This window comes from Pseudonocardia sp. DR1-2 (genome assembly GCF_023717215.1).
GTDB lineage: Bacteria > Actinomycetota > Actinomycetes > Mycobacteriales > Pseudonocardiaceae > Pseudonocardia > Pseudonocardia alni.
The window spans coordinates 57,051-287,736 of the sequence record NZ_JAMQOF010000003.1 but is presented as its reverse complement, the minus strand read 5'-3'; the positions used below and the strand labels follow the sequence as shown (position 1 = coordinate 287,736).

The 230,686-nt window shown below is 75.2% G+C and carries 177 protein-coding genes, 3 tRNA genes and 4 pseudogenes (2 of these 184 only partly in view); 123 read left to right on the top strand and 61 right to left on the bottom strand.

Annotated elements, in window-relative coordinates; translation table 11 throughout:
* The 3 genes in view from ND486_RS10185 to ND486_RS10175 are tightly spaced (at most 26 nt apart) and all read left to right on the top strand, a layout consistent with a single transcriptional unit that may run on beyond the window.
* Positions 1-482, top strand: the final stretch of a protein-coding gene (locus ND486_RS10185) for a dicarboxylate/amino acid:cation symporter (protein WP_251784054.1). It extends 1,030 nt beyond the left edge of the window; only the last 482 of its 1,512 coding nucleotides appear in the window; its start codon lies beyond the left edge, outside the window; the stop codon is at positions 480-482.
* On the top strand, positions 482-1,270 hold the full coding sequence (locus tag ND486_RS10180; protein ID WP_251784052.1) for an aspartate/glutamate racemase family protein: 789 nt from the start codon (positions 482-484) through the stop codon (positions 1,268-1,270). The genes ND486_RS10185 and ND486_RS10180 overlap by 1 nt, the downstream gene beginning before the upstream one ends.
* 26 nt (positions 1,271-1,296) lie before the next feature.
* A complete protein-coding gene (locus ND486_RS10175) occupies positions 1,297-1,965 on the top strand; it encodes a GntR family transcriptional regulator (protein ID WP_178376228.1) in 669 nt (222 codons plus the stop codon).
* A 42-nt stretch (positions 1,966-2,007) separates the two neighbouring features.
* On the opposite strand, the gene eccCa is transcribed toward ND486_RS10175, so the two are convergent.
* A complete protein-coding gene (gene eccCa / locus ND486_RS10170; RefSeq protein ID WP_251784050.1) occupies positions 2,008-5,979 on the bottom strand; it encodes a type VII secretion protein EccCa in 3,972 nt (1,323 codons plus the stop codon).
* A gap of 137 nt (positions 5,980-6,116) precedes the next feature.
* Between eccCa and eccD the strand changes: the two genes are divergently transcribed.
* From eccD to ND486_RS10105, 13 genes are all read left to right on the top strand, one after another.
* Positions 6,117-7,517, top strand: coding sequence for a type VII secretion integral membrane protein EccD (gene eccD / locus ND486_RS10165; RefSeq protein ID WP_251784048.1), 1,401 nt, complete (start codon positions 6,117-6,119; stop codon positions 7,515-7,517).
* Positions 7,518-7,521: 4 nt separating this feature from the next.
* Positions 7,522-8,910 (top strand): type VII secretion protein EccB, encoded by a 1,389-nt coding sequence (gene eccB, locus ND486_RS10160; RefSeq protein ID WP_251784046.1) that lies wholly within the window; start codon positions 7,522-7,524, stop codon positions 8,908-8,910.
* Positions 8,911-9,081: 171 nt separating this feature from the next.
* Positions 9,082-9,378, top strand: coding sequence for a type VII secretion target (locus tag ND486_RS10155; protein WP_208823483.1), 297 nt, complete (start codon positions 9,082-9,084; stop codon positions 9,376-9,378).
* A gap of 35 nt (positions 9,379-9,413) precedes the next feature.
* A complete protein-coding gene (locus ND486_RS10150) occupies positions 9,414-9,701 on the top strand; it encodes a WXG100 family type VII secretion target (protein ID WP_208823481.1) in 288 nt (95 codons plus the stop codon).
* 67 nt (positions 9,702-9,768) lie between these two features.
* On the top strand, positions 9,769-10,362 hold the full coding sequence (locus ND486_RS10145; protein ID WP_251784044.1) for a hypothetical protein: 594 nt from the start codon (positions 9,769-9,771) through the stop codon (positions 10,360-10,362).
* Between the two features lie 53 nt (positions 10,363-10,415).
* Complete coding sequence (locus tag ND486_RS10140) at positions 10,416-10,739, top strand: hypothetical protein (RefSeq protein ID WP_208823460.1); 324 nt, start codon at positions 10,416-10,418, stop codon at positions 10,737-10,739.
* On the top strand, positions 10,732-13,599 hold the full coding sequence (locus ND486_RS29005) for a hypothetical protein (protein ID WP_285898496.1): 2,868 nt from the start codon (positions 10,732-10,734) through the stop codon (positions 13,597-13,599). The genes ND486_RS10140 and ND486_RS29005 overlap by 8 nt, the downstream gene beginning before the upstream one ends.
* Positions 13,600-13,601: 2 nt before the next feature.
* Positions 13,602-15,182: a hypothetical protein gene (locus tag ND486_RS10130; protein WP_251784042.1), complete on the top strand. Its 1,581-nt coding sequence runs from the start codon at positions 13,602-13,604 to the stop codon at positions 15,180-15,182.
* 42 nt (positions 15,183-15,224) lie between these two features.
* Complete coding sequence (locus ND486_RS10125; protein ID WP_208823454.1) at positions 15,225-15,677, top strand: YbaB/EbfC family DNA-binding protein; 453 nt, start codon at positions 15,225-15,227, stop codon at positions 15,675-15,677.
* A complete protein-coding gene (locus ND486_RS10120) occupies positions 15,667-15,978 on the top strand; it encodes a WXG100 family type VII secretion target (RefSeq protein ID WP_251784040.1) in 312 nt (103 codons plus the stop codon). Before ND486_RS10125 ends, ND486_RS10120 begins: the two co-directional genes overlap by 11 nt.
* A 140-nt stretch (positions 15,979-16,118) precedes the next feature.
* A complete protein-coding gene (locus tag ND486_RS10115) occupies positions 16,119-45,404 on the top strand; it encodes a toxin glutamine deamidase domain-containing protein (protein ID WP_251784446.1) in 29,286 nt (9,761 codons plus the stop codon).
* A complete protein-coding gene (locus tag ND486_RS10110; protein WP_251784038.1) occupies positions 45,401-46,009 on the top strand; it encodes a type VII secretion system-associated protein in 609 nt (202 codons plus the stop codon). The genes ND486_RS10115 and ND486_RS10110 overlap by 4 nt, the downstream gene beginning before the upstream one ends.
* Positions 46,010-46,163: 154 nt before the next feature.
* On the top strand, positions 46,164-48,596 hold the full coding sequence (locus tag ND486_RS10105) for a right-handed parallel beta-helix repeat-containing protein (RefSeq protein WP_251784036.1): 2,433 nt from the start codon (positions 46,164-46,166) through the stop codon (positions 48,594-48,596).
* Positions 48,597-48,624: 28 nt separating this feature from the next.
* Here the strand turns inward: ND486_RS10105 and ND486_RS10100 are convergent, their stop codons facing one another.
* Entirely contained in the window at positions 48,625-51,285 is a 2,661-nt protein-coding gene (locus ND486_RS10100; RefSeq protein ID WP_251784034.1) for an AAA family ATPase, read from the bottom strand.
* A 212-nt stretch (positions 51,286-51,497) separates the two neighbouring features.
* Here ND486_RS10100 and ND486_RS10095 point away from each other — a divergent pair, with 212 nt between their 5' ends.
* From ND486_RS10095 to ND486_RS10055, 9 genes are all read left to right on the top strand, one after another.
* Positions 51,498-54,215, top strand: coding sequence for a LuxR C-terminal-related transcriptional regulator (locus ND486_RS10095; protein WP_251784033.1), 2,718 nt, complete (start codon positions 51,498-51,500; stop codon positions 54,213-54,215).
* Positions 54,216-54,225: 10 nt separating this feature from the next.
* Positions 54,226-55,005, top strand: coding sequence for an enoyl-CoA hydratase/isomerase family protein (locus ND486_RS10090; RefSeq protein ID WP_062397269.1), 780 nt, complete (start codon positions 54,226-54,228; stop codon positions 55,003-55,005).
* An 80-nt stretch (positions 55,006-55,085) separates the two neighbouring features.
* Positions 55,086-56,042 (top strand): class I SAM-dependent methyltransferase, encoded by a 957-nt coding sequence (locus ND486_RS10085; RefSeq protein ID WP_178376251.1) that lies wholly within the window; start codon positions 55,086-55,088, stop codon positions 56,040-56,042.
* Complete coding sequence (gene macS, locus ND486_RS10080; RefSeq protein ID WP_251784031.1) at positions 56,039-57,214, top strand: MacS family sensor histidine kinase; 1,176 nt, start codon at positions 56,039-56,041, stop codon at positions 57,212-57,214. The genes ND486_RS10085 and macS overlap by 4 nt, the downstream gene beginning before the upstream one ends.
* Positions 57,211-57,864 carry a response regulator transcription factor gene (locus ND486_RS10075; protein WP_179761971.1) on the top strand — a complete coding sequence of 218 codons (654 nt, stop codon included), beginning with the start codon at positions 57,211-57,213 and terminating at the stop codon, positions 57,862-57,864. The genes macS and ND486_RS10075 overlap by 4 nt, the downstream gene beginning before the upstream one ends.
* Positions 57,865-57,992: 128 nt before the next feature.
* Positions 57,993-58,598 carry a VTT domain-containing protein gene (locus ND486_RS10070; protein ID WP_251784029.1) on the top strand — a complete coding sequence of 202 codons (606 nt, stop codon included), beginning with the start codon at positions 57,993-57,995 and terminating at the stop codon, positions 58,596-58,598.
* A gap of 71 nt (positions 58,599-58,669) precedes the next feature.
* Positions 58,670-59,332: a response regulator transcription factor gene (locus ND486_RS10065; RefSeq protein ID WP_251784027.1), complete on the top strand. Its 663-nt coding sequence runs from the start codon at positions 58,670-58,672 to the stop codon at positions 59,330-59,332.
* A 42-nt stretch (positions 59,333-59,374) separates the two neighbouring features.
* Positions 59,375-59,896, top strand: a complete 522-nt coding sequence (locus ND486_RS10060) for a helix-turn-helix domain-containing protein (RefSeq protein WP_224401602.1) — start codon at positions 59,375-59,377, stop codon at positions 59,894-59,896.
* Positions 59,893-61,356: a serine hydrolase gene (locus ND486_RS10055; RefSeq protein ID WP_251784025.1), complete on the top strand. Its 1,464-nt coding sequence runs from the start codon at positions 59,893-59,895 to the stop codon at positions 61,354-61,356. Before ND486_RS10060 ends, ND486_RS10055 begins: the two co-directional genes overlap by 4 nt.
* 49 nt (positions 61,357-61,405) lie before the next feature.
* Here the strand turns inward: ND486_RS10055 and ND486_RS10050 are convergent, their stop codons facing one another.
* Both ND486_RS10050 and ND486_RS10045 read right to left on the bottom strand, forming a co-directional pair.
* Positions 61,406-62,344 carry a nucleoside hydrolase gene (locus tag ND486_RS10050; RefSeq protein WP_251784023.1) on the bottom strand — a complete coding sequence of 313 codons (939 nt, stop codon included), beginning with the start codon at positions 62,342-62,344 and terminating at the stop codon, positions 61,406-61,408.
* 33 nt (positions 62,345-62,377) lie between these two features.
* Entirely contained in the window at positions 62,378-62,581 is a 204-nt protein-coding gene (locus ND486_RS10045; RefSeq protein ID WP_062397246.1) for a hypothetical protein, read from the bottom strand.
* Between the two features lie 80 nt (positions 62,582-62,661).
* On the opposite strand from ND486_RS10045, the gene ND486_RS10040 reads away from it, so the two are divergent.
* Positions 62,662-63,381, top strand: a complete 720-nt coding sequence (locus ND486_RS10040; RefSeq protein WP_224401605.1) for an acyltransferase — start codon at positions 62,662-62,664, stop codon at positions 63,379-63,381.
* A gap of 9 nt (positions 63,382-63,390) precedes the next feature.
* Here the strand turns inward: ND486_RS10040 and ND486_RS10035 are convergent, their stop codons facing one another.
* From ND486_RS10035 to ND486_RS10025, 3 genes are all read right to left on the bottom strand, one after another.
* The gene (locus ND486_RS10035; protein ID WP_178376257.1) at positions 63,391-64,629 is read right to left on the bottom strand and encodes a glycosyltransferase family 4 protein; all 1,239 of its coding nucleotides are present in this window, start codon (positions 64,627-64,629) and stop codon (positions 63,391-63,393) included.
* Positions 64,630-65,093: 464 nt separating this feature from the next.
* On the bottom strand, positions 65,094-66,587 hold the full coding sequence (locus ND486_RS10030) for a 1,4-alpha-glucan branching protein domain-containing protein (RefSeq protein WP_251784022.1): 1,494 nt from the start codon (positions 66,585-66,587) through the stop codon (positions 65,094-65,096).
* Positions 66,584-67,333, bottom strand: coding sequence for a bifunctional 2-polyprenyl-6-hydroxyphenol methylase/3-demethylubiquinol 3-O-methyltransferase UbiG (locus tag ND486_RS10025; RefSeq protein ID WP_062397239.1), 750 nt, complete (start codon positions 67,331-67,333; stop codon positions 66,584-66,586). The genes ND486_RS10030 and ND486_RS10025 overlap by 4 nt, the downstream gene beginning before the upstream one ends.
* 152 nt (positions 67,334-67,485) lie before the next feature.
* Here ND486_RS10025 and ND486_RS10020 point away from each other — a divergent pair, with 152 nt between their 5' ends.
* From ND486_RS10020 to ND486_RS10010, 3 genes are all read left to right on the top strand, one after another.
* A complete protein-coding gene (locus ND486_RS10020) occupies positions 67,486-67,710 on the top strand; it encodes a hypothetical protein (protein WP_251784020.1) in 225 nt (74 codons plus the stop codon).
* Between the two features lie 172 nt (positions 67,711-67,882).
* Positions 67,883-68,089: a hypothetical protein gene (locus tag ND486_RS10015; protein ID WP_062397236.1), complete on the top strand. Its 207-nt coding sequence runs from the start codon at positions 67,883-67,885 to the stop codon at positions 68,087-68,089.
* A gap of 75 nt (positions 68,090-68,164) precedes the next feature.
* The gene (locus ND486_RS10010) at positions 68,165-69,577 is read left to right on the top strand and encodes an NAD(P)/FAD-dependent oxidoreductase (RefSeq protein ID WP_251784018.1); all 1,413 of its coding nucleotides are present in this window, start codon (positions 68,165-68,167) and stop codon (positions 69,575-69,577) included.
* Positions 69,578-69,584: 7 nt separating this feature from the next.
* On the opposite strand, the gene ND486_RS10005 is transcribed toward ND486_RS10010, so the two are convergent.
* Complete coding sequence (locus ND486_RS10005) at positions 69,585-69,881, bottom strand: hypothetical protein (RefSeq protein ID WP_161152870.1); 297 nt, start codon at positions 69,879-69,881, stop codon at positions 69,585-69,587.
* Positions 69,882-70,281: 400 nt separating this feature from the next.
* Between ND486_RS10005 and ND486_RS10000 the strand changes: the two genes are divergently transcribed.
* From ND486_RS10000 to ND486_RS09960, 9 genes are all read left to right on the top strand, one after another.
* The gene (locus ND486_RS10000) at positions 70,282-71,067 is read left to right on the top strand and encodes an electron transfer flavoprotein subunit beta/FixA family protein (protein WP_251784017.1); all 786 of its coding nucleotides are present in this window, start codon (positions 70,282-70,284) and stop codon (positions 71,065-71,067) included.
* Between the two features lie 45 nt (positions 71,068-71,112).
* A complete protein-coding gene (locus ND486_RS09995) occupies positions 71,113-72,060 on the top strand; it encodes an electron transfer flavoprotein subunit alpha/FixB family protein (protein WP_224401611.1) in 948 nt (315 codons plus the stop codon).
* Between the two features lie 186 nt (positions 72,061-72,246).
* Positions 72,247-73,023 carry a GNAT family N-acetyltransferase gene (locus tag ND486_RS09990; RefSeq protein ID WP_374231394.1) on the top strand — a complete coding sequence of 259 codons (777 nt, stop codon included), beginning with the start codon at positions 72,247-72,249 and terminating at the stop codon, positions 73,021-73,023.
* On the top strand, positions 73,020-74,129 hold the full coding sequence (locus tag ND486_RS09985) for a 1-acyl-sn-glycerol-3-phosphate acyltransferase (protein ID WP_251784016.1): 1,110 nt from the start codon (positions 73,020-73,022) through the stop codon (positions 74,127-74,129). Before ND486_RS09990 ends, ND486_RS09985 begins: the two co-directional genes overlap by 4 nt.
* A gap of 67 nt (positions 74,130-74,196) precedes the next feature.
* Entirely contained in the window at positions 74,197-75,405 is a 1,209-nt protein-coding gene (locus tag ND486_RS09980) for a cysteine desulfurase family protein (protein WP_251784014.1), read from the top strand.
* 3 nt (positions 75,406-75,408) lie between these two features.
* Positions 75,409-76,491 (top strand): tRNA 2-thiouridine(34) synthase MnmA, encoded by a 1,083-nt coding sequence (gene mnmA, locus ND486_RS09975; protein WP_226350163.1) that lies wholly within the window; start codon positions 75,409-75,411, stop codon positions 76,489-76,491.
* A gap of 248 nt (positions 76,492-76,739) precedes the next feature.
* On the top strand, positions 76,740-77,201 hold the full coding sequence (locus tag ND486_RS09970) for a nitroreductase family deazaflavin-dependent oxidoreductase (RefSeq protein WP_251784012.1): 462 nt from the start codon (positions 76,740-76,742) through the stop codon (positions 77,199-77,201).
* A 101-nt stretch (positions 77,202-77,302) separates the two neighbouring features.
* A complete protein-coding gene (locus ND486_RS09965; RefSeq protein ID WP_251784010.1) occupies positions 77,303-77,764 on the top strand; it encodes a nitroreductase/quinone reductase family protein in 462 nt (153 codons plus the stop codon).
* A gap of 403 nt (positions 77,765-78,167) precedes the next feature.
* Positions 78,168-79,202 (top strand): methionine synthase, encoded by a 1,035-nt coding sequence (locus ND486_RS09960; protein ID WP_251784426.1) that lies wholly within the window; start codon positions 78,168-78,170, stop codon positions 79,200-79,202.
* 241 nt (positions 79,203-79,443) lie between these two features.
* On the opposite strand, the gene ND486_RS09955 is transcribed toward ND486_RS09960, so the two are convergent.
* Positions 79,444-80,223: an isocitrate lyase/phosphoenolpyruvate mutase family protein gene (locus tag ND486_RS09955; RefSeq protein WP_251784008.1), complete on the bottom strand. Its 780-nt coding sequence runs from the start codon at positions 80,221-80,223 to the stop codon at positions 79,444-79,446.
* 104 nt (positions 80,224-80,327) lie between these two features.
* On the opposite strand from ND486_RS09955, the gene ND486_RS09950 reads away from it, so the two are divergent.
* From ND486_RS09950 to ND486_RS09930, 5 genes are all read left to right on the top strand, one after another.
* Positions 80,328-80,729 (top strand): hypothetical protein, encoded by a 402-nt coding sequence (locus ND486_RS09950; RefSeq protein ID WP_251784006.1) that lies wholly within the window; start codon positions 80,328-80,330, stop codon positions 80,727-80,729.
* 206 nt (positions 80,730-80,935) lie between these two features.
* Complete coding sequence (locus ND486_RS09945; protein ID WP_251784005.1) at positions 80,936-81,250, top strand: hypothetical protein; 315 nt, start codon at positions 80,936-80,938, stop codon at positions 81,248-81,250.
* Positions 81,250-81,909, top strand: a complete 660-nt coding sequence (locus ND486_RS09940) for an SDR family oxidoreductase (RefSeq protein WP_208822589.1) — start codon at positions 81,250-81,252, stop codon at positions 81,907-81,909. The genes ND486_RS09945 and ND486_RS09940 overlap by 1 nt, the downstream gene beginning before the upstream one ends.
* A 194-nt stretch (positions 81,910-82,103) precedes the next feature.
* A complete protein-coding gene (locus tag ND486_RS09935; protein ID WP_208822591.1) occupies positions 82,104-82,499 on the top strand; it encodes a VOC family protein in 396 nt (131 codons plus the stop codon).
* 115 nt (positions 82,500-82,614) lie between these two features.
* The gene (locus ND486_RS09930; protein ID WP_251784003.1) at positions 82,615-82,962 is read left to right on the top strand and encodes a DUF6506 family protein; all 348 of its coding nucleotides are present in this window, start codon (positions 82,615-82,617) and stop codon (positions 82,960-82,962) included.
* Positions 82,963-83,159: 197 nt separating this feature from the next.
* Here the strand turns inward: ND486_RS09930 and ND486_RS09925 are convergent, their stop codons facing one another.
* Positions 83,160-83,630: an SRPBCC family protein gene (locus ND486_RS09925; RefSeq protein WP_251784001.1), complete on the bottom strand. Its 471-nt coding sequence runs from the start codon at positions 83,628-83,630 to the stop codon at positions 83,160-83,162.
* 65 nt (positions 83,631-83,695) lie between these two features.
* Between ND486_RS09925 and ND486_RS09920 the strand changes: the two genes are divergently transcribed.
* On the top strand, positions 83,696-84,202 hold the full coding sequence (locus ND486_RS09920) for a MarR family transcriptional regulator (protein ID WP_224401624.1): 507 nt from the start codon (positions 83,696-83,698) through the stop codon (positions 84,200-84,202).
* Here ND486_RS09920 and ND486_RS09915 read toward each other — a convergent pair.
* From ND486_RS09915 to ND486_RS09900, 4 genes are read right to left on the bottom strand one after another with little or no spacing between them, the layout of a single operon-like run.
* Positions 84,167-85,018 (bottom strand): DMT family transporter, encoded by an 852-nt coding sequence (locus ND486_RS09915; protein WP_285898557.1) that lies wholly within the window; start codon positions 85,016-85,018, stop codon positions 84,167-84,169. The two genes, ND486_RS09920 and ND486_RS09915, sit on opposite strands and share 36 nt — an antisense overlap.
* Before the next feature lie 37 nt (positions 85,019-85,055).
* Positions 85,056-86,687 carry a peptide chain release factor 3 gene (locus ND486_RS09910; RefSeq protein ID WP_062397186.1) on the bottom strand — a complete coding sequence of 544 codons (1,632 nt, stop codon included), beginning with the start codon at positions 86,685-86,687 and terminating at the stop codon, positions 85,056-85,058.
* Between the two features lie 9 nt (positions 86,688-86,696).
* Positions 86,697-87,095, bottom strand: coding sequence for a VOC family protein (locus tag ND486_RS09905; protein WP_251783998.1), 399 nt, complete (start codon positions 87,093-87,095; stop codon positions 86,697-86,699).
* 3 nt (positions 87,096-87,098) lie between these two features.
* Positions 87,099-87,482 (bottom strand): ankyrin repeat domain-containing protein, encoded by a 384-nt coding sequence (locus ND486_RS09900; RefSeq protein ID WP_226369678.1) that lies wholly within the window; start codon positions 87,480-87,482, stop codon positions 87,099-87,101.
* 127 nt (positions 87,483-87,609) lie between these two features.
* Here ND486_RS09900 and ligA point away from each other — a divergent pair, with 127 nt between their 5' ends.
* Together ligA and ND486_RS09890 are read left to right on the top strand one after the other, a co-directional pair.
* Complete coding sequence (ligA, locus tag ND486_RS09895; protein ID WP_308215831.1) at positions 87,610-90,021, top strand: NAD-dependent DNA ligase LigA; 2,412 nt, start codon at positions 87,610-87,612, stop codon at positions 90,019-90,021.
* A 236-nt stretch (positions 90,022-90,257) separates the two neighbouring features.
* Entirely contained in the window at positions 90,258-90,977 is a 720-nt protein-coding gene (locus ND486_RS09890) for a 3-keto-5-aminohexanoate cleavage protein (protein WP_062397181.1), read from the top strand.
* Positions 90,978-91,113: 136 nt separating this feature from the next.
* Here ND486_RS09890 and ND486_RS09885 read toward each other — a convergent pair whose 3' ends face one another.
* Entirely contained in the window at positions 91,114-91,770 is a 657-nt protein-coding gene (locus ND486_RS09885) for an amino acid-binding protein (protein ID WP_251783996.1), read from the bottom strand.
* 338 nt (positions 91,771-92,108) lie between these two features.
* Between ND486_RS09885 and gatC the strand changes: the two genes are divergently transcribed.
* The 11 genes and pseudogenes from gatC (at position 92,109) to ND486_RS09835 (ending at position 102,947) form a co-directional block, all read left to right on the top strand.
* Entirely contained in the window at positions 92,109-92,435 is a 327-nt protein-coding gene (gene gatC / locus ND486_RS09880) for an Asp-tRNA(Asn)/Glu-tRNA(Gln) amidotransferase subunit GatC (protein ID WP_020622204.1), read from the top strand.
* Positions 92,432-93,940 (top strand): Asp-tRNA(Asn)/Glu-tRNA(Gln) amidotransferase subunit GatA, encoded by a 1,509-nt coding sequence (gatA, locus tag ND486_RS09875; protein ID WP_251783994.1) that lies wholly within the window; start codon positions 92,432-92,434, stop codon positions 93,938-93,940. Before gatC ends, gatA begins: the two co-directional genes overlap by 4 nt.
* Positions 93,937-95,439 (top strand): Asp-tRNA(Asn)/Glu-tRNA(Gln) amidotransferase subunit GatB, encoded by a 1,503-nt coding sequence (gatB, locus tag ND486_RS09870; RefSeq protein WP_062397175.1) that lies wholly within the window; start codon positions 93,937-93,939, stop codon positions 95,437-95,439. Before gatA ends, gatB begins: the two co-directional genes overlap by 4 nt.
* A 67-nt stretch (positions 95,440-95,506) precedes the next feature.
* Positions 95,507-95,650: pseudogene (locus tag ND486_RS30015) on the top strand (MarR family transcriptional regulator); the annotation flags it as partial.
* A 157-nt stretch (positions 95,651-95,807) separates the two neighbouring features.
* Positions 95,808-96,662, top strand: a pseudogene (locus ND486_RS09865) (ROK family protein); the annotation flags it as partial.
* Between the two features lie 157 nt (positions 96,663-96,819).
* Positions 96,820-97,773 carry a LysR family transcriptional regulator gene (locus ND486_RS09860; protein ID WP_251783992.1) on the top strand — a complete coding sequence of 318 codons (954 nt, stop codon included), beginning with the start codon at positions 96,820-96,822 and terminating at the stop codon, positions 97,771-97,773.
* Between the two features lie 219 nt (positions 97,774-97,992).
* Entirely contained in the window at positions 97,993-99,393 is a 1,401-nt protein-coding gene (locus tag ND486_RS09855) for an MFS transporter (protein ID WP_251783990.1), read from the top strand.
* 38 nt (positions 99,394-99,431) lie between these two features.
* Positions 99,432-100,712: an NAD(P)/FAD-dependent oxidoreductase gene (locus tag ND486_RS09850; RefSeq protein ID WP_251783988.1), complete on the top strand. Its 1,281-nt coding sequence runs from the start codon at positions 99,432-99,434 to the stop codon at positions 100,710-100,712.
* Positions 100,709-101,149: a RidA family protein gene (locus ND486_RS09845; RefSeq protein WP_251783986.1), complete on the top strand. Its 441-nt coding sequence runs from the start codon at positions 100,709-100,711 to the stop codon at positions 101,147-101,149. Before ND486_RS09850 ends, ND486_RS09845 begins: the two co-directional genes overlap by 4 nt.
* Positions 101,146-101,811, top strand: coding sequence for a DUF1028 domain-containing protein (locus ND486_RS09840; protein WP_251783984.1), 666 nt, complete (start codon positions 101,146-101,148; stop codon positions 101,809-101,811). Before ND486_RS09845 ends, ND486_RS09840 begins: the two co-directional genes overlap by 4 nt.
* Positions 101,808-102,947: a M20 family metallopeptidase gene (locus ND486_RS09835; RefSeq protein WP_251783983.1), complete on the top strand. Its 1,140-nt coding sequence runs from the start codon at positions 101,808-101,810 to the stop codon at positions 102,945-102,947. The genes ND486_RS09840 and ND486_RS09835 overlap by 4 nt, the downstream gene beginning before the upstream one ends.
* Here the strand turns inward: ND486_RS09835 and ND486_RS09830 are convergent.
* The 6 genes from ND486_RS09830 to ND486_RS09805 form a co-directional block, all read right to left on the bottom strand.
* Entirely contained in the window at positions 102,944-103,831 is an 888-nt protein-coding gene (locus ND486_RS09830) for a carbohydrate ABC transporter permease (protein ID WP_251783982.1), read from the bottom strand. The two genes, ND486_RS09835 and ND486_RS09830, sit on opposite strands and share 4 nt — an antisense overlap.
* Complete coding sequence (locus tag ND486_RS09825; RefSeq protein ID WP_178376276.1) at positions 103,828-104,742, bottom strand: carbohydrate ABC transporter permease; 915 nt, start codon at positions 104,740-104,742, stop codon at positions 103,828-103,830. The genes ND486_RS09830 and ND486_RS09825 overlap by 4 nt, the downstream gene beginning before the upstream one ends.
* Complete coding sequence (locus tag ND486_RS09820; RefSeq protein ID WP_251783980.1) at positions 104,739-106,118, bottom strand: extracellular solute-binding protein; 1,380 nt, start codon at positions 106,116-106,118, stop codon at positions 104,739-104,741. The genes ND486_RS09825 and ND486_RS09820 overlap by 4 nt, the downstream gene beginning before the upstream one ends.
* A gap of 47 nt (positions 106,119-106,165) precedes the next feature.
* Entirely contained in the window at positions 106,166-109,195 is a 3,030-nt protein-coding gene (locus ND486_RS09815) for a glycoside hydrolase family 38 C-terminal domain-containing protein (RefSeq protein ID WP_251783979.1), read from the bottom strand.
* A gap of 192 nt (positions 109,196-109,387) precedes the next feature.
* Positions 109,388-110,803 carry an MFS transporter gene (locus ND486_RS09810; RefSeq protein WP_251783978.1) on the bottom strand — a complete coding sequence of 472 codons (1,416 nt, stop codon included), beginning with the start codon at positions 110,801-110,803 and terminating at the stop codon, positions 109,388-109,390.
* A gap of 129 nt (positions 110,804-110,932) precedes the next feature.
* Complete coding sequence (locus ND486_RS09805) at positions 110,933-112,030, bottom strand: glucose dehydrogenase (RefSeq protein ID WP_251783976.1); 1,098 nt, start codon at positions 112,028-112,030, stop codon at positions 110,933-110,935.
* A gap of 55 nt (positions 112,031-112,085) precedes the next feature.
* Here ND486_RS09805 and ND486_RS09800 point away from each other — a divergent pair, with 55 nt between their 5' ends.
* The 3 genes from ND486_RS09800 to ND486_RS09790 are packed head-to-tail and all read left to right on the top strand — an operon-like array spanning position 112,086 to position 114,533.
* Positions 112,086-113,006 carry a 2-hydroxyacid dehydrogenase gene (locus tag ND486_RS09800; RefSeq protein WP_251783975.1) on the top strand — a complete coding sequence of 307 codons (921 nt, stop codon included), beginning with the start codon at positions 112,086-112,088 and terminating at the stop codon, positions 113,004-113,006.
* Between the two features lie 25 nt (positions 113,007-113,031).
* Positions 113,032-113,634, top strand: a complete 603-nt coding sequence (locus tag ND486_RS09795) for a DoxX family membrane protein (protein WP_251783973.1) — start codon at positions 113,032-113,034, stop codon at positions 113,632-113,634.
* The gene (locus ND486_RS09790) at positions 113,631-114,533 is read left to right on the top strand and encodes a phosphotransferase (RefSeq protein ID WP_251783971.1); all 903 of its coding nucleotides are present in this window, start codon (positions 113,631-113,633) and stop codon (positions 114,531-114,533) included. The genes ND486_RS09795 and ND486_RS09790 overlap by 4 nt, the downstream gene beginning before the upstream one ends.
* A gap of 30 nt (positions 114,534-114,563) precedes the next feature.
* Here ND486_RS09790 and ND486_RS09785 read toward each other — a convergent pair whose 3' ends face one another.
* A complete protein-coding gene (locus ND486_RS09785) occupies positions 114,564-115,946 on the bottom strand; it encodes an NAD-dependent succinate-semialdehyde dehydrogenase (protein ID WP_251783970.1) in 1,383 nt (460 codons plus the stop codon).
* Positions 115,947-116,036: 90 nt separating this feature from the next.
* Positions 116,037-116,867: a hypothetical protein gene (locus tag ND486_RS09780; RefSeq protein ID WP_251783969.1), complete on the bottom strand. Its 831-nt coding sequence runs from the start codon at positions 116,865-116,867 to the stop codon at positions 116,037-116,039.
* A 35-nt stretch (positions 116,868-116,902) separates the two neighbouring features.
* Between ND486_RS09780 and ND486_RS09775 the strand changes: the two genes are divergently transcribed.
* Positions 116,903-117,571, top strand: a complete 669-nt coding sequence (locus ND486_RS09775; protein WP_251783967.1) for a VC0807 family protein — start codon at positions 116,903-116,905, stop codon at positions 117,569-117,571.
* 21 nt (positions 117,572-117,592) lie between these two features.
* Here ND486_RS09775 and ND486_RS09770 read toward each other — a convergent pair whose 3' ends face one another.
* The 3 genes from ND486_RS09770 to ND486_RS29680 all read right to left on the bottom strand — a co-directional run bounded on the left by ND486_RS09770 (position 117,593) and on the right by ND486_RS29680 (position 121,218).
* Positions 117,593-118,591, bottom strand: a complete 999-nt coding sequence (locus ND486_RS09770) for an aldo/keto reductase (protein ID WP_251783965.1) — start codon at positions 118,589-118,591, stop codon at positions 117,593-117,595.
* A 69-nt stretch (positions 118,592-118,660) separates the two neighbouring features.
* On the bottom strand, positions 118,661-120,502 hold the full coding sequence (gene ilvD, locus ND486_RS09765) for a dihydroxy-acid dehydratase (RefSeq protein WP_251783964.1): 1,842 nt from the start codon (positions 120,500-120,502) through the stop codon (positions 118,661-118,663).
* A 170-nt stretch (positions 120,503-120,672) separates the two neighbouring features.
* Entirely contained in the window at positions 120,673-121,218 is a 546-nt protein-coding gene (locus ND486_RS29680; protein WP_251783963.1) for a PH domain-containing protein, read from the bottom strand.
* A gap of 280 nt (positions 121,219-121,498) precedes the next feature.
* Here ND486_RS29680 and ND486_RS09755 point away from each other — a divergent pair, with 280 nt between their 5' ends.
* From ND486_RS09755 to ND486_RS09735, 5 genes are all read left to right on the top strand, one after another.
* Positions 121,499-123,442, top strand: a complete 1,944-nt coding sequence (locus ND486_RS09755) for an acetolactate synthase large subunit (RefSeq protein ID WP_179761992.1) — start codon at positions 121,499-121,501, stop codon at positions 123,440-123,442.
* Positions 123,439-123,948 (top strand): acetolactate synthase small subunit, encoded by a 510-nt coding sequence (gene ilvN / locus ND486_RS09750; protein WP_062397155.1) that lies wholly within the window; start codon positions 123,439-123,441, stop codon positions 123,946-123,948. Before ND486_RS09755 ends, ilvN begins: the two co-directional genes overlap by 4 nt.
* Before the next feature lie 44 nt (positions 123,949-123,992).
* On the top strand, positions 123,993-124,997 hold the full coding sequence (gene ilvC, locus ND486_RS09745) for a ketol-acid reductoisomerase (protein ID WP_226350214.1): 1,005 nt from the start codon (positions 123,993-123,995) through the stop codon (positions 124,995-124,997).
* A gap of 249 nt (positions 124,998-125,246) precedes the next feature.
* Positions 125,247-126,857 (top strand): phosphoglycerate dehydrogenase, encoded by a 1,611-nt coding sequence (gene serA / locus ND486_RS09740; RefSeq protein WP_251783962.1) that lies wholly within the window; start codon positions 125,247-125,249, stop codon positions 126,855-126,857.
* 94 nt (positions 126,858-126,951) lie between these two features.
* Positions 126,952-127,212 (top strand): hypothetical protein, encoded by a 261-nt coding sequence (locus tag ND486_RS09735; RefSeq protein WP_251783961.1) that lies wholly within the window; start codon positions 126,952-126,954, stop codon positions 127,210-127,212.
* A gap of 30 nt (positions 127,213-127,242) precedes the next feature.
* Here ND486_RS09735 and ND486_RS09730 read toward each other — a convergent pair whose 3' ends face one another.
* A complete protein-coding gene (locus ND486_RS09730) occupies positions 127,243-128,253 on the bottom strand; it encodes an LLM class flavin-dependent oxidoreductase (protein WP_251784423.1) in 1,011 nt (336 codons plus the stop codon).
* Positions 128,254-128,498: 245 nt separating this feature from the next.
* Between ND486_RS09730 and ND486_RS09725 the strand changes: the two genes are divergently transcribed.
* Positions 128,499-129,539, top strand: coding sequence for a 3-isopropylmalate dehydrogenase (locus tag ND486_RS09725; RefSeq protein WP_062397147.1), 1,041 nt, complete (start codon positions 128,499-128,501; stop codon positions 129,537-129,539).
* A gap of 66 nt (positions 129,540-129,605) precedes the next feature.
* Here the strand turns inward: ND486_RS09725 and ND486_RS09720 are convergent, their stop codons facing one another.
* Positions 129,606-129,914, bottom strand: a complete 309-nt coding sequence (locus ND486_RS09720; RefSeq protein WP_062397145.1) for an EthD family reductase — start codon at positions 129,912-129,914, stop codon at positions 129,606-129,608.
* Between the two features lie 119 nt (positions 129,915-130,033).
* On the opposite strand from ND486_RS09720, the gene gltX reads away from it, so the two are divergent.
* From gltX to ND486_RS09700, 4 genes are all read left to right on the top strand, one after another.
* Positions 130,034-131,512 (top strand): glutamate--tRNA ligase, encoded by a 1,479-nt coding sequence (gene gltX, locus ND486_RS09715; protein WP_251783960.1) that lies wholly within the window; start codon positions 130,034-130,036, stop codon positions 131,510-131,512.
* A 55-nt stretch (positions 131,513-131,567) separates the two neighbouring features.
* Positions 131,568-131,639 (top strand) — tRNA-Gln (locus ND486_RS09710).
* A 58-nt stretch (positions 131,640-131,697) separates the two neighbouring features.
* Positions 131,698-131,773, top strand: a tRNA-Glu gene (locus ND486_RS09705).
* A gap of 48 nt (positions 131,774-131,821) precedes the next feature.
* Positions 131,822-131,894: transfer RNA gene (locus tag ND486_RS09700), tRNA-Glu, on the top strand.
* Between the two features lie 296 nt (positions 131,895-132,190).
* Here ND486_RS09700 and ND486_RS09695 read toward each other — a convergent pair.
* Together ND486_RS09695 and ND486_RS09690 are read right to left on the bottom strand one after the other, a co-directional pair.
* The gene (locus tag ND486_RS09695; protein ID WP_251783957.1) at positions 132,191-133,963 is read right to left on the bottom strand and encodes an Hsp70 family protein; all 1,773 of its coding nucleotides are present in this window, start codon (positions 133,961-133,963) and stop codon (positions 132,191-132,193) included.
* 116 nt (positions 133,964-134,079) lie between these two features.
* A complete protein-coding gene (locus tag ND486_RS09690; protein ID WP_062397135.1) occupies positions 134,080-134,784 on the bottom strand; it encodes an IclR family transcriptional regulator in 705 nt (234 codons plus the stop codon).
* Between the two features lie 64 nt (positions 134,785-134,848).
* Here ND486_RS09690 and leuC point away from each other — a divergent pair, with 64 nt between their 5' ends.
* The 3 genes from leuC (at position 134,849) to ND486_RS09675 (ending at position 137,485) form a co-directional block, all read left to right on the top strand.
* Positions 134,849-136,276, top strand: a complete 1,428-nt coding sequence (gene leuC, locus ND486_RS09685) for a 3-isopropylmalate dehydratase large subunit (RefSeq protein WP_251783956.1) — start codon at positions 134,849-134,851, stop codon at positions 136,274-136,276.
* Positions 136,276-136,866: a 3-isopropylmalate dehydratase small subunit gene (gene leuD / locus ND486_RS09680; protein ID WP_178376291.1), complete on the top strand. Its 591-nt coding sequence runs from the start codon at positions 136,276-136,278 to the stop codon at positions 136,864-136,866. The genes leuC and leuD overlap by 1 nt, the downstream gene beginning before the upstream one ends.
* 139 nt (positions 136,867-137,005) lie before the next feature.
* Positions 137,006-137,485 (top strand): HU family DNA-binding protein, encoded by a 480-nt coding sequence (locus tag ND486_RS09675; RefSeq protein ID WP_251783955.1) that lies wholly within the window; start codon positions 137,006-137,008, stop codon positions 137,483-137,485.
* Between the two features lie 364 nt (positions 137,486-137,849).
* Here ND486_RS09675 and ND486_RS09670 read toward each other — a convergent pair whose 3' ends face one another.
* The 4 genes from ND486_RS09670 to cofC form a co-directional block, all read right to left on the bottom strand.
* Complete coding sequence (locus ND486_RS09670; RefSeq protein WP_251783953.1) at positions 137,850-138,863, bottom strand: endonuclease domain-containing protein; 1,014 nt, start codon at positions 138,861-138,863, stop codon at positions 137,850-137,852.
* 304 nt (positions 138,864-139,167) lie between these two features.
* Positions 139,168-140,115: an NUDIX hydrolase gene (locus ND486_RS09665; RefSeq protein ID WP_251783951.1), complete on the bottom strand. Its 948-nt coding sequence runs from the start codon at positions 140,113-140,115 to the stop codon at positions 139,168-139,170.
* Complete coding sequence (locus tag ND486_RS09660; protein WP_251783949.1) at positions 140,115-142,496, bottom strand: RNA degradosome polyphosphate kinase; 2,382 nt, start codon at positions 142,494-142,496, stop codon at positions 140,115-140,117. Before ND486_RS09660 ends, ND486_RS09665 begins: the two co-directional genes overlap by 1 nt.
* 61 nt (positions 142,497-142,557) lie before the next feature.
* Positions 142,558-143,295 (bottom strand): 2-phospho-L-lactate guanylyltransferase, encoded by a 738-nt coding sequence (gene cofC, locus ND486_RS09655; RefSeq protein WP_308215830.1) that lies wholly within the window; start codon positions 143,293-143,295, stop codon positions 142,558-142,560.
* 129 nt (positions 143,296-143,424) lie between these two features.
* Between cofC and ND486_RS09650 the strand changes: the two genes are divergently transcribed.
* The 3 genes from ND486_RS09650 to ND486_RS09640 are packed head-to-tail and all read left to right on the top strand — an operon-like array spanning position 143,425 to position 146,317.
* Positions 143,425-144,144, top strand: a complete 720-nt coding sequence (locus ND486_RS09650) for a lysophospholipid acyltransferase family protein (RefSeq protein ID WP_251783947.1) — start codon at positions 143,425-143,427, stop codon at positions 144,142-144,144.
* On the top strand, positions 144,141-145,199 hold the full coding sequence (locus tag ND486_RS09645) for an NAD(P)H-dependent glycerol-3-phosphate dehydrogenase (protein WP_251783945.1): 1,059 nt from the start codon (positions 144,141-144,143) through the stop codon (positions 145,197-145,199). The genes ND486_RS09650 and ND486_RS09645 overlap by 4 nt, the downstream gene beginning before the upstream one ends.
* Before the next feature lie 5 nt (positions 145,200-145,204).
* Entirely contained in the window at positions 145,205-146,317 is a 1,113-nt protein-coding gene (locus ND486_RS09640; protein ID WP_251783943.1) for a cystathionine gamma-lyase, read from the top strand.
* 115 nt (positions 146,318-146,432) lie between these two features.
* Here ND486_RS09640 and ND486_RS09635 read toward each other — a convergent pair whose 3' ends face one another.
* Positions 146,433-147,461 carry a glycosyltransferase family A protein gene (locus ND486_RS09635; RefSeq protein WP_251783942.1) on the bottom strand — a complete coding sequence of 343 codons (1,029 nt, stop codon included), beginning with the start codon at positions 147,459-147,461 and terminating at the stop codon, positions 146,433-146,435.
* Positions 147,462-147,624: 163 nt separating this feature from the next.
* Between ND486_RS09635 and ND486_RS09630 the strand changes: the two genes are divergently transcribed.
* The 10 genes from ND486_RS09630 to ND486_RS09585 all read left to right on the top strand — a co-directional run bounded on the left by ND486_RS09630 (position 147,625) and on the right by ND486_RS09585 (position 159,466).
* Complete coding sequence (locus tag ND486_RS09630; RefSeq protein ID WP_251783941.1) at positions 147,625-148,917, top strand: O-antigen ligase; 1,293 nt, start codon at positions 147,625-147,627, stop codon at positions 148,915-148,917.
* Entirely contained in the window at positions 148,914-150,914 is a 2,001-nt protein-coding gene (locus tag ND486_RS09625) for a glycosyltransferase family 4 protein (RefSeq protein WP_251783940.1), read from the top strand. Before ND486_RS09630 ends, ND486_RS09625 begins: the two co-directional genes overlap by 4 nt.
* A 210-nt stretch (positions 150,915-151,124) precedes the next feature.
* Complete coding sequence (locus tag ND486_RS09620) at positions 151,125-151,730, top strand: HNH endonuclease (RefSeq protein WP_083474296.1); 606 nt, start codon at positions 151,125-151,127, stop codon at positions 151,728-151,730.
* Between the two features lie 145 nt (positions 151,731-151,875).
* Positions 151,876-152,769, top strand: coding sequence for a DUF4397 domain-containing protein (locus ND486_RS09615; protein WP_251783939.1), 894 nt, complete (start codon positions 151,876-151,878; stop codon positions 152,767-152,769).
* 2 nt (positions 152,770-152,771) lie between these two features.
* A complete protein-coding gene (locus ND486_RS09610) occupies positions 152,772-153,638 on the top strand; it encodes a class F sortase (RefSeq protein ID WP_251783938.1) in 867 nt (288 codons plus the stop codon).
* A gap of 19 nt (positions 153,639-153,657) precedes the next feature.
* Positions 153,658-154,845 (top strand): glycosyltransferase, encoded by a 1,188-nt coding sequence (locus ND486_RS09605; protein WP_251783937.1) that lies wholly within the window; start codon positions 153,658-153,660, stop codon positions 154,843-154,845.
* Positions 154,846-154,877: 32 nt separating this feature from the next.
* Positions 154,878-155,900: a hypothetical protein gene (locus tag ND486_RS09600; RefSeq protein WP_251783933.1), complete on the top strand. Its 1,023-nt coding sequence runs from the start codon at positions 154,878-154,880 to the stop codon at positions 155,898-155,900.
* A gap of 1 nt (position 155,901) precedes the next feature.
* A complete protein-coding gene (locus ND486_RS09595) occupies positions 155,902-157,410 on the top strand; it encodes an oligosaccharide flippase family protein (RefSeq protein WP_251783932.1) in 1,509 nt (502 codons plus the stop codon).
* A complete protein-coding gene (locus ND486_RS09590; RefSeq protein WP_251783931.1) occupies positions 157,410-158,291 on the top strand; it encodes a methyltransferase domain-containing protein in 882 nt (293 codons plus the stop codon). The genes ND486_RS09595 and ND486_RS09590 overlap by 1 nt, the downstream gene beginning before the upstream one ends.
* Positions 158,288-159,466, top strand: a complete 1,179-nt coding sequence (locus ND486_RS09585; RefSeq protein ID WP_251783930.1) for a glycosyltransferase family 4 protein — start codon at positions 158,288-158,290, stop codon at positions 159,464-159,466. The genes ND486_RS09590 and ND486_RS09585 overlap by 4 nt, the downstream gene beginning before the upstream one ends.
* Here the strand turns inward: ND486_RS09585 and ND486_RS09580 are convergent.
* Positions 159,423-160,646, bottom strand: coding sequence for a putative glycoside hydrolase (locus ND486_RS09580; protein ID WP_251783929.1), 1,224 nt, complete (start codon positions 160,644-160,646; stop codon positions 159,423-159,425). The genes ND486_RS09585 and ND486_RS09580 overlap by 44 nt on opposite strands.
* 44 nt (positions 160,647-160,690) lie before the next feature.
* Here ND486_RS09580 and ND486_RS09575 point away from each other — a divergent pair, with 44 nt between their 5' ends.
* The 3 genes from ND486_RS09575 (at position 160,691) to ND486_RS09565 (ending at position 163,273) form a co-directional block, all read left to right on the top strand.
* Entirely contained in the window at positions 160,691-161,434 is a 744-nt protein-coding gene (locus ND486_RS09575) for an SDR family oxidoreductase (RefSeq protein ID WP_251783927.1), read from the top strand.
* Positions 161,435-161,585: 151 nt separating this feature from the next.
* A complete protein-coding gene (locus ND486_RS09570; protein ID WP_208819724.1) occupies positions 161,586-162,176 on the top strand; it encodes a dTDP-4-dehydrorhamnose 3,5-epimerase in 591 nt (196 codons plus the stop codon).
* Complete coding sequence (locus tag ND486_RS09565) at positions 162,173-163,273, top strand: class I SAM-dependent methyltransferase (RefSeq protein ID WP_251783925.1); 1,101 nt, start codon at positions 162,173-162,175, stop codon at positions 163,271-163,273. The genes ND486_RS09570 and ND486_RS09565 overlap by 4 nt, the downstream gene beginning before the upstream one ends.
* A 104-nt stretch (positions 163,274-163,377) precedes the next feature.
* Here ND486_RS09565 and ND486_RS09560 read toward each other — a convergent pair whose 3' ends face one another.
* On the bottom strand, positions 163,378-163,677 hold the full coding sequence (locus ND486_RS09560; RefSeq protein ID WP_251783924.1) for a hypothetical protein: 300 nt from the start codon (positions 163,675-163,677) through the stop codon (positions 163,378-163,380).
* A gap of 269 nt (positions 163,678-163,946) precedes the next feature.
* Between ND486_RS09560 and ND486_RS09555 the strand changes: the two genes are divergently transcribed.
* Positions 163,947-165,014, top strand: coding sequence for an LCP family protein (locus ND486_RS09555; RefSeq protein ID WP_251783923.1), 1,068 nt, complete (start codon positions 163,947-163,949; stop codon positions 165,012-165,014).
* Between the two features lie 13 nt (positions 165,015-165,027).
* Here ND486_RS09555 and ND486_RS09550 read toward each other — a convergent pair whose 3' ends face one another.
* The 5 genes from ND486_RS09550 to ND486_RS09530 all read right to left on the bottom strand — a co-directional run bounded on the left by ND486_RS09550 (position 165,028) and on the right by ND486_RS09530 (position 169,177).
* Positions 165,028-165,570, bottom strand: a complete 543-nt coding sequence (locus ND486_RS09550) for a hypothetical protein (RefSeq protein ID WP_251783922.1) — start codon at positions 165,568-165,570, stop codon at positions 165,028-165,030.
* Positions 165,571-165,660: 90 nt separating this feature from the next.
* Positions 165,661-166,458 (bottom strand): glucose-1-phosphate cytidylyltransferase, encoded by a 798-nt coding sequence (locus ND486_RS09545; protein WP_251783921.1) that lies wholly within the window; start codon positions 166,456-166,458, stop codon positions 165,661-165,663.
* 238 nt (positions 166,459-166,696) lie between these two features.
* Positions 166,697-167,587: a sucrase ferredoxin gene (locus ND486_RS29675; RefSeq protein ID WP_251783919.1), complete on the bottom strand. Its 891-nt coding sequence runs from the start codon at positions 167,585-167,587 to the stop codon at positions 166,697-166,699.
* Positions 167,584-168,882 carry a JmjC domain-containing protein gene (locus ND486_RS09535; RefSeq protein ID WP_251783917.1) on the bottom strand — a complete coding sequence of 433 codons (1,299 nt, stop codon included), beginning with the start codon at positions 168,880-168,882 and terminating at the stop codon, positions 167,584-167,586. The genes ND486_RS29675 and ND486_RS09535 overlap by 4 nt, the downstream gene beginning before the upstream one ends.
* Positions 168,872-169,177 carry a hypothetical protein gene (locus tag ND486_RS09530; protein ID WP_251783916.1) on the bottom strand — a complete coding sequence of 102 codons (306 nt, stop codon included), beginning with the start codon at positions 169,175-169,177 and terminating at the stop codon, positions 168,872-168,874. The genes ND486_RS09535 and ND486_RS09530 overlap by 11 nt, the downstream gene beginning before the upstream one ends.
* Before the next feature lie 311 nt (positions 169,178-169,488).
* Here ND486_RS09530 and ND486_RS09525 point away from each other — a divergent pair, with 311 nt between their 5' ends.
* Positions 169,489-170,202: a hypothetical protein gene (locus ND486_RS09525; RefSeq protein WP_251783914.1), complete on the top strand. Its 714-nt coding sequence runs from the start codon at positions 169,489-169,491 to the stop codon at positions 170,200-170,202.
* Here the strand turns inward: ND486_RS09525 and ND486_RS09520 are convergent.
* Positions 170,196-171,641, bottom strand: a complete 1,446-nt coding sequence (locus tag ND486_RS09520; protein WP_251783912.1) for a sugar transferase — start codon at positions 171,639-171,641, stop codon at positions 170,196-170,198. The two genes, ND486_RS09525 and ND486_RS09520, sit on opposite strands and share 7 nt — an antisense overlap.
* 306 nt (positions 171,642-171,947) lie before the next feature.
* Between ND486_RS09520 and ND486_RS09515 the strand changes: the two genes are divergently transcribed.
* Genes ND486_RS09515 through ND486_RS09500 form a run of 4 tightly spaced genes read left to right on the top strand, consistent with a single transcriptional unit; the run spans position 171,948 to position 176,831 of the window.
* Positions 171,948-173,384: a polysaccharide biosynthesis tyrosine autokinase gene (locus ND486_RS09515; protein ID WP_251783911.1), complete on the top strand. Its 1,437-nt coding sequence runs from the start codon at positions 171,948-171,950 to the stop codon at positions 173,382-173,384.
* Positions 173,385-173,416: 32 nt separating this feature from the next.
* On the top strand, positions 173,417-174,613 hold the full coding sequence (locus ND486_RS09510) for a hypothetical protein (protein ID WP_251783910.1): 1,197 nt from the start codon (positions 173,417-173,419) through the stop codon (positions 174,611-174,613).
* Positions 174,610-175,410 (top strand): WecB/TagA/CpsF family glycosyltransferase, encoded by an 801-nt coding sequence (locus ND486_RS09505; protein WP_251783909.1) that lies wholly within the window; start codon positions 174,610-174,612, stop codon positions 175,408-175,410. Before ND486_RS09510 ends, ND486_RS09505 begins: the two co-directional genes overlap by 4 nt.
* Complete coding sequence (locus tag ND486_RS09500; RefSeq protein ID WP_251783907.1) at positions 175,407-176,831, top strand: O-antigen ligase family protein; 1,425 nt, start codon at positions 175,407-175,409, stop codon at positions 176,829-176,831. Before ND486_RS09505 ends, ND486_RS09500 begins: the two co-directional genes overlap by 4 nt.
* A 530-nt stretch (positions 176,832-177,361) precedes the next feature.
* Here ND486_RS09500 and ND486_RS09495 read toward each other — a convergent pair.
* Both ND486_RS09495 and ND486_RS09490 read right to left on the bottom strand, forming a co-directional pair.
* Positions 177,362-178,003: a class I SAM-dependent methyltransferase gene (locus ND486_RS09495; protein ID WP_251783906.1), complete on the bottom strand. Its 642-nt coding sequence runs from the start codon at positions 178,001-178,003 to the stop codon at positions 177,362-177,364.
* Positions 178,000-179,814: an aminotransferase class I/II-fold pyridoxal phosphate-dependent enzyme gene (locus ND486_RS09490; RefSeq protein ID WP_251783905.1), complete on the bottom strand. Its 1,815-nt coding sequence runs from the start codon at positions 179,812-179,814 to the stop codon at positions 178,000-178,002. Before ND486_RS09490 ends, ND486_RS09495 begins: the two co-directional genes overlap by 4 nt.
* Before the next feature lie 161 nt (positions 179,815-179,975).
* Here ND486_RS09490 and ND486_RS09485 point away from each other — a divergent pair, with 161 nt between their 5' ends.
* The 3 genes from ND486_RS09485 (at position 179,976) to ND486_RS09475 (ending at position 182,576) form a co-directional block, all read left to right on the top strand.
* Positions 179,976-180,557, top strand: a complete 582-nt coding sequence (locus ND486_RS09485; protein ID WP_251783903.1) for a DUF4232 domain-containing protein — start codon at positions 179,976-179,978, stop codon at positions 180,555-180,557.
* Between the two features lie 172 nt (positions 180,558-180,729).
* Positions 180,730-181,293 carry a dTDP-4-dehydrorhamnose 3,5-epimerase gene (rfbC, locus tag ND486_RS09480; RefSeq protein WP_251783901.1) on the top strand — a complete coding sequence of 188 codons (564 nt, stop codon included), beginning with the start codon at positions 180,730-180,732 and terminating at the stop codon, positions 181,291-181,293.
* Positions 181,293-182,576, top strand: a complete 1,284-nt coding sequence (locus ND486_RS09475) for an NAD(P)H-dependent oxidoreductase (RefSeq protein WP_224401652.1) — start codon at positions 181,293-181,295, stop codon at positions 182,574-182,576. The genes rfbC and ND486_RS09475 overlap by 1 nt, the downstream gene beginning before the upstream one ends.
* A gap of 28 nt (positions 182,577-182,604) precedes the next feature.
* On the opposite strand, the pseudogene ND486_RS09470 reads toward ND486_RS09475, so the two are convergent.
* Positions 182,605-182,778, bottom strand: a pseudogene (locus ND486_RS09470) (sugar transferase); the annotation flags it as partial.
* 269 nt (positions 182,779-183,047) lie between these two features.
* Between ND486_RS09470 and ND486_RS09465 the strand changes: the two are divergent.
* The 4 genes from ND486_RS09465 (at position 183,048) to ND486_RS09450 (ending at position 188,690) form a co-directional block, all read left to right on the top strand.
* Positions 183,048-183,527: a hypothetical protein gene (locus ND486_RS09465; protein WP_251783899.1), complete on the top strand. Its 480-nt coding sequence runs from the start codon at positions 183,048-183,050 to the stop codon at positions 183,525-183,527.
* A 383-nt stretch (positions 183,528-183,910) separates the two neighbouring features.
* Positions 183,911-185,716 carry a glycosyltransferase family 2 protein gene (locus ND486_RS09460; RefSeq protein ID WP_251783898.1) on the top strand — a complete coding sequence of 602 codons (1,806 nt, stop codon included), beginning with the start codon at positions 183,911-183,913 and terminating at the stop codon, positions 185,714-185,716.
* Positions 185,713-187,662, top strand: coding sequence for a kelch motif-containing protein (locus ND486_RS09455; RefSeq protein WP_251783897.1), 1,950 nt, complete (start codon positions 185,713-185,715; stop codon positions 187,660-187,662). The genes ND486_RS09460 and ND486_RS09455 overlap by 4 nt, the downstream gene beginning before the upstream one ends.
* Positions 187,659-188,690 (top strand): glycoside hydrolase family 6 protein, encoded by a 1,032-nt coding sequence (locus ND486_RS09450; protein WP_224401655.1) that lies wholly within the window; start codon positions 187,659-187,661, stop codon positions 188,688-188,690. The genes ND486_RS09455 and ND486_RS09450 overlap by 4 nt, the downstream gene beginning before the upstream one ends.
* Positions 188,691-188,708: 18 nt before the next feature.
* On the opposite strand, the gene ND486_RS09445 is transcribed toward ND486_RS09450, so the two are convergent.
* The 3 genes from ND486_RS09445 to rfbD all read right to left on the bottom strand — a co-directional run bounded on the left by ND486_RS09445 (position 188,709) and on the right by rfbD (position 192,371).
* Positions 188,709-190,061: an exopolysaccharide biosynthesis polyprenyl glycosylphosphotransferase gene (locus ND486_RS09445; protein WP_251783895.1), complete on the bottom strand. Its 1,353-nt coding sequence runs from the start codon at positions 190,059-190,061 to the stop codon at positions 188,709-188,711.
* Positions 190,062-190,644: 583 nt separating this feature from the next.
* The gene (gene rfbA / locus ND486_RS09440) at positions 190,645-191,532 is read right to left on the bottom strand and encodes a glucose-1-phosphate thymidylyltransferase RfbA (RefSeq protein ID WP_208819772.1); all 888 of its coding nucleotides are present in this window, start codon (positions 191,530-191,532) and stop codon (positions 190,645-190,647) included.
* On the bottom strand, positions 191,529-192,371 hold the full coding sequence (gene rfbD, locus ND486_RS09435) for a dTDP-4-dehydrorhamnose reductase (RefSeq protein WP_251783890.1): 843 nt from the start codon (positions 192,369-192,371) through the stop codon (positions 191,529-191,531). Before rfbD ends, rfbA begins: the two co-directional genes overlap by 4 nt.
* Positions 192,372-192,442: 71 nt before the next feature.
* Between rfbD and rfbB the strand changes: the two genes are divergently transcribed.
* The gene (rfbB, locus tag ND486_RS09430; RefSeq protein WP_251783887.1) at positions 192,443-193,405 is read left to right on the top strand and encodes a dTDP-glucose 4,6-dehydratase; all 963 of its coding nucleotides are present in this window, start codon (positions 192,443-192,445) and stop codon (positions 193,403-193,405) included.
* Positions 193,402-194,001: a dTDP-4-dehydrorhamnose 3,5-epimerase gene (locus ND486_RS09425; RefSeq protein WP_251783884.1), complete on the top strand. Its 600-nt coding sequence runs from the start codon at positions 193,402-193,404 to the stop codon at positions 193,999-194,001. The genes rfbB and ND486_RS09425 overlap by 4 nt, the downstream gene beginning before the upstream one ends.
* 4 nt (positions 194,002-194,005) lie before the next feature.
* Here ND486_RS09425 and ND486_RS09420 read toward each other — a convergent pair whose 3' ends face one another.
* Positions 194,006-194,674 carry a GPP34 family phosphoprotein gene (locus ND486_RS09420; protein ID WP_208819780.1) on the bottom strand — a complete coding sequence of 223 codons (669 nt, stop codon included), beginning with the start codon at positions 194,672-194,674 and terminating at the stop codon, positions 194,006-194,008.
* Between the two features lie 101 nt (positions 194,675-194,775).
* On the opposite strand from ND486_RS09420, the gene ND486_RS09415 reads away from it, so the two are divergent.
* From ND486_RS09415 to ND486_RS09385, 7 genes are all read left to right on the top strand, one after another.
* Positions 194,776-196,125: a UDP-glucose/GDP-mannose dehydrogenase family protein gene (locus ND486_RS09415; RefSeq protein WP_208819782.1), complete on the top strand. Its 1,350-nt coding sequence runs from the start codon at positions 194,776-194,778 to the stop codon at positions 196,123-196,125.
* A gap of 47 nt (positions 196,126-196,172) precedes the next feature.
* A complete protein-coding gene (locus tag ND486_RS09410) occupies positions 196,173-197,603 on the top strand; it encodes a DUF2252 domain-containing protein (protein WP_251783882.1) in 1,431 nt (476 codons plus the stop codon).
* A gap of 11 nt (positions 197,604-197,614) precedes the next feature.
* Entirely contained in the window at positions 197,615-197,869 is a 255-nt protein-coding gene (locus ND486_RS09405) for a hypothetical protein (protein ID WP_062397046.1), read from the top strand.
* The gene (locus tag ND486_RS09400; RefSeq protein ID WP_208819790.1) at positions 197,856-198,335 is read left to right on the top strand and encodes a DUF5130 family protein; all 480 of its coding nucleotides are present in this window, start codon (positions 197,856-197,858) and stop codon (positions 198,333-198,335) included. The genes ND486_RS09405 and ND486_RS09400 overlap by 14 nt, the downstream gene beginning before the upstream one ends.
* A 152-nt stretch (positions 198,336-198,487) precedes the next feature.
* Complete coding sequence (locus ND486_RS09395; RefSeq protein WP_073575555.1) at positions 198,488-199,159, top strand: response regulator transcription factor; 672 nt, start codon at positions 198,488-198,490, stop codon at positions 199,157-199,159.
* Between the two features lie 99 nt (positions 199,160-199,258).
* Positions 199,259-200,815 carry a HAMP domain-containing sensor histidine kinase gene (locus tag ND486_RS29670; protein WP_251783880.1) on the top strand — a complete coding sequence of 519 codons (1,557 nt, stop codon included), beginning with the start codon at positions 199,259-199,261 and terminating at the stop codon, positions 200,813-200,815.
* Positions 200,816-200,984: 169 nt separating this feature from the next.
* Entirely contained in the window at positions 200,985-201,308 is a 324-nt protein-coding gene (locus tag ND486_RS09385; RefSeq protein WP_251783879.1) for a hypothetical protein, read from the top strand.
* A 64-nt stretch (positions 201,309-201,372) separates the two neighbouring features.
* Here the strand turns inward: ND486_RS09385 and pepN are convergent, their stop codons facing one another.
* A complete protein-coding gene (gene pepN / locus ND486_RS09380; protein ID WP_251784421.1) occupies positions 201,373-203,979 on the bottom strand; it encodes an aminopeptidase N in 2,607 nt (868 codons plus the stop codon).
* 103 nt (positions 203,980-204,082) lie between these two features.
* On the opposite strand from pepN, the gene ND486_RS09375 reads away from it, so the two are divergent.
* From ND486_RS09375 to ND486_RS09365, 3 genes are all read left to right on the top strand, one after another.
* On the top strand, positions 204,083-204,709 hold the full coding sequence (locus ND486_RS09375; protein ID WP_073575559.1) for a DsbA family protein: 627 nt from the start codon (positions 204,083-204,085) through the stop codon (positions 204,707-204,709).
* Between the two features lie 158 nt (positions 204,710-204,867).
* Complete coding sequence (locus ND486_RS09370) at positions 204,868-206,343, top strand: transglycosylase family protein (RefSeq protein ID WP_251783877.1); 1,476 nt, start codon at positions 204,868-204,870, stop codon at positions 206,341-206,343.
* 139 nt (positions 206,344-206,482) lie between these two features.
* Entirely contained in the window at positions 206,483-208,039 is a 1,557-nt protein-coding gene (locus tag ND486_RS09365; RefSeq protein ID WP_251783876.1) for a serine/threonine-protein kinase, read from the top strand.
* A 13-nt stretch (positions 208,040-208,052) separates the two neighbouring features.
* Here ND486_RS09365 and ND486_RS29665 read toward each other — a convergent pair whose 3' ends face one another.
* The 6 genes from ND486_RS29665 to ND486_RS09335 all read right to left on the bottom strand — a co-directional run bounded on the left by ND486_RS29665 (position 208,053) and on the right by ND486_RS09335 (position 216,604).
* The gene (locus ND486_RS29665; protein WP_251783874.1) at positions 208,053-208,982 is read right to left on the bottom strand and encodes an alpha/beta hydrolase; all 930 of its coding nucleotides are present in this window, start codon (positions 208,980-208,982) and stop codon (positions 208,053-208,055) included.
* Entirely contained in the window at positions 208,975-210,834 is a 1,860-nt protein-coding gene (locus tag ND486_RS29660) for a prolyl oligopeptidase family serine peptidase (protein WP_251783873.1), read from the bottom strand. Before ND486_RS29660 ends, ND486_RS29665 begins: the two co-directional genes overlap by 8 nt.
* Positions 210,835-211,112: 278 nt before the next feature.
* Positions 211,113-213,458: a glycoside hydrolase family 3 N-terminal domain-containing protein gene (locus tag ND486_RS09350; RefSeq protein WP_251783871.1), complete on the bottom strand. Its 2,346-nt coding sequence runs from the start codon at positions 213,456-213,458 to the stop codon at positions 211,113-211,115.
* A gap of 28 nt (positions 213,459-213,486) precedes the next feature.
* A complete protein-coding gene (locus ND486_RS09345; protein ID WP_285898526.1) occupies positions 213,487-214,386 on the bottom strand; it encodes a carbohydrate ABC transporter permease in 900 nt (299 codons plus the stop codon).
* Between the two features lie 5 nt (positions 214,387-214,391).
* Positions 214,392-215,288, bottom strand: coding sequence for a carbohydrate ABC transporter permease (locus tag ND486_RS09340; protein WP_251783865.1), 897 nt, complete (start codon positions 215,286-215,288; stop codon positions 214,392-214,394).
* On the bottom strand, positions 215,285-216,604 hold the full coding sequence (locus tag ND486_RS09335; protein ID WP_251783863.1) for an extracellular solute-binding protein: 1,320 nt from the start codon (positions 216,602-216,604) through the stop codon (positions 215,285-215,287). Before ND486_RS09335 ends, ND486_RS09340 begins: the two co-directional genes overlap by 4 nt.
* A gap of 137 nt (positions 216,605-216,741) precedes the next feature.
* Here ND486_RS09335 and ND486_RS09330 point away from each other — a divergent pair, with 137 nt between their 5' ends.
* A complete protein-coding gene (locus tag ND486_RS09330; RefSeq protein WP_251783862.1) occupies positions 216,742-217,755 on the top strand; it encodes a substrate-binding domain-containing protein in 1,014 nt (337 codons plus the stop codon).
* Positions 217,756-217,769: 14 nt separating this feature from the next.
* On the opposite strand, the gene ND486_RS09325 is transcribed toward ND486_RS09330, so the two are convergent.
* Complete coding sequence (locus ND486_RS09325) at positions 217,770-218,879, bottom strand: ROK family transcriptional regulator (protein ID WP_251783860.1); 1,110 nt, start codon at positions 218,877-218,879, stop codon at positions 217,770-217,772.
* 116 nt (positions 218,880-218,995) lie between these two features.
* On the opposite strand from ND486_RS09325, the gene ND486_RS09320 reads away from it, so the two are divergent.
* From ND486_RS09320 to ND486_RS09305, 4 genes and pseudogenes are all read left to right on the top strand, one after another.
* Complete coding sequence (locus ND486_RS09320) at positions 218,996-220,090, top strand: ABC transporter ATP-binding protein (RefSeq protein ID WP_251783859.1); 1,095 nt, start codon at positions 218,996-218,998, stop codon at positions 220,088-220,090.
* Positions 220,087-221,463 (top strand): annotated as a pseudogene (locus tag ND486_RS09315) (GH1 family beta-glucosidase); the annotation flags it as partial. The gene ND486_RS09320 and the pseudogene ND486_RS09315, both read left to right, overlap by 4 nt.
* A gap of 69 nt (positions 221,464-221,532) precedes the next feature.
* A complete protein-coding gene (xylA, locus tag ND486_RS09310) occupies positions 221,533-222,702 on the top strand; it encodes a xylose isomerase (RefSeq protein ID WP_251784420.1) in 1,170 nt (389 codons plus the stop codon).
* 4 nt (positions 222,703-222,706) lie between these two features.
* Positions 222,707-223,876 carry an ROK family protein gene (locus ND486_RS09305; protein WP_251783857.1) on the top strand — a complete coding sequence of 390 codons (1,170 nt, stop codon included), beginning with the start codon at positions 222,707-222,709 and terminating at the stop codon, positions 223,874-223,876.
* A gap of 7 nt (positions 223,877-223,883) precedes the next feature.
* Here the strand turns inward: ND486_RS09305 and ND486_RS09300 are convergent, their stop codons facing one another.
* Positions 223,884-226,469 carry a carboxylate--amine ligase/circularly permuted type 2 ATP-grasp protein gene (locus tag ND486_RS09300; protein WP_251783855.1) on the bottom strand — a complete coding sequence of 862 codons (2,586 nt, stop codon included), beginning with the start codon at positions 226,467-226,469 and terminating at the stop codon, positions 223,884-223,886.
* A gap of 170 nt (positions 226,470-226,639) precedes the next feature.
* On the opposite strand from ND486_RS09300, the gene ND486_RS09295 reads away from it, so the two are divergent.
* Positions 226,640-228,172 carry an MFS transporter gene (locus ND486_RS09295; RefSeq protein ID WP_251783853.1) on the top strand — a complete coding sequence of 511 codons (1,533 nt, stop codon included), beginning with the start codon at positions 226,640-226,642 and terminating at the stop codon, positions 228,170-228,172.
* Positions 228,173-228,422: 250 nt separating this feature from the next.
* Here the strand turns inward: ND486_RS09295 and ND486_RS09290 are convergent, their stop codons facing one another.
* On the bottom strand, positions 228,423-229,277 hold the full coding sequence (locus tag ND486_RS09290) for an MBL fold metallo-hydrolase (RefSeq protein ID WP_251783850.1): 855 nt from the start codon (positions 229,275-229,277) through the stop codon (positions 228,423-228,425).
* A 16-nt stretch (positions 229,278-229,293) separates the two neighbouring features.
* Positions 229,294-229,968 carry a DUF429 domain-containing protein gene (locus tag ND486_RS09285; protein WP_251783848.1) on the bottom strand — a complete coding sequence of 225 codons (675 nt, stop codon included), beginning with the start codon at positions 229,966-229,968 and terminating at the stop codon, positions 229,294-229,296.
* An 18-nt stretch (positions 229,969-229,986) separates the two neighbouring features.
* Between ND486_RS09285 and ND486_RS09280 the strand changes: the two genes are divergently transcribed.
* Entirely contained in the window at positions 229,987-230,457 is a 471-nt protein-coding gene (locus tag ND486_RS09280) for a ribose-5-phosphate isomerase (protein ID WP_251783846.1), read from the top strand.
* A gap of 12 nt (positions 230,458-230,469) precedes the next feature.
* Positions 230,470-230,686, top strand: partial view of an Fpg/Nei family DNA glycosylase gene (locus ND486_RS09275; RefSeq protein WP_251783844.1) — the beginning only. 599 nt of this gene lie beyond the right edge of the window; 217 of the gene's 816 nt are visible here — the first part of the coding sequence; the start codon lies at positions 230,470-230,472; its stop codon lies beyond the right edge, outside the window.

Sequence of the window (230,686 nt, the reverse complement as noted above, 5' to 3'; positions counted from 1 at the left end):
TCGACACCTCCTGGGGCAGCCTGCTGCTGATGGTCGGTGTGCTCGTCGTGCTGTCGAAGGGCATGGCCGGGGTCGCCTCCGCGTCGGTGGTCGTGCTGCTCGCCGCGAGCACGACGATCGGGCTGCCGCCCGAGGGCGTGGCACTCCTGCTGGGTGTCGACTTCATCGTCGACATGGCCCGCACCGGGGTGAACGTCGTCGGCAACTCGCTCGCCGCCGCCGTCATCGACAGGTCGGAGATCCGGGGCGCCCGCCGCCGCGGTGAGCCGCTGCCCGCCGACCTCGACGCGGCCGCCGCGGCCGACGCCGACCCGGCCGGCGGCGCCGGGACCGACGGGTCCCCGGGGGCCGCGGCCGGCGGACCCGCACCGTCGGCACCGGCCGGGGCCGACGAGGGGCACCCGTCGCCGGTCACGGCGGACCGTGCGGGGACACCCGCCCCGGACGAGCGGGTCGACGCGACCCAGGGGTCGCAGCGCTGATGATCGCCCCGGAACGCGCCCCGCGCGCGACCGGGCCGGGGCCCGCCCCGGCTCCGGTCGCGGCGCGGGGCCCGGCCGGGCCCGGCGCACCGGACGTCCCGGTGATCGGGATCCTGGGCGGCATGGGCCCCGCGGCCACCGCGGACTTCTACACCAAGCTCGTGGACGCGACCCCCGCGTCGCGGGACCAGGAGCACCGCCGGGTCGTCATCTGGTCCGACCCGACGGTGCCCGACCGGACCGAGAGCCTGCAGGGGCGCGGCCCCGACCCGCTGCCCTGGTTGCGCGCGGGCGCGGAGAAGCTCCAGGAGGCCGGCGCGACGCACATCGCCATCCCCTGCAACACCGCCCACGCGTTCGTGCCGGCGCTGCTGCAGTACGTCGACGTCCCGGTCGTCCACATGATCGACGAGGTCGCCCGGTCCCTGGCCGGCGCGGCGCCGCCCGTCCGGTGCGCGGGCCTGCTCGCGACCGACGGGACCGTCGGGACCGGGCTCTACCAGGACTGGCTGCACCGCAGGGGGGTCGAGGTGATCGTGCCCGACGCCCGCGACCAGCGGGCCGTGATGACGGCGATCCTGTCGATCAAGGCCGGTCGTCGCGGTGCGGCCGAGACCGCGGCCCTGGCCGCGGTCGCCGACCGGCTCGCCCGGGCCGGTGCGGAGGCGGTCGTGGCCGGGTGCACGGAGATCCCGCTGTGCCTGGCCACGACCGACGTCACGGTGCCGCTGCTGGACCCGGCACGGATCCTGGCCCGGGCGATGGTGGCGCTGACCGCACCGATTTAACGTGTCGTTGATATATCGTGTGCTGCATGCAGATCGTTCCCGTCCCGCGTCGCCTGCTCAGTGACGAGGTGTTCGCGCGGCTGCGCGACGCCATCGTCCACTTCGAGCTGGCGCCGGGGGAGAAGGTCCGCGACACCGAGCTCGCCGAGCGGTTCGGCTTGAGCCGGACCCCGGTGCGGGAGGCGCTCAACCGGTTGGCCGACACCGGGCTGGTCGAGGCCAAGCCCGGTGTCTACACCCGCATCACCCCGCTGGACCGGACCGACGCCGAGCGCGCCCTGGCGGTGCTGCGGGCGCTGGACACCCTGGCCGTCGGCACGGCGGTGCCCCGGATGACCGCGGCCGACCTCGAGGAGATGCGCGCCGCCAACCGCGACTTCGAGCGCGCGGTGGACACCGACGACACCGACGCCGCCCTCGACGCCGACGACCGCTTCCACGGCGTGCCGCTGCGCGTCGCGGACAACCCGACGCTGACCCGGATCGTCGAGCAGCTGCACCCGCAGATCCACCGGATCCTCTACCGGAAGTTCTCCACGCTGCTGGGCGGCCGGAACACCATCGAGCACCACGACGCGTTCGTGGACCTCTGCGCCTCCGGCGACGGCGCGGCCGCCGCGGCCTCGTCGGGGCAGCACTGGGAGCGGCTCGGCGGCCACATCACGGAGCTGTTCGCGACCAACCAGCTCGGCTGACCCGGTGCCGGCGCGGTACCCGCCACGCCGGCGCCGGGCCGGTCACCCGCCGTCGGTGCGGGGTGTCTGCACCAGGCGCACCGAGCGCCTGCGGTCGACGAACTGGCCCCGCCCGGGCGGCAGGGTGCGCGGCCGCACCGTCCCCAGGAAGCGCCCCTCCTCGCGCGGGCAGGACAGCAGCAGCGCGGGAGAACCCAGCTCCCACATGCGCCGGATCCCGGCGTTCATCATCGACCGCGACGCGCCGCCGGTGCTGCGGGCGATCACCAGGTGCAGGCCGATGTCGGCGCCCTGGGCGAGCAGCGGCACCAGCGGCTCGAGCGCGCCGGCGCCCATCCCGCCCTCCATCAGCTCGAAGTCGTCGACCAGCACGTAGTAGCGCGGGCCGGTCCACCAGTCCCTGCGCGGCAGCCGGTCCGGGGTGATGTCCGGTCCGGGGACCCGGGCCCGCAGCGTCTCCCCGACCGTCCGCAGCGCCGTGGTCAGGGCGTCGACGCCGACCGAGTAGTCCTGATGGTACTCCTGCCCGACCGCGTCGTAGAGCTCGCGGCGCACGTCGCCGAACACGATCCGGACGTCGTCGGGGGTGTGGTGGGCGGCGACGCTGCGCGCGATGTGGCGCAGCAGACCCGTCTTCCCGGTCTCGGTGTCGCCGTAGACCAGCAGGTGCGGGCTGGTGTCGAGGTCCCACCACTGCACGCCGAGCCGGGTCTCCTCGACGCCCAGCGCCATCCGCATCTCGGCGGTGGCGCTGACCGCCGTGGGTGCGGGCAGGTCCGCGGGCGCGAGCCGCCCGGGCAGCAGCCGTACCGGCGGGGCGACCGGTGCCCGGGGCGTGGTGAGGGCCTCGGTGAGCTCGACGGTCGCCTCGGACAGGTCGTCCGTGGCGCCGGACCCGTCGATACGGGGCAGCGCGGCCAGGAAGTGCAGGCGGTCGCGGGTGAGGCCGCGCCCCGGCCGTCCCTCCGGGACGGTCGCCGCCACCCGGCTCCCGACCTCGGAGTCGACCGGGTCACCGAGACGCAGCTCGAAGCGGGTGCCGAGGACGTCGCGCAGCCAGGGGCGCATCTCCGCCCACCGGTTGGAGGCGATGATCAGGTGGATGCCGAAGCCGAGCCCGCGCGCGGCCAGCTCCTGGAACCGTTCCTCCAGCTCGTCGTAGTCCTGACGGACCGTGTACCAGCCGTCGACGACGAGCATGACGTCGCCGTAGGGGTCCTCGTCGAGGAAGCGGCCCGCGCGCCGGGCCCGCCGGTAGGTCGCCATGGAGTCGATGTTGTGCTCGGCGAACAGGGCCTCCCGCCGGGCCAGCAGGTTGGTCACCTCCAGCACCGTGCGGGTGACCCGGTCCCGGTCGAGCCGGTTCGCGACCGAGCCCATGTGCGGCAGCCCGGACAGCGACGACAGCGTGCCGCCGAAGTCGAGGCAGTAGAACTGCACCTGCGCGGCGGAGTGGGTCAGCGCCAGCGACGAGATCACCGTGCGCAGCAGGGTGGACTTGCCGGTCTGCGGCCCGCCGACGACGCCGACGTTGCCGCCGGCCCCGGACAGGTCGGCGGTCAGCAGCTCGCGCCGCTGCTGGGCCGGCAGGTCGATCAGCCCGACCGGGGCGCGCAGGGTGCCCGAGTCCAGGGCGCCGACGGCGCGCAGCCCCAGCTCCGGGTCGTCGACCAGCGGGGGGAGCAGCTGGTCCAGCGCGGCCGGGACGACGAGCGGCGGCAGCCACACCTGGTGGGCCCGCGGCCCGATACCGGTCAGCCGCCCCAGCAGCACGTCGATCATGGCGCGGGTCTCGGTGGGCTCCTCGGGCTCCGGTTCGTCGGCCTCTGGGAGGGCCGGCGGCGGGAGGTACTCGGTACCGAAGGCCACCACCTGCTGCTCGACGTCGTCGCGGCGCCGGCGCCGCCGGGCCGGCCGGTAGGTCGCCGAGGAGTAGGCGCCCTTGAACCGCAGCAGGGTCTGGGTGTCCGGACGCAGGTAGCCGTTGCCGGGGGCCGACGGAAGCTCGTAGGCGTCCGGGACGCCGATGATGCTGCGGCTGTCCCCGGCGGAGAAGGTGCGCAGGCCGATCCGGTAGGACAGGTGCGTCTCGACCTTGGAGATCCTGCCCTCGTCGAGGCGCTGGCTGGCCAGCAGCAGGTGCACCCCGAGGCTGCGGCCCAGCCGTCCGATCATGGCGAACACGTCGACGAACTCCGGCTTGGAGGACAGCATCTCGCTGAACTCGTCGACGACGACGAGCAGCGCGGGCATCGGCTCCAGCGGCGCCCCGGCGGCGCGGGCGGCCTCGTAGTCGCGACGCGAGGCGTACTCGAACCGGCGCAGGTGCTCCTGGCGGCGGTTCAGCTCACCGGTCAGCGCGTCCTGCATCCGGTCGACGAGCTCCAGCTCGTCCTCCAGGTTCGTGATCACCGCGGACGTGTGGGGCAGCGCGTCGAACCCGAGGAAGGCGGCACCGCCCTTGAAGTCGACGAGCACGAAGTTGAGGTCCTCGGAGGTGTGCGTCGTCGCCAGCGCGAGCACCAGCGTCCGCAGCAGCTCGGACTTGCCCGACCCGGTCGCGCCGATGCACATGCCGTGCGGGCCCATGCCGTCCTCGGCGGACTCCTTGAGGTCCAGCTCGAGCGGCGCACCGGCGGCGGAGATGCCGATCGGCACCCGCAGCCGTCGCTTGGCGCCCGCCCGGCCGCTGCGGTAACGGACCGGGTCGAAGGTCCGGACGTCGCCGAGCCCGAGCAGCGCGGCGAGGTCGTAGTCCGAGGCCAGCGGCTCCTCGGTCGTCCCGGTCGCGGTCCCGATCCGGAACCGGGCCACGGTGCGGGCCAGCGCCGCGGCCCCGGCCGGTCCCAGCCGGTCCGGGCGGCAGAGCGGCCGTGGCCGCGGGCGGCCGAGCCGGTCGAAGACCACGGTGCGGACCTCGTCCGGGTCGACCTCCAGGAACAGCGCGTCGGCGCGCTGGGTCCACGGCAGCGAGCCGCCGACGTCCAGGAGCACCGTGTTGCGGTAACCTTCCAGCACGCAGCGGTGCTCCGGGTGCACGCCGACCCCGTCGAGGACCAGCACGACCAGCGGCTCGGTCGCGGTGACCGGGGACCCCGCCTCGAACCGCGGGCGGCCGGCGAACGCCGGACCGCCGAGCAGGTCCTCCGCCTCGGCCAGGCTGTCGGTCACGATCCGCCGAGCACCGGCGGCGTCGGGAGCGTCGGGGTCCTGGCCGTGCGGCAGCCACTTGCACCAGTCCCAGCGGTGCCGGTTCTCGTCGCTGCAGGCCACCGCGACCCGCAGGTCGGCGGGTCCGTGCGCGGTGACGAGCTGGGCCAGCAGGGCCCGGGCCAGACCGAGGACGGCCTCCTCGTCGCCGGTCATCTGGATCTGGGCGAACCCGCGGACGTAGACGGCGATCGGGGCGTTGGGGACGGTGGAGTAGGCGCGCAGGAAGCGGCGGAGCGCGTGCGCCGACAGCGGTTCCAGGTCCTCCACGGGCTTGGTCTCCGGCGGCTTGAGCGCCAGCGACGAGCGCCGGGTCCCCAGCCCGATGCGGATCTCGCCGAAGTCGTCGTGCGAGGGACGGCGCTCCCACAGCCGGTAGCCCAGCGCGATCGACCACAGCGAGCGCGGATCGGGGTGCAGCCACTTCGCGGCCGTCTGCTGGGCGGCCAGCGAGCGGCGGACCCGGCCACGCAGCTGGGTGAGGTAGCGGACGTAGTCGCGGCGCAGCCCGTGCAGCTTCTGCTTGTGGTTGACGGAGTTGCGCAGCAACCCGACCAGCATCATGCCCATGGCGGAGAGCACCATCAGGCCGCCGCCGACGTAGATCAGCGGACCGCCGCCGGGGCGGACGAACATCATCACCATGGCCAGCGAGCCGAGCCCCATCGGCGCGTACATGAGCGCCGAGCTCATGCCCCCGCCCGACTCCTCGGGGACCGCGGGCGGCTCCTGGATCTCGACGGTCTCGTCGGGCACAGGGGGCTTCTGACGGCGCGCCCGTCGGGCGAACAGTTCGGTGCTCACGCGCTTCCCCTTCGTGGGTGATCTCCCCTGGAAAGCCCGGGCGGGGCCGCGGCGCCGCACGCGTGCGTGGGGGCGGACCTAGCGTTCCGGGCGGTTCGCGGTGGTCGACACCCTGGCAGGAGAGGACCCGAGGAACCGTGACGCAAGAGCAGATCCAGCATCGCACACGCAGCTCGGCCCGGCTACGTTTCGTCCTCGGTGAGAAGTCCGCGGACATCACGGTGCCGGCCGAGGTGCCGCTCGCCGACCTGCTGCCCGCGGTGCTGCCGCACTTCGGTGGCGAGGCGATCGAGCAGGGCGCCGAGCACGAGGGCTGGGTCCTGCAACGGCTGGGTGACCCGCCGTTCGACGAGGAACGCACGACCGGCGAGCTGGGCCTGCGCGACGGGGAGGTGGTGCACGTCCGGCCACGGGCCGACGGGCTGGCCCCCATCGACTACGACGACGTCGTGGACGGCGTGGGCGAGCAGGTCCGCACCCATCCCTGGTCGTGGAACGACAGCCGGACCCGGGCGATGCTCCGGCTCCTGGCGGCACTCGCACTGCTGACCGGGGTCCCGCTGGTCCTGCAGGTCACCGTCCCGGCGCTGGCGCTCGCGCTGGCCGGGGCCATCGCGGTGGTGCTGCTGGGAGCGGCGGGGCTGGTCGCGCGCAGCGGCGTCGGGACGGTGCCCGCGGCCGGCCTGGCGGGCGTCGCCGTCTGCTACGCCGCCACCGCCGGTGTGCTGCTGATCCGCCTCATCGAGCCGTCCGCACCGGTGATGACCGTGGTCGCCTGCGCGGCCGCGCTGGGCCTGATGGCGCTCGCCGTCGGGACGGCGCTCGTCGCGGACGGTGCGCTGCTGTTCGTCGGGGCCGCGACGGCGGGCCTGGTCACGGCCGCGGCGGGCCTGGCCGGGGCGCTGGGCGGGGTGTCCGCGCCCAAGGCCGCGGCGATCGCGGTGGTGCTGTCGCTGGTGGCCGGGGTGTTCGTCCCGTCCACCGCCTTCCGGCTGTCCGGCCTGCAGCTGCCGCTGCTGCCCGGGGAGCCCGAGCAGCTCTCCGACGACGTCGAGCCGGTGCCCTACGCGCTCGTCGTCGAGCGGGGGACCGCGACGGTCGGGTACACCGCGGCCCTGCACGTCGGGCTGGGGGCGGCGCAGCTCGTGCTGCTGCCCCTGGTGCTCGTCGAGGCCACCGTCTGGGCGGTGGTGTTCGTGCTCGTCGTCGCGGCGCTGATGGCACTGCGCGCACGGCACCTGGACTCCGTGGTGGCCCGGTGGGCGGTGCTCGCACCGGTGGTCACCGCGCTGGTGGTGTGCGCGGTCGGGGTCGCCCCGGTCCTGTCGCCGACCGCGCGGGTGCTGGGGCTGTGGCTGCCCGTGCTCGCCGCGGGCGCGGTGCTCGCCGTCTCGGCCGAGCGGCTGCCCGGCCACCGTCTGCGGCCGTACTGGGGGCGGGCCGTCGAGATCGTCGAGTCGCTGACGGCGGTCGCGGTGCTCCCGCTGCTGCTGCAGGTGCTGGGCGTGTTCGCCTGGATGCGCGGACTGGCGGGCTGAGCAGGTGCAGTCGCGTCGGGACCAGGTCCAGGCCTACTTCTACGTCGTCGGGCGGATGACCTCCGCGGTCACGCACGGCCGGCCGGACGTCGTCCGTCCGCCGGGGCGGCGGCTCAGCACCGGGTTCGCCATCGGGGTGCTGGTCGCGGCCGTCCTCTGCGCCGGGTTCGGGGTGTACGGGCTGTTCAAGCCGGGCGGGAACACCTCGTGGCGGACGGCGGGCGCGATCGTCACGGAGAAGACCTCCGGGGCCCGGTTCGTCTATCTCAACGGGACGCTGCACCCGGTGCTCAACCTGGCCTCGGCACGGCTGGCGAGCGGGTCGACCGCGGCACCGACGTCGGTGTCGGCGGCGTCGCTGGCCGGGACCCCGGTGGGGGCACCGATCGGCATCCCCGACGCGCCGGACTCGGTGCCCGCCGCGGCGTCGCTGAACCGGTCCCCGTGGACGGTGTGCGCGAGCCCGCCCGCCGCGGGCACCGTCGGACCGCCGACCCTGTCGCTGCTGCTCGGCGCCCCGGCGGGTCCCGAGCCGGCGGACGACGAGGGGCTGCTCGTCGCCACCCCCGACGGCCAGGAGAGCCTGGTCTGGCAGGGCCGGCGCTACCGGCTCGGCGGGGCGGGCGTCGCCGCCGCCCTCGGCTACGACGACGTCGCTCCGGCACCCGTGCAGCCCGGCTGGCTGGCCGCGGTCCCGGCCGGACCGGACCTGGGCGTCCCGGCGGTGGGCGCCCCCGGCGCGCCGGGGCCCACCATCGCCGGGAAGCCCAGCCGGGTCGGGCAGGTGTACCAGGTCAGCAACCCCGCGCTCGCCTCCGACGACCTCTACCTCGTCCGTGCCGACGGCGTCGCCCCGCTCAGCCGCACGATGGCCGCGCTGGCGATGTCGGGTGGCGGCAGCACGGTCCGTGTGGGGCCGGCGGACATCGCGGCGGTGCCGCGGTCGTCCGGCCCGGAGCTGGGCCGTGACCTGCCCCCGGTGCCGCCGCGGCTGGTGGTGACCCATCAGGAGGACATCCCCTGCGTCCGGGTCGACGTCGCCGATCCCGACGCCCCGGTGCGGATCGGGACGCTGCCGGCGGCGGCCGTCGCGGCGGCCACCGTCCCGGCCGGGACGCACACCCCGGGGCTGCAGGCCGACCGGATCGGCATCCCGGCCGCGTCCGGGGTGCTCGCCCGGGTGGCGGCCGCGCCGGGAGCCGCGCCCGGGGCGGCGTTCCTCGTCACCGACATCGGGGTGCGGTTCCCGGTCGCCGACGACGAGGCGCTGACCGCGCTCGGCATGCAGGGCGGCAGCGCCGTCGCGGTGCCCGAGCAGCTGCTGGAGCTGCTGCCGACCGGCCCGGTGCTCGACCGGGAGCCGGCGTTGCAGACCCGGTCACCGCAGTCGTGACCGTCCGCATGCGACTTGGCGGGGGAAATCCCCACCGATCCGGCGAACGGACGTAAGCCGTTACGTCTCCGGCGATCGGGACCGATTCACTTCAGGCGTCGGGAACCCGATCGACGGAACGCACCAGGAGGCTCGGCCGGACTGGGCCGGGCCCCGACCCGGAGGACGAACATGGCGCTGACCAAGGCGGACATGCCGCGGATCGAATCGACCGCGGCGCAGCACGACGAGACCGGCAACGGCGTACAGCAGCTCATCCGCACCGCCGCGTCCGAGGTCGAGGGTCAGTTCGACCCGACGTCGAGCGAGCTGGCGAAGGCGACCCACGCGGCCTGGCTCGACCTGCAGGAGTTCGGCAAGAAGGCGCAGGCGGACCTGCAGCACATGGGTGAGGCCATGCGCCGCGCCGCCACCGAGAACATGCAGACCGACGTCGAGAGCGCCGGCAGCGTTCCGCAGGCCAACTGAGCCCGACCCCTCTGACCAGGTAAGGAGTCCCTCACATGGACACCATGTTCTACCAGTACGAGCAGATCGAGGAAGCGCTCGCGGCGATGAAGCGCTCGGCGCAGACGCTGCAGGACGAGACCTCGCAGCTGCGCAGCGCGGTGCAGCAGCTGTTCGGCGCGGACTTCGTCGGTGCCTCGGCGGACCAGTACAACACCACCGCCAACGAGCTCCAGCAGCAGCTGCAGGCCAAGAACCAGTACATCGACGACCTGCACCGTCAGGTCATGGACTCGATGGAGCGCATGCGCGCGTCCGACCGCGCGGGCGTCAACGCGTTCTGATGCCCCGGCCGGTGTCACCCCGTCGGGGTGACACCGGCCTTCGGCCGTTGCGGAGAACGGAGCAGGGATGGGCGAGCACACGAAGGTCGACCGGGCCGCCATCGACGAGGCGGCGGGCAAGCTCGGCAAGCTGATGGACGACATCAAGGCGTTCACCGACCTCGACCCGCACTGGCCGGACGCGGGCAAGTTCTCCGTGGCGCAGTACGTCGAGCGGCGGGTCGACGACCGGCGCAACGCGGTGATCGACCACGCGAAGCGGATGAAGACGATCCTCGAGGCGATGGAGCCCTCGCTCAAGGACGTGTCGAAGATGCTGGTGGACGTCGACTCCGACAGCGCGGCCGCCGTCGGCAAGCGCATCGACGAGATGCGCGCCGACGCCGACGCCGAGATCGTCGACCGCGCCAACGAGATCGAGCACCAGCAGCACAACTTCACCACCGACGCCGAGTCGGAGGCGAGCAACACCTCCGACGGCGACGGGTACGACGACACCCAGGGCCAGATCATCACCGGTGTGCCCAAGGGCGAGGAGGGCGTGGGCAGCGTCCCGCAGGACGAGGTGCTCAACGCCCCCAGCCAGACCGAGGACACCGACCAGGACACCACCGACGACGAGTTCCTGGACGAGTACGAGGACGACCGGCCCGACTCCTGAGCCCGGTTGCCGCCCGCGCCGGCTCCACCCTTCCCGAGAGGACACCCAGGACCATGGCCGATCAGACCCGCGTCGACGTCGGCGCCGTCACCGCATCCGCCGACGCCGTCGGTGCCCTGCTGCCCCCGAGCTCCGGCTCCCGGGACCGGCTCGGCGCGGACTGGTCGCCCTCGGGGCCGTTCGCGGCGGCGCAGCAGCTCGACGGGGTGTCCGATGCGCGCGCCCAGGAGCTGCTGAGCTACGTCACCGCGCTCCGCACCGAGCTCGGGGAGTTCGGTGCGTCCCTCGCCGACACCGCCCGCAACCTGGTCGACACCGACGTCGTCTCCGGCACGCGGGTGACCGACCTGCCCGGTGACGAGGTCGTCGATGCCTGACGCCGACGACTCGGACGCGTTCGGCCTCGCCGGACAGGACACCGCACCCCCTCCGGCGTTCAACGCCTCGGACTTCAAGACCTGGACGACGTTGCAGTTCCAGGTCGAGGGCATCGCGCCCCAGGAGGGTCAGTCCGCCGCCCCGGCGGCGTGGAAGAAGTTCGGCGACCAGTTCGAGACGGCCACGAAACGTCTTCAGTCGATCAACGACGACGTCGCCAAGCTGGTCAAGCAGGTCGACGAGGCACTGGAGGGACAGGCCGGGACGGCCTTCCAGGACTACGCCGACGGCGTGCTGAAGGAGAGCAAGGCCTTCGCCGCGGTCCTGGCGGACAAGAAGTACGCCGACACCGTCCGCGGCGTCGGCACCGACATCTCCACCTTCCGGGACAAGTGGTGGGAGACGGTCGAGCAGAGCTGGGAGGACCGTCGCGCGGCCCAGGACAAGGTGCGCGCGAAGGCGATCTCGGCCGTGACGCTCGCGGCGGCGGCGGGGGACTCGTCCCTGATCGCCGACGTCGTGCAGACCTACAAGAACGTGGTGCGCCGGATCGAGAACGAGTACGAGGACAAGCTCGTCACGGCACTCCAGAAGCTGCTCGGCGGGCTGGCGGACGACTACTCGACGGCGGCCGGGGACATGGCCGCCCTGGAGATCGTGCGCGGCGAGAAGGCGCGCGGGTCGAAGGAGGCCGTCGCCAAGCTCGACAAGAAGGGCGACGAGGACTCCGACGACGATGACGACTCCGAGGGCTCGGGGTCCGACGACGACGATGACGACTCCGAGGGCTCCGGTTCCGGGGACGACGATGACGACACCGACTCGGACTCCGACTCCGACTCGGCCCCGCCCACCGTCGAGGAGCTGGAGCAGCAGATCGAGGACCTCGAGGAACGCGTCGAGGAACTGGAGACCGGGTCCGGCGACGGTGACGGCGTCGGCGGTGCCGGTGACGGGCTCGGTGACGGGCTCGGCGACGGCGAGGGTTCCGGGTCCGGCTCGGGTTCCGGTTCGGGTTCCGGCTCGGGCGAGGGTTCGGGTTCCGGCGGCACCGGTGGCGCCCACGGCGGGGGCAATGCCGGTGGCGGCGCCCGCGACAAGGCGCTGGACGACGCCCGGAACGCGGCGGGCCAGGCCATCGACGACCTAGCGGGCGGTGGCGGCACCGGCGGCGGCACCGGCGGCGGCACGGGCGGTGGCGACTCCGGCGCCGGCTCCGGCTCCGGCGAGACCGGGGGCTCGGGCGGGGGTGTCCCGGCCCCCCAGATCCCCGACCTGTCGACGGGCGGCGAGGACACCGGCGGCGCCGGGGGATCGACCGCGGACCCGCAGCGGCAGGCGGCGCTCGACCAGGCGAAGAAGGCCGCCGGCGACGCCATCGACGGTCTCCGCGGCGAGTCGTCCGACCCCACACGCGACAAGGCGCTCGAGGACGCCAGGAACGCGGCGAACCAGGCGATCGACGATCTGTCGGGCAGCGGCTCCGGCGGCACCGGCGACGGCTCGACGGGCGCGGGCGGAGGTCTGACCGGCTCGCCGGGCGGCGGCTCGCCGGGGTCGGGCTCGGGCGGCGGTGCGAGGTCGCCGGGGTCGGGTGGCGGCAGCGGACCCGGCTCCGAGGGGGCCAAGCGCGACCAGGCGCTGGAGGACGCGAAGAAGGCCGCGAACGAGGCCATCGAGGACCTCCAGGACCCGGTCTCCGAGGGCGGCTCCGGGGACGGCAGCGGCTCCGGGGACGGCAGCGGCTCCGGCGGGGGCCCGGGCTCCGGGGAGGAGAGCGGCGACCCCGCGCACGACCAGGCGATGCGGGACGCGAAGGAGGCCGCCGACAAGGCGATCGACGAGCTGCGTACCGACGACCCGGTCCGCAACGACGCCCTCGACCAGGCCAAGGAGGCCGCGAACCAGGCGATCTCCGACCTCGCCGCCGACGGGGGCGACACGGGCGGCACGGCGTTGGGGCCCGACGACCGTGGTCTGCTCGACCAGGCGCACGGGGCGGCCAACAAGGCACTCGCCGAGCTGGGCCCGGACGCCACGCCCGAGCAGGCGAGGGCGGCTGTCGAGAAGGCCATCGACGACCTCGGCAACCCCACCGGCGACCCGCACCGCCAGGCCGTGCTCGACGAGCTGAAGAAGACCGCGACCGACGCCCTGGGCGACGAGCCGCCCGGTCGCGTCTCGGACGCGATGGACAAGGCCTTCGAGGAGCTCGGCCAGGACGCGGCCGACAAGACCGGCGTCGGGGACGACCCGGGGGCCCGGACCGCGACCGAGGGCGACGGCGCCGGCGGTGGGTCGTCGGCGTCCCCGCCGGACCTGCCGTCGGCCGAGGAGCTGATGGGTGGGTCCGGTGGCGCGGGTGGCGGCGCGGACGACGGTGCCGGTGGTGCCGGGGGCGGCCCGGAGGGCGGCGCGGGCGGGGGCGGTCCGGTGTCGCCGCCGGACCTGCCGTCGGCCGAGGAGCTGATGGGTGAGTCCGGTGGCGCGGGCGGCGGCGCCGACGACGGTGCCGGTGGCGCCGGCGGCGGCCTCGGCGGTGGCGCCGGTGGCGGCCCGGGTGCGCTCGACCCGAGCTCGGCCCGGTTCGACACCGACGTCGCCGCCGAACGCGGCTTCGGTGTGCCGACCGGCGGCGTTCCCCAGGGGCAGGTTCTCCCCGCGGCCAACGCCGCGGCGGGCGGACCGATGGGCGGCGGCATGCCGATGGGCGGCATGCCGATGGGTGGTGCGGGGATGTCACCGCAGGGCATGGGTCAGGAGCGTGAGCGCGAGCCGCACACCTGGCTGCAGGCCGAGGGCGGGATCTGGGACGAGGACACCGACCATCTCGCACCCGGTGTGATCGGACGGACCTGACCGTGACCACCCCCGTGCCTCCGGTGGACACCGGGTTCGACGCGATCGTCGCGCAGCTGCTCGCGGCCGATCCCGACGTGCTGTACCGGCGGGCGGACGCCGTCGACGCCGTCGTCGTCGAGCTGGAGACGGCCCGCGACGGGCTGCGCCGCGAGACCCGCCGCGTCCAGGAGGCGATGCTCGGCGCGACCGCGGACGGGTTCGCCGCCGAGTCCGCGGCGAAGGTGGCCGCACTGGAACGGTCGCTGGAGGCCGTCCGGACCTGGCCGCTCGCCCTGCGCGGCGCCGGCGACGAGCTCGCGCGCGCCCGCAGCGCGGCGATGTCGCTGCGCGAGCAGCGCGCCGCATGGGCCGGCCACCCGCAGGCGGCCGAGGTCGAGGAGACCTTCGCCGCGGCGGCGCGCGCGGAGCTGGCCCGGGTGGAGACGGCCTTCGCCTCGTCGGGCGGTGCGCAGCAGCCGATCGCGGCGGTACCGGGGTCGTCGCCGACCGGCGCGCCGACGGTGACCGCGGTGTCGACCCCCGCACCGCCGCAGCCGGAGGTGGTCACCGCGGTGCACCCGGGGTCGGCGGGCCCGACGGCCGGGATCCCGGGGCTGACCACACCCGGCCCGGAGGCGGCGGGCATCCGCGCCGCCGCGCTCCCGGCGACACCCGGCCAGGTCACGGACGGATCGCCCACGGCGCCGGGGGACACGGCACTCGCCCCGACGGCGTTCGCGCTCGGTGGCCAGACCCTCGGTGCCCCCGCGGCCGTCCGGACCGCGGCCGTCCCCTCCGGGACGCTGCAGTCCGCGCCGGTGACCCCCGCGCCGGTGACTGCCGCGCGGACCACGGCCGTGGCCCCGTCGGGGGTGCTGGGGCGCCCGTCGGACAGCAGCCGGACCGGCACACCGGCGACGGTCACCGCGCCGGCCGGCGCCCTCTCCCCGGAGTCGCCCGGGGCCGACCCGGACCGGTCCGTCGACGACGGCGGAGCGCTGCCCGGGGGGCTGGTCGGGATGGCGGCGGGCGGCGTGCTCGGACGCGGTACGACCGGGGGCAGGACCCCGGCCGGGACCGGGCCGTCCCCCGCCACGGAGCGGACGGACGCGACCCGTCGCGAGGCAGGGCGCACCACCGGTCCGGACGCGGTCGGGTCCGTGTCGCTGCCGGAGGTCGAGGCGCTGCAGGCCACCACGTCCGGAGGCGGCCCGGCCACGCCGTCCGACCGGGTCCGCGCGGGTTCCGGCCCGCTGCCGTCGTCGGTGGGCCTGCCGCCCTCGCCGTCCGTGTCGTCGGGCGGACCGGCGGTGCGGGTGCCGACGCTGCCGGTCACCGGCGACGCGGCGGCGATCGCGACGCTGCCGGTCACGACCCCCACCCCGGACCCCCGGAGCGCCGGACGCCTCCCGCTGTCCCCGGCTGCCGGCGAGGCGGGGATGCCCGGCGGGGCGCCGATGGGCGGACCGTTCATGCCGATGGGGGCCGGGATGGCCGCCGGGATGAACCAGAACGACGACCGCACCCGCGAGACCTCGCTGACCGCTGATCCCAGCAACTGGCAGGACGACGGGGTGCCGGGAGTGCTGGGCCGCAGCTGAGGCCCGGCACCCACCCGCCGACCACACGAGGAGGAGACACCCATGAGCGACGCCACGGACCACGAGGGGTACTACGCCCGGCGGCTCGACGAGGCCTTCGAACAGGTCGAGCAGGAACGCGCCCGGGTCGGGGAGGTCGGCCGGGTCTGGAAGGAGGAGCAGACGACGGTCGTCGCCAAGGACCGCTCGTTCACCATGACCTTCGACGGCCGTGGTGATCTCGCCGACCTCAGCTTCCACGGAACCCGGTACCGCTCGCTGGCGCCCACCGAGCTCGCGCACCTGATCGTCGGGACGCTGCAGGCCGGTCGGCTGCAGGCCCTGGAGCGCACCGCCGCGATCGTGCAGGAGGGCGGTGGCGCGGAGGGGCTGGACCTGGTCGGGCTGGCCACCGGGAAGGTCGACCCCTCCGAGATGATCGAGTCGCTGATGGGGTCGATGTTCGCCGAGATGGGCGTCGAGGACCCGACCCGGGGTGAGCGTCGTGGCCGATGAGACCTACGTCGACCTCCCCGGCGTGCGGCGCAACGCCGAGGGGGTGCGTCGCATCCGGAGCGACCTGGCAGGGCCCTTGGAGCGTCTGAACGCGCTCAGCGCGGAGTACGAGGGCTGCTGGGGCAGCGACGACATCGGCAAGGCGTTCGGGGAGAAGTACTCCCCGGACTCGACCGAGGCCCGCGCCGGGGTCGGCGAGACGGCCGAGGGGCTCGACATCTACGCCGACAACCTCGAGATCTCGGCGGACAACCTGTCGCGGCTCGACGAGGACAACGCCTCCCACGTCCCTCCCGCGTAGCGCTCGCCGGCCCGGGACGCGCCGACCACGGGCCCCACGGGCCGGCCGTCCGCTCCCGCGCGGCATCCACCCGATCCGGTCGCACCGCCGGCGTCGGGCCGTCACAGCATCGGTGGAACGAGGAAGGAGGGAATCCTGCGATGGCAGGACAAGGTGGGTCGACCGAGCTGCCCGACTCCCTCCAGAAGTTCTTCAAGGTCACCCTCGGGATGGAGTGGCCGGAGGGCAACGAGGGCAACCTGCGGGCGCTGAGCGGCGCCTGGGCCGACCTCGCCGCGGCACTGGAGCAGGCCGCGCTCGACGCGCGGCGGTCCGGAGCCGACCTCGACGACGTCCTGCGCGGCGACACCGGGGCCGCGAACGCGAAGCTCCTCGGTGAGGACTACGCCGCCAGCCTCACCGAGATGGCCCAGGGTGCCGACGAGTTCCGCAAGGCGACGAAGAACGCCGCGGCGGACATCCAAAAGGGCAAGATCATGTTGATCGTGATGGCCGCGATGACCCTCGCGGCCGTCATCGAGCTGATCGCGTCGTTGTTCGGGGCGATCTTCGTCCCGGCCGTCCTCGCCGCCGCCCGGGTCGGCCTGTGGGCGCTGCTGCGGCAGATGGTCAAGCAGATGGTCCAGGCGGTCGCGCGGCTCGGGCTGAACAAGGCGACCGCCCAGACGCTGCTGCGTGGCATCTCGAAAGCCCTCGCGGAGGCGACCAAGCGGGCGGCGCTCTACGGTGCGGCCGGCGCCGGGATCATGGGCGGCCTCGACGGTCTCATCCAGGTCGGACAGAACGAGGCGGGTGACCGCGAGGGCTACGACCTCGACTCCATCGGGCACAGCGCGATCGGTGGTGCGATCGGCGGCGCCGGTGCGGGGCTCGCGCGCGCGGCGGCCGGGGGTGTGCGCAGCTGGAGCAACAGCGCGATGCGCAACCTCAACCGGGCCCGTCCGCCCGGAGCCCCTCCCCAGCAGCTCGCCCGCCACGTCCGCGCGTTCGGCATCCTGGGCTACGCCGGTGCGCAGATCATGACCGCGCCGGCGTCCGGCGCGGTCATCAACGCGGTGTTCGGCGAGGACTCCAACCCGTTCTTCGGTGCGATCGGCGCACTCGGCGGAATGCGCAGCCGCCCCGGCGGGGACTTCGGCCTCGCGGCGAGCAAGTTCCCCGTCGTCAGCCGGACGTCCCTGCTGGACCACATGAAGAAGGAGGGGCTGGGCCCCTCGGCGACCCCGCCGCCCTGGATGACCTCCGCCGGTCCCGACGACGTCCTCCGGATCCCCACGACGTCCGACGGGTCGGGGCCACCCCCCGGTACGCGCCCGTCCGGCGAGGACCCGGCGACGACCCGGGGCGACGACGGGGACTCGTCGGCGCCGTCGCGGTCGTCGGGGCAGGGGGGACCGGAGAGCCGGTCGCCGCTGGTCATCCCGTCGTCGCCGACGGTGAGCTCGACGTCGACGCCGGAGTCCGTGCCGGCGGCGGTGACCGGCGGATCGTCGGGCACCCCGTCCGGCCCGACGTGGGGCTCGGCCGCCGGCGCCCGCCCGGAACCGGTGTCGGAGCCCCCGGCCTCCTCCGTCGCGCCCGTGTCGGGCGAGTCGACGACCGTGTCGATCCCGGACGGAACGCCGGTCCCGGGCAACGGCGGCATCAGCGGCGACACGGGTGGCGGCGCCGCGGGCGGCCGCGATGCGACGGGTAGCAGCGCGCCGGGCAGCAATGCGCCGGGCAGCAACGTGCCGAGCAGTCCTGCCGTGGTCGACTCCGCGTCGGGCGGCAGTGCGTCGGGCAGCAACGTGCCGGGCAGCAACGTGCCGGGCAGCCAGTTGCCAAGCAGCCCCGTCACGGTCGACTCCGCGCCGGGCGGCAACGCGCCGGGGAACAGCGCGCCGAGCAGTCCTGCCGCGGTCGACTTCGCGTCGGGCAGCAGTGCGTCGGGCAGCAGTGCGTCGGGCAGCAGTGCGTCGGGCAGCAACGTGCCGGGCAGCAACGTGCCGGGCAGCAACGTGCCGGGCAGCAACGTGCCGGGCAGCAACGTGCCGGGCAGCAACGTGCCGGGCAGCAACGTGCCGGGCAGCAACGTGCCGAGCAGCTCCGCCACGGTGGACTCCGCGTCGGGCAGCAACGCGCCGGGGAACAGCGTGCCGAGCAGCCCTGCCGCGGTCGACTTCGCGTCGGGCAGCAGTGCGTCGGGCAGCAACGTGCCGGGCAGCAACGTGCCGAGCAGCTCCGCCACGGTGGACTCCGCGCCGGGCAGCAACGCGCCGGGGAACAGCGTGCCGAGCGACTCCGCCACGGTGGACTCCGCGCCGGGGGACAGGGCGCCGGGCACCGGGGCTCCGGAGAACAGCACGCCGGGCAGCGCGGCTCCCGGGAGTGCCGCACCGGGCAACACCGCGACGGGTGGCGACGCACCGGGCAGCATCGCACCGGGAAGCGACGCTCCGCTCGGCGCCGTGCCCGGTCACGGCGCGCCGGTCGGCGCAGCGCCGGCCGGCACCGCGTCGGGCAGCGCCGCGTCGGGCAGCGCCGCGTCGGGCAGCCCTGCGTCGGGCAGCCCTGCGTCGGGTAACGCCGCGTCGGGCAGCCCTGCGTCCGGCAACACCGCGTCCGGGGGCAGCTCGACCGCGCCCCGGACGACGTCGGACATCCCGGTCAGGAGCACCGGCGGGGAGACACCGAACCCGGCGGCACCGGTCAGCGAGGGCCGGGACCAGGGCTCCACGCCTGCGCGGGGCACCGTCGAGGGGGAGGGCACCGGCGGCCGCGGGACCGACGCTCCGGGCCCGGCTGCGACGGTGCAGTCCGACGGCGCCGCCCCGCCCGGGCGGGCCACGACCGGCGACGGTCCCTCCACACCGGACGGATCCCGCGACACCGGCGGGGTCCGTCCGACCGAACCCACCTCCTCCACCGGGGCCGTGCGCGACGCGACGACGGACTCCGCCGGCGGTCCGGTCCGCGAGCCGGTCCGGGGCGAGCAGGCGCCCACGGTGGGCGGCGACGTGCGTACCCCGGAGCTCGCCCCGTCCCGCGTCGCCGACGACGCCGACGGTCGTGGGACGGGTGGCCCGGTCGCCACCGCGCAGCCGCCCGCCGCGTCGGCGACCACCCAGCCGGCCACGACTCCGCCGGCCACGTCCGGGACCGGTCGCGACACCGCCGCGACCTCCGGCGCGGGCCGCAGCGACGCCACCCCGTCGGGTCAGGGCTCGGGGGCGAACACCCCCCGCTCCGCCCAGCAGGCGCCGTCGACCGGCACGTCGGCGGGGGAGGGGCGCACCGTCGGCGGCGAGGCCGCCACCCGCACGGCCGGTGGTGGGCGCGACGCCGCCCCGACCGCCGCCGACGGCGCCCGTTCCGCGGACACCTCCCGCTCCGGGGGATCCCCGCTCACTCCGGCCGCCGGGGACCGGGCCACCTGGGAGACGTCGGGGTCCCCGTTCACCGACCTCGATCGCACCCCGCCCACCGCACCCGCCGAGCCCGCGGTCCTGCCCGCGGTGGTGTCGTCCACGCCCGCGACCGGCACGCCCCCGCCGGTGTCCACCTCGGTCACGGCGGGGTCGGCGCCGGCCGCCCCGGCCCCGACGCCCTCGTCCTCGATCCCGACGCCCCCGTCCCCGGCCGCGTCGTCGTCGAGCCCGACTCCGGCTCCGCCCCAGGCCCCGACGTCCGCCCCGGCGCGCACCGGTACCGACGGTGCCCCGCCGCCCGCGCCGCGCACCGACGGCAGCACGCCGGCCCAGGCACGTACCGACGGCAGTACGCCGGCCCCGGCACGCACCGACGGCAGCACGCCGGCCCCGGCACGCACCGCCGGGGCCGGCGGGCCGGACACGACCCGGACCGGCGACCCGGCGTCCGGCGAGCACCGTCCGGCCACCGCCCGCGGTTCCCGCACCCCGGACCCGGACCCGCGCGTCCCGGAGTCCCGCCCGGCCGAGTCCGGCGGGCGCTCGCGCACCCGCGACCGCGACGACGGCACCGTCGTCCTGCCGGTGCCGACCCCGGACCCCGCCGAGGCCGGTCCGCCCGCCCCGCGCCGCGGCGACGACGGGGGGCGGTCCGCCGCACCCCGGCCCGAGCACGGCGCGCCGGTCACCCCGGTCCGGTTCCGCGAGTCCACCACCTCGATCGGCGAGGACGCCCGCGGCCCGATCCGCGACGCCACCGACGCGTTCGTCCGCGACGTCCTGGCCACGCCGCCGGACCGCCGGGCCCCCGCCATGACGATCACCGGCCACGGCAACGGGACCATGCGGCGCACACCGTGGTCGATCGACGGCACCGGCACCGGCCGGGCCCGGGCCGACGCGGTGCGGGCCGTCGTCCTCGAGCGGCTCGACGAGCTCGCCCGGGAGGGCGGCCTGGGGGGCCGGGACACCTCCGAGTTCCGGGTGCTGGCGCGGACGGACGCGACGCCGCTGACCTCCGGCGCGCTGCGCGACACGAACCGGATCGCGATCATCGACTACACCACCGAGGACGTCACCGGCGCCCGGTCGGAGAGCACGGTGACCTTCTCCTCCGGCCAGCACCGTCCCGGCCCGGGTGCCGACGCCGACATCGTCGCGCTCGCGGGTCAGGTGCGGGAACGCCTCCGCGACGGCGGCCCGGTGCGCGTGGAGATCGTCGGCGACGGCACCGGCCGTCCGGCGCAGCGCCTGGCGCACCGCGGCGGCGCGCTGATCGAGTCCTCCGGCCGGGTCGCGAAGACCAGGCTCGGCAGCGCCGAGAAGTGGACCCGTGACCTGCTCCGGCACCCCGCCGACGACCCCCGTCCCCCGGGGCGGTGGGTGGTCCGGCCACCGTCGGCCGGCCCCGAGGCCCTTCTGGAGCAACGACGCGCCGCCGGCCGGGAGCGGGCCGACGCCGTCGCGAACCGGCTCCGTGAGCTGCTCGGCGACCACGCCGACGGGGTCCGCATCGCGACCCGGGCCGCGGTCGACCCTGCTTCGGACGGCCCGGCCGGGCCCCCGTCCCGGTCGGTGCGTGCCGTCGTCGAACAGGACGCGCAGCGCCCGCCGGAGGCGGTCGGCCGCCGCGGGCCCGGCGAGGACGGCGTGCTTCGCAACGACGGCGACGGCGCCCGCGACGGTGACGGCGGCGGCCCCCGCGACAGCGGCGACAGCGCCCGGAGCGACGCGGCCCCCGCCGGCGCGCCCGTCCGCATCGCGTTCGCCGAGGGCGCCCACCGGATCGCCCACCGCGACCGTGCGGCGGTCGAACGCGCCACCGATGCGTGGATCGACGACGTCGTCGCCGCACGTGCGGCCGGCGGCCCGACCCCCGCCCTGGTGGTCACCGGGCACGGCAACGGGTCGCGCGACCTCGTCCGCCCGTGGGCCGACCGCACCGGCGCCGAGGTCACCGGCCGCGACCGCGCCCGCTCCGTGCACGACGTCGCCGAGCAGCGCCTGGCCGAGCGGCTGCGCACCGAGCGGGCGGGCGGCCTCACCCGCGAGGACTTCCGCATCGTCTCCGGCGGCAGCGCCCGCCCGCCAGTCCCGGACGCGTCCGTGGAACAGCACCGCGTCGCGGTCGTCGAGCAGCGCACCGACGACGTCGCCCGTACCGACTCGGTGCACGACGTGGCCTTCGACTCGCACGTCACCCGCCTCGACGACGACGCCCGCCGCGACCTCACCACCGTCGCCGGCGAGGTCCGCGAACGCGCCCGCCTGGCCGCCGCGGCCGGGAACCCCCCGCCCCGGGTGCTGCTCGTCGGCGACGGCATGGGGCACCGCGCCGACCGGGCCCGCGGTACCGCGGAGTCCCTCGTCGGCCGGGCCGACACCGACCGGGCCGGCCGGCCCCGCAACGACGTGGCCCAGCGGCTGGCGACGGGCCGTGCGCGGGCGCTGGCCGCGGCGGTGTTCCTGCGCGGGCAGCTCGCGGACGTCCCCGGGGTCCGGATCGTGCACCGCGCCGCGGTCGACGCACCGGACGGCGTCGTGCCCCGGCCGGGCCGCGGCGTGCAGGCGCACGTCGACGCGCCGCTGCCGCGGACCGTCATGGGCGACCCGCAGGGCCGTCACCTGCAGGACGTGCCCCGCCGGGTGCACGTCCCGCTGCTGGGCGGACGGTTCACCACCGACGTCCGCCGCGCCCTGGAGCTGTGGATCGCCCGGACCGGCGACCCCTCCGCCGTGCACGTGTGGGCCGACACCCGCGCCGACGGTCCCGGCGGGCTCTCGGCGAGGTCCCGGCGCCGCCTCACCGACCTCGGGGTCACCGTCCGCGACGTCGCCACCGACCTCCCGTCCGGTACCCGCGCGACCGACCGGATCCTCAACCACCGGCTCCGCACCGGTTCCTTCACCGGGGTCGGCACGGACGTCGCGCTGTCGGTCGTCCACTCCGAGGGCGGCGTCTGGGCCGACCCGGCCGTGCGCGCCACCGGGGACGGCCCACCCGCCCCGCTCCCCGAGACCATGCCCCGCATGCCCGGCGGCGTCACCGACGGCGAGCCGCTGTTCCCGCTGCTCACCGGCCGCGCGGACGGGCTCGACGGTCCCGGTACCGGGCTGTTCGTCGCCCCGCCCGGCTCGGCGCTGCTGCAGACCCTGCTCAACTCCGACCGGCTCGGCGAGGACGGGTTCCTCACCGGCCGTCTGCAGGAGCACCTCGACGGGCGCCCGGTGGACCTGGCCGCGCGGGCCGACCGCGGCACCGAGGCCGACCTGCGCACCGACCTCGGTTCCGGCCGGTTCCGTGTCGACGACCACGTGCTGTCGCCGTGGACCGGCCGCGACGTGCCCGCCCCGGCCACCGCGCCCCGCTCGCTGCTGCGGGTGCAGTCGGTGGGCCCCGAACAGCGGCGCGCCGTCGCGGACCTCATCGCGTCGATGGTCCCGGGCGCGTCGGCACGGCGGTCGGGGACGGCGACGTCGTCGCAGCTCGACGCGATGCTCACGCACCGGCCGTCGGCGCTGCACCAGGGGCTGCCCTTCGACGTCGAGGTCGGCGGCCGCCGCTACGAGGCCCTCGTCGCCGTGGACCACGACCCCGGCCGCCGGGGCGAGGGCCCCGACCCCGCCGCGGCGCGGACCGACGGGACCGAGCAGATCCGGCGCGGCACCGACAACCTCGTCGAGGGCCGCTACGACGACAGCAGCCGCGCCGTCCCGATCGCCGGCTCCGGCGGGTCGCTCGCCGGATACGGCGGTGCCGCGGTCACCGCGACCGGGGGCGACACCGTCGGGCACCGGACCCGCAAGACGGTCAACAACGACGTCGGTTACGACGCCAAGCACACCCCGGCCGCCGACGTCCCGGTCCGCTTCACCGTCACCCTGCGCGACGAGTCCGGCGCCGTCGTCGGCCCCGGCCCGCGCGTCCTGGACGGAACCGCCACCGGATGGTTCGACGAGCCGACCCCGAAGGCCGGCGCCCGGCCCGCCGTCGAGCTCGGTCCCGGCGCCGGGCCCGCGCTGTCCAACGCCGCGGTCCTCGACGTCCGCGGACCCGGCCCGGACACGGTCCTGGCCGCGCTGGCCGACCAGCTCCCGCCCGGACTGCTGCAACCGGGGTCCCCGGGCCGCAACCGGCTGCTGCACTTCCTGTCCGACAACCACCTCGCCCACCACTACGAGCGGTTCACCACCGGCTGGGTGCGCTCGGACGAGCTGCGCAACCCCGGCGGACCACCGGTGTACGTCGAGTCCCGGCTGGTGCCGAAGAAGGGGTCGTGGCTGGCCGAGCTCGACGGCAAGACCACCAAGCAGCAGCGCATCGACTGGGGTGTCGAGGGCAGCAGCAGCTCCCGGCTCGGTGTCTCCGGGGAGATCCGCGGGGGCTGGCGGTTCTTCCCGAAGGTCGCCTTCCTGCACCTGGGCCCGTACCTCGGGGTGGGCTGGAACCGCAGCCGCGGCTGGGCGGCCACCCACATCGGAGCGTCGCGGCGCAACGTCGACCAGAGCTCCCCGGGCGCCTACGAGGTCGAGTTCGTGCGCGAGACACGGGTGCGGTGGGGGTCGACCAGCGCCGTCGCACCGCCGGCCCGGACACCGGTCGAGCTGGTCCTCGCCGACTCCCCGCACAACGCCCGCGACGCGGGACTGCCCGTCTCCGAGTCCGTCCGCGACGCCCGCAACACCGACCGCCGGACCGACACCCTCCCGCCCTACCTGGCCGCGGGCCTGGGCATCGGCCGGGGACACATGCACTCCCTCGGCGACGCACCGACCCGGCTGCGCGAGCGGATCGACCAGATCATCGCCTCGGTCGGCGGCCCGTTCGCGGCTCTCGCCGACGGCGACGGGACCCACCGCGCGTCGAGGAGCAGCTCGACGGTGCGCGACCTCGGTGAGACCTGGCGGATGCTCGACCACAACACCACCCAGACGCTGCTGGGCACCAGCGCCGACTCCCTCTACGACGGCGGCGTCGACCTCGTGCTCGCCCGCAACCGCTTCCGCAGCACCGAGTACCTGCACCTGAGGATCACCGCCGAGATGCTCGACGTCGGCGACGAGGGCCCGCTCGACGGGATCAGCGTCAAGACCAGTGCCGGCAACCGCACCGAGTCCGTCAGCGGTGCCGCCACCGGGATCGAGGGGACGCTGGGGCTGCGGGCCGGGCTCGGGTTCGAGGCCGGCGCGGTCTACCCGGGCCTGGGGGCACGGGCCTCGGCCGGTCTCGGCCACAGCGACAGCGGCGCCGGCGGCACCATCACCGGCCGGCGCGCGGTCGCCGGTCCCGCCGGGCCCTCGCACCGGGTCACCGGCGAGAACCTCTACACCATCACCGCGGAGCGGTTCAGCGAGACCAACGCGTTCGGGCGGCTCACCGGAATCGGTGCACCCGGTCGGCACGTGAGCCACCGGACACCGGTGGAGCTGCCCGACGGCCCGCCGATCCGGGAGCCGTTCGCGCTGGACGTGCCCGCCGACGAGATGCTCACCCCGGGCACGCCGCCGGAGGCCCAGGGCATCCGCAGCCGTCCGCGGATCACCATGGACAGCCCGGTCGGTCCGCGGCGCCGGGACTTCGCGCAGACCCTGCTGGCCGACAGCACGTTCACCTGGATCGGCGGGGTCAAGGAGCGCCGCACCGCCGCCGAGGCCGCGCTCACCGCCGCCGCCGGGGGAGACGCGGTGCTCGGCCGGCGCGGGACCGAGGACGGCCGCGCGCTCGAGGCCGTCCTGGCCCCGCAGCGGGTGTCCAACGACCGCGGCGTCACCGAACGCGGGCTCGCCACCCCCGAGCAGGTGCACAAGCGTCGCTGGCGGGACCGGCGCGGCACCGTCGTGTCCACCCTGGGCCTCTACGACCTGCGGGTCGTCGACGTGCGGCACGCGCCGCCGACCGGCCGCGCCCGCAGCGAGGTCGTCTACGGCGGCTACGTCGCGTCCGGCTCGTCGTCGAACGCCCGGGGCGCCCAGGGGCGGGCCGGGTTCGAGGTCAACGACTCGTCGCTGACCGCCCAGGAGCTGGAGCAGTCCGCGCGCCACCCGACCGGGTCGGGTGGGATCCACGGCGGATACCAGGTCGGCGCCCGCGACACCGGGGCCCAGGGGACCCTCGGTGCGCGGGAGACGTTCGACGACGGGTCCGGGGGCCGGTCGTTCGTCGTGAAGGCCCGTGGGGTGGTCACCCACCGGGCGACGTCGTGGGAGAGCAACCAGCTCCTCGACACCGTGCACACCCCCACCCGCCGGACCGCCACCCGCTACGTCGACCTGCCCGACCACGTGTTCCTGTCGGTCGGCGAGGAGCAGATGCGGGTGTGGGGCCTGCTCCCGCAGGAGGAGAACCGCCCGCACCAGGCACCGGTGGACCTGCAGGTGCCGCCGACGCTGCGCGGCGACGACCCCGTCACCGGTCTGGGCTGGCCCACCGACGAGGCGCTGCGCGCCCCGCTGGCCGACATCAACGACCAGCTCCCCGGGCACTTCGCCGGCCGGCTCGACGCCGACGAGGTCGCGCTGCTGACCGAGCGGCTCACCGATCCGCAGCGGGGCATCTCCGCGGCCGACCTGAAGGGGCTGCACAGCAGCCTCGGCGGGGACGGGGTGCCGTTCAGCGCCTCCCGGCGGGGCTTCCTGGTCCACCACGACCTGTCCGGGCACCTGTCGTTCGTGCCGGACACCACCCCGGGAGCGACCCGCGTCGAGCAGGTCGTCCACGACGGGCACGCCCCCAAGGTGGAGCAGTACTTCGCCGACCAGCGCTCGTCGACGTCGGTGCGCAGCTCCGGCCCGGTCGCACAGTTCGGCGGCACCCTCGGCGGCCGGGGCGGCAGCGGCGGTGAGGACCCGTACTACGGCGGCGGCTCCGGCGGGCTCGCCGCGTCCTCGTCGCGGACCGACGTGCACACCGACACCACGTCCGACACCGTCCGGATCTGGCGCTTCCTCGGCTACGACGGGCCCACCGCGATCATCGGGCAGACCGGTCATCTCTCGCTGACCGTCACCCGCGACGGCGAGACCATCCCCGGCCCGACCTCGGCGCCGTTCACGCTCCGCCACCGGGTGCCCGCGGCGTTCCTGTCGTCCCTGCCGGACCTGCCGCAGCCGCCCCCGGACCAGACCCGCCGGGCCGGACCCGGTGGTGACGCGCCGCGGATCGACCCGGACACGGCGATGGGCGTCGTCCGCACCGACGCCGTGGCGATGAGCCGCGCGGTGCAGGACCACCTCGCGACGGTGGACGTGCCGGACGCGTTCCGCCGGCCCGGCGAGGCGGGCCGCCACCAGCTCGACGTGCTGTTCTCGCCCGAACACCTCGACTCGTGGATCCCGTCGATGCTGAAGGGCTCGGCGACGCTCCCGCCGGTCGTCCACCCCACCCAGGTGGGCGTGACGCTGACCCCGCGGATCACGGTGACCCCGGTGTCGCTGCACACCGACGGGGTGTCCGCGGCGATGAACCTCGGCGCCGAGTCCAACTTCCACATCGGGACCCAGACCGCGTCGTCGCAGACCCACTCCGGCGACGTCGTCGGCTCGGTCGTCGGGGAGGGCCGCGACGTCGGCAGCAGCCGCGGCGACGCGCGCGCCGACGGCGAGGCGGGGGCCGCCACCAGCAACCGCGGCGGCCAGGCGCCGCTGATCGGGCGCGAGCACGAGACGAAGCTCGGCGACCCCGTCCGGCTGCTCGGCGGCCGGTTCGACTACCGGATCGAGCTGGAGCTGAACCGGCCGGGCCGGGCCCCGGAGACGTTCACGGTGCCGACGGTCACCGGCACCGGGATGCGGCTGTTCCTGGCCGAACGCCACGCCGCGGACCTGCTCGGACCAATGCCCGGGACGGTGCGCACCGCGATGGAGCAGGAGAAGGCCCGCGCCGGCGAGTGGCGGACCGCCGACACCGCGCTGGTGGAGCTGCAGCGCCGGAACGACCAGCTGTGGCTCGACGCCGGCCCCGGCGGCCGCGCCACCCTGGCCCGGGACCGGGCCACCGAGATCGCGGCGATCGACGCCGAACGCCGGACCGCCGCCACCCGGTTCGACGAGGCGGCCCGGGCCTGGGCGCAGGCCAAGACCGATCTCGACCGCCGCGTCCGCGAGTGGGTGAGCCCCGGTGCCGGCCGCGACGACGCCGTCCCGCCCCCGCCCGTGCGTCCCGCCCCGCCGCCCCCTCCGGCCCGCCCGGCCCCGCCGGTCCCCGCGCCGGCCCGGGACGTCCCGCCGCCCGCACCCACCCGCGCGACCCCTCCGCCGCCCCCGGGAACCCCGCCGGAGGACCCCACCCGGCCGGCGCCCGCACCACCCGCACCGCCGGCCCCGGCACTGCCGCAGCGTCCGGCCGTGGCCGGCCCGGCCCCGTCGCCGGTCCCCGGGGGGACGCCCCCGGCCGTGCCGCACCCGTCGGTGCCCGAGGTGCCCACCGACGCCCAGGCCGCGGCGATCGGCCAGGCCCTGCAGGTCTACGACCGGCCGTCCGGCCCGGACGAGGTGCGCGAGGCGTACGCGCAGTGGCGCGGGCGCGGCGAGCCGATGCCGCGCGGCGGCGACTGGTCGCTGGCCGCGGCCGTCGCGAACCCGGACCTGGTCGGTGACGGGCCGGGGGCCCGTGCGATCGGTGTCGAGGCGGAGTTCCTGCGCCACCGGCTGGTCAACCTCGCGGACTTCGTCGAGGCCGGTGACGAGCTCGCCGGATCCACGGCCCTCACGGCGGTGGCCGAGATCGGCCCGTCGGGCATGACGCTGGAGCTGGTCACCCAGCCGGCCCGCCTGCTCGACGGCGACGCGGGTCGGGTGCCGCTCGACGAGAGCGCGGCGGCGCTGGACCGGGTGCTGCAGCGGCTGGCCGCCCTGACCGGCCCCGCGCCGCTCTCCACGATCTTCCCGTCGCCGGAGTACCGGCTCTCGTCCGACGCCGACGGGGTCCGGGTCGAGCCCCTGACCGGGTCCGGCGGGGTCACGGTGTCGCCCCACTACACCGCCGGGACCGCCGTCGCCGGTCTCGCGGACCTGCTGACCTGGCTGTCCGGCCGTGCGGCGGCGGTCAACGTGTTCCCGGCCCACGCGGCCCGCCTGCACCTGGCGGACGGGCTGGACCTGGGCCGCCGGGTGGCCGAGGAGATGGTGACCGACCCGGCGTTCGCCGGCCGGCCGCCGCACACCCTGGCCGCGACCCGGACGGCCGTGCACGGCACCGTCGCCGCGCTCTACCTGCAGTTCGCAGCCATGGCCCAGCGTCTGCACGCCGACGGCGGAGTCGCGCTGACCAAGAACTTCTCCGCGTTCAACCTGCGGCACTTCCCCGACCACGTCGTCGAGGGCACCGGCCCGGAGGGCGCCGCCTGGCTGCACCGCAACACGGCCTCGGTGATGGAGCGGTTCGCCTCGACGTTCCGTGCCCTCCACCCGCAGGGGCACCGCGGCGAGCCCGACCCCGGCCTGCTCGATCGCAGGCTCCCCCCGCGCCGCATGAACGACTCCGCCCACAGCACTGCGACCCTGCGCGACTGGCTGTACGGCGGGCTCGGCGACGACCCGCAGCGCCGCCGGGTGGGCCCCGACGAGGCGCTGGGCATCAGCACGACGCTGCCGGAGCTCGACCACAACCGCGCCACGGACGGCACGCCCCGGCTGACCCCGCCCGCCGCCGTGGGCGAGATGCGCCACGAGGGGCCGCGCACCCTGCGCGACGGCGGGTCACCGTTCGCCGGCGCCCAGGACCTGCAGACCGCCATCCGCGAGATCGGTACGGCGAGCCGGGAGGCCTACACCGCGGCCGAGGCACTGCTCGCCCAGGCGGCGATCGCGGCGACGCCCTTCGCCGCCCCGGGGACGTGGGCCCCCGCCCTGCGCGGTGAGGACTTCGGCGCCGGCCTCGACGCGGGGCTGGCCGCCCACGAGACCTGGCGGGGGACCCCGCGGGTCGCCCACGGCACCGCGGCGACCCCGCTCGCGGCCGCCGTCGCCGACGTCGAGAACGCCTTCGGCGCTCCGCTCGCCCCCGTCGGGGAGGGACCGGAGGCGTTCGGGACGGTCGTCGACCGGATCCGGCGGGCCGGCCACGGGGCCGACGCGATCGTCCACGCCTACCCGGAGGCCGCCGAGCCCGGCCGCTCCTACGGTCGCGGCGACTGGGTCGGGCCGGTGCGTCGCGTCTGGAACCTGGTCAACCACGAGGACACCGTCTGGCTCGTCGACCCGCGGACCGGCACGGCGACCGTCGCCGGTCCGGATCCGATCCCGCGGATCGGCCGGGTGTTCGCCGTGGGCGCCGATCCCGACGCGGCCCCGATCCGGTTCGCCCCCGACGACGCGGCCCGTACCGCTCCGGACGACCCGGGCGCGGGGGCCCGCCCCGAGACCGGCCCGCCCGGCGACGGGCCGGCCACCACGGCCGGTCCGGACACCGGGCCGCCCGCCCCCTCCCGGTCGTGGCGGCCCGGCCCGCTGTGGCGCACGGACGCGACGCCGGCCGTCCCGGCGCTCCGGGACCCGCTGCAGCCCGCGCAGTGGAAGGCCCGCCGTGGCGACGCGACGCCCGGGACCGCGCACACCGAGCAGATCCGCGTCCTGCAGCAGCCGGACGGCACCCTGACCCCGCAGGGCAACCCGGTGACCGTCGACGTGCGCCGCATCGAGGTCGAGCCGGGACGGTGGGTGCGCGAGCTGACCCTGCCGCTGCACCTCGTCGGGGACCCGGCGCACGTCGCCCGCGCCACGGAGCTGGCCACGCAGGCGCTGCGCGACCACGTCGACGGCCGCTACACGCTGCCCGGCGGCGACCAGCTGCACCTGCGCATCGAGCCGACGACGCGGGCCGACGCCAACCGCGTCCTGGTGACCTCCGAGCCCGGGTACACCGGGGCGAACTCGACGTCGCTGCACTGGCGGATGGAGCATCTCGAGCGCGGCGACGACCCCGCGCTGGCGGTCGGCCGCACGTTCCACGAGCTGCTGCACCGGGTCGGTCTGCCCGACCGCTACCGGGTCCCCGGCGCGGTCCTCGGCGGGGTCGTCGACGGGACCGGTGTGATGGGCACGGACTGGCGGAGCACGCTGCTCACCGGCACCGACCTGGCCCGGATCGACGAGGTCGCACGCCAGGCCCCCACCCACGACCTCCCGCTGCCGGCGCCGCGCGACGCCACCCCACCCGCCCCGCCCGCCGTGGAGGGCCCGCCGGTGCGCGGCGCCGACGGCGCCCCGATCGCCCCGGACTCCTTCGACTGGGGTACGACCCGCTCCGGCACCGACGCCCCGGAGGACACCGGGGACCCGCTCGTGCCGGAGAGCACGCACGGCTCGTCCGACACCGGGAGCACGCACGGCCCCGGCGACGCGACCCGGCTCACCGTCGCGTTCGGCGAGGGTGTCCACCGTGTGGACGCGACCGGGCGGGCCGCCGTGCAGGCCGCCACCGACCGGTGGATCGACGACGTCGTCGCGGCCCGCGCCGAGGGCCGCCCCACCCCGGCCCTGACGGTGACCGGGCACGGCAACGGCTCCCGCTCGGCGTCGCGGCCGTGGGCCGACCGCACCGGTGCCGAGCGGACCGGGCTCGACCGGGCCCGCGACGTCGAGTCGATCGCCCGGGCCCGGCTGCGCGCACGGGTCGTCAGCGGCGCGACCGGCGGGCTCGCGGAACGGGAGTTCCGGATCGTCGCCACCGGGACCGTGCGTCCGCCCGCGCCCGGGGCGTCCCCGGCCGAGCACCGTGTCGCGGTGCTGGGGCGCGACACCACCGACGTCACCGCCGTGGACTCGGTGCACGACGTGCCGTTCCGCAGCCACGCCACCCGCCTGGACGCCGCCGCCCGCCGGGAGCTGCAGGGCCTCGCCGAGCAGGTCCGCGAACGGGCCCGCCTCGCCCGCGACCAGGGGCTGCCGCCGCCGCGGGTCCGGCTCGTCGGCGACGGCATCGGCCACCGCGCCGACCGGCTCCGCGGTGATGCGCGCCGGCTGCTGGGCGACGCCGACACCGACCGGGCCGGTCGCGCGCGCGACGACGTCGCCCACCGTCGCGCCACCGGGCACGGCCGGGCCACCGCGGCCGCGGTCTACCTGCGCGGCCTGCTCGCCGACGTCGAGGGCGGGGTCCGGGTCACCGCCCGCTCCGCCGTCGACGCGCCCGACGGCGTCGTCCCACCGCCGTCGCGCGGGGTGCAGGCGCTCGTCGACCAGCCCGTCCGGCGCACCGTGATGGGCGACCAGGACGGGCGCCACCTCGCCGACGTCCCGCGCCGGGTGCACCTCCCGATGCTGAACGGGCGGCTGGACGCACGGATCCTGCGGTCGCTGGACGTGTGGTCGACGCGCACCGGCGACCCCGCCGCCGTGCACGTCTGGACCGACGCGGGCCGGCTCACCGACACCGCCCGGGTCAGCCTGGAGCGGCGTGGGGTCACCATCCGCGACGTCGCCACCGAGTTCCCCGCGGGCACCCGACCCGCGGACCGCATCCTCAGCCGGTTGATCGCCGGCGATCTCGACCGGGCCGGGGCCGACGTCGCCGTCGCCGTCCTGCACCGCGACGGCGGCGTCTGGGCCGAGCCCGGCGTCGTCCCGGACACCGCCGGTGCGCTGCCGGCCACGATGCCGCGGATGCCGCGCGGCCTCGCCGACGGCGAGCCGCTGTTCCCCCTGCTCACCCGGCCCGACGACGGCTCGGGAACGCCGCCCACCGGGCTGATGGTCGCCCCGCCCGGGTCCCCGTTCCTCGGTGCGCTGCTGGACTCCCCGCGTCTGGCCGAGGACGGTTTCGTCGCCGGTCGCCTGCACCACTACCTGGAGACCCGGGGCCTGGTCGACCTCGACGCGCCCCGCGACCCGAACGCGGTGCGCGCGCTGCGCGACGACCTGGAGTCGGGCCGCTACCGCTTCGACGACGACGTCCTCGCCCCCTGGAACGGTCCCGACGCCGGTTCCCGGCGCGGCGACGGGCCCGTGGGGACCGGTACGTCGACCCGCGCAGGCGGGCCCGGCCCGGACCGGCTGCTGCGTGTCCGGACGGTCGGCGCCGACCAGCGCCGCGCCGTCGCCGAGCTGATCGACGAGATGGTCCCCGGCCGCCACCGTCGCCGGGACCGGGCCGTGGCCGAGCAGCTCGACGAGATGCTGCAGGCCCGTCCGGAGGCGCTGCACAGCGGCCTGCCGTTCGACGTCCGGGTCGGCGGCCGGGTCTACGAGGCGGTCGTCGCGATCGGCGAGGACCCGACCCGGCCCGGTCCGGCCCGCGGCGCGGACGCCCCCGCGGCCACCGACGGCACCGAGCAGATCCGCCGGGGCACCGCGAACCACGTCGAGGGCCTCGCCCACACCTCGGGCCTGTCGGTCCCGGTCGTCGGCACCGGCGGTTCCATCACCGGCTTCGGTGGCGGCGGGATCACCCTCGGCGGCAGCGACACCGTGCACCACCGCACGCGCAAGACCGTGAACGTCGACGTCGGCTACGACGGCAAGCACGCCCCGGCCGGTGACGTCCCGGTGCGGTTCACCGTGACGCTGCGCGACGACTCCGGGGCCCTCGTCGGACCGGGCCCGCGTACCGTCGCCGGCACCGCGAGCGGCTGGTTCGACACCGCCGACCGCAGGCCCGGCGGGCGGGTCCCCGCCCCGCTGGACGGGACCGCGGGCCCCGCGCTGTCCAACGCCGCGGTCCTCGACATCCGCACCCCCGGTGTCGACGCCGCGCTGGCCGCGCTGGCCGGTCAGCTCCCGCCGGAGCTCGTCAGGCCCGGGACACCGGGACACAACCGGCTCGCGCACTTCCTGTCCGACAACACCCTCACCCACCACTTCCAGCGGCTGACCGGCGGCTGGATGAAGTCCGACGAGCTGGCCGTCGGCGGCGGCCGGTCGGCGTTCGTCATGGCCCGGCTGGTCCCCAGGGCCGGGTCGTGGCGCGGTCCGGTCGCCGGGAAGACGACGCTGTCCCAGCGCATCGACTGGGGTGTGGAGTCCGGCCGCAGCCGGGGCCGCGGTGTGTCCGGTGAGTTGCGCGGCGGCTGGCGGGTCGCCCCGAAGTTCCTGTTCATGAACCTGGGGCCCTACGTCGGCGCGGGCTGGAACCACCGCCGCGGGTGGTCCGCCAACCACATCAGCGCCTCCCGGCGCAACGTCGACCAGACCCGGCTGCAGGCCTTCGACGTCGACTTCGACCTGGAGATGAAGGTCGCCTGGGGCTCGACGAGCGAGACCGCCCCACCGGTGCGGGTCCCGGTCGAGACCCTGCTCGCCGACGACCCGCACAACGCCCGCGACGCCGGTCTCCCGGTCCCCGACGAGATCCGCGACGCCCCCCGTTCGGCCCGCACCGACACCCTGCCGCCCTACATCGCGGCGGGCCGCGGCATCGGTCGCGCCCACGTGCACTCCCTCGGCGACGCCCCGGCCCGGCTGCGGGAGCGCATCGAGCGGATCGCCGCCTCCGAGGAGGGCGGCATGGCCTCGCTGGTCGACCACGACGGATCGCAGCGCACGGCATCGAAGGCGGGCACGGTCGAGGGCTTCAGCGAGAGCTGGCGGATGCTCGACCACCAGACGACCCACGCCGTCCTCGGTGCGACGGCCGACCAGCTCTACGACGGCGGCGTGCACCTGCTGTTCTCCCGGGACGGGGTACGGCACACCGAGTACCTGCACGTCCGCGTCGACGCGGTGATGTCCGACGTCGTCGACGAGGGCCCGCGGGCGGGCGTCGCGGTGAAGACCAGCGCGGGCCACCGCAAGGAGTCCACGGCGAGCTCGGGCAGCGCGTTCGACGCCGGGTTCGGCGGCCGGTTCGGCCTGAGCTTCGACGTCGGCCCGATGTACCTGGGCGGGACGGCCCGCGCCGGGTACGCGCACGGCGGCGACGCCGGGGGCGCGGTCGGCACCGTCACCGGCCGGCGCAGCGTCGGGGGCCCCGGCGGCGACGCGCACCGTGTCACCGGCGTCAACACCTACCGGGTCACGGCGGAGAGGTTCTCGGTCACCAATGCGTTCGGCCGGGTCACCGGCGTCGGCACGCCGGGCCTGCAGGCCGTCGAGCGGACCCCGGTGCGTGACGTCGCCGAGCCGCCCGTCGTGGAGCCGTTCGCCCTCGACGTGCCGAAGGACGAGATGCTGCGGCCGGACGCGCCGCCGCACCTGCGGCGCATCCCGATGCCGGGCGCCCCGACGGCCACCCCGATCCGGCCGAATGGGACGAACCTCGCCCCGACCCTGCGGCCCGACACGATCATCACCTGGGTCGGCGGGGCGGGCGCCCGGCGCGCGGCCATGGAGGCGGCGTTCGACGCGACGACCGGGGCCGGGGTGCTCGCCCGGTCCGGCACCGACGACGGCCGCGCCCTCGACATGACCTTCGGCCCGGAGCGCGTCGCCAACGACCGCACCGTCACACAGAAGGGGATCGGGACACCGGTCTTCGTGCACAAGGGGCGTCTGTTCGACCGGCGCGGCACGGGCGAGGGCGAGCTGATGCTGTACCGCCCGCGGATCCTGTCGGTGGACCACGCGCCGCCGGTGGACCGTTCCCGCAGCGAGGTCGTCTACAGCGGTGGCCTGGCCTCGGGCAGCAGCAACCGCACGCACACCGTCACCGGCCGCACCGGCGTCGAGATCAGCGACACGGCGCTGACGGCGCAGGACGTCGCCGCGGCGGACGGGCACCCGACCGGCTCGGGCGGCGCGCACGCCGGCTACCGGGCGTCGCACCGGGCCGGGCGGTCGCGCGGCACGGCGGGGGCCAGCGAGACCTTCCACGACCTGGGCAGCAGCCGCTCCTACGTGGTCGTCATGGACGGGGTCTTCAAGGCGACGGCCCGCACGACGGTGACCAACCAGCTCCTGGACCTGGTGCGCACGCCGACCGAACGGACCGCGACCCGCTACGTCGAGCTGCGCCGGCAGGTCTACGTCTCCGCCGGTGAGGCGCAGCTGCGGGACTGGGGGCTGCTGCCCCCGGAGCTCCCTCGCCCCGACACCTCCGACGTGCCCCTGCTGGTGCCGTCGCGGCTGCGCGGGCCCTCGCCGGTCGTCGGCCTGGGCTGGGCCATGGACGAGGACATCGCGCGCCCCCTTGCCGACCTCGCCGCGAAGATCCCCGGGCACTTCGACGGCATGCTCCCGGCGGCCGACGTCCGCACCCTGACCGAGCGGTTCACCGACCCGCAGCGCGGGTTCACCGCCACGGACCTGAAGGGCATGCAGGACAGCCTGGGTGGCAACGGCCTGACCTTCACCGGCTCCCGCGGCGGCGTGGTCGGCCACCACGACCTGACCGGGACCGTGCGGTTCGTGCCCGACCCGGCCGCGGACGCCGCGCGGGTGGAGCGGGTCGTCCACGACGGGCACGCGCCGAAGGTCGAGCAGTACTTCAGCGACCAGCGGATGAAGGTGACCGCGGTGTCGTCCGGGCCGAGCGCCGACATCGGCGGCAGCGCGGGGGGCCGTGAGGGCTCCGTCGACGGGGGCGCGCACTACGGCGGCGGGCTCGCCGCCGCGGGTGCGTCCTGGTCCTCGACGACGCACCGCCCCGACGCGACGGCCCACACCTACCGCGGCTGGCGCTGGCTGGGTTCCGACGGTCCGACCGCGATCCTCGGCCGCGACGGGCATCTGGAGCTGTCGGTGTCCCGGGACGGGACGACCACCCCGTCGCTGGCCTCGGTGCCGTTCACGCTGCGCCGGCGGGTCCCGGTGTCGTTCCTGTCGACCCAGCCCGACCCGGCGCTCCCGCCGCCGGACCAGATGCGTCCGGCAGCCGACGGGCGCCCCGCGGCGACGGTCGACCCGGACACGGTCCTCGGCAACATCCGGGGCGACGCGCAGCGCGCCCGGACTGCGTTGCAGCAGGCGCTGCAGGCCGCGGACGTCCCCCGGGCCTGGACGACCCCGGGGGAGCCCGGCCACCACGCCCTCGACGCGATGTTCACCCCCGAGTACCTCGACACCTGGATCCCGCTGCTGCTCGACGGCCCGACCGACCTGCCGCCGGTCGCGCACCCGAGCCTGCCCGGGTACGTGCTGACGCCGCGGCTGCGCATCGTGCCGGAGTCGCTGTACACCGAGGCCGTGTCGGCCCAGCTCGGGGTCGGCGCGGAGTCCCACTCCATGACCTCGACGGTCGCCGGTCCCTACAGCGACGTGTCCGGTGGCGTCGGCGCCGGGCTGCTCGGGGACGGCCGCACCGTCGGCGAGTCCCGCGGCGACCTGCGTGGCGACGCCCAGGGGCAGGCGTCGGCGAGCAACCGGTCGATGCAGCTGCCCCTGACCGGACGCGAGCACGAGACCAAGCTCGGCGGCTCGGTCCGGATCCTCGCGGGCTCCTACCGCTACGACGTCGAAGCGGTCCTCACCCGGCCCGGCCGCGACGACCTGCACGTCACGGGTACGACGCGTGGCGGGGACCTGCGTCTGTTCATCGCCGAACGCGACGCCGAGACGCTGCTGGGCCCGATGCCGGCCGACGTCCGTTCCGCGATGACCGAGGAGAAGGCACGCGCCGACGACTGGCGCGCCGCCGACAAGGAGCTCGTCGCGGTCCAGCACCGCTTCGACGCGCTCTGGCTCGGCACCCCCGCGGCGGACCGCCGCCGCCTGGAGAGCCTGCGCGGCGAGCAGACCGGTGACATCGCGACCGACCTCCGCGTGGCCGGTGAGAAGTACACCGAGGCCGCCCGCGGGTGGGCCGAGGCCAAGACCGAGCTGGACCGGCGCACCGCGGAGTGGGTGCAGCGGCGTCCGGTGGCGGCCGCACCGCTGCCGCCCCGGGTGCCGCGGCTGGCCACGATCCCCGAGGGCGAGGAGCCCCCGGCGACTCCGCCGCCGCCGCGCCCCGCCGACACCTCCTCGGGGCGGGCCCCGCGCTCGTCGACGGTCACCGGGTCGGGGCCGGTCACGGACCCCGGGACGGTCGTGCACCCGCTCCTCCCGGCGCCGGAGATGCCGACGCGGCCGCAGATGGACGCCATCCGCGTCGCCCTGGACAGCCGCGGGCTGCGCTCCGGCCGCGACGACTCGTTCGAGGTCTACCGGCGCTGGCGCGAGCAGGGCCGCCCGGCGCCGGAGTCCCCGACCGAGCTGGCCCGCGCCGCGGTCGAACACGCCGACCGGAACGGGTACACCGCCGAGGGGCGGCTCACGACCGCGGTCACCGGCCGGGACGGGGTCCCACGGCCGTTCGTGTCGCCGGACCGCTGGGCGCACCTGCTGCAGGGCGACACCGCGGACTCCGCCGTGGCAGTCGTCGAGACCTGGCACGGGGCCCCCCGGTTGCCCGACGCGGGTCACCGCCGCCCGGCGGACGAGGTCGTCGCCGAGGGGCTCGGCACCGAGCTGGTCGCCGTCGGCGACGGCGCGGGCGCGTGGGCCGCGGTGGCCACTGCCGTCCGGGACGCGGGGCACGGCTCCTCGGCCGTCGTGGAAGCCGTCCGGGACACCGGCCGGCGGGGACCGCGCGTCGCTCCCACTACCTGGGTGCTGCTCCAGGACGGGGACACCCAGTGGCTGGTCGACCCGCGTGCGGGCACCGCGACGCGGGTCGGGCCGGACGGTCCGCCCGCCGTCCGCGCGGTGCGCGCCGCCGCGGTCACCGGCGGCCGGGCGCCGCTGCCGCTACCCACCCACCCGGCCGGGCCGGAGACCACGCCGCGCCCGGAGCCGACGCCGCGCCCGGAGCCGACGCCGCGCCCGGAGCCGACACCGCGGACGGAGCCGACACCGCGGACGGAGCCGACACCGCGGACGGAGCCGGCCCCGCGGACGGAGCCGGATCCGATGGAGGAGTCCGGCCCGGCCGCCGGTGGACCCGGCCTCACCCCGCTGCGGCTCGCGGAGATCCGGTCCGCACTCCGGGACCTGCGTGACGACGCCGGGCTGCCCCGCACCCCGGGGGACGCGGCCGACCTCGACGCCCGCCGCGCGTTCGACCGCTGGTCGGCGCTCGGCCGCGCGATGCCGGCCGACGCGCGCCGGCTCGCCCGTGAGGTCGCCGAGGTCGCCCTGACCGGGGGGGTCCTGCAGCCGCGCGGCGGGGTCCCCGACGGTCCGGCCCACCGGTCCGGCCCCGCCGCCGGGACCCCCGCGGCGCCGCCCGGCGGCGCTCCCGTCCCGCGGCCGTCCGTCCCCCGGCCCGACGGTGTCCTGCGCGCCGCGGTGACCCGGGTCCGGCGGCTCATGACCGGCCCCGGCACACCGCTGCCGACACCGGTCTCCGCCGGGCGTGCGCTGCCGGTCTCCCTGCTGCGCAACCACCGCTTTGCGCTGCACCGGGACTGGGCGCGGATGCTGACGGGCACCTCGTTCGACGTCCACCTCGCCTTCCACGACATGTGGCAGGGCAGGCCCCGGGCGGCGGGACCGGACGTCCCGGTGGCCGACCGGTTCGAGGCCGTCACCCGTGCCCACGGTCGCCCGCCGGTGCGGGTGGGCACCGGCCCGGACGCACTGCTGTCGGTGGCGGCGACCGTCCGGTCGGCGGGGCACGGGGCCGAGGCACTGGTCCTCGCCTCGGGCGGCCCGCTGTACGACGGCTCCGCGCACACCCTGGTCAACGTGCGGGGCACGGTCTGGCTGGTGGACCCGGCCGCGGGGTCCGCGGTGGACCCGGCGTCGTCGTCGGTTCCCGTCGGCGCGTGGGTGGCGGCCGTCGGCACGGACGCCGACGGCGCGGCCCTGCCGTTCGATGTGGCCCCGCCCGGCCCGCCTCCGGTGCTGGTCACCGCCCGGGGCCCGCTGGGTGCATCCCGTGACGGCGTCCCCCTCCGCGTGTCCACCGGGCCCCGGGCCGTGCCCGGCTACCTGCCCGCCGCGCGGGTCGCGTCCTCCCCGCTCGACCCGTCGAGCGCGGCCTGGCGCCGGCAACGCGAGCGGGCCGCACCCGCCGAGGCGGGCGCCGACGTGGTGCAGCCGTGGGTGGACGCGGACGGCCGGCCGGCCGTCCGCGGGACCCGGGCCACCTTCGACGTCCGCCGGTTCGAGGTCGAACCCGGACGCTGGGTGCGGGAGCTGACGCTGGCGATCCGGTTCACCGGCACCCCGCCGGCCGTCGAGGCCGCCTCGGCACTCGCCCGGGAGACGGCCGAGGAGATCAGCGCCCGGAACTACCTGTTCCCGGACGGCGACCAGCTGCACGTCTCGGTCGAGCTGGCCGACCACCGCATCACCCCGCACACGGTCGCGGTGGTGGACGACTCCTACGTGCACGGCACCAACCACTCGCACAGCTCGCGCTGGAACCTGGTCCAGATCCGGGACAACCTCGCCGCGGGTCTGCGCTCCACCGCCATGCACGAGATGGCGCACCGGCTCGGCACCGTGGACCGCTACACCCGCGACGCGTCGGACGCCGCGGTCGCCTCCGTACGGGACCGGACCGGCATCATGGGGGCGCTGGAGAACCGCAGCCGCCTGCTCAGCAACACCGACATCGAGCGCATCGACCTGGCGTCCCGGCACGCGGTGGTCCACGGTCTGCGGCTGCCCACCGCCGACGCCGACGCCGCCGCGGCGGGCCCCGGCCGGGGGGCCGCGCCCACCGGTGTGCCGGAGATCGTCGTGCAGCCCGCACCGGACGCCGGGTTCCGGCCCTCCACGGTCCCGTCGGGGCAGATGCTCGCCGCCATCGACCGGGCCCTCGCCGGGCGCGGACTCGCCGCCCCCCGCTCGGCGGTCCTGGCCGCCTACGCCCGGTGGAACGAGCGGACCTCCGGCCTGTCCTACACGACCGACCGGCTGGCGGCGCACACCGTCGACCTGATCGAGCGTTCCGGCGAGGCCAGGACGCTGCCGGCGGCACCCCCGGCCGCGGCCGCGGCGGACCCGTTCGCACTGCTCAGCCCGCAGACCGACGCCCGGCCCGGCGCCGGGATCGCCGCTCTGCTGGGCGGCCCCCCGGTCACCCGGCAGGCCCCGGCCGGTCTGGACGCCCTGCTCCTCGGGCGACCGGCACCCGGGGCCGACGGTCCCTCCCCGGCCGCCGGCCTCGACGCGCTGCTGCCCGGTGACCCGTCGTCGCGGGCCGGCGCGGACGGCGCCGCGCCGGAGCAGCCGCGGGCCGACCGTCGCCCGTCCGGAGGGGAGTGGACCGGGTCGGCCGCGGACGCGGTGGAGTTCCGCCGCCTGTGGCGCGGCGACCCGGCGCCGGTCGGCTCCCCGGTCGGCGACCCCGTCGGGCAGGCCTTCGGCGCCCACCCCGCCGACGTCGGTGCCGGCCGGGCCGCCATGGTGCGGGTCATCCGCGCCGTGGCCGACGCGGGTCCCGGCGCGGACGCGCTGCTGCAGGGGATGCCCGAGCCCGTCCCGGCGGGCACCCGGTCCCGGCGCGGCGACTGGGTCGGCCCGGTCCGCCGCACCTGGCTCCTGGTCAACGACGCGGGCTCGGTACGGCTGGTCGACCTGGCCGCGGGGACGAACGTCGAGGCGACCCCGGGCGGGATCGAGCGGCTGGGCCGGCTGCGGGCCGTCGCCGCCCACCCCGACGGCAGCCCGCTGGACCTCCCGCCGGTCGACACCGGCCGTCCGCGGCTCGACGTCACCGACGAGTCCGGCGCCCGGTTCGCCCTGCGGTCCGACGCGCACCGGCTCCTCGCGCCCGGCCTCGACGGCCACCTCGCGCTGCACGACATGTGGTGGGGACGGCCCCGCCCGGCCGACCCCGACCTCCCGGCCGGGGAGCACGCCGCCGCGGTCGAACGCACCTACGGCCATCCGCCCACCGAGGTCGGGACCGGGCAGGCGGCACTCGACCGGGCCGTCGAGACGGTCCGCCGGGCCGGCGACGGCGCCGACGCGCTGCTGCTGGTCCGCGCCCCCGGCGACACCACCGAGACCCCGGCCAGCGTCGTCCGGGCCGACGGGCAGACGCTCGTCGTGCTCCCCGACGGGCCCCGTGCCGCCTGGGCGGGGGAGGCCACCGTGCCGGACGGCGCCGTCGTCCGCGCCGTCGGTGTCGGTGCCGACGGCGGCCGGCTGCCGTTCCCGGCCCCCGAGCGGCCCGCACCGGCCCCGGTCCCGGGCCCGGCCGCGCCGCCCCCGCCTGCGGAGCCCGCGCCGGCCCCGCGCCGTGGCCCGGACCCGCTGCGGCTGGCCTGGGACGGGCAGCTCCGTCCGGGGCGCCTCGACACCGGCCCGACCTGGTACCCCGGGACGCTGCCGCGCGCCACGCCGCTGACCGACCCGCTGCGGCCGGGTCCGGCCTGGGAGCGTGCGCTCGCCGCTCCCGGCCGGACGGCGCTCCCGGAGACGCCGCGGGCCGCCGAGGTCGACGGGGCGATCGGCGCCGTCGGCGGCGATCTCCTGTTCGAGGTGCGCCGGTTCGAGGCGGAACCGGGCCGCCGGGTCACCCACGTGACGCTGCCGATCGTGTTCGACGGCCCGCCCGAGGCCCGGCGGCAGGCCCGCGCACTCGCCGAGGCCGCCGTCGCCCGCGTCAACGGCACCTACGCCTTCTCCGACGGGGACCAGTTCCACCTCGCCGTCGACCCCGATCCGCGGCCGGGCCCCCGGTACCGCATCCGGGTCACCGACGAGGAGCTGGACGACGGGTTCGACGGGGTCTCCGACCACCGGCACTGGCGGGTCGACCGCATCCTCGACGAGCTCGCCACGACCGGGGCCGACGTCGCCCTGCACGAGCTGCTGCACCTGATCGGTCTGAAGGACCGCTACGGGGGCGACGCGACCCTGGCGCTGGTCGGCGGTGTCGTCGACACCGACGGTGTCATGGGCGTCCTCGAGACCCGGCGCGACGTGCTCACCCAGGCCGACCTGGACGAGATCGAGACCACCGTCCGCCAGGTCGTCGTCGACGAGCAGCGGCTGCCCGGGGCCCCGGCCGGGATCGACGCCGCGGCCCGCGCGACGATCACTCCGGGCGCCGACCAGCGGGAGGCGATCGACACCGAGCTCGCCTCCCGCCGGCTGACCGCGAGCGACGAGGACGTCCGCTCGGTCTACACACAGTGGCGCCGGACCACCACGCCGCTGGCCGTCGACGTCGTCGAGGCCGCCCGTGCCGTGGTCGCACTCGGGGTGGCGCGCGGAGCGTTCCGGGGCGTCGACGACGCCGTCGCGGGGCCCGCGGCGGACCGGTCCGGCTCCACCGGGCCCTCCTACCCGCAGGGGGACCGTTCCGGCGACACGGCCGAGCCCGGTGGGTCCGGAACGCAGGGTCCGGCCGTGCCGTCGCTCGTCGTCCTCGACCCCGGCACGGTCGGCTCCGCCGCGACGAGGTCGTCGGCCCCGCGGACGGTGGACGATCTGGCCTGGACCTACTCCGGTTCCGACCCCACCCACGCGGCCGAGCTGCACGAGGTCTGGCACGGGCGGTCGCCCGCGCCCCGCGCGGAGCCGTCCGGGCCGGTCGGCACCCGTCGGATGCTGGAGCAGACCTTCGGCAGCCCGATGACCCCGATCGGGACCGGTCCGGCCGCGCTCGGCACGGTCATCGACACCGTCCGGGCGGCCGGGCCGGGCGCCGACGCGGTGGTCTGGGGCACGTTCGAGCGCGACCCCGCCGTCCCCCCGACCGGGGAGGGACAGTTGCGGCTGGCCGGGCCGACCTACTGGAACCTGCTCAACGACGGCGGCACGGTGCAGCTCGTCGAGCTGCGTACCGCTGACGTCGTCCCGGCGACCGCCGACCACCTGAGCCACCTGGGCCGGGTCGAGGCGGTCGGGACCGGCGCCGACGACGTGGCGCTGGTCTTCCCCCGGGAGGACCGTCCGTTCGTTCCGCGGATCCCGTTCTCCGACGACCCGACGGCCGTGTTCGGCCTGCACGAGCCGACCTGGCGGCAGCTGCGGGGATCGGGGCTCGACGGGCACCTGGCGGTGCACGATCTCTGGTGGGGCCGCCCCCGCGCCACGCCGGACGCCGTCGCGACGCCCGGGCCGGCCGCCGCACCCGATCCGGTCGGCACCCCGGACCCGGCCGGGAGCGGGGGGAACCGGGGGAGCGCCCGGGAGGAGATCGAGCGGACGTTCGGGTTCCCGCCGGTCGACATCGGCGCCGGCCCGGACGCGTGGGCCCGGTTCGCCGACGCGCTGCACACCGGTGGCCACGGCGGCTCCGGCCTGGTCCGGATCGAGCACCCGGGCGACGGTCGCGTCGAGACGCTCTCCGTGATCCAGGTCGAGGGTGACGTCCTCGTGCTGACCCCGTCCGACGGCGGAGTCGGACTCGCCGAGCACGTCGTCGTCCCCGACGATGCGCGCCTCACCGCGGTGGGTGTCACCGGCGCGGGCGACCGTGTGCAGACCGTCCCGGTCGGCGAGCCGGCACCGTCCGTGCCCGGGCCACCGGCGCCCGAGGCGCCGCCGGTGCCGCCCGCCGACGCGCGTCCGGCCGCCCTCACCGGGGGTGCGGAGCCGCTGCACCGCGCCGGACCCCGATGGCACGAGGGGCGTGAGCCGGCGGCGGACTCCGAGCAGCTGTACCGCCGCGACGTCGTCTGGGACGCCCAGCGGGCCGCGGCCCCGGTGACCCTCGTACGGCCCGACGCCGTCACGGTGCTCCCACCCGATGACCAGGGCCCCGGGATCTCCCGGTACGACGACCTCGCGCCGGTGGAGGTGCGCCGCTTCGAGGTGTTCCCCGGGCACTTCGTCCGTGAGCTGACCGCTGCGGTGCGCCTGGTGGGTGACCCGGCCGCGGTCGCCGAGGCCACCGCGCTGGCCCTCGAACAGCTGGAGCTGCTCAACCACCGCTACCGGCTGCCCGGCGGGGACCAGCTGCACCTGAGCCTCGATCTGTCGCCCACCCGCCCCGAGCACCAGGTCGTCGTCGTGGAGGACGTGCCGTGGGTCCGCGGGCAGTCGGCCACGTCCCGTCAGGGGCGCTGGCAGCTGGACCAGATCCGCAGCCTGAAGGCGACGGGGTCCGCCGTCGCGGCGCACGAGCTCTCCCACGTGTTCGGCCTGCCGGACAGGTACGGCCCGCACGGCAACGCCGCCGCCGTCGGCGGGACCACCGCGTACGACGCCCTGATGGGGCCCGACGGCATCCTGGTGTACACCGAGGCCGACCTGGCCCGCCTCGACGCCCTGTTCGGCGGGTCGCAGCTGCCGAGCAGGCCGCTGCCGTCGGTCGCCGCGCCGACGGCCCGGGATCGGCTGGTGCCCGGCCACCACCAGTGGGCCGCGATCCAGAACGTGCTGCGGGACCTGCGTCTCCCCGTCGTCCGGGACGACCTCCCGGCGCCGGTCGCCCCGGACGGGCCGACCGCGTCCGGCGATGCCGCGGCGAACGCGCGTGACCGCGCGGCGTACGACGGGAACGAGGCCTACCGCGCGGCACTGCTGGACGCCTACGACGCGTGGCGGCGGCGGACCTCCCCGCTTCCCTTCGACGTCGACACGCTCGCCCGGGCGACCGTCTCACTGGCCGAGATGCGCAACCTGGTGCGCGATCTGCTCCCGTTCACCGCCGACCGGACGGACCGGTTCGCGCTGCACCGTGGGGCCTGGGAGGAGTTGGCGGACACCGGTCTCGACGGGCACCTGGCGCTGCACGACCTGTGGCGGGGACGCCCGCGGGAGGTCGTCGCCGAGCCCGCGGCGGATGCGGTCGAGCGGACGTTCGGCGCCCCGCCGGCGGAGATCGGTACCGGCGTCGCCGCTTGGGTGCAGGTCCACGACGGCCTGTTCCACGGCGGGGACGGCAGCTCGGCGCTGGTCCGGATGCACGACCCGGCCACGGGACGGACCGAGACGGTGTCGATGATCCACAGCCGGGGGGCGGTGGTCGTGCTGACCCCGTCCGACGGCGGCGTCGTCGCCGCGGTGCGCCGGGAGCCGGGCGCCGGCGTCGTCGTCTCGGCCGTGGGGACGGACCGCGACGGGAACCCGCTCCGACTGCACGGTCCCGCCCCGGACGACACCCCGGCCCCGGCGGCCCGGAGCGGTCCGGCTCACGGGAGCTGGGTCTCCGAGGCGGTCCCGAGCTGGGACGTCGACGGTGACGTGCCCGCTCCCGAGCCCGGCCGTCCGCCCGCGGACACCACGAACCGCCCCCGAACGGAGAGCCGTCCATGAGTACCGCCCCCGACCACACGCCCGCCCCCGAGGGCGGACCCGCCGAGGCCGAGGTGCCCGGCACTGCCGAGGACCGGATCGCCTACCTCGTCGACCCCGCCTGGCGGCCGACCCCGGAGCAGTCCCACCCCGACCCGACCCGGATCGTGGGGGCCTGGATCCTGCGTGCCGACGGCCGCGTCGAGGGGTTCCAGACCAACCCCGACTACGTCCCCGCGGACCCCGGGTCGCCGACCGACCCCGTCGACGCCGTCCTGCAGATCCTGGCCCTGGACCGGGCGGACGGCCTCCGTCCCGAGGACGAGACCCTCGAGCTGCTCGACACCGTCCTGCTCGAGGCCCGTCTCGGGGTGGCCCTCGACGAGACCGGCGTCGCGGTGGTCCGGCCCGCGCCCGGCGGCGGCGTGGTCCCCGTCGTCACCGCCGCCGCGCACCGCGACCGGGTCACCGGCGTCGCGTCCTGGCGCGAGACCACCGCCGCGGAGCTGGCCGCCGCCCTGCCCGCCGAGGGCGTCGACGTCGTGGTCAACCCCGACTCGCCCGCCCCGGCGCTGATCCCGGCCGCCACGCTGCGCTCGCTCACCGGCGGGGCCTCCACCGGCTGACCGGTTCGCGGGGGATCTCCCCCGTGGGGCGCGCGTGGGGTCCCGTCGCCGCTCCGCGGTGCCGGGGCCCGCACTAGACAGGGGAGGACCGCCGGAACCGACTCTGCCGAAGGGGTGCGATGGAGCCGCGACGCCGTACGGGACCGGTGCCGCGATGAGCGCGGCGCTGGCCGTCTCGCCGATGGGCGGGTCCGGACACCGCAGCCTGGCCGAGGCCGTGGCCGCGGCTCCGGAGGGTGCCGTCGTCAGCGTGGCGCCCGGCACCTACACCGAGCCCCTCGTGCTGCGCCGGGCGATCACCATCACCGCGGAGGAGGGCCTTGGCACCGTCCGGATCGCCCCGCGCGAGGGTGTCGCGGTGGTGCTGGCCGGGCCCCCGTCGGCGACCGCGCAGCTGTCCGGGATCACCGTGCAGGGCGCGCCGGGCGTCGTCGCCGCGGTGCTGGTGACGAGCGGGGCGCTACGGCTCACCGAGTGCACCGTCGCCGGCGCGGGCTGGTCGGCGGTGCTCGCCCGCGACGACGGCGCCGTGCACGCCGGTGACTGCACCCTGACCGCCCCGGCGGGCGCGGGGGTCGTCGTCAGCTCCCCGGTGGGCAGCTCCGTGTCGCTGAGCCGCATCACCGGCGTCGGCACCACGGCGGTCGTGGTGGCCGGGGACGGCGTGCTGGACCTGACCGCGACCCGGATCGACGACCCCGCCGGCAACGGCGTGTTCGTCCACGAGCGGGGCCGCCTCACGCTCTCTCGGACCTCGGTGACCGGGGCGGGCAAGCCGGCCGTCGCCGTCGAGCAGGACGGTGCCCTCACCGCCTCCGACCTGCAGGTCACCGACGCCGCCGGGGTCGGCCTGTACCTCGCGAGCAGCTCGTCCGTGCAGCTCGACGGGGCCGGGATCGGACCCTGCGGTGCTGCCGGTGTGCACGTCGACCACGCCTGCCGCCCGCAGCTGCGCTCGGTCACCGTGCGCGGCGCCACCGGGGCGGGTCTGCTGTGGACCGGCAGGGCCTCGGGCACCGCCACCGGCTGCACCGTCGGCTCCACCACGGGCGACGGGCTGCGGGTGACCGGGCGCAGCACCCCCGAGCTCGACGCCGTCGAGACCGCTGCCGACAGCGGCGCCGGCGTCGTCGTCGACGACGGCGCGGACCCGTTCCTGCGCCGGCTGCGCGTCCTGGACGCCGGGACCTGCGCACTGGTCGTCTCCGGCGGCGCCCGAGGCCGGCTGGAGAACGTGGAGATCGAGCGGGCCGGCGCCGACGGCGTGCGGGTCACCGACGGGGCGCGCCCGCAGATCGACGGGCTCACCCTGCGCGGCGCCGCCGGGTCCGGTGTGGCCGTCACCGGCGCGGCGTTGTCGCTGGCCGACTGCCACCTGTCGGCGGTCGGCGGCGACGGCGTCGCCGCCGGTACCGGCGCGGACCTGACCCTGCAGCACTGTCGCGTGGCGGGCGCCCCCGGAGCGGCGTTCCGGCTGGGTGCGGGCTCCGGCGGCACGCTGGAGGAGTGCACCGCCGGCGACGGCGGGGCGGACGGTGTCGTCGTCGCCACGGCCGAACCGGTCCGTCTCCTCGGCTGCACCGCGCAGGGCAACGCAGGCGCCGGTCTGCGGGTGACGGCCCCTGCCGCGTCGCTCACCGTCGAACGGCTGACCAGCCTCGCCAACGGGATCCCGGACGCGCCGGGGCCCCGGTCCGGTGGTCCGGCCGCGGCGGCCGCCGGCGGCCCGCAGGAGGCCGTCGCCTCCGCGCCGGGTGCGGCACCGTCCCGGCGCCCGGCCAACGACCCGCTCGACGCCCTGCACGCACTCGTCGGGCTGGAGGGGGTGAAGGCCGACGTCACCTCGCTGGTGAACCTCAACAAGATGGCCAAGCGCCGGGTCGACGCCGGGCTGTCCGCCCCGCCGATGGCCCGCCACCTGGTGTTCGCCGGCGCGCCGGGCACCGGCAAGACGACCGTCGCCCGGCTCTACGGCGAGGTCCTCGCCCGCCTCGGGGTGCTGCGGTCCGGGCACCTGGTCGAGGTGGCGCGCGCGGACCTGGTCGCCCAGATCATCGGCGGCACCGCGATCAAGACCACCGAGGCGTTCACGAGCGCGCTGGGCGGGGTCCTGTTCATCGACGAGGCGTACACGCTGTCCAGCGGCCGGGGCGGCACCGGCCCCGACTTCGGGCGCGAGGCGATCGACACCCTGGTCAAGCTGATGGAGGACCACCGGGACGACGTCGTCGTCATCGCGGCCGGCTACTCGAAGGAGATGCAGCAGTTCCTGGAGGCCAACCCGGGTATGGAGTCCCGCTTCAGCCGGACCATCGAGTTCGCGAACTACGACGCCCCCGAGCTGGTCACGATCGTGCGCAGCCAGTGCGAGCGCCACGACTACCGGCTCGCCCCGGAGGCGGAGCAGGCCCTGCTCACCTACTTCGAGCAGATCCCGAAGGACGGCACGTTCGGTAACGGCCGGACCGCCCGCCGGGTGTTCGAGCGGATGGCCGACCGGCAGGCGTCCCGGCTCAGCGCCGGCGGTGCCGTGGCTCCCGCCGACCTGACACTGCTGACCGCGGATGACCTCGAACTCGCCGTCTGAGGCCGTCGCGCGCCGGGGGCACGACCGGTCAGCCGGTGAACCCGCGGTCCTGCATCGCCGTCATCAGCTCGGTCCGCGACCGGTAGCCGGCGCGGGCGAACATCCGGCCCAGCCGGCCCTCCACGCTCTTCTCGCTGACCTGCAGGATCGTGGCGATCGTGCGGTTGCCGAAGCCCTGCCCCACCAGCAGCCCCAGCAGCCGCTCGTTCTCCGCCACCACCGTGGTGCGGCCGGGTACGGTCACGCCGGCACGGGTCATCTGACCGCGGACCCAGTTCCGGCACAGCAGGGCGCCGAGGTCCCCGAAGAGGTCGTAGCACTCCCACAGGTCGTCGGGCCCCACGAGGTCCTGCTCGCCCAGGATGCCGATGACCGTCGCCAGCTCGAGCGGGAGGCCGCGCTCCCGGGCGATCCGCAGGCAGCTCTCGACGGTCGTCGGGTGGCGGTCGACGAGCGAGCGGACGAGCAGGAGGTACAGCTCGGTCCGCGAGGTGCCGAGCACGTCGTGCAACCGTTCCAGCGCCCGGCCCGCGCGCCGCGCGCCGTCGAGATCGCCGCGGGCCATGGCGATGCGCGCGATCTGGAGGTGGCTCGCGTCGGTGCCGATGAGGATGCCGCGCTCCTCCGCGTCGGCCACCGAGCCCTGCAGCCGGTCGACCGCCTCGTCGAGGTCCCCGACGGCGACGTCGGCGACGGCGCGCGGGGCGGCGAGCAGGTGCCGCAGCGAGGACTTCGCCGCGATCGCCTCGTCCAGGAACTCCCGGGCCCGGGTGATCTCGCCCCGGGCGAGCAGCAGGAAGGCGTGGTGCTGCTGCATCAGTTCCAGGCCCGCGTCGTGCCCGACGACGAACCCGCCGACGCGGTAGCGGCGGGCCAGGTCCTTGGCCTCGGCGGTCCGGCCCTCCAGGAACGCCAGCGAGGCCCGGTCGGACAGGCTCAGCATCTCCGGGGTCAGGCCCTCGTCCGCCATCAGCCGGCGGGCCCGGCCGACGTCGCTGAGCAGGAGCAGGAGTGTGACCAGCCCCTGGGTGAAGGCCAGCCGCCGACGGGCGGAGTTGTCGGCCGGCCACAGCCCCCGGTCGGCGAGCAGCGTCTCGAACGTCCCCGGACGCCCCGCCCCCAGCTCGGCCATCATCGAGAGCGTGTCCCCGAGGTAGGAGGTCGCCCCCGGTCCGCGCCACGCCCACCGCGTGTCGTCGAGCAGCTCCAGGGCGTCCCGCCACCGGCCGAGCATGAACAGGGCCAGCGCACGCCACGAGGACCGCGCGGCCACGTCACCGGGGAGCTCGCGGCGGCCGTGGGCGATGGCGCGGAGCCCGTCGAGGTCGCCGAGGCTGCGCATCGAGCCGAGCATCGTCGCACCGGCGTCGACGACCCAGTGCTCGGGCAGGACGTCGCCGAGCTCGTCCAGGACGGACTCGATGGTCGTGACGGCGGTGGCGTAGTCACCGGTGCGGTAGCAACTGGTGGCGTACATCCAGCGGGCCATCGCCTCGTCGGCGCGGTCGGGCGACAGGTCCGCGGCGGTCAGCCACCAGGCCTTGGTCCGGTGCGGGTCGTCGGCCGCGCGGATCGTGGCCCGCTGGACCAGCTCGGAACGGGCGCGGTCGGTGTCCAGCAACGCGCCCGCCTCGGCGATGCGGTCCGTGAGGTAGTCGGGGTCCTCGGCGTGGGCGACACCCGTCCACAGGGCGACGACGGCGGTGACGGCCACCCAGCGCCGCTCGTAGGGCCGCAGACAGGCCGCGAGCTCGACGGCCACCTGGGGGACCGGGAAACGCCAGCCGTCGTCGGCCCCGCCACGGTGCAGCACCCCGGCGTCGACGAGCTCCTCGAGGTGCTCACGGGCCTCGTCGACGTCGATGTCGAGGCTCGCGGCGAGCAGCCGGGGCAGCGCGGGCCCGAGGGGTGCGAGCAGGGCGACGGCGGTCGCGACCGGCCACATGGCGGGCCCCAGACGGCGGACCGGACGCAGCAGCGGCCCGTCCGGCCGGGGCCCGGGCTCCGGTCCCGGGCCGAGATAGGCGTGCCGGTCGGAGATCACGACCCGGCCGCCCGCCGACAGGCTCCCCAGCAGGTCCAGCACGGCCTCCGGCACCCCCCGCGTCCGCTCGAGCACGAGGTCGACCAGCTCGGGTGCCGGACGGCTGCGCAGCTGCTCGGCCAGCAGCCTCGCGGTCTGCGCCCGGTCGAGCGGCCGCAGCCGGTGCGAGTCGAGGACGCCGTCGCGGCGCAGGGCACGGACCACCGCGACGAAGGGGCGCAGGAATCCGGGGACGGGTGTCTGGACGGTGAACACCGCCCGGACACCGGCCTCGACCAGGGACGGCACCAGCGCGGCGAGCACCGCGACCGAGTCGGGGTCGCTGCGGTGCAGGTCGTCGACGAGCAGCGTCAGCCGGTGCCGGTCGAGCACCATCGCGATCGGTGCCGCCATCCGGGCGGCCAGGGCGGGGGAGTGCCGCGCGCCGTCGACCGGGTGCAGCAGCGTCGGGGGGACCCGGGCGAGCACCGCCGCGCTGCCGTCGATCACCGGACCGTCGGGGGTGTAGCGCAGGCGCAGGACGTCGCCGCCCTGTTCCCCGACGCGGGCGGCCAGCCGGTCGAGCGCGGCCGTGCGCCCGATCCCCGGCGGTCCGTGCACGAGTGCCGAGCGGGTTCCGTCGTCCGGAAGGTCCGGGACGGGCAAGGGTGCCTCCACAGGGCGGTCGTCGACGACGGTGCGACGGGGCGAGGAACTCCTCGCACCACGGGACGACGAGCGGACTTCGGGCGGGGACCACGCCGGCCCCGGATACCGGTCCCGGCGGTGCCGACCGGGAACCTGCTGTCGAGCGTACCGTTTCGCGGCACATGTCATGATCTTCGCAGCCCGCGAGGCCGCACGACCGGGACGGTGACATGAGCAGGGAACAGATCGAGTTCTGTGGTCGGGACGAGGTGCTGGACGCCCTGCGAGGCACGCCGGAGGCGTCGCTGACGGTCCTCCGTGGACCCACCTCCAGCGGACGTACCGCCCTGCTCACCCGGATCGGTGACGAGCTGCGGGAGTCCGGCTCCACCGTCCTGTTCGTGGACGCGGACCGCGACCACGCCGGCTGGGACCGGTTCGGGGTCCGTCCGCTGCTGGGCGCGGTCGGCCGGTCCTTCGAGCAGCTCGACCCCGGCCCCGAGCTGCCCGGAGCGATGAGGTCGGTGCGCCGCCTGGCCACCGCCGAGACCTACGAGTCGATCGCCGGCCGTTCCCGGTTGCGCGCCGAGACCGGTCGTCTCCTCGCCGCGGTCGGGACGCGGGGTCCGGTCACCCTCGCCGTCGACGACGCCGACCACGTCGCGGCGCCGCTGTTCGTGCTCGCGGAGGCCCGGCGCGCCGGGCACCGGGTGCTCGCCGCGATGCGGTCGGTCCAGCTGCCGACCGAGCAGGTCGCCGAGGTCGGCGATGCCGCCGACGAGATCGTCGACCTCCCGATGCTGTCGGACGAGGCGTCGGTGGAGATCCTGCGACGGGCGGCAGGCGGCCCGGTCGACCCGGGACTCGTCGACGCCCTGCGGGACGCGCTGGGGCTGCTGTTCGGGTGTCCGGGGACCCTGATCCGCACCCTGGCCGCGTTGCGCGAGGACGACCGGGTCGTGCGCGTCGACCGCACCCTCTGCCTCCGCGACGACCGCGCGCCGATCGGGCTCCCGGCCGGCCACTTCCTGGTGGGAACGGTGCGCTCCGCCGGCCGTGCCGCGGAGGAGCTCGTCGCACTCGCCGCCGGGCCCACCGGGCTCCGGATCGCCGACCTCGACGCCGTCGCGGGGGCCACCGGACGGACCGCGGTGGGGTGTGGTGCCCTCGTGGACGCCCTCGCCGCCGAGTCCGCGCTCGAGTGCGACTTCCGGGGTCGGCTGACCCCGCTGTGCCGGGCACTCGGGACGACGGTGCGGGCCGGGCTGGGGGAGGACGCGCTGCGCGACCTGCACGTGCGGATCGGTCGCCGGGTGCAGTCGACGGTCGGGCTCAGCAGCCGTGACGACCTGTCCGCACTCGCCGGCCACGTCGCCGCGGCCGGGACCACGTGGCCCGTCCGGCAGCGGCTGACGGTGGTGCTGCACGACGAGGCCGTCCGTCTCGCCGACAGCGACCCCGACCTCGCCATCAGCCACCTCCGTAGTGCGTGGCGGCACGCGGGGCCCGGACACGGCCGCCGTCGCGTGCAGGCGGAGCTGGTCCGCGCGACCAGGGCCGCCGGCCGCTTCGACGAGCTGGCCGACTTCGTCGCCGACGCCGTCGACGAGGGTGGGTACCGGACGACGGGGTCGCGCACCGAGCTGGCCGCGTCCGCCGCGCTCGCCGCCCTGCATCTCGGCCGCCGGGTGAGCACGCCGGTCCGCTCGGCCCTGTCGGGGATCGGGGACCCCTACTGTCCGCTGCAGCTCTGCGAACGGTGGTGGCGCGGTGAGCACCTCTCGATCGGTGAGCTGGTGCAGGGCTTCGCGCCGCTCGCGCCGGGCGGGCCGGTCCTCACACTGCGGGACCTGTCCGCGGACTCGCTGCGGGTGCCCGCGGACGTACGGCACGCGTTCTCCCGGCGACGGCTGGTGCCGATGCTCCGGTGGCTGCTGGGTCCCGACTACCGGCCCCCCGCCGACGGTCCGTTCGCGGCGTTCGAGCGGATGATGGTCGCCTACGGTGACGGGCGCTGGAACCGGGCGCTGTCGGCGGCGCGGGCGCTGCAGACCCAGGAGTCCGCGGACGTGGTCTCCCGGCCGTGGGCGGCGCTGGCCGCCGCGGCCGTCCACCGTTTCCGGGGCCGGGAACGGCGCGCCCACGCGTGGGCACGGACGATCCCCGAGACCGACCACACCGACACCGACACCGCCGTGCCCGCGCTGCGCGAGTGGGCCGAGGCCCGGCTCGCCCACACCGGCGAGAACGCGCTGGAGGCGCTGCCGGCGACCTGGGCGGTGTACAGCGGCGAGCTGCGACGCGGTTCCCGGGGGCCGCACGCCGGGGAGGTCCTGAACTGGCTGGCGATGCTCGCACGCAGCAGCGGCGACGACGGCTGGCGGCGCCGGATCGGGGAGGCGGTCGAGGAGGCGGTGGCCGTGGAACCGGAGTCGGTCGGCCCGGAGTACGGCGAGCTCATCGAGGCGATGCTCCACGACGACCCGGCGGCGGCGCGCCGGGGCGTCGCGTGGTGGCGCGAACGGGGCAGTCTGCCGGACCTGGCACAGGCGTGCCTGCAGGCCGCCGACGTCGTCGGGCCCGAGGAGGCGGAACCCCTGCTGCACGAGGCACTCGCCATCGCCGACGACCTGAAGGCGACCCGGATCCGGCGGTCGGTACGGCGGGCGATGTCGCGGTACGGGATCGCCGTCCGGACCCCGGAGCTCGGCGAGCAGCGGCTCTCCGAGCTGGAGATGCAGCTGGTCGGGCTCATCACCGAGGGCCGGTCGAACCGGCAGATCGCGGCCCGGATCACGATGAGCGAGAAGACGGTCGAGAACCACCTCACCCGGCTGTTCGGCAAGACCGGCTGCCGCAACCGCCGTGAGCTGGTCGTCGCGAACCTCGCGGGCCGCCTCACCGGACTGGGTCCCGAGCCGTGGGAGCCCGGTGCCGGACCCCGTTAGAGTCCGCTGCGTGACCGAATTCGTGAGCCTGTCCGTGGACGAGGGCGTCGGGACGATCCGGATCGACCGCCCGCCGATGAACGCCCTGAACCGCCAGATCCAGGGTGAGCTGCTGGAGGTGGCCGACGAGGCCGCCACCCGCGCCGACGTGCGTGCGGTCGTCGTGTACGGCGGGGAGAAGACCTTCGCCGCGGGTGCGGACGTCAAGGAGATGGCGTCGATGTCCTACTCGGACATGGCGCCGCAGGCGCGGCGGCTGTCCGCCGGGCTGGGCGCGATCTCCACCATCCCCAAGCCGACCGTCGCCGCGGTGACCGGGTACGCCCTCGGCGGCGGCCTGGAGGTCGTCCTCGGGGCCGACCGGCGCATCGCCGGCGACAACGTCAAGCTCGGCTTCCCCGAGATCCTGCTCGGCATCTTCCCGGGTGGCGGCGGCACCCAGCGCGCCGCGCGGCTGATCGGGCCGTCGCGCACCAAGGACCTGATCTACACCGGCCGCATGGTGAAGGCCGACGAGGCGCTGGCGATCGGGCTGGTCGACGAGGTCGTCCCGGCCGACGAGGTCTACACCCGCGCCGTCGCCTGGGCGCAGCAGTTCACCGCGGGCCCCGCCCTGGCCTACGCCGCCGCCAAGAAGGCGATCGACAACGGCCTCGACACCGATCTGCGCACCGGCCTGGACATCGAGTCCGAGCTGTTCGCGGGCGTGTTCGCCACCGACGACGCGAAGGCCGGCATGGCCAGCTTCGTCGAGAACGGCCCCGGCAAGGCCACCTTCACCGGCCGCTGAGCCGTCCCGCCCCCGCCCGGCCGCGCGACGCGCCCGGGCGGGGAGCAGGTCGGCGGCCGTGTTCTGCGAAACTCCTACTCATGAGTTCGGACCCGGCGCCCACCCCGCACGCCACCGCCGAGCAGGTCGAGGCGGCCTGGCACGACCCGAAGCTCGCCAACGTGCTCTACCACGACTGGGAGGCGGGCACCTACGACGAGAAGTGGTCGATCAGCTACGACGAGCGCTGCATCGACTACGCCGCGGGCCGCTTCCGCGCCGCGGCCCCGTGGGACGGCCGCCCCTACCTGCGCGCCCTGGAGCTGGGCAGCGGCACCGGGTTCTTCCTGCTGAACCTGATGCAGGCCGGCGTCGCCGAGCGGGGCGTCGTCACCGACCTGTCCCCGGGCATGGTCGCCGCCGCCACCCGCAACGCCGAGCACCTCGGGCTGGAGGTGGAGGGCGCCGTCGTCGACGGTGAGCACATCCCGTTCCCCGACGACAGCTTCGACCTCGTCGTCGGGCACGCGGTGCTGCACCACATCCCCGACGTCGAGGCCGCGTTCCGTGAGGTCCTGCGGGTGCTGGAGCCGGGCGGGCGGTTCGTGTTCGCGGGCGAGCCCACCACCGTCGGCGACGCCTACGCCCGCAAGCTCGGGCAGTGGACGTGGAAGGCCACCACCACCCTGACGCGGCTCGGCCCGCTGCAGGGCTGGCGCCGCCCCCAGCACGAGCTCGACGAGTCCTCCCGTGCCGCCGCGCTGGAGTCGGTCGTCGACATCCACACCTTCGACCCGGCCGACCTGGAGCGCACCGCGACCCGGGCCGGGGCCGAGGGGGTGCGGGCCTCCACCGAGGAGTTCGCCGCCGCCATGCTGGGCTGGCCGGTGCGGACCTTCGAGGCCGCCGTCCCGCCCGGCAAGCTCGGCTGGAACTGGGCGATGTTCGCCTACCACGGCTGGCAGCGGCTGTCCTGGCTCGACGAGCACGTCCTGAACCGGGTCGTGCCGCGCAGCTGGTTCTACAACGCGCTGATCACCGGTACCAAGCCGAGATGAGCGATCGGCCCCGGCGCGGCGCGCTGTCGGTCAGCATGGACGACGTGGAGCACCCGCTGGAGCCGTTCTGGCGCGGCGTCATCGCCTACCGCCTGCTCACGCTGCTGACCGTCGTCGGCGTGACGCTCTACCACCTGCGCACCGGCTACGAACGTCCGCCGGCCGCGGTCGGCGTGCTCGTCGTGATGGCGGTGTGGACGGCCGTGACGTCCTGGGGCTACCTCGGCGGGCTGCCCGGCGCCCCGGACCGCCGCGGCCTGCTCGCCCTGGCCGACCTCGGCGTCTGCGTCGCGATCATGGCGACCACGCCGCTGGTCGTCCGGGTCGCCCACCTCGACGAGGGCGGCCCCGGCATGGGGTCGATCTGGACCTCCGGCGCGGTGCTGGCCTGCGCGGTCGCGTTCCGGATCACCGGCGGGGTGCTCGCCGCGGCCGTGATCTCGGCGGCGCTGGTGCTGTCCAAGCAGCGGTTCGGGGTGCTGGAGCTGGGCGACATGCAGCTGCTCGGACTGGCCGGGCTGACCGTCGGGTTCGCCGCGCACGTGCTCGACCGCACCGCCGCCCGGCTGCGCCGCCTCGTCGCCGAACAGGCCGCCGCCGCCGAACGCGAGCGGCTCACCCGGGCCGTGCACGACGGAGTCCTGCAGGTGCTGGCGCACGTCCAGCGCCGCGGCGCCGAGCTGGGCGGCGGGGCGACCGAGCTCGGCGTGCTCGCCGGAGAGCAGGAGACCGCGCTGCGTGCGCTGTTGTCCGGGCCGGGGACCACCGACGCGTCCGGGTACCGCGACCTCGCCGCCGCGCTGCGGATCCTCGCCTCGGACCGGGTCACCGTCTCGGCCCCCGGACGTCCGGTCGAGCTGGGCGGGCCGGTCGTCGACGAGGTGGAGGGCGCGGTGCGGGCCGCGCTCGCGAACGTCGCGCTGCACGCCGGCCCGGACGCGCGCGCGTGGGTGCTGGTCGAGGAGCTGCCCGGGGCGGTCGAGGTCAGCGTCCGCGACGACGGCCCCGGCATCCCCGAGGGCCGCCTCGCCGAGGCCGAGGCGCAGGGCCGGATGGGGGTGTCCCGCTCCATCCGTGGCCGCGTCGGCGACGTCGGCGGGACACTGACGCTGGACACCGGACCGGACATCGGGACCGAATGGGTCATCCGGGTCCCCAGGGAGGACACATGAGCATCCGGGTGATGGTCGTCGACGACCACCCGATCTGGCGCGAGGGCGTGGCCCGCGACCTCGCCGAGCGCGGCCTCGACGTCGTCGCGACGGCCCCCGACGCGCCCGCGGCCGTCCGGATCGCGACGGCCGTGCGGCCGGACGTGATCCTCATGGACCTCAACCTGGGCGTGACCTCCGGCGTGGACGCGATCGCCGCGATCGGGCAGCAGAGCCCGGACAGCCGCGTACTGGTGCTGTCGGCCTCCGGTGAGCACGCCGACGTCCTGGAGGCGGTCAAGGCCGGTGCGCTCGGCTACCTGGTGAAGTCCGCCGGGGTCGACGAGCTGCTGGAGGCGATCCGGCGCACCGCCGACGGCGTCGCCGTGTTCACCCCGGGGCTGGCCGGTCTGGTGCTGGGGGAGTACCGGCGGCTCGCCGACGCCCCGCGTCCCGCCGACGGCGCGCCCGCCGTCCCGGCACTCACCGACCGCGAGACCGAGGTGCTGCGCCTGGTCGCGAAGGGCATGACGGCCAAGCAGATCGCGGCGAAGCTCGTCGTCTCGCACCGGACCGTCGAGAGCCACGTGCAGAACACCCTGCGCAAGCTGCAGCTGCACAACCGCAGCCAGCTCGTCCGGTACGCCATCGAGCAGGGCCTCGCGGACTGAGCAGGCGGGGCGGTGCGTTCCCTGCGGTGAGCGGAGTGAACCCGTAACGGGGGCCACCCCCATCACGAACAGGTCACGGGACCGGGCAGACTCGGCTCCGCCACCGACGCTCGACCTCCGGAGAGCCCGTGACCGACCCGAGCGCCCTGATCGGGTACCTGCTCCAGAGCCCCTGGCTGGTGCCCCTGCTCGCCGTCGCCGTGATGTGCGACGGGCCGCTCCCGTTCCTGCCGAGCGAGCCGGTGCTGTTCAGCGCCACGGCCGCCGCGCTGGCGGACGGCGACCGGTGGCGGATCGTGGCCCTGTTCGGTGCCGCGGTGGTCGGGTCGCTGCTCGGCGACGCGGTGCTCTACGGCGCCGGACGCAGCTCCAACTCGGTCGTCCGGGGCGCCCGTCGCGGCGACGGGACCGGCGCCTGGGTCCGCCGCCACCTGCACCGCCGACCGGTCGCCGCGCTGGTCGCGACCCGGCTGCTGCCCGGCGGACGGCTGGCGAGCGTGTCCGCGGCCGGCCGGGTCCGGCTGCCGCTGCGCGCGTTCCTGCCCGCGACCGTCGCGAGCGCCCTGGTGTGGAGCACCTGGATGACCGGCATCGGCGTCCTGGTCGGGCCGATCACGCACGGCGACCCGCTGATGTCGGTGCTCGCCGGGGTCGTCCTCGCGGCGCTCGTCGCCTCCGCGGCGGCCGCGGCCAGGGCGCTGTTGCGGCTGCGCCGTCCCGTCGTCGCGGTCTGACGCCCGCCCGACCCGTTCGCGCCGAACCGGCGGGTTCCGCGCCGTTCGGACGGCCTACTGTGCTGCGGCACATGGCAAGCTGGGCCGTCCGGACGAACGGGGCGGGGAGAACTGAGGACGTGCACGACGACGGCGACCGGGTCTCGGCGGTGGCGGTGGGGCGGCCGGTGGTGCCGGCGGGGGTCGAGGTTGTGGCCCACGTGCCGCCCGTGCCCGCGGAGGGGGCCGCGGCCGCGGTCGACCGCGCCCGGCCCGGTCTGGTCCTGGTCGACCTGACCGGCCCCGAGGGTGTGGCGCCCGCGGTGATCGCCGCCGTGCTCGCCCGCGTGCCGGACGCGGCGGTGCTCGCCGTCGCCGGTGCGGTCGCCGAGCACGCCCGGGTCCTCGACGCGGTACGGGCCGGGGCGACCGGCGTCGCGACCGGTGCCGACCCCCGGGAGCTGGCCGCCGTCGCCGCCGCGGCCGCCGCCGGGCGTCCCGCGTTCTCCCCGGGGCTGGCCGACGTCGTCCTGGAGTCGGTCGCGGCCCCCACGCACGCGGTACCGGAGCTCAGCCCGCGCGAGTCCGAGGTGCTGCGGCTGGTGGTCGAGGGGCTCACCGCCAGGCAGATCGCAGCCCGGCTCGTGCTGTCCCCGCGCACGGTCGAGAACCACGTGCAGCGGCTGCTGCGCAAGTTCGAGGTGCCCGGCCGTGCGGCCCTCGTCCGGCACGCCATCGAGTACGGACTCGCCTGAACGTCGTTTGTGCGTTTCCACGTACTTCCGTACTTTGGGTGCGTGAGCGAGATCGAGGAGCGGCTGCGCGCCGTCGAACAGGCCGTCGTGGAGCTGCAGGAGGCCCGGCGGGCCGCCGACCGGCCGGACGCCGTCGGGTCCGCGGACACCGCCGTCCCCGACGACGACGCGCTGTGGGCGCTGACCGGGCTGGAGGCCCGCAGCCCCGGCGCGGTGCTGATGGCCGGCAGCGTGGGGCTCCCCGGCGACGAGGGCACCGTCCGCTGGCAGTACGCCCGCCCGGGCGAGGTCCTGCTCGACGCCGACTGGCCCGAGCTGAGCGCGACCCTCGACGCGCTCGCCCACCCCGCGCGGCTCGCGATCCTGCAGCACGTGCTGGGTGGCGTGCACAGCACCGCCGAGCTGCTGGAACAGCCCTCGGTGGGTACGACCGGGCAGCTGCACCACCACCTGCGCCAGCTCGTCGCCGCCGGCTGGCTGGCCTCGACCCGGCGCGGCCACTACGAGGTCCCGGCCGCCCGGGTCGTCCCGCTGCTGGTCACCGTCCTGGCCGCGCACCGATGAGGGGATCCGTCACGACCACCTCCGTCACCGGTCACCGGGTCGGGACCGTCGCGGCCGTCGTCGCCGTGCTGGCCGTGCTCGTCGGGGCGCTCGCCGGCCCGGAGCGCCAGCGGCTCGGCCCGCAGGACGCCGGGGACCCGGCCCTGGCGGACCGGGTCCGGGCCGCCGCCGGGCCGCTCGGCGGCCTGCGGTCGCTCGCCGTCGCCGAGGTCACGCCGACGACGGTCACCACCGCCGGGCTCGGCCCCGCCGACGCCGCGGCCCCCTTCGAGATCGGGTCGGTCACCAAGACCTTCACCGCCGCGCTGTTCGCCGACGCCGTGACCCGCGGCGAGGTGCGCCCCGACGACCCGCTCGAGCGCGCACTGCCGGAGCTGGCGGGCACCCCGGCGGGCGCGGTCACGCTCGCCTCGCTCGCCCAGCACCGCTCCGGGCTGCCGGCGCTGGGGGCGACCGCCGCCGCCCGGGCCCTGGCCACGGCGGTGAACCTGAACCCCTACTCGACGACGACCACCGCGCAGCTCCTCGACGACGCCCGCACCGCCGCGGTCGACCCGCAGCAGCCGCCGACGTACTCCAACTTCGGTGTCGCGCTGCTCGGGACCGCGGTCGTCCGCGCTGCCGGCGCCGACGGCTACCCGCAGCTGGTCGCGGACCGGATCACCGGCCCCCTCGGCATGGCCTCGACGACCTTCGCCGCCACCGACGCGCAGGTCCCGGACACCGCGGTCCCCGGGCACCGCGACAACGGCCGCCCCGCGCCCCGCTGGACCGGCGAGGGCTACCTGCCCGCCGGGAGCTCCACGTTCTCGACCGTCGACGACCTCGCGCGCTGGGCCACGGCCCAGCTCACCGGCGCCGCACCGGGCACCGGCGCACTGGCCCCGACCGCGCAGGACGACCCCGGCACGTCGATCGGCTGGATATGGGTCACCAGCGGGGCCACCGGCGCCGACGGCGCCCGGTACCCCTACGTCTGGCACAACGGGGGCACCGCCGGGTTCAGCAGCATGCTGGCCCTCGACCGCGAGGGCGGGCGGGCGGTCGTCGTGCTCGGCGACACCACCGCCGGGGTCGAACCCGTCGCCCGCACCCTGCTGTTCGGCACACCCCCGTCCGACGACGGCGCGGACCTGTTCGCGTGGGCGCCGGCCGCGATCGCGGCACTGTTCTCGCTGCTCGCGCTGCGCCGTGCGCTGCGGGAAGGTGCGCTGCTGCCGATCGCCGACGGCCTGCTGACCGCGGTGTTCGGGTTGGTGCTGCTGTGGAACCGTGGCCCGTGGTCCTCGGTCGGCGGCTGGCTGTGGGGGCTCGTCCTCGCTCCGGCCGCGGCCGCGCTGGCGGTCGCCGTGGTGCGGGGCCGCACGCTGCCGCTGCGCCGGCCCGGGCGCGCCGTCACGGCGTGGGCCGGGCTCGGGTTCTCGGTGCTGCTCGTGGCCGTCGCGGTGTGGGCGGGCTGAGACGGGCGGTGGTCGCGGGGCGCGATGGTGCGCCTCGGGGAGTGCGCGGCTACGGACGCGACGTGAGCCGGGCCAGCGCCGCGTCGAGGACGGCCGGCACGTCCGGCGCGGACAGCACGTCCACCGGGCGGGTGCCGGGTTCGGCGGGCACGGTCGCCCCGCGGGCCGGGCCGAACCCGGTGTCCACGGTCAGCGCCGTCGGCGTCGGTGTCAGCGACCCGGGCGCGACGCACTCCAGCAGCGCCGTCGCGTCGTGCAGGGCGACCGCGTCGCGGCCGTAGCGTTCCCGGTAGAACCGCATGTACGGGGCGATCATCGCGGCCAGCTCGGCGCCGACCGGGTCGGCGTCGCCCAGTGCGGCGACCCACTCCGGGCCCGCGGCACAGCCCAGCGTGGTCTCCAGGGGCACCAGCGCGACCGGCACGGAGCCCTCGCCGGGGTCCTGGGCCAGGACGCGGTGCGCGGCCTCCGGGTCGGCGTGGACGTTGAACTCGGCGGCACCGGTGACGTTCCCGCCGCCGATCGCCCCGCCCATGACGACGACCCGCTCGATCCGGCCCACCAGATCCGGGCGCGCGGCCAGCAGGATCGCGGTGTCGGTGAGCGGGCCGATCGAGGCGATCGTGACCGGCTCGGTCGCCTCCTCCAGCACCCGCGCCATCAGGGCGACCCCGGCCCCGGCCACCGGCACGACCGGCTCCGGCAGCGCCGCGGCGCGCCCGCCGAGCCCGTCGGAGCCGTGCACGTGCCCGGCCCGCCGCTCGCGCCGGTGCACCAGCGGCCGGGCGGCGCCGACCCCCAGCGGGACGTCCGGGCGTCCGGCCAGGGCGAGCAACCGTCCGGCGTTGGGCAGGGTGGCGTCCAGGCCGACGTTGCCGAACGTGGCGACGACGGCCCGGACGTCCACCTCGGGACTGCGCAGGGCCAGCACGAGCGCGACGGCGTCGTCGACACCGGGGTCGGTGGAGATGATCAACGGGCGGGGCACACCGGCGAGCCTACGACCGGCCCGCCGGGGAGATCACTCGCTGCGGGTGGGCTCGTCCTCGTGCTCGGCCTCGACCTCGCGGGCGGCCGCTCCGGTGGCCCCGGAGTCGTCGGTCGTCGCGTCGGGGCGGGGGTTGCCCGCCTTGTCGGTGTCGGCGCGGGAGGTGCCGCCGCCTCCGGAGGTCAGTTCGTCGGTACCGACGTCGGTGCCGTCGTCGGGCTGGCGGTGGTCGCTCACGGGCGGACCTCTCGGGTGGGGGACGTGGTCCCCGGGAGGTACCCGTCGTCCGAGGGGTGCACACGCCTAGGGTCTGACGGGTGCGACGTCCGCCGATCCCCGACGCCGACCCGGAGCAGGCGAAGCTGTTCAGCCTCACCTCGCTGCGCTGGATCCTGCGCCACCGCGCGTACAGCCCGTGGTACCTGCGGCGGTACTGGCGGCTGGCGAAGCTCAGGCTGCGGCACCCGCACGTCGTGCTGCGCGGGATGGTGTTCCTCGGCAAGGACGTGACGATCGAGGCCCGCCCCGGGTTCGGCCGGCTCGAGATCGGCCGCTGGGTGCACATCGGCGACGGCACCGCCCTGCGCTGCCACGAGGGCTCGATGCGGATCGGCGACAAGGTCGTGTTCGGCCGGGACAACACCGTCAACTGCTACCTCGACGTCGAGATCGGCGCGACGACGCTCGTCGCCGACTGGGTCTACGTCACCGACTTCGACCACCGCACGGAGGATGTCCGGCGACCGATCAAGGACCAGGGCATCGTGAAGTCGCCGGTCCGGATCGGCGAGGGCTGCTGGCTCGGGGTGAAGACCTCGGTGCTGCGCGGCACCCGGATCGGCCCGGGCAGTGTGCTCGGGGCGCACGCGGTCGCGCGGGGGGACATCCCCGCGGAGTCGATCGCCGTCGGGACCCCGGCCCGGGTGGTGCGCGACCGGCGGGCCGACTACGAGGCCGCGGCCGCCGAGCGCGCCGCGGTCGCGGACATGGCACGCAAGGCCGACCGGGCCCTGCAGGCCCGGCTCGACCGGGCCTGAGCCGGCGGCTCAGGCGTCGAACAGGTTCCCGGTGGGGATCTTGGGGCGGGGGAGCTCCCGGGGCCCGGCCGCGGTGGCGCCGGCGTAGATGCGGGCGGTGTGCCCGGCGATGACCGGCCAGGCGAAGTCGGTGCGCAGCCGGGCCCGGGCCGCGCGGGCCCGGCGGCGGGCGGCGGCCGGGTCGGCCAGCGCGCGGTCGACGGCGTCGGCGATCCCGGGGACGTCGCCGGGGGCGAACCCGAGGCCGGTCTCGCCGTCGCGGACCAGCTCGCCGAGCCCGCCCGCGGTCGAGGCGACGAGGGTCGCTCCCACCGCGGCGGCCTCCAGCGCGACGATCCCGAACGGCTCGTAGCGGCTCGGCAGCACGACGGCGTCCGCGCCGCGCAGCAGGGCGGTCAGCTCGCCGTCGGGCAGGTGGCCGAGGAAGGTCACCGAGCGCGTCACCCGGTGCCGCGCCGCGCGCTCGGCCAGCATCTCCTGCTGCGTCCCGCTCCCGGCGACGAGCAGCCGGGTCCCGCGGTGCCGCCGCCGGATCCGGGGCAGTGCCGCGATCAGGTCCTGGACGCCCTTCTCGTACTCCAGGCGTCCGAAGTAGACGATCCGCGGCCCGTCGCCGGCGTGCGCGGGAGCGGCGGCGCGGGACCGCCAGCGACGCGGGTCGATGCCGTTGTGCACCACGTGGACGGCGGCCGGGTCGAGGTCGTGCAGCGCCGACACCTCGGTGCGCATCGCGCCGGAGCAGGTGATGACCTCGTCCGCGCGCTGCGCGAGCCACCACTCGGTGGAGTGCACCTGCCGGTTCAGCGGCCCCGGCAGCCAGCCGGAGTGCCGGCCCGCCTCGGTGGCGTGCACGGTCGCGACCAGCGGGACCCCGAGGACGTCGGCGAGCGCGATCGACGGGTGCGCGACGAGCCAGTCGTGGGCGTGCACGACGTCCGGCCGCCAGCCCGGCAGCAGCGCGGTCAGTGCGTGGCGCAGCATCGCGTGCCCCATCGCGAGCGTCCACGCGACCAGGTCGGTGCCGAACTCCAGCTCCGGCGGGTCCTCGGCCACCCGCAGCACCCGCACCCCGTCGACGGTCCCGGTGCGGGTCGGGTGGGTCTCGGCGTCGGTGCCGGTGGGGGCCCGGGACAGCACGACGACCTCGTGCCCGGCCGCGACGAGCTCGCGGGACAACGCGTGCACGTGCCGGCCCAGCCCGCCGACGACGACCGGCGGGAACTCCCAGCTGACCATCAGCACCCGCATCGCTAGATCCTGACAAACACCGGACCGGCGGTAACCCCCGGGGCACCGTGCCCACCGTGCCCACCGCGTCGACCTCCGCCCCGCCGTGCCCGATCCCTGTCGCGCGCCGGCGTCCCGCGCCGAACCGGCGACGCGCGGGGGTCGGGAGAACGCGCGTCCGATCGGGAGCGCGTTCTCCGGACGCGGACGCGTCCATCGGCCGGTCGGTGGGACGTGGCACGGGGGGTGGGTGGGGTCCGTTGCGTGGCTACCCGCCACGTCGCACGGCACCCCGCCCCGTTGCGCGGCACCCCGCGCGGCGGTCGCCGCGCCGGGCGACAGGTCGCCACACCGTGCGATCGCTGCGCCGCGCCCGGCGGAACAGGATCGGTGGCCCGGGCGGCCGGGGGCCCGAGGCGTCCGGGGCCGGTGCCCCACCGACCCCGACCCCGCCGAATCCGCTTACCCGGTAAGCGAGTTCGCGGTCAGACCCGTCCCAGGTCCCGGGCGTCCACGTGCCCGAAGGTCGGCAGCGGCGCGTCCGCCCAGGCCGCGACCCGGCGCCGTGCGGCCCGCCGTCGCCCGGCGCGCAGCAGCCCGGACAGCTCCGCCACCCGTCCGGCGTGCAGATCGGCGCGGGAGCGGGCGTACCCGGCGGCGGAGTCCTTGCTGACCATGAACGCCCAGTCGCTGGACAGGGCGTGCAGCGCCTGGTCGGCGAGCAGGTCGGCCAGCGGGTCCCGGAGGGGGCCGGGCAGCGGGGCGGCGAGCAGGTCGGACTGGACCTCGGCGTTCCGCGCGACCAGGTCGGCGACCTGCGGCCCGGCCCAGACCCGCCAGTCCTTGCCCGAGCCCCAGGACGACTCCCGCAGGTCGACCGGGTCGCCGACCAGACCGTCGTCGACGGCGTCGCCGAGGGTGCGCACGGCGACCCCGGCCTCGGGCAGCCTGCGCAGCACCGCGGCCAGCCAGGCAGGTCCCTCGTGCCACCAGTGCCCGAACAGCTCGGTGTCGAACGCGGCGACGGTCAGCGCCGGGCGTCCGCGCTCGGCGCGCAGCGCGGTCAGCCGCGCGACCACGGTGTCGACGAAGTCGTCGGCGTCGCGGGAGACGGCGCGGGCGGCGAGCGCGGGGTCGTAGGGCCTCTTCCGCCCGGTCGGTACCCGCCGTCCGGTGACCCGCGCCGGCTTGAGGCCGGACTCGTGGTCCCAGGTGTGGAAGTCGCGGTACTCGGCCGAGCCGGGGTAGCCCTTGCGGGGCGACCACACCCGGTAGGTGACCTCCAGGTCGCGGCCGACGCACACGACGTCGGAGGTCCCGACCGGCCGGGCGAACGCGGTGTCGCCGCGCAGCGCGGGACCGTCGACGAGGAAGCGGCGCACCCCGGCGGCGGCGTAGCCGTGCTCCATCCCGGGGGCGAAGCCGCACTCGGGCGCCCAGATCCCGGCCGGCCGGGCGCCCAGTCGCAGGGCGTGGTCGTCGAGCCCGGCGCGCAGCGAGAACGCCCGCACCCGCGGGTCGAGCAGCGGCTGGAACGGGTGCGCGGCCGGCCCGCCCAGCAGCTCGACGGCGCCGGAGTCGCGCAGACCGCGCAGCGCGGGCGACCCGCCGTGGCGCCAGTGCCGCTCGAACTCGGCCGTCGCCGCCGTCGACACCCGGTGCTCGTGCGCGGCCAGGTCCGGCAGCCGGCCCGCCGCCGAGTGCGCGCGCAGCGTCCACCCGCCGAGCCAGTCGTGCACCCCGCGCAGGCAGTGCGGGTCGTCGAGCTGCGCGGCCAGCACCGGCGTCACCCCGAGGGTGGCCAGGCCGGTGCGGCCCTCCTCGGCCAGCTCCCGCAGCGTCGCGACGACGGGCAGGTAGGAGTGCGCCCAGGACTGGTAGAGCCACTCCTCGCCGACCGGCCACCGGCCGTGCCGGGCCAGCAGCGGCAGGTGCGAGTGCAGGACGAGGCAGAACGTCCCGACGGGCGCGCCGGTCACGGCCGGGTCGCCGTGACCAGCAGGTCGAGCGAGGCGTCGAGGTCGGTGTGGTCGCCGGTGCGCAACACGAAGTCCGAGCACCGCACCCCGGCGACGTCGACGGCCAGCGCCTGCGGCCACGGCTCCCCGGACAGCGCCAGCCGGGTCTGCGCCTCGATCAGGCCACCGTGGCGGGCGTCGAGCTCGCGCAGCCGCGGACCGTGGTGCAGCCCCTGCACGACGACACGGCCGAACCCGGCGTCGTCGACCAGGCCGGCCAGCTCGCGCGGGTCGAGCTCACGGGTGTGGAACGGGTTGAGCGGGGTGTCCCGACCGGGGGAGAAGGTGATCCGGTTCGGCGTCGACACCATGAGCCGCCCGCCGGGACGCAGCACCCGCCTGCACTCGCGCAGGAAGCGCTCCTGCTCCCACAGGTGCTCGATGACCTGCAACGACACGACGACGTCGACGCTCCCGTCGGGCACCGGCAGCGCCACCAGGTTGGCCCGGGCCACGTCCACCCGCGGGTAGCGGGCCCGGACGTGGGCCACCGTCGTCGCGTCGTAGTCCAGCGCCAGCACCGAGCGGGCGGCCCCGGCGAGCAGGTCGGCGCCGTAGCCCTCGCCGCAGCCGGCCTCCAGCACGGCGACGCCCGAGCAGTCGGCGGCGATGGCCGCGTAGACCACCTCGTGGCGGCGGAACCAGTAGTTCTCGTGGCTGATGCCCGGGACGGTGCGCTCTCCGGTGAGGGGCAGGCTGCTGGTCACCCACCGACTTCACCACGCCCGTCGGGGGGAGTTCGCACCGGTCCCCTCGCGTGCGCTACCGCTCGTCGACGCGGAGCAACGCAGTGTCACCACGGACGTCTGATGACGTGGAGCCCGACCGACATCCCGCCAGGCACGACGGAGGGGGACACATGACCGACATCGCGACCGACGAGGACACGGTGACGCTGACCATCACCGGCCGTAGCGGATCCTGGCTGGTGTCGGGTGTGCTCGGCCGGGAACCGCTGCCGCTCAAGGGGTTGGACGACGGCGCGCTCGCCGAGATGCTGTGGGCGATGCTGCCGGTGGCACCGTCGGCGGCGCACGGGCCCGCGTACCCGGCCCACGCGCCCGGTCGCCGTCACCCGGGCTGAGCCGCAGTCCGGTCGCGCACGTCCGGTTCGCGGTCGGCGCACGGTTCGTGCCGGTCGGCGTGCGGTCGGTCCCCGGACGGGTATCAACCGCCCACCGACGGGTATCCGCCGTACCCCGGGCCCGTGCGGGCCAGGGATGACGCCGACGGCGTCGTGCCGAGAGGAGCCCAGGATGAACGATCCGGCGGACGAGAACGAGACGCTGTCGCTCACCATCACCGGGCGGTCCGGGTCCTGGGTGGTGTCGGGCGTGCTCGGCGACGAGCCGGTCGAGCCGCGCGCGATGGACGACGAGGCACTCGGCGAGGTGCTGTCGATGGTCGTGCCCGAGGAGGACCGCGTCCACGCCGAGCCCCCGCCCGGCCGCCGCGTGAGCTGAGCGGAGGCGGCGGGCTCGTCCTCGACGGCGGCCTCGACGCGTCGCTGCTCCGACCCGGTACCCCAGGAGGACGCCATGACCACCGCGACCGTCGTCGGATCCGGGCCGAACGGGCTCGTGGCCGCGGCCCTGCTGGCCCGCGCCGGGGTGGCGGTCACCGTGCTGGAGGCCGCCGACGAGATCGGTGGCGGCACCCGCACGGTGGAGGCGATCGTCCCGGGGCTGCTGGTCGACCACTGCTCGGCGGTGCACCCGATGGCCGTCGGCTCGCCGGTGCTCGAGGAGCTGGGCCTGGACCGGTACGGGCTGCGGTGGCGGCTGCCGGAGGTCGACTGCGCCCACCCGCTGGACGGCGGCGACGCCGGCGTCCTGGTCCGCTCGGTCGCCGGCACCGCGGCCGGCCTCGGGGCCGACGGCGCACTGTGGCGTGCGCTGTTCACCGGACCGGTGCGCGACTACGACACCTTCTCCCCGGACTTCCTCGGCCCGCTGGTGCGGATCCCGCGCCACCCGCTGCTGCTGGCCCGGTTCGGTGCCCCCACCGTGCTCCCGGCGGAGGTGCTGGCCAGGGCGTTCCGCACCGAGCGCGGACGGGCGCTGTTCCTGGGGTCGGCGTCGCACGCGTTCCGGCCGCTGAACCGGCCGCTGTCCTCGGCGATCGGGCTCGGCCTGTTCACCGCCGGGCACCGGCACGGCTGGGGCGTCGCCGAGGGCGGGTCGCGGGCGATCTCCGACGCGCTCGCCGCGGTGCTCGCCGAGCACGGGGCGAAGGTCGAGACCGGAGTGCACGTGCGGACGGCGGACGAGCTGCCGCCGTCGGACGTCGTGGTGTGGGACGTCGGCCCGGACCGGCTGCCCGCCCTGCTGGGGGACCGGCTGCCGGCCCGGGTCGCGCGGGCCTACCGGCGCTTCCGTCACGGCCCGGCCGCGTTCAAGGTCGACTACGCGGTGGCGGGCGGCGTGCCCTGGACGCATCCCGACGCGCGACGGGCCGGGACGCTGCACGTCGTCGGGTCGGCGGCGGAGAACGCACTCGTCGAGCGCGAGGTGCACGCGGGCCGGATGCCGGAGCGGCCGTTCGTCCTGGTCGGACAGCAGTACCTGGCCGACCCGTCCCGGTCGGCGGGCGACGTCCACCCCGTGTGGGCCTACGCGCACGTCCCCCGCGGGTACACCGGCGACGCCACCGAGGCGGTCACCGCGCAGATCGAACGGTTCGCGCCCGGGTTCCGGGAGCGGGTCGTGGGCACGATGGTCACCGACCCGGCCGCGTTCGCGGGCAACCCGAACTTCGTCGGCGGGAACATCCTGACCGGGTCCAAGGACCTGCGGCAGCTGCTGCTCGGGCCGCGGACGACGCTGCAGCCCTACGACACGGGGGCGCCGGGCCACTTCCTCTGCTCGGCCGCGACGCCACCCGGCCCGGGGGCGCACGGGATGTGCGGCGCGCACGCCGCGCGTCGCGCGCTCGCCCACCTGGGCCGCTGAGGGCGGCTCAGACGGGTTCGGGCTCCCCGCTGACGGCCACCACCCCGCCGATGTCCTGGCGCAGCCACGCCAGCAGCGTCGCGTCGTCCAGGGTCAGCGGGACCTCCGGCCCGCCCCACCCCAGACGTGTGGTCGGCCGGTGGACCAGCGCGTCCTCCAGCATCGCGGCCAGACCGTCGGTGGCCCGGACGGTGCGACCGCCGTGCTCCACGGTCCGGCTGCCCGGTACGTCCTCGTCGGCGTGCGGCCCCGTGCTGAGCACGTAGCCGGTCCCCAGACGGTCGTCGAACCCCGTCACCTGCACGACGGCTCCCTCCTGCCGAGTGCGCGAGGTGCCGACGGTAGCGAAACCGGACCCCCGATCAGGGGTTGCGGCGTGTGACCTCGTGCGCGCACCAGGTGAGGAGGGCCGCGCGTGAGTACGGTCACGACCTGCCCCGGTTTGCCGGGACGCTACTCGCTGGTAACAATGAACGTCACAGTGGCACGGCGTGCCGTTACGGCACGAGCAATGGCAGAGTCACCGGCTACGACGGGCGCGACGCCGCGGCCCACCCCCGCTCCGACCGAGAGCGCGCGGCGCAGCACCGTCACGGTGACGCGAGACGATCCGGACCCGGGACGACCGGGACCGGAACGCGACGAAGGACGACGCGGTGTGCGCGTGGGCGCAGGCCGCCGCGGCAGGAGGTCGAAGAGGTCCTATGAAGATCGTGACCCTGGTGAAGCAGGTGGCCGACACCTACTCGGAGCGGAAGCTGTCCGACTCCGACCACACCCTCGACCGTGAGGGTGCCGAGGCGGTGATCGACGAGATCAACGAGCGCGCGGTGGAGCAGGCTCTGCTGCTGAAGGAGGCGCACGACGGCTCCGAGGTCGTCGTCGTGTGCATGGGCCCGGACCGGGCCACCGACGCGATCCGCAAGGCCCTGTCGATGGGCGCGGACTCCGCGGTGCACCTGTCGGACGAGGCCGTCCACGGCTCGTGCGCGGTGCAGACCGCGAAGGCGCTGACGAAGCTGATCGGCACCGTGGACGGCTGGGACATGGTCATCGCGGGCAACTCGGCGTCCGACGGCCAGATCGGCGCGGTCCCGGCGATGATCGCCGAGCTGCTCGGTGTGCCGTCGCTGACCCACGCCAACGAGCTCTCGGTCGAGGGCGCCACGGTGACGGCCAAGCGGGAGACCGACGAGGGCGTCACCCACCTGACCGCGGAGCTTCCGGTCGTGGTGTCGATCGGGGAGAAGTCCAACGAGCCGCGTTACCCCTCGTTCAAGGGGATCATGGCGGCGAAGAAGAAGCCGGTGCAGACCCTGGACCTGGCCGGCGCCGGGATCGACGCCTCCGAGGTCGGTCTGGCCAATGCCCTGACCTCGGTCGTCTCCGCGTCGCCGAAGCCGCCGAAGCAGGCCGGCGAGAAGGTCACCGACGAGGGCGACGGCGGCGCGAAGATCGCCGAGTTCCTGGTCGGCCAGAAGCTGATCTGACCCCGGTTCTTCCTGGCTTCCCTCTTCGTTTGGAGATAGAGAATCATGGCTGAGGTTCTGGTCCTCGTCGACCACGTCGACGGCGACATCAAGAAGACCACCTACGAGCTGCTGACCGCCGCCCGCGCGCTGGGCGAGCCGTCGGCGGTCGTCGTCGGTCCCGCGGGCACCGCGGACAAGCTGGCCGACGGCCTGACCGAGCACGGCGCCGAGAAGATCTACGTCGCCGAGACCGACTCCACCGACTTCCTCTCCCCGGAGACGACGGTCCTGGAGTCGCTCATCGGATCGGCGTCCCCGGCCGCGGTGCTGCTCGCGGCCACCGGCAACGGCAAGGAGGTCGCCGGTCGGCTCGCCGTCCGGACGAACTCCGGGCTGCTGTCCGACGTCGTCGGCGTCTCGGCCGACGGTGTGTCGCACTCGATCTTCGGTGGTGCCTACACCGCCGAGGCGAAGTCGAACACCGAGCACCCGGTCATCACCGTGCGTCCGGGCTCGATCGAGATCGAGGCCGCCGCCGGTGCGGGTGCCCGCGAGACCGTCGAGGTCCCGGCCCCGTCCGGGCGTGCCGCGACCGTGACCGGCCGCGAGCCGATCCAGGGCGGGTCCCGTCCGGAGCTGACCGAGGCGACCGTGATCGTCTCCGGTGGGCGCGGCGTGGGCTCGGCCGACGACTTCACCGTCGTCGAGGGACTGGCGGACTCCCTCGGTGCCGCCGTCGGTGCCTCGCGCGCCGCGGTCGACTCCGGCTACTACCCGCCGCAGTTCCAGGTCGGCCAGACCGGCAAGTCGGTCTCGCCGCAGCTCTACATCGCCCTCGGCATCTCCGGCGCGATCCAGCACCGCGCCGGCATGCAGACGTCGAAGACGATCGTCGCGGTGAACAAGGACGAGGAGGCGCCGATCTTCGAGATCGCCGACTTCGGCATCGTCGGCGACCTGTTCAAGGTCGCGCCGCAGCTGCAGGAGGAAGTGGCCAAGCGCAAGGGCTGACCCCTTCCGGTCCTCCACCGCGTCGACGCCCGGGTGCCGCCTGCACCCGGGCGTCGTCGTGTGTGCGGGGCCTGTTCACCCGCTCCTGCCTGCGACGACACCTGTCCGGGTCCGTTCACCCCGACGCCACCGGCGTGTCGGTCCGCAACCGCCCGGGTGTCGCACCCGGCCGGTACCAAGCCGGGTGTGAACCAGGTGATCGTCTCGACCCCGGAGACCGCGGCCCGGCGGTACTCCCTGCTCCTCACGACCGACGACGGCGACGTCGCCGCGGCGCAGGCGCTGCGGCACCGGGTGTTCGCGGGTGAGCTGGGCGCCCGGCTCGACAGCCCCGTCCCCGGCCGCGACGTCGACCGCTTCGACGCCCACTGCGACCACCTCGTGGTCCGCGAGGACGCCACCGGCGAGATCGTCGGCACCTACCGGATGCTCCCGCCGCAGCGGGCGCGCGCCGCGGGCGGCCTCTACGCCGACGGCGAGTTCGACCTCACCAACCTCGACCCGCTGCGCCCCGGCATCGTCGAGACCGGGCGCTCCTGCGTGCACCCCGACCACCGCGGCGGCGCCGTCGTCGGGCTGGTGTGGGCCGGGCTCGCCCGCTACATGCTGCTCACCGGGCACCGCTGGCTGATCGGCTGCGCCAGCGTCTCCCTCGCCGACGGCGGCACCCAGGCCGCCGTGGTCTGGGACCGGGTCCGCGCGAAGCACCTCGCGCCCGAGGAGTACCGCACCGTGCCGCACCGCCCCTGGGACCCGACCGGTGCGCCCGCGGGCCGGGGCGGCGGCATCCCGCCGCTGCTGCGCGGCTACCTGCGCCTGAACACCTGGGTGTGCGGGCCGCCCGCGCACGACCCGGACTTCGGTGTCGCGGACTTCCCGGTGCTGCTGGGGATGGACCACATCGACCAGCGCTACCTGCGCTTCTTCCTGGGCGAGGACGCCGCCGGGGTGACGGGCGCATGACCCTCGCCGCCGGCCCGGAGGGCGACGCCGGCGCGCCCCTCCGCCCGCGCCGCCGGTTCCGGCCGCGCGGCCGTGCCTCCGCCGTCCCCGTCCCGTCCGCCGGGGCCGCGGTGCTGTCGTCCGCCCCGCCAGGAGCCCCGGCCGCCCCGGTCGTCCCGGCTGTCGCGGCGGACCCCCGTGGAGCCGTGCACCACCCGGCCCGCGCCGCCCTGCGGGCCCCGGTGCACCCGCTCGTCGACCACCCGACGCACCCGCCGGCACCGCCCGCGTCGCGGCGTCCCGGTGGGCCGTGGGCGGCCTGGTCGCCGTGCACCCCGCAGGAGTGCCTGCCCCCGCGTGCGACGACCGGCACGCTGCGCCTGGCCCGCCGAACCGCGGCACTGCTCTCGGTGCTGGCGGTGGCCGTGACCGTCGTCCCGGCCGCCGCGCTGCTCGGCGCCCGCGTGCTGGACCCGGTCCTGCGGGCGCTGCACCGCGCGGTGCTCCGCGCCGCCGGGGTCCGGCTCGTCGTGCGCGGCGGGCCGCTCGCTCCCGCGGACGGGCGGGGCGCGCTGGTCGTGGCCGACCACACGTCGTGGATCGACATCCCGGCGCTCGGTGCGATCGGCCCGGTCACCATGCTCGCCAAGCGGGAGGTCCGGGACTGGCCGCTGATCGGCGCGCTCGCGGCCCGCATCGGGACCCTGTTCGTGCACCGCGAGGGCCTGTCCCGACTCCCCGGCACCGTCGCGACCTGCGCCGACGCGCTGCGGGACGGCACGCTGGTCGGTGTCTTCCCCGAGGCGACGACGTGGTGCGGCGCGATCTCCGGGGACTACCGGCGGGCCCCGTTCCAGGCCGCGATCGACGCGGGTGCCCCGGTCCGTCCGGTCACCGTCGCGATCACCACCCCGGACGGGCGGCCGACGACGGCCGCCGCGTTCGTCGGCGAGCAGACCCTCGGTGACACCGTCGGCCGGGTGCTGCGGCTGCCCGGCCTGATCTGCGAGGTCACCGTGGGCGAGCTCGTCGAGCCGGGCCCGCACACCGACCGGCGCGCGCTGGCCGCCCGTGCCCGCGACCGGGTCCGTCACCCGCGACCGGCCGCGACCGCCACGGCCGTGTGAGACGGACGGTCGTCCACGACGGGTTCGGCACGCACCGCTGTCACGACGGGGTCTACCCTGGAGGCCGATGACGTACCTGGACCACGCGGCGACCACACCGATGCTGCCGGCTGCCGTCGCCGCCATGAGCGACGCGCTCGGCCGCACCGGCAACGCGTCGTCGCTGCACTCGTCGGGCCGCCGCGCCCGGCGCGCGGTCGAGGAGGGGCGTGAGCGGATCGCCGAGGCGGTCGGGGCGCGCCCGTCCGAGGTCGTGTTCACGACCGGCGGCACCGAGAGCGACAACCTCGCGGTCAAGGGCCTGTTCTGGGCCCGCCGGGCCGCGGACCCGCGCCGCACCCGGGTGCTGGTCTCGGCCGTCGAGCACCACGCGGTCGTCGACGCGGCGGAGTGGCTGGCCACCCACGAGGGCGCCCGGCTGCGGATGCTCGAGGTCGACGCCACCGGCCGCGTCCACCCGGAGACGCTGCGCGCCGCGCTCGCCGAGGACCCGGACGGGAACGCCCTGGTCTCGGTCATGTGGGCCAACAACGAGGTCGGCACCGTCAACCCGGTGCGCGAGCTCGCCGCCGTCGCCCACGAGTTCGGGGTGCCGTTCCACACCGACGCCGTGCAGGCCGTCGGCGTCCTCGACGTCGACTTCGCCGCGAGCGGCGCCGACGCCCTCACCCTCACCGGGCACAAGCTCGGCGGCCCCTACGGCGCGGGCGCGCTGCTGCTCGGCCGCGAGGTCACCTGCACCCCGCTGCTGCACGGCGGCGGCCAGGAGCGCGACGTCCGCTCCGGCACCCTGGACGTGCCGTCGCTGGCCGGGCTGGCGACGGCCGTCGTCGAGTCGGTGGCCGCCGCGCCGCGCCGCCGCGTGCACCTGGCCGGGCTGCGCGACGAGCTGGTCCGCGTCGTGCGCACCGAGGTGCCCGACGCGGTCCTGAACGGCGACACCACCGACTCCCGGGTCGACGGCGGTCCCGGCAGGCTGCCCGGCAACGCGCACCTGTCGTTCCCCGGCTGCGAGGGCGACAGCCTGCTCATGCTGCTCGACGCCCACGGCATCGACTGCTCGACCGGGTCGGCCTGCACCGCGGGGGTCGCCCAGCCCAGCCACGTGCTGCTGGCGATGGGCGCCGACGAGTGCACCGCCCGCGGGTCGCTGCGCTTCTCCCTGGGGCACACCAGCACCTCCGCCGACGTGGCCGCGGTCGCCGGGGCCATCGGGTCGGTCGTGGAGCGCGCCCGCAACGCGAGCCGTCGCACCCCCGCCTCGGTCACGGGCTGAGCCGTGCGGGTCCTCGCTGCGATGAGCGGCGGCGTCGACTCCGCGGTGGCCGCCGCGCGGGCGGTCGCCGCCGGACACGACGTCGTCGGGGTGCACCTCGCGCTGTCGCGCACCCGGGACGCCATGCGCTCCGGGTCACGGGGCTGCTGTTCCAAGGAGGACGCGGGCGACGCCGCCCGCGCCGCCGACGTCCTGGGCATCCCGTACTACGTCTGGGACCTGTCCGAGGAGTTCACCCGCGACGTCGTGGACGACTTCGTCGCCGCCTACGCCGCCGGGGAGACCCCGAACCCCTGCCTGCGCTGCAACGAGAAGATCAAGTTCGCGGCCGTGCTGGACCGGGCGCTCGCCCTCGGCTTCGACGCCGTCTGCACCGGCCACTACGCGCGGCTGGACCCGGCCGGGCCGGTACTGCGCCGCTCGGCCGACGCGGGCAAGGACCAGTCCTACGTCCTGGCGGTGCTGCGCGCGGACCAGCTGCGGCACGCGATGTTCCCGGTCGGCGACACCCCCAAGCCGGAGATCCGGGCCGAGGCCGCCCGGCTCGGGCTGCGCGTCGCCGGGAAGCCCGACAGCCACGACATCTGCTTCATCCCCACCGGCGACACCCGCGGCTTCCTGGCCGACCGCCTGGGCACCACTCCCGGCGCACTGGTCGACGCCGCCTCCGGCGAGACCCTCGGCACCCACGACGGCGTGCACGGCTTCACCGTCGGGCAGCGCAAGGGCCTCGGGATCGACCGGCCGGCCGCCGACGGCCGCCCCCGCTACGTGCTCGGCATCGAGCCGGTCAGCGGGACCGTGCGGGTCGGGCCGGAGGCCGCGCTCGACGTCACCGCGATCACCGCGCGCACCCCCGTGTGGACCTCGGGCGCGGCGCCGGACGCACCGTTCGGCTGCGTCGTGCAGGTCCGCGCGCACGGCGGCACCGCACCCGCCACCGTCACCCCGCTCGACTCCGCCGTGCAGGTGGAGCTGTCCGAACCGCTGCGCGGTGTCGCCCCGGGGCAGGCCGTCGCCTTCTACCGCCCCGACGACGACGGCGACGTCGTCCTGGGGTCGGCGACGATCACCGGGACGGCCTGACCGAGGTCGCCCGGCGGCGCCTGACCGGCCCCGGCCGGCCGCGGCCGCCTGCCCCGGAGCACGCCGCGCCCGCCGGCGCCGCGAGTGGCCTGGTCCGGCGTCGCCTCTGCGCCGAGATGCACCCCAGCGGGCTGCGCGGAGCCGTTCGAGCCCGCTGACCTGCATCTCGGCGCAACCCGCCCCACCGCACCGACCCCGATGAGAGCAGTGCTCTTGCTTTTGTGCGACGAACCGTGAACACTGCTCTCATGACGAACCAGCGCTCTCAGGCCCACTACCTCGCCCCCGGCCGCATCACCCGCCGGGTAATGAACCCCCTGGTCGCCGGGCTGACCCGGCTCGGCCTCCCGCTCGCCGGCTCCGCGGTGCTCGGCGTCCGCGGCCGCCGCTCCGGCGAGGTCCGCACCACGCCGGTCAACCCGCTGCGCCACGACGGCGCCCGCTACCTCGTCGCCGCGCGCGGCGAGACCCAGTGGGTGCGCAACCTGCGCGTCGCGGGGGAGGCGGAGCTGACCGTCGGCCGTCGCACCGAGCGGGTGGCCGCGACCGAGCTGACCGAGCCGGCCGCCGTCGTCCCGGTGCTGCGGGAGTACCTGCGTCGCTGGGCCTGGGAGGTCGGGGCGTTCTTCGACGGTGTCGACGCCTCCTCGTCCGACGCCGAGCTCGCCGCCGTCGCCCACCGCCACCCGATCTTCGTCCTGGCCGCATGATCCTTCTCCGCGGAGCCGCGAGCGCCCCCTCGGTCGCCGTGGGCTCCGGGAGGAGGGATCACCGGAGCGACGGACGACGTGATCGGTGAGAGGCTGTCGCGATGAGCGACCGTGACTACCGAGCACCCGGCATGCTGGTGCGCCGCGTGCTCAACCCGCTGGTCGGGGCCCTGGCCCAGCGCGGCATCACCCCGGGCGACACCGCCGTGCTCGCCGTCCGCGGCCGGCGCAGCGGCACGGTCCGCACCGTCCCGCTGACCCCGGTCCTGCTCGACGGGACCCGCCACCTCATCTCGCCGCGCGGTGAGACCGACTGGGTCCTCAACCTGCGCGCGGCCGGCGGGAGCGCCGAGCTGCGCGGTCGTGGGGGAGCGGAGCCGGTGTCGGCCACCGAGCTCGACGCCGCGGCGGCCGTCCCCGTGCTGCGTGCCTACGTGCGCGGACTCGGCCGGGCCGCCGGGATGCTGTTCGACGACGTCGGTCCCGCCTCCACCGACGCCGAGCTCGCCGTCGCGGCTCGGCGGCACCCTGTCTTCGCGCTGCACCGGCCGCCTGAGCTCTGACCTCGCGGCCCGACGGCCCTGTGCCGGCCCCTGCGGGCCGACCGCCCGCAGCGCCGGCCCCGTGCCGCCCGTGCGGTGTCCATCCTGTGGTGCACTTCCGGCGCCGCCCCGGTGGTGATCGCCGGAAGTGGAGCGTGGAGTGCAGAGCACTGTGTCCTGCACTCCACTCCCGCCGATCATGTCCGCCCATCCTGCGCCGCCCCGCGGGCCCGGGGTCGGCCGCGGCGGTCCGGAGTGACGGGGGGAGACTGGGGGTGTGACCGTCCCGGACCCCACCGACCCGCTGGCCGCCGCGCTCGCCGCCGCCGGACTCGGCGACGTGCGTCCCGGTGAGACCCTCCCGCCCTCGCCGCGCATCGAGGTCGTCGACGACGCCCCTGCCGAGCCCGCCGCGCCCCGCGCCCTGTGGCCCGCGGGCGTCGGCACCGGCGTCGGCTCGCTGCCCGGCACCGACGTCCGCGAGGCGTGTGCGCTGGTCACCGGCGAGACCCCGGAGTTCCCGGCGCTGCCCGAGCTGCCCGCCCGCGGTGTCGGCGCGGACATCGTCGGCCGCACGGCCGGGCTGCTCGTGGACCTGGCCGTCGAGGTCGTGCCGACCGGCTGGCGGGTCGCCGCCCACCCCGGGCGCGACCTGCGCCGGGCCCGCGACCTGATGTCCGGCGACCTGGACGCCTTCGACGACGCCTGCGACCGCATCCGCCCGTCCTGGGTGAAGGTGCAGGTCGCCGGCCCGTGGACGCTCGCCGCCTCGGTCGAGCTCGCCGCCGGGCACCGGGTGCTCACCGACCGCGGCGCCGTCCGCGAGTTCGCCGCCAGCCTGACCGAGGGGCTGCGCGCCCACGTCGCCGAGGTGGCGCAGCGGACCGGGGCGACGGTCGTCGTCCAGCTCGACGAGCCCGGCCTGCCCGCCGTGCTCGCCGGGTCGCTGCCGACCGCGTCCGGCTACGGCACCGTCCGCTCGATCGCCGCGCCGGACGCCCAGGACCTGCTCCGGGACCTGATCGCCGGCATCGACGCCCCGGTCGTCGTGCACTGCTGTGCGGACCGCCCGCCGATCCGGCTGCTCGCCGGGACCGGTGCGGCCGCGGTCGGGGTCGACGCGACCCGGCCGGCGTTCGCCGGGGCCACCGCCGAGCCGCGCGCGCTCGACGCGATCGGCGAGACCTGGGACAGCGGTGTCCCGCTGTTCCTCGGGCTGCTGCCCGGCACCGCGCCGGCCCGCGAACCGGCGGTCGGCGATCTCGCCCGCATCGGCTACGACCTCGCCGACCGGCTGGGCTTCGACCGTCCGCGGCTGGCCCGGCTCGCCGTCCCGACGCCCGCCTGCGGGCTCGCCGGGGCGACCCCGGCCTGGGCGCACCGCGCCCTCGCCCTGTCCCGGGAGCTGGGGAAGGCCTTCGCCGACCCCGACGAGGTCCCGCCCGCCGACGAGCGCTGAGCCTCGTACGTGCTGCCCGCCCTGCGATGCACCGACCCCCGCGAGCTGACCCACTCCGCGCGAGCTGATCCACTCGGCGCGCAGTGATCCGCGCCGCGCGCGTGTCCGGACGCGCGCGTCCTACGGATCAGCGCGCGCCCAACGGATCACGGCGCGTCAGATGGATCACCGCGCGGCGGAGGGATCACTGCGCGGCGGGGAGGGGCCCACGGGCGCAGGGTGGCGCCGGCCCGGTCGCCGCTCAGTTCAGCTTGCGGGTGCCCTCGGGCAGGCCGCCGCCGGCGTAGACGTCGGTGGCGAGGTCCTCCAGCGCGGTCAGCGCCACGTTCTGGCTCCACGGGCCGTAGGACACGCGGGCGACGCCCAGCTCCTGCGCGCGCTTCAGCGGGATCGACCCGGGGATGCCGATCAGGTTGACCCGGCGCTCACCGAGCGCCTCGACCAGGCGTCCGACCTGGGTCTCGTCGAGCTTGCCCGGCACGAAGAAGTTCGACGCGCCGGCGTCGAGGTAGGCCCTCCCGCGCTCGATCGCGTCCGCCAGCACGGCCTCGGGGTCCTTGTCGCCCGCCTTGAGGAACGCGTCGGTGCGGGCGTTCAGCACGAAGTCCACGCCCGCCGACTCCGCCGCGGCCACGGCCGCCTCGACCGCCTTCACGGCGTCGGCGAGCGGCTTGACCTGGTCCTCCAGGTTCGCCCCGACGATGCCGACGTCGATCGCGCGGGCGACGGTGCCACCCGGGTCGCCGTAGCCGGCCTCCAGGTCCGCGGTGACCGGCAGGTCGCCCGCGACCTTCGCGATCAGCCCGACCTCGGCGATCATCAGGTCGCGCGGGATGTTCTCGCCGTCCTCGTAGCCGCGGGAGGCGGCGATGCCGTGGCTTGCGGTGGCCAGGGCCTTCGTGCCCGGCGTCTCGGCGACGACCTTCGCGGTGATCGCGTCCCAGACGTTGACGACGAGCAGCAGCTCGGGCGCGGCGTGCAGTTCCTGCAGCTTCGTGGCCTTCTCGGCGGTGGAGGTCATGGGGTCACCGTAGGGCGGTTCCGGGACCGCCGCCGCGTACCCAGAACTGAGGATCTGTCGTGTCCCTGACAGCGGTGGGGCCGTCCGACCCCGATTCTGGTGCCGTGCTCCGAGACCGGCCCGACACCCGACACCCGACCGCCCCGCGGGGTGGCCTCGGGTCGTCCGCGCTCGTCCTGGGAGCGCTGGGCTCGGTCTTCGTCGGCGTCGCCATCGCGCTGTCCGCGGTGTCGCCGCTGACCGTCGCCGGTCTCGCCCTCGCCTCCGCCGGGGTGGTCCTGACGATCGGCGGTCTGGTGCTCGGCACCCTGGGCGCGGTCCGCGCCTGCCCGGGCCGGTCCCGCACCGCGATCTCCGCCGCGGGACTGTCGATCGCCGGGCTGGCCGGCGGGCTGATCTGGCTGGCCGCCTTCGTGATCCTCGCCGTCACCGGGCCGGGACCCGCCCCGCTCGACGGCACCGACACCACACCGGCCTGTGCGCCGGACGTCTGCCACGTCCGCTGACATGCGGGCCGACCGCCCGGCCCGATCACCGCGGGGCCTGCGCGGCAGGTCGGCAGCGGGCATCGCCCGGCGGAGGTGAGGGCCTCGATGCGCGAGCACGGCGCCGGGCTCGCCCTCGCGCCGTCGTCGGCGGCCGGCGACGTCGTGACGGGCAGCTCGTGCCGGTGCCGGGGGATGGGCGACCTGATCACGGGGTAACCGGTGGTGTGCCACCGATTCCCTACACCGACGTCGTCGCACGGCGGCAGCCCGACGTGCCCGAGCCGGGCGCCTCCGGCGCGTCCGCGACCACTGTCACCGTCGCGACGCCGACGTTCCTGCCGCAACACGCCCACGCGCCGTCGCGCCGGGTGTCCGCCGGCGACCCGATCGCGTTCCGGCCGTGGCACGGGCTCGCCGTGCACCGCCCGACGGGACCGGTGGACCGGCTCCGCGCCTGCGACGGGCTCGGCGCGCGGTGCGGCGGTGCGGACCCGGTCGCGGTGACCGGGATGCGGTCCGCCTCGGAACTACCCGACTGATGGCCGCCGTGTTCGTCGTCGGCGCGGGGCCGGGCATCGGCCGCTCCGTCGCCCGCCGCTTCGCCGGCTCCGGGCACCCGGTCGGGGTGCTCGCCCGCTCGTCCTCCACCGTCGACGGTCTGCTCGCCGACCTGCCCGACGGGGCGGCCGGCGCCACCGCCGACGTCGCCGACGAGGCCGCGCTGCGCGCCGCCCTCGGCGGCCTGGTCGAGCGGCTCGGGGTGCCCGAGGTCGTCGTCTACAACGCCGGGGTGATCCGCACCGACACCGTCACCGGGCTCGATGCGGCCACGCTGCTCGACACCTGGGCGGTCAACGTCGGCGGCGCGGTCACCACCGCCGCGGCGCTGCTGCCGGCGATGGCCGACGGGGACGGCGGCAGCTACCTGATGACGGCCGGCATGCCGCACCCGCTCCCGCAGCTGACGAGCCTGTCGCTGGGCAAGGCCGGGCTGCGCGCGCTGGCCGAGCTGCTCGACGCCGAGTTCGGGCCGCGGGGGGTGCGGTCGGCGACCGTGACCGTGTGCGGGCCGGTCGCGCCGGGAACCGCCTACGACCCGGACGACATCGCCGAGCACTACGCCCGGCTGCACCGGCTGCCCGCCGGGGCGTGGCCGGTGGACGTGCGCCACGGCGACCCGGCCGACGCGGCGGGCTGACCCCCTCCCCGCTCTGTGGCGTCCTGCTCTGTCGTGCCCCGCCCGCCGTACCCCGTCGCGCCGGGGGCGGGCGCGCCGCGTCGGTTCGGGAGCCGGTGCGGCGCGGCCCGCAGAACGGTCGTACACGATTGATCATCGGGTGGAACGGGAACCCGGGACATGCACGTCCCGCCATGCGATCCGGAGGTCGTCCCGTGCCCGAGTTCCCCGCCATCCACCACCTCGCCCTCTCGGTCACCGACCTGGAGGTCAGCGAGCCCTGGTACTCGAAGCTGATCGGCTCGGAGCCGGCGATGACGTTGTCCGACGGGCCGTTCCACCGCCGCGTGTTCGCGCTGCCCTCGGGCCAGCTGCTCGGACTGACCCGGCACGACTCCGTCGACACCGGTGACGCGTTCGCCCCGGACCGGCCGGGCATGGACCACGTCGGGTTCGGCGTCGCGGACCGGGCGGAGATCGAGCAGTGGCGCGACCACCTGGATTCGGTGGGGATCGCCCACGACGGGATCGTCGAGGCCGACTACGGCCTGGCCCTGTCGTTCAAGGACCCCGACGGCAACGCGCTGGAGTTCTTCCACCTCGCCTCGTAGTCCCGCTACGACGCCCGCCCGCCGGGCCCGTGGGTGGGCGCGGGGTCCTCGGCGGAGCCGGATGTGCCCGAACAGGGCTTGACCTCGAGCGGGGTTCAGCTCCGAGTATGGGCCCATGACCACCGAACCGGCCCGCTGGGCCTACCTGTTCGAGCACCCCGGCGCCGACCCCGACCGTGACCGCCTCGTGCTCGAGTCCGGTGGGCAGCGCTCGATGGTCGTCGCCGTCGCGTCGACCGCGGACGCGCCCGCCGTCGCCGCCGGCCTGGTCCGCGACGAGCGGGTCACGCTGGTCGAGCTGTGCGGCGGCTTCGGCAGCGGTGACGTCGCCGCCGTCGCGGCGGCCGTCGGGGACCGCGCCGCCGTCGGGCACGTCGTGTTCGGCGCCGACCAGATCCCGGCCGCCGCGGCCTACGCGAGCGCCGCGGCCGTCGCGGCGGCCGGTGCCGCGCCCGCGGGGTGAGGGCCCGGAGAGCCGGCCGGGCGGGCCCGGCGCACCTGCGGCAGGGTCGGCGTGTGCGGCGGCAGCGCCACCGTCGGTGGGCAGCTCGAACCGCGCGCTGCGGGCAGCACGACCACCTCGGGCCAGGTGACGAGGGTCCGGTCGGCGCCGTAGCGGCGATGGGCCCCGATCGCGTGCTCGTGGCTCGCCAGGTGGCGTCACGACCGCTCGCAGGCGGGTCGGGTCGCGCGGCCGGTCTCGACGAGCGCACGGAGCCGGTCAAGGTCGCCGCGCAGCCCGCGGGCGAGCAGCCACCGCAGCGGGCCGGGGACGAGCCGCAGTAGACCCGGCGGCCGGACGCGCAGCTCCAGCCGGACCCGGCACGAGCCGTCCGGCAGCGGCTCGACCTCGCGCGACCCGTCGGCGTCGACGCCGGACGTGGTCCGCCAGGCGAACCTGCGGCCGGGGGTCACGTCGGTGACCACGCCGTCGTTGCGGGTGGTCCGGCCCGCGGCCCGCAGCACCTCCCGGGTGGTCGTACCCGGCCCCACCGGGCCGGGCGGGGTGGGGACCATCGAGCGCACCCCCGCCCGCCACTGCCGGTCGCGGGCGTAGTCGGCGAGCACGGTCCAGGCGTCGGCCGCCGGTGCGGCGACGGTCGTGGCGGCGGAGACGGTGAGTGTCGTCATGCTCGAACAGTACGACGTCGAAATATTTGAGCACAATGTTTTCGACGGCGACCTACGATCGGGGTGTGCCCGAACGCGATGCCGTCGACGACCTCGTCGACCAGTGGCGACACGAGCGCCCCGACCTCTCCCCGGACGGCCTGGCGGCGATGGCGACCATCGGCCGGCTCGGCCGGTTCGCGGCACTCGTCGCACCCCGGGTCGAGCGGGTGTTCGCCGCGCACGGGCTGCGGACCGGGGAGTTCGACGTGCTCGCCGCGCTGCGCCGGGCCGGTGCGCCGTACGTGCTGACCCCCACCCGGCTCAGCCGCGCGCTCATGCTGTCCCCGGCCGCGACGACCCACCGGCTCGACCGGCTCGACGACGCGGGCTGGGTGGAGCGCAACCTCGACCCGGAGAACCGCCGCAGCATCCTGGTCCGTCTCACCGACCCCGGCCGCGAGCTCGTCGACCGGGCCGTCGCCGACCACGTCGACAACGAGCGGCGGATCCTCGGCCCGCTCGGCCCGGACGACCGCGCCCTCCTCGACGGGCTGCTACGACGCCTGCTCGCCGGTGTCGAGGACCCCTGACCGCTCGCCGGGTTCGGCGCTCGCCCGCGCCAGCGCGACCGTCGCCACCACGAGCACGACCACCAGGACCGCGACGAGCAGCCACCCCGCCCCGCCGGTGGCCAGCCGCTCGTCGAGCACGGTCACCCCGACGACCGCCGCGACCACCGGTTCCCCGACGACCACCGCCGGCAGCGAGGCCCCGAGCGCGCCGGCCTGGAACGCGGTCTGCTGCAGGAGCGTGCCCCCGACGACGGCGACCGCGAGCGCCCAGGTCTCCCACGACGTCAGCAGTGCGACGAGCCCGTCGGACAGCGTGTCGACCACACCGAGGGTGAGCGCGGCGACGACGCCGTAGGCGATCCCGGTCGCCGCGGCGAGCAACAGCGCCCGGGCGGTGCCGGTCGCGCTCCGGGCCGCGACGAGGCACGCGGCGAACAGCACGAGCAGCACCGACCCGGTCGGCGCCCAGGCCGCGAGGCCCGCCCGGTCGACCCCGGCGGTCGGCTCGCCGACGGTCACGAACAGCACCAGCGCCACCACCAGGACCGCGGCCCAGACCAGCTCGCGGCGCGACGGGCGCCGCCCGGCCCACCACGCGGCCAGCGGCAGCGCGAACACCAGCTGGGTCACGATGAGCGGCTGCACCAGCAGCAGCGACCCGAACCCGAGCGCGACGGCCTGCATCGCGAACGCGGCGGTGTCGCCGAGCGACCCGGCCAGCCAGCGCGGGTCGCGGACCAGCCGGGCGAGCATCGCCGTGCCGCGGTCGTGCGGGTCCGCCGCCGCCGAGGTCTGCTGGGCGACGGCGGCGAGCGCGAAGAGCAGCGCCGACAGCAGCGCGGCGCCGACCGCGGCGACGGTGCTCAGCGGATCAGGAGATCGACGATCCGGCGGGCATGGCCTCGAACCGCATGTCCGGGAACTTGCGCTGGATGATGTCCATCCGCCACTTGTTGGTGAACAGCGCGAGGTGCTCGCCGTCGGCGTCGCGGCGCAGGACCTCGCACTCGGACTGCCCGGCCAGCTTCTCGACCGCCTCGGCGTCGACCAGGCGCGCGATCTGGTACGGCAGCCGGTCCAGGGTGACCGGGGCGTTGAACTCGGTCTCCAGCCGCGTGGTGACGACGTCGAACTGCAGCGGCCCGACCGCGGCGAGCACCGGCGCCTGGTCGCCGCGCAGGTCCGAGCGCAGGATCTGGATGACCGCCTCGTTGCCGAGCTGCTCGATACCCTTGCGGAACTGCTTGTACTTGCCCGCGTCCTTCGCGCGGATCACCGCGAAGTGCTCGGGGGCGAACGCCGGGATCGACGGGAACTCGACCGGGTCGGCGGCGTAGAGGGTGTCGCCGGGGCGCAGCGCGGTGGCGTTGACCAGGCCGACGATGTCGCCGGGGAACGCCTCCTCGACGGTCTTGCGCTCGGCGCCGAACACCGACTGGGCGTACTTGGTGGCGAACGGCTTGCCGGTCGCGGCGTGGGTGAGCACCATGCCGCGCTCGAACCGGCCCGAGCAGATCCGCAGGAACGCCATCCGGTCGCGGTGCGCCTTGTCCATGCCGGCCTGGACCTTGAAGATCAGTCCGGAGGTGGGCGCCTCGAGCGGGCGGTCGTCGCCCTTCACGTCCGGGCGGGGGGCGGGCGGCGGGGCCAGATCGACCAGGGAGTCGAGCAGCCGGGCGACGCCGATGTTCGACAGCGCCGACCCGAACAGCACCGGGGTCGCCTTGCCGGAGCGGAAGCCCTCCTCGTCGAACCCGGCGCCGATCTCGTCGAGCAGGCCCAGCTCGTCCTGCGCGTTCTGCCAGTACTCCGGCTCCTGCGCGGCGATGGTCTCGGCGTCGACGACCTGCGCGGTGGCCTTGGTGGCGCCGCCGGCGGCCCGGGTGAACGCGGTGTACTCGCCGGTGGTGCGCTCGATGAGGCCCTTGAACTGTCCGGCGATGCCCAGCGGCCAGGTCAGCGGCATCGGGCGCAGGCCGATGGTCTGCTCGACCTCGTCGAGCAGCTCCAGGGCCTCGCGGCCGGGCCGGTCCCACTTGTTGACGAAGGTGACGATCGGGACGCCGCGCGAGCGGCAGACGTCGAAGAGCTTGAGGGTCTGCGGCTCGAGGCCCTTCGCGGCGTCGAGCAGCATCACCGCGGCGTCGACGGCGGCGAGCACCCGGTAGGTGTCCTCGGAGAAGTCGCCGTGGCCGGGGGTGTCGAGCAGGTTGATCACGCAGTCGCGGTAGGCGAACTGCAGCACCGCCGAGGACACGGAGATGCCGCGGGCGCGCTCCATCTCCATCCAGTCCGAGGTGACGCCCTTGCGGCCGGACTTGCCGTGCACCGCACCGGCGGAGTCGATGACCTCGGCGTGCAGCGCCAGCGCCTCGGTCAGGGTCGACTTGCCCGCGTCGGGGTGGGAGATCACCGCGAACGTGCGCCGGCGGGCGGTCTCGCCGACGACGCGTGCGTCGGTGGCGGATCCGGGCTGCCGGGCGTCGCTCTCGGTGGTGCTCACACCCGCATTCTAGGCGCCGCCACCGACAGCCCCCGACGACGGCGCCCGGCTCAGGTCGACCACGCAGAACACGTTGCCGTCGGGGTCGGCCAGGACGACGAAGTCGGGCTCGGCGGGGTAGCCGTCCCAGTGGGGCCGGGTCGCCCCCAGCGATCCGAGCCGCGCGACCTCGGCCTCCTGCTCGTCGGTGGTGTTGACCAGGAGGTCCAGGTGCAGGCGGGGCCTGGGCTCGGGTGGGGAGGCACTGCGCATCAGGCCGAGTACCCGGTCGCCGCCGGGGCCGGTCAGGGTGCGCCAGGACGGGCTCGCCCACTCCTCGGAGACCTGCAGGTGCAGCGCGGCGGTCCAGAACGCGGCGGCCCGGTCGAGGTCGGCGACGCCGACGACCGGGAACCCCAGCCGCAGCACGGCTCAGGCCCCCGCTTCCAGCAGCGCCCGCATGTCGGGCAGGTCGAAGTGCTCGACGGTCGCCCACGCCGACGGGCTGCCGTGGTGCGGGTCGGCCCCCGCGGCGAGCAGCGCGGTCACCGACGGCGCCGACCGGGCGAACAGCGCGGCGGCGAGCGCGGTCTGGCCGCGGTCGTTGGTGTGGTCCGGCGCCGCGCCGCGGGCCAGCAGGTCGGCGACGACGGCGTCGTGGCCGTAGTAGGCGGCGAGGATCAGCAGGGTGTCGCCCTTGGGGTCGGTCAGGCCGACCGGGACGCCCGCGTCGAGGTAGGCGGCCAGCTGCTCCGCCGCACCCTCACGGGCCAGGTCGAACATCCGGTGCGCGAGTTCCACGGCGGCCTGGTCCACCCCGCCACGGTAGGGGTGCCGCGGCCACCCCGCCGGGCGGCGGCCGCGGTACCGGACCCGGCCCGCCACCCGTCCGGGAACCCTCGGCGACGGGTGGCTGTCGGGGGTCGCCGCTAACCTGCGCGTCGTGAGCTCCCAGTCCGACGCCCCGCAGGCCCGCGAGCGCCACGCGCAGCTGGCGGCCGAGGTGGCCGACCACCAGTTCCGGTACTACGTGCTGGACGCGCCGGTCGTCTCCGACGGCCAGTTCGACGAGCTGTGGCACGAGCTGCTCGCGCTGGAGGAGGCGCACCCCGAGCTGGTCACGCCGGACTCGCCGAGCCAGCGCGTCGGCGGCACGTTCTCCACCGACTTCACCGCCCACGACCATCTCGAGCGGATGCTGTCGCTGGACAACGCCTTCTCGCCCGAGGACCTGCGCACCTGGCAGGAGCGGGTGACGAAGGAGGTCGGCGAGGACCTGCACTACCTGTGCGAGCTCAAGATCGACGGACTGGCGGTGAACCTGCTCTACACCGACGGGCGGCTCACCCGCGCGCTGACCCGCGGTGACGGGCGCACCGGCGAGGACATCACGCTCAACATGCGCACCCTCGCCGAGGTGCCCGAGCAGCTCACCGGCACCGACGAGTTCCCGGTGCCGGGGCTCGTCGAGGTCCGGGGCGAGGTCTACTTCCGGCTGGAGGACTTCGAGCGGCTCAACGCCTCGCTGGTCGAGGCGGGCAAGGAACCGTTCGCGAACCCCCGCAACACCGCGGCCGGCTCACTGCGGCAGAAGGACCCGCGGGTCACCGGCTCGCGCAACCTGCGGCTGATCTGCCACGGCCTGGGCAAGCGGGAGGGGTTCACCCCCGACACCCAGTCCCACGCCTACGACGCGCTGGTCGCCTGGGGCCTGCCGATCTCCCCGCGCACGACCGTGCTGCGGGGCATCGAGAAGGTGATCGAGTACGTCGAGCACTGGGGCGAGCACCGGCACGACGTCGAGCACGAGATCGACGGCGTCGTCGTGAAGGTCGACGAGGTGGCGCTGCAGCGCAGACTCGGTGCGACCTCCCGGTTCCCGCGCTGGGCGATCGCCTACAAGTACCCGCCGGAGCAGGCCACCACGCGGCTGCTCGACATCCGGGTCAATGTCGGGCGCACCGGCCGGGTCACCCCGTTCGCGGTGATGGAGCCGGTGAAGGTCGCCGGGTCCACGGTCGAGATGGCGACCCTGCACAACGCCGACGAGGTGCGCCGCAAGGGTGTGCTGATCGGCGACCGGGTGGTCATCCGCAAGGCGGGCGACGTGATCCCCGAGGTGCTGGGTCCGGTCACCGACGTGCGCGACGGCTCCGAGCGCGAGTTCGTGATGCCGACGCACTGTCCCGAGTGCGGCACCGCGCTCGTGCAGCAGAAGGCGGGCGACGTCGACCGGCGCTGTCCGAACGCCCGCTCCTGCCCGGCTCAGCTGCGGGAGCGGCTGTTCCACGTCGCGGGCCGCGGCGCGTTCGACATCGAGGGGCTCGGCTACGAGGCCGCGGTGGCGCTGCTGACCTCGGGCGTGCTGACCGACGAGGGTGACGTGTTCGCCCTGACCGAGGACGACCTGCTGCGGACCGAGCTGTTCCGCAACCAGAAGGGCGAGCTGACGGTCAACGGCCGCAAGCTGCTCACGAACCTGGAGGCGGCGAAGGACCGGCCGCTGTGGCGGGTGCTGGTGGGACTGTCGATCCGCCACGTCGGGCCGACCGCCGCGCAGGCGCTGGGCCGCGAGTTCGGGTCGATGGAGGCCCTGGAACGCGCCGCGGCGCAGGCGAGGGCGGACACCGAGGCGGCCGGGGTCGCGATCGTCTCCGACGGGACGGCGGGGGAGGACGACGCCGCGGCCGAGGCCGCGGCGCCGACGGCCGAGGGTGCCGCCGCCGAGGCGGCCGGCGACGTCGAGACCGCGGAGGCGGAGGCTGCGACCGCCGCCGGGGCGGCGGACTCCCCGCAGGCCGTGGACGGCGCCACGGGTGTGGACGGCGCCGAGGGCGTGGACGGCGCGGAGAACGCCGACGAGAACGCCGCGGCCGCCGAGGCCGCGAAGCAGGAGCGGGCGGCCGCGCGCGCCCGGGCGAAGGCGGTGGCCGAGGCACTCGCACCGATCGCCGGGGTCGACGGCGTGGGCCCGACCATCGCGGCGGCGGTGCGGGACTGGTTCTCCGTCGACTGGCACCGCGAGGTCGTGCAGAAGTGGCGGGCGGCGGGCGTCGCGATGGAGGACGAGGTCGACGACTCGGTGCCCCGCTTCCTGGAGGGCCTCTCGATCGTGATCACCGGCTCGATGGAGAACTGGTCCCGCGACGAGGCCAAGGAGGCGATCATGGCCCGCGGCGGGCGCGCGGCCGGGTCGGTGTCGAAGAAGACGGCGTTCGTCGTCGCGGGGGAGGCGCCCGGCTCGAAGTACGACAAGGCCGTCGAGCTCGGGGTGCCGGTGCTGGACGAGGCCGGGTTCTCGGTCCTGCTCGACCGCGGTCCCGATGCGGCGCGCGAGCAGGCCGCCGACGCCTGACCGCAGGGCCGGCGCCGTCCGGTCCAGGCCGTCCGGCGACACGACGTGCGCCACGCCGACGGTGAGCGACCGTTCACCGGGCGTGTTCGTCGTCCGGCGCGGCCCGGTGGCCGGACGTCGACGTCCCCCGGGCGCGCCCGCGCCCGGCCGCGGGCCGGGGTCGATCACCGCCTACTCTCGGTTGCACGGCGGGGTCCTCCCGCGGGAGCACGACCACTCGGATCGGGGAACACACGGTGTTGCAGGCGGCGCTCAACGGCTCACGACCGGCGGACGCGCACCCGGCGCTGCCGACCCTGGCCCGCCACCTCGCCCGCGACGCCCGGGCCGTCGCCCGGCTCGGCGTCACCTCGGTGCACGTGCACCCGCGCGACGACAGCGGTGCCGAGTCGATCGAGCCCGCCGTGGTCGGCGACGTCGTCTCGCTGATCCGCCAGGAGGCCCCGGGCATCGAGATCGGGGTCCCGACCGGGCGCTGGATCCAGCCCGACCCGAAGGACCGTGTCGAGACCGTCCTGTCCTGGGGCCGGCTCGGCTCCGGCAAGCCCGACGTGTGCGGCGTCAACGTGCACGAGCTCGGCTGGACCGAGGTCTGCCACGCCGCGTGGTCGGTCGGCATCGCCGTCGAGCTCGGCGTCTGGACCAGCGGCGACGCCGTCACCCTCCGCCAGAACGGGCTGCCCCCGGGGACCCGGCGGGTGATCGCGGAGTCGACGGTGATCGACCCCGAGACCGCCGTCGCCGAGGGCATCCGGATCCTGCGCGCCCTCGGTCAGCCCCCCGTCCCCGTGCTGCTGCACGGCGAGGAGGAGGGCGCCTGGCCGGTGCTGGAGTACGCGACCCGGGTCAACATCGACACCCGGATCGGCTTCGAGGACGTCCTGGTCCGCCCCGACGGCTGGCTCGCGACCGGCAACGACGACCTCGTCCGCACCGCCCTGTCGATCCGGGTCTGACCCGCCGGGTCGTCGCCCCGGCCGCTCGTCCACTCCCGGCGCTGCTCCCAGGGGAACTCTCGTGGCTTAGAGCGCTACGAACGTTCCCCTGGGAGCAGCCCCAGGGCCAGGGGGAGGGGTGCGGTGGCGCGGCGGGTCAGGCCTTCAGGACCGTCGCGACGATCCCGGCCAGGTGCGCCAGCCGCGCCAGCTCCGACGGCCGGAACACCGGCCCACCCGGCCGCCCGACCACCAGCGTCTTCGGTGGCGCCCCGGTCCCGAACGGCGCGGCGGCCAGCTCGGTGTCCATCGCCCGCCAGGGCTCGGGCACCCAGTGGCTCTCGTCGAGGGCGATCGCCCGGTCCAGCGGCAGCCAGGGCAGGTCCCCGGACCGGGTCTCGGGCGCTGCGGAGCTCTCCGCGATCCGGTAGGAGCGGCCGTGCTCGCTGACCGCGACGAGCGCCCACCCTGCGCGGAACAGCCTCGGCACCTCGGCGGCGAGCAGGTCGAGCCCGTGCGCGTGGTCGCCGGCGATCTCGTCGAGCAGCTCCAGCTCGCGGTGGGTGTCCAGCTGCCCGGTGTGCGGGCGCACCGACTCCACCGACACCCCGGGCACCGACTCGGCAGCGGTGATGAGCACGTCCGGCGGCCGGTTGGTCGGCAGCTCGACGGCGATGTCGTCGACCGCCTGGCCGTCGCCACGCTCCACGACGTCCACGCTCAGGATGTCCGCCCCGGCCCCGCCGAGTGCGGACGCGACGGCGCCGAGATTGCCGGGCTTGTCCGGGAGGACGACCCGGAGCAGGAACGACACGGAGTGGATCCTCTCCCTCGACAGCGGGCGCCTCGTCGGCACGCGCATGCACCGCACCGGAGCGGCGGGGAGCGGTTCCGGGCGGGAACGATGATCCTGCCACCCACGGGCCCCTCGGTCATCCGCCACCCGCAGCGGGGTGTGCGTGCCCGGTCACCGGGGGGCGATCGGCCGGTGGACCGGCGGGAATAGACTCGGCGGGTAGACCGGCGCGCGCGGGAGCGACCGGGTCGTGTCGGCAGCCGGACCGGCGGTCGCACCGTCGTCGCCGCTGCCGCGGCACCGCCACGACCGTCCACCCGCCGTCGTCATCATCGGACACCATCTCGAGGAGGGGCATGACCGCCGATTCCGCGGAGCGGACGGGCGGGGTCATCACCCGGGACGAGGTCGCACACCTCGCCCGGCTGGCCCGCCTGGCCGTCACCGACTCCGAGCTGGACACCTTCGCGTCCCAGCTCGACGTCATCATCGGGTCGGTGGCCCGGGTCGGGGAGGTCGCCGCCGACGACATCCCGCCGACCTCGCACGCCGTCCCGCTGGAGAACGTCTTCCGCCCGGACGAGCGCCGCCCCGGCCTGAGCCAGGAGCAGGCGCTCGCCGGCGCCCCGGCCGCCGAGGACGGGCGCTTCCGCGTCCCGCGGATCCTGGGGGAGGAGCAGTGAGCGACCTGATCCGGCTGACCGCCGCCGAGCTCGCCGAGAAGATCCACTCCCGTGAGGTCTCCGCCGTGGAGGCCGCGCAGGCCCACCTCGACCGGATCGCCGCCGTGGACGGCGAGGTGCACGCGTTCCTGCACGTCGGAGCCGAGTCCGCGCTGGCCGGCGCCGCGCTGGTCGACGAGCGGATCGCCGCGGGCGAGGCGCCGGAGTCCCCGCTGGCCGGGGTGCCGCTGGCGCTCAAGGACGTGTTCACCACCTCCGACATGCCCACCACCTGCGGCTCGCGGATCCTCGAGGGCTGGCAGCCGCCCTACGACGCGACGGTCACCGCGCGCCTGCGCGCCGCCGGGATCACGATCCTGGGCAAGACCAACATGGACGAGTTCGCGATGGGCTCGTCCACCGAGCACTCCGCGTACGGCGTCACCCGCAACCCGTGGGACACCTCCCGGGTGCCGGGCGGCTCCGGCGGCGGCTCGGCGGCCGCGCTGGCCGCGTTCGAGGCGCCGCTGGCGATCGGCACCGACACCGGTGGCTCGATCCGCCAGCCCGCCGCGTTCACCGGCACCGTCGGCGTCAAGCCCACCTACGGCCAGGTCTCCCGCTACGGGCTGGTCGCCTGCGCGTCGTCGCTGGACCAGGGCGGGCCGTGCGCGCGCACCGTGCTGGACGCGGCGCTGCTGCACGAGGTCATCGGCGGCCACGACCCGCGCGACTCGACCTCGATCGACCGGCCGGTCCCGGCCGTCGTCGAGGCGGCGCGCCAGGGCGCGACCGGGGACCTGTCCGGGCTGAAGGTCGGCGTCGTGCGCGAGCTGGGGGGCGAGGGCTACCAGCCCGGCGTCCGGTCGGCGTTCGACGCGTCGCTGCGCAGCCTGGAGAAGCTGGGCGCCGAGATCGTCGAGGTCGGGTGCCCGCACTTCGAGTACGGCATGGCCGCGTACTACCTGATCCTGCCGAGCGAGGTGTCGTCGAACCTCGCCCGGTTCGACGCCATGCGCTACGGCCTGCGCGCGGCGCAGGGCCGCTCCGCGGAGGAGGTCATGGCCAACACCCGCGAGCAGGGCTTCGGGCCCGAGGTCAAGCGGCGGATCATGCTCGGCACCTACGCGCTGTCCAGCGGCTACTACGACGCCTACTACGGGCAGGCGCAGAAGGTCCGCACGCTGATCAGCCGGGACTTCGACGCGGCGTTCGCCCAGGCCGACGTGCTCGTGTCGCCGACCGCGCCGACCGTGCCGTTCCCGATCGGGGACAAGGTCGACGACCCGCTGGCCATGTACCTGAACGACCTGGCCACCATCCCGACCAACCTGGCCGGGGTCGCCGGCATGTCGGTGCCCAACGGGATCTCCGAGGGGCTGCCGACCGGTCTGCAGATCATGGCGCCCGCGCTCGGCGAGGCCGTCATGTACCGCGTCGGGGCGGCGTTCGAGGCCGCCCGCGACGCCGACGAGGGCGGTCCGCTGATCGCCCGTGTCCCGGAGGTTGCTGGGGTGAGGGCATGACCACGTCCGTGGAGCTGGTCGACTTCGACGACGTCGTCGCCCGTTACGACCCGGTGCTGGGCATCGAGGTGCACGTCGAGCTGTCGACGAACACCAAGATGTTCTGCGGCTGCCCGACGGAGTTCGGCGCCGAGCCGAACACCCAGGTCTGCCCGGTCTGCCTGGGCCTGCCCGGCGCGCTGCCGGTGGTCAACCGGGCCGCGGTGGAGTCGGCGATCCGGATCGGCCTGGCGCTGAACTGCTCGATCGCGCCGTGGGGCCGGTTCGCCCGGAAGAACTACTTCTACCCGGACATGCCGAAGAACTTCCAGACCTCCCAGTACGACGAGCCGATCGCCGTCGACGGGTTCCTGGACCTGACCCTGGACGACGGCGAGGTCGTCCGGATCGGCATCGAGCGCGCGCACATGGAGGAGGACACCGGCAAGTCGCTGCACGTGGGCGGCTCCGACGGTCGCATCCACGGCGCGGACCACTCGCTGCTGGACTACAACCGGGCGGGCGTCCCGCTGATCGAGATCGTCACGAAGATGATCCCTGACACCGGGGCACGCGCCCCGGAGGTGGCCCGCGCCTACGTCACCGCGCTGCGCGACCTGATCCAGTCCCTGGGCGTCTCCGACGTCCGGATGGACCAGGGCTCGATGCGTGCCGACGTGAACCTGTCGCTCTCGCCGAAGGGCGGGGCGCTGGGCACCCGCACCGAGACGAAGAACGTCAACTCGCTGCGGTCGGTCGAGCGCGCGGTCCGGCACGAGATGGGCCGCCAGGCCGGCGTGCTGGACGCGGGCGGCGAGATCGTGCAGGAGACCCGGCACTTCGACGAGTCCACCGGCCACACCCGCGCCGGGCGGCGCAAGGAGACCTCGGAGGACTACCGGTACTTCCCGGAGCCCGACCTGGTCCCGATCGCGCCCTCGGCCGAGTGGGTCGAGGAGCTGCGCGGCACCCTGCCCGAGCTGCCGTGGGAGCGCCGCAAGCGCATCCAGACCGAGTGGGGCATCTCCGACGAGGAGATCCGCGACCTGGTCAACGGCGGGGCGCTGGAGCTGGTCGAGGCCACCGTGGCGGCGGGTGCGCCGTCGCAGGAGGCCCGCTCGTGGTGGGTGTCCTACCTCGCCCAGCAGGCCAACACCCGCTCCGTCGAGCTCGTCGACCTGGCGATCACGCCGGAGCAGGTCGCCCGGGTCGTCGAGCTGGTCGCCACGGGGGAGCTGACCAACAAGCTCGCCCGCCAGGTCGTCGACGGCGTGCTCGACGGCGAGGGCGGCCCGGACGAGGTCGTCGCGGCCCGCGGGCTGAAGGTCGTCTCCGACGAGGGCGCGCTGATCGCCGCCGTCGACGCGGCGCTGGCCGAGCAGCCCGACGTCGCGGAGAAGATCCGCGGCGGCAAGGTCCAGGCCGCCGGGGCGATCGTCGGTGCGGTCATGAAGGCGACGAAGGGCCAGGCCGACGCCAAGCGGGTCCGGGAGCTGATCGTCGAGCGGGTCGGGGCCTGACCTGACCGGGGCCCGGGCCCGCCGGGGCGCGAACCTGCCCCGGATCGGCGACTTCAACCAGGCGGTCGTGCTGGACGCGCTGCGGCGCGCCCGGCACGACCTGTCCCGGGCGGAGCTGTCCACGGCCACCGGGCTGTCCGCACAGTCGATCACCAACATCGTCCGCAGGCTGGTCGACCGCGGCCTGGTCCAAGAGCGGGAACCGGTCGGATCGCAGGGACGCGGCCGGCCGGCCGCGTCCCTGCGGCTGGACCCGGCGGGTAGCTACGCCGTCGGCGTGCACGTCGACCCGACGGTGACCGCGGTCGTCCTGGTCGACCTCACCGCGGCCGTCGTGGCCGCCCGTCGCCGCGTCGGCGACGACGCCGGACGAGCTGGTCACCGCGGTCGCGGCCGCGGTGACCGAGGTGACCGCGGGGGTGCCGCCGGATCGGGTGCTCGGTGTGGGCATCGCGACGCCCGGCCCGGTGGACACGGGGGCCGGCGTCGTGGTCGGTGCGCCGCTGCTGCCCGGCTGGGACCGGGTCGCGCTGCGTTCCCTGGTCCGGGACGCGACCGGGCTGCCGGTGGTGATGCACAAGGACACCGCCGCGGCCGCGGTCGGGGAGCTGTGGCACGACCCCGACCCGGCCGACTTCGTGTTCCTCTACCTGGGCACCGGGCTCGGTGCCGGGTTCGTGGTGGGCGGGGAGCTGCTGCCGGGCAGCACCGACAACGCCGGCGAGATCGGGCACCTCATGGTGGCCCCGGACGGACCGCCGTGCCCGTGCGGTCAGCCCGGCTGCGTCGGCCCGTCGGGCATGCCCCGCACCCTGGTGGCCGAGGCCGCCGCGGCCGGGGTGCTCGATCCGCTGCCGCACGACGCCACCGACCGCAGGGTGGACGCCGCGTTCAGCACGCTCTGCGCGCGGGCGGCCGACGACCCGGTCGCGCACGGCATCCTCGCCCGCAGCGCCGGGCGGATCGCGCGGGCCGCGGTGACCCTGTGCAACGCGCTCGACGTGGGTGCCGTCGTCCTCGGCGGGCCGGCGTGGTCGCGGACCGCGCCGGTGTTCCTGCCGATCGTGCGCGACGTCGTCACCGCCACCACCGAGGCCCGGCGAGTGCACGAGGTCGACGTGCGCGGCAGCGCCCTCGGCGACGACGCCGCCGTCGTCGGCGCCGCCTGTCTCGTGCTCGAACACGCCTTCTCCGCGCGCCCGGCGACGCTGCTCATCCGCTGACCACCGGCCGCGGGTGTCGCATCGGTCCCGGCGGGGCTCGCGGGGTGTTGCATCGATTGTGCCGATCCTCCCTGCCCGGGAGACTCCGGGCACGGGATCCGTGGTCACGGTCGGAGCCCGGGGCGGGAGGGGTCATGTCGGTGTCGGACCGGGCGTCGTGAGCCGCCGGCCGGACGTCACGCTCACCCAGTTGCGCTACTTCGTCGAGGCGGCGTCGACGTTGAGCATGACGCGGGCCGCGGAGGAGCTCCGGGTGGCGCAGTCGGCGGTCTCGGCGTCGATCGCCCAGCTGGAGAAGCAGGTCGGGACCCCGCTGTTCCTGCGCAGGCACGCGCGTGGGCTCGTGCTGACCGCGGCGGGCGAGGCGTTCCTGCGCGACGTGCGCGGGCTGCTCGACCACCTCGGCGAGGTGCTGGACGCGGCACGCGGCCGCGGGGACGAGGTCCGGGGCCGGATCACGCTGGCCTGCATGGTCACCCTCGTCCCGTTCCTGCTGCCGTCGCTGCTCGCCGAGCTGAGCGAGCACTGCCCGGGGCTGGCGGTCGAGGTGCTGGAGCTCGAGGCGGCCGCGGTGAGCGCCGCGCTGCGCAGCGGCACCGTAGAGGTCGCCGTCACCTACGACCTGGGGCTCGGGCCGGGGGTGACCCGCGAGGTGGTCGCGCACGCCCCTCCGTACGTGATCCTCCCGCCGGGGCACCGGCTGGCCGGCACGGCGCAGGTGCGCCTGATCGACCTGGCCGACGAGCCGATGGTGCTGCTGGACCTGCCGCACAGCCGGGAGTACTTCCGCGACGTGCTGGCCACGGCCGGGGTGTCCCCGCCGGTCGCGTACCGCTCGCACAGCGTGGAGGCCGTCCGCGGGATGGTCGCGCGCGGGCTCGGCTTCTCGGTGCTCAACCAGCGGCCCACGCACGGCGACACCTACACCGGGGGCACGGTCGAGAGCCGGCCGATCGCCGACGATGTCCCGGCGCTGTCGGTCGTCGTCGCCTGGATGGAGTCGGCGCGCCGGACGGCCCGCGCCCGCGCCGTCACCGACGCCGCCCGTGAGGTCGCCCACCGGCACCGGGTGGCGGCCGGTGACCCGTCGGTGGACGACGGCGACGACTGAGCCGTCCACCGGCGTGGTCACGGGGCCGTGACAGGGGTGATACACGGACGCAATTGCATCGATCGAACCGATGCAGCGGACCGCATTTCACTGTTTGATCGTCTTTCCCCTCCTTGCTTAGCGTCGTCCCCCACGCGGCCGTGGATGTTCCCGCCGCTGCTCACGGCCCGTTCCCCCGGGTGCCGGCCGTGATCCACGACGAGACCCGCTGGGGGATCCGTGTCCGAACCCACCGCCCGCTCCGCGGCCGAGGCCGCGCTCGACGCCGCAGGCCGGCCCGACCCGGCCACCATGCGCCGCAGTGTCGTCGCCGGCGCCGTCGGCGTCTTCGTCCACTGGTTCGACTGGGCCGTCTACGCCTACCTGGCCACGACCCTGGCCGTGGTGTTCTTCCCCGCCGAGAACCACGTCGCCGGCGTGCTGTCGGTGTTCGCGGTGTTCGCGGTCTCGTTCGGGATCCGGCCGATCGGCGCGCTGGTGTTCGGGCCGCTCGGCGACCGCATCGGGCGTCGCCGCACGCTGTCGATCGTCATCGTGATCATGTCGGTGGCGACGCTGGCGATCGGCCTGCTGCCCGGCTACGCGACGATCGGCATCGCCGCCCCGATCCTGCTGGTCGCGATCCGGCTGGTTCAGGGCTTCGCGGCCGGTGGCGAGTTCGGCAGCGCGGCGAGCTTCCTCGCCGAGTCCGCGCCGCGGCGCCGCCGCGGGTTCGGGACGAGCTGGCTCGAGGTCGGCGCGCTGCTCGGCTTCCTCGGCGGCTCGTTCACCTTCTACCTGCTCTCGGTGTCGCTGACCGCGGAGGAGATCGCCGCCTGGGGCTGGCGGATCCCGTTCCTGATCGCTGCGCCGATGGGCGTCATCGGGTACGTCATCCGGGCGAAGATCGAGGACACCCCGGAGTACCGGGCGCTGGAGGCGACCGACTCGGTCTCCCGCCGCCCCGCGCGGGAGCTGTTCCGCAGCAACTGGCGCCAGCTGCTGCAGGTCGCCGGGCTGATGACGATGATGCACGTCCTGTTCTACTCGGTGCTGACCTACCTGGTGACCTACCAGACCGACCACCTTGGCCACTCGGCCGAGAGCGCGGCGCTGCTGTCGACCTGCGCGTCGCTGCTCGGGCTGGTCCTGGTGCCGGTGTTCGGCAGGCTGTCGGACCGGACGGGCCGCAAGCCGGTGCTGGTGACCGCCGCGGTCGTCCTGCTGGTGACGGCGACGCCGGCCTACCTGCTGATGCAGACCGGAATGGTCGGCACCGTGGTCGCCGCCCTCGGCCTGGCGGTGATCCTCTCGGCGATCCTCGGGACCTACGCGGTGTGGTCGGTCGAGATCCTCCCGACCCGCACCCGCCAGGGCGGTCTCTCCATCGCCTACAACGTCAGCGCCGCGCTGTTCGCCGGCACGGTCCCGTTCCTCATGACCGTGCTCATCGCGACCACCGGGAGCCTGCTCGTCCCCGGTCCGTACCTGATGGCCGCCGCGGCGATCGGTCTCGTCGCCGCCCTGAGCATGCGCGAGACGGCCGGGACGAGCCTGCTGCACGACCAGGATCTCGCGGGCCTGCCCGCACCGACGCCGGCCGCGCAGCCGGCACCCGTCGCGGGCCGGGTCGGCTCGTGAGCGGTCACACCGGACGGAACCGTGGACGGGAGTACGGGATGGCCGACGTCGTGACCGAGGTACTGGTCGTCGGTGCCGGGCAGGCCGGGGTGGCCGCCAGCGAGCACCTGGGCGTCCGCGGGATCGACCACCTGGTGCTCGAACGCGACCGGATCGCCGAGAGCTGGCGCACCCGTCGCTGGGACTCGCTGGTGGCGAACGGCCCGGCGTGGCACGACCGGTTCCCCGGGCTGGAGTTCGACGGGGTGGCACCGGACGGTTTCGCGTCGAAGGACCAGGTGGCCGACTACTTCTCCGCCTACGCGGAGAAGATCGACGCCCCGGTCCGATGCGGGGTCGAGGTGCTCGGTGTGCACCGGCACGAGGGGCGGCCCGGCTTCCGGGTCGAGACCTCCGCCGGCACCGTCGACGCGCAGCGGGTCGTGGCCGCGACCGGTCCGTTCCAGACGCCGGTCGTCCCGTCCGTCGTCCCCGACGACGCCGGGGTGACCCAGATCCACTCCAGCGACTACCGGCGTCCCGGTCAGCTGCCCGACGGCGGTGTGCTGGTGGTCGGGGCGGGATCGTCGGGCGTGCAGATCGCCGACGAGCTCCGGCGCTCCGGGCGTGCGGTGCACCTGTCGGTGGGTCCGCACGAACGGCCCCCGCGCCGCTACCGCGGGCAGGACTTCTGCTGGTGGCTCGGCGTGCTGGACAAGTGGGACGCGGCAGCGCCGCCACAGGGTGCCGCGCACGTCACGATCGCGGTCAGCGGAGCCCGGGGCGGGCACACCGTCGACTTCCGCGAGCTGGCGGCCACCGGCGTCACCCTGGTCGGGATGACCCGTTCCTTCGCCGACGGCCGGCTGCGGTTCGCCCCGGACCTGGCCGACACCGTCGCCGCGGGGGACGCCCACTACCTGGCGATGCTCGACGAGGCCGACGCCTACGTCGTGCGCAACGGGCTCGACCTGCCCGAGGAGCCCGCCGCCCGCGTCCTCGGCCCCGCCCCGGACTGCGTGACCGACCCGGTCACCGAGCTGGACCTCGCGCGGGCCGGGATCACCTCGATCGTCTGGGCCACCGGCTACAGCTCCGACTACGGCTGGCTGCCCTCCGGCGCGCTCGACGACGACGGCCGCCCGCGGCACTCCCGCGGGATCTCCACCGAGCCCGGCATCTACTTCCTCGGCCTGCCCTGGCAGTCGCGGCGCGGGTCCAGCTTCATCTGGGGCGTGTGGCACGACGCCGCCCACGTCGCCGACCACATCGCGATCCAGCGCGGCTACCTCGCCCACCTCCCCGAGCCCACCGTCACCACGAGCGGAGCCCCCCGATGACCGCACAGCCGGCACAGCCGACCCACACCCGCATCCGGCCGTTCAACACCCGCGACACCTACCCGGAGCAGAACCTCGACAACGACCTGTGCCAGGCCGTCGTCGCCGGGAACACCGTCTACGTCCGCGGCCAGATCGGGCAGGACCTCGACACCAGCGAGTCCGTCGGCGTCGGCGACGTCGCCGCGCAGGCCGAGCAGGCGATGGCGAACATCGACCAGCTCCTGCGCGAGGCGGGCAGCCGGATGGAGCACCTGGTCAAGCTGACGATCTACCTGGTCGACCCCCGGTACCGGGAGGCCGTCTACCGGACCGTCGGACGCTGGACGACGGGCGTCCACCCCATCTCGACCGGCGTCGTGGTGTCCGCGCTCGCCCGCCCGGAGTGGCTGTGCGAGATCGACGCCATCGCCGTGATCCCGGAGGACGGGCGGTGACCTTCTCGATCGCGGCCCGCCAGGACGGCCGGTTCGGCATGGCCGTCAGCTCCTCCAGCCCGGCGGTCGCCGCGCGCTGCCTGCACCTGCGGCCGGGGGTCGGCGTCGCCGCGTCGCAGAACGTCACCGACCCCCGGCTCGGCGGCCGCCTGCTCGACCGGCTGGCCACCCACGACGACGCCGCACGGGCACTGCGTGAGGTCGGCGTCGACGCCGTCGACCTGGAGTACCGCCAGCTCACGGCGCTGGGCCGGACCGGCCCGCCCGCCTGGTTCAGCGGGGAGCGGACGCTGGGCGTGCACGGCGCCGCCGCCGGTGCGGACGCGGTGGCCGCGGGCAACATGCTGGCCGACGCCGGGCTGCCCGCGGTCCTGGTCGACGCCTTCGAGTCCGCGACCGGCGAGCTCGAGGAGCGGCTGCTCGCCGCCCTGCGCGCCGGGCTCGACGCCGGTGGGGAGGAGGGCCCGGTGCACTCGGCCGGGCTGGCCGTCGTCGCCGACGTGGAGTGGCGGGTGACCGACCTGCGGGTCGACTGGGCCGAGGACCCGGTCGACCGGCTGGCCGAGGCGGTGGAGGTCTGGCTGCCGCAGCGCGACGACTACGTCCGCCGCGGGCTGGCCCCGGCGACCGCGCCGTCCTACGGCGTCCCGGGCGACCGGTGACCGGGGCGAAGGCGGCCGCCCGGGCCGCCGTCGACCGGGCGGCGGACGGGCTGGTCGCGCTGTCGGCCGAGCTGCACAGCCACCCCGAGACCGCCTGGGAGGAGCACCGAGCCGCGACCGTGGTGCCGGAGCTGCTGGACCGCCGCGGGTTCGCGGTGACGCCGTCGTACCTGGGGCTGGAGACCGCGTTCCACGCCCGGTACGGGTCCGGACCGCTGCGGATCGCGTTGTGCGCCGAGTACGACGCCCTGCCCGGGCTCGGGCACGCCTGCGGACACAACCTCATCGCCGCGTCGTCGGTCGGGGCCGCGCTGGGCCTGGCCGAGGTCGCCGACGAGCTGGGGCTGACCGTCGAGGTCTACGGCACCCCGGCCGAGGAGGGCGGCGGCGGCAAGATCGAGATGCTGGACCGCGGCGCGTTCCGCGACGTCGACCTGGCGATGATGGTGCACCCCGGCCCGGTCGACGTCGCCGAGGCGCGGCCGTTCGCCGTCAGCCACTCCCGGGTCTCCTACCGGGGCCGGGCCGCGCACGCGGCGGCATACCCCGAGGAGGGGGTCAACGCCGCGGACGCGTTCACCGTCGCCCAGGTCGCGATCGGGCTGCTGCGACAGCAGCTCCCGCACACCGCGCGGGTGCACGGCATCGTCACCGCCGCGGGGACGGCGCCCAACGCGATCCCGGAGGACTCGTCGGGACGCTGGTACGTGCGCGCGGAGTCCCTCGCCGAGCTGGCCGAGATCGAGCCGAGGGTGCGGCGTTGCTTCGAGGCCGGCGCCCTGGCCACCGGGTGCACACTGGAGATCGAGCCGGAGAGCAGGCCCTACGCCGAGTTCCGCGCCGATCCCACCGCCCTGGCGCACTACCGCGTCAACGCCCTCGAGCTGGGGCGGGACTTCGCCCCCGACGGCCCGGCGGGCCGGATGAACCGGGCGTCGACCGACATGGGCAACGTCTCCCAGGTCGTGCCGGCCATCCACCCCTACATCGGGATCGGTTCGCTGCCCGCCACGAACCACCAGCGCGAGTTCGCGGCGCACTGCGTGGGTCCCGACGCGGAACGGGCGCTGCTGGACGGCGCGGTCGCGCTGGCGTGGACCGGCGTCGACCGTGCCGGGCAGCGCGACACCGCTTAGCCCTTCAGCCCGCCCGCCGCCGCGAACCCGGACCCGAGCCGGCGTCCCAGTACGAGGTAGAGCACCACCACCGGGGCCGAGTAGAGGATCGAGAAGGCGGCGAGCTGGCCGTAGGCGACCTGGCCGTACTGCGAGGAGAAGGTGAACAGGCTGACCGCGGCGGGCAGCTTGTCCGGCGAGAGCAGCAGCATGAACGGGACGAAGAAGTTCCCCCACGTCTGGACCAGCGTGAAGATCGCGACGACGGCGACGCCCGGGCGCATCATCGGCAGCACGACCTCCCACAGCGTGCGCAGCATGGTCGCGCCGTCGACCCAGGCGGCCTCCTCGATCTCGACCGGCACGCCGTCCATGAAGCCCTTGGTCAGGAAGATCGCGTACGGCAGCGCCGACGTCGCCAGGAACAGCACCGCCGCCGACATCGAGTCGATGAGGTTCACCTGCACGAACAGCGCGTAGACCGGGATCATGATCGCTGTGATCGGCAGCCCGGTGGCGAACACGATCGTCAGCAGGAACGGTCGACTCGCCCGGCTGCGGTACCGCGAGAGCGGGTAGGCGGCGAGCACCGCGCAGACCACGGTGACCAGCGTGGCGCCGCCGCAGAGCACCACCGAGTTCCACATCGGACGGAACGTCGTCTCGGTGTCGAGCACGGCGGCGTAGTTGTCGAGGGTCGGCTCCGCGGGCCACGCCACGGCGAGCGAGGCCTCCGCGTCGAACGACGCGAGGACCACCCAGGCCAGCGGGATGCAGAAGAACACCGCGACCGCCACCAGGACGACGTCGGCGGGGCGGGGACCGCGCCGGCGACGCGGCGCGTCCGGCGCGGGCGACGGGACGGCCGGGTCGGCCGGCGGCGGACGGTGCGCGGTGGCGGTCATGCGTCCTCCGTGGCGAGCAGTCGCAGGTAGGCGATCGAGGCGATCCCGCCGAGCAGCAGCAGGAGCAGGGCCACCGCGGTGCCGTAGCCGAGCTGCCCGTAGGAGAAGGCCTGCTCGTACATGTGCAGCGGCAGCGTCTGGCTGGAGGTGCCGGGGCCGCCGCCGGTCATGACGTAGATGAGGCCGAACACCGACAGCGTCTGCAGTGTGATCAGCATCAGGTTCGTCGCCACGGCGCGGCGGATCAGCGGCAGGGTCAGGGAGAAGAAGCGCTGCACCGGGCGGGCGCCGTCGATCATGGCCGCCTCCTCGACCTCGCGCGGGATCTCGGCGAGCGCGGCGGTGTAGACGAGCATGGTGAACGCCGTCCCGCGCCAGATGTTGGCGAAGGACACCGCGATGATCGGCCACGCGACGAGCAGCTCCTGCTCGGGCAGCCCGACCAGCCCGAGCAGGGCGTTCAGCGAGCCGTCACCGGCGAGGAAGGTGTACCAGAGGTAGCCGACGACGACCTCGGGCAGGATCCACGCCCCGACCACGACCGCCCCGGTCACCGCGCTCACCGGCTTCGACGCGGAGCGCATCAGCAGGGCCAGCGCCAGCCCGAGCAGGTTCTGCCCGATGATCGCCGACACCACGGTGAAGACCAGGGTGAGACCCGCGGAGTTCCAGAACTCCGCCGAGGTGAGCGCGTCGGTGAAGTTCCCGAGTCCGACGAACGACGTGGTGTCCGCACCGTCCCCGCGCAGCGCCCGGTTGGTGAAGGCCAGGTAGACGCTGTAGAGCACCGGCCCGGCGAGGAACAGCACCAGCAGGACGACGGCCGGCACGATCGGCCCGCCCCGCAGCAGGGTGCGGCGCAGCGGCGCGGGGCCGCGGTCGGGGGCCTGGCGCCCGGCGAGGGCGGTCATGGGCGCACCTCCGGCGCGGTCTGCTCGACGCCGACGATGTCGACCAGCGCGGCGTCGTAGGCGTCGGCCGCGGCGTCGGGGCCCAGCCGCCCGGTCATGACGTCCTCGGTCGCCGCCTGGATCGCCGAGGAGATCTGCGGGTACGGCGCCGTCGCGGGCCGGTAGTCGGCGAAGGGGACGAGGTCGGTGAAGAAGGGGGAGGCGGGGGAGTAGCCGTCGTACCCGGGGTGCTCCATGACGTCGCTGCGGTTGGCCAGCTTGGCCTCGGCGACGGTCCATCGCAGGGCGTTCTCGGTGGACATCAGGGTCTCCAGCAGCCCCCAGGCGAGGTCCGGGTCGGGGGCCATGCGCGGCAGCGACCACGCCCAGCCACCGGACAGGGTCACGAACCCCCGGCCCTGCCCGCGCCGCGTGGGCATCCGGGCCAGGTCCATCGTCCGCGACCACTCCGGCCAGGCCCCGGACGCGTCCGGGTCCCAGTTCTGGGCGATCCAGTTGCCGTCGACGACCATGCCGACCCTCCCCTGGGGCATCCACGACGTGTAGACGGTCTCGGTGAGGTTCGGGTCGAGCGCGGCCTGCAGCGGCGGGCCGAGGCCTTCTCCGAAGACGGTGTGCAGGAATCCCAGCGACTCGCGCATCCCGGCGGCCCCGGTCGTCCAGCGCCGGGTGGCCTCGTCGTAGAGGACCGAGTCGGTGCCGTTGAACAGCATCTGCAGGCCCTGCATGCTGGCCTTCTCGCCCTGTGCCTTGCCGGAGTAGAGGACGAGGGGGACGACGTCGGGGACCCGGTCGCGGATCGCCCGCGCCGCGGTGAGCAGGTCGTCCCAGGTCCGGGGCCGGAAGGGCGCGGCGATCCCGGCGGCGGCCAGGACGCGGCGGTGGTACCAGATCCCACGGGTGTCGGTCGGTCCCGGGATGCCGTAGACCTTCCCGTCCTCGCCGGTGACGGCGTCCTTCGCGACGTCGACGTAGGTGTCCCACAGGGGCCAGCGGGAGACGTAGTCGTCCAGCGGTCGCAGGTAGCCGGCGGCGATGTCGGCCTTGAGGATGAAGGTGTCCTCGTAGGCGATGTCCGGCGTGGTCCGGGCCGAGGCCATCATCAGTTCGTTCTTGGTGAAGAAGTCGTTCTCCGCCGCGACCAGCGGGACCACCTCCACCGAGGTACCGGGGCGGGCCGCCATGAACTCCGCGGCGGCGCCCTCGATGTAGTCCCCGACGGCCCGGGCCGAGCCCCACTGCTGGTAGGTCACCCGCAGGTGTCCCGGTGCCCGGGCGTCGGCGCCGCACGCGCCGAGCGCCGGTGCGGCGAGCAGGGCGCCGCCCGCCGCGAGGAGCGCGCGCCGGGAGAACCCGCGGGCAGTAGGTGGGGTCATCGGGCGGACCGTCCTTTCGCGTCGTTGCGAGGGCGGGGCGGGAGGTGTCAGGCGCGTGTCAGGCGCACCGTGGCGATCTGGAACGCGCGCAGCTCCAGCCGGAGGTCCCCGCCCAGTGCGCGCGGAGTGTCGAGCGTGCGTTCGAGCAGGTCGGTCTCGACCGCGCCGGCGCAGTCGAAGCCGGGACGCAGCACCGCACCGGCCCGGCCGCCGTGCGCCTCGTAGAGCCGCACGACCACGTCGCCGGAGCCGTCGTCGGCGAGCTTGACCGCCTCGACGACGACGGCGCCGGTGCCGCCGTCGTCGACGGTGACCAGCGGCTCGACCGGTCCGGACCCGGTGATCTCCCGGGTGCCCAGCGCCACCCGGTAGCCCTCGCGGACGGCGTCGGGGATCTCCGTGCCGGGGGTGAGCGTGCACCGCAGGACGTGCTCGCCGGAGTCCGCGTGCGGGTCCGGGAACTGCGGGGCTCGCAGCAGCGACAGCCGCAGCAGCGTGGTCGTCCCGGCGGCGGTGCCGTAAGGACCGGGCCGGGTGTCGCGGGTGATGTCGTGGCCGTAGGTGGCCTCGTTCGCGACGGTGACGCCATAGCCGGGCTCGCCGACGTGCACGAACCGGTGCGCGCAGGTCTCGAACCGGGCCGCGTCCCACGAGGTGTTGGTGTGCAACGGCCGGTGCAGGTGCCCGAACTGGATCTCCGAGGTCGCGCGCTCGGCGTGCACGTCGAGCGGGAACGCGAGCTTGAGCAGCTTCTGGCGCTCCTGCCAGTCCGCGTGCACCCGCACCTCCAGGGCGCGACCGCCGCGGGCGAGGGTCCAGTCGGTGGTGACCGTGCTGTCCCCGGCCACGACGACGGTGCGCACCCCACCCGGGACCGGCTCGGCCGACGAGGCCGGGGGCAGCCCGGTCTCGACGCGGCGGTAGTGCCGGTCGACGTCCCAGGCGTCCCACTCGTTGGGGATGTCCTGGAACAGCTGCAGGCCCGCGGTCGTGCCGGGGGCGAGGACCGCCCGGCCGGCGTCGAGGTCGTCGAGGGCGTGCACCCGGCCGTCGTCGCCGACCAGCACCGACAGCCGTCCGTTGTCGATGCGGTGGCCGCCGTCGACCCGGTCGACGGTCACCTCCGGGCCGTCCGGTGTCGCGGCCGGGCCGATGCCCAGCGCGGGTGCGCCGTGCAGCGGGTAGGGGCCCGCGTTGGCCCGCAGCACGACGTCGCCGTCCCCGGCCAGTGCGGTCAGCGCGCCGTCGACGATCGCCTCCAGCTCGGCGGTCACCGCGGCGTGGTCGCGCTCGGCGTCGTGGTGGACCCAGGCGATGGAGCTGCCCGGCAGGATGTCGTGGAACTGCAGCAGCAGGACCTTCTGCCACAGCCGGCGCAGGACCTCGGCCGGGTAGGGGGCGCCGGTGCGGACCGTGGCGGTGGCGGCCCACAGCTCCGCCTCGCGGAGCAGGTGCTCGTTGCGCCGGTTGCCCTGCTTGGTGCGGGCCTGCGAGGTGTACGTGCCGCGGTGGTACTCCAGGTACAGCTCCCCGGACCACACCGGCGGGTCCGGGTAGTCCGCCTCGGCCTCGGTGAAGAACTCCTCCGAGGTGCCGATCCGCACCCGCGGCGCACCCTCCAGATCGGCCTGGCGCCGGGCGAGGGCGAGCATCTCCCGGGTGGGGCCGCCGCCGCCGTCGCCGTGGCCGAAGGGCACGAGCGAGACGCCGGCGCGGCCCTTCTCCCGGTACTGGCGCTGGGCGCGGTCGAGCTCGTCGGCGGTCAGCTCGGAGTTGTAGGTGTCGACCGGCGGGAAGTGGGTGAACACCCGGCTGCCGTCGAGGCCCTCCCACAGGAACGTGTGGTGCGGCATCCGGTTGGTGTCGTTCCAGGAGATCTTCTGGGTGAGGAACCAGCGCGACCCGGCCGCGCGGACCAGCTGCGGCAGCGCGGCGGTGTAGCCGAAAGAGTCCGGCAGCCACACCTCGAGCGGCTCGACGCCGAACTCGTCGAGGAAGAACCGCTTGCCCTCGACCAGCTGTCGGGCCAGGGCCTCGCCACCGGGCATGTTGGTGTCCGACTCCACCCACATGCCGCCGACCGGCACGAACGTCCCGGCGGCGACGGCGTCGCGCACCCGGGCGTACAGCTCGGGGTAGGTGTCGCGGACCCACCGGTACTGCTGCGCCGAGGAGCAGGAGAACCGCAGCCCGGGGTCGGCCTCGGCGAGGGTCAGCACGTTGGAGAAGGTGCGCGCGCACTTGCGGACGGTCTCGCGCGTCGGCCAGAGCCACGCCGAGTCGATGTGCGCGTGCCCGGTCGCGACGACGCGGTGCGCGCTGGCGTGCGCGGGTGCGGCGAGGGCGGGGGCGAGCCGCTCGCGGGCCGGCCCCGCGGTCGTCGTGAGGTCGCGCGGGTCGATCACGTCCAGGGCGTCCTCGACGGCGGACACGATCAGCGCGTGCCGCGCGGTGTCCGGGTCGAGCCGGTCCAGCCACCCCTGCAGCACGGTCAGGTCCTGGTCGAGCTCCCAGACGGTCTCGTCCAGCAGCGCCACGTCGACCCGGCGCAGCGTGTAGAGCGGGTCGGAGCCCGCGGTCGCCGGGTCGCCGAGCGGGGTTGGGACGAACCAGCCGTGCTCGGAGATGTGCGGGTTCGCGGCGGCCTCGACGAACAGGTCGACGCTGCCACCGGTGACGGGCACCCAGGCGTTGCGGGGCTCGATGCCCTTGACGATGTGACCGTCCGGGCTCCAGACGGTGCCCTCGGCCTGGAAACCCGGGTTCGCGGTGCCGAACCCCAGGTCGACCACGGCCTCCACACGCGTCTCCGGCACGTCCCGCCAGTCCGCGGGCACGGCGCCGGTGGCGCGGAACCACATGGTGCTCCACGGACGCCCCCACGCCGAGAGGTGACCGTGGCCCACCGGGAACGGTGAGTAGGCCTGCCCGGCGGCCTCGGCGAACCCGACGGGCTCGCCCGGGACCTCCCAGGCGGCGACCTCCAGCGGCCGGGCGTCCCGGTACCGGGACCGCTCCAGGTGCTCGGAGCGGAAGCGACGCAGGCGGTCGACGACGAAACGGGTCCGGTCGTGCACGAACTCTCCAGCCGGTGGGCGACGGTGCCGGAGTTAGTAAAAACGATGGAATAATTCACCACAAGGGCCCCGTCGCCGGGCGGCGTGCGACGGGTGACCGCGACATGAGGACCGCGACGCGTTGTTCGCCCTGCTCGGCCGAGCGGATCCCTGGTGCCGGGCCCGTGTGGTCCGGCACGGAACCGCTCGCCCTCAGGGGCGGGACGCCGTCGCGCCGGAGCCGTCGGTGGCGTCCTCGCGGAACTCCAGCGGAGCGGCGCCCGGCAGCGGCCTCCCGGCGGGCTCGACGAGGAACCACACGCTGACCAGCCCGACCAGCCCGGCGCCGATCAGGTAGTAGCCCGGCCAATCCAGGTTCCCGGTGGCGGTCACCGCGGCCTCGATCACCGCGGGCGCCGTCCCGGCGAACAGCGACACCGCCAGGTTGAACGTCAGCCCGAGGCCGGCGTAGCGGACCAGGGTGGGGAACTGGGCGGGCAGCGTCGACGGGCAGACGCCCGCGAAACAGACCAGGATCGCGGCCAGCAGGACCAGCCCGGTGGCCTGCCCGGCGAGCCCGAGCTGCAGCAGCCACACGATCGGCAGGCCGAGCACGACCAGCCCGATGCTCCCGGCCGCCAGCAGCGGGCGCCGTCCGATCCGGTCGCTCCAGCGCCCGACGACGACCACCGCGGCCAGCGCGAGCACGGTGACCCCGACCTGCAGCAGGGTCGCGACCTCCCGGCTGGTGCCGGCCGCGCCGGAGCGGGGCAGGGTGCCGGTGAGGTAGGTCGGCACGTACGCGGTCAGCACGTAGTTGGTGACGTTCCAGGCGATCACCAGACCGGCGGTGACCAGCGCCGCGGAGCGGTAGCGCTTCACCAGGATCCCGAACGCGCGGCCGTGGGTCATCGTGACCAGCGCGGGGGAGCGCTCCATGAGCTGGCGGAACGCCGGCGTGTCCTCCAGGCGCAGCCGCAGGTAGACGCCGGCGATGCCGAGCGGGAGCGCCAGCAGGAACGGGATCCGCCAGCCCCAGGCGAGCAGGTCGTCGTCGGGCATCAGGGTCACCAGCGCCGCGGTGACGCCGGCACCGAGGGAGTAGCCGACGATCGTGCCGAACTCCAGCCAGCTGCCGAAGAAGCCGCGCCGCCGGTCGGGGGCGTACTCGGCGACCAACGTGAGAGCGCCGGTGTACTCGCCGCCCGCGGAGAAGCCCTGCAGCATCCGGATGAGCACGACCAGGACCGGCGCCGCGACGCCGATCGTGCCGTGCGACGGGACGAGCCCGAGCAGCACCGTCGCGACGGTCATCAGCAGCACCGTGGCGGCCAGCACCCGCGGCCTGCCCACCCGGTCGCCGAGGTGGCCGAACACGAACCCGCCGAACGGGCGGGCGACGAACGCCGCCGCGAACGCGGCGAGGGTCAGCACCAGCGACCACCGGCCCGCGTCCGGGAAGAACACCCGGTTCAGCACCACCGCGGCCAGGTAGGAGTAGATCCCGAAGTCGTACCACTCGGCGACGTTGCCCACCGACGCCGCGGTGGCGGCCCGGCGGACGGTGGCCTCGTCCTCGACCGCGGTGTCGAGGATCCGGCGACGGCTCCTGCGCGGCTTCTCGATCATGTGGCCCCTTCGCCGTCCGGGCGCGTGCCGGGACGTCCCGGCACGCGGTGCGGCGCCTGTTCTAACATTGATATATTAGACCGCGCAACAGTGGGCGACAGGTGGGCGCAGGATCGGTACCGGGCGGCGTCAGATGGCGCTGGCACCGCCGCCGGTCGGCGGCTGGATGCGTACGACCCGGTCGTCGGTGGCGCCGGGGGAGCCGCCGTCGCGGTTGACCGTCCCCAGCCACAACAGGCCGTCCGGGGCGAGGGTGACCGGGCCGATTCGGCCGTAGGTGCCCTCCAGGACCGGCTTCGGGTCGCCGGTGAAGGTGCCCTCGGCGCCCGGGTTGAGCACGAACAGCGCCCTGCCGGTGCTCTGCGCGACGACGACCGCGCCCGGCAGCACCGTGCACCCGGCGACGCCCGGGCGGTCCGGCCAGGTCCAGGCGGGCGCGCCGAGCGTGCCCGGCGTGACGCGGTGCAGGACGTCGCGCCCCGGGGTGCGGTCGGTGACCCAGGTGGTCCGTGCCGCGGGGTCGACGCACACCCCGCCCGGCGCGGTGAGCCCGCGGGCCAGGACCGGCGAGGCACGGTCGGGGTTGCCCGGGGCCGGACGGCCCAGGGTGTCGATCCGCAGCACCGCCCCGGCGAGCGGGCCCGCCCCGGCGGGCGTGGCGACGAGCAGCGAGGAGCCGTCGGCGTCGACGGCCAGTGCCCCGCCCGGCGGCAGCCCCTCCAGCACCGGCTTCGGTGCCTCACCGGGTGCGATCCGCCAGACCCGTCCCTCGGACAGGGCGTAGAGCAGGCGGTCCTCGGCGTAGCCGGGGGACAGGACCAGCCCGGTCAGCCCGCCGGCCGGGTCGACCGGCACGGTCGCGACCGGCTGCGGGGTGGCGTTGCGGCGGACCTCGAGCACCCGCCCGGTCCGCCGCTCGGCGACGAGTGCGCGGTCGCCCTGCGGGAGCACCGCCACCGCCCCGACCGGCCCCAGACAGGCGGCGACGACCTGCGGGTCCGGGTCGACGCACGGCTGCGGCGCCGGCGCGGCCCCCTGCTGCTGCGGCGACGGCGCCCCGCCCGGCGGCGGTGTCCGCTCCTCCGGCGCCACCTGCGGCGGCCCGCCGAGCTCGCCCTCTCCTTCGGCCTGGGGGCGCCAGTCGCGGGAGCCCGCGTCGGGGAAGGTGGCGCAGCCGCCCAGCAGCACGACGAGCGTCGCGACGATCAGCAGCAGCCGGGCGGTCACGAGGAACCAGGCTAGGGCCCGCGAGGTGAGCGCCCGGTGAGTACGGTCGGGCGCCATGAGCAGCCCCGTGACCGTCCTGGTGCCGCACACCGTCGGAGCCGAGATCCTGTCCGGTGTGGACGGGCTGGACCCGGTCGTCTACGACCCGGAGAAGCCGCTGCCCGACGAGGCCGCCCACGCCCGCGTGCTGGTCGCGCCGTTCCTGGCGGGCTCCGACGCCGTCGGGATCATCGAGCAGGTCCCGAACCTCGAGCTGGTGCAGCTGCTCACCGCGGGCGCCGAGACGTGGATCGGGCGGCTGCCGGAGGGCGTCGGCCTCTCCGACGGGCGCGGCGCACACGGCGGCGCCACCGCCGAGTGGGTGGTGTCGGTGCTGCTGGCCGTCTACCGGCACCTGGACCGCTTCGTACGTGCCCAGGACCGCGGCGAGTGGGACTACCACCAGACCGAGGAGCTGGCCGGCAAGAAGATCCTCATCGTCGGGGCGGGCGACGTCGGGCAGAAGACCCGGGCCCGTCTGGAGCCCTTCGAGGTGGAGACCGCGCTGGTGGGGCGCACCGCCCGCGACGGCGTCCACGGCTGGGACGAGCTGCCCGCGCTGCTGCCGCATCACGACGCGACCGTGCTGATCGTCCCGCTCACCGACGAGACCCGCGGCATGGTCGACGCCGGTTTCCTGGCCGCCATGCCCGACGGATCGCTGCTCGTCAACGGCGCCCGCGGGCCGGTCGTGGACACCGACGCGCTGGTCGCGGAGCTGACCTCGGGACGGATCCGGGCCGCCGTCGACGTCACCGACCCCGAGCCGCTCCCCGCGGGCCATCCCCTGTGGTCGGCGCCCGGGCTGCTGCTCACCCCGCACGTCGGCGGCAGCGTGCCGCTGGCGATGCGTCGCGCCTACGGCGTCGCGGCCGAGCAGCTCGCGGCGTTCGCCGCCGGTGACGCGCCGCCGAACCTCGTGACCGGCGCCTACTAGGCGCGCGCCGGTACTGTCGCCGACCATGAGCGGGCCCACGCAGCAGTACGACTGGGGCAACATCTCCGGCGACGAACCGGCGGAGAGGACCCGCCCGGAGCGCATGCCGGTCCCCGCCCACCTCTCCTCCGACATCGGGCTGCTCGTGCTGCGGCTGGTCGTCGGGGCGTCGTTCGCCGCGGCGGGCGCCCGCACGCTGTTCGGCGTCGCGGGCGGGATCGGCCTCGACGCCAGCGCGACCGCGCTCGCCGACGCCGGGTTCACGTCCTTCGCCGGCCCGCTGGCCTGGGTGCTCGCGGTCGGCCAGCTGGTCCTCGGCGTGCTGCTCGTGCTGGGGCTGCTGACACCCTTCGCCGCGGCGGGCCTGCTCGCGACGAAGGGCGTCGCCGTGGTGGTGGCGCTGGTGCCGGCCCTGTCGGTGCCGCTGTTCGCCTCGGACGGCGTGAACTCCCTGGAGCTGGACCTGCTGCTCGGTGCCGGGGCCGCGGCGCTGGTGTTCGCCGGGGCCGGGCGGATCGCCCTCGACGCCGGGCGTACCTACCAGCGACGCCCGCTGCCGTGGTCGGTGCTGTCGCTGCTGGTCGCGGTCGCGGTGGCGCTGCTGGTCCTGTTCGTGCTGCGCCGGTGACCCCTGCCGACGACGCCTGGCTGCGCCCGCTCGCCCGTCGCCGCCGTCGCGACCTCGCGGTGCGGTCACGTACGCCGCTGACCGGCGGGTACGCCTCCGGCGGTACCGAGCGGATCGACCTCGACGACGGCACCGCGGTCGTCCTGAAGCGGACCGGGGCGGTGGAGACGGCCGCGCTGCGTGCGGTCGCGGTGGTGAACGGACCCGTCCGGCTGCCCCGGATGCTCGGCTCCGGCGACGGCTGGGTGCTGCTCGACCACGAGCCCGGCGCGCCGCTGCCGGTCGGGGCCCCGGTACCCGACGACGTGTGGCGCACCCTCGCGCTGGTCCACGCGCACTGGCGGCGCAACCGGCCGCGCGGCGTCCCCGTCGTCGACGACGCCTGGTGGGCGCGGCTGTGCGGGCACGCCGCGGACCGGCTGAGGGCGGCCGGGCACGACACCGCGGCCGCGTCCGTCGTGGCCTGGGCCGGGGACGACCGCGCCCGCACCGCGCTGCGCGCCCTGCCCCGCACCCTGTGCCACGGCGACGCCCATCGCGGCAACGTCGTCGCCGGTCCGGCCGGTGCGGTGCTGCTGGACTGGGGCAACGCCCGCGTCGCGGTGGGGTCGCTCGACGTCGTGGTGCTGGCCGCGCCCCCGTCCGACGGCCCGGCCGACGCGCCCTCGGCGCCGGTGCCCGCGGTCTACCGGGACACCCTGTCCGGCGCGCTCGGCGCGCCGGACCCGCCCGCCATGGTCGCGGTGGAGACGGCGTGGGCGCGGGCGGCGGCGCACGTCCAGTACCTCCCGTTCGCCGCCGACCACCAGGACCCCGACCGCGTCGCCTCGATGGTCCGGGTCGCCGCCGCGGCCCTCGACGAGCTGGGCGACCTGCTCGTCACCGCCCGCCGCGGCTGATCCCGCCACGGGCGGTGGCCGGGCCTCGGCTCAGCCCTTCGGCGTGGCCGTGCGACGCAGCCGGGTGTTGACGAACTCGCCCATGCCCCAGCGGCCCAGCTCGCGACCGAAGCCCGAGCGCTTCACCCCGCCGAAGGGCAGCCCGGGCAGCGTCGTGCCGTGCTCGTTGACGTAGGCCATGCCCACCTCGAGCCGGTCGGCGATCTCCTGCGCGCGCTCGATGTCACCGCTCCACACCGACCCGCTGAGCCCGTAGCTCACGTCGTTGGCCAGCGTGACCGCCTCGTCGACCGAGTCGACGCCGTACACCACGGCCACCGGCCCGAAGATCTCCTCGGAGTAGGCGTCCATGTCCTTCGTGACGCCGGTCAGCACGGCCGGGCGGAGGAACGCGCCGTCGCCGTCGGGCACCTCGCCGCCGGTGTGCAGGGTGGCGCCCTGCTCGACGGCGCGACGCACCTGCTCGGCGACGCCGTCGCGCGCCGCGACCGAGGACAGCGGGCCGAGCCGGGTGCCGGAGTCGGTCGGGTCGCCGTGCTCGGTGGCCTCGAACGTCGAGACCAGCACCGACACGAACTCCTCGACCTTGTCGGTCGGCACGATCATCCGCTTCGGGGAGTTGCAGGCCTGGCCGCCGTTCATCAGGCGGGCCCGGGCGGCGACCTTCGCGGTGCGGGCGACGTCGGCGTCGTCGAGGACGATGAACGCGTCCGACCCGCCCAGCTCCAGGACGGCCTTCTTCAGGTTGCGCCCCGCCGTCTCGGCGACCGAGGCACCGGCCCGCTCGCTGCCGGTCAGCGAGATCCCCTGGATCCGCGGGTCGGCGATCATGTCGGCGATCTGCTCGTTGGTCGCGTAGACGTTGACGTAGACGTCGTCGGGCACGCCCGCGGTGTGGAAGATCTCGTCCATCACCTCGGCCGAGGCGGCACAGATCGGGGCGTGCTTGAGGACGATCGTGTTCCCGACGAGCAGGTTCGGCGCGACGAACCGCGCCACCTGGTAGTACGGGAAGTTCCACGGCATGACCCCGACCAGCGGTCCGATCGGCTCGGTCTGCACCACCGACTCCTGCGCGCCCTGCGGGTCCAGGGTCTCCCGGGTCAGCAGGTCCGGGCCGTGCTCGGCGTACCAGCGGTAGATCGACGCGGCCAGTGCGACCTCACCCGCGGCCTCCTTGACGGGCTTGCCCATCTCGGTCGCGATCAGCGCGGCCAGCTCGTCGCTGCGGGCCTCGTAGGCCTCGGCCACCCGGACCAGGATCTGTGCCCGGTCGGCGGCCGGGGTCGCGCGCCACCCGGGGTAGGCGTCGGTGACGCGGCCCAGGACGTCGGAGACCGCCGCGTCGTCGAGCTCGGGGAACGTCCTCTCGGTCTTCCCGGTGGCGGGGTTCGTGGTCACGTAGGCGGTCATGGTGTCCTTCCGTCGCGGGGTGGCGCGGGTCGCGCTCCTGTCCGACGGATGTCCGGCGCGGGGGGACCGGCAAACATCGGGTCCGCCTCGTCACCCCACGCCGGCCGCCTCCAACCGGGCCCGGACGTGGGCGTGTGCCGGCGGGACGCCGCGGTCCAGCACGCCGCGCAGCGCGTCGACCAGACGTGCGGCGGGCCAGTCCGGTGGCAGCAGGACCGTGGGCAGCGCCGGCGCCCGGACCAGGTCGACGAACACCGGGTTGGTCAGCTCGACGAGGCGGCGCAGGCACCCGGCACCGTCCCCGGGCGGCGCCGCCGCGGCGGCGGCCAGGCGGTCGGCGTGCCCGGCCAGGACGGCCGCGACCCCGTCGAGGTCCCACGCCCCGACCGCGACGCGGGCCGCCTCGGCGGTGTCCATCGCGAGCCCGGCCACGGTCACCCGGGCACCGGGCGGGGTGTCGGCCAGCACCTCGGCGAGGTCGGCACCGCGGTCGGCCACCGCGATGAGCACCCCCGGCTGCAGCACCCCGTACCCGGCGAGCACGGCGGTGCGCCGCAGCCGGTCGCGGTAGGCCCGTTCCTGCTCCGGGACGGCGTGCAGCAGGGCCCGGAACGAGCCCGTCCACTCCGGGGGACGGGCGCCGAGATCGTCACCGAGGCGCCGGACCGCCGCCCCGAACGGGCCGTCGAGACGCAGGTGCACGGCGCGCCCGTCGCGCCGGCCCGCGAGCTGGCCGTCGTCGCGCATCCGGGCCAGCAGCCGTCGCGCGGCGGGCTCGCGCATGCCGAGATCGCCCAGCAGCCCGACGAGCACGGCGGCGGGCAGCTCGTCACGGCCGGCGACGCGCAGCAGCGACGCGACCACACCGCTCGTCGGGTTGCGCCTTGCCACGAGGCCGTCGAGTTCTACACTTCTGCTCACGGTCGTGAACCGTTCCGTTCAGTTCGGGGGAGTCGATGGTAGAGGCAGCGGGCCGGAACGGGCTGGGGCGGGCACTGTCCTGGGCGCAGATGATCGTGCTGAGCGTCGCGGTGCCCGTGGTGGTCTACGACGTCCTCACCGACCGCGGGGTCGGACCGGTCCCCGCGCTGCTCGCCGGGAGCGTCGGGCCGCTGCTCGACATCGGCATCACCTGGCTGCGCCGCCGCCGGATCGACGAGTTCGGCGTGCTCGTGCTGGTGTTCCTGGTGGTCGGCGCCGTGGTCGGGCTGCTGTTCTCCGACCCGCGGGTCCTGCTGCTCAAGGAGTCCGCGACGACGGGCGTGCTCGGCCTGGTCCTGCTGGGCTCGCTGGTGCTGCTCCCGCGTCCGCTGATGTTCTGGTTCGGTCGCCGCTTCGCCACCGGCGGTGACCCGGCGCGGGTGCTCTGGTGGGACGGGCTCTGGCAGTACGCGGGTTTCCGCCGCACCCAGCGCGTGCTCACCGCGGTGTGGGGCGTGGTGCTCGTCGCCGAGGCGGTCGTGCGGATCGTGCTGACCTACCGGCTGCCGGTCGCGACGACGGTGGTGGTGAACGCCGTCGTCCCGCTCGCGGTGCTGGGTGTGCTGATCGGCTGGACCGTGCTGTACGCCCGGCGGGCGCAGGCCGCGGGGCGGCGCCGCGCCGCGGCCGCCGCCTCCGGCTGAGTCGGCGGCCGGGCGCCCGGCTCAGCGGCCGACGTTGCGCTGCAGGTGCGCCGGGTAGCGCTCCCCGGCCACCGAGGACGCCGGTGCGGCCGCCTCGATCTCGGCCAGCTCGTCCGCCGACAGCTCCAGCGCGGCGGCCTCGACGTTCTGCTCCAGGTAGGTCCGCCGCTTGGTCCCCGGGATCGGCACGACGTGCTCCCCGCGGCTCTGCACCCAGGCCAGCGCGAGCTGCCCGGCGGTGACCCCGCGGCGCTGCGCGATGGCGGTGAGTGCCTCGACGATGGCCAGGTTCGCGGCCATGTTCTCGTCGGAGAAGCGGGGCAGGCCGCGGCGCATGTCGCCCTCGCCGAGCTGCCCGGTCGAGGTGATCGCGCCGGTCAGGAAGCCGCGTCCGAGCGGCGAGAACGGCACGACGCCGACGCCCAGCTCGGCGCACGTCGGGGCGACCGACTCCTCGATGCCGCGTGTCCACAGCGACCACTCCGACTGCACCGCGGCGGGCGGGTGCACGGCGTGGGCGCGGCGGACGGTGTCCGCGCCGCACTCCGAGAGCCCGTAGTGGCGGATCTTCCCCTCCTCGATCAGCTCGGCGAGCGCGCCGACGGTCTCCTCGATCGGGGTGTCCGGGTCGACGCGGTGCTGGTAGTAGAGGTCGATGTGGTCGACGCCCAGGCGGCGCAGCGACTCCTCGGCGCACCGCCGGACGTAGGCGGGGTCGCCCTGCGCGCCCTGGTTGCCCTGCGCGTCGCGCACGATGCCGAACTTCGTCGCCAGGACCACGCGGTCGCGGCGGTCGGCGATCGCGGCGCCCACGAGCTCCTCGTTGGCGCCGTCGCCGTAGACGTTCGCGGTGTCGAGCAGGGTGACGCCCAGGTCGAGGGCGCGGTGGATGGTCGCGATCGACTCGGCACGGTCGGAGGTGTCGCCGTAGGCCTGGCTCATGCCCATGCAGCCCAGGCCCTGGGCGGAGACGGTGAGATCGCCGAGTCGACGGGTTCCGAGGCCGGTTCCGGTAGCCATGACAACCAACCTAGACGCGAACGGCCCCGGTCCGCAGGAGGGCGGACCGGGGCCGTCGTGCGTGCCGGGTCAGGGGATGCGGCGGACCGCCCCGGTGTCGGCGCTGGTCGCCATGTGGGCGTAGGCGCGCAGCGCCTTCGACACGACGCGCTGCCGGTCGACGGGCTGCCACGGCCGCTCCGAGGACTCCATCTTGGCGCGCCGGTCGGCGAGCGTCTCGGCGTCGACGAGCAGCTCCAGCGACCGGGCGCGGACGTCGAGCCGGATCCGGTCGCCGTTCTCCACCAGGCCGATCGTGCCGCCGGCGGCCGCCTCGGGGGAGATGTGACCGACCGAGATGCCCGACGAGCCGCCGGAGAAGCGGCCGTCGGTGATCAGGGCGCAGACCTTGCCCAGCCCGGCGCCCTTGAGGAACGCGGTCGGGTGCAGCATCTCCTGCATGCCCGGCCCGCCCGAGGGGCCCTCGTAGCGGATGACCAGCACGTCGCCGGGCTTGATCTCCTTCTTCAGGATCGCCGAGACGGCGTCCTCCTGGCTCTCCAGGACGACGGCCGGGCCCTCGAACTCCCAGATGTCCTCCGGGATGCCGGCGGTCTTGATCACGGCGCCGTCGATCGACAGGTTGCCGCGCAGCACGGCGAGGCCGCCGTCGGCGGAGTAGGCGTGCTCCAGGTCGCGGATGCAGCCGCCTGCGGCGTCGGTGTCCAGGCTCGACCAGCGGTTCTCCGTCGAGAACGCCTGCGTGGTCCGGACCCCGCCCGGCGCGGCGTGGTAGAGCTCGACCGCGGTCTCCGACGGGGCCGACGACCGGATGTCCCACTCGGTGAGCCACTGCTCCAGCGACGGCGAGTGCACCGTGTGCACCCCGGTGTTGAGCAGCCCGGCCCGCCACAGTTCGCCCAGCAGCGCGGGGATGCCACCGGCCCGGTGGACGTCCTCCATGTGGTAGTCCGAGTTCGGCGCGACCTTGCTCAGGCACGGCACCCGGCGGGAGACCGCGTCGATCGCGGCGAGGTCGAAGTCGATCTCGCCCTCCTGCGCGGCGGCCAGGATGTGCAGCACCGTGTTCGTGGAGCCGCCCATCGCGACGTCGAGCGCCATCGCGTTCTCGAACGCCTCGCGGGTGGCGATGTTGCGGGGCAGCGCGGACGCGTCGTCGTCGCGGTACCAGCGGGTGGCCAGGTCCATCACGGTGCGCCCGGCGTTCAGGAACAGCTCGCGGCGCGCGGCGTGCGTGGCCAGGGTGGAGCCGTTGCCCGGCAGGGACAGCCCGAGCGCCTCGGTGAGGCAGTTCATCGAGTTCGCGGTGAACATCCCGGAGCAGGACCCGCAGGTCGGGCAGGCCGAACGCTCGACCTCGGCGAGGCCCGCGTCGTCCACCTCGGACGACGCCGACGCCGAGATCGCGGTGATCAGGTCGGTGGGTGCCTGCGCGACCCCGCCGACGACGACCGCCTTGCCGGCCTCCATCGGCCCGCCGGAGACGAACACGGTCGGGATGTTCAGCCGCATCGCGGCGTTCAGCATGCCCGGCGTGATCTTGTCGCAGTTGGAGATGCACACCAGGGCGTCGGCCGCGTGGCCGTTGACCATGTACTCCACCGCGTCGGCGATGATCTCGCGGCTGGGCAGCGAGTAGAGCATCCCGCCGTGGCCCATCGCGATGCCGTCGTCGACGGCGATCGTGTTGAACTCCTTGGCGACCCCGCCCGCCTCCTTGATCGCGCCCGCGACGAGGTCACCCATGTCCTTGAGGTGCACGTGGCCGGGCACGAACTGGGTGTAGGAGTTGGCGATCGCGACGATCGGCTTGCCGAAGTCGTCGTCGCCCATGCCGGTCGCGCGCCAGAGCGAACGCGCTCCGGCGGCGTTGCGACCGTGGGTGGTGACGCGGGAACGCAGGGCGGGCATCGGTCTTCTCCAGCCGGGTCTTCCGTGGTGGTTCCTGAGGGACCCCGGTGGGCGCGTCGCGGAGAGTGGGCACGAGCCGCCCGGGGGGTGCGGCGCGACGGCGGCGGGGCGGGTCGCGTCCCGCCGGCCGGCGGGCCGATCGCCCGCAACCGTACGCCCCGCGACGGGGGTCAGTGACCCTCGGCCGGATCCTCCGGGTCGCCCACCGCGGCCGGGTCGGCGAACCGGCCGCCGCTGGCGACCGAGAGCGCGGGCAGGTCGCGCGCGTGCACCGCGGGCAGGACGAGGTCGTCGTCCTCGCCCAGCACCGCGCTGACCCGCGAGCGCGAGCCGATCCGCAGACCGCGCACGTCGTCCCAGTCCACGGTGCGGGAGGAGAACGCGCCGCGGACGGTCAGCGTGTCCGGGTCCACGGTGGTGCGGACCCGCAGGATCCAGGCGATCGCCGCGACCGGGGCCACCAGCACGACCCAGAACCACGGCAGGCTGAACACCAGCGGCGTCGACCCGACGACCGCGACCAGGATGGCGAAGATGGTCAGCCGGCTGGGCTTGAACACCAGCGCGCGCGAGCCCACGCGGAGCTTGCGGCCCTCGTCGCGGACCCGGGGGGTCCACGCCAGCTCGCCGTCCACCTGCTGGGACGCCCCCGGGGCCGACTGCGGGTCGGCAGAGGTGGGGTCGGCGGGGACGGCACGGTCGTCGGTGCTGCTCACGACCCCAGTGTGACAAATCCGGACCGTGACCCCACGGCCCGGACGGGTGGGGTCGTTTGACTCCGTCCGTGGAACGCGTGCTAGCGTCGATGCATGTTCGCCGTTCGAATTCTCGTACTTCTTGGGCGCGTCGTCGCCTGAGTTCGACCTTCTCGAACGACGACGCGCTCACCCTCGCAGCGCCCGGAGTACCGGGCGGCGGGGGTTTTTTCATGTCCAGCTCCGAGTTCAGCCCATGTCCGGCATCTGATCGACACGATCTCCAGCGAGGCAGACCCAGATGACCACCGTCCCCGCCAAGCCCGGCTCGTCCGGCCCGAAGCCGGGCCCGCCGCCCGGCCGGTCCGCGGCCTCCGGCACGTCCCGCAGCGCGGCCCCGGCACCCGGTGAGACCACCGTGCCCGGTCCGCGCATCGTGGACGAGCCCATGACCGGCGCCCAGTCCCTGGTGCGTTCGCTCGAGGAGATCGGCTGCGAGGTCGTCTTCGGGCTGCCCGGCGGGACGATCCTGCCCGCCTACGACCCGCTCCTGGACTCGACGAAGGTGCGCCACATCCTCGTCCGCCACGAGCAGGGCGCCGGACACGCCGCGACCGGCTACGCGCAGGCCACCGGCAGGGTCGGGGTCTGCATGGCGACGTCCGGGCCGGGGGCCACGAACCTGGTCACCCCGATCGCGGACGCCCACATGGACTCGGTGCCGCTGGTGGCCATCACGGGTCAGCAGACCCGGCCGCTGATCGGTACCGACGCCTTCCAGGAGGCCGACATCACCGGCATCACCATGCCGGTGACCAAGCACAACATGCTGGTGACCGACGCGACGGAGATCCCGCGCGCGATCGCCGAGGCCTTCCACCTGGCGTCCACCGGCCGGCCCGGCCCGGTCCTGGTGGACATCCCCAAGGACGTGCTGCAGGAGCAGACCACGTTCTCCTGGCCCCCGGAGCTGCAGCTGCCCGGCTACCGGCCGACGACCCGGCCGCACGGCAAGCAGATCCGCGAGGCCGCCCGGCTCATCCGCGAGTCGGCCAAGCCGGTGCTCTACGTCGGTGGCGGTGTCCTCAAGGCCGAGGCCGCCGAGGAGCTCAGGGAGCTGGCCGAGCTGACCGGGGCGCCCGTCGTCACCACCCTGATGGCGCGCGGTGTGTTCCCCGACAGCCACCCGCTGCACCTGGGCATGCCCGGGATGCACGGCACCGTCGCCGCGGTCGCGGCGATGCAGCGGTCCGACCTGCTGGTCGCACTCGGCTCCCGGTTCGACGACCGGGTCACCGGCAAGCTGGAGAGCTTCGCCCCCGGGGCGAAGATCATCCACGCCGACATCGACCCGGCGGAGATCTCCAAGAACCGGCGCGCCGACGTGCCGATCGTCGGGGACTGCAAGGAGGTCCTGGCCGACCTGGTCGAGGCCGTCCGCGCGGACCGGGCCGAGCACGGTGAGCCGGACCTGTCGTCCTGGTGGAAGCAGGTCGGCGGCCTGCGCGACCGCTACCCGCTCGGTTACGACGAGCCGACCGACGGGGCGCTCTCGCCGCAGTACGTGATCGAGCGGATCGGCGCGATCGCCGGGCCGGACGCGATCTACACCGCGGGCGTCGGCCAGCACCAGATGTGGGCCGCGCAGTTCGTCAAGTACGAGAAGCCGCGGACCTGGCTGAACTCCGGCGGGCTCGGGACCATGGGCTACGCGGTCCCGGCCGCGATGGGCGCCAAGGTCGGCGAGCCGGATGCCGTCGTCTGGTGCATCGACGGCGACGGCTGCTTCCAGATGACCAACCAGGAGCTCGCCACCTGCGCGATCGAGGGCATCCCGATCAAGGTCGCCGTCATCAACAACGGCAACCTCGGCATGGTCCGCCAGTGGCAGAACCTGTTCTACGGCGAGCGGTACTCCAACACCGACCTCAACACCCACAAGCTGCGCATCCCGGACTTCCCGATGCTCGCGCAGGCGATGGGCTGCGAGGGACTGCGGGTCGAGTCCAAGGAGGACGTCGACCGGGTCATCCACCAGGCCATGGAGATCAACGACCGGCCGGTCGTCGTGGAGTTCGTCGTCGGTGCCGACGCCCAGGTGTGGCCGATGGTCGCCGCGGGCACGAGCAACGACGAGATCAACGTCCGGCGCGACATCCGGCCGGAGTTCGAGCACGACGAGCTGGCCGCGTCGGTCGATGCGGTCGCCGACGTCACCGAGCAGGCCCTGGAGGGCGAGAAGTGAGCGAGCTCCACACCCTCTCGGTCCTGGTCGAGGACAAGCCGGGTGTCCTGGCCCGGGTCTCCGGGCTGTTCTCGCGGCGCGGGTTCAACATCAACTCGCTCGCGGTCGGCCCGACCGAGCACCCCGACGTCTCCCGCATGACGATCGTCGTCGAGGTGGACGAGCTCCCGATGGAGCAGGTCACCAAGCAGCTCAACAAGCTGGTGCACGTCATCAAGATCGTCGAGCTGGAGCCGGACGCCTCGGTGCAGCGCGAGCTGCTGCTGGTCAAGGTCCGGGCCGACGCCACGGTGCGCAGCCAGGTCGTCGAGACCGTGCAGCTGTTCCGCGCCAAGGTCGTCGACGTCTCCCCGGAGGCGGTCACGGTCGAGGCCACCGGGTCGGCCGACAAGCTCAACGCGCTCCTGCGCATGCTGGAGCCCTACGGGATCCGCGAGATGGTGAAGTCCGGGATGGTGGCCGTCGGCCGCGGCCCCCGGTCCATCACCGCCGCGGCCGTCCGCTAGACAGTCGTCGCTACACAACCTCCGAGAGGAACCGTCCCAGAGCCATGAGTGTCAACATCTACTACGACGCCGACGCCGACCTGTCGATCATCCAGGGCCGCAAGGTCGCCGTGATCGGCTACGGCTCCCAGGGGCACGCGCACTCGCTGTCCCTGCGTGACTCCGGGGTCGAGGTGAAGATCGGTCTGCCGGAGGGCTCCAAGTCCCGGCAGAAGGCCGCCGACGAGGGCCTCGAGGTCGGCACGCCGGCCGAGGTCTCCGCCTGGGCCGACGTGATCATGGTCCTGGCGCCCGACACCAAGCAGCGCTTCATCTACACCCAGGACATCGAGCCGAACCTCAAGGACGGCGACGCGCTGTTCTTCGGTCACGGCTTCAACATCCGCTTCGAGCTGATCAAGCCCCCGGCGAACGTCGACGTGGCCATGGTCGCGCCGAAGGGCCCGGGCCACCTGGTCCGCCGCCAGTTCGTCGACGGCAAGGGCGTCCCCGCCCTGATCGCCGTCGAGCAGGACGCCTCGGGCAACGCCAAGGCGCTCGCGCTCTCCTACGCGGCCGGGATCGGCGGCGCCCGCGCGGGCGTCATCGAGACCACCTTCAAGGAGGAGACCGAGACCGACCTGTTCGGTGAGCAGGCGGTCCTCTGCGGCGGTGCCGCGGCTCTGGTCCAGACCGGCTTCGAGGTGCTGACCGAGGCGGGCTACGCCCCGGAGATCGCCTACTTCGAGTGCCTGCACGAGCTCAAGCTGATCGTCGACCTCATGTACGAGGGCGGCATCGCCAACGAGCGCTTCTCCATCTCCGACACCGCCGAGTACGGCGACCTCACCCGCGGCCCGCGCGTCATCACGCCCGCGGTCAAGGCCGAGATGCAGAAGATCCTGGGCGAGATCCAGGACGGCACCTTCGCCCGCGAGTGGGTGGCCGAGGACGAGGCCGGCCGCGGCAACTACACCAAGCTGCAGCAGCAGGGCGCCGAGCACCCGATCGAGCAGGTCGGCGAGAAGCTCCGCGGCCTGATGAGCTGGGTCGGCGAGAAGGCCAAGTGATCCACTGCCGGACGCGTCCGGCAGGATGAATCGCGCGGGCCCCAGACGGCCCGCGGATGCCCGGGCCCGGACGCACCCATCCGGACCAGGCGACGTGGAACCCCCGTACCGGCGACACCGGGCGGGGGTTTCGCGCGTCCGGAGGGGGTGCCGCGCAGCGACCCGTCCGCCCGTCCGGGTCCACGAGGGCCCCCGCGGTCCTAGGATGGTCGACGTTCGCGCACCGACCTCGGGGAGCACTCGCACACCGTGAGCACCGCAGCCACCGACCACCGTCCCGTCGTCCTGCTCGCGGAGACGCTCGCGCCCTCCGCCGTCGAGCTGCTCGGGGACGGCGTCGAGATCCGCCACGTCGACGGCACCGACCGCCCCGCCCTGCTGGCGGCGCTCGCCGACGCCGACGCGCTGCTGGTCCGGTCCGCCACCCGGGTCGACGCCGAGGCGCTGGCCGCGGCCGGCCGCCTCAAGGTCGTCGCACGCGCCGGGGTCGGCCTGGACAACGTCGACGTCCCCGCCGCCACCGCGCGCGGGGTGATGGTCGTCAACGCCCCGACCTCGAACATCGTCTCCGCCGCCGAGCACGCCATCGCGCTGCTGCTCGCGACCGCGCGCCACATCCCGCCGGCGGACGCCGCGCTGCGCTCCGGGGCGTGGAAGCGCTCGTCCTACGGCGGCGTCGAGCTGGGCGGCAAGACCGTCGGCATCGTCGGGCTCGGCAAGATCGGGCAGCTCGTCGCGCAGCGTCTCGCCGCGTTCGGCATGACGCTGGTCGCCTACGACCCCTACATCGCGCCGTCGCGCGCCGCGCAGCTCGGCATCGAGCTGATGGGCCTCGACGACCTGCTCCGCACCGCGGACATGATCACCGTGCACCTGCCGAAGACCCCGGAGACCCTCGGGCTGATCGGCAAGGACCAGCTCGCGCTCACGAAGCCGGGGGTGCTCGTCGTCAACGCCGCCCGCGGCGGCCTGATCGACGAGGACGCCCTGGCCGAGGCGGTCCGCTCCGGGCACGTCGGCGGCGCCGGGATCGACGTCTACGTCACCGAGCCGACCACGTCGAGCCCGCTGTTCGAGCTGGAGAACGTCGTCGTCACCCCGCACCTGGGCGCGTCCACCGCCGAGGCGCAGGACCGGGCCGGGACCGACGTGGCCCGCTCGGTGCAGCTGGCCCTGGCCGGGGAGTTCGTGCCGGACGCGGTCAACGTGCAGATCCACGGCGCCGTCGGCGAGGAGGTCCGGCCCTGGCTGCCGCTGGTGCAGAAGCTCGGCACCACCCTGCACGCCGTCGCCGGGCGCACCCCGACCTCGGTCACCGTCGACGTCGCGGGCGAGCTGGCCACCGAGGACGTCCAGGTCCTCGGCCTGGCCGCGCTGCGCGGGGTGTTCACCCACGTCGTCGAGGACCAGGTGACGTTCGTGAACGTGCCGCAGCTCGCCGAGGAGCGCGGGGTCGCCGTGGAGATCACCACCAGCCCGGAGAGCGCCAACCACCGCAGCGTGGTGCAGCTGCGCGGCGCCATGCCCGACGGGGAGAAGGTCACCGTGTCCGGCACCCTGACCGGCCGTGCCGAGGTCGAGAAGCTCGTCGAGATCAACGGACGGCACTTCGACCTGCGTGCCGAGGGCGAGGTCGTCCTGCTGGAGTACGCCGACCGCCCCGGCGTGATGGGCCGGGTCGGGTCGCTGCTGGGGGAGGCCGCGGTCAACATCGAGGCCGCCCAGATCTCGCAGACCACCGACGGCACCGACGCCGTCATGCTCCTGCGGGTGGACCGCCAGATCGACCCGGCGGTGCTGGAGCCGATCGGCGCCTCGGTCGGCGCCCGGACGATCCGGCTCATCTCCTTCGACGACTGAGCGGCCGGGCCCCGTCCCGCACTGCGGGAAACGGCTGCGCGGACCCGGCCGGTCGTGGGATCGTGTCTGCTCGCCACGAGCGGAGGGGGACCCGGTGAGCTGGCTGCGGGCACTGGTACTGGCGGGCACGACGGTCGGTGTGGGGTGCCTGGTGCTGCTCGGCGTCGGCTTCGTCACCGGGCTGTCGCTGACCGTGCCCTACGTCGTGTCGGTGATGGCGATCGTGACCGGGCCGCCGTCGGCGACGATGACGATCGGCCCCGGCATGCTCGTGGTCCTCGCCGCGCTCGTCGCGATGATCGAGGCCCCGGGCCGGGTGCGGGCCCGCCGGGCGCTGCCCCGCACCGGCCACTGAGCCCGGGGCGGCCGCGCCGCGGGGGCCGGGTCAGCCGCGCGGCGCCCAGCCCAGCGCGGGTCCGAGCGCGCCGGCGATGTCGGTGACGATCTGGACGTAGTCGTCGTGCGGGAAGCCGAACGGCAGCGCGAACACCGCCTCGTCGACCTCGCGGAACCCGGCGTCGGCCCACAGCCGTTCGGCGATCTCGGCGGAGGTGCCGACCAGGTCGCGGGCGAACAGCAGACCGGCCAGGCCCTGCGGAACGCCGACCCGGGCGTCGCGCTCGCGGGCGTAGGCGGCGTAGCGCTCGCGCTGGGCGGGCGTCGCCGAGTCGGTCGGGACGACGACCAGGCCCTGCGACACGCGCCCGGCGGGGTTCGCCTCGCGGTACGCCCGGATCTGCCGGGACTGGATCGCGGCGAAGTCGGTCTCCCCGCCGGAGCGCACCACGTTGCTCGTCAGCAGGTTCAGGCCCTGCCCCGCGGCCCAGACGGCGGAGGAGTCGCTGCCCGCGCCATACCACATGCGACCGGCCAGACCGGGGGAGTGCGGCTGCACCCGCTCGGAGAACGACTCGATCCCGACCGTCCCGGAGAAGGTGCTCGCCCGCTCCCCGCGCACCAGGCGCAGCAGCCGCGACACCCGCTCGCGGCCGAAGTCCTCGGCGTCGGCGGTGTCCGGGTAGAGCGCGTCCCGTACGTGCTCCCACTGCATCGGCGGCCCGACCGAGACGCCCGGGTTCAGCCGGCCGCCGGAGAGCACGTCGACCGTCGCGAGGTCCTCGGCGAGGCGCAGCGGGTTCTCCCAGCCCAGCGGGACCACGGCCGTCCCGAGCTCGATCCGCGTGGTCCGCTGGGTCGCCGCGGCGAGCACCGCGACCGGCGAGGAGATGCCGAACTGCAGGTGACGGTGCCGGACGAAGGCCGAGTCGACGCCCAGACGCTCGCCGAGGGCGATCATCTCCAGGGTCGTCTCGTGTCCGGGGCGGGGGTCCTCGCCGTCGAACGAACCGATGGTGAGGAAGCCGAGGCGACGCAGCGGGCGGTCGGGCGTGGGCACGTCCGGGGCAACGACGCCGTCGTCGCGCTTCTTCCCCACCGCCCTCCGGACGGGTGACGGCCGCGGCGGCCGTCCCACCTCTCGGAACGGACCGGAGTCCCCGGAACGGCCGCGTGTCGCGGGTACTCCGACCGCGTGCGGCGCACGCGTCACCCGGACGGGACCACCCCACCGGGTGGCCGAACGATGACCCTGCGTCGGCAGGCGGTAGCGTGCGGCCAGCAGTACGACGAGAGGACGAGGTCATGCGCCTTGCGGTCATCCCCGGTGACGGCATCGGCCCGGAAGTGATCAACGAGGCACTCAAGGTCCTGGGCGAGGTCGCCCGCGACGTGGAGACGACCGAGTACGACCTCGGTGCCGCCCGCTGGCACTCCACGGGCGAGCTGCTCCCGGAGACGGTGCTGACCGAGATCAAGCAGCACGACGCGATCCTGCTGGGCGCGGTCGGCGACCCGTCGGTGCCCAGCGGCATCCTCGAGCGCGGCCTGCTCCTGCGTCTGCGCTTCGAGCTGGACCACCACGTGAACCTGCGCCCCGCGCGGCTCTACCCGGGGGTGCGCGGCCCGCTGGCCGGCAACCCGGAGATCGACCTGGTGGTCGTGCGCGAGGGGACCGAGGGGCCGTACGTCGGCACCGGCGGCCTGCTCCGCAAGGACACCCCGCACGAGATCGCGACCGAGGTCAGCCAGAACACCGCGTTCGGCATCGACCGTGTCGTGCGCGACGCGTTCGCCCGTGCCCAGCGGCGGCCGAAGAAGCACCTGACGCTGGTCCACAAGACCAACGTCCTGACCTTCGCCGGTGCGCTGTGGTCGCGGATCGTCGAGGAGGTGTCGCTGGAGTACCCCGAGGTCTCGGTGGCCTACCAGCACGTCGACTCGACCACGATCCACCTGGTCACCGACCCGGGCCGGTACGACGTGATCGTCACCGACAACCTGTTCGGCGACATCCTCACCGACCTCGCGGCGGCGGTCACCGGCGGCATCGGCCTGGCGGCCAGCGGCAACATCGACGCCAGCCGTACCAACCCGTCGATGTTCGAGCCGGTGCACGGCTCCGCCCCGGACATCGCGGGCCAGGGCATCGCCGACCCGACGGCCGCCGTGCTCTCGGTCGCGCTGCTGCTCGACCACATGGGCCAGCGTGACTCGGCCCGCCGGATCGAGGCCGCGGTCGCGTTCGACCTGGCCACCCGGGACCACGCGGCGACGGGCAACACCTCGTCGATCGGGGACCGGCTCGCCGCGCTCGTGTCGAGCCGTGAGGTCGCCACCAACTGACCCACGCACACACCGACGGGGTGGTACCGGATCTCCGGGGCCACCCCGTCGTCGTGTGCGGGCGGGTCAGACCTGGTTCGACGGACCGGTCAGCAGGGTCACCCCGGCGCCGGCGAAGTTGTCGAGGTCGGCCACGGCGGCCTGTCCCTCGGCGCCGCCCATCCCGGACTGGAACGCCGCCGCGTCGGGGAACTCCAGCACCGCCACGAGGTGGTACGGCGGCTGCGCTCCGTCCGGTCCCGGCGCGGGCCGGGAGACGGTGAACCGCTGCACACCGGGGATCTTCTTCGCCAGCGGGGCGTGCACGGTGTCGTAGTGCCGGTCGAACGCGGCGGCGTCCTCGGGGTGGTTGTACAGAGCGGTCAGCTGGAACACGGGGTTCCTCCTCGCCTCGTCCCGCGACGCTCCGGTGCGTCGCGACTGCCGTCCACCATGGTCCATCCGGCGCCCGCGTGCACCACCCCTCCGTACGGGGTCGATACGCTGGACCGACCATGAGTACTCCAGCCCAGGTCCGGGTGCGGTTCTCCCCGTCGCCCACCGGTACCCCGCACGTCGGCCTCATCCGCACCGCCCTGTTCAACTGGGCCCACGCCCGCCACCACGGCGGGGCCCTGGTATTCCGGATCGAGGACACCGACGCCTCCCGCGACTCCGACGAGTCCTACCGGGCCCTGCTCGACGCGCTGGAGTGGCTCGGCCTCGACTGGGACGAGGGCGTCGAGAAGGGCGGCCCGCACGGGCCGTACCGGCAGAGCGAACGCGGCGAGGTCTACGCCGACGCCCTGCGCCGGCTGATCGACGCCGGCGAGGTCTACGAGTCGTTCTCCAGCGGCGAGGAGATCGAGGCCCGGCACCGCGCCGCGGGCCGCGACCCCAAGCTCGGCTACGACAACGCCGACCGCGACCTCACCGAGGACCAGCGCGCCGCGTTCCGGGCCGAGGGCCGCGCCCCGGTCTACCGGCTGCGCATGCCCGACCACGACATCACGTTCACCGACCTCGTCCGCGGCGAGATCACGTTCCGGGCCGGGCAGGTGCCCGACTTCGTGCTGGCCCGCGGCGACGGCACCCCGCTCTACCCGCTGACCAACCCGGTCGACGACGCGCTGATGGAGATCACGCACGTCCTGCGCGGGGAGGACCTGCTGGCCTCCACCCCGCGGCAGATCGCCCTGCTGGAGGCGCTGGCCCGGGTCGGCATCGGCCACGGCCCCTTCACCTACGCCCACCTCCCGCTGGTCACCGGTGAGGGCAACCGCAAGCTCTCCAAGCGGGACCCGCAGTCGAACCTGTTCCACTACCGCGACCGCGGGTTCGTGCCGGAGGGACTGCTCAACTACCTCGCGCTGCTCGGCTGGTCGATCGCCGAGGACCGCGACGTGTTCTCCCTCGACGAGATGGTCGCCGCCTTCGACGTGTCCCGGGTGTCGAGCAACGCCGCCCGCTTCGACCTGAAGAAGGCCGAGGCGATCAACGCCGCACACCTGCGCCTGCTCGCCCCCGACGACTTCGCCGAGCGCGTCGTGCCCCACCTCGCCGCCGAGGGGATCACCGACCCCGACCGCTCGGTGCTCGCCGCCGCCGCGCCGCTGGTGCAGGAGCGCAGCCAGGTGCTGTCCGACGCGGCCCGGATGCTGGCCTTCCTCTTCCGCGACGAGGACACCTTCACCCCCGACGACGACGCCGCCGCGAAGAACCTGGGCGCCGACGCGGCCCCGGTGCTGGAGGCCGCCGTCGCCGGGCTCACGGACCTGCCGGAGTGGTCGGCCGCCGCGATCGAGGAGTCGCTCAAGACCTCGCTCGTGGACGGTCTGGAGCTGAAGCCGCGGAAGGCGTTCGCCCCCGTCCGCGTCGCCATCAGCGGCCGCACGGTGTCCCCGCCGCTCTACGAGAGCATGGAGCTGCTGGGCCGCGAGCGGTCGCTCGCCCGCCTGGGGGCCGGTGTCAGACGCTCCCAGGGCATGGGTTAGAGTACCTACATCAACGGAGAGCGGGCCTCGCTCCGGAACGGGGCCCGCTTTTCGATGGGGTATGGTGTAATTGGCAGCACGACTGATTCTGGTTCAGTTAGTCTAGGTTCGAGTCCTGGTACCCCAGCGGAAATCACGAATTCCTCGGAACGATGATTTCTGACAATCGGCACGGTCTCGTCCAAGGTCCCGTCGTCTAGCGGCCTAGGACGCCGCCCTCTCAAGGCGGTAGCGCGGGTTCAAATCCCGTCGGGACTACCACGGACTCCCTCACAGGGTGTCCGCAATCGAGATCGAGCCGAATGTCCTGGTCCCGTCGTCTAGCGGCCTAGGACGCCGCCCTCTCAAGGCGGTAGCGCGGGTTCAAATCCCGTCGGGACTACTCCACGAAGGCCCCGCTCCACGGAGCGGGGCCTTCGTCGTGTCCGGGCCTGGTCGCCGAGCGGCCCGGGGAGCCGGTCGGTCGTGGTGACCAGGGGCCCCCACCGACGCCGACCAGCACGGTGCCGGCCGGGTAGAGCGGGCGTGGCCCCTACCGCTCGACCAGGCGCCCGGTGACGGGCCGGCCGACCGCCGTCGCGAGGTAGAGGCCGGACACCGGCGCGACCGCGATCAGCGACGAGTTCACCGGGTTCGGCACGGCCCCGCCGATCATGGGTACGAGCTGCCGATTCTCGGTCACTGGGCCGGAGGGACCGGCGGGTTCTGGCCGCCCTCGCCTCCGCCGGGATCGGGTTCCGGCGGCTTCGAGGACGAGGAGGACGACGAGGACGACGAGCTCTGCGGCGGCGGGGCGGTCGTCGTCGTGGTCACGACCGGCGGCGGCACGGGGACCGGGGCGTCGGTCGTCGTCGGGACGGCCTCGGTGGTGCGTTCCCGGGTCCGCTCCGGCTGGCGGACCGGCTGCTCCTCGACGGTCGTCGGGGGCGGGGCCTCGGTGGTCGTCGGCGTCGCGGGAAGGTTGGGGATCGCGTTGCCGATCGAGTGGTCCTGCGGCCAGAAGAACACCGTGCCCAGCACGGCCAGCGCCGCGACGACCCCGCCGGCGCCGATGAGCAGCGCGGGGGAGCGGCGGACGGGTGCGGGCCCGGGGGCGACGGTGGTCTCCCCGTCGTCGTAGCCGCCGTACCCGCCGTAGCCGTGCACGGCGGTCTGGTCGTAGCCCATCGGCGGCACGACGGGGATGCGGTCGGTGGGCGGGTCGGCGCGGGCGCCCTCGAGGTAGGCGGTGCGGTCGCCGTCGAGCTGGGTCGTGCCGCCGGTCGGCATCCGATCGGTGACCGGGTCCGGGTTCTCCCAGGGCAGCGGGCCGGGGTCGGGGGCGAGCGCGGGACCGCTGCTCGCCGCCACTGCGCCGAACCCGCCCGAGCCGGTGCCGGGGACCGGGTCGGCCGGCCCGAGCGCGACGACGGCGCCCTTCGCGATGGTGTTCTTCGGGTCCGCGTCGACCTGCACGGGACGCCCGAGCCCGGTGGAGACGAGCTCGGCGACCAGCGGGACCCGCGAGGACCCGCCCACGAGCAGCACCACCGACGGCCCGGACGCGGCCAGCCCGGCCGAGGCGATCGCCCGCTGCAGCGCCTCGACCGACTCCTCCAGCCGGGGCCGGATGCGCTCCTCGAAGTCGCTGCGGTGCAGGCGCACCGTCGTGCGGACCTCGCCGAGCCACACCGGGATCGAGACCTCGGTGTCGGCCGACAGGCCCTCCTTGGCCTCGCGGCAGTCGCGGCGCAGCCGGGCCATCGCGGACAGGACGTTCGGGTCGGTCTCGTCGAGCCCCTCGAAGGCGGCCGGGACGGCGTCGCGCACGTGGTCGACGACGGCCTGGTCGAAGTCGGCGCCACCGAGCTGCTCGACGCCCTCGGGCCTGCCGAGCAGTGTGAACCCGCCGCCCGCGGCCTCCTTGCGCACGACGGCGGCGTCGAAGGTCCCGCCGCCCAGGTCGTAGACGGCGACGGTCGCGCCGGGCTCGACCCGCTCGTTCGTCGCGTAGTGCAGCGCGGCGGCCTGCGGCTCGGTGAGGAAGGTGACGGTCAGGCCGCGCTCGGCGAGGGCCGCGGCGAACAGGTCGCACTTGTGCGTGCCCCAGGACGCCGGGTGGGTCACCGCGATGCGCTCGGGCGCGCCGCCCTCGGTGCGCGCGACGACGTCGACGACGTGCTCGGCCAGCAGCGCGGACAGCTGCTCGGGGGCGAAGGACTGCTCGCCGAGCGGGATCGGCGTGGGGTCGCCGATGCGGCGCTTGAACTCGCGGGCGACGCGGTCCGGCTCGGTCAGCGCCCGGCGCTCGGCGGCCTCGCCGAACAGCAGACCGCCGTCGGGCGCCACGTACACCACGGACGGGATGTCGACCGAGTGATCACCGAGCGTGACCATCTCGACGGTGCCGGAGCCGATGACCGCAGCCGCGGTGCGGGTGGTGCCGACGTCGATGCCCAGCAGGTAACCCATCGTCTCCCCGGTGTGCCGACCATGTCCGAAGGGTCCGGCCCGGTGCCGGACCTCCACACGGTAGTGGAGCCCGGAACCGTCACCTCAGTCGCGTCGGTACCGCAGGCAGGGGCCGATCAGGTGAGCCGGTGCTGCAACGCGTCGGCCGCGGCGAGCAGGTCGGCGGCCCAGCGGACCCCCGGACGGCGCCCGATCCGGTCCACCGGCCCGGACACCGAGACGGCGGCGACGACCTGGCCCGCCGCGTCGCGCACCGGGGCCGACACCGACGCCACCCCGGCCTCACGTTCGGCGACGCTCTGTGCCCAGCCGCGGCGGCGGACGTCGACGAGCACGCGCTCGGAGAAGCTCGCGTCGGCGAGGACGAGCCGCTGTGTGGCCGGGTCGCACCAGGCGGCGAGCACCTTCGCCCCGGAGCCCGCGGTCATCGGCAGCCGGGACCCGACGGGCACGGTGTCCCGCAGGCCGGACGGCGGCTCGGCGTGCGCGATGCAGATCCGGTGGATCCCGTCGCGCCGGTAGAGCTGGACGCTCTCGCCGGTGATGTCGCGCAGCCGGGGCAGGACGGCGGCCGCGGCGTCGAGCAGCGGGTCCGGCCGCCCGCCCGCGAGCTGGCCGAGGGTCGGGCCCGGGTGCCAGCGCCCGTCCGGGGTGCGCAGCAGCATCCCGTGCGCCTCGAGCCCGACGGCGAGCCGGTGGGCCGTGGCCCGGGGCAGGCCGGTGCGCTCACAGAGCTCCGCCAGGCCGCACGGCCCCTCCGCCGTCGCCCGGAGAACCCCCACGGCCTTGTCGAGCACGCCGATCCCGCTAGACTGTCCCACGTTCCGATACTAACTTCCCACGATCTGGGAAGTCCACCGCGATCAGATCACAGAGGAGGCGGGCGTGACCACCGCACAGAAGCCGCGCACGCTGGCCGAGAAGGTCTGGGACCGGCACCTCGTCCGCAAGGGCGAGGGCGACGAGCCCGACCTGCTCTACATCGACCTGCACCTGGTGCACGAGGTCACGAGCCCGCAGGCGTTCGACGGGCTCCGGCTCGCGGGCCGTCCGGTGCGCCGTCCGGACCTCACCATCGCCACCGAGGACCACAACGTCCCGACCCTCGACGTCCTCGCCCCGATCGCGGACGAGGTCTCGCGGACCCAGGTGGAGACCCTACGTCGCAACTGCGAGGAGTTCGGCGTCCGCCTGCACCCGATGAACGATCCCGAGCAGGGGATCGTGCACGTGGTCGGGCCGCAGCTCGGGCTGACCCAGCCGGGCACCACGGTGGTCTGCGGGGACTCCCACACCTCCACCCACGGCGCGTTCGGCGCGATGGCGTTCGGCATCGGCACCTCCGAGGTCGAGCACGTGCTCGCCACCCAGACGCTGCCGCTCAAGCCGTTCCGGACGATGGCGATCGAGGTGACCAGCGCCGACGGCACGCTGCGTCCGGGCGTCACCTCCAAGGACGTCATCCTCGCCGTGATCGCGCGGATCGGGACCGGCGGCGGGCAGGGCCACGTGCTGGAGTACCGGGGCAACGTCATCGAGAACCTCTCGATGGAGGCCCGGATGACGATCTGCAACATGTCGATCGAGGCCGGTGCCCGTGCGGGCATGATCGCCCCGGACGAGACGACCTTCGCCTACCTCAAGGGCCGCGACCACGCCCCGGCCGGCGACGACTGGGACGCCGCCGTCGCCGACTGGCGGTCCCTGCGCACCGACGACGGCGCCGAGTTCGACCGGGTCGTGCGGATCGACGCCGACGAGCTCACCCCGTTCGTCACCTGGGGCACCAATCCCGGTCAGGGCCTGCCGCTGGGCGAGTCCGTGCCCGACCCGGCCGCCATCTCCGACGACGGCGAGCGCGCCGCCGTGGAGAAGGCACTGTCCTACATGGGCCTCACCGGTGGGACCCCGCTGCGGGAGGTGCCCGTGGACGCGGTGTTCGTCGGCTCCTGCACCAACGGCCGGATCGAGGACCTGCGCTCGGTCGCGGAGGTGCTCGACGGGCGCTCGGTCGCGAAGGGCGTGCGGATGCTCGTCGTCCCGGGGTCGATGCGGGTGCGCTTCCAGGCCGAGGAGGAGGGCCTGGACAAGGTCTTCACCTCCGCGGGCGCCGAGTGGCGCTCCGCGGGCTGCTCGATGTGCCTGGGGATGAACCCCGACCAGCTCGCGCCCGGTGAGCGCTGCGCGTCCACCTCGAACCGCAACTTCGAGGGGCGGCAGGGCAAGGGCGGCCGTACCCACCTGGTGTCGCCGCTGGTCGCCGCCGCGACCGCCGTGCGCGGCACGCTGAGCAGCCCGGAGGACCTGGACTGATGGAGAAGTTCGACACCCACACCGGGATCGGCGTGCCGCTGCGCTGGTCCAACGTGGACACCGACCAGATCATCCCGGCCGTCTACCTCAAGCGGGTCACCCGCACCGGCTTCGAGGACGGCCTGTTCTCCGCCTGGCGCGACGACCCGTCCTTCGTGCTCAACAACGAGCCCTTCGACCGGGGGTCGGTGCTCGTCGCGGGCCCGGACTTCGGCACCGGCTCCTCGCGTGAGCACGCGGTCTGGGCGCTGATGGACTACGGCTTCCGGGTCGTCATCTCGTCGCGGTTCGCCGACATCTTCCGCGGCAACTCGGCGAAGGCGGGGCTGGTGGCCGCCGAGGTCGCCCAGCCCGACGTCGAGCTGATCTGGAAGAAGCTCGAGACCGAGCCCGGCACCGAGATCACCGTGGACCTGGGTGAGAAGACCGTGCAGGCCGGCGACCTGACCGTGCCGTTCGAGATCGACGACTACGCCCGGTGGCGGCTGCGCGAGGGTCTCGACGACATCGGACTGACCCTGCGACACGAGGGCGACATCACCGCGTTCGAGGGAACCCGGCCCGCCCGGATGCCACGCACTCTGGCCTGATCCGAACACGGGTGGTCACCATGCTCCGACAGATGTCGTGGTGATCACCCGTTCGGACCTGTACTGACGGACGGTATGCGACCTGGACTCGCGTCGGGATCTGGTGCGCGGCAGGGGCGCAGCCTTACCTTTCGTGACCATGAACAAGGCTCAGCTCGTCGATGCGCTGACCGCCCGGCTCGGAGACCGTCGTGCCGCCACGTCGGCCGTCGACGCGATGGTCGAGGTGATCGTGGACGCCGTCGGCCGTGGTGAGACCGTCACCCTGACCGGGTTCGGGGTGTTCGAGCCGCGACGACGCGCGCCGCGCACCGCCCGCAACCCGCGGACCGGGGAGACGGTGCCCGTCGGGGAGACCGTGGTGCCGTCGTTCCGGCCCGGCGCCGCCTTCAAGGAGCGGGTGGCCGCCAGCGAAGCCGCCGCCGCGAACGCGACCAGCGCCCCCCGCCGTACCGAGCGAGCCGCGACGGGCACCGGTCGCAGCACCGCGACCCGCAAGACGATCCCGCCGGACACCGCGGGTGCTCCGGCCGCTCCGGAGAAGAAGGCGGCTGCCCCGAAGAAGGCGGCCGCCTCGGCGAAGAAGCCGGCCCGACGGAAGGCCGCTGCGGAGAAGTAGCCCGCGCCATCGCGCCGCCGTGGTCTGCCCTGCCCCGCGGTGCCGTGCCGCCCCGCGCCGCCCCGCGCCCGTGCCCCCCTCTCCCTCCCTGCCACGCAGTCCTGTGCTCGCCGCCCACGAGTGCGTCGATCAGTACGTGAGTGCTGTCCGACCGGAGGTGGACAGCGCCCACGTACTGATCGACGGTCCTTCCGCCCGGTGTGCACCCTGGCCCGGTGCGGCCCGCCGAGCGCGGCGGGCGTGGGGCCGCGCCTCGCTGGACTGCCCGCTCTGCGCTGCCTGCCCCCCGGGGCGCGCCGCGCCGTCCGAGCCCCTCACGCGTCGAGCAGTACGTGAGTGCTGTCCGACCGGAACGCAGCGACGCTCACGTACTGATCGACGGGGGCCGTGGACGAGAGCGGGGTGCGGCGTCGAGTGGGGTCCTGGGACGCGGCGCCGGTGCGGGTCGGGGCGAGGTGAGGTGGGTCCGTTGGGCGAGCAGGGCGCGGATCGTCCCGACGGTGCGGCGGGCGTTGCGGGTGAGGCCGTCGGCGGTGATCCGGAGGGTCTGCCATCCCAGCGCCGCGGTCCGGGTGTCGCGTCGGCGGTCGAGCGGGTCGTCGTGGTGGGCGCCGTCGTACTCGACGGCGAGCAGGGCGTCGGGGTAGGCGAGGTCGAAACGCGCCCAGGGGCGTCCGCGGGCGTCGTACAACGGGAACTGGACCTGCGGGACCGGGAGCCCGGAGAGCACGAGCAACAGCCGAAGCCGGGTCTCGGGTGGGGATTCCGCCCGGGGGTCGGCGAGTGCGACGATCCGGTCCAGCCGGGCCGAGCCCCGCACGTGCGGGTACAGCGACCGCAGGGCCAAGAGGTCGGCGGGGTCGAAGCCGGGGCACGGCGCCGTCATCCTGGACAGTCTCCGCAGCTCGGGTGCCGGTGTGCCCTGTACCGGTACGAACACCGGCCGATCCCGTCTCCGGGCGGCGAGTGCGTCGAGGGCGACGACGGCGTCGACGAGCTCGAGCCGCCGGCACAGCGCCCACGCCGTGGCGCGGGGTGAGGTGACCCGGACGCCGTCGCAGAGGCCGGGTTCGAGCGGGACGCCCTGGTGGGCGAGCAGGTCCGGGCGGGGCCGGATCCGCCGTGGCGCGACGAGCTCGGCGGGCGCCGTCCACGGCCCGCAGGACGCGCCGAGGATCTCGGCCGCCGAGTAGGCCGACGCCGCGCCGAGGGGCCCGGCGTAGACCGAAGCGGCCCGGGCCCGGAGCACCGGGGTCATGGGGACCGCTGCTGACACGTACACGTCGGGGAACAGACGCACGAACCGTGGCCCGCGCAGCCGCGCCGGCGTGACGATCCCGCGCGCGACGGCCTCCGACCCCCGGAACGGCTCCTCCACCCGCGCACCCTGCATCCCGGCCCGCGCCCGGCGGGCCGGAACCGGTGGGTCCGTTCGCGATCGCACACGCCGCCGCAGGGAGGGCGCCTCCGAGGACAGGTCGATCAGTGCACCAGTGCTGCCGACCCGGGGCCGGACAGCTCTCAGGTACTGATCGACGATCGGACCGGGACCGGGACCGGGACCGGGGACGTCGGGTGCGGGGCGCGGGGAGTGGTGTGCAGACGGCGTCCGAGGTGCGGCGCGGGCGGGTCGGTGGGCGCGGCAGGAAGCGGGGAAGGGAGGCGCTGCGCGGCGAGGCGGGTCAGGAGGGCGGGCGGCGGTAGTAGTCGGCCGACAGCAGGGCGCCGTCGTCGCCGAAGCCCAGGACCCAGGTGCTGGCCTTGTGCGAGGGCAGGTCGGGGTCGGGGGACCGGCCGGCGGCGGCGAGCAGGTGCCCGACGACGTCCGGGATGACCCCGCCCTGGCTGCACAGCAGCGTCACGCCGGGCTGGGCCGCGAGGGTGCGGAAGCGGGCCAGGCCGTCGGCGGGGGAGACCCAGTAGCCGTGCTCGCCGAGCAGCGGTTCCACGTCCGGTTCGCCCGCGCCGGACGCGTGGGCGTACGGCTCGATCGTCTGGCCGCAGCGCAACGGCGGGGCGGTCGCGAGCCGGTCCGGGCCGAAGCGGTCGAGGAAGTCCGCGAGCCGGTCGGCCTGGGTGAACCCGGTACCGGACAGGGGGCGCAGGTCGTCGTCGCCCTCCCAGGCGGTCCGGCTCCCCGCCTTGGCGTGGCGCACGAGCACCACCGTCGACGACGGCGGCCCCACCCGGTCGAGCCGGTCCAGCAGGTCGGCGTCGGTCGGGCGGGTGAGGAGCGCGGCGGCCTCGTCGCGGGGCAGCCAGCGCAGGTCGTCGGTCTCGTCGGTGACGGAGAAGCCGTGGTCGCGGACGGCCTCGGCGGCCCAGTAGTGCACGACCTTCTGGCCCCTGCCGGGCACGGCGTACGCGGTGTGGCCGAGCCGGGCGCCGAGGCGGCACCCCAGGTGCGCCTCCTCGGCGGTCTCGCGCAGCGCGGTCAGGGTCAGCGCCTCGCCCGGGTCCTGGTGCCCCTTGGGCCAGGACCAGTCGTCGTAGCGCGGGCGGTGGACCAGGGCCACCTCGACGGTGCCGTCGTCCGCGCGGCGCCACGGCACCGTCCCGGCCGCGACGACGTCGGCGATGCCCGCCGGATCGACCTCGGCACCGTCGGTCCGGAGCTGTGCGGACAGCATCAGTCCTCGCTGCTGCCGCGGCGGGAGTTCATCATCTCGACCTGGTGGTCGCGGACCCGGATGTTCTCCGAGCCCGGCGCGGGCGACGGCGACCAGGTCCCGTCCGGCCCGAGCGTCCAGCAGCGCGTCGCCGGGTCCAGGCAGGAGTCGAACATCGCGCCGAGCTGGTCGGCCAGCTTCGGGTCGGCGACCCGCAGCATGACCTCGACCCGGCGGTCCAGGTTGCGGTGCATCATGTCCGCCGAGCCGATCCAGTACTCGTCGGCCGAGCCGAAGTGCAGCACCCGGGAGTGCTCCAGGAACGGCCCGAGGATCGACCGGACGGTGATGTTCTCGCTCAGCCCGGGGCGGCCGGGGACGATCGCGCAGATGCCGCGCACCACGATGTCGACCGGCACGCCCGCCTGCGACGCCCGGTAGCAGGCGTCGATGATGGCCTCGTCGACCAGCGAGTTCGCCTTGATCTGCACCCGCGCGCCGGACTCGCCGGACAGGTGCGCCTCGATCTCGTCGTCGATGCGGCGGACGATGCCGCGGCGGATCCCGTACGGCGCGACGAGCAGGCTCCGGTAGGAGGTCTGCCGCGAGTAGCCGGTGAGGGAGTTGAACAGGTCGGTGAGGTCCGCGCCGATGGTCGGGTCGGCGGTGAGCACGCCGACGTCCTCGTAGAGCCGCGCGGTCTTCGGGTTGTAGTTGCCGGTGCCGATGTGGCAGTAGCGGCGGATCTCCGACCCCTCCTGGCGCACGACCAGGCAGGTCTTGCAGTGCGTCTTGAGCCCCACCAGGCCGTAGACGACGTGCACGCCGGCCTTCTCCAGCTCGCGTGCCCAGCGGATGTTGGCCTGCTCGTCGAACCGGGCCTTGATCTCGACCAGGGCGACGACCTGCTTGCCCGCCTCGGCGGCGTCGATCAGGGCGTTGACGATCGGGGAGTCGCCGGAGGTGCGGTAGAGGGTCTGCTTGATCGCGAGCACGTTCGGGTCGGCGGCGGCCTGCTCGATGAAGCGCTGCACCGACGTCGAGAACGAGTCGTAGGGGTGGTGCACCAGCACGTCGCCCTCGCGCAGGGTCGCGAACACGCTGCGCGGGGTCTCCCGCTCGGCGAAGGCCGGGTGCGTGGCGGGGCGGAACGGCTCGTCCTTCAGGTCGGGACGGTTGACCCCGTGCACCTGCCACAGGCCGGTGAGGTCGAGCAGCCCGGGGACGGTGACGACGTCGTTCGGGTCGACGTCGAGCTCGCGCAGCAGCAGCTCCAGCACGTGCTCGGACATCGTGTCGAGCACCTCGAGGCGGACCGGCGGACCGAACCGGCGCCGGGCCAGCTCGCGCTCCAGGGCCTGCAGGAGGTCCTCGTCGCGGTCCTCCTCGACCTCGAGGTCGGCGTTGCGGGTGACGCGGAACGGGTGGACCTCGGTGACCTCCATGCCGTTGAACAGGTCCCCGAGGTGCGCGGAGATGAGGTCCTCGATCGGCAGGAACGTGCACTGCCGGTTCCCGGCGCGGGTGTCGGTGTCCGGCGGGTCCACCGACACCAGCCGCGGCACGTTGTTCGGCACCTTGACCCGGGCGAACCGCTCGGTCCTGCCCTCGGGGTCGCGGACGGTCACCGCGAGGTTGAGCGACAGCCCGGAGATGTAGGGGAACGGGTGCGCCGGGTCCACCGCGAGCGGGGTGAGCACCGGGAACACCGTCTCGGTGAAGTAGTCCGACAGCCGCAGGCGCTCGGCGTCGGTCAGGTCCTCCCAGCTGCGCAGGTGGACGCCGGCCGCGTCGAGCTCGGGGAGCAGCTCGTCCATGAACACCTCGGCGTGCGCCCGCGACAGCGCGCGGCTCCGCTCGGTGATCCGGGCCAGCTGCTGGCGCGGGGTCAGGCCGTCGGCGCTGCGCACGGACAGGCCGGTCTCGTCGCGGCGCTTCAGACCCGCGACCCGGACCATGTAGAACTCGTCGAGGTTGGAGGCGAAGATCGCAAGGAACTTCGCGCGCTCCAGGAGCGGCTGGCTGGAGTCCTCGGCCAGGGCCAGCACCCGGGCGTTGAAGTCGAGCCAGGACAGCTCGCGGTTGAGGTAGCGGTCCTCGGGGAGCAGCTCGGCCATCGTCGACGCCGGGGTGGTCGCCCCCGCGGGCGGCGCGATCGGAGCGGCCCCCTGGACCTGCGACGGCGCGGCGGCCGGCGGCGCGGGCGGCGCCGCGGGACCCGGCGGCACGTGCTGCTGGGACGGGATCTCCGCGGCCGGCGCCTGGTCGGCGACGCTGCGGCTCGCGGTGTGCAGCCGCCGCGATGCCGGACGCGGGGCACGGCGCGACGCCGTCCGGGGACGGCCCCCCGGGTGCGCGGAGGTGCCGTTCCGTCCGTCCGGGGTCGCCGAGTCGTCACTCACGTCGCAATTGTTTCGTACCGCTCCGCAACCGTCCACGCGGACACGGCCCCGTCCGGCGATGTCACGTACGTGGTGTGCCACACCGTCGGGCGACGGCGTCACCGGGCGGGGGACATCCGGGTGGGTGAGGTGTGGCGGGCGGCCCGTGCCGGGCGTCGACCACGGCCCGGGTCCACACCCCCACCCCGAGGGCGACGGCGTCGTCGAGGTCGGCGGCGGTGTCGACGTCGCGGCGCAGGCCGGGACGGACACCGGGCAGCGGGCGTGCCCCGGAGGCGCTGTGCCGGGCCGCCGAGCCGCGGCCGAAGTGCGGGTCGAGGTCGTGGCCCGGCGCGACGAGCAGCAGCGTGGTGCCCTCGCCGGGGGCGTCGGGCTGGAAGGCGCGGGTCGCGCCGGCGGCGAACAGCACGGCGGCCGCGGCGACGGCGTCGTCGAGCTCGGCCGGGCGCAGCGCGGGGAGGTCGGCCTGCAGCGCCCCCAGCGCGGCGTGCGGGTCGCGCGAGCGCAGCAGCGCGGCACCGTGGCGCAGCGCGCCGTTGAGCCGCCGGCCGGGGTCGGTGACGACCTCCGCGCCGAGCGCGCCGACCTCCATCGCCACCGCCGGGTCCGAGGAGATCACCAGCACGTGCCGGACCGCCGCCGCGGCGACGGCGGCGGCCACCGTGTCGCGGGCCAGGGCCAGCGCGAGCCGCTGGTGCGCGTCGAGATCGCCCACCCCGCCGTCGGCGGCGCCGCGCAGCCGGGTCTTGGCGCGGGGCAGCGGCTTCACCGGTACGACCAGGTCCACCCGCAGGGTCACGGCCCCAGTCTGGCACCCCGCGTGACACCGTGGGGCCTCTGTGGGGAGACTCCACGGACGAGATCCGGATCATCCCGATCCGCGACGACCCCACGACCCGCCACCGAGGCGGGCAGGAGGAGGCCGCCGGTGGCACGCGAGAAGGGCGGATTCTGGGTCGGTTTCGCCGTCCCGTTCTTCTACTCGATCGGCTGGCTCACCGGCCGGCCGCGCTACCAGGGCCGTGAGCACCTCCCGGCCCGGGGCGGCGCGCTGCTGGTCGGCAACCACATCTCGCACCTGGACCCGATCCACACCGGGACCTACGTGCACAGCGCGGGGCGGGTGCCCCGGTTCCTGGCCAAGAGCAGCCTGTGGCAGGTGCCGGTGCTCGGGCAGGTGCTGCGCGGCTCGGGGCAGATCCCGGTCTACCGCGACTCCGCCGACGCCCAGCAGAGCCTGGCCGCCGGGACGCAGGCCCTGGCCGACGGCAAGATCGTCATCATCTACCCGGAGGGCACCATCACCCGCGACCCCGACGGGTGGCCGATGCGCTCGCGCACCGGCGTCGCGCGGATGGCGCTGGCCTCGGACGTGCCGGTCATCCCGATGGTGCACTGGGGGACCCGCGAGGTCCTGAACGGCTACGAGAAGAAGTTCCGCCCGCTGCCGCGCACCGACGTCGTGCTGCGCGCGGGTGACCCGGTGGACCTGAGCGCCTACCGCGGGCGCCCGCTGGACGCCCACGTCCTGCGCGAGGTCACCGACCTGATCATGGGCCGGGTGCGGGAGCTGCTCGCCGAGGTCCGCGAGGAGGACGCGCCGGCGGAGTTCTACCGCCGCCGCCCGGAGAGCGAGGCGGGCCGATGAGCGTCCCCCCGGCCCCGTCGTTCGGGGAGCGTCCGGTCAACGAGCCCGTGCACTCGATCCACCGCGTCGCCGTGCTCGGCGCGGGCAGCTGGGGCACCGCGTTCGCGAAGGTCCTCGGCGACGCCGGCCGCGACGTGCGGCTGTGGGCCCGCCGGGTGGAGGTGGCCGAGGCGATCAACGCCGACCGGCACAACCCCGACTACCTGTCCGACGTCGCGCTGCCGGACACGCTGCGGGCCACCCACGACGCGGCCGAGGCCCTCGACGGGGCCGACGCGGTGATCCTCGCGGTGCCGTCGCAGTCGCTGCGCGACAACCTGGAGCGCTGGCGCGACCTGGTCCCGGCCGGGGTCACCCTCACCAGCCTGGCCAAGGGCGTCGAGCTGGGGACGCTCAAGCGGATGACCGAGGTCATCGACGACGTCACCGGCGTCGGTGTGGACCGGCTCGCCGTCGTGTCCGGGCCGAACCTGGCCGCGGAGATCGCCCACGAGCAGCCGACGGCCACCGTCATCGCGTGTGAGGACCACGACCGCGCGGTGGCGCTGCAGACCGCCTGTGCGACCGGGTACTTCCGCGCCTACACCAACACCGACGTCGTCGGGGCGGAGCTGGGCGGGGCGGGCAAGAACGTGATCGCGCTGGCGGTCGGCGTCGCGTCCGGGATGGGGCTGGGCGACAACTCGCGGGCGTCGCTGATCACCCGCGGGCTGGCCGAGATGTCCCGGCTCGGGATGGCGCTCGGTGCCTCGCCGCTGACCTTCGCCGGCCTGGCCGGCATGGGGGACCTGGTGGCGACGTGCAGCTCCCCGCTGTCGCGCAACCGCACCTTCGGCGAGCAGCTCGGCCGCGGCGCGAGTCTCGCCGAGGCGGAGAAGGCCAACCACGGCCAGGTCGCCGAGGGCGTGAAGTCCTGCCTGTCGATCTGCGAGCTCGGTGAGCGCGCCGGGGTGGAGCTGCCCATCGCCGACGCGGTGCGCCGGGTCTGCCACGAGGGCATGACCGCCCACCAGATGGCCAAGGAGCTGATCTCCCGGGCCCCGAAGCCGGAGTGAACCCCATGCTCGGAGACGGCACCCGCTGCGTGCGCGGCGGGGAGCACGACGCCCACGCCGTCGGCGATCCGGTGCACCGCGGGCCGGTGCTGACCAGCACGTACCACCTCGGGCGCCCGGAGGAGGCCGACCCGGGCGCGGACTTCTACGCCCGCGCGGACAACCCGACGTGGCGGCAGTTCGAGGCCGCCGTCGGCGAGCTCGACGGCGGGCCGTGCACGGTGTTCCCGTCCGGGATGGCCGCGGTCGCCGCGGTCCTGCGCGCCTTCACCGGTACCGGGCGCGGCGTGCTGCTGCCCAGCGACGGCTACTACGTCGCGCGCCTGCTCGCCGACGAGGAGCTCGCCCCGCTCGGGGTGCCGGTCGCGTACTGCGCGACCGCGGGCGACTGGGCCTCGGCGATCGCCCGGCACCGGCCCGCGCTGGTGATGCTGGAGACGCCGTCGAACCCCGGCCTGGAGGTCTGCGACGTCGCCGCGGTCGCCGCCGCCGCGCACGCGGCCGGTGCGGTCGTCGCCGTCGACAACACCACGTGCACCCCGCTCGGGCAGCAGCCGCTCGCGCTCGGGGCGGACCTCGTCGTCGCCAGCGACACCAAGGCGCTGTCCGGGCACGGGGACCTGCTGCTCGGGCACGTGTCCGCGGCCGACCCGGTGCACCACGAGCGGGTCCGCGCCTTCCGCACCCGCGGCGGCGCGATCGCCGGGCCGATGGAGACCTGGCTGGCGCTGCGCGGGCTCGGCACCCTGGACCTGCGGCTGGCCCGGCAGGCCGAGAACGCCCGCGCGCTCGCCGTCGCGCTGCGGGAGACCCCGGGCGTGCACGACGTGCGCTGGCCCGGGCTGGCCGACGACCCGTCGCACGTGCTCGCCCGGACCCAGATGCGGCGCTGGAACGGGATCCTGCGGTTCACCCTGGCCGACACCCACGCCGTCTCGGACTTCCTGGCAGCCACGACGCTGGTCGACTCGGCGACGAGCTTCGGTGGGCTGCGCACCGCCGCGGACCGGCGGGCGCGCTGGGGCGACGCGGTGCCGGACGGTCTGGTGCGGCTGTCCTGCGGTGTCGAGGACACCGACGACCTCCTCGCGGACGTGATCGGCGCACTCGGGGGGTGACGGCGGGGCGGTCCGGCCCGACGGCGGCGGCGCTGCGCCGCGACACGAGGTGCCGTCCACGACCACCGACCACGCCGGACGACGAGCGCGTCGTGCCGGACCGGCCGAGCGGGGCTCAGCGCGCGGCGCCGGCGACCCGGACCGGGGCGACCGGCGCCACGCCGGGGCCGCCCCGGGTGCGGCGGTAGGCCCAGCGGGTCGGCCCCGGCGCGAGCAGCACCGCGGCGGCGACGGCGAGGGTCCGCGGGTCGGTCCGCTCCCGCAACGCGGCCCGGACCCGGGTCCGCGCGGTCGGGACGTCGCCCTCGAACAGCGCGACCCGGGCCCCGACGACGCCGCGGCGGTGCCTGCTGCGGCGCAGCTCCCGCTCCAGCGCGGCGGGCACGGCCGGGTCGTCCGAGTGCGCCGCGGCCGCGCGGACCGCCCGCTCCCGGGCCTGCTCCACGGCCAGCACCGCGGGCCCGCCGCGGGACAGCGACTGCGGGGCCTGGGTGTAGCTCGCGAGGCGCTCGGGCAGGGTCACCATCCGGTGGCCCGCCGCGACGATCCGGAGGAACAGGTGCAGGTCCGCGACGGTCACCCCGGCGTCGTCGACGTGGCCGTGGGCGTCCCACACCTCCCGGCGCACCGCCCCGGTGTAGTACGGGCACGGCCCCTCGATGAGCTCGGGGAGGGTCAGCACGTGCTCCGGGTCCGGTGCGGGCGCCCCGGCGTTCTCCAGGTAGGAGGCGGGCAGCCGTTCCCCGGTCGCGGCGTCGGTGAACCAGGCGTCGCAGGTGACGGCGGCGAGGTCCGGGCGGGAGTCGAGCACGTCGCCGAGCCGGGCGCAGAAGTCGGGCAGCACCTGGTCGTCGGAGTTGAGCAGGGTGACGTAGCGGCCCGACGACTCGGCCGAGGCGCGGTTGATCCCGCCCGCGGCGCCCCGATTGGGCTGGCGGACGAGCACGATCCGCGCGTCGCGCTCGGCGTGGGAGCCGACGATCCGGGCCATCTCGTCGGACATCCCGTTGTCGACGACGACGAGCTCCCAGTCCGGGTCGGTCTGGGCCAGCACCGACGCGATCATCCCCGACACCGCGTGCTCGGTGCGGTACGCGGTCGACAGGAAGCTGAACCGCGGACGTTCCTGACGGTGGTGGCCCATGGTCGTCCGTTCTGTCGGGGTCGCTGGGATGACCGTCGTACCGGGGCGGCGCCGGTGTTACGCCGCCGCGTCGTTGATCTCCGCCACAGGGGGTAACGATCCCCGGTGGACGGCCGAATGCACCGCCGTACGGACGGGTGTCGGACGGCGGGTGGAGGCGGGGATGGTGCAGCAGACCGCACCGGCCGGGGTGGTCCTGCGGGACACCGGTCCGCGGCCGGGCACCCCGCTGGTGCGCGACGTCGCCACCCGCACACCGACGGCCCGGCTGCTGCAGGGGCTGGTGTTCCTGACCGTCGGCGTGGCCTCCTGCGAGGGCTACCTGCTCGACATCAACGACGTCGTCACCAAGGTCCCCGCGGCGACGCTCGTGCTGGTCTGGCTGGTCGCCCGGCTGCGCCCGTTCCGGATGCCGCGCTTCCACCCGGTCCACGTGCCGCTGGCCGCCCTGGCCGTGGCCGTGCTCGCCTCGACCGCGGTGCACGCCGGCGACACCTTCACCATGACCTACGCCCAGCGCTGGGTGTCGTTCCTGGTCACCGTCACGGTGCTGATCGACGTCTGCTCCCGGGAGGTCCCGGTGCGGGTGCCGGTGTGGGCCTCGGTCACCGGCGCGACGGTCGCCGCGAGCGGGGCCCTGTGGAGCTTCCTCATCGAGGGCTCGCCGCGGGCGACCGGGCCGCTGGAGGACCCCAACGACCTGGCCTACGTGCTGGTCTCGGCGGTGCCGCTGCTGCTCGCGCTGTGGCTGCGCCGCCCGCGCCGCGACGGCCGCGTGCGCGCCCCCCGGGCCGCGCAGGTCCTGGTCGGGGTGGTGCTGGTGCTGCTGGTGCTGGGCGCGGCGGTGACCGTGTCCCGCGGCGGGATGATCGCGCTGGCCGTCGCGCTGGTGTGGCTCGCGGTGCGCGGGGCGATCGCGCCGCGGGTGCTCGTCGCGGCCGCCGTCGCCGTCGTGGTCGCCGGGGTCGCGCTGGTCGCGGCCTTCGGTGACGACGTCGGCCGCGCGCTGTCCCAGAAGGACCAGGTCGCCGCCTCCAACATCGACAGCCGGGCGCTGCGCTGGGAGGTGGCGGCCACGCTGCTGCCCGAGCACCCGCTGCTGGGCGTCGGGCCCGGCGGGTTCCGCTCGCACTACCTCGCGGCCTCGCACAACGCCGAGCTGGAGGAGCAGACCCCGGTCGCCCACAACATGTACGTCGAGGTCGCCGCCGAGCTCGGGGTGCTCGGGCTGGCCGGGTTCGTCGGCATGATCGCGGTGGCGCTGTGGTCGGCCGAGCGGGCGGTCCGGGCCGCCCGCGACCGCTCCGGGCGGCTGCTGCCGCTGGCGGTGCAGACCGCGCTGATCGCGGTCTGCGTCGCCTCGGCGTTCCTGTCCGAGCAGTACTACATGCCCCTGTGGGCACTGACCGCCGCGGCCTGCGCCGTGGGCCTGCGCAGCGAGGGAGCGATCCGGTGAAGGTCCTGCAGGTCGTCAACGAGATGGGGACCGGGGGAGCGGAGCGCGTCGTCGCCGACCTCTCCCGGCACGGGACCGGTCTCGGCTGGGACACCGTGGTCCTGTCCTCGGGCGGGGTGCGGGCCGACGAGCTGGCCGCACAGGGGTACCGCACCGAGACGATGCCGCTGGTGCGCCGCACCCCGGCCGGGATCCTGCGCGGTGCCCTCGCCGTGGCCGCCGCCGTCCGGCGGCACCGCCCGGACGTCGTGCTCGCCCACAACGTGCTGGTCGGTCTGGTCTGCCGGCTCGCCGCGCACACCCGGCGCCGCAGCCCGACGCTGGTGACGGTCTTCCACGGGGTCGCCGCCGACGACTACCCGGCCGCGGCCCGGCTGCTGTCGCGCACCGCCGACGTCGTGGTGGCGGTGTCCGCGGCGGTCGCCGACCGGCTGCGGGCCGCGGGCCTGCACGACACCCGGATCGCGGTGCTGCGCAACGCCGTCACCCCGCCGGCGCTGCCCGACCGGGCCGAGGCCCGGCGCGCCCTCGACCTGCCCGCCGACGCCGGTGTCGCGCTGTGCGCGGCCCGGCTGGTCCCGCAGAAGCGCCACGACGTGCTGCTCGACGCCTGGCGCTCGCTGCCGGGCCGGCCGGTGCTGCTCCTCGCCGGGGACGGCCCGCTGCGCGCCGACCTGGAGGACCGGGCCGCGGACCTGGGGGACCGGGTGCGGTTCCTCGGGGCCCGCGACGACATGCCCACCCTGCTCGCCGCCGCCGACGTCGCCGTGCTGACCAGCGACTGGGAGGGCCTGCCGATGGTCGTCCTGGAGGCGATGGCCGCCGGGCTCCCGGTGGTCGCCACCGACGTCGACGGCGTCCGCGAGGCGCTCGGCCCGCGCGGCGACGCACCCGCCGCCGGGCTGCTCGTCCCGCCGGGGACCCCGGCCGCCGTCGTCGCCGCGCTGAACAGGCTGGCCGACCCGCGCCGCCGCGAGGTGCTGGCCGCGGCCGGCCGGGCCCGGGTGGCCGCCGAGCACGACCCGGCCGCGCTGGCCGCCGGCTACGACGCGCTGCTGCGCGACGCCCGCGCCCTGGGCACCGGCGGTCCCGGCCGGATCTGGCTCGGCGCGGTCGCCGCGCTCGCGGGACTCGCGACGGCCGTCGCGGTGCTGCTGGCCGTCGCGCTCGGGCCGGGCACCGAGCAGGCCACCGTCACGCTGGTGGCCCGCCCGGACGTCGGCGCCACGATCTCGTTGAACACGGCCCGTTCGGTGGTCTCCACCAGCTACGGCGAGGTCGTCTCGCTGGCCCTGCCCGCGCTGCCCGAGATCGCCACCGGGCCGTCGCTACTGGGCCGCGCGGCCGCCGCGGTACCCGGCGGCCCCGACCCCGAGCAGCTGCGCCGCGCCGTGTCGGTGGAGCTGGTCCCGGCGTCGGGGCTGGCGCGGATCTCGGTGCGTGACCCCGACCCGGCCCGTGCGGCGGCGCTGGCCGAGGCCGTCGCCGACCAGGTCGTGGCGGCGGACGTCCTCGACCCGGCCGGACGCCTGGTCCCGGTCGACACCCGCGCCTCGGTGACCCCGGTCGCCACCTCGACCACGCTGGCCGCGGCGCTCGCGCTGTCGGCGGGGATCGTCGTCGCCGTCGTGACGGGGGCGGCGCTGCTGCCCCGGCGGCGTGCCACCCCGCATGCGGCGCTGCTGCGTGCCGTCGCCGCGGCGGGCCGCGGCCCGGTCGCGGTGCTGGACGCGGCGGACCCGGTACTCGTCGACCGGATCCGGCTGCTGGCCGGGCCGGACGTGACGCGGGTGGTGCCGGCCGGGCCCGGCCTGGAGACCGACGCCCGGCGGATCACCGAGGCGCTCGCGCTGCGCGACGGCCCGGCGCCCGGACGGGCCCGGCCCGGCGCGGTCGTGGCACTCGCGGACCCGCGGCGCACCCGCACCGACGACGTCACCGGCGCCCTCGCGGCCGTCCCGGAACGGGAGCGCGTGCTGGCCGTCGTCCTGACCTGACGAGCGGTCGTGCGGTCCGGGACGGCCGTCGTGCGGTGCCGGCGGTCCGGTGTGCGGTCCCGGGGAGCCTGCGCCGCGCGGTCACGTCCCGGAGGCCTCATCATCACTCTCGCGTAACCGGGCTTCCGTATGGTCGACTACATCACGGACCTCGTGCGTTCCGGAGGTGGTCGCGTGCCGTACCGACAACCCGTCCCCAGTGGTGCCGAGATGATCGTCCCTGGCGACCTGAGAGCGGTCGATCCGCTCCCCGACGATCCCGTCCCGGCACCGGGGACCGAGCCGCCGACCACGGCTCGCATCCCGGCGGGGTCCCGGGTCCTGCTCCTCAACGCCAGCTTCGAACCGCTGGCCGTCGTCACGTCCAAACGCGCGATCTGCCTGCTGCTCTCCGGCAAGGCCGAATGCCTCCAGGAGGCGCTGGAGGGCGCGGAGTTCCGCTCCGAGTCCCTGTCGCTCCCCGCCCCGTCGGTGCTGCGCCTGTCCCGCTACGTCCGGGTGCCCTACCGCCGCGTCGTCCCCATGACCCGGGCCGGTGTGCTGCGCCGCGACGCCCGCCGCTGCGCCTACTGCGCCAAACGCGCCGACACGATCGACCACGTCGTCCCGCGCAGCCGCGGCGGGGCGCACAGCTGGGAGAACTGCGTCGCCGCCTGCAAGGCGTGCAACTCCCGCAAGGCCGACCGGCTGATCGAGGAGATCGGCTGGACGCTGCGCACCACCCCGGCACCGCCGGCCCGCAACGGAGCCGGGGTCCTGGTGCTGGCCGTGGAGCCGTTGCCGGCCTGGGAGCCGTGGTTGACCGCCGCCGCGTGAACCGCTCGTCCACGGTTGGGCACACAGGGTCACGAAAGTGGAGATCATGCCCTGATCGTGGGTAACCTCGCCCCGTCATGATCGTTGCATCCTGCGATGCGGCGGACCCGGTGACCGAGCCGGGCACGGGGCGAGGGAGAGCGGGATGCAGGGGCGTGGGCGGCTCGCCGTTCTGGTCGGCACGATCCTGCTCGCGGTCGCGGCGGGACTGGCGTTCTCACCGGTCGCGGGCGCGGCGCAGCCCGTCGGGCAGCTGCGGCTGGGCCATCTGTCGCCGGGGACCGGTGCCGTCGTCGCGACGATCTCCGGCCCCGAGGGCGCCGGTTCCACCGAGCAGGTCGTCGCCCGCGACGCCGCCTACGGCGACGTCACCGGCTACCTGCGGCTCGTCCCGGGTCGTTACACGGTGTCCATGCGTCCGGTCGGGAGCGACCCGTCCGCACCCGCCCCGCTGTCGGCCGGGCTGCAGATCGCGCCCGGCACCGCGCAGTCGCTGTTCTTCTTCGACACCGGCTCCGGGCAGGTCCGCGGCGACCTCGTCACCGACGACCTGACCGCGCCCGCCGCCGGCTCCGGCCGGGTCCGGGTCGTCCAGGGCGCGGAGACGGCCACCCCGCTGCAGGCGCTCGCGGTCGGCGGTCCCCGGCTGGCGACCGACCTCGGCTACGGCGCCGTCACCGAGTACGCGACCGTCGCCGCCCGCACCTGGGACGTGCGCCTGTCCTCCGGAGCCGCGACGAAGGCCGCGCAGCTCCCGGTCGGCGGCGGGTCGGTCACCACCGTCGTGGTGACCGGCGGCCCCGGCGGGACGCTCGCGGTGCACCCGATCACCGACACCCCCGGCCTGCCGGTCGGTGCCGCGCAGCCCGCCACCACCCACGAGGGCACCCCGCTGCCCCGCGGCGGTGTCCCCGCCGGGGCCGGCGGCACGGCGGGCGACGACGGCCCGGGCGTGCTGCCGCTGGTGCTGTGCCTGCTCGCGGCACCGGTCCTGGTCTACGGGACCTCGGTGCTGCGCGCCTCCCGCCGCAGGGGCTGAGGATGTCCGCGCCCCGCACCGACGCCCCCCGCACCGGTGCGGCCGGTCCCGACACCCCCGACCCCACGCGGCTCGACGCGACCGGACTGCCCTGGCGGGCGCCGCTGCGCACCCCGACCGCCCCCGCCTGGACCCCGCCGCTGCGGACCCCGCCCGGACCGGTCCGGCGGCTGCGGACGGCGGCGTCCGGGATGGGTGCGTCCGCCCGTGCCGGGGTCGCCCGCACCCCGGCCGGGCCCGCGGTCCGGGCCGCCGTCGCCGCCGCGGTGCTCGCGCTGCCGCTGATCCCGGTGCTGACCCCGGCGGCGGAGCCGGAACCGGCGGCGCCGCCGATGGTCACCGCCGCCTCGGTCACCGGGCCGTCCGCCCCGGAGGCGACCCGCGCCGCCGCCGTCGCGACGACCGGGGCCCGGGCCGCGCGCCCGGTCGCCCCGCCGTCCGGGCTGGTCGTGCCCGCGATCGGGCTGACCGCGGGCGCACCGGAACAGCTGGCCGTCGGCCCGGACGGCACGCTCGGCGCCCCCGCCGACTTCGGCCGGATCGGCTGGTGGGCCGCCGGTCCCCGGCCCGGCCAGGCCGGGCCCGCGGTGATCGTCGGGCACGTCGACTCGGTCGCCGGGCCCGCAGTGTTCTGGCGGCTGCGCGACATCCCGGTCGGTGCGCAGATCGTCGTCCCGCGCACCGACGGGAAGCGGACCACGTTCACCGTCGACCGGGTCGCGACCTACCCGAAGGACGCCTTCCCCGCCGCCGAGGTCTACGGCGGCACCGCCAACGCCCAGCTCCGGCTGATCACCTGCGGCGGGTCGTTCGACCGTGCCGTCCGCTCCTACACCGACAACGTCGTCGTGTTCGCCTCCGTCCACTGACCGCACCCGCGGAGCCCCGATGACCCGACCCCTGCGCGTCCTGCACGTCAGCCAGCCGGTCGACGGCGGTGTGGCCGGCGTCGTCCGCACGCTGTGCGCCGACCAGCACGACCGCGGCTGGGACGTCCGGCTCGCCTGCCCCGACGGTCCGCTCGCCGACGCCGCCCGCGCCGCGGGGGTACCCGTCGAGACCTGGGCGGCGACCCGCTCACCCGGCCGGTCGGTCCCCGCGGAGGTCCGGACGCTGGCCCGGATCGTGGCCCGCACCGCACCGGACGTCGTGCACCTGCACTCGTCGAAGGCCGGGCTGGCCGGGCGGCTCGCCGTCCGCGGCCGGGTCCCGACCGTCGTGCAGCCGCACGCCTGGTCCTTCGACGCCGTCGCCGGGCCGGTCGCCCGCGCCGCCCGGACCTGGGAGCGGGTCGCGGCCCGCTGGACGTCGCTGCTGCTGTGCGTGTCCGCCGACGAGCTCGCCACCGGCCGCGCGGCCGGGATCGGCGGGGCGGCCGTCGTCGTGCCGAACGGGGTCGACCTCGACCGGTTCACCGCGGCCGGACCCGACGACGCCCGCACCGCGCTGGGCCTCGACCCGGGACCGTGGGCGCTGTGCCTGGGCCGGGTCACCGCACAGAAGGGCCAGGACCTGCTGCTCGACGCCTGGCAGTCGGTCCGTGCTCAGGTGCCCGGAGCGCGGCTGCTGGTCGTCGGCGACGGCCCGGACGCCGCCACGCTGCGGGAGCGCTGCGCGGCCGACCCGCTGCTGCGCGACTCGGTGTCGCTGCACCCGGCGACGACCGACCCCGCGCCATACCACCGGGCCGCGGACGTCGTGGTGCTGCCGTCGCGGTGGGAGGGCATGCCGCTGGTGGCGCTGGAGGCGATGGCGAGCGGGCGCCCGGTCGTCGGGTTCGCGGTGACCGGGATGACCGAGGCGGTCGGACCGGCGGGGCGGACCGTCCCGCCCGGTGACGTGGCCGCCCTCGCCGACGCGGTCGCCCTCCGGCTGGCCGCGCCCGACCTGGCCGCCGGGGAGGGCCGGGTGGCGCGTGCCCGGGCCGAGGAGCTGTTCGACCGGACCCGGGTGACCGCACGGGTCGCCGCGCTCGTCGCGGCGCTGGCCGGGCGGGAGTGGCCGACGTCATCCCCGCCGGGCGCGGCTCCGGGAAACGGATCGACGTCCGGGAGCGACTCCGGAGTAGCCGGATGATCGACCGGCCGGAGCAGCGGGGGAGGAACGCGGTGAGCAGGTCGAACGGCGTGGTGCGTGATCGGCACGTCCCGGGCGCGACGCCCGTGGACCCCGGCCCGCCGCCCGCCCGCACGGGCCCGGCCGCCGGGCCGCGTCGCCCGGGTCTGCGGGTCGCCGCGGTCGCGGTGCTCGTGGGCCTGCTGGTGACCGCGCTCGTCGCGGGGGTGTTCGCGCTGCTGCCCGGCCGCTGGGAGGGCCGGGTGGGGCTGCTCGCCCTGCCCTCGGGCTCCACCGGCTCCGCGCTGATCAGCGAGTCCGGGGTGTCCACCAGCTACGGCGAGGTCGTCACCCTGGCGATGCCGTCGATCGCGGACCTGGTGACGTCCCCGTCGACCCTCGCCGCCGTCGCCGCCGCGGTGCCCGGCTCCCCGCCGCCCGACGAGCTGGCCGGCGACGTGTCGGTGGAGCTGCTCGCCGGTTCCGGCGTGGCCCGGGTGTCGGTCCGGGCGGGCTCCCCGGAGCTCGCGGCGCGCCTGGCCGAGGCCTTCGCCGGCCGCGTTGCCGCCGCCGACCTGCTCGCCCCGGCCGGCACCCTGCGGGTCCTCGACCGGCAGGCCACCCTGCTGGAGAAGGGCCCGGACCTCGCGCTCGGCGTCGGGCTGGGTCTGATCGCCGGGACGCTCGCCGGGCTGGGCACCGCCGCGGTACTGGTCCGACGGGTGCGCGCCCGCCGCGGGGACGCGCGTCGCTCGGTGCTCTCGACGCTGGTCGCGGCCGGGCACGGGATCGTCCCGGTGCTGAGCGCCCGCGACGCCGACGCCGGTGAGCGCCTCCTCGTGCTGGCCCGTGCCGCGGGAGGCCCGGTCCGGGTTGCCGCCGGGTCGCCCGGCGTCGCCGACGCGGTGCTCGCCCTGCAGTCCGACCTGGCCCGCGAGCCCGGCACCGGCGCGGGCGGGGGGACCGACGAGTCGCTCGTGCTCGTCGTCGACCGCGCCGCGGACGGGGCCGACCTCGACGCCGCGGTCCGCGCGCTGCGCCCGGGCACCCGGGTGCTCGCCGCCGTCGTGTCCTGAGATGACCGTGACGCCGACCGGGGCCGGCACCGGACCCGACACCGGTCTCGCCCGCAGCGCCACCCGCGGGACCCTGTGGCTCGGCCTGGTCAACCTGCTGGCCAAGGGCAGCCAGATCGTCCTGACGGTCGTGCTCGCCGCGTTCCTCACCGAGTCCGAGCTGGGCCTGGTCACCGTCGCCGTCGCGCTGGTCGGTGTCGGGCAGATCGTGCAGTCGATGGGCGTGTTCGACATCGTCGCGCGCACCGACCGCGACCCCGACGTGATGGCCGGCGTCCTCATGACGGTCTCGGTCGGCATCGGGGCGCTGCTGGCGCTGGCCGGGCTCCTCGGGGCCGCCCCGATCGCGGCCGCGACGGGCGCTCCCGAGGCCGAGCCGCTGGTGCGGATCGCCGCGCTGTCGCTGCCGTTCACCGCGGCGGGCGGCGTGCAGATGGGGCTCATGCACCGCGCCCTGCAGTTCCGCCGCCGGATGGTCCCCGACGTCGGGTCCGCGCTGGTCGCCACGGTGCTCGCGGTGTCGCTGGCGGCGGGCGGGTTCGGCGCGCTCTCACTGCCGGTCGGCCTGCTCGCCGGTGCCGTGGTGCTGCCGCTGCTCGGGGTCGCCGCCGGGGTGCGCATCCGTCCCCGCTGGGACACCGCGGCCGCCGCCGAGGCGCTGCGCTGGACCCGGGTCGTCGGGCCGGGCGCGGTCGTCGCGGTGCTGCTGGTGAACGTCGACTACCTCGCGGTGTCCCGGACACTCGGCCCGCACGCGGTCGGCGTCTACTCGCTGGGCTTCCGGATCGCCTGGGCGCCGTACGTGATGGTGTCGCTGGTGCTGGGCGCGGTGTCGTTCCCGGTGTACGCCCGGCTGCGTCGCGAGCGCCGCGACCTGCGGCCCGCCGTGACCCGGTTCGTCCGCGCGCTGCTCGTGCTCGCCGGGGTGCCCTACGTGGCGTTCGCCCTGCTCGCGGAGCGGATCGTCGTGCTCGACGAGCGCTGGGCCCCGGCCGCGCCGGTGCTGGTGGTGCTCTGCGGCTACGGCATCGGGTTCGGCGTCCAGTACATGCTGCAGGAGGTCGTACGGGCCGTGGACCGGCCCGGTGCCTACCTGCTGCTGCAGCTCGCCCACCTGGCGCTGCTGGTCGCCGGGCTCGCGCTGCTGGTCCCGCACGGTGTCGTCGCGACGGCCTGGGCGCAGCTGGTCGCGGTGTGGCTGGTGGTCCCGCCCGCGCTGCTCGTGCTGCACCGGGCCGGTGGCCTCCCGCGGGTGTGGCCGGTGCTGCGGACCGCGGGCGGGCTGGTCGCGGCGCTCGTCGCGGGCGGGCTGGCCCACCTCGCCGTCCGCGCCGCGGGGGCCGACGACCCGGCCTCGGTGCCCGCGCTGCTGGCGGCCGGCACCGCCGTCGTCGTGACGGTGGCCGCGGTCGTCGCGGCGACGAACCTCGACCTGCTGCGCGACCTGCGCGGCGGACTGCGCGACGCCCCGGACGACGGGGCCCGCCCGACCGACCAGGAGGTGGGGTGATGCTCGCACCCGCGCACCGTCTGCACGCATTCGTCGAGTGGCCGGGCGAGCCGCTGCACGTCGGCGACACCCCGGTCTACGTCGACTTCACCACCAGCGTCCTCGACCGGGACCGGCTGCTCGCCGGCGGCGCCGCCAGCGAGATCGACCGGGGACACGGCGCGCTCGCCGCCCTGCGCCGGAACCTGCGCCGGGTCACCAACCCCGACGGCGGCACCCGTCGCAACCTCGACGTGTTCCTCGACCGGCTCCGCGCCCGGCACACCCGCCCGACGGTGCTCGTCGTCGGGGGCGGGGAGATCGGCAACGGCGCGGACCGGCTCTACTCCGACCCTGGCGTCGAGGTCCTCGCCTTCGACATCTACGCGAGCCCGCACGTGCAGTTCGTCGCCGACGGGCACCGCATCCCCTTCGCCGACGGCGTCGTGCACGGCGTGGTGGTGCAGGCCGTGCTGGAGCACGTCCTCGACCCGGCGACGGTCGTCGCCGAGATCCACCGCGTGCTCGTCCCCGGCGGTCTCGTCTACGCCGAGACCCCGTTCCTGCAGCAGGTCCACGAGGGCCCCTACGACTTCACCCGGTTCACCGAGTCCGGCCACCGCTGGCTGTTCCGCGGCTTCGACCGCATCGGGTCCGGGGTGGTCGGCGGACCCGGTGTGCAGCTGATCTGGACGGTCGGCGCCGTCGTGACGGGCCTGACCCGCTCCCGGGCCGCCGGGCGGGCGGTGCGCCTCGCGCTGTTCTGGCTGCGCCTGCTGGACCGGGTCATCCCGCAGCCCTTCCAGTCCGACGGCGCCAGCGGCGTCTGGTTCCTGGGCGCGCGCTCGAACACGCCGCTGCCCGCCTCGGCGATGCCCGGCGAGTACCGGGGCGCCCAGTGAGCTCCGCGGGGCCGCCGCGGGTCGCCCTCGTCCTCACCCAGGACCGGGGAGGGCCGGTCGAGGTGTGCCTGGCGCTGGCCCGCGAGCTGCACCGCACCGGTGCCGCGACGGTCCGGGTGTTCGGCCCGCGCCCCGCCCGCGGCCCCGGTGTGCCGGACGGGCTGTTCACCGAGTCCGGGGTGGGGGACAAGACCGACGTCGCCGCGGGCCGCGCGCTGCTCGGCCGGATCGCGGACTGGGGACCGGACCTGGTGCACGCCCACGACCGCCGCGCCGGCCTCGTCCTCGCGACGGCGGCGTGGCGACGGCGCCGCCCGCGGCTGCTGCAGACCTACCACGGGGTGCCCGAGGACGTCGGCGAGGCGTGGTTCCGCGGCACCGCCGGGGCACCCGCCCCGTCGCGCTACACCCGCGCGACGCTCGCCGCGGACGCCGTCGTCGGGCGGGTGCTGGACCGCACCGTGGTCTGCGCCGAACCGATGCGCCGCTTCCTGTCCGGACGGCTGCGGCTGCCCGCACGGCGCCTCGTGCACATCGACAACGGCCTGGACCTCGGCCCGTCCGACCCGCCCGCCGGGCCGGTGCGCCACCTCGTCACGGCCGGGCTTCTGCTGCCCCGCAAGGGGATCATCGACCTGATCGACGCGTTGGAGCGGCCCGGGGCGTTCCCCGCCGACGCGACCCTCACCGTCGTCGGCGACGGCCCCGAGCGCCCCGCGATCGAGGCCCGCGCGGCCGCCTCGGGCGGCCGGATCCGGCTGCTCGGGTTCCGGGCGGACGTGCCGGAGCTGATGCGGGCCGCCGACGCGGTCGTCGTGCCGTCGCGGATGGAGCAGCAGCCGCTGGTCGTGATCGAGGCGATGGCCGCGGGCAAGCCGGTGCTCGCGACCGACACCGGCGACACCGCGACGATGCTCGCCGCCCCCGGCGCCGCCCGCTTCATCGCCGCCCCCGGCGACCCGGAGTCGCTGGCGACGGCGCTGCGCGCGCTGTTCGCCGACCCCGACCCGGGCCTGACGGGGACGCTCCTCGCCGCCCGGGCCGCCGAGCGGTACTCGGCCGCGGCGTCGGCGCGGTCGCACCTGGCGCTCTACCGTTCGCTGCTCGGCCGGCCGGGGCCGGACGGACGGCTCATCGTCGTACCAGGACCGTCGCGTCGGCCGACCCGACGGTGACCGTGCCCCCGGCCTGCGCCCCGTCGACGGTCCGCAGCCCGTCCGGGACGGGCACCTCGGCGTCGTCGGTGGTGGGGTTGAGCGCCACCCAGCCGCCGGCGAACCCGCGGGTCCACACGCCGGTGCGGCCGTCGCGGACCGCGGGACCGCTCGCCGCGCCCAGGTCGAGCGACCGGTAGCCCGACCACTCGGGACGGGAGTAGTCGCGGGTCGTCGACGGCGTCCAGCAGGTGCGGGGGCCGCCGAGCAGGGCGGCCCCGGCGAACCCGGCCCGCTCCGCCGCGCCGGGCCGGGCCTCGGGCCGCCCGGCGGTCGCGGTGACCAGCAGGGTCAGGTCCTGCGGCGGGGCGGCGAGCATCTCGTCCCACTGGTGGCCCTGCCAGGTGGTCAGCGCGCCGTCGTCGCCGTACTGGGCGAAGTTCTCCTCCATCGCCCCGCCGAAGCGCGCGTGCCGGGCCCACCGGCCGGGGAACAGCCGCGCCTCGGACAGGTTCGGCACGAGCACCTTGCCCCGCTCGGCGAGCGCGGTCCCGGCCCGGGTCACCAGCGCGTCGAGCCCGTCGCGCAGCAGGGCGTCGGTGGCGGCGGCGTCGGCGGTCCCGGCGACCACGGCGTCGGAGTAGAAGCGCAGCGAGGACATGTCGTTGTCGGCGAACACGCCGTCCCAGCCGTCGCGGACGGCCTCGGCGACGACGCGGTCGGTCCAGGCCCGCTGGTAGCCCTCGTCCCACACGGTCATCTGCCAGTGCTGCGGGTAGGGCGCCCATTCGATGCGCCGGCCCGCGATGTCGGTGGCGAACCAGGCCGGGTCGGCGGTGGCGCCGTCGACACCGGTCGGCAGGAGCCCGCCGTGCAGCCCGACCTCGGCGTAGCCGCGGGTGGACGACAGGTCCTTGTAGACGAGCAGCGTGATCCCCGGGTCCTGGGCGCGCAGCCGCCGTGCGACGTCGGTCTCCCAGGCGTTGAGGACGACCACGCCGTAGCGCCCCGCCGCGTAGCGGACCTGCTCGTCGGTGGGGGTGCCGCCGGTGGCGACCCACAGCCCGCACACCGCGGGGGCGGTCGCGGGCTCGGTGCCGGGCGGCGCGGGGGGAGCGGCCGCGGCGCCGCAGCCGGCGAGCACCGCCACGACCAGCACGAGCGTGACGAGGACGCGGCGGTGACACACGCTCCCGATCATGCCAAGATCCCTGCCCCGGGGCGTAGGGGACGGGAGGGGCCGCGATGACGGAACGGGCGGTCGTGACGGGCGCGTCGAGCGGGATCGGTGCCGCGTTCGCCCGCGAGCTGGGCCGCCGCGGGATCCCGGTGCTGCTGGTGGGACGCGACGCGGACCGGCTGGACGACGTGGCGGCCGGGGTGCCGCGGTCGCGGACACTCGTCGCGGACCTGGCAACCGAGGCCGGTCTGGCCGCCACCGAGGAGGCCATGGCCGGTGACCCGGTCGGGCTGCTGGTCAACAACGCCGGGACGACGGGGCCGGGCACCCTGTCCGAGCACGCCGACCGCGACATCGACGCCCAGGTCGCGCTGAACCTCACCGCGGTGGCGCGGCTGTCGCGGGCCGCGCTCACCCCGATGCTGCGCCGTGGCCGGGGCGGGATCGTCATGGTGTCCAGCTCGGCGGCGGTGCACCCGACGGCGGGCACCCCGGTCTACTCGGCGACGAAGGCCGCGGTCGAGGCGCTCGCCGGGGCACTGCGGCACGAGGCGGCGCCGCGCGGGGTGCGGGTGACCGTGGTGCGCCCGGGGTTCACCCGGACCCCGTTCCACGACCGGCACGGCGAGGACGTGTCCTGGGTCCCGGCGTGGCGGTGGGCGACCCCGGAGCAGGTGGCCTCGGCCGCGCTGGACGCGAACGACCGGGACACCGCGGTGGTAGAGGTGCCCGACACCCGGCTGCGCGACGCCGCGGGCCGCGTCCTGGGGCCGGTGAAGCGGATGCTCGGCGGGCACAGTCGTCACTGAAGGTGATCGTTCGGTGGCGTAACGCCGCTGTTCCTGCCGGTCGGCGCGGCGCGGGTCGTGGTCATCGCGACACCCCGTAACAACGATCAGTGGTGCGACGACCTCGCCCGTGGTGCGGCCGATCGGGCCGCCGGCCGCGAGGGAGCCACTGGTGGACGTCGAGACGACCGCGCTCGAAGGTGTTCTGCTCTTCCGGCCGAGCCCTTTCCGCGACGACCGCGGCTTCTTCTCCCGCACCTACGACGACGCCGTGGCGCGGGAGTGGGGCATCACCCGCGCCGACTACGTCCAGGACAGCCAGTCCCGCTCCGGGCACGGGGTGCTGCGCGGGCTGCACGGCCGCAACCACGGCGGCGAGGGCAAGATCATCCGGGTGGCGCACGGCGCGGCGCACCTGGTCGTCGTCGACGGGCGGCTGGAGTCACCGACGCTGGGCCGCCACGTCGCCGTCCGGCTCGACGACCACGACCTGGTCTCGATCCGGGTGCCGCGCCGGATGCTCGTCGGGTTCCAGGTGGTCGGCGAGGTCGCCGACGTCTGCTACGCCATCGACCGCGTGCACGACCCGATCCAGGCCGTCTCGGTGCACTGGGCGGACCCGGACCTCGGCGTCGACTGGCCGATGCCGCCGTCGGCCACCAGCGAGCGGGACCGGGTCGCACCGTCCTGGGCGGACTACCTGCGCACCCTCGACGGCGCCCCGGTCGAGGTCCCGGCCCCGCGCGGGGAGGCGGGCCGGTGACGGTGTGCCGGTTCTGCGCGGGGGCCGACGGCGAGGTCGTGCTCGACCTCGGCGTCCAGCCGGACTGCAAGACCTTCCCGCCCGCCGCCGACCCGGGCCCGGACACGGTGTTCCCGCTGCGCATGTGGCTGTGCGACGCGTGTGGGCTGGCCCAGCTCGCCGAGGACCCGGGCGGGATCGAGGAGGTCGTCGGGCTGGAGCCCGCGGCACTGGTCGAGCAGGGCCGGGCCGCCGTCGCCGCGCTCGCCGCGGCCGGGGTCGTCGGACCGGGCGTGGGCTTCACCGAGTACGGCAGCCCGCACGGCGGCTCCTGGGTTGCCGACCTGACCGCGACCGGCGCCACGCCGGTGGCGCCGGGGGAGCGGGCCGACGTCGTCGTCGACAACCTCGGTCTCATGCACGACGCCGACCAGGCCGCGGCCCTGCGCGAGCGGGTCGACCGGCTGCGGCCGGGCGGGACGCTGGTGGTCGGGTTCCACACGCTGCGCGCGATCGTCGACGGGGCGCAGTGGAACGACCTGCGCCACGGCCACTTCGCCTACTACTCGACACCGGCGCTGGCCGGGATGCTGGAGACGGTCGGTCTCACGGCGGTGCGGGCCTGGTGGTTCCCGCTCTACGGCGGCACCGTGCTGCTCACCGCGCGGGCCGGCGGTGAGCCGGAGGACTCGGTGCGGGCGCTGGTCGCCGCCGAGGACGCCGCCGGCATGCGCGACGCGGCGACGGTCGCGTCGCTGCAGCGGGCCGCGGACCGGACGACGGCCGGGGTGCGGGGGTTCCTGGAGGCCGAGCGCGCCGCCGGGCGCCCGGTGTGGGGCTACAGCGCGGCGTCGCGGGCGGTGGCGCTGCTGTCGCGGGCCGGGATCGGACCGGACCTGCTGACCGCGATCGCCGACGGCTCGGCGGCCAAGCAGGGCAGGCGCACCCCGGGGACGGCGATCCCGATCGTCGCCCCGGACGCGCTCGTCGCGGCGGCGCCGCGGTCGGTGCTGCTGTTCGTCGACGACCTGCTCCCGGAGGTGCGGCGCGCGCTGCCGCAGGTGGAGGCGACCGGCGGCACGTGGCTGCTCCCCGACGCGGTCCCGGTCCGGGCGTGAGGAGGGGGCGGCACCGGACGCGCGAACGCCCCCGCCTCACGGGAGGAGGCGGGGGCGTTCGTGGAACGTCTCCCGGCGGACCGTCCGGGGACGGAGCGCAGGGATCAGCGGCGCCGCAGCAGGGCCGAGGTGAGGCGGGCGGCGCGGCCGGCCGAGCGGCCGGCGGCGGAGCCGGTGCGGGCGTGGAAGGCACGGCAGGCGGTGCCGCAGATGCCGCAGTCGGTGCCGGCGCGGTAGTGGTCGTGGGCGTCGCGCTCGTGCCCGCAGCGGCACAGGTCGACCGCGACCGGGGTGGCCGCGACGGGCGGCAGCGCGCCGTTCTCGGCGGCGCCGCGCGGCGCCGGGATGGCGACCCGAGCGGAGCCGGTGTCGACGGTGGCGGGGGTCTCGGGCGTGACGCTCATGGGTTCCTCCTCGGTCCGCGACGGCCGTGTGGCCGTTCTGCCCGTGACGTCGCCTGGGCCGTCCGGACCATTAGCGAGAGGGCCGTCGGTTCCCCACATCTGATGACACAGCACCCCTCTGTGATTGCGCTGTGTGCGCACTGAGCCGCTGACCTGCGACGACCGGTGACGTTGTGCGGCATCGGGAGTGGGACCGTGCGGTGTCACGTAACGCCGGACGCCCGGTGGCGACGAACCGGACGACCGTCCACGGAGATCGAGGAGACCCGATGCGCAACGCCGTCCCCCCGACCCGGCACGACGACGTCGTGCCCGGCCTGCGCGACGGGCGGCCCCGGCGTCGCGGGCGGCGGGTGCTCGCCGTCCTGCTGGCGCTCGTGCTCGTGCTGCTCCTCGCGGTCGGGGGCGTGGTCGCCTACCTGACCTCCAGCATCGGCGGCGGCATCGCCCGCATCCCGGACGCGTTCCGCGGGATCGACGCCGGCAGCCGTCCGGCGACGTCCGGCGGCACCACGTTCCTGCTCGTCGGCACCGACTCCCGCGCCGAGGCCCCCACCACCGGCACCGACGCCGCCCCGGGCGTCGACGCGGGTTCCCAGCGCTCCGACGTGATCATGCTCGGCACCCTCGCCCCCGACGGCGAGCACGCGAGCGTCGTGTCCATCCCGCGCGACTCCTGGGTCGACATCCCCGGCCGCGGCATGAACAAGATCAACGCCGCCTACGCGTTCGGCGGCGCCCCGCTGCTCATCGAGACCGTGGAGAAGCTGACCGGGGTGCGGGTGGACCACTTCGGCGTCGTCGACTTCGCCGGGTTCACCTCGCTCGTCGACTCCGTCGGCGGCATCGACGTGCAGGTGGCGCAGGCGACGAGCAACGCCGGTGTGGACTTCCGGGCGGGGGAGAACCACCTGGACGGCACCCGGGCGCTGGCCTACGTGCGCCAGCGCTACGGCCTCCCGAACGGCGACCTCGACCGGGCCGCCCGCCAGCAGAACGCCATCAAGGCACTGCTCGCGACGGTCCAGGAGAAGGCCACGACCGACCCGGCCGCGCTCTACGCGTTCGCGACCAGCGTCGGCGACGCGGTGAGCGTGGACGACTCGCTGTCCAACACCGGGCTGGTGCAGCTGGCCCTGGAGAACCGCAACCTGCGCGGCTCCGGCGTGGCGTTCGTGACCGCGCCGGTGGCCGGCCTGGGGCGCGAGGGGGAGCAGTCGGTCGTGTACCTCGACGAGCGGCGCGCCGCGCAGCTGTGGGGGGCGGTGCGCAACGGGTCGGTGGCGCAGTACGCGGACCTGAACCCGACGGAGGCGCTGAGCGCGACGCCGTCCTGATGACTGCGTCGGCTCACTCGAGCCCGACGGTCAGGACGAGGCACACCCCGATCCCCATCGGGATGGCGAACGCGAGCCACCACAGGCTGCCCGGGGGCGCCCAGAGCCAGGCCGGCGGGCCGGCCAGCAGCCCGAGGAAGAACCAGCCGACTCCGGCGAACAGGATGCCCGATGCGCCGTCGAGCTCGAACGACGTGCGCCAGGCCGTGATCGTGCCCGGCAGGAACGCCCCGGCGAGGAGCCCGGCCGCGGCGAACCGCCAGTCGCCGAGCACCGGCCCGGCGACGAGTCCGGCCACGGCGGGGAGCACGAGCGCGAACAGGGCGACGACGTCACGGGGCAGCGGGTGCGGGACCCGCACGCCGGGGCGCGGGTGACCGTGGGCGTCGAGGAACATCCAGGTGTAGCCCGACGCCATGACGCAGAGCAGTGCCGCACAGAGCCCGAGGACCGCGGCCCGGCCGAGACCGGTGACCCAGCCGACGACGAGGCCGGCGGCGAGCAGGACCCCGGCCGCGGGCAGCAGGACCGGCGCCGACGGGTTGGGTGTTCGCATCCCCACCTCCGGCGAGGAGGATCGGCTGCCCTCGCAGCCGGTGTCAACGGGGCCGGGGACCGCGAGCCGGTTCCCGGCCCCGGGACGCGGTCAGGCCCAGATCTTCCAGGGCGCCCGGCCGCGCGCCCACAGGCTGTTGAGGTACTCGAAGTCCTTGAAGGTGTCCATCGCCGACCAGAAGTCCTCGTGGCGGTGCACGTTGAGCTGCCCGTCGCGGGCCAGGCGCTGCAGCGGCTCGTGCTCGAGCCACACGCCGTCGTCGCCGGGCTCGCCGAGGTAGGTGTCGAGGAACTCGCGGCGGAAGGCGAAGTACCCGCCGGAGACGAAGCCGGTCACCTGGGTGGGCTTCTCGTTGAACTCCACGACCCGTTCGCCCTCGACGTTCATCTCGCCGAACTTCGACGTCGGGTGCACCCCGGTGACGGTGCCGATCTTCCCGGACTGCTCGTGCTCCTTGGCCAGGGCGGTGATGTCGACGGTGCCGACGCCGTCGCCGTAGGTGAGGAAGAAGTTCTCGGTGTCGACGTACTGGGCGATCTTCCGGACGCGCGAGCCGGTGGCGGCCTCCAGGCCCGTCTCGGCGAAGGTGATCTCCCAGTCCTCGTCGACGCCGTTGTGGAAGTCGATCCGGTGCCGGTCGGACATGGACAGGGTGAAGTCCGCGGAGCGGGCCCGGTAGTCGAGGAAGTACTCCTTGATCGCCCAGCTCTTGTACCCCAGGCACAGGACGAAGCGCCGGAAGCCGTGCTCCCGGTAGGTCTTCATGATGTGCCAGACGATCGGCCGGTCACCGATCTCGACCATCGCCTTGGGCAGGCTCTCCGATGCCTCGCGGATGCGGGTGCCCTTGCCTCCGCAGAGGATGACGACGGGGGTCTGGGGGTCCATGGGGGTCTTCCGTTCCTTCGTGGGGAGCGTGGTGGGGCGACGGCGTCGTAGTGGTGCAACCGAACACCACTACCGCAGTGTTATCGCCCGCGGGCTGTTCGTCGTCTCACATCGGACGGAACCGGACAGCGGGGATCGGACCGGTCACGACCGTCCGCAGGTCATCCGGGAACCCGCTGTGGACCGGACGGTCGGCCCGTCGCTTCCGTTTCGGAAACGACGGGCCGACCGCCGGAGGTCAGGAGCGGGCGTCGACGAGGTCGAAGACCCGGATCCGGCCCGCCGGGCGGGCCGCACACGTCAGCGGCCGGTCCACCTCCAGGAACCGCTCCCGCACCTGCACCACGCAGTCCGGGTGGTGGAACGCGACCCGCCAGGACGTGTGCCCGGGGGGCCGCCCGTCGGAGTCGACGTCCGCGACGCGCAGGTCGTCCACCCCGGTCGCGCCGGTGACGGCACGCGCGTGGTGCTGGGCGGCCTGCACGGCGGGCGGCAGCGCGGAGCGCCCCCGCAGCAGACCGGGGACGACGAGCCCGCGTCCGTACTCCCGCACGACGGCGGGCCCGTCGGCCGGGGTCACGCCGCCGTAGGTCAGGCCGTGGGGGAGCAGCACCAGGGCGGGGGCGAACCGGCAGCCGCCGATGTGGCTGCACTCCCAGGTGCCCTCGGGGTCGTCGGCGACGAGCGCGGCGGCGAGCGGCCGACCGCGGACGGCGCAGCAGGCGTCGTGCCGGCCGTGCGCGCAGACCAGCACCAGCGGGTCGGGGTGCGGGTCGCCGTGGGCGTGGACGGCGGCGGCCAGCTCGGCGGGGGAGGACCAGATGCCGGTGCGGACGTCCTCGTGCCCGGGCCGGGCGTCGACGCGGAACCAGCGCCGCCCCGGCTCGACGGTGTCGCGGTCCCGGCGCCCGGGCCGGCGCACGAGCACGACCCGCGCGCCCACCTCCCCGGCCCAGGCCCCGAGCGCCGCCGAGACGGCGGGGTCGAGCCCGGCCAGGGCCTGACGCGGCCACGGCCCGGGGTGCTCGACGAGGAACCAGTGCCGCGCGGGCGGGGCGGTGCCCTCCGCCGGGTCACCGGCCGTCTCGGCGAGCTCGGCGCAGCGCTGGTACTCCCGGGCCGCGGTCACGCCGTGGCCGGGACGAGCACGCCCTCGCGCAGCAGCCGCCGGACGAGGACGATCTGGTCGTCGGCGTCCAGCCCGGGCAGGTCCCCGACGGTGTGCGTTCCGCCGCCGAGCAGGGCCGCCAGAGCGGGTGCGACGACGGCGGGCAGCGTCAGCGTCTTCTCCGCCAGTTCCAGCACGACCCGATCATCACCCGGGACGAGGCGGTGGTGCACCCCGAGACGCCGGCGCACGGTGTCCCCGGGCGCGAGATCGCGGGCGAACGCGGCGGCGGCGACCGGCCGGACCGGCTCCGGACGCCCGCCGGACCACACCCGGCCCCGGACCCGGCGCGACACGTCCTCGGCGGGGACGGCGGCGAGGGCACCGGTCAGCGCGGCGCGGACCGCGTCCAGGTGCGGGGCGAGCTGTTCCGGGTCGGCCAGGTCGACGCCCAGCGGCAGGCTCGCGCGCAGCCGCTCGTCGGAGGCGACCAGGCCCAGCAGCGACTCGACCAGCGCATACCGGGTCACCACGTGCACGCCGACGGTCAGGTGCGCCGAGACGTCGCCGAGTGCGGTGGCGGAGTGCAGCCAGCCGCGGGGGAGGTAGAGCACGTCGCCGGGTTCGAGGACCCGGTCGATCACGGGCTCGTCGTCGCGGGCGCGGGCGGCGACGGCGTCGCCGTGGTCGCTCCAGGGCTGGCTGCGCAGCGGGTCGGTGTGGACCGGTGCGTGGACGCGCCAGTGCTTCTGCCCGGCCAGCTGCAGCACGAACACGTCGTGCACGTCGTAGTGGGCGGAGAAGCCCTGGGACTGGGGCGGGGTGATGTAGGCGTTCGCCTGCACCGGGTGGCCGAGGTCCTCGGCGAGCGCGGTGCAGAAGTCGATGACGCCGGGCCAGACGCGGTGCAGCGCCTGCAGGACGACGGTGCTGCCGTCGCCGAACAGCGCGGCGACCCTGTCGTCGCGGACCTGGTCGCCGATCTCGGCGCCCACCCCGCCCGGGCCGGTGAAGTCACCCGAGCCGACGACGGACCCGTTGCGGGCCAGCCGCAGGAACGGGGTGCGCAGCCCGCGACGGGACAGCAGCTCGTCGACGCCGTCGAGGTCGAGCAGGTCGCGGAACGCGCCGGTGTCCGCGCCGGTGCGCAGCAGCGCGGTGGTGCCCCAGTGCCGGGCGCCGAACGTGTCGGTGTCCGAGCCGACCAGCCGCGCGAGGGCGCCGTTCCCGGACGCCGCACGCGCGCCGGCCGGCGCCGGGGTGCCCGCGGGGGGCGATCCGGCACCGGCCGTCGGCTCGCTCAGCTCAGTTCGCACCGCTGTCGGCGCCACCGTCGGCGCCGCCGTCGTGCTGGCCCGGGGTGCCCTCGCCGGCGCCGGAGTCCGCGGGGCCCTCGGCGCCGGAGTCCGCGCCGCCGTCGGCGCCGCCGTCGTGCTGGCCGGGGGTGCCCTGGCCGGCGCCGGAGTCGGCCGGGCCCTCGGCGCCGGAGTCCGCGCCGCCGTCGGCGCCGCCGTCGTGCTGGCCGGGGGTGCCCTGGCCGGCGCCGGAGTCCGCGGGGCCCTCGGGGCCGGAGCCGCTCGAGGTGGTGATGTCGTCGTCGTTCAGAGCCATGGTGGTCTCCTGGGTCGGTCGGGAGGGTCGGGGAGCGGCTACCCCACCGGGAGCCCGGCCATGCGCGCGCACGCACCTCGGAACGACGACGGCGGCGGCGCAGGCTGTGGGAGTGCTGCCACCGGACCGCGAGGACCCTGCGCCGGAGGTGCTCCGATCCCGCTGAGACGAGGGACCCGTGCTGGTCCGAGGAGGCTCGCCATCGGGACTCTCGTCAGAACTGACGATGCGCGACCCACACATCCGTTCGGCGGGCATGGACTGCCCCTACCGTGGGGCTCCACGGAGTACGGAACCGCGGGGGAGGGACCATGACGTCGCTGGACGAGCGCGCCGAGGCGCACGAACGGGTGCCGATGCCGCCGCGATCGTTCCCCACCGGGTCGACGGCACGCCGGCCGCAGGTCCCTGCGCAGGCCGGGGCGGACGACCGCTTCCGGATCCTGGTCGTGTGTACGGGCAACATCTGCCGCTCACCCGCGGCCGAGCTTCTCCTGCGGTCCCTGCTCGTCGGACGGCTCGGTGGGCGGGAGGCCGCGCGGGCGGAGGTGTCCAGCGCGGGCGTGGCCGCCGTCGTGGGGTCGGGAATGCACCCGCTGTCCCGTGCTGAGCTCGCGCCCTGGGGGCTCGACGCGCGCGCCGAGGGGTTCCGGGCCCGCCAGCTCGACGATCGCACCGTGGCCGGGGCCGACCTGGTGCTCGGCGCCGGCGTCCGGCACCGCTCCACCGTGCTGGAGCGCCACCCGTACCTGCTCGACCGCACCTTCGCGCTGCGCGAGTTCGCCCGCCTCGTCGAGGCCTCCGACACCGCCGTCCTCCCGTCGGACCTGGTCGAGCGCGGCCGGGGCCTGGTCGGCCTGGCCCGCGCCGCTCGCGGCACCGTCCCACCCGCCGACGACACCGTCCCCGACCCGATGGGCGGACCCGAGGCCGCACACCACGAGGCGGTGCGACGCATCTTCGCGGCCGTGCACACGATCGTCGGCGAGCTCGCCCCGCGGCCGGCCGGCGCGCGCGTTCAGTAGGCGCCCCGCCCGCCCAGCACGGCACCCACGGTCTTCCAGAGGATCAGCAGGTCTAGTGCGGGAGTCCAGTTCTCGACGTAGCGCAGGTCGAGGCGGATCGACTCCTCCCAGGTGAGCGAGCTGCGTCCGCTGACCTGCCAGAGCCCGGTCATGCCGGGTTTGACCAGCAGGCGGCGTCGGGCGTCGTCGGCGTAGGCGGCGACCTCGTGCGGGAGCGGTGGGCGTGGTCCGACGAGGCTCATCGACCCGCCGAGCACGTTGAGCAGCTGCGGCAGCTCGTCGACGGAGTAGCGCCGCAGGAACGCCCCGACCCGGGTGACCCGCGGGTCGTGGCGCATCTTGAACAGCGGGCCCTCACCGTCGGGGACCAGCGCGTTGCGCAGGGACTCGGCGTCGATGCACATGGACCGGAACTTCAGCATCCCGAATGTCCTGCCGTGGGTGCCGACGCGTTCCTGACGGAAGAACACCGGGCCGCCGTCGACGCTCTTCACCGCCGCCGCGACGAGCACGAACAGCGGTGCCGCGAGGACGAGCAACAGGCCCGCGCCCAACCGGTCGGCGACGTGCTTGAGCAGCCGCGCCGGCGTCGACGGCCGTGGTCGAGACAGCCGCAGCAGCGGCAAGCCGTCGACCGGGGTGATGTGCATGCGTGGCCCGGCGATCTCCATCAGCCCCGGGTCGACGGCGAGCTCGACCGCGGAGCCCTCCAGCTCCCAGGCCAGCCGGTGCAGACGGGCAGGCCCCCAGCCGGGGGCACGGCACACGGCGACCACCCCGTGCGACCCCGCCGTCGCGAACCGGGGGACCGAGTCCAGGTCACCCAGCACCGGCACGCCCTCGATCGCGGGGCCCGCCCCGGCGGGGACGCACACTCCGGTCACGACCCAGCCGAAGTACGGGTCCCGGCGGGTCCGCCGGACCAGCCCGGCGACGGCCTCCTCGTCGCCGACCGCCAGGACCGCGGTCAGCCCGCTGCCCCGGCCGCGGTGCCGGTGCAGCACCTTGCGGAGCCCGAACCGCACCCCCATCAGGGCCGCCCCGGTGAGCGGGACCAGCGCGAACACCCATTCGCGGACCGACTCCACGAGCAGCCCCAGCCCGATCATCGCGAGCGCGACGTCGGCCAGGAGCACGGCGCGACCGACCCGTGCGAACTCGGCCGACCCCTGTCCCACCACCACCGGATCCCACGCCCGCGCGGCGGGCAGCGCCAGGGCGAGCAGCACCGCCGCGACGGCACCGGAGCCGATGCGCGCCAGATCGGCGGTCGGCTCCCCACCCAGGCCGGCGACCACCGCCACCGCGACGGTCACCCCGACGACCGTCAGGTCGGCAGCCACGACCGTCCGCACCGGGCGGTGCAGCCAGCGCGGCAGGGCCGGCGCCGCACCGACCGTCGTGGTCGTGCTCCCCCCGGTGGACGTGATCATGGGCATCGTCGCCGCCTCCTGGTGCGCGGTCCGTGTTGCGACCTCTCTCGCACCGTGGCGGCACCACGTTAGCCGTCCTGCGGTCCGATTCCGACAAAACCGCTGGCCATGCACGATTCGCAGCCGGATGCGTGCGATCAGTAAGGATCATTCCTCCCGACGGAGTACCGCGAGATCCTGCCCGTAACGACTCGCGGATTCCGACGAAGTCGTTGGCACGAACGCGGGGTGAACCTCCGGCGACGGTGCCACGGCGGCGCCCACCGCCGGGGTGCACCCGACCGGTACGGGTCGAGCTGGAGGTCTCGGGTGATGACGGTCGCAGGCTGTCTGCGCATCCTGCGCGAACGATGGCTCGTGGTCCTTCTGGCCACCGTTCTCGGTGCCGTCGCGGGCGGGGGCGCGTTCCTCCTGCTCCCCCCGACCTACACCGCGCACGCCACGCTCTACGTCTCCGCACGCGCCGCGGTCGACACCCAGCAGGCCTACCAGGGGGCGCAACTGTCCGAGCAGCGCGTCCGGTCCTACACCGCGCTGGTGACCGGCCGCCGGGTGACCTCCGACGTGGTCGCGGAGCTCGGTCTGCCGGAACGCCCCGAGGACCTGGCCGACCGGATCACGGCCACCTCCGCGGAGGACTCGGTGCTCATCGACGTCGCCGTCCGGGACGGCGACCCGGGCCGGGCCGCACAGATCGCCAACCGGATCGGCGAGGCGATGACCGGGATCGTCGCCGAGATGGAGACCCCACCGGGCTCCGGTGCCCCGGCCCCCGTCGCGCTGCGGGTCGTCGAGCCCGCCGTCGCACCCGACCGGCCGTCGTCGCCGGGACTGCTGCTCCTGCTCACCGTGGGCACGACGGTCGGACTCGCCCTCGGCTGCGGTGGGGTGCTGGCACGACGGCTCCTCGACGTGTCGGTGCGCTCCACCGAGCGTCTGGAGGAGGTCAGCGGCGTGCCCACCCTGGTGTCGGTCCCGACCGACACCGCACTGCGCGGGTCGCGGCTCGTCACCCCCGGGGCCGTGACCGGGCCGTTCGTGGAGGCGTTCCGCCGACTGCGGACCACACTCTCGTTCATCGACGTCACCCGGCCGCGCCGGGTCGTGCTCGTGACGAGCGGCGGCTCCGGGGAGGGGAAGACCACCACCGTCGTCAATCTCGCCGCGACGCTGGCCACGGCGGGACGCCGGGTCCTCGTCGTCGACGCCGACCTGCGTCGCCCCGCCGTCGCGGAGTCGCTGGGCGTGGAGCCGACCGTGGGTCTCGCCGACGTCCTGCTGGGACGGGTGTCGTTCGAGCGGGCGCTGCAGCACGCCGGGTCCGCGGGGGTCTCGGTCCTCGCCGCCGGGTGTCCCGTCCCCGATCCGGGTGAGCTGCTGGCGAGCGACGGCATGACCGCGCTGCTGGCGTCGGCCCGGTCCCGCTTCGACGTCGTCCTCGTCGACACCGCGCCGCTGCTGCTGTTCACCGACGCCTCGGCGCTGGCGCCCGCGGCGGACGGTGTCCTGCTGGTGTGCCGCTACCGCACGGCGACGTATCCGAGGGTCGCGGAGTCGCTGCACGCCCTGGCCACCGTCTCGGTGCGTCCGCTGGGGACGATCCTCACCGCGACCCCGCCGTCGCACGACGCCGAGTACGCCGGCTACCGGCGCGAGCAGCGTGCCGTGCCCGGCGCGGTGGAGAGGACGACCCCTGCCGGCCCCGTACAGCCGGCCAGGGTGGAGTCCGAACCACGGGTCCGCACGTGACCGACGCGGCGACGCCGGTACGGACGCCCGTCGTGGCTGTCCGCCGGCTGCTGCACGGCACCGCGGCGGCTCCACAGGCGACGGCCAGTCTGTACACCCTGGCCGCGACCGCCCTGGTGGCCCGGGAGCTCGACGTGGTCGACTTCGGCCGGTTCGCCGTGGTCCAGCTCGTGCTGATGTTCGCGGTCGGCGTGCAGCGCGCCGGGCTGCTGGTACCGGTGATGATCCGGCCCGGTGCGGGGGAGCGCCCGCCGCAGGCCGGGGTCCGTACACGGGTCCTGCTGCAGTCGCTCGCCGCCGCGGCGGTCACCGCGGCGGTGGGCGTCGTCGTCGGCGGGGGAGCGCGCGACATCTGCCTCGCACTGGCCGTCGCCGTCGTGCCGGTCCTCTACTGGGACACCGTCCGAGCGCACCTGCAGGGCACCCGTGGCTACCCCGCGCTCACCCGCGGCGAGCTGACCTGCCTGGTCACCGGCGTGCTCTGGTTCGCGGCGGTTCCGCTGCTCGCCCGTGACGTCCTCGTGGTCGCGGCCGGGCTCGCCGTCGCGCCGGCCGTCGCCGCCCTCACCGTGCTCCCGCCGTGGTCGGCGCGCTGGCAGACCGGCCCCGACCGGCACGGGTCGCGTGCCGGACGCCACCTGCTGCTCGACTACCTCGTCTACACCGGACTGGACCAGGTCGTGCTGGTCGTGGCCGGGGCGTTCCTCACCGTCGTCGCGACCGGCGCCCTGCGGCTGGGACAGACCGCGCTCGGCCCGGTCACGGTACTGCTGCTCGCCTGCGAGACCACCGCCGTGCCCCGGCTGCGGGACCTGTCCGGCGGCCGGTCCCATCGGCTGCGGGTGGCGGCACCGGTCTTCACCGGAGTGGCCCTCGCCGCGCTCGCCTGCGGCGTCGCCCTCGCACTGCTCCCCGCGGACTGGGGGACGGCCCTGCTGGGACCTACCTGGACGGCCGCCGGGGGTGTCGTCGCGGCGCTCGCCGTGCGTCAGGCGGTGTCCGCGCTGGCGACGGTCCCGACCCTGGCCCTGCTCACCTCGGGCGCGACCCGCACGATCATCTGCTGCCGCGTCCTCACCGCCCCGCTCGTCGCGGGCGGGAGCTTGCTCGCCCTGGCCGGTGGCGACGTCGTCACCTTCGCCTGGTCCTTCGCCTGCCTGCACCTGGTCGCGTCCGGCGCGTTGTGGGTGGCGGCGCTGCGCCCCGGGGCGTCCCAGGAGGCACGGTGACCGCCGGACCGGCGCCCGACCGACGGGTCCGCGACGTGCTGCGTCCCTGGCTGCCGACCGTCCGCATCGCGGGGATCGACGTGGTCGACCTCGCGCGCCGCGACCTCGTCGACCGTGCCGTGGACGCCGTCAAGCGCCCGGCCCCGGCCCCGACCGTGATGTTCGCCCTGCACGTCGGCGGGCTGAACGAGACCGCGGACCCCGCGTTCGTGCGGGTCATGAATGCGGCCGACTTCGTCTACGCCGACGGCATGTCCGTCGTGCTGCTCGGCCGGTTGGCGGGCGCGCGGTGGATGGAACGCACGACCACGACCGACGTCGGGCCGGAGATCGTCGAGCGGCTCGCCTTCGAGCTCGGCCGCCCGCCCCGGGTCGCGATCGTCGGGGGCCCTCCCGGTCTCGCGGAACGCGCGGTCGCGGTGCTCTCCGGGCGGTACGGGGTGCTCGACGCCGGCACCTGCGACGGCTACCGCGACGACTTCACCGCACCGCTGGCCGCGATCGGTGAACGCGAGCCGGACCTGCTCGTGGTCGCGATGGGCATGCCGCGGGAGGCGGAGTGGGTCCGCCGCCACCGGGCGGGGATCACGGCCCCGCTGGTGCTCACCGCGGGCGGGCTGCTCGGGTTCCTGACCGGCGACGAGACCCGGGCGCCCCGGCTGGCCGGCCGTACCGGCCTGGAGTGGGTGTGGCGGCTCGCCCAGCGCCCGGCCCTCGCCTCGCGCTACGGCCACGGCGCGCTGACCGTCGCCCGGCTCGCACTGCGCGACCGCCGGACGACCGGGGGGCCACCGTGACGGCCGGCCCGGCCTTCCGGCCGGCAGGCCTGGTCCTCGCCTACGCCGTGCTGTGGACGGCCGGGCTCGCGGCCGCGTTCTGGGTGCTCGCCGTCGTCGTGCTGCTCCCGGCGCTGTTACGCGCCCGGCTCGGTGCGGCGTCCGGGGCGCTGCTGGTCGTCGCCGTCGCCCTGGTGCTGTCCTCGGCCGTCGGGACGGCCGCCGGATACGCCTCGGCGGACCGGTTCGTCGGGCTGGCCGCCAACGTCGCCGTCTGGGTCGCGCTCGCCGCGATGATCGCCGTGGTCGGGACGGCCCACCCCGACGATCTCCGACGGCTGGTACGCGCGGCTCTCGCGGTCGGTGTCCTGCACAGCGTCGTCGCAGTCCTCGCGGTGTGGCTGTATCCGACGCCGTCGCCGGTCCCGCTGCTCGGCGCGTACGCGGGCGCGCTACCGCCCGGGGTCGCCGCGTTCACCACGAACGACCTGGTGGTGCACGGCTGGCTCGACGGCAGCGTCCTGCGCGCCACCGGGATGATGGGCAACACCACGTGGTCCGGGGCGGTGTCCGCGCTGACCCTGCTGGTGCTGCTGCATCCGACCGCCCGCAGCTGGGCGCGGCTGCCGTGGCGGGTGCCCGCCGTCGTCGCCTGCGCGGTGTCGGTGTACCTGTCCTACAGCCGGGCCACCCAGATCGCGCTGGTCCTGGCCCTGCTGGGGACCGCGCTCCGGCACGTCTGGCGGGCCCACCGGGCGGGCCCCGCCGCGGTCGTCGCGGTGTGCGGCGCGCTCGTCGCGGGGGTGGTCGGGTTCGCGCCCGGCCTCGTCGACGCCGTCACCGAGGTCAACGCGGCCCGCGCCGGGTCCGCGGAGTCCCGCGGTGCCATCTACGCCGCGACCGTGGACCGGCTCGTCGGGCTCGGCGTCCCCGTCCTCGGGTTCGGGCTCAAGCCGCGCGACGACGGCCTCGTGGCGAGCGTCGCCACCCACAGCACGTACCTGGGCCTCGCCTTCCGCGCCGGCCTGCTCGGGCTGGTCGCGCTGCTGGTGTGCGGTGTCGCGCTGTGGCGCGCCTGCGCGGCCCGTTCCGCACTGCCCCGGGCGATCGTCGCGACCGTCGCGGTCTGGGCGGTCTTCGAGGACCTCGACGCCGGGCACCTCGTGCCGGTGTTCCTCGTCGTCGCCCTGGCCCTGGCCCGGCTCGACCCGCCCGCGGCACCCATCGACAAGGAGCACGACCATGCCCGTCACCTCCCGCATCGAGGGCCTCGTCCGCGCCTGGCGCGCCCGGACACGGCGCCTGGCCCGGCTCCGCGCGGTGCCGGAGAACGCCGACATCCGGCCCCGGACGGCGTTCGCGCTGGCCGCGCACCGGCTGGCCGGGCGGCTCCCGGTGCTGGGTCCGGTGCACCGGCGCCGGCACGCCGCGTCCTTCCGTGAGGACCTGCTGCTGCTCAACGACGTCCTCGCCGGGACCCGCTTCGGCGGGCACTACTGGGTGTGGGGCGGCATGCTGCTCGGGTGGGCCCGCGAGGGCGGGCTGATCGCCCACGACGTCGGTGACGCCGACTTCTGTTTCGACTCGAGTGCCGACGGCGACTTCGCCGCCGCCGTGCCCGCCCTGTGCGCCGCCGGGTTCCGGCCGTGGTTCAGCTACCGGGACTCCGACGGCGAGCTGCGGGAACGCGTCTTCGTCCGCCGCGGCTCGAAGTTCGAGTTCTTCCGGCTCACCGCCGCCGACGGCGTTCAGGAGTATCGGATGTTCGGCAGCGACGGCGTCGATCCGGTCGAGGTCGTCGGCCGGTTCCCGGCCCAGCGGTCGGAGGTCTTCTCCTTCCTCGGGCGCCACTGGAACAAGCCCACCGACCACGAGGCGCTCCTGGCGCGCCACTACGGCGACTGGCGGACACCCGTGACCGACTGGGACTACCTCACCCAGGACGGCACGGTGGTCACGACCCGGCCCTGGGTCACGGCGCCGGCAGGTAGAGGTTGAACCGGACCGCGGCGTTCGCGTAGCCGAGGCCCAGCTCGGCGCGGTGGACCTCGGCCCCGGGAAAGGCCGAGATCAGCCGCTCCGCGTCCATCGCCAGGTGGTCGTACACCGCGCGGTCGTAGGCGCGCTCGCGGGTGTCGGTGAGCCGGCTGTCCGGGATGTCCAGCACGGCCACTCCGATGCCCGCGTCGTGCATCCGCCGGATCAGGTCGACCGCGGTCTCCTCGGAGTCCATGTAGAGGAATCCGCCGACGGAGAACGCCTGGGTGAGCCCGTAGGGCTCGAACTCGAGGTCGTTGAGATCGGCCCAGTGGTACTCGACGTTCGGCAGGTCCCGGCGCTCCCGGGCGACGCGCAGCACGGTCTCCGAGTAGTCGAAGCCGTGTACCGCGCGTACGTGCGGGGCGAGCTGCGCGGCGATCCGGCCGGTGCCGCAGCCCAGGTCGCCGACGACGTCGTCCGGGCCGAGCCGCAGGTGCCGGCGGACCAGCTCCGCGGTGGCGGCGGTGAACAGCTCGTAGTCCCGTGCGGGCATCGTGGCCTCGTAGCCGTTCCAGTCGGCGCGGTCGTCGTCCCGGTCGTTCCATACCGAGCGCCACACGTCGCTGCGTGTCATCGGGACACCACCTCCTGGGAGACCGGGGCGAGCCGGCGCAGGCACCCGCACAGGCGCCGGTTCTCACCCGTGGAGCGGACCGCGAGTCGCCACAGCCGCCGGTCACCGGTGAACTTCGCCGAGACGTTCTTGACGAGGATCTCCTCGTCGACCAGCAACCGCTGCTCCAGCTCCGCCACGTCAGCGGCACCGGGGACGAGCTCCACCAGCAGGAAGTTCCCGCCGCTGGGGTGCACCGCCGCGACGACCGGCAGCGCCCGCAGCTCCTCCGCGAACAGGTCCCGGTCGAGCTTGGTGCGCTCGAACGACGCCGTCAGCTCCGACGGGTACTTCAGCAGCGACTCGACGTAGTGCTCGGCTACCGAGTTCATGTTCCACACCGGCAGGTCGTCGCGGATCCGGGCGGTCCATGACGGATCGGTGCTGTAGACGTAGCCGATGCGCAGGCCCGGTACGCCGAGGGACTTGCTGAGGCTCGTGAGCACGACCACGCCGTCGCGGGGATCGCGCTCCAGGATCGGCACCAGCGAGGGCTCGTCGGAGAAATCGATGAACGACTCGTCGACGACGACCGTCGTCCCGGTCCCGCGCAGCCGGTCCAGCACGGCGACGACATCGGCGGTGCGCGCCGTGGTGCCGGTGGGGTTGTTCGGGTTCACGACGACAAGCAGGTCGTGGTCGCGTGCGGCGGCCGCGACGGCGTCGGGGTCGAAGCGGCCGCGGTCCTCGTAGACGCTCGCGCCGGGAAAGGCACGCGGGTACTCACCGAACGTCGGGGACGGGAGCAGCACCCGCTTCCCGATGAAGGCCGCCCGCAGCGTCGGGAAGAACTGGGCCGCGCCGTTGAGCAGCACGACGTTCTCCGGGCGGCAGAGCAGGTGGTGGGCGAGCTTGCGGTCGAGCACGGTCTGTGCGGAACCGTAGTTCTCCATCAGCCGCGGCAGGTAGGCGCGCATCTGGGAGACCAGCGAGTCCGGCGGGAAGTGCATGTTGCGGATGAACGCGAAGTCGAGCACCTCGTGGTTCCAGTAGCCGCCCCAGGACGACTCCAGCTGCGTCCGGCGCCGCTCCGGGGCGAACAGGTACTCGGCGTTGCGCAGGTCGTTCGGGTCGTCGACCTCGGCCCAGGTCTCGCCGTCGAGCTGCTCGGCGTGGATCCGGGCCTGTCCCATGTAGACGAGCATCCCGAGGATCAGCTCGTAGTAGCACTGGTTGTCGAAGTTCTGCGTGTAGTAGCGCAGGAGCTTGCTGAACACGTCGCGGCAGAACTCCGCCGAGAACCGGTAGAGGTTCAGCGTCTTGAACTTGTCGGTGAAGTCGAACGCCGCGTCCTGCAGCGACGCGGGGATGACCTGGGTGACGACGTCCGACGTGGACACCGTCACGACGGTCCCGTCCAGCCCCATCCGGTACCGGTCGACGAGTGCGACGTTGGGCCGGTCGCACTCGATCAGCCGGCGCATGACGGCCGGCTCGAAGATCAGATCGGACTCCAGCAGGAGCAGGTCGTCGTCGATGTCGATCTGCTCGAAGGCGAGGGCGAGGGAGTAGATGTTGTTGGTCTCGTCGTAGCGGGTGTTGCGCACGAACGAGATGTCCAGGTGTGGGTAGCGGTCGAGCAGGTGCCGTTCGAGCTGCTCGTGCAGGTATCCGGTGACCACCGTGATCGTCATGACGCCGTTGTCGGCCAGGGACCCGACGAGCCGGTCGATGATCGTCCGGTCGCCGACCGTCAGAAGCGTCTTGTGCGTGTCCCGGGTGAGAGGGAGCATGCGGCGGCCGAGTCCGGCCGCCAGGATGATCGCGCGCACTACCAGGTCCTCCCGCCGCCCTGCCGGCCCGCGGGGGTGCCGGTCGTCGGGTGTGGACTCGCACGTGCCCGACCTGCCGTTACCCGTCGAGGGACCCACCTCCGGGTGGTCCCGCCGCTGCCGCGCAGCGTGATCGGGCGACACGGACAACGGTGACGACCATGACCGCACACCGCGCACCACTGTTGATCGGACTGCTGTCGGCCGGCCTGCTCGTCGCCGGATGCGGCGGCGCAACCGAGCCGGCGGCCCAGGCACCGGCAGCGCTGTCGTCGGCACCGACCACCGCGCCGCCGCAGCCCACCGAGGACGCCTCCCGTGCGGCCGGTCAGGTGGCCCGCTGCACCAGCAGCACCGTGCAGGCGTCGGTCGGCACCACACTCGGCGACAACCAGAAGGACACCACCATCGTCTGGCGCAACACCTCCGACGCGCCCTGCACGATGACCGGGTTCGGCGGCGTCGACCTGCGCGGTCCGGACGACCCGCAGTTCGGGCCGTCCTACTCGCTGCCCCGGGCGGGGGAGGATCCCACCGCGGTCGTCGTCAAGCCGGGTGGGACCGCGCACACCGTGATCACCTGGCTGCCCGGGGACAGCTGGACGCCGACCGACATCGTCGTGACCGCGCCGGACGAGGCGACGTCGACGACGCTGAAGTGGGACCAGGGCCCGGTGTCCCGTCAGGACGGCGCGACCCGCCCCGGCACCTACATCCACCCGGTGGCGCCCGGGTCGGTCTGAGCCGCCGACGGCCGGATCGCCGTCTCCGACAACGGGTCCGCACTCCCCGCGGGTAGCTGACCGTGAGATCGGCGGCGGTCGCGCACACTCTGCGTGACTGTCGTCGTTGCCCCCGCCACCCCCACGGGGGTACCCGATAACGGTCGATCAGCTCTGGCCGATGATGCCGGGCGTGGAGATTCACCAGACCCCGCTCCCCGGATCGGCTCTCATCGACCTGAAGCGACTCGAGGACGACCGCGGCTTCTTCGCCCGCGCCTTCTGCGAGCAGGAGTTCCGCGACGCCGGGCTGGACCCGACGATCACCCAGTGCAACCTCTCGTACAACCACGAGGCGGGCACCCTGCGCGGCTTCCACTACCAGCTGGAGCCCAACGCCGAGGTCAAGGTCATCCGCTGCGTCCGCGGCGCGATCTTCGACGTGATCGTCGACCTGCGCCCGGACTCCGACACCTACCTGCAGTGGTTCGGTGCCGAGCTGTCCCAGGACAACTACCGGGCGATGTACGTGCCGCGGAACTTCGCGCACGCCTACCTCACCCTCACCCCGGACGCGACGACGATCTACCAGGTCTCGACGCCCTACACCCCGGGCGCCGAGCGCGGCCTGCGCTGGAACGACCCGGCCCTGGACGTCGACTGGCCGCACGCGGTCGACCACGTCTCGGACAAGGACGCGAACTGGCCGCTGCTGGCCGACAACGCCGACTTCCCGTCGGTCACCGGAGCCCGCTGATGCTGATCCTCGACACCGCCCTCGCGAAGCGCGCCGCCGAGAACCGCCCGATCCGGGTCGGCCTGGTCGGCGCCGGGTTCATGGGCCGCGGCCTGGTCAACCAGATCGTGAACTCCACCCCCGGGATGGACGTCGTCGCGATCGCCAACCGCACCGTCGCCACCGCCGTGCGCGCCTACACCGAGGCCGGGCTGGAGCCGGTCGAGGTGTCGACGACCGCGCAGGTCGAGGCGATGGTCGCGAAGGGCGTCCCGGCCGTGCTCGGCGACGCGTTCGCGCTGCTCGCCGCGGAGAACATCGACGTGCTCGTCGACGTCACCGGCGCCGTCGAGTTCGGCGCCCGGGTCACCGTCGCCGCGATCGAGCGCGGGCTGCCCGTCGTCACGATGAACGCCGAGCTCGACGGCACCGTCGGCCCGCTGCTCGCGCACCGCGCCCGCGCCGCCGGGGTCGTCCTGACCGGTGCCGACGGCGACCAGCCCGGCGTCCAGGCCAACCTGCTGCGCTTCGTGCGCGGCATCGGGGTCACCCCGCTCGTCGCCGGCAACATCAAGGGACTGCAGGACGAGTACCGCACCCCCACCACGCAGCAGGCGTTCGCCGAGAAGTGGGGGCAGGACCCCTACATGGTCACCAGCTTCGCCGACGGCACCAAGGTGTCGTTCGAGCAGGCGATCGTGGCCAACGCGTTCGGCTTCACCGTCGGCAAGCGCGGCATGTACGGCCGCGACCACGCCGGGCACGTCGACGAGCTGACCGCGGCCTACGACGTCGACGAGCTGCGCGAGCTGGGCGGCGTCGTCGACTACGTGGTCGGCGCCAAGCCGGGCCCGGGCATCTACGTGCTCGGCACCCACGACGACCCGAAGCAGCGCCACTACCTGAACCTGTACAAGCTCGGCGAGGGCCCGCTGTACAGCTTCTACACCCCGTACCACCTGTGTCACTTCGAGGTCCCGAACACCATCGTGCGGGCCGTCGACTTCGCCGACGCCGCGCTGAGCCCACCCGCCGGGCAGCGGGTCGACGTCGTCGCCACCGCCAAGCAGGACCTGAAGGCAGGACACACGGTCGACGGGCTGGGCGGCTACGACACCTACGGCGTCGCGGAGTCCTCGCCGGTCACGCGCGCGGAGCGGCTGCTGCCGATGGGCGTGGCCGAGGGGTGCACGCTGGTGCGCGACGTCGCGAAGGACGCCGTGCTCACCTACGACGACGTCACCCTGCCCCCGGGCCGGCTCGTCGACGCGCTCCGCGAGGAGCAGGAGAAGCTGTTCGCCTGAGCGGCCCGCAGGCCGCGGCGCCGGGTCGGTAGGCGCCGCGGCTGCGGAGCACCGCGCCGACGGTCGTCCACAGGGTCAGCAGGCCCGGTACAGGGGTCCGGATCTCGACGTATCGCAGGTCGAGACGGACCGGCTCCTCGCAGGCCAGCGAGCTGCGTCCGCTGACCTGCCACAGGCCGGTCATGCCGGGCTCGACGAGCAGGGCGGGGAGAAGCCACGGACCGCTGGGGTCGGCGTCGTCGCCCGCTCGGTGCCCGGAGTGCACCGTTCGCTGCTCCTGCATTCGACAGGCGGACGCCTACCGTGAGCGACCGCTCCCTCACCGGCGCGCACGTTGCGCCGTTCGCCGTAATCCATGCGAAGGGTTGTCATCAGGAGTGACGATCGCGGCGTCTCATCAGAATTGAGTAACGCCGACGCCACCGGATGCGACAGGTGATCGAACGATCATCCTGCGTGAGGAGGCGACGGGTGCCGTTGCGCCGCTTCGACCGGACGTCCTGGCCCGAGCACGGCCCGCACCGCGACCTGCTCGATCTGCTCGACGACGTCCACGTGCACCACGGCTGCCCGTCGGAGCGTGTGGTCGCCCGCCGGCTGCGGACCTCGACCGCGCGGGTCCGCGACGTCGTCCGCGGCCGTGCCCTGCCCGGCGACGCCGTCGGGGTCCGGGACCTGGTCGCCGCGCTCGCCGCGCAGGGCCGGGTCGATCCGGCGACGGCGGCCCGGGCCGAGGCCCTCACGGTCGCGGCCCGCCGCGAGCGCGACGGCGCCGGACCCTGGCCCGCCGGGCGCCGGACGGGCCGACCGCTCTGGTCGCCTCCGGGCGTCGCTCCGGCGGCCGGTCCCGCGACGACGGGCGCTCGTCGGACCGCGGTCGCCGCGCTCCTGCTCGTGCTCACCGCGGCGGTCGCGACGGCCGTCGTGCTGTCGGGGCACCTGCCCTTCTGACCCCCCGGCCGGTCCGTCCCGTCATCAGAACTGGGGACCTCGGCGGAGTTCGCGATGGATCATCAGAATCGATGATCCGACACATCGCGTAACGACGAACTAGGCCGTTCGGCCCAGGGTCGTGCCGCCGAAAAGATCATTCATTGCGGGGTTTCCCCTGCTCACCGCACCTCTCGATCACGACACGGTCACGGCAGGTCCCGGGCGGTCGGCGCGGACGGCCCAGTCCGGCCGCCACGCGTCGTAACGGGGTGTCGGGACGCGTCGATGGACGCTCCACACGGGAACGATCACGCCTTCAGGGGGCCGGCCGGGACACGCGCCGAGCCCTCCCTCCGGCGTGCCCATCGCACGTTCCCGACCGAGATCTGGGAGGTACGCCGGTGACCGCGAGCGCCGCGTCCGGCACTCCGCAGAACCGGGCGCCCGCCGTGGGGGCCCGGTCGCTGCACGACTTCAGCCGCATCTCCGGCGAGGTCACCGAGCCGCCGCCGGCAGGCGAAAGGTACCGGGTGCGGTACCGCAACCTGCACGACGGTCAGGGCCGCCGCTGGGCGGGCACCCTGGCCATCATCGGCGCGAACGTCGCCTTCGAGGTGCTGTTCGTGGTCTGGCTGCTCCAGCCCTCCCACCATCCCGACGTCGACGAGCGCTGGTGGATCCAGGCCGCGAACGTTTTCGTCATCGGCTCCATCGCGCTGGTCGAGACGATGCGGCTGGTCAACGTGTTCTCGCTGTCGCTGGCCTCGGTGCTCGCCCGCGACCCGGTCCCGGTCCGGCCGGACCCGGCGCTGCGCGTCGCGTTCCTGACCACGATCGTCCCCGGCTCGGAGCCGATCGAGATGGTCCGCGCGACGCTGGAGGCCGCGCGGCGGATCCGGCACGAGGGCACCTTCGACGTCTGGCTGCTCGACGAGGGCGACGACCGCGAGGTCCGGCGGATGTGCGCCGAGATCGGTGTCCGGCACTTCTCCCGCAAGGGCGTCGCCGCCTACAACGAGCCGTCGGGCTTCTTCAAGGCGCGCACCAAGCACGGCAACTACAACGCCTGGGTGCACGCAGAGGGCCACCGCTACGACGTGTTCCTGTCCGTCGACCCCGACCACGTTCCGCTCGCGAACTACGCCGAGCGGATGCTCGGCTACTTCCGCGACCCCGACGTCGCGTTCGTCGTCGGGCCGCAGTGCTACGCCAACTGCGACAACTTCGTCACTACCGCCGCGGAGTCCCAGCAGTTCCCGTTCCACTCGCTGATCCAGCGGGCCGCGAACGCCTACGGCATTCCGATGCTCGTCGGCACCAACAACGCCGTGCGGATCGACGCGCTGCTCGCCGTCGGCGGGCTGCACGACTCGATCACCGAGGACATGGCGACCGGGCTGGCGCTGCACGCCCGGCGCAACCCGTGGACCGGGCAGCGCTGGCGCTCGGTGTACACACCGGACGTCGTCGCGGTGGGGGAGGGGCCGTCGTCCTGGACGGACTTCTTCTCCCAGCAGCTGCGCTGGTCGCGCGGCACCTTCGTGATCCTGCAGGGCATCTTCCTGAAGCGGCTGCGCCGGCTGTCCCCGCCGCGGGCGCTGCACTACCTGCTGATCACCGCGTTCTACCCGTCGATGGCGATCGGCTGGATCCTCGGCGCCGTCAACGCCTCGCTCTACCTGGCGTTCGGGGTGTCGGGCATCGTCGTCCCGCCCGCGCTGTGGCTCGCGCTCTACGTCGACGCGACCGCGTTCCAGCTGTGGGTCTACATCCGCAACCGCCGCTACAACGTCAGCCCCTACGAGCACGAGAACTCGACCGGGCTGACGGGGATGGCGATGTCGGTGCTCTCCGCGCCGATCTACGCGTCCTCGCTGGTCGCGACGGTGCTCCGGCGCCCGGCGACGTTCGTCGTCACCCCGAAGGCGGAGGCGGCGAGCCCGGACCGCGTCGTCACCTTCGCCCGGCACCTGCGCTGGTCGGGGTTCCTGGCGGCGGCGATCGCGGCGTCGTTCGCGTTCGGCTACGCCAACCTCGACGTCCTCATGTGGCCGGCGCTCGCGCTGGTCGTCTCCCTGGTCCCGATGGCGATCTGGCTGGGTGGCCTGCTGCGCACCCGTGGCCGGATCGCGTCCGCGGCCGAGCTCGTCGAGCTCGTGCCCGTGATCCCCGAACCCCGTGACGAGAAGATCGGAGCCGTGGCGTGAGGCGCCTGCTCTCCCGGGCGGCGCGCGCCGTCCTCGGCCGCCGCAGGCTGATCGCGATGATCGGCGTGCCCACCGTGCTGCTGGCGGTGAACGCCCCGCCCGCGCTCGCCTGGATCTCCGAGGTGCGCCACGAGGCGTGGCTGCACAGCGCCGAGTACACCGCCGCGAACGGCCGCTGGGACGTCGTCGAGCTGCCCGCGGACGTCCGGATCAACGCCATCCACGCCGCGATGCTGCCGACCGGCAAGGTCCTGCTCGTCGCCGGCTCGGGCAACGACCAGAAGCAGTTCGACGCCGGCACCTTCCGCACCCTGGTCTACGACCCGGCCACCGGCGACGCTACGGAGATCGACACCCCGTCGGACCTGTTCTGCGGCGGTCACACCTTCCTGCCCGACGGGAAGCTCCTCGTCGCCGGCGGCACCCAGCGCTACGAGGTCCTCGACGGCTTCGTCACCCGCGCCGCCGGCGCGATGCGGATCCGCAACGAGAACCCCGACCGCGAGCTGCACCTGGACGCCGGCACCGTGTTCCGCGACCCCGACGGACGCGACTACACCCTCACCAGCCCGGCCCACGTCATGGCCGCGACCAAGACCGGCGAGGGCGACGGGACCGTCGTCACCGCGAGCGAGACCATCGGCTTCGTCGAGTCCACCGAGGAGGGCGCCGCCGGGGTCACCGACCGGCCCGCCCAGTACGCGATCCCGTCGCTGGACCCCGCGGACGCCGCGAACGTCTACGGCATGGGCGACCGCATGACCCTGGACAAGCAGGACTTCCAGGGCATCGCCGACTCCTACGAGTTCGACCCGTTCGCCGAGAAGTACGTTCGCGTCGGGGACATGACCCAGAAGCGCTGGTACCCCACGCTCACCGGGCTGCCCGACGGCCAGGTGCTCGCGATCTCCGGTCTCGACGGCACCGGGCAGATCCTGCCCGGCCAGAACGAGGTCTACGACCCGGCGACGAAGCGCTGGACCGACCGGCCCGACCTGTTCCGCTACTTCCCGACCTACCCGGCGATCTTCCAGACCCGGCAGGAGGGACGGCTGTTCTACTCCGGCTCCAACGCCGGCTACGGCCCGGCCGACGCCGGACGCGTCCCCGGGTTCTGGAACCTGGCGGACAACTCGTTCGCCCCCGTCCCGGGGCTGCGCGAGCCGGAGCTGATGGAGACCTCCGGGTCGTCCTGGGCCGGGCCGGTGCAGGACCAGCGGATGGTCGTCGTCGGAGGCGGCGGGGTCGGGGAGTCCCCGGTGTCCTCGGCGCGGATCGACACCATCGACCTGCGCGCCCCGGCGCCCGCGTTCACCCCCGGCCCGGACCTGCGCACCCCCACCCGCTACCCGAGCGTCGTGCAGCTGCCCACCGACGACCTGCTGATCACCGGCGGCTCGGCGGACTACCGCGGCAAGGGCGCGAGCGACATCCTGCAGGCCAACCTGTACCACCCGGGCACGAACACGCTCTCCGCCGTCGCCGACCCCGCGGTCGGGCGCGACTACCACGCCGAGGCGCTGCTGCTGCCCAACGGCCAGGTGCTCACCGCGGGCGGGAACTCCCTGTTCAAGAACGTGGACAACACCAAGCCCGCCCCGTTCGAGCAGCGGCTGGAGATCTACACCCCGCCGTACCTGTTCCACGGCCCGCAGCCGGTGATCGCGGCGGCCCCGGAGGAGGCCGGCCTCGGCACCACCATGACCGTGACCAGCCCGGACGCGGCCCGGGTCACCCAGGCCCGGCTGATCCGGCCCAGCGCCGTCACCCACGCGACCGACGTGGACCAGCGCTCGGTGCGCCTCGACATCGCCCGCGGCCCGGACGGCTCGCTCCGCCTCGCCGTACCCGCCGAGCCGACCCTGGTGCCGCCCGGCTGGTACATGCTCTTCCTCGTCGACGACGCCGGGGTGCCGTCCGTGGCGTCATGGGTGCACCTCAGGTGACACACTCCAGCATCGTGCGCTCGCTGCTGGCAGTCTCCTCCGGTGCCCTGGCCGCCGCCCTGACGCTCGTCTCGTGCGGTGCGGGCGCGCCCACCGCGCCCGCACCGGGCGACCCGGCGTCCGCCCCGCCGAGCGCGACAGGGCTGTTCGTGGACCCGCGCAGCGCCGCGGCCGACCAGGTCGTCCGGTGGCGCGACGAGGGCCGCGACGCCGACGCCGACCAGATCGAGAAGATCGCCTCGCAGCCGTTCCCGCACTGGGTGAGCGGCGACGTCGCCGCGGCCCAGGCCGACACGAAGGACTACGTCGACCGGGCCACCGCGGCCGGTGCGCGCCCGCTGCTGGTCGCCTACAACATCCCGCACCGCGACTGCGGCAGCTTCTCCGGCGGTGGCGCCCCGGACGGCGGCTACTACCGGAACTGGGTCACCGAGATCGTCCGCGGGCTGGGCGGCACGACGGCCACGGTCGTCCTGGAGCCCGACGCGGTGCCGCACGAGCTGTCCGGCTGCGTCGACGGCGACCTGCGCGACGAGCGCTACCAGCTGCTGTCCGAGGCGGTCGCGGCGTTCAAGACCGCGGGTGCCCGGGTCTACGTCGACGCGGGCAACCCCGGCTTCATCAGCGACGTCGACGCACTCGCCGGCGCGCTGGAGCGCTCCGGGGTCCGGGCCGCCGACGGGTTCGCCCTCAACGTCGCGAACTTCTACCCCACCCCCGAGGTCGTCGCGTTCGGGCGGCAGCTCTCCGACCGCCTCGGCGGGGCGCACTTCGTCGTCGACACCAGCCGCAACGGCCAGGGGGTCGCCGACGAGGCGTCGCTGGGCGGGGTGCCCGCGTTCTGCAACCCGCCCGGTCGCGGGCTCGGGGCGGACCCGACCACCGAGACCGGCGACGACCGCGTCGACGCACTGCTGTGGGTCAAGCGCCCCGGCGAGTCCGACGGGGCCTGCCGTCCGGGGGAGCCGGCCGCCGGGCAGTGGTACCCCGAGTACGCCCTCGGGCTCGCGCAGCGCCAGGCCGGCTGACCCGCCCGGCGCGGCCGCTCAGTGCCGGCCGCGCCGGACCAGCTCCCGCGCCGTGCGCACGACGATCTGCGCGTCGAGCCAGAGCGACCAGTTCGCGATGTAGTAGTTGTCGTGCCGGACCCGGTCGGCGATCGAGGTGTCGCCGCGCAGCCCGGAGATCTGGGCGAGCCCGGTGAGCCCGACCGGGACGCGGTGGCGGGCGGTGTAGCGCTCGTGCTCGGCGGAGAAGCGTTCGACGAACGACGGCCGCTCCGGGCGCGGCCCGACCAGGCTCATGTCCCCGCGCAGGATGTTCCAGAGCTGGGGCAGCTCGTCGAGCGAGGTGCGGCGGATGAGCCTGCCGACCGGGCCGACCCGGGAGTCGCCCGCGATGGACCACCGGGTCTGCTGCTCGCGCTCGTCGGCCGGGCGCATGCTGCGGAACTTCAGGACGGTGAAGGGCCGGTTGTCCAGGCCGATGCGTTCCTGACGGAAGATGACCGGCCGCCCGCTCTCGACGAGCACGGCGAGGGCGACCGCGACCAGCAGCGGTGAGGCCAGCGCCAGGGCCAGCGCGGACACCACGACGTCGCCCAGGCGCTTGAGCCGCCAGGACAGCCGGTTCCTCGGGTCCGCGGGCAGCCGCAGCAGCGGGATGCTGCGCAGCCGTTCGACGCCGGAGTGGTCGTGCACCAGCTCCGAGAGCCACGGCAGCAGCAGGACGCCGAGCCCGTCGCGGCGGGCCTCGATCGCCGCGTCGAGGACGGCGGCGTCGTCGACGCCGTGGCAGGCGAACACGACGACGCGGACCCGGTGCCGGGCGGCGGCGTCCCGGATCCGCGCGGACAGCGCCGCCCGCTCGCGCGCCACCAGGAGGTCGAGGTCCTCGGACAGGACGTGGCCGAGTGGGCGCAGGCCGTACTCGGGGTGGGCGCGCATGGTCTCGTCGAGCTCCACCGCCCGCGATCCGGTGCCGACGATCAGCGTGGGCTCGCCGACGGCCCACCGGACCCGCAGCAGCCGGGCGGCGAACAGCACCGCGGCGCGCAGGGTCAGGGCGACGAGGGTGGCCAGCAACACGACCTCGACCGGCCCGGCGACGTCGATGCGGGTGTCCAGGTTCTGCTGCAGGGCCATCGCCCCGGCCAGCACGAGCCCCATCGTCACGACGAGGGCGGCCAGCTCGCGGGGCAGGTCGTCGAACCAGGACAGACGCAGCCGGGAGCGGTGCAGGCGCGCCGCCGAGCGCACCGCGAGCAGCAGCGCGGAGGTGGCGACGACGCCGTCGTGCCCGGTCGGCGCGACCACGACCGCGGCGGTCCCGACGGCGACGACGTCGGTCAGCACCAGCACCGTCCGGACGAGGCTGACCCGGGCGGCCAGCCTGCGCACCGGCGCGGGGGCGGAGGAGGTGTCGGCCCGGGCGGGTGGTCCGACCGGGCCGGGGCCCCGGCGCGTGACCGGCCGCCGGAGCGGGGGCCGGTGATGGGTACGGGGTGTGGCGCGTGCGGGGCGACGGGCCTGCGTCGGTCCGGCGCTCACGGCCGACCGGCCACGCGGATGGTGTACTGCGACAAGAAGATCCACATGATGCGCCGCCCGTTCGTGCGACGGAGCGTTGCGGTGGATGGTGCGAGCGATGTCACGACGAGTAACCACCAATCGCGAGGCGCGGGCCGGAACGGCGCACGGCGTTAACCCATTCAGCGGCATTGTCTGAGAACTCGCCGTACACGGGTCGAGGTCGTCGTGCACGCTACGTGCGTTACGGCAGCGAACGTGGGATCCGCATCACTCGTTTGCTCTGGTTGCGTTCTCAAGAATAAGAGCGCTGCGTGACGATAAGTGCCCCAACGGAAGTCGCGTCACTGCCGTCGATCGACCACGGAGAGTCAGGGTCCGGACAGGCCGTCGGTGGCGACAACGAGGCCCTCCGTCGCTGTCACCGCGGCGAGGACGGCGGCGCCGTACCGGGCTAGGACCTGAACTGATCCGCGACGGCCATGACGTACTCGCCGTAGCCCGAGCCCGCCTGCTGCGCCCCGAGGGCGTGGCAGGCGGCGGCGTCGATGAAGCCCATCCGCAGGGCGACCTCCTCGACGCAGGCGATACGGATGCCCTGGCGGTTCTCCAGGACGCGGACGTACTGGCCGGCCTCCATCAGCGACTCGTGGGTGCCGGTGTCGAGCCAGGCGAAGCCGCGTCCGAGGTCCTGCAGGCGGGCGCGGCCCTGTTCGAGGTAGGCGCGGTTGACGTCGGTGATCTCGAGCTCGCCGCGGGCCGAGGGGGTGATGCGCGCGGCGATGTCGACGACGCGGTCGTCGTAGAAGTAGAGACCGGTGATGGCGCGGTCCGAGCGGGGGTGCTCGGGCTTCTCCTCGATCGAGAGCAGGGTGCCGTCGGGGGCGGCCTCGCCGACGCCGTAGCGCCGCGGGTCGCGCACCGGGTAGCCGAACAGCACGCAGCCCGCGTCGCCGGAGGCGACCTCGGCGGCGCGGCGGCGCAGCAGGTCGCCGAACCCGGCGCCGTGGAAGATGTTGTCGCCCAGCACGAGCGCCGACGGCCCGCCGCGGACGTGGTCGGCGCCGATGACGAACGCCTCGGCCAGGCCGTTGGGGTGCTCCTGGGCGGCGTAGGTGATCTGCAGGCCGAGCCGGCCGCCGTCGCCGAGCAGGCGCTGGAACCCGGGCAGGTCGTGCGGGGTGGAGATGAGCAGGATCTCCCGGATCCCGGCCAGCATCAGCGTGGTCAGCGGGTGGTAGATCATCGGCTTGTCGTAGACCGGCAGCAGCTGCTTGGACACCGCCGCGGTCAGCGGGAACAGCCGGCTGCCGGTGCCACCGGCCAGGATGACGCCCTTCACCGGGCGGTCCCGAGGTGGGCGCCGAGCCCGTCGCGCCACGGCGGCATCGTCACCCCGGCGCGGGTCGCGCGGGACAGGTCGAGCACCGAGTTCGCCGGCCGGCGCGCCAGGTGCGGCCTGTCCGCGGCGTACTCGGCGGTCGACACCGGGCGGACGTCGCCGGGGTCGCGGCCGCAGCGGGCGAACACCTCCCGGGCCAGTCCGTGCCAGCTGACCGGCTCGCCGTCGCCGGTCACGTGGAAGGTGCCGTGCCGCCCGGACCCGGCCAGCACGAGCAGCGCCGCGGCCAGGTCGGGGGCGAACGTCGGCCGCCCCACCTGGTCGTCGACGACGGCGGGGGAGACCCCGTCGCGGGCCAGCCGCGCCATGGTGGCGACGAAGTTGCCGCCGTCGCCGACGACCCAGCTGGTCCGCACGATCACGTGCCGCTCCGGCAGCGCCGCCCGCACCGCCAGCTCCCCGGCTGCCTTCGACGCGCCGTACACCCCGAGCGGGGACGGCGGGGCGTCCTCGGGCACCGGGCCGGGCGCGCTGCCGTCGAAGACGTACTCGGTGGAGACGTGGACCAGCAGGCAACCCTGCTCGCGGGCCGCCGCGGCCAGGTGCGCGGGGCCCGCCGCGTTCGCCCGCCACGCCGCGCCCGGTTCGGTCTCCGCACGGTCGACGGCGGTGTAGGCGGCCGCGTTGACCAGCACGTCGACGCCGGTGAAGTCGTACGCGGCGACGGCGTCGGCGTCGCCGATGTCCAGCGCCGCACGGTCGAGTGCCACCGCGCCGGGCAGTGCGGCGACCAGCGCCCGCCCGAGCTGCCCGTTCGCCCCCAGCACGCACGCGCGCACGCGCCCACCTCCCGATCGTCGGGGCCGACTCTGACACGCTGGCGGGGCCGGACAGTGAGCGGGGAGGGCACGTGCGCATCGTGGTGACCGGCGGGGCCGGGTTCATCGGGTCCTGTTTCGTCCGGGAGGTGCTGGGCGGGGAGCACCCCGAGCTGGCCGGGGCCGGGGTGACCGTGCTCGACGCGTTCACCTACGCCGGCCGGACCGAGAACCTCGCGCCCGTCGCCGACGACCCGCGGCTGACGGTCGAGCGCGGCGACATCCGTGACCCCCGGCGCGTGGCCGAGGTGCTCGACGGCGGTGCCGACCTGCTCGTGCACTTCGCCGCCGAGACCCACGTGGACCGCTCCATCACCGGCGCCGCGGACTTCGTGACGACCAACGTCGTCGGCACCCAGGTCCTGCTGCAGGCCGCGCTGGACGCGGGCGTCGGCCGGTTCGTGCACGTCTCCACCGACGAGGTGTACGGCTCGATCGCGTCGGGCTCGTGGCCCGAGACCCACCCGCTGGAGCCGAACTCGCCCTACAGCGCGGCGAAGGCGGGCAGCGACCTGCTGGCACGCAGCTACCACCGCACCCACGACCTCGACGTGGTGGTCACGCGCTGCTCGAACAACTACGGGCCGTACCAGTTCCCGGAGAAGGTGGTCCCGCTGTTCACCACCCGGCTGCTCGACGGCGGCACCGTCCCGCTCTACGGCGACGGTCTCAACGTCCGTGACTGGCTGCACGTCTCCGACCACTGCCGCGGGATCGCCCTGGCAGCCACGGCGGGCCGCGCCGGGGAGGTCTACAACATCGGCGGCGGCACCGAGCTGACCAACCTGGACCTGACCCGCGCGCTGCTCGCCGCCGTCGGCGTGGGGGAGGACCGCATCGAGCGGGTCGCCGACCGCAAGGGGCACGACCGCCGCTACTCCGTGGACTGGTCGAAGATCCGCGACGAGCTCGGCTACGCCCCCCGGGTGCCCTTCGACGAGGGCCTGGCCGCCACCGTGGCCTGGTACCGCGACCACCGGAGCTGGTGGGCGTGAAGGCGACCCCGCTGTCGATCGAGGGCGCCTGGCTGTTCGAGCCGACCACCTTCGCCGACCACCGCGGCTCGTTCACCGCGCCCTTCCAGGGGCCGGCGTTCCGCGACGCGCTCGGGTTCGACCTGACCGTCGCCCAGACCAACCAGTCGGTGTCGGCGCGCGGGGTCGTGCGCGGCGTGCACTACGCCGACGTGCCGCCCGGCCAGGCCAAGTACCTGTACGTGGCCGCCGGCGCCGTCCGCGACGTCGTGGTGGACCTGCGGGTCGGGTCGCCGACGTTCGGGCGGGTCGAGGCGGTCGACCTCGACGCCGCCTCGATGCGGGCGGTCTACCTGTCCGAGGGGCTCGGGCACGCCTTCCAGGCGCTCGCCGACACCACCGTCGTCGGGTACCTGTGCTCGACGTCGTACACCCCGGCGGCCGAGCACGGGATCAGCCCGCTGGACCCGGCGCTCGCGCTGCCCTGGGCCGAGGGGGTCGAGCCGGTGCTGTCCGACAAGGACCGCGGCGCGCCGACCCTGGACGAGGCCCTCGCCGCGGGCGCCCTGCCGACCTGGGAGAGCTGCCGCGCCCGCCTGGCGGAGCTGCGCGGGTAGCGGCTCAGTTCCCGGCCCACCCGGACCGCACCGCGAAGTAGGCCCGGACGAACGGGTCCCGCGCCGCCCCCTGGGCGACGAGCGCCGCGCGGTGCTGCGCGACCCCGCGCGTCTGGGCGTCGATCTCCGGCGGCAGGACGTCACCGGCGAGGTCGGTGAGCCCCAGCAGCGCGAGCAGCAGGCCGTCGTGCCCGCCCGGCGCCGTCTCGGTGACCAGCAGCGACGCCAGCCGGGTGCGCAGCGCCCGGGCCGGCTCCGGGTCCTGCTCGGTGAGCAGCACCCGGCGGAACAGCCCGAACCGGCGGTACTCCTGCGCGGCGAGGATCCCGTCGGCGACCAGCTGCCCCACGGCCCCGCCCGCCGAGCCCGCGGGGGTCCGTGCGAGGTGCGCCGCGGTGGCGGCGACGGCGTGCGAGCCGGTGTCGGTGCCGTCCCGGGTCACCGCGGCCAGCGCCGCGGCCAGCGCGGGGTGGTCGGGCTCCCCGCCCGACGGCGTCACGGTGTCGCCGCCGTCGGGGCCGTCCCCGCCGTCGAGGTGCAGTGCGCCGGCGTCGACCAGGTCGCGCACCAGCGCGACGGGCAGGACCCGCCCGTCGAACCGGTCACCGATCCGGCCGGTCGAGCGGTCGAGCCCCAGCAACAGCAGTTCCTCGGCCAGCAGCAGGGTCCGCACGGCCGAGGACGTTAGTGCCGGCGCGACACCTCGGCGTCACCGGGACGCACACTGCCCGACGTCTGCGACAGCCCGTCCGGGGCGGCAGCTAACCTCCGGCCATGTCGGAGAACACCACCCCGCTGAAGCTGTCGGTCATCGGGTGCGGCTACCTCGGAGCCGTGCACGCGGCCTCGATGGCGGAGCTGGGCCACGAGGTCGTCGGTATCGAGGTCGACGTCGCGAAGGCGGAGTCGCTGGCCGCGGGCCGGGTCCCGTTCTTCGAGCCGGGCTTCGAGGAGCTGCTGCGCCGGTCGCTGGACTCGGGGCGGCTGTCGTTCTCCTCGGACATGGCCGACGCCCGGGGCGCCGCGGTGCACTTCGTGTGCGTCGGTACCCCGCAGCGGCGCGGCGAGTACGCCGCGGACCTGACCTACGTCGAGGCGGCGACGGCGTCGCTGATCGAGGTGCTGGGGCCCGGCGAGCTGGTCGTCGGCAAGTCCACGGTGCCGGTGGGCACGGCCGCCCGGCTGGCCGAGCAGGTCGCGGCCCGGGTGCCGGACGCGGCGCTGGCGTGGAACCCGGAGTTCCTGCGCGAGGGCTTCGCGGTGGCCGACACCCTGCACCCGGACCGGCTCGTCTACGGCGTCCCGTCGCTGTCCGGCGCGGACACCGCGGTGGACGCGGAGAAGGTCCTGGACACCGTCTACGCGCGGATCGTCGCCGACGGCACGCCGAAGGTCGTCACCGACTACGCCACCGCGGAGATGGTCAAGACCGCCGCGAACTCCTTCCTCGCCACCAAGATCTCCTTCATCAACGCGATGGCCGAGCTGTGCGAGGCCACCGGCGCCGACGTGAAGCAGCTCGCCGACGCGATCGGCCACGACGACCGGATCGGCCGGAAGTTCCTCAACGCCGGGCTCGGCTTCGGCGGGGGCTGCCTGCCCAAGGACATCCGGGCGTTCATGGCCCGCGCCGGCGAGCTGGGCGCCGACCAGGCGCTGACCTTCCTGCGCGAGGTCGACAACATCAACATGCGGCGCCGGATCCGGATGGTGGAGCTCGCCCGCCAGGTGTGCGACGACTCCCTGCTCGGCAAGCGGATCGCCGTGCTGGGCGCGGCGTTCAAGCCCGACTCCGACGACATCCGCGACTCCCCGGCGCTGAACGTGGCCGCGCAGCTGCAGCTGCAGGGCGCGAACGTCCGGGTGACCGACCCGCAGGCGCTGCCCAACGTGCGGCGGCACTGGTCGCAGCTGGACTGCGTCGACACCCCGGAGGAGGCCGCCGAGGGCGCCGACGCCGTCCTGCTGCTGACCGAGTGGAAGCAGTACCGGGAGCTCGACCCGGGCTCGTTCGGGAAGGTCGTGCGGACCCGCCGCGTGCTCGACGGCCGCAACGCCCTGGACCGCGAGGCGTGGGAGTCCGCGGGCTGGACCTACCGCGCGCTGGGCAGGCGCAACGTCTGAGGCCGGCCCGGTCGGTGATCACGCCGCCGCTGCGGTAGAACGCAGGCGTGACCTCGCACCCCGTCCTCGCCGGCTCGGACCGCGCGGCGTTCGGCTCGCTGCAGCGCGCCTCCACGCCCCGCGCCGAGCGCTACCGCATCGGCAAGGGGCTGCGGAAGGTCGCTCCCCGGTCCGGGCTCGCCGAGTGGTCCGCGCAGCTGCGCCGGGCCGACCCGGTCGACGTCGTCGAGGCGCAGAACGCCGGGCGCGTGCACGAGCTCGTCCCGCTGCGGATCCAGCGGATGACCGCATCGCCGCACGCGTTCCTGCGCGGCGCCGCCGCCCTGCACGCCGCGGACTTCGCGGTCCTGCCCGAGACCGGCGTGCACCCCGTCATCTGCGGCGACGCCCACCTGGGCAACTTCGGCTTCTACGCCTCGCCCGAGCGCGACCTGGTCTTCGACCTCAACGACTTCGACGAGGCCCACCCCGGCGCCTGGGAGTGGGACCTGCGACGCCTGGTGTCCTCCACCTGGGTGGCTGGCCGGGACTCCGGCGCGACCGAGGAGCAGTGCGGCGAGGCCGTAGCCCGCTGCGTGACCTCCTACGCCGAGCACCTGCGCCACCTCGCCGACGAGCCGCTGCTCGCCCGCTCGTTCGACATCATGGACATCGACACCCTGCGCTCGGACGCCGACCACAAGACCTCGCGCCGGGTCATCGACAAGGCCGCCGAACGGGCGCGCCGGCGCACCAGCGACCGCGCCCTGCCCCGGTTCGTGACCGAGGAGGGCGGGGCGCGGCGGATCGTCACCGAGCCGCCGCTGATCACCCACCCCGACGACGAGCACACCGCGCGCATCCTGGCCGCCCTCGACGAGTACCTCGCGACGCTGCCGCCGCACTGGAGCCGGATCCTCGGCGGGTACCACGCCGTCGATGTCGCCCACAAGGTCGTCGGGGTCGGCTCGGTCGGGCTGCGCGCCTACCTCGTGCTCTGCGAGGGCTCCAGCCCCGACGACGTGCTGTTCCTGCAGCTCAAGCAGGCGCGCCGGTCGGTCGTCGCGCCGTTCGTGCACGGCGGCGAGGCCTGGCACGCCCACCAGGGCCAGCGGGTCGTGGAGTACCAGCAGGCCCTGCAGACCGTCTCCGACCCGCTCCTGGGCTGGACGACGATCAACGGCCGCCAGTACTACGTCCGCCAGTTCCGTGACATGAAGGGCGCGATCGTCCCGGACACCCTCGACGCCCCCGCGCTGGCCGACTACGCCGACGTCTGCGGCAGGCTGCTCGCCAAGGGGCACGCCCGCACCTCGGGGGCGTCGATGATCGCCGGCTACCTGGGGAAGGGCGGGAAGGTGGCCGCGGCGCTCGCGACGTTCGCCAGGGCCTACGCCGACCAGACCGAAGCCGATCATGACGCGCTGGTCCGCGCGGTGCGGTCCGGGCGGCTGTCGGATCGGACACCTGAGCAGGTGCCGGGCACGGCGATCGGCTAGGTTCTGGCCCCGTGACCGTCGTCGAAACCCTGCTGGTCTTCGTGGTCGCGCCGGCTGTCCTGTACTTCGCGATCTGGGGCTGGATCGCGGTGCGGAACCGGAGCAACCGCCCCCGCTACAACGCGGGTGACCCCTGGCCGTACGAGCCGCTGTTCTGGATCGCCGAGCCGTCCGCCGCGGGGCACCACGCCGCGCACGCCGGACACGGCGACACCGCCCCGTCCGAGGGCGGCGACACCCGAGGAGGTACCGGTGGCAAGTGGTGACCTCGCCGTCTTCACCGGCAACGAGGAGGACCTGCCCGAGGGGTCGGTCGTCACGAACTCCGGTCGCCTGTCGGTGGCCGAGAACTTCGTCGAGCCGTCCGCGGCCGCGCACCCGTTCACCCCGGTGCAGCTGACCCGCCTGGACGAGGCCCTGTACCTGGCCAGCCGCGAGACCGGCCTGCGGTTCGCGCTGTACCTGGGCGACCTGGGTGCTGACGCGCGGGCCACCGCGGTCGACCTGCACGGACGCGTCGACGACCACGAGGACGCGGTGCTCGTCGCCGTGAGCCCCGAGCAGCGGCTGCTGGAGATCGTGACCGGCGCCGACGCGAAGGTCCGGCTCCCGGACCGCGGCGCCAAGCTCGCTCTCATGAGCATGGTCGCCTCCTTCAAGGAGGGCGATCTGTTCGGTGGAATCCTGTCCGGACTGAGGATGCTGGCGGACCAGGCCGGCAGCCGTCCCTGAGCTGGGGATTCCCGTCCGGTGGACACCACGGGCGGACACCCGGGCGCGTCCGTGGACAGCGCCGCGCCCGCGTGTCCGTCACACGGGGGCGACCGCGATCGGCGCAACGGCTCTAAGGTGTCCCCCATGGTGCGCAGCGGGAGGACCGAGCGGTGACCGGCCCCACCGGTAGCCCGATCCTGATCGTCGACGACCACGAGCTGGTCGGGTCCGCCCTCGCCCTCAACCTGCGCGCCGAGGGCGAGGACGCGACCTTCCAGCCGGTCCGCTCCGCCGCGGCGGTGCTGGAGCACGCCCGGCGCGTCACACCCGGGCTCATCGTGCTCGACCTCGACCTGGGGCGTGACCCGGAGGGCAACCGCATCGACGGGGTGCGGCTCGTCGGCCCGCTCTGCGAGGCGGGCTGGCGGGTGGTGGTGCTGTCCGGCAGCTCCGACGCCGGCCGGGTCGGCGCCGCCCTGGACGCGGGCGGGTTCGTGTTCGTCCCCAAGAACGCGCCGTTCCCGGCGCTGCTCAGCGCCATCCGTGAGGCCCACGCCGGGCGCTCGATCATGCCGCCGGGCCGCCGCGAGCAGTTCATCCGGCTGCACCGCGACCGGGAGCACGAGCGCCGCGACCTGCACGAGAAGCTGGGCAGGCTGACCCAGCGCGAGCGCGAGGTCCTCGCCCTGCTGGCGGGCGGCAAGCGCGCACAGTCGGTGGCCGACCACTTCGTCGTCTCCCTGGCGACGGTCCGGACGCAGATCCGCGCGGTGCTGACCAAGCTGGAGGTCGGTTCCCAGCTGGAGGCCGTCGCCCTCTACCGCAAGGCCGCGGGTATCTGACCCGTTCGGCCCACAACACGGCCACCGAACGTCACCGAGAATGACGAGTCCTATTATCGCTTTCTCATCAGTCCGGCGACTTCTTCGAGCGGAGGGGACGTGGCGTCCGGTTTCCTCGGCGTGCTCCTGGGCCCGCAGCGGCGGGCCCGGTTCCTGGTGGGACATCTGACCGACATGCTGGTCGTCGCGGTCCTGGCCGTCCTCGTGGTCGCCGTGAGCCGCCCCGCGGTCGTCGACGGCCGGGTCGACCTCTCCGACGCGACGGCGGTGCTCACCCTCGTCGCCGCCGCGGTCGGCTCGGCGGCGGCGATCGTCGCGCTGGTGACGGGGCGGCTGTCCGGGGACCCCCGTCCGTCGTGGTTCGGGGCGGCCCTCCTGCTCTACGGCGTCGTGCTCCTCCCGCTGTCCGCGCTGGTCCTGCCGCAGTACCCGGCGGGCACCCCGCGGCTGGCGGTGCTGACCATGTTCGTGATCAGCCTGTGCATCCTGGTCGCCGCACTGCGGCCGCCACGGGCGCTCGGGGCCTGGGGCGGCTGGGCGCTGGCCGCGCTCGCCCTCGTCATCGGCGGGGTCATCGCCTCGCAGGCGGAGAGCCCGTTCACCCGGATGCTGGCGACCTCGCCCCTCTACTCGATCGTGGTGCAGAGCGGCTGGGCGCTGGTCGCGGTGCTGTTCCTGCTCGACGGCTACCGGCGCCCGAGCCGGATCCGGGCCCGGATGGGGCTCGGCCTGCTGATCGTCGCGGTGTCCCAGCTGTACCGGGCGATCGTGCCCGGCCGGGAGCCGACGGCCGGCCTGGTCTACCCGTCGCTGCGGGTGCTCGGGATGGCGGTGGTGCTCACCGCGCTGCTGACCATCGCGCTGCGGGCGGTGACCCAGATGCAGGACGACTACGACCAGCTCCAGGACACCCTCGGCGAGGCGTCGGCGCTGCTCGAACGGGCCACCGGCCAGACCGCCGAGCGCGACCACGAGCTGCGCAACGGCCTGGCGGGCCTGGCCGGGGCCGCGCAGCTGCTGACGACCCGCCCCGGCGACGACCCCCAGGTCGCCCGGATGCGGGAGGCGGTGCTGGCCGAGCTGAACCGGCTCCGCCAGATGCTGCAGACCCCGATCACCGTCGAGGACACGGTGGCCGACCCGATGGTCGACGAACGCGACGCCGCCCTGCTCGACTACGGCCCGGCCTACGCCCCGGTCGTCCCGTCGCCGGGCGCGGACACCGCCGAGCACGACGTCGGGGAGGCCCTGCGCACCCTGGTGGACCTGCGCGACGGCCGCTGCATCACCCTCGACACCCAGGACGACCTGCCCCCGGTGGCCGCGCCCGAGTCGCTCACCCGGCAGGTCGTGACGAACCTGCTGGCCAACTGCGACCGGCACGCGCCCCGGACCCCGGTGGTGGTGCGGGCCCGCCTCGCCGACGAACCGGGTCTGGTCGCGGTCGAGGTCCGCGACCACGGCCCCGGCCTGCCCGACGGGCAGGAGCAGCTCGAGATCGTCCGCGGACGGCACGACGAGGCCGCCGGCGGCTCCGGGCTCGGGCTGCACATCAGCGCCCAGCTCGCTCGGGAGCACGGCGGCACCCTGGTGCTCCGTACGGTGGACGAACCTCGCGGCTGTCTTGCCGTACTCACACTTCCGGTGGCCCGCTGATCGGGTGGCGACGTGTCCACGACCAGCCGTTCCGTCCACGGACGGTCTTTTCGTCGCCGCGAGCCATTCCCACGCGCCCCACGCGATCTCATACTGGGTGACGCAACGGCACGGTGCGATGACGCGATGGTCGTCCGCGCTGCCGTTAGCCGGCACGAAGGAGGTCACCATGGCGCACGAGAACGACGGCACCGACCGCAGGACCCCCGCCACCCCCGCGGCCGCGGTCCTGACACCGCCGACGGGCCTGGAGTCCGTCCCGGCGCTGCCCCGGCCGCGCACACCGTCCGAGCCGCGGACCCCGGCCGGTCCGCCCGCGCCCGTCGTCCCGCAGGTGGGACTGTGCACCTGCGGTCACCCGGAGGACCTGCACGACCACTACCGCCCGGGCACCGACTGCGGCAGCTGCGGACCGCGTGTCTGCGCGGGCTACCGCCCGGCCGACGAACCGGCGTCGGCGAACCCGCTGCGGCGGTGGCTGCGCCGCCGCTGACCACACCCCCGACACACGAACGGCGCCCCGGGAGCACGGCTCCCGGGGCGCCGTCGTGCGTGGGTCAGGGCTGCTGGACCGCGGTGGTCCGCTCCGGGTCAGGGGTGGCCTGGCCGTCGAACTCACGGGCGGCCAGCGCGCGCACGATCCCGGCGCGCCCCTCGGACACGAGCCGGCGCAGCGACGCCGGCTTGGACTGGTCGGCGAGCCAGGCGTCCGCCGCCGCGACGGTCGGCTCCGCGACCGCCCAGGACGGGAACAGCCCGACGACGACGTTCTGCGCCAGCTCCGAGGTCCGGCGCGCCCACACGCCGTCGATCTCGTCGAAGTAGCGCTGGACGTAGCCGTCGAGCAGCCCGGGGCTCACCGTCGACACTGCGGGGTGGGAGAACCCGGAGATCGCCGACTCGTTGATCGCGTTCGGCAGGGAGTCGTCGTGCACGGCGCGCTGCCACGCCCGCTCCTTGGCCTCCGCGGTCGGGATCAGCGCGCTGGCCCGCTCGGCCTGCCGCGCCCCGGTGGAGGTGGCGTCACGCTCGGCCTCCTCGGCGATCTCGGTCTCGCCGGCCTTCCCGTGTGCGACGAGTGCGTGCAGCAGCCGCCAGCGCAGGTCGGCGTCGACGGTCAGTCCCTTCGGCACGTCGACGTCGAGCAGCCAGCCCTTCATCCGGTCCAGGGTGTTCTCCGGCAGCACCGAGGCGGTCAGCGCGTTGACCACGGCCAGCTGGACGTCCGATCCGGGCGGGGCGGTGTCCAGGCGGAACCGCAGCGCGTCGGTCAGCAGCGGCCAGCCGCGGCCCTGCGCCCACTCCGGGGTGCAGTACGACGCCGTCGCGGTCTGGGCCTGCAGCAGCAGCCGCTGCACGACGCCGATCTCGGACTCGGTGTCGAACCCGCCGGCGACCAGGGTGACGAAGTCACGGGCCTTCAGCTCGGCCTCACGCGTCATCTCCCACGCCGAGGACCAGCACAGCGTGCGCGGCAACGACTCGGCGATGTCGCCGATCCGGTCCACCAGGGTCGCGAGCGAGCCCGGGTCCAGGCGCAGCGCGCAGTAGGTGAGGTCGTCGTCGTTGACCAGGACGAGCTTGCCGCGGGACAGCCCGACCAGCTCCGGGACGGCCGTGCGCTCGCCGGAGATGTCGAGCTCGACGCGGTGGGTGCGGACGAGCTTGCCGGTCTCCGGGTCGTCGTCGTAGACGCCGACGGCGATCCGGTGCGTGCGCAGCTCACCGGCACCCGGCCGGGCACCGCCCTGCACGACGTCGAACGAGGTGAACGTCCCGGCCTCGTCGACCTGGAACGACGGGCGCAGCAGGTTCAGGCCGGTGGTGCGCAGCCACTGCGCCCCCCAGTCCGACAGGTCCCGGCCGGACGCCTTCTCCAGCGAGCCCAGCAGGTCGTCGAAGGTGGCGTTGCCCCACGCGTGGGCGGCGAAGTAGTCGCGCAGCCCGGCCAGGAACGGCTCCAGACCGACGTAGGCGACGAGCTGCTTGAGGACCGACGCGCCCTTGGCGTAGGTGATGCCGTCGAAGTTGACCTCGACGGCCTGCAGGTCCGGGATGTCCGCGGCGATCGGGTGCGTCGAGGGCAGCTGGTCCTGCCGGTAGGCCCAGGACTTCTCGAGGTTCGCGAACGTCGTCCAGGCGCCCGTGTACTCGGTCGCCTCGGCCTGGCACAGCACCGACGCCCAGGTCGCGAACGACTCGTTGAGCCACAGGTCGTCCCACCAGCGCATGGTCACGAGGTCGCCGAACCACATGTGCGCCATCTCGTGCAGGATCGTCTCGGCGCGCCGCTCGTAGAGCGTGCGGGTCACCCGCGACCGGAAGACGTAGTCCTCCAGGAACGTGATCGCGCCGGCGTTCTCCATCGCACCCGCGTTGAACTCGGGCACGAACAGCTGGTCGTACTTGCCGAACGGGTAGGTCACGCCGAAGTTGCGGTGGTAGAAGTCGAAGCCCTGCCGGGTCTCGGTGAAGATCCGCTCGTGGTCCATGTGCGGGGCCAGCGAGGCGCGGCAGAAGATTCCCAGCGGGATCTCGGCGTGCTCGTCGCGGTAGGTGTCGTGCCAGCTCGCGTACGGCCCGGCGATCAGCGCGACCAGGTAGGTCGAGAGGATCTCGGTCCGCTCGAAGCGGTGCACGCCGCCCTCGACCGTCGCCGGGGCGTTGGAGATGACCTTCCAGTCCTCCGGCGCGGTCACGGTGAGGGTGTAGCGGGCCTTGAGGTCGGGCTGGTCGAAGCAGGGGAACAGCCGCTTGCAGTCGGCCGTCTCGAACTGCGAGTACAGGTAGACGGCCTGGTCGACGGGGTCGACGAAGCGGTGCAGGCCCTCACCGGTGTTGGTGTAGAGCCCGGTCGCGACGATCGTCAGCTCGTTCTCCGCGGCGAGACCGGGCAGCGCGAGGCCGTCCTCCTCGGTCCACGCGGCGGCGTCGAGCTCGGTGCCGTTCAGCGTCGCCGAGGTGATGCCGTCGCCCACCCACTCGATCCACGTGCTCCCGCCGGGCTCGGCGGCGGTGAAGCGCACCGTGGTCGTCACCGCGAACGTCCGCTCGGAGGGGGCTCCGGCGCCGTCGGTCAGGTCGATCGTGACGTCGTAGGTGGAGACGTCGAGCAGCGCCGCGCGCTCCTCGGCCTGGGCACGGGTGAGGTTGGGCGGGGTCACGTCGTTCGGGGTCCTCTCGGGGAGTGGTGTCGTCGGCATCCAATCACGGTGCCCGGGGCGCGGCCCGTGGAATCCGCGGCCGGTGCCCGGTGTTGCGCCGGGTATGACGACTCCTGCTGCCGACGGCCGTGCCCGCATCGACATCTGGTTCGACCCGCTGTGCCCCTGGGCGTGGCTGACCTCCCGCTGGGTGCTCGAGGTGGAGAAGGTCCGCGACGTCGACGTCACCTGGCACGTCATGAGCCTGTCCGTGCTGAACGAGGGCCGTGAGCTGCCCGAGCAGTACGTCGAGCTCATGTCGAAGGGCTGGGGCCCGGTGCGCGTGTGCATCGCCGCCGCCGAGCTGAAGGGCCCGGAGATCCTGGCGCCGCTCTACACCGCGCTCGGCGAGCGCATCCACAACCAGGGCAACAAGGACTTCGACGACGTCATCGCGGGCGCCCTGAAGGAGCTCGGCCTGCCGGAGTCGCTGGCCGAGGCCGCGCACTCCACCGAGTACGACGAGAAGCTGCGCGCCAGCCACCACGAGGGCATGGACCCGGTGGGCCTCGACGTGGGCACCCCGACCATCCACGTCGACGGCGTGGCGTTCTTCGGGCCGGTCATCTCCCGGGTCCCGAAGGGCGAGGACGCCGGCCGCCTGTTCGACGGCGCCCGGCTGCTGGCCGAGAACCCACACTTCTTCGAGCTCAAGCGCACCCGCACCGAGGACCCGTCCTTCGACTACTGAGCCGGTGACGGCGTGATCGCCGCGATCGAGGGGGCCGGTGCCGGATGGGGCACCGGCCCCCTCACCCGTGACGGTCACCCGGCGGCGCCGCTCGCGATCGCGAACGGGATCGCCCGTTCGGCCGTGGCGGGCGTCGCGGGGGCGCACAGTGCCCGGCCGTGGACACCTGGTTCTCGCGGCGGACGACGTCGGTGCTCGGAGCGGTGGCGCTGGTCGCCGGGACGCTCGTGGGCGGGCAGCTCGCGGTCGGCGCCGTGCTGGACCGGGGCGCGCTCGCCGACGCGGTGCCCCGGACGGCGCTGAGCCCGTACTCCGACGGCGCGTTCACCGTGCGGGCCGCGGCGGTGGACAGCCGGGTCGACATCGCCGGGGCCGAGGACGGGTCCTACGTGCTCGGCCACACCCCGGCGGGCAGCGACGTGGTCCTCGACCTCGACCTGCTCTCCGGCGACACCGCGCGCCCGTGGTGGGTGCAGCCCGCGACCGGGACGACGCTGGAGCTGGCCCAGCTCGCGAGCTCGGGGATCGCCCGGTTCCCGGCCCCGCAGGGCCCGGGCGGCAGCCGCGACTGGGTCCTGGTCGTCGACGACGTCGCCGCCGGGTACGGCGCGCCCGACGCGGACGCCGTCGCACGGGCGGTGGGGGAGCGGGTGCGGTCCGCGGTGGCGCGGGCGGGGTCCGGCCGGGGCTCCGGGGCGGAGGGCTCCGGTGCGGACGGCTCGGCCGGGGGACCGGACCCGGCGGGCCCCTCCGGCGGGTCCGGCGACGGCCAGGGTTCCGGCGACGGCCAGGGCTCCGGCGACGGCCGGGGCGCGGGTGACACGGCGGACGGTGGGGGCCGGGACGGCACGGGCAGCGGAGCCGACGACGCCCCGGACAGCGCCGGGCCGGACAGCGGCGCGGACGGCGACGCCTCGGACGACGACGCCTCGGACGACGACCGCTCGGACGGCGACGGTCCGACCGGCGGGGACGGCGGCACCGGTGGCGGGGGCGACGACGGCTCCCGCAGCGGCTCCCCGTCGGGCTCCGGCGGCTCCGGCCACCCCTCCGGCGGCAGCGCAGGTGACGGCCCGGCCTCGGGATCGGAGCCGGAGGACCGCGACTTCCGCGGTTCCGGCGGCGACGGCGCCCCTTCCGGTGGGAACGGTGGATCCTCCGATGGCGACGACTCCGCCGAGGGCGGCAGCGGCGGGTCCGGCAGCGACGAGGGCCGCGGCGACAAGGGCGACGAGGGCGACGAGGACCGCGGTGACGAGCCGGACGAGGACCGCGGGAACGGGAGCGGCGGGGGCGACGCCGACGCCCCGGCCCCCGCGGCGCCCGCCCCGAAGCCGGAGGCGAAGAAGGAGCCGGCGCCGTCGTCGTCGGCGAAGGCGGCCGACGGCACCTGGGACGAGCTGGCGCAGTGCGAGTCCTCCGGCGACTGGTCCATCTCGACCGGGAACGGCTACCACGGTGGTCTCCAGTTCGACAAGGGCACCTGGAGCGACTTCGGCGGCACGACGTACGCCCCCACCGCCGACGGCGCCACGAAGGAGCAGCAGATCGAGATCGCGACCAAGGTCCGCGACGCCCGCGGCGGTTACGGATCGTGGCCGGCATGTGCCAACAAGTTGGGCCTTCCGAGGTGATCGATGGTCCTGTGGTGTGGCGTACGGTCGCTGGCTGCGCGACCGGTGGTCGCGTAGGGTCCGTGGTCCCTCTCCCGGTCGTTCGCAGCACCTGCCCTGCCGACGGCGGCCCGGCCTCGATTCCCTACCCTTGGACCTCATGAGTTCGCCCATCCCCGACGCCCACCGGATCGGGAACCGCTACCGGCTCGACGAGCGGATCGGTGCCGGTGCGATGGGTGCCGTGTGGCGGGGGACGGACGAGCTGCTGAACCGCACGGTGGCCGTCAAGGAACTGCTCGCGGCGGCCCTGCCGTCCGACGAGCAGCTGGAGGAGTCCCGCCAGCGGATCCTGCGTGAGGGCCGGATCGGCGCCCGCCTGCAGCACGCGCACGTGATCAGCATGTTCGACGTCGTCGTCCACGACGACCGTCCGTGGCTGGTCATGGAGTACCTGCCGTCGCGCTCGCTGGCCGCGGTGCTCGCCGAGAAGGGGCCGATCCCGCCGCGGGAGGCCGCCGCGATCGGCCGTCAGGTCGCCGACGGGCTGGCCGCCGCGCACACCGCGGGCGTCGTGCACCGGGACATCAAGCCGGGCAACGTCCTGATCGCCGAGGACGGCCGGGCCAAGATCACCGACTTCGGGGTGTCCCGCGCCGTCGACGACGTGCAGCTCACCCGTACCGGCGTCATCGCCGGCACCCCGGCCTTCCTGGCCCCGGAGGTCGCCCGCGGCCAGGAGCCGACGGCCGCCTCGGACGTCTTCGCGCTCGGCGCGATGCTCTACGCCTCGGTCGAGGGCGAGCCGCCGTTCGGCCTCGACGACAACGCCTACGCCCTGCTGCACAAGGTCGCCACCGGCGCGATCACCCCGCCGCAGGAGGCGGGCCCGCTGACCGCGCTGCTGATGCGCCTGCTCGCCAACGACCCCGCCGAGCGGCCCAGCTCCGCCCAGGCCCGCGAGGCGCTCGCCCGGATCGCCGCGGGCCAGTCCGTCGCCGGTCTCGCGACGCCGTCGACGGCGACCGCGGTGATGGACACCGGCGACGGCGCGGGCGCGCCCGACGGGCTCGAGGCGCAGGGCGGCGGTACCGTGGTCGACGCGCCGGCCGTGCCCGCACCGCAGGTCATCCCCGGTCCCGGCGGCCGTGGCGGCCGACGGGGCGGTGCCACCCGCTCCCGGGACGGGCGGGGTCGTCGCACCCCGGTCGTGCTGGGCGCGGTGGCCGTGCTGCTCGTCGTCGGTGGCGGTGTCGCGTTCGGCGTCTACTCGACCAGCCGGCAGCAGGACGCCCCGCCGGTGATCGCCGCCCCGACGACGAGCGGGTCGCCGACGCCGAGCGCGGCCCCGACGACCACGCCCGCGCCGACGACCACCCCGACGCCGACACCGACCACCGCGACCGGCGAGGTCCAGGATCCGGTGTCGTTCGTGCAGAACTACTACCGGATGCTGCCCGGCGACATCGACGGCGCGTTCGCGATGCTCAGCCCGCAGGCGCAGGCCCAGAGCCAGGGCATCCAGGGTTTCCGGACCTTCTACAGCACCGTGCGGAACGTCTACGCCGAGAACCTGCGCAACGCCGGCCCGAACACGGTCACCGCGACCGTCGTGTTCATGCGCAACGACGGCACGACGACCCGGGAGAACTACCGGTTCGTCGTCGGCACCGACAGCGAGGGCCAGGAGATCCTGCAGTCGTTCAGCACGGCCTGACCGTCCCGACCGGTCAGCCGGGGCGCAGCGACGTCACGACGTCCGTGGTCGCGGCGACGATCTGCCGTTGTGCGGTCGCCCGGTCCACACCCGGCTCGCCGTCGCCGGTCTGCGGGCCGTAGTCCCCGAAGTAGGCGTGCACCCCTCCGTCGACGACGACGAAGCGGGTCCCCGCGGGCAGCTGCGCCCAGGAGTCCGCGATCGCGTCCGGGGTGGCCAGCGCGTCGCGGGAGCCGGACACCGACAGGGCCGCGACCGGCGCCCCCGACACGTCGGCGGCCGGGTAGGACGCCCACAGCACCAGCCCACGCACCCCGGGCACGTCCAGTGCCCGCGCGGCCGCCACGCCGCCGAGGGAGTGCCCGCCGACCGCCCAGGTACGGACCTCGGGCGCCGAACCGACCGCCCGGCCGACGGCCCCCGGATCGGTCAGTGCGACGCCCAGGGGCGGCGCGGTCACGATCACGCGCACCCCCTGCTCGGCCAGCGGGCGCAGCAGCGCCAGGTAGGCCCGCGGGTCGACCAGCGCCCCGGGGACGAACACCAGGCCCCGGCCGGACGGCGCGGTCGGGCGCAGCTCCCACGTCGTCGCGGTGTGCACCACCGCGACCCGGTCCGACGGCGTGGTCGCGGCGAGCGCGGTCTCGTCGGCCGCGTAGGGACGCAGCCACAGCACGGCGGCGACCAGCGCGACCAGCAGCACCGCACCGGCGGCCCGCCCGGTCGTCCGCAGCCGTCCGGGCCGGGCCGGGCGCCCCGAGCGCACCACCAGGACCAGCCCCACCAGGGCGACGACGGCGAGCAGCACCGGGTAGGCCGGGTGCCCGGCGAGCAGCACCGGGCCCGCGACGACGACGATCCCCACCACGACGACCACGGCCACGATCCCGACCAGCGCCCGCACCGCGACCGCCCACCCGGGCCGGGGCACCCGGTCAGCCACGGGCCACCGTCGCGGTCACGAACTCCACGATGCGGGCGTTCGCCGCGGCCCGGGTGTGCCGGTCGTGCACCTCGTGGCCCTCGTCGGGGATGCGCAGCAGCTCCACCGGCGCACCGCGCGCGGTCAGTGCCGCGTGGATCGCGAGTGCCTGCGCCAGCGGGACGTTCGTGTCGTGCTCGCCGTGCACGACCAGCAGCGGTGCGGCGATGCGGTCCGCGGCGCGCAGCGGGGACAGCTCCTCCAGCAGCGCGCGGTCCCGCTGCGGGTGTCCGTACTCGGTGGTCGCGGGCCCGCTGATCCACGGCTCGGAGTCGGCGTAGAAGGCGGTCATGTCGGACATGCCGCACACGTCGACGCCGGCCGCGAACAGCTCCGGGAACCGGGTCAGCGCGGCCAGGGTGAGGAACCCGCCGTAGGACCGGCCGCCGACGACGATCCGGCGCGGGTCGACGTCGGGCACCCCCGCCAGCAGCCGGGTCGCGGCCCGCACGTCGGCGATCGAGCCCGGCCGCAGCGGGCCGTCGTCGAGCCGGGCGAAGGCCCGCCCGCGCCCGGACGACCCGCGCACGTTCGGCGTGAGCACGGTGACCCCGGCGGCGACCAGGCCGTGCAGCAGCGGCGCCCAGCCGGGCCGCTCCTCGGACTCGGGCCCGCCGTGCAGCCACACGAACCCCACCCCCGTCGGCGACGACGGCCGGTGCAGCCATCCGGCCAGCCGCAGCCCGTCCTCGGCCGGGAAGCCGACCGCCTCCGGGCGCGGGGGCCGCGGCGTCACCGGGGTGCCGCCGAGCAGCGGTGTGGCCGGGCGCGCGTCGAGCGGCATCCGCACCACGTACGGCGCCACCCCCGGCGCGTGCCCCGCCACCAGCAGTGACACGCCGTCGCGGGCGAAGGCCACCCCGGTGACGACGTCGCACGGCGCGGGCAGCCGCTCCGGCCTGCCGCCACGCAGGTCGGCGATCTCGACCTGGCTGCGCCCCCCGACGTTCCACACCAGCGCGGCTCGCGGACCAGCCGGGTCCAGTGCCACGACCTCCAGGTCGGCGCCGGGCCGGACGGCGACCGGGCGGGCGGGGGACAGGCGGTGCTCGCCCGCGGGGCCGAGCGCGACGGCGAGCAGCGCGGTGTGCTCGCGGTCGGCGTCGGTGTGCACCCAGAGCGTGCCGGGGGCGCTGCCGAAGCGGGCGGCCGCGGTGAGCGCCCCGCCGGGCCCGCCGATCACCCGGTCCCGCGTGCCGCGGTGCAGGTCGACCAGCTCCAGGGCGCGCTCCCCGCGGCGGCCGGTGCGCAGCACGACCCGTCGTCCGTCGGCCGACACCGCCTGGACGACGGCAGCCTGCCCGGACCCGAGCACGGTGGAGGAGCCGTCCCGCACGTCGACCAGGCAGGCGGTGCCGTCGCCCGGTTCGGCGCCGCGCGGGGTCGCGTCGGACAGCACGGTGACGCCCAGCGACCGCCCGCTCGGCGCCCACGCGCCCAGCACGACGGCGGTGGCATGGGTCGCGATCCCGACGGCGGGCCCGCCGTCGGGGTCCAGCAGCGCCACCCGGGTGCGGTCGCCGCCGCACGGGGCGACCTGCACCGCGATCCGGCTGCCGTCGGGGGACCAGGACAGCGCGGTCACGTCGGCGTGCGGGCCGGGGGCCTCCAGTACCCGCGCCCCGTCCGGGTCGACCGGTCCGTCCGCCGGCAGCGCCGCGACGTGCACCCGCGGGCGCCCGGTGCGGTCGGAGATCCAGGCGATGCGGGTGCCGTCGGGGGACACCGCGGGCGAGTGGTGCCCGGGTTCGGCCCCGGCGGAGGACACGGACGCGGTGTCCGGGGCGGGTGTGCCCGCCCGCACGGACCTCACCCGTCACCACCCCCGTTCGTGCCGCTGCGGACCGCGGACGCGGGCACGGGACACCGGTGCACGCCCCCGGCGGGGTGGCGCCCCGGCCCCCGGTGCCCGGCCGGAACGAGAAGATACCGGCCGGCCGGCGTGGCCCCGGCGTCCGGGACCGGCCCCGCATCAGAGGTGTGGCCGTCGATCCGGATCCCGCCCACGACGCCGCACATGGGACCACCTCACGTGGATCGTGGTCCCGCCGCAAGACCCGACACGTTTCCGGGGGGTGACAACCGTCGCGATCAGCAGGGGACGATCCGGACGTCGACGATCCGCCGGTCGGTGACCCGGACCTCGTGCACCGGGCCGACCAGCTCGACGGCGCCGTGCAGCACCGGGTCGGTGCAGGAGGTACCGACGAACAGCTCGACGGCGCCCGGCTCGACGACGTGGCACATCCTGCGGTCGTGCAGCGCGAGCCGGCGGGCCGGCACGTCGAACACGACGTCGGCGGCGGCGCCGGGCTCGAGCGGGACCCGCGCGTACCCGAGCAGCGCGCGCTGCGGCCGGGTGACCGAGGCGACGGTGTCGGTGCCGTAGAGCTGGACGACGTCGGCGCCCGCACGGTCACCGTCGTTGCGGACCCGGCAGGTCACGGTGAACGCTCCGTCGGTGGGTACCCGTGCCCGGTCGATCCGCAGGTCGGAGTAGCTGAACCGGGTGTAGCTCAGCCCGAACCCGAACGGCCGTACCGGTGCGGTGTCGATCGCGGTCACCGGGCTCGCCGCGCCGAGCCGGGGGTGCAGGTAGGAGTACGGCTGCGCCCCCGCCGAGCGGGGCAGGCTCACCGGGAGCCGCCCGGACGGGTTGATCCGGCCCGACAGCACGCCGGCCACCGCGCCCGCGCCCTCCTGACCGGGGAAGAACGCCTGCACCACGGCCGCGCACCGGGCGAGCGCCCAGTCCAGGACGTAGGGGCGCCCGGTCAGCAGCACGAGCACCACCGGTGTGCCGCCGTCCAGCACGGCCTCGACGAACTCCCGCTGCACCCCGGGCAGCTCCAGGGTGTCGGTGTCGCAGCCCTCGCCGGAGGTGCCACGCCCGAACAGCCCGGCGCGGTCACCGGCCACGACGACGGCCAGGTCGGAGTCCGCCGCGGCCCGCACCGCCGCGTCGAAGCCCGACCGGTCGGACGTGTCGACGTCGCACCCCCGCACGTGGACCAGCTCGGCGTCCGGCTGCTCACGACGCAGGGCGTCGAGCACGGTCGGCACGTCCAGGCCCAGCTCCGTGCCCGGGTGCTGGGGCAGCACGTGGTTGGCGAAGCTGTAGCAGCCCATCAGCGCGGCCGGGTCGTCGGCGTTCGGGCCGAGGACGGCGATGCGGCGGCTGCCGGGCGCGAGCGGCAGGACGCCGTCGTCGTGCAGCAGCACGACCGACTGCTCCGCCAGCCGCGCGGCGATCGCCCGGTGCTCCGGCGGGTCCAGGTCGACCGGGGTCGCGGCGCGTGCGGTGGCCCGGTCCGCGGCGCGGGCCGCGGCGCCGTCGTCGAGCAGGCCGAGGTGGGCCTTCTGCTCCAGCACCCGCAGCACGGCCCGGTCGACGACGTGCTCGGGCAGTGTGCCCGAGCGGACCCGGTCGGCCAGCGGCTCCAGGTACGCGGTGCCGGTGGGCAGCTCCACGTCGATCCCCGCGACCAGCGCCTGCTCGGCGGCCGCACCGAGGTCGCCCGCGGTCCCGTGCAGGGTGTGCAGGAAGGCGACGGAGAAGTAGTCGGCGACGACGGTGCCGGTGAAGCCCCACCGGTCGCGCAGCACCCCGGTGAGCAGTCCGGCGTCGGCCGCCACGGGGAGCCCGTCGACCTCGGCGTAGGAGTTCATGACCGAGCCGGCACCGCCGTCGAGCACCGCCATCTCGAACGGCGGCAGCAGCACGTCGGCGAGCTCACGGGGCCCGGCGTGCACCGGGGCGAGGTTGCGCCCGGACTGCGAGGCGGAGTACCCGACGAAGTGCTTCAGCGTCGCGACGACCCCGGCGGACTGCAGCCCGCGCACGTAGGCCGTGCCGATCGTGCCGACGAGGTAGGGGTCCTCCCCGATGCACTCCTCGACCCGGCCCCAGCGGGCGTCGCGGACGACGTCGAGGACGGGGGCGAGGCCCTGGTGCACCCCGAGACCGGCCATCGTCGTCCCGATCGCGGTCGCCATCTTCTCGACGAGGTCCGGGTCGAACGCCGCGCCCCAGCTCGGTGGCGCCGGGAACGTCGTCGCCCGCCAGGCGGCGAGCCCGGTCAGGCATTCCTCGTGCACCACCGCCGGGATCCGCAGCCGGGTCGCGGTGCCCAGCCTGCGCTGCCGGTCGGCGAGGTGGGTCAGGCCGTCGGCGGGCTCCACCGGGGCGGTGCCGAACACCCGGGTGAGCTGGCCGAGTCCGTCGCGGGCGAAGGAGTCGAAGCCCGCGTGGCCGGACTGCATCGAGTCCTGCATCGGCGCGACGTCGCCGTCGGTGTCGGTGTCGGCGGCGTGGTCACGTCCCTCCCACAGCCCGACGAGCTGCGCGAGCTTCTCCTCCAGGGTCATCCGGGCGAGCAGGGCGGCGGGACGCGGGTCGGAACCGATGGTCGTGGACGGGGACAGGTCCGTGCTCATGAGGGCCTTTCGCGGGTCGGGGAGGGGCTCAGCGGCCGGCGCCGGCGGTGAGGCCGGCGAGCAGGAAGCGGCGCCCGAGCAGGTAGACGACGAGCAACGGCAGCAGCGACAGCAGCACCGCGGCGGTGATGAGCGGGACGTTCGTGCCGTACTGGCCCTGGAAGTCCCACAGCCCCAGCGTCAGCACCCGCACCGAGGCGTTCTGCGTCAGGACCAGCGGGAACAGGAAGCCGTTCCACGCCTGCAACGCGGTGAAGATGCCGATCGTCGCGAGCCCGGGCCGGGCCAGCGGCAGCACCAGCGAGACCAGCACCCGTCCGGGGCCCGCCCCGTCCAGCACCGCGGCCTCGAACAGCTCGCCCGGGATGTCGCGCAGGCTCGAGGACAGCACGACCACGGCGAGCGGCAGGGCGAACGCCGCCGTCGGCAGGATGATCGCGAGCAGGGTGTCGTAGAGCCGCAGCTGGGTGACCATCAGGTACAGCGGGACGATCACGGCCTGGGCGGGCACGGCGAGCCCGAGCAGCAGGACGGTGAAGCCACGGGCGACCCAGCGGCTGCGGCTGCGGACGATCGCGTACGCCGCGGGCAGGGCCAGGACGAGCACGATCGCGACGCAGGCCGCGGCGACCAGGACGTTGTTGAGGAAGTAGCGCGGGAAGTTCGAGGAGAGCACCTCGAGGTAGTTGTCGGTCGTCAGGCCCGACGGCACCGCGAGCGGACCGTCGGAGAGGTAGTCCGACGACGCCCGGAAGCTGGTGACGAGCAGGAAGTACAGCGGGACGGCGACCACGACGAACCAGACGCCCGCACCGAGGCCGCCCACCAGGTTCGGACGGGTGCGGCGGACCCGGCCGGGCCGCGGCGTGCCGGTGGGCGCGGGGGGTGCGTCCCGCCCGGGGGCGGGACCGGTGGTGGTGGCGGACATCGTGCTCACATCCCCTCCCGTTGGCTGGTCATCCGGCGGTAGCCGGTCACCCGGGCGATCACCAGCGAGAGCGTGGTGCCCAGCACCAGCAGCACGACGGCCAGCGCGCTCGCATAACCCATGTCGAAGCTGCGGAACCCCTCCAGGTACATGTGCAGCGGGAGGATCCGGGTGGCGGTGCCGGGCCCGCCGCCGGTCAGGATCAGCACGACCTCGAACGTCGTCATCGAGCCGACCACGATCAGCACGCCGGAGGTGATGATCGTGTCCCGCAGCTGCGGGACGGTGATCGAGACGAAGGTCCGCAGGCGTCCGGCCCCGTCGATCAGGGCCGCCTCGTAGAGCTGCGCCGGGATCGCCCGGGCCGCGGCCTGGTAGAGCAGGGTGTGGAACGGCATGTACTGCCAGGCGATCACCGCGATCACCGCGGCGAAGGCGTACCGGTTGCTGCCGATGATGTTGCCGTCGTCGATGCCGACCAGCGGGCCGAGCACCGACGCCAGGCCGAAGTTGGGGTCGAACAGGGTGCCCCACAGCACTGCGATGGCGGCGCTGGACATCAGCAGCGGCACGAAGAACAGCGCCGCCAGCACGGCCCGCGACCGGCCGCGGCCGGCGAGCCAGACGCCCAGTGGCAGCGCGACGGCGGTCTGCACCACCCAGGAGACCGCGGTCAGGACGAACGACAGCTGCAGCGACTCGGTGAACAGCGGGTCCGAGCCGAGCCGGACCCAGTTGTCGAGCCCGGTCCACCGCGGCGCGGACAGGCCGTCGTAGGCGGTGAAGCTGAGGACGACGACGGCGAGCATCGGCAGCAGCGCGAAGAGGGCGAAGAAGGCCAGGGCGGGGGCGGCCCAGACGAACCCGGGCCGCCCCGACCCGGTCACCGACGTGGTGCTCATCGGCCTGCGTTGTCCATCGCCTCGGCGAACTGCTGCGGCGTCAGCTCCTTGGTGAAGACCTTGGAGAGGTTGGTCAGCATGGTCTGCGCCTCGGCGGCGGGCAGTGCCTGGTCCCACGACTGCACGAAGGTCGCGGCGTTCCTCGTCTGGTCGTAGGTGTAGGAGTTGAAGTCCGCGAACGGCCCGGTCGAGCCGACCTGCTGCTCGATGCCCGCGAGCGCGGGGACCTGGCCGTTCTCCAGCATGCCCTGCACGTACTGCGGGTCGGTCATCTGCGTGAGCAGGAAGTCCGTCGCCGCCGGGACGTCGGCCGACCGGGCGCTGACCGAGTAGTAGTTCGACGGGTTGCCGATCACGGTGCTGGGGTCGCCGGTGCCGCCCTCGACGGCCGGGAACGGCGCCCAGCCGAGCTTGCCCTGCTCCAGGAAGTCGGGGAAGTTGTCGTTGAGGCTGGTGACCTGCCAGGAGCCCATCAGCTCCATCGCCGCGCGGCCGCTGGTCAGCAGCGCCTGCGAGGCCTGGTTGTCGTAGTCGACGGCGGTGAAGTTGGTGCCGAACGCGCCGCGGTCCACCAGGTCCTGGACCATCGTCATCGCCTGCACCACGGCCGGGTCACGCCAGGCGCCGGGCTTGCCGTCGGCGATGGCCTGGAACTTCTCCGAGCCGCCGACCCGGTCGAGCAGGTACTCCGGGTACATCATCTCGGTCCACGACTGGGCCCCGGCGAGCGCGATCGGCTGCACCCCGGCGGCCTCGAGCCGGTCGACGGTGTCGAGGAAGCCCTGCCAGGTGGTCGGGAACTCGGTGATGCCCGCCTGCGCGAACACGTCCTTGTTGTAGAAGAACGACAGCGGCTGCACGCCCTGCATGGGGATGCCGTAGACCTTGCCGTCGATCGTGCCGGTCTCCAGCACCTGCGGGAGGAAGGCCTGCTTCACCTCCGGCCGGGCGTCGAGCGCGGCGGTCAGGTCGGCGGCCTGCCCCGCGTCGGCGTAGCCCTTCAGGTTGCCCCCGCCCCAGTTGTAGAAGACGTCCGGTCCGTTCGGGGAACCGATGGCGGTCTGCAGGGCGGACTTGTAGGGGTCGTTGAGGTAGGTGGTCAGGTCGATCTGTGGGCCACCGGTGTCGTTGAAGCGGTCCACGGCGGCCTGCTGGACGGAGTTGATCCCCTCGTTCTGCAGGGTCCAGAGGGTGAGTTGACCGGCCCCGCCGCCGGCCCGTGGACCGGCGGTTCCCCCGCAGGCGGCGACGGCGGCGAGACCGGTGGCGAGTGCGGCCGCGAGGACGGTCCGGCGGACGCGTGACCAGGTCGACATGGGCTCTCCCTTGAGCAGTCGATCGAAAGTTTCCGAGACTTGCGAACGCGATGAACGCAAGTTAGAGCGCCTGTACGGGGCCGTCAAGGCGCGATGTCTCGGCGACGATCTTTTGAAACTTTCGATAAGGTGCGGGCGTGAAACGCAGCCGTGTGACGATCGCCGAGGTCGCCGAACAGGCCGGTGTCTCGGTCCCGACCGTCTCGAAGGTCCTCAACGGGCGGGCCGACGTCGCCCGGTCCACCCGCGAGCTGGTGCAGCAGGTCGTCGCCGAGAGCGGCTACCGCCGTCGCGGCGGGGCGTCGCGACGCCGGACCGGGCTGGTCGACGTGGTCGTCGACCGCCTCGACTCGTTCTGGGCGATGGAGGTGCTGCGGGGCGCCGAGGCCGAGGCCCGGCGCACCGACCGGCAGGTCGTGCTCAACACCACCGGCTACGACGACCCCGGCTCGCGGGCCTGGCTCGACCGGATCGCCGGGCGGGGCAGCGACGGTGTCGTGGTGGTCGTCGGCGACCGTGACCCGGAGACCTCCGACCGGCTGGCCGCCCTCGAGGCGCCGGTGGTCCTGCTGGACCCGGTGGGTGACGCCCCGCCCTCGTTCCCCACGGTCGGGGCGACCAACTGGGCCGGCGGGCTGGCCGCGACTGAACACCTGGTGGCGCTGGGGCACCGGCGGATCGGCATCGTCTCCGGGCCGCCACGGCTGAGCTCCAGCCAGCAGCGGGTGGACGGCTACCGGGCGGCACTGCGGCGGGCCGGGATCGAGGCCCACGAGGAGCTCGTGCGCCACGGCGACTTCCTCGTCGGGGGCGGGCGGGCCGGGGCCGCGGCCCTGCTGGACCTGCGCGACCCGCCCACCGCCGTCTTCGCCGGGTCGGACATGCAGGCGGTGGGGGTGTACCAGGAGGCCGACCGGCGTGGCCTGCGGGTGCCGGAGGACCTGTCGGTGGTGGGGTTCGACGACATCACCGTCTGCGAGTACCTGAGCCCCCCTCTCACCACGGTGCGCCAGCCGCTGGCCCGGATGGCGGGGGAGTCCGTGCGGCTGGCCCTGGACGAGCCGCGGGCCGACGTCACCGGGGCCGCGGCCCGCCTGGAGCTGGCCACCGAGCTGGTCGTCCGCGCCAGTACGGCCGCCCCCGGCGGCTGAGCCGCGCCGTCGCGTCACGGCGCGGGGTCGCCGCTGATCCAGGCCCACGGGTCGGCGATCACCGGGGCCAGCGCGGCCCGCCCGGCGCCGCGCAGGGCCGCGTCGGCGCCGAGTACGGACGGGACGACCCGGTCCGCCGGGATGCCGTGCCGGTGCAGCTCGGCGGTCACGGCGGCGGTGAACGCCGGTCCGGCGGCGGCGAACCGGCCGCCCAGCACCACGCGGTCCGGGTCGCTGGGGGCGGCGAACCCGGCGAGGACGCGCCCGAGCAGCCGGCCCGACCGCCGCAGGTCGGGCGGGGTCCCGGGGCGGGTCTCGACGGTCAGGCAGCCGCGCCGGCCGCACGGGCAGGGGGCGCCGCCGGGGCGGGCGGTGAGGTGGCCGAACCGGGTCGCGGCGCGGCCCGGGGCGCGCCCGTCGCGCACCAGGGCCACGCCGATCTCGCTGCGTCCGCCGACGTGCACCGTGGTCGTCCCCGGCGGCCCGGTGTCCGGTTCGGCCTCGGCGGCCAGTGCCGTGGCGCAGCGGACCTCCAGCGCGATCCCGCCCGCCCCGAGCTGCTCGGCCTGCGCCGCGAGCAGCGCGCCGATCGCGGCCGCGTCCCAGCCCAGTGCCGGGGAGGTCACCGCCGTCGCGGTGGCGGAGCCGGACACCACACCGGGCACCGCCAGCACGATCCCGGCTGCGGGCCGGTCCCCGGCGGCCGCGGCGAGCAGGAGCTCACGCAGGACCGGTGCGAGGTCCCGTGCGGCCCGCTGCGGCGGGGTCCCGGCGATCCCGGCCCGGTGCCATCGGCCGGCCCCGGCCCGGCCGGACAGGTCGACCAGGCAGCCGCCGACGCCGTCCTCCTCGATCTGCAGGGCGATGCCCACCGGTCCGGCCGGGTCGGGGACCAGGCGGCGGCCGGGGCGTCCCGAGGTGCTGCCCGGGCCGGCCCCGATGTCGCGGACGAGGCCGCCGGCGAGCAGCTCCGCGGTGAGCCCGGAGACCGTCGACCGGGTCAGCCCGGTCGCCGCGGCGATGCCCGCGCGGCTGATCGCGGACCCGTGGACGATCTCGCTCAGCACGAGTCCGAGGTGGTGTCGCCGCAGGTCACCGGCGGCGATCCGGCTGCTCGCGTCCATGCGTGCTCCGGTGTTAATTCGTACGGAAGACGAACAAAGTCTAGGCGTGCGGCCGCTCGTGGGCCAGGGTCGGAGGGCCGGCAGCGGAGCCGGTTCCCAGCGAGAGGACGACGATCATGGCCGAGGTCGCCTACCGGGCCGCGTCCCGCGTCTACCCGGGGCCACCCCCGGTGCGCGCGGTCGACCGGCTCGACCTGGACATCGCCGACGGGGAGTTCCTGGTGCTCGTCGGCCCGTCCGGGTCCGGCAAGTCGACGGCGCTGCGGATGCTCGCCGGGCTGGAGGACGTCGACGAGGGCGGCATCGAGATCGGGGGCCGCGAGGTGTCCGGCGTCGCGCCCAAGGAACGCGACATCGCGATGGTGTTCCAGAACTACGCGCTCTATCCGCACATGACCGTCGCGGAGAACATGGGCTTCGCCCTGCGCCTGCAGAAGGTCGGGAAGGGCGAGCTCACCCGGCGGGTCCGTGCCGCCGCCGAGCTGCTCGACCTCACGCCCTACCTCGACCGCAGGCCGAAGGTGCTCTCCGGCGGCCAGCGCCAGCGCGTCGCGATGGGCCGCGCCATCGTCCGCGAGCCCGCGGTGTTCCTCATGGACGAGCCGCTGTCCAACCTGGACGCCAAGCTGCGGGTCGAGACCCGCGCGCACATCGCCGCCCTGCAGCAGCGGCTCGGCACCACGACCGTCTACGTCACCCACGACCAGGTCGAGGCCATGACGATGGGGCACCGCGTCGCGGTGCTGCGCGACGGCCTGCTGGAGCAGTGCGCCGCGCCCCGCGAGCTCTACGACCGCCCCGCCACCGCCTTCGTCGCCGGGTTCATCGGCTCGCCCGCGATGAACCTGCGCACCGCCGTGCTCACCCCCGGTGGCGCCGACCTGGCCGGGGCCGCCGTCGCACTGCCGCGCGACGTGCTGGCCGACGCGGCGGGGGCCGGGCTGTCGGAGGTCCTGCTCGGGGTCCGCCCGGAGGGACTGCGCCCGGCCGACGACGGTGAGCCCGCCCTCGAGCTCACCGTCGAGCTCGCCGAGGAGCTGGGTTCGGACACCTTCGTGCACGGACGGGTCGGTGCCGACGCGCAGCGGTTCGTCGTGCGGCTCGACGGCGGCGCGGGACCGTCCGTCGGCTCCCGGCTCCGGGTCACGGCCCGCGAGGGCCGCACGGTGCACGCCTTCGACCCGGCGAGCGGCCGGCGGCTCGGCGGATGACGACGCGCCTGTCCGGTCGGATCGTGCTCGGTGCCGCCACCGCGGCTTACCAGATCGAGGGGGCGGTGGCCGAGGGCGGCCGTACCCGCAGCATCTGGGACACCTTCGCCCACACCCCCGGCCGCACCGCCGGCGGCGAGACCGGTGACGTCGCGGCCGACCACTACCACCGGGTCCACGAGGACGTGGCGCTCATGCGCGAGCTGGGCCTGCAGTCCTACCGCTTCTCGGTCAGCTGGAACCGGGTGACCCCGCAGGTCGGCCCGGACGGTCTCGGACCGGTGTCGGCCCAGGGCCTCGCGTTCTACTCGGAGCTGGTCGACGCGTTGCGGGCCGCGGGGATCGCGCCGGTGCTCACGCTCTACCACTGGGACCTGCCCCAGGCCCTGGAGGACGCCGGTGGCTGGGCGGCACGGGCGACGGCGTACCGGTTCGCCGAGTACGCGGCCGTCGTCGCCGCCGCGCTGGGCGACCGGGTGGAGCTGTACACGACGCTCAACGAGCCGTGGTGCAGCGCCTTCCTCGGTTACGCGGCCGGGGTGCACGCGCCCGGTCGTACCGAGCCCGCCGCGGCGCTGGCCGCGGTGCACCACCTCAACCTCGCCCACGGGCTCGCCACCACGGCGATCCGGGAGCTGCTCCCCGGCGCCCGGATCGCCGTCAGCCTCAACCTGGCCTGGGTGCTGCCGCAGACCGGCTCCGACGCCGACCGCGACGCGGCCCGCCGGGTCGACGGTCTGCAGAACCGGCTGTTCACCGGGCCGCTGCTCGACGGCGGCTACCCGGCCGACGTCCTCGCCGACACGGCCGGGGTCACCGACTGGTCGTTCGTCCTGCCCGGCGACGAGCGGCTGGTGCACGCCCCGCCGGACGTGCTGGGGGTCAACTACTACACGCCGACCGTCGTGCGGCACTGGACGCGCGAGCGCCCGAAGGAGACCGCCGACGGGCACGGTGACGGTGCCGCCACCCCGTGGGTCGCCTGCGACGACGTCGAGTTCCCGCGGCCCACCGGTCCGCTCACCGACATGGGCTGGGGGGTCGACGCCCGGGGCCTGGGCGCGCTGCTGCGCCGGCTCGCCGCCGAGCATCCCGGCCTGGACCTGGTGGTCACCGAGAACGGCGCCGCCTATCCCGACGTCCCCGCCGCCGACGGTGCGGTGCACGACCACGACCGCGTCGCCTACCTGCACGACCACCTCGCCGAGACCGCCAGGGCCGCGGCCGACGGCCTGCCGGTCCGCGGCTACTACGTCTGGTCGCTGCTCGACAACTTCGAGTGGGCCCGCGGCTACGCGATGCGCTTCGGCATCGTCGCGGTGGACCCGGTGACCCTGGCCCGCACCCCCAAGCTCAGCGCCCGGTTCTACGCCGGCGTCCTGTCCACCGGCTCGCTGCCGGACCGTCCCGTACCCCCGACCTCGTCCCAGGAGTCCCGCCCCATGTCCGTTCCCGCCCCCACCCCCGCCGACCGGTTCTCCTTCGGGCTGTGGACCGTCGGCTGGACCGCGGCCGACCCGTTCGGCTCGCCCACCCGCCCCGAGCTCGACGTCGTCGAGGCCGTCGAGGAGCTCGCCGAGCGCGGCGCGTGGGGACTCACCTTCCACGACGACGACCTGTTCGGCTTCGCGCCGGACCCGGCCCACCGGGACCGGCAGATCGCCCGCCTGCGCACGGCCTGCGAGGCGACCGGCATGACCGTCCCGATGATCACGACGAACCTGTTCTCGCACCCGGTGTTCAAGGACGGCGGGTTCACCTCCAACGACCGGACCGTGCGGCGCCTCGCGCTGCGCAAGGTGCTGCACAACGTCGAGCTGGCCGCGGAGCTCGGGGCCCGCACGTTCGTCCTGTGGGGTGGACGGGAGGGCTCGGAGTACGACTCCGCCAAGGACGTCCGCGCCGCCCTGGACCGCTACCGCGAGGCCATGGACCTGCTCTGCGGGCACGTCCTGGAGCAGGGGTACGACATCCGGTTCGCGATCGAGCCCAAGCCCAACGAGCCCCGCGGGGACATCCTGCTGCCCACCGTCGGGCACGCGCTGGCCTTCGTCGAGCGCCTCGCCCACCCCGAGCTCGTCGGCGTCAACCCCGAGGTCGGGCACGAGCAGATGGCCGGGCTGAACATGACCCACGGCGTCGCCCAGGCGCTGTGGGCCGGGAAGCTGTTCCACATCGACCTGAACGGACAGCGCGGCATCAAGTACGACCAGGACCTGGTGTTCGGCCACGGTGATCTGCTGAACGCGTTCTCGCTGGTCGACCTGCTCGAGTCCGCGGGCTACGACGGGCCGCGGCACTTCGACTACAAGCCCTCGCGCACCGAGGACCGGCGCGGGGTGTGGGACAGCGCCGCGGCGAACATGCGCACCTACCTGCTGCTGCGCGAGCGGGCGGCCGCGTTCCGGGCCGACCCCGAGGTCGTCGCCGCGCTCGCCGAGGCCGGGGTGCCCGCACTGTCCGAGCCGACGCTGGGGGCCGGGGAGACCGTGGCCGACCTGCTGGCCGACCCGGCGCTGGACGCCGCCGACCCGGACGCGCTGGGCCGTCGCGGCTACGGCTTCGTCCGGCTCCACCAGCTCGCGTGCGAGCACCTCACCGGGGCACGCTGACCCCGTGCACGACCGATCTCCCCGCCCGCAGGCCCCACCCGCGCGTCCACCGGCGGTGCGCCGGCACAACCTCGGCCTGCTGCTGGGGGCGCTGCGGGCGGCGCCGTCGTCGCGGGCGTCGCTCGCCGCGGCGACCGGGCTGACCCGCGGCACCGTCGCGGGGCTGCTGGACCCGCTGGTCGCCGCGGGTGTGCTCGCGGAGGGGGAGCCGGACCGCAGCGGGGTCGGGCGGCCCGGGACGCCGCTGGCGTTCGCCGGTACCGGGCCCGTCGTACTGGCCGTGTCGGTCGAGGTCGACGGCGTCGACGCGCTGGTCACCGGTCTGGACGGGCAGGTGGTGCACCGGTCGCGCCGGCGCCGCGACCACCGCGGCCTCGACCCGGATGCGGTGTTCGGGCGGGCCGCGCGGACCGCGGCGAACCTGGCCGCGCGCACCGGCCGCACGGTCGCCGGGGCCGGGATCGCCGTCCCCGGACCGGTGCGCGGCTCGGACGACGCGGCGGTGCTGCTGCGGGCCCCGAACCTGCCCCGGCTCGACGGCTGCCGCCCCGCCGAGCACGCCGGTGCGCTCGGTGAGGTGCCGCTGCTCGTCGGCAACGAGGCCTCGCTCGGGGCGCTCGCGCACCTGGGGCAGGCCGACGACTTCGTCTACGTCTCCGCCGACGTGGGGATCGGTGGCGGGATCGTCGTCGACGGGCGGGTGCTGCCCGGTGCCCGCGGCGTCGCCGGGGAGATCGGGCACGTCGTGATCGAGCGCGACGGGCGGCGCTGCGGCTGCGGCGGCACCGGCTGCGTCGAGGTCTACGCGGGCCTGCCCGCCCTGCTCGGCGACGCGGGCGCCGCCGACGTCGCGGCGCTGCGGACCGCCGCCCGCGCGGGGGACCCGGCCGCGACGGGGGCGCTGGCCCGGGCCGGCGCCGCGCTCGGGACGGCGCTGACGTCGGTGCTCCACGTCGTCGACGTCGGCACCGTCGTCCTCGGTGGCAGCTACGCCGAGCTGGGCAGCTGGCTGGTCCCCGCGGTGCACGCGGAGCTGGTGCGCCGCGGGGTCGCGACCGGGCCGGACGTCGCCGTGCTCGTGTCCCCGCACGGCCGGGCGGCCACCGTCACCGGGACCGCCCGCGCCGTCGCCGACCGGGTGCTGGGCGAGCCGGACCTGCTGCTCGCCGGCTGAGCCCGCCTCAGGCCAGCACCCAGGTGTCCTTCGCCCCGCCGCCGCGCGAGGAGTTCACGATCATCCCGCCCGGCGGGGCGACCCGCGACAGCGCCGCGGGCAGCACGTCGACCTCGGGCACCCCGCCGGCGCCGTGGGACTGCACCGCGAAGACCCGCAGGTCGACGGCCTGGGGCCGGAGGGCGCCGTCGGTGAAGGTGGGATGGGTGGAGATCCCGACGAGGTCCTGGGCGACCCAGCCGGCCGGGGTGTCCCGGATCGCCGCGGCCACCCGGTCCAGCTCGGCGCGCCCGGCGTGCGGGCCGATCACGATCCCGGCGCCGCCGTAGCCGTCGACGGGCTTGAGCACCAGCCGGTCGAGCCGGTCCAGGACCTGCTCACGGGCGAGCGGGTCGACGCAGGGCAGCGTCGGCACCGAGGCCAGCACCGGCTTCTCGCCGAGGTAGTAGCGGATCATCTCCGGCACGTAGGCGTAGACGAGCTTGTCGTCGGCGACGCCGTTGCCGGGCGCGTTGCGCAGCGCGACCCGCCCGCGGGCCATCGCCGCCCACAGCGCGCGGCCGAGCGGCCGGTGGTCGGCGCCGCGGGCGGTCGCGAGCTCGTTCTCGTCCATCCGACGGTAGAGGGTGGTGATCCGGCGCCGCCGCCCGCCGCCGACGAGGAACAGCGCGCCGTCGGTGACCTGCAACCGGGCCGGGGTCACCAGCGGGACGTCCATCGCCTCGGCGAGCAGCCGGTGCTCGAAGAACGCCGGGTCCACCTCGCCCGCGGTCAGCAGCGCGGCCTCCCCGTCGGGTCCGTCGGGGTCGCCGGCCGCGAGCGCCGCCCGCAGCCGGTCCGGCACGTCGTCGAGGTGGCGCACCTCCGAGGGCGACTCCAGGTCGGGCAGCACGCTGCGGATCAGGCGCCGGCTCATCATCGAGAAGCCGATGCCCGAGGGGACACGCAGGTTGTCCTCCAGCACGACCCAGCCGTCGGCGTCGTCGCGGACCAGGTCGATGCCGCCCACGGCGATCCGCACCGCCTCCGGCGGCACCAGCGCGCCGGCGCGGGTGCGGCCGGGCGCCTGCTCGACCACCGACGCCGGGACGACCCGGTCGCGCACGATCTCGCGGCGGCCGTAGACGTCGCGGACGAAGCACTCCAGCGCCCGGATCCGCTGCTCCAGCCCGGAGGCCAGGTGCGCCCAGTCCTGCGACTCGATGATCCGCGGCACCAGGTCCAGCGGGAACAGCCGCTCGCCGTCGTCGCCGGGCTCGATGCCGGGCACCGGGAAGGTGACCCCGCGGGCGCGCTGCTCGGTGCGCAGGGCGTTCTCCGCCGCGGCAAGCCCGCGCGGGCCGAGCCGCTCCAGCGACCGGAACAGCCAGCCGTAGCCGGGCCGGACGGCGCCGGACGCGTCGACGGCCTCGTCGTAGCGGGGTGGGACGTAGCCGTGCAGCAGCTCCGGCGCGGACGGCACGGTCTCCGCGGGAGCGGACGGCGGCCGCTCGCCGTACGTGCGGGCCAGCAGGTCGTCGACGACGTCGGTCAGCGACCCGCGACGCCCGAACGCGCGCCGCTGCGCCGCCGCGCCCGACCCGCGGGCCAGGACGCCCTCGGCCAGCTCGGCGACCTGCTCGTGGTCGCCGACCTCCTCCAGCCACGGCCGCAGCTCCTCGACCAGCGCGCGCAGCTGCACCGACGGGGAGCTCAGCGTCGGGGGACCGCCGGGGGCCCGGCCGATCTCGACGAGGTCGCCCTCCAGCCCGGACCGCGCGGCCCGCCACCCGGCCGCACGCAGCAGCTCGTGCCGGGCGCGGGGCAGCGGCCTGCCCGCTTCGGTGTCGGCGCGGGCACGGGCGACCAGGGCGCGGAACAGCCCCGCCACCAGCACGACGTCGTCGACGTCGGGGCAGGCGTCGCACAGCCGCAGCTCGACGGTCGGCAGGTGCGCGCTGGGGCGGACGTCGAAGTAGAGCATCCCGGCGTCGCTGATCGTCCCGGACGCGATGAGCTCGTCGATCATCGTGTCGTACTCGGCGGCGGTGGTGACGTCGCCGGGCGGCCCGGCGGTGGGCCAGCGCTGCCAGATCATGCTGCGGTAGCTGGCGTAACCGGTGTCGTGGCCGCGCCAGTACGGCGAGCTGGCGGTGATGGCGAGCAGGGTCGGCAGGGCGGGGGAGACCCGGCGCGAGACCTGCACGGCGGTGTCGCGGTCGGGGACGTCGACGTGCACCTGCACCCCGCAGATGTGCTGCTCGCGCACCAGCATCTGGTACTCGTGCTGCATCCGCTCGTACCGTGCTCCGGCGGAGATGTCGTCGCCGGACAGGTCCACCAGCGGCACCGTCCCGGCCGCGACCACACCCAGCCCCAGCGGTTCGGCCGCCTCGCGCAGCCGGGTACGCAGGCGTCGCACGTGGGTGCGCAGCTCGTCCAGCGACGGCGTCGCGGGCGAGTTGGTCTCGACCAGCGACCGTTGCAGCTCGGGGAAGAACTCCGCCCCGTCCAGGTGCTCCAGCAACCGTTCCGCGTCGGGCGCGGCCCGGCGGTCGGCCAGGCCGACCACGTGGAACTCCTCCTCGACCCCCACCAGCGGCACGTTCCCCACGGCCGGTGACGCTAGGTGTCCGCTGTTACGTCCGTGTGTCCCACGGCGATCTCGCCCGACGCCACTCCGTCCGCTGGTCCGTACGGCGGTATCCGAACGTCTGTCCGGACCAGTTCCCACCTGCTGTTCTCGCTAGCGTGTCCGGATCCGCCGACCCCACGGAGCCGCCCATGACCGCCGGTCGCCGCGCGCGGGCCCTGGTCGCGCTCGTCCAGGTGCTCGGGCTCGCCGTGTGGTTCTCCGCGTCCGCGGTACTGCCCGAGCTGCGCGCCGAGTGGGACCTGTCCGCGGCGGCCGGGGTGTGGCTGACGACGTCGGTGCAGCTCGGCTTCGCGGCCGGCGCGGTCGTCTCGGCGGTCCTGACCCTCGCCGACCGGGTCCCGCCGCAGCGGCTGCTCGCGGGCGGTGCGGCCGCGGCGGCGTCCTGCACGCTGCTGCTCGCCGCCGTCGTCGACGGTCCGGTGGCCGCGCTGGTGCTGCGGACCCTGACCGGGGTGTGCCTCGCGCTCGTCTACCCGGTCGGCATGAAGATCATGACCTCCTGGTCGGACCGGTCGCGCCGGGCCCGCGACCTCGGGGTGCTGGTCGGGGCGCTGACCGTCGGGTCGGCGCTGCCGCACCTGATCGGCGGGCTGCCGGGGCTGCCGTGGCGCGGGGTGCTCGCCGGCGCCGCGCTGTGCGGTGTCGTGGCCGCCGCGCTGGCCCGCTGGTGCCTGCGCCCCGGCCCGGCGCTCGCCCCGGCCCCGCCCCCGGACACCGGCTACGCGCTCCGGCTCCTCCGCGAACCCGGACCGCGGCTGGTCGTGCTCGGCTACCTCGGGCACATGTGGGAGCTGTACGCGCTGTGGACCTGGCTGGGCGCCGCACTCGCCGGCGGGGACCCCGGCCCGTCGGAGCACTTGCTGGTGTTCGTGGCGGCGGGGCTGGGCGGCGCCGCCGGCTGCGTGCTGGGCGGCCGCGCCGCGGACCGCTACGGCCGCGTCCCGGTGATCGCGACGTCGTTGCTGGTCAGCGGGGTCTGCTGTGCGGTCTCCCCGGTTGTGCTCGGCGCCGCGCCCCTGCTGGTGGGCGCGTTCTGCGTGCTGTGGGGCGCGGCCGCCGTCGCCGACTCCGCGGTCCTGACGACGGCGACGATCGAGGTCGCCGACCCCCGCTACACCGGCACCGCCCTGACCGTGCAGACCGCACTGGGCTTCCTGCTCACCGTCGCCGGGATCGCGACGGTCCCGGTGGTCGCGGCGGCGGTCGGATGGCAGACGGCGCTCGTCGTGCTCGTCGTCGGGCCGGCGCTGGGCCTGCCCGCGGTGCTCGCACTGCGTCGGTACCTGCCCACCGCGCTCCCGGCCCCGTCCCCCTCGGCCCCGTTCCTCTCGGCCGCCCCCGCGGACGCTCCGACCGTCGAGCTCCCCTGGATCGCGATGGACGACCGTCCGACGGCGCCGCTGTCCCGCGTCGTGGACGGGCCGCCGACCGTGGAGCTGTACCGCCTGCGCCGGGCGGCGGGACCGGACCCCTCCGGCTTCGCCGACCGCCTCGCACAGGTGCTGTCCGACCGGTCCCGGACCGCAGCCGCACCGACCGCAGCCGCACCGACCGCAGCCCCGCCGACCGCAGGATCGTCGAACCTCGCCACGCCGGCAGCCGCCCCACCCGGCGCCGGCACCGCCGCGGCTGCGCGGCGGCGGGCTCGACCGGGCGGATGACCTCGCCGCGTCGCGTGGCCGGTCGTCGCGGCCGACCACCGCCGACGGACCACCGCGGCCGCCGACAGGGGATCCGGGGAAGTCGCTTACCGGGTGAGCGAATTCGCGGAGGGAACCCTCGTCACGCGGCGTCGGGGGAGTTCGCCGAGTGGAGTACTCGCCACCCGGCACCTGCAACGCCGGCTCATGACGATCTGCTCCGCGGCTCGCGGCCGGCGGGGGGCGACAGGTCCTCTGTCCACGAGTTCGCTTACCCGGTAAGCGAATTCGCAGAGGGAGCCCGCAGAACCGGCGCGCCGGAGGGGCCGGCAGCCTGGGCGATCCGCAGCAGGTCCGCGTGCTGTGCCGCCGCCTCGTCGGGCGACAGGGGATCGCCGTGCCCCGGGACGAACACCCGTGTCCCGGTGGCGGCGGGTGCTGCGCCGACCTCGAGCAGCAGCCCCACGGCGGTCGCCCAGTCGCGGCGGTAGGAGTCCGGCCCGAACGACGGCGGTGCCCCGTTCTCCAGCAGGTCCCCGGCGAAGAGCACGCCCGCGTCCGGGACGTGCACCACCAGGTCGTGTCCGGTGTGCCCGGGGCCGGGGTGCACGAGCTGCACGACGCGTCCGCCCAGGTCGAGCGGGTGCACGGAGGCCGGGCGGGCGCAGACCGGGTGGTCGGGGAGGACCGGGACGGTGGCGGCGAGCGCATCGGCCGTCGCGGCGGCGGAGCTGCCGGATGCCCCGGAGCTGCCGGTGTTCCCGGCGTCGCGGTAGTGCCGGGTCCAGTGGGCACGCTGGGCGGCGGCCGTCGCCAGGAGCGCGCCCGCGCAGCCGGCCTGGGCGTACACCGGGGCGCCCGGGAACGCGGCGGTGCCGAAGCAGTGGTCGAAGTGGGCGTGGGTGAGGGCCACGACGACGGGCAGGGCGGTCACCGCGCGCACCGCGGCGGCGAGCTCGGCGCCCTGGGCGGTGTCGCCGCGGGTGTCGATGACCAGGGCGGCGGACGTGCCGAGCACGAGTCCGGTGGTCAGGTCGAGCTCGTCGTGGCGGCGGGCGAGTACCCCGTCGGCGAGCTCGAGCCAGCGCCCGGCCGACCGCTGCCCGGCCGACCGCTGCCCGTCCATCCGGTGATCCTCGCGCTCAGACCGCGATCGCGGTGGACCGGCCCAGGGCGTCGGTTCCCGGGCCGAGCAGCTCCGCGGTCCCGCGGGCCACGCGCTCCGCGGTCCAGGCGCAGGCCAGCGCGTCGAGGACGTCGTCGAGCCGGGCGGCGGTGGGCAGGTCACCGAGCGACGCGGCGGAGGGGACCCACTCCGACAGCGCCGCGACCCGCTGGCCCGCCCCGCGCGCGGTCTTCTTCGACGCGAACGCACGCGACGGTGCCATGGTGCGGAACGTCAGCTCCGGGTGCGCCTCGACCACCGACGACGGCAGCCGCACCTGCTGGAACTCGCGGATCTTCCCGACGATGTACCAGGTCTGCAGGCTGATCTTCTTCCCCGTGACGGCCTGGGCGGCGGCGCAGGCCTCGTCGTAGGAGCCCGCGTCGAGCACCGGGGCGGGCGGGGTCGGGAACAGCGAGGACCGCGCCCCGCCCAGTCGCGCCGACGCGAGGACCTCGGCCTCACGGCGCTGCGCACCGGCCGGGACCGACAGCGGGATGTCGACCCCGACGGCGTCGCACCCGGCCGTCGCGGCGAGCACCGACGCCGCGTCGGGGACCACCGTCCACGTCACCTCACGTGTCCGTCCGCTGCCGGAGAGCACGCACACCACCCAGCCACCCGGGACCCCGTCCACGCCGCTGATCCGCATGGGGGAGGATCGTGCCCCGTGCGCGTCTACCTGGGCAGTGACCACGCCGGTTTCGAGGTCAAGGGCAAGCTCGTCGAGTACCTGACCGAGCAGGGGATCGAGGCGATCGACGTCGGGGCACCGACCTACGACGCCCTCGACGACTACCCCGCCTGGTGCATCGAGACCGCGCGGCGCGTGGTCGAGGACCCGGAGTCCCTCGGCATCGTGCTGGGCGGATCCGGCAACGGCGAGCAGATCGCCGCCAACAAGGTGCAGGGCATCCGCGCCGCGCTGGCGTGGAACGAGGCCACCGCGAAGCTCGCCCGCGAGCACAACGACGCCCAGGTCATCGGTGTCGGCGCGCGGCAGCACAGCTTCGACGAGGTCGTCGCGATCGTCGATGCCTTCCTGGCCACCCCGTTCTCCGGCGACGCGCGCCACCAGCGGCGCATCGACCAGGTCCTCGACTACGAGCGGACCGGCGAGATCGAGCTCCCCGCGTCCTGACCCGGAGCCGGGATGCCCGAGGGACACACGCTGCACCGGCTGGCGCGGCTGCACCGGAAGCTGTTCGTGCGCCGGCCGGTCGGCGTGTCCAGCCCGCAGGGCCGTTTCGAAGCCTCTGCGGCGCTGCTCGACGGCGAGGTGATGACCGGGGCCGAGGCCCACGGCAAGCACCTGTTCCACCGCTACGGCCGCGACCGCGTCGTGCACGTCCACCTCGGGCTGTACGGCA

Excerpts from the sequence above, each read along its gene's own strand:
- ND486_RS10180 (WP_251784052.1), top strand. The coding sequence starts at position 482 with ATGATCGCCCCGGAACGCGCCCCGCGCGCGACCGGGCCGGGGCCCGCC.
- ND486_RS10175 (WP_178376228.1), top strand. The coding sequence starts at position 1,297 with ATGCAGATCGTTCCCGTCCCGCGTCGCCTGCTCAGTGACGAGGTGTTC.
- ND486_RS10155 (WP_208823483.1), top strand. The coding sequence starts at position 9,082 with ATGGCGCTGACCAAGGCGGACATGCCGCGGATCGAATCGACCGCGGCG.
- ND486_RS10150 (WP_208823481.1), top strand. The coding sequence starts at position 9,414 with ATGGACACCATGTTCTACCAGTACGAGCAGATCGAGGAAGCGCTCGCG.
- ND486_RS10145 (WP_251784044.1), top strand. The coding sequence starts at position 9,769 with ATGGGCGAGCACACGAAGGTCGACCGGGCCGCCATCGACGAGGCGGCG.
- ND486_RS10140 (WP_208823460.1), top strand. The coding sequence starts at position 10,416 with ATGGCCGATCAGACCCGCGTCGACGTCGGCGCCGTCACCGCATCCGCC.
- ND486_RS29005 (WP_285898496.1), top strand. The coding sequence starts at position 10,732 with ATGCCTGACGCCGACGACTCGGACGCGTTCGGCCTCGCCGGACAGGAC.
- ND486_RS10125 (WP_208823454.1), top strand. The coding sequence starts at position 15,225 with ATGAGCGACGCCACGGACCACGAGGGGTACTACGCCCGGCGGCTCGAC.
- ND486_RS10115 (WP_251784446.1), top strand. The coding sequence starts at position 16,119 with ATGGCAGGACAAGGTGGGTCGACCGAGCTGCCCGACTCCCTCCAGAAG.
- ND486_RS10110 (WP_251784038.1), top strand. The coding sequence starts at position 45,401 with ATGAGTACCGCCCCCGACCACACGCCCGCCCCCGAGGGCGGACCCGCC.
- ND486_RS10105 (WP_251784036.1), top strand. The coding sequence starts at position 46,164 with ATGAGCGCGGCGCTGGCCGTCTCGCCGATGGGCGGGTCCGGACACCGC.
- ND486_RS10095 (WP_251784033.1), top strand. The coding sequence starts at position 51,498 with ATGAGCAGGGAACAGATCGAGTTCTGTGGTCGGGACGAGGTGCTGGAC.
- ND486_RS10085 (WP_178376251.1), top strand. The coding sequence starts at position 55,086 with ATGAGTTCGGACCCGGCGCCCACCCCGCACGCCACCGCCGAGCAGGTC.
- macS (WP_251784031.1), top strand. The coding sequence starts at position 56,039 with ATGAGCGATCGGCCCCGGCGCGGCGCGCTGTCGGTCAGCATGGACGAC.
- ND486_RS10075 (WP_179761971.1), top strand. The coding sequence starts at position 57,211 with ATGAGCATCCGGGTGATGGTCGTCGACGACCACCCGATCTGGCGCGAG.
- ND486_RS10065 (WP_251784027.1), top strand. The coding sequence starts at position 58,670 with ATGGCAAGCTGGGCCGTCCGGACGAACGGGGCGGGGAGAACTGAGGAC.
- ND486_RS10055 (WP_251784025.1), top strand. The coding sequence starts at position 59,893 with ATGAGGGGATCCGTCACGACCACCTCCGTCACCGGTCACCGGGTCGGG.
- ND486_RS10035 (WP_178376257.1), bottom strand. The coding sequence starts at position 64,629 with ATGCGGGTGCTGATGGTCAGCTGGGAGTTCCCGCCGGTCGTCGTCGGC.
- ND486_RS10020 (WP_251784020.1), top strand. The coding sequence starts at position 67,486 with ATGACCGACATCGCGACCGACGAGGACACGGTGACGCTGACCATCACC.
- ND486_RS10015 (WP_062397236.1), top strand. The coding sequence starts at position 67,883 with ATGAACGATCCGGCGGACGAGAACGAGACGCTGTCGCTCACCATCACC.
- ND486_RS10010 (WP_251784018.1), top strand. The coding sequence starts at position 68,165 with ATGACCACCGCGACCGTCGTCGGATCCGGGCCGAACGGGCTCGTGGCC.
- ND486_RS10000 (WP_251784017.1), top strand. The coding sequence starts at position 70,282 with ATGAAGATCGTGACCCTGGTGAAGCAGGTGGCCGACACCTACTCGGAG.
- ND486_RS09995 (WP_224401611.1), top strand. The coding sequence starts at position 71,113 with ATGGCTGAGGTTCTGGTCCTCGTCGACCACGTCGACGGCGACATCAAG.
- ND486_RS09985 (WP_251784016.1), top strand. The coding sequence starts at position 73,020 with ATGACCCTCGCCGCCGGCCCGGAGGGCGACGCCGGCGCGCCCCTCCGC.
- ND486_RS09980 (WP_251784014.1), top strand. The coding sequence starts at position 74,197 with ATGACGTACCTGGACCACGCGGCGACCACACCGATGCTGCCGGCTGCC.
- ND486_RS09970 (WP_251784012.1), top strand. The coding sequence starts at position 76,740 with ATGACGAACCAGCGCTCTCAGGCCCACTACCTCGCCCCCGGCCGCATC.
- ND486_RS09965 (WP_251784010.1), top strand. The coding sequence starts at position 77,303 with ATGAGCGACCGTGACTACCGAGCACCCGGCATGCTGGTGCGCCGCGTG.
- ND486_RS09955 (WP_251784008.1), bottom strand. The coding sequence starts at position 80,223 with ATGACCTCCACCGCCGAGAAGGCCACGAAGCTGCAGGAACTGCACGCC.
- ND486_RS09940 (WP_208822589.1), top strand. The coding sequence starts at position 81,250 with ATGGCCGCCGTGTTCGTCGTCGGCGCGGGGCCGGGCATCGGCCGCTCC.
- ND486_RS09930 (WP_251784003.1), top strand. The coding sequence starts at position 82,615 with ATGACCACCGAACCGGCCCGCTGGGCCTACCTGTTCGAGCACCCCGGC.
- ND486_RS09925 (WP_251784001.1), bottom strand. The coding sequence starts at position 83,630 with ATGACGACACTCACCGTCTCCGCCGCCACGACCGTCGCCGCACCGGCG.
- gatC (WP_020622204.1), top strand. The coding sequence starts at position 92,109 with ATGACCGCCGATTCCGCGGAGCGGACGGGCGGGGTCATCACCCGGGAC.
- gatB (WP_062397175.1), top strand. The coding sequence starts at position 93,937 with ATGACCACGTCCGTGGAGCTGGTCGACTTCGACGACGTCGTCGCCCGT.
- ND486_RS09850 (WP_251783988.1), top strand. The coding sequence starts at position 99,432 with ATGGCCGACGTCGTGACCGAGGTACTGGTCGTCGGTGCCGGGCAGGCC.
- ND486_RS09845 (WP_251783986.1), top strand. The coding sequence starts at position 100,709 with ATGACCGCACAGCCGGCACAGCCGACCCACACCCGCATCCGGCCGTTC.
- ND486_RS09830 (WP_251783982.1), bottom strand. The coding sequence starts at position 103,831 with ATGACCGCCACCGCGCACCGTCCGCCGCCGGCCGACCCGGCCGTCCCG.
- ND486_RS09825 (WP_178376276.1), bottom strand. The coding sequence starts at position 104,742 with ATGACCGCCCTCGCCGGGCGCCAGGCCCCCGACCGCGGCCCCGCGCCG.
- ND486_RS09820 (WP_251783980.1), bottom strand. The coding sequence starts at position 106,118 with ATGACCCCACCTACTGCCCGCGGGTTCTCCCGGCGCGCGCTCCTCGCG.
- ND486_RS09810 (WP_251783978.1), bottom strand. The coding sequence starts at position 110,803 with ATGATCGAGAAGCCGCGCAGGAGCCGTCGCCGGATCCTCGACACCGCG.
- ND486_RS09800 (WP_251783975.1), top strand. The coding sequence starts at position 112,086 with ATGAGCAGCCCCGTGACCGTCCTGGTGCCGCACACCGTCGGAGCCGAG.
- ND486_RS09795 (WP_251783973.1), top strand. The coding sequence starts at position 113,032 with ATGAGCGGGCCCACGCAGCAGTACGACTGGGGCAACATCTCCGGCGAC.
- ND486_RS09785 (WP_251783970.1), bottom strand. The coding sequence starts at position 115,946 with ATGACCGCCTACGTGACCACGAACCCCGCCACCGGGAAGACCGAGAGG.
- ND486_RS09775 (WP_251783967.1), top strand. The coding sequence starts at position 116,903 with ATGGTAGAGGCAGCGGGCCGGAACGGGCTGGGGCGGGCACTGTCCTGG.
- ND486_RS09770 (WP_251783965.1), bottom strand. The coding sequence starts at position 118,591 with ATGGCTACCGGAACCGGCCTCGGAACCCGTCGACTCGGCGATCTCACC.
- ilvD (WP_251783964.1), bottom strand. The coding sequence starts at position 120,502 with ATGCCCGCCCTGCGTTCCCGCGTCACCACCCACGGTCGCAACGCCGCC.
- ND486_RS09755 (WP_179761992.1), top strand. The coding sequence starts at position 121,499 with ATGACCACCGTCCCCGCCAAGCCCGGCTCGTCCGGCCCGAAGCCGGGC.
- ilvC (WP_226350214.1), top strand. The coding sequence starts at position 123,993 with ATGAGTGTCAACATCTACTACGACGCCGACGCCGACCTGTCGATCATC.
- ND486_RS09725 (WP_062397147.1), top strand. The coding sequence starts at position 128,499 with ATGCGCCTTGCGGTCATCCCCGGTGACGGCATCGGCCCGGAAGTGATC.
- gltX (WP_251783960.1), top strand. The coding sequence starts at position 130,034 with ATGAGTACTCCAGCCCAGGTCCGGGTGCGGTTCTCCCCGTCGCCCACC.
- ND486_RS09695 (WP_251783957.1), bottom strand. The coding sequence starts at position 133,963 with ATGGGTTACCTGCTGGGCATCGACGTCGGCACCACCCGCACCGCGGCT.
- leuD (WP_178376291.1), top strand. The coding sequence starts at position 136,276 with ATGGAGAAGTTCGACACCCACACCGGGATCGGCGTGCCGCTGCGCTGG.
- ND486_RS09675 (WP_251783955.1), top strand. The coding sequence starts at position 137,006 with ATGAACAAGGCTCAGCTCGTCGATGCGCTGACCGCCCGGCTCGGAGAC.
- ND486_RS09665 (WP_251783951.1), bottom strand. The coding sequence starts at position 140,115 with ATGCTGTCCGCACAGCTCCGGACCGACGGTGCCGAGGTCGATCCGGCG.
- ND486_RS09645 (WP_251783945.1), top strand. The coding sequence starts at position 144,141 with ATGAGCGTCCCCCCGGCCCCGTCGTTCGGGGAGCGTCCGGTCAACGAG.
- ND486_RS09640 (WP_251783943.1), top strand. The coding sequence starts at position 145,205 with ATGCTCGGAGACGGCACCCGCTGCGTGCGCGGCGGGGAGCACGACGCC.
- ND486_RS09635 (WP_251783942.1), bottom strand. The coding sequence starts at position 147,461 with ATGGGCCACCACCGTCAGGAACGTCCGCGGTTCAGCTTCCTGTCGACC.
- ND486_RS09630 (WP_251783941.1), top strand. The coding sequence starts at position 147,625 with ATGGTGCAGCAGACCGCACCGGCCGGGGTGGTCCTGCGGGACACCGGT.
- ND486_RS09620 (WP_083474296.1), top strand. The coding sequence starts at position 151,125 with ATGATCGTCCCTGGCGACCTGAGAGCGGTCGATCCGCTCCCCGACGAT.
- ND486_RS09615 (WP_251783939.1), top strand. The coding sequence starts at position 151,876 with ATGCAGGGGCGTGGGCGGCTCGCCGTTCTGGTCGGCACGATCCTGCTC.
- ND486_RS09610 (WP_251783938.1), top strand. The coding sequence starts at position 152,772 with ATGTCCGCGCCCCGCACCGACGCCCCCCGCACCGGTGCGGCCGGTCCC.
- ND486_RS09605 (WP_251783937.1), top strand. The coding sequence starts at position 153,658 with ATGACCCGACCCCTGCGCGTCCTGCACGTCAGCCAGCCGGTCGACGGC.
- ND486_RS09595 (WP_251783932.1), top strand. The coding sequence starts at position 155,902 with ATGACCGTGACGCCGACCGGGGCCGGCACCGGACCCGACACCGGTCTC.
- ND486_RS09590 (WP_251783931.1), top strand. The coding sequence starts at position 157,410 with ATGCTCGCACCCGCGCACCGTCTGCACGCATTCGTCGAGTGGCCGGGC.
- ND486_RS09580 (WP_251783929.1), bottom strand. The coding sequence starts at position 160,646 with ATGATCGGGAGCGTGTGTCACCGCCGCGTCCTCGTCACGCTCGTGCTG.
- ND486_RS09575 (WP_251783927.1), top strand. The coding sequence starts at position 160,691 with ATGACGGAACGGGCGGTCGTGACGGGCGCGTCGAGCGGGATCGGTGCC.
- ND486_RS09560 (WP_251783924.1), bottom strand. The coding sequence starts at position 163,677 with ATGAGCGTCACGCCCGAGACCCCCGCCACCGTCGACACCGGCTCCGCT.
- ND486_RS09555 (WP_251783923.1), top strand. The coding sequence starts at position 163,947 with ATGCGCAACGCCGTCCCCCCGACCCGGCACGACGACGTCGTGCCCGGC.
- ND486_RS09550 (WP_251783922.1), bottom strand. The coding sequence starts at position 165,570 with ATGCGAACACCCAACCCGTCGGCGCCGGTCCTGCTGCCCGCGGCCGGG.
- ND486_RS09545 (WP_251783921.1), bottom strand. The coding sequence starts at position 166,458 with ATGGACCCCCAGACCCCCGTCGTCATCCTCTGCGGAGGCAAGGGCACC.
- ND486_RS09530 (WP_251783916.1), bottom strand. The coding sequence starts at position 169,177 with ATGGCTCTGAACGACGACGACATCACCACCTCGAGCGGCTCCGGCCCC.
- ND486_RS09525 (WP_251783914.1), top strand. The coding sequence starts at position 169,489 with ATGACGTCGCTGGACGAGCGCGCCGAGGCGCACGAACGGGTGCCGATG.
- ND486_RS09520 (WP_251783912.1), bottom strand. The coding sequence starts at position 171,641 with ATGCCCATGATCACGTCCACCGGGGGGAGCACGACCACGACGGTCGGT.
- ND486_RS09515 (WP_251783911.1), top strand. The coding sequence starts at position 171,948 with ATGACGGTCGCAGGCTGTCTGCGCATCCTGCGCGAACGATGGCTCGTG.
- ND486_RS09495 (WP_251783906.1), bottom strand. The coding sequence starts at position 178,003 with ATGACACGCAGCGACGTGTGGCGCTCGGTATGGAACGACCGGGACGAC.
- ND486_RS09485 (WP_251783903.1), top strand. The coding sequence starts at position 179,976 with ATGACCGCACACCGCGCACCACTGTTGATCGGACTGCTGTCGGCCGGC.
- ND486_RS09475 (WP_224401652.1), top strand. The coding sequence starts at position 181,293 with ATGCTGATCCTCGACACCGCCCTCGCGAAGCGCGCCGCCGAGAACCGC.
- ND486_RS09415 (WP_208819782.1), top strand. The coding sequence starts at position 194,776 with ATGTCGGAGAACACCACCCCGCTGAAGCTGTCGGTCATCGGGTGCGGC.
- ND486_RS09385 (WP_251783879.1), top strand. The coding sequence starts at position 200,985 with ATGGCGCACGAGAACGACGGCACCGACCGCAGGACCCCCGCCACCCCC.
- ND486_RS09375 (WP_073575559.1), top strand. The coding sequence starts at position 204,083 with ATGACGACTCCTGCTGCCGACGGCCGTGCCCGCATCGACATCTGGTTC.
- ND486_RS09365 (WP_251783876.1), top strand. The coding sequence starts at position 206,483 with ATGAGTTCGCCCATCCCCGACGCCCACCGGATCGGGAACCGCTACCGG.
- ND486_RS09350 (WP_251783871.1), bottom strand. The coding sequence starts at position 213,458 with ATGAGCACGGACCTGTCCCCGTCCACGACCATCGGTTCCGACCCGCGT.
- ND486_RS09345 (WP_285898526.1), bottom strand. The coding sequence starts at position 214,386 with ATGTCCGCCACCACCACCGGTCCCGCCCCCGGGCGGGACGCACCCCCC.
- ND486_RS09340 (WP_251783865.1), bottom strand. The coding sequence starts at position 215,288 with ATGAGCACCACGTCGGTGACCGGGTCGGGGCGGCCCGGGTTCGTCTGG.
- ND486_RS09335 (WP_251783863.1), bottom strand. The coding sequence starts at position 216,604 with ATGTCGACCTGGTCACGCGTCCGCCGGACCGTCCTCGCGGCCGCACTC.
- ND486_RS09325 (WP_251783860.1), bottom strand. The coding sequence starts at position 218,879 with ATGGACGCGAGCAGCCGGATCGCCGCCGGTGACCTGCGGCGACACCAC.
- ND486_RS09320 (WP_251783859.1), top strand. The coding sequence starts at position 218,996 with ATGGCCGAGGTCGCCTACCGGGCCGCGTCCCGCGTCTACCCGGGGCCA.
- xylA (WP_251784420.1), top strand. The coding sequence starts at position 221,533 with ATGTCCGTTCCCGCCCCCACCCCCGCCGACCGGTTCTCCTTCGGGCTG.
- ND486_RS09295 (WP_251783853.1), top strand. The coding sequence starts at position 226,640 with ATGACCGCCGGTCGCCGCGCGCGGGCCCTGGTCGCGCTCGTCCAGGTG.
- ND486_RS09290 (WP_251783850.1), bottom strand. The coding sequence starts at position 229,277 with ATGGACGGGCAGCGGTCGGCCGGGCAGCGGTCGGCCGGGCGCTGGCTC.
- ND486_RS09285 (WP_251783848.1), bottom strand. The coding sequence starts at position 229,968 with ATGCGGATCAGCGGCGTGGACGGGGTCCCGGGTGGCTGGGTGGTGTGC.